The sequence below is a fragment of the Paenibacillus sp. UASWS1643 genome (genome assembly GCF_008693195.1).
Classification (GTDB): Bacteria; Bacillota; Bacilli; order Paenibacillales; family Paenibacillaceae; genus Paenibacillus; species Paenibacillus amylolyticus_B.
The window spans coordinates 980413-1211098 of the sequence record NZ_VXKZ01000115.1 but is presented as its reverse complement, the minus strand read 5'-3'; the positions used below and the strand labels follow the sequence as shown (position 1 = coordinate 1211098).

The window sequence follows — 230686 nt, the reverse complement described above, 5'->3', positions numbered from 1 at the left end:
AATGAATTGAAGGGTTAGGTTTTATTAAGGAGGTGTGCAATCTTGAGCCTGTATCCTTATGAGAAAATGCTTGAACGGCAGGATCTCCTGGAGAGACTGGATATTCTAATGGTTTGGGGACATTATGAGATTCGTGTGATGCGATTTCATCTGACTTCTTTTCCAGCGGGCCGAGTTGTGGATTTCCATAATCATGCGGAGTTTGAGTTTCATTTTATCCCGAGAGGTAAAGGTAAAGTTATTCTGGATGATCAGACACATGCACTCTCGGAAGGTATGCTGTATTTGACTGGTCCGGGTGTCGTTCATTATCAGGAGGCGGACGCCAAAGAGGATATGGATGAACTCTGTCTTCATGTGGATATTGTTCACAGGCCAAGAGAGCATGTCGATCCTTGGGAAGCCGCTGAATCCGAGGAGACGATTGAAAAGCTGAGAACGCTTCCGCATACTCCGGTGAATGATTATCATCGCGCGATGCATTGTTTTTTGGAAGCCTATGAGGCATGTGATCAGAAATTGTTAGGTTATTATACGTCAATCAAGCAACTGGTCATTAGCATATTACTCAAAACCGTGCGAGCATACGACACCGGTGGGAATCGACCGGAGGCCCCTGTTCGGGACATGTCGGCGTATCGTTATGAGTATGCCGTGCAGTATATGGAGGCGAATCACCCTACAGTGGTCACGCTGGAGCATGTAGCTGAGAAACTTCATATTAGCAGCAGACAATTGCAGCGAATCTTCTATCAGGTACAGCCTGAGATGCCGTTCAGCCGCGTACTGGAGGATATTCGTCTGCGTGCCGTGTGCCGTAATCTGGAGGAAAGTAACGTATCCATCGAACAGATCGCTCTCGCTTCAGGCTTCAATAATGCCAACTATTTGCATGCTGTATTTCGTAAACGTCTGGGGATGACCCCATCAGCTTTTCGTAAAATGAAACAACCAATACTTAAGTGAGGGTGAATATATATGAGTAAAGTATATCGTATCGGAATTATTGGCTGTGGTGGAATCGCGAATGGTAAACATCTTCCGAGTCTGAGTAAACTGGATAATGTTGAACTGGTGGCTTTCTGCGATATTGTTCAGGAACGTGCAGATGAAGCCAAGCAGAAGTATGGCTCTACTGATGCTGAAGTCTACACCGATTATCAGGAATTGCTCAAGGATGAGTCTTTGGACATTGTGCATGTGCTTACGCCAAATATTTCTCATGCCGAGATTTCCATTGCTGCTCTGGAGGCCGGCAAACATGTCATGTGTGAGAAGCCAATGGCGAAGACCTCTGCTGAAGCCCAGCTCATGCTGGAAGCGGCAGAGCGTACCGGCAAGAAACTGACCATCGGTTACAACAACCGTTTCAGAGAAGACAGTCAATATTTGAAGAAGGTGTGCGAAGCGGGTGATCTGGGGAATATCTATTTTGCCAAAGCACATGCCATTAGACGTAGAGCAGTACCAACTTGGGGTGTTTTCCTGGATGAAGAGAAGCAAGGTGGCGGTCCACTGATTGATATTGGTACGCACGCACTTGATCTGACGCTCTGGATGATGGATAACTATCAACCAAAAGTTGTGCTGGGTACGACCTATCATGAGCTTTCGCAACGTGAAAATGCGGCCAATGCCTGGGGCCCTTGGGACCCGAAACAATTCTCCGTAGAGGACTCGGCCTTTGGCATGATTGTGATGGAGAATGGAGCAACGATCATGCTGGAATCCAGTTGGGCACTGAACTCACTGGATGTGGATGAAGCCAAATGCAGCTTGAGCGGAAGCGAAGCGGGTGCGGATATGAAGAACGGACTGCGCATCAATGGCGAGAAATTCAGCCGTCTATATACTAACGAGATTGAACTGAGTGCAGGCGGGGTAGCATTCTATGATGGCAAGAGCGAGAGCGCACCGGATGTGGAGATGAGAAAGTGGATCGAAGCGATTGAGAACGATCAGGAGCCAGTCGTTACCCCAAAACAAGCGCTCGTTGTATCTCAGATCCTGGAAGCACTCTATGAATCTGCCCGTACAGGCAAGGCTGTATATTTGAATAATAATAACGAAGCATAGAATTGACATAAACCAACAGATTACAAAACCCTTTGTCTCGTTAATGGAGACAGAGGGTTTTTGGGTATTTTGGTTACTAGCTATTGGTCCATACCAGACTCTATTTCGGCACATATGATGAGAGAAAAATGAGCTGAAAAGAGGGTATGTCTTGACTAAACACAAAACGGGTCATGGTGTTTCCATTGTTGTATGTACCAATCGGCCGCAATTTTTTGATAACATCCTGCAAAATTACAATCGGCAGCTTTATAAAAGCAAAGAGCTGATCATTGTTCTGAATCACGACAGTATGAATCTGGCATTATACCAAAACCGGGTTCGGAATCTTGCCAATGTTCATGTATATCAGGTTCCGGAGAGCATTTCATTAGGACAAAGTCTGAACGCCGGGATCACTAGGACTCGCTTTTCGTTGATTGCCAAATTCGATGATGATGACTACTATTCGCCGTATTATTTAACAGAACAGGTGAGAGAACTTAGACGGACCAAAAGTGATATTGTGGGTAAACATTCGTGCCTGGTCTACTTGGGCGCTTCCAAGACACTGCTGGTCAGATCTCCGGCTGAAAAGAACAAACCGGTTGAATTTGTACAAGGGGGCACTATTTTATTCAAAAGAGAGATCTTGAAAAAAGTACGCTTCACGGACCGTTCCATAGGGGAAGATGTGACCTTCCTGAGACAATTCAGGAAAAGAGGATTCAAAGCGTACGCGACCTCTCCTTATAATTATGTCTATCACCGCAGACAGAACAAAAAGAGTCATACTTGGAGAGCGGATGACAGCTTTTACCTAGAGGGAAGCAAAAAACTTGCGGTTACAGAGGATTTCAGACCCTATGCTAATAAAAAGTTATAGCGGAGAGAGCTAGATATATTCAACTAAACAAGTTACTCAGCAGGATCGGAAGGCTGTTCTGTAATTGTAGTGCCCGTGTGTCGTCAAATAACGAAAGCGAAGATGCATCTGCTGTGTGTAGATGCGTCTTTTTTGTGCCAAAATGCTTCAATTTGGAGGTGGTGAGAAAAAAATATGAATTTACTTGAAAAAAAGTATTGCATATAAGTTTAGTCGGAATTATATTAATGGTATAAGGTCTAGACCATATACAGATCGGAGTGTTTAGATGTCCAGTACGTTTTCATTTCGTTTTGAGAAAGTATCCACCAAAAAGGTTAGTGAATTCATTAGGGAACAACTGGAAGAAGCCATTATTTTGAAAGAATTGATGAGTGAAGAACAGCTTCCAGCCGAGCGAGATCTGGCAGAAATTTTTAACGTAAGCCGCATTACCGTTCGTGAGGCACTCTCTTCACTGGAAGAGAAAGGCTTGATTGAGAAAAGGGTGGGTGCCAAAGGCGGAACATTTGTATTGCCTCTGACAGCCAATTCGCATAAACGGACCAGAGAAGAAATTAAACGGGATTGGTCACAGATGCTGAAGGTGTTTGAATATCGAACCATCATCGAGCCGGAGGGAGCTTTTCTCGCTGCTGAGCGGATCACCGCAGGCGAACTGGAGCTGCTTGAGGGTTACATGGAACAAAGTATAGAGCCAGACTGCACAAGGGAATGGTTCAGGGCGCTGGATGTGAAATTTCATCTGGCCATCGCCAAAGCGTCTGGGAATCCATACTGCGAGAGAGCCGTCAGACAGATCCGGACGAAAATTAATCCGGCGCTCGACTTGATGCCTTATGATGACCGGATACGTACCCTCAATCACGGTGTACATATGGAGATTCTTGAAGCATTGAAAGCCCATGATAGCATCAAGTCTAAGGAGACAATGAAAAGGCATATCGAATTCTCGGCGGATGCAATCTATGCCCGTTTGGTTTCTGAATCGGACAAAAATGAAGGGAATGACAGCGAATGAATCGTTCAGAACTAATACAGCTGGCTCAGCCACTACAAGCCCAGTTAAGTGCTTGGCGCAGAGATTTACATCAGCATCCGGAAATCGGCTATGAGGAGCATCGCACATCCGCTATCGTAGCTGAGCATCTGGAAAGCCTGGGACTCGAAGTTACACGCAATGTCGGAAAGACCGGGGTTACAGGCCTGCTTCGCGGAGAGACCGATGGACCAACCTTTGCCTTGCGCGCAGACATGGATGCCTTGCCCATCCAGGATCAGAAAGCGGTGGAATACCGTTCGCAAGTAGAAGGCAAAGCCCATCTGTGTGGACATGACGCTCACACCTCAATCCTGATGGGAGCCGCCCAACTGCTTACTGGCCTTGGAAGACCGAAATCAGGCAACATCAAATTCATTTTCCAGCCAGCGGAAGAAGGTCTTGCAGGGGCAAGAGCCATGATCCAGGACGGTGTTCTGGAGAATCCGAAGGTTGATGCCATCGCAGGATTACATATGACACCTGGACAGGACACGGGAACCTTGGGTGTAAGTCAAGGCGTTGCGTTTGCGTCAGCTGATCCCTTGATTATCAAGGTGTTTGGCAAGGGTGGCCACGCAGCTCGTCCGCATGAGGGCATTGACGCGATCGCGGTATCCGCTCAGGTCATCACCGCATTGCAAAATATCGTCAGTCGGATGGTTGATCCACTTGAACCGGCAGTAGTCACGATTGGTAAAATCACCGGAGGTTATATGGGAACAGCCATCGCCCCGGAAGTGGAGATGATCGGTACGGTTCGTACACTCTCACCTGCCATTCGTGAGCGGATGCCAGCTTTGATCGAGCAGGTTGTTAAAGGGGTCTGTGATTCTTTTGGAGCAGGATGCGAAGTTGTCTACGGCGATGGATACCCTGTTGTCGTGAATGATCTCGGCATGGTTGACCTGCTAACAGAGACTTGTGATCAGGTTAATGCGGAGAAGGGATGGAGCTATATCAAACCCTCCACAGGGGGCGAGGACTTTGCGTTTTATTGTGAGCAGATTCCGGGTGTGTTTTTCAGACTAGGATCTGGTAATGATGAGGAACGTACTCGCTATCCACTTCACCATCCCATGTTTGATCTCGATGAGACAGCGATGCCTTATGGTGTGGGCATGTTGTCAGCAGTAGCTCTTGAATTTTTGGCAAGGAATACAACTTCTGAGGGGGAGCAATCACAATGAAAAAAAGACAATGGACAGGCTTGTGGATCACGTTACTGGCAGTCGTCATGGTACTCAGCGCTTGCGGAGGAAAAACGACAAGCACGAATGATAGTTCCGCAACAGAAGGAACGGGCAGTGGAAGCGCAAGTACAACACTGACCGTTGCTGCGGCAACAGATATTGAGAGTTTCGATCCGCACAACAACAACAACACCTCCAGTGAGGCAGTTCTGGTCAACGTTTTTGATTATCTGATCAAAAATGACAGTGAACAGAAAAAAGTGGCGGGACTTGCGACATCATGGGATCAGGTTGATGATACAACATGGAGATTTAAGTTGCGGGAAGGTGTAACCTTCCACAACGGCGATCCTTTCACTTCAGCAGATGTAAAATACACGCTGGAGCGCGTAGCCAAGGATGAGACACTGAAACAAAACAGTTATTTCAAAAATATCGTAGAAGTTAAAGCGGTGGATGACTATACCGTAGACATCATCACGGATGGTCCAGATCCGTTGCTCCTGAATCGTTTGTCCAAAATGGGAGCTGGTATTCTGCCGGCAAAATATATTGCGGATAAAGGATTCGATGCTTTCCTGAAACAACCGGTAGGCACAGGTCCTTACAAGTTCAGTAAATGGACCAAAGATGATCGTGTGGAATTGGTGAAAAACGAGAACTACTTCGATGGTGAACCAAAATGGAATGAAGTGGTATTCCGCGTTATTCCTGAAGCCTCCACACGCGTATCCGAATTGCTTGCTGGTGGTGTAGATGTGGCGTCTTCCATTCCGTCCACCGACATTGCCCGAATCGAAGGCGAAGCAGATAAAAAGATTGTCAAAGCGCCAATCCAACGTGTGCTTCAGTTGATCTTCCGTCAGACAGAAGGCAGCATCACGGCTGATCCGAAAGTACGTGAAGCGATTGACTTGGCTATCGACAAACAAGGAATCGTGGACAGCATTGCCGGCGGAGCAGGTATCGTAACCCGCACGTCTGTAACTCCAGGCAACTTCGGTGCTGATCCTTCATTGTACAAAACGTCACTCTATGACCAGGAAAAAGCCAAACAGCTCCTGCAAGAAGCTGGCTATGCAGAAGGTGAAGCCGAGATGACTTTCTCCGTTTCTGCACAGTACAAAGAACAAGCTGAAGTTGTTGCAGCCATGCTGGAACAAGCCGGATTCAAAATCAACCTGGATGTCCTGGAAGCAAGTGCATTCAGTGAACGTTACAGCTCCAAATCATTCAAAGAAATCTTCATGATTGGTATCGGTAACTCCTTGTTCGATGCTTCGAATAACTACAATCGTTATATGTTGGAAGAAGCAAAAGGCGAGTCGGACTACAACAATCCTGAAGTAGAAAAACTGCTTCAATCGGCACTGGTGAACATGGACCCTGCGTCTCGTGAGAAAGAGTATCAGCAAGTACAACAGATCTTCTCTGAAGAACGCCCAGCCGTATATCTGTACCAAATGGAAGGTGTCTACGGAACAAATGCTAAAGTGAACTTCGCGCCGCGCAGTGACGAGATGTTCTATGCTGACGAGATTACACCTGTGGCACAGTAACATCGGGTATAACACCGGTCATTGAAAAGATAGGCCGTGAACGGCAGGGACTGGATAACCATGTTCCTGCCGTTCTTTTTTAAAAGGGAGGTGAACAAGGAATGGGCAAATACGTACTTAAGTCATTACTACAGATCATTCCGGTGCTGTTCATTGTTTCATTAATTGTGTTCATTTTGGTTCGAGTTACCGGTGATCCGGTTGCGCTAATGTTGCCTGAAACGGCTACCGCTGAAGATCGTGCTGTCTTGACGCAGGCACTTGGTTTGGACCAGCCTTTATATACGCAATACGTGAAGTTTCTGGGCAGTGCGATACAGGGAGACTTTGGTCAGTCTTTTCGCTACAATCAGCCTGCGTTAGAGCTGGTGCTGGAGAGATTACCTGCCAGCTTTGAATTGGCTGTAGCCGCCATGTTTTTTGCCGTACTTATGGCTGTGCCACTTGGAGTCATTTCAGCTGTGAAACGCAATACGTTTACCGATCTCATCATTTCAGGAATATCCGTCATTGGTAAGGCGATGCCAAACTTCTGGATGGGGATTATGCTTATCCTCTTGTTCTCCGTCATGCTGGGCGTATTGCCGGTATCTGGTCGCGGAGGGTTGTCACATCTGATCTTGCCGGCATTCACGCTTGGCGTTGGACTGGCCGCGCAGATGACCCGGCTGATTCGCTCCAGCATGCTGGAGATTCTGAATCAGGACTATATTCGAACAGCCCGCAGCAAGGGGCTTGGCCGAATGGTTGTCATTGTGAAACATGCATTTCGGAACGGATTGATTCCGGTCGTGACGATTATGAGTTTGCAGTTTACAAGTCTGATCGGGGGAACCTTGATTACGGAGACGGTGTTCTCCTGGCCTGGACTGGGTCAGTTGCTGGTCGTTGCAGTCAACACACATGATATGGCGATTGTACAGGCCGCGGTGTTTGTCATTGCGGTTATCGTTGTGGTAATCAACATCTTGACGGATGTAGCTTACAGGCTACTCGATCCGCGCATCAAATACGACTAGAAGGAGGTGCAATCATATGACAGGCAGCAATGAAATGCCAATTCCGGGTACAGAACAGGAACAAGACAATGGGCGTGCACCAACGGGATTTCGTTATATCTGGCAACAACTGATCATCAGCAAGACCGGAATGTTTGGTGCTGTGCTTGTATTGTTGGTTGTGTTAATTGCCATAGGTGCACCTCTATTGACGAGTCATGATCCGGCGGCGGTTAATCCGCTCAACCGACTTAAACCACCAGCGTGGCTTGAGGGCGGAACGGCCGAATACTGGCTGGGTACCGATAATCTGGGTAGAGACATGTGGAGTCGAATTGTATATGGTGCCCGAGTTTCATTAATCGTGGGGATGGGTGCCGTGATTGTGTCAGGAATCATTGGCGCGATTCTGGGGCTGGTATCCGGATTCTACGGGAGATGGCTGGATGCTGTCATCATGCGTGTAGGTGATGCATTTATGGCGATTCCAACCATTCTGTTCATGCTTGTTGTGATGGCGATTGTTGGCCCGGGTATTACAACGTTGATCTTTGTCATCGGGGTGACGAACTGGGTTCCATTCACCCGTGTGGTGAGAAGTGAAGTACTAAGTATCAAAGAGCGGGATTTTGTTCATGCGGCCAGATCAATTGGTGCGAAGAATGGAAGATTGATTCTGAAACACATTCTGCCGAATATCCTTTCATCTTTTATCGTGATCTGTGGTATGAATGTCGGCACGACAATTATTATGGAAGCTTCACTCAGTTTCCTGGGTCTGGGTATCAAACCACCCGATGTATCTTGGGGAGGGATGCTCAGTGATGGCAGACAATACGTTGCTACAAGCTGGTGGGTTGCTACATTCCCGGGACTAGCCATTACATTTACCGTACTCGGTGTTATTTTCCTTGGAGATTGGCTGCGTGATGTGCTTGATCCACGTACGGAGACAACCCAAAAATAAACAGGGAAGGGAGCCATGAAGATGAATCAAAGACCAGTTATGCCGGAGGATCTGGTTCACTATCGATGGATAAGTCAGCCTGTTGTCAGCCCGAACGGACAAGTGGCTTATGTGGAACAGACCATAGATCAGGATAAAAACGAATATAATACGCAAATTCGAGGGATTTCGCTCGATGGTGATAAAGATATTGCACTTTCGGATGGAACAAAAGATTCCTCACCTGCTTGGTCGCCGGATGGCACACAGCTCACGTTTATTCGCTCCGTGGATGGGGGCAAGGGACTATGGGTTCTTGATCCGGGTAAAAAAGATCCTGTCATGTTGATCTCTCCCGCACGTAAAATATTGAATTATATCTGGTCACCGAACGGGCAGTACATTGCGTTTACCAGCAAAGTGCAACCGGATGATCAACAGAAGAAAGCTGACGCCCAACAGGAGTCTGCACCTGTACTGCGAGGCAAGGTTTTTGAGCGTACAACGCCGAAGGCGGAAGGGGCTGGCTGGTGGGATGGTCAATACAGCCATTTGTTTGTATACGAGATCGGAAGTGGGGAAATCACACAGGTGACTTCCGGGCTGTGGAATATCAGTGCTCCGGCATGGTCGCCAGATAGCCAGTACCTTTCCTTCATATCCAAGCAAGTGGAGGATGAGGAACTCGATGCGGATCTGCTGTACTTTACAGATGTATACAGCATTCGATTGGGAGAGAGTGATCTCTTCAAAGTAACGGATTCCAGTCTGGCGGTGAGCCAGTTTTCCTATTCACCGGATGGGCAGCAACTGATCCTAATCGCCAGTGATCGTGAGTATGGGAGCGGGAGCCATAACAGCTTATACGCTGTCCCTGTTCATCGGGGGGAACCCAGGATAATTGCACCACAGTTAGATATGCAGATTGGTAACGCAGCATTGGGAGATATGAAGTCTGCAGGTGCATCACCTTCTCCTATCTCGGATGTCCATTATCCAGAACGTGGTGTGTATGTACTTGGAACGCATAATGGGAATGTGGACGTGTACCGCATTCAAGAAGATGGAGCTTGTCAAATGGTGACGGGTGCTAGTGAAAAGGATGTGTATCAGTATACCTTAACGCCAGATGGTACGTCGCTGGTTATCGCTGCGTTAACTGCTGAACAACCTGGAGAGTTATATCGCGTGGATATCAACAGTGGTGAGATGTTCAGGCTCACCCGGCGAAATGATGAATTCATGGCTGAATTGGCTGTAAATGTGCCAGTCCGTGTAGAGTTTACGTCCTCCGATGGATGGCCGCTTCAAGGTTGGTTAGCCACACCGGCAATACGTGACACCAATGGGAAACTGCCACTGATTTTGCAGATTCATGGTGGACCCCACGCAATGTATACGGGAACATATAGTCATGAGATGCAGACACTCGTTGCGCAAGGTTATGCTGTGCTGTGGATCAATCCTCGCGGGAGTATGGGATACGGTCAGGAGTTTGCCAGAGCTTGCCGTGGTGACTTTGCCGGAGGTGATTACCGGGATCTGATGGAAGCTGTTGATTATGCCCTGGCTACATACGATTTCCTTGATGCATCACGTCTGGGTGTAGCGGGTGGCAGTTATGGCGGAGTGATGACCAACTGGATTGTAGCACATACACACCGCTTCAAGGCGGCTGTAACCCAGCGTTGCATCTCCAACTGGTTGTCCATGTATGGAACGAGTGATATCGGTATCTCCTATGTCGAGGGAGTCATCGGTGGTAATCCGGCGGAAAACGCTGAATTCCTGTGGTCCCGCTCACCTCTTGCTCATGCACATCACATTGAGACGCCGCTACTGATCATGCACGGGGAACAGGACTATCGGACACCGATTGCGCAAGCGGAGGAATTATATACTACGCTAAAACGATACGGCAAAAAGACCAAACTGATTCGTTATCCAGGTTCCAACCACAGTTTGCTCAAAAGCGGTAAACCTTCACTTCGGATCGATAGCTTCGAACAGGTAAATGCCTGGTTCAATCAGTATCTCGGGATGGAGGAGGGCGAGCAATGAGTCGAACTCAGCTGTCCATTCCTGTCGGGCTTCTTGTAGAGAATGTTCTGACAAGTGGGTTACCGGGAGAAGTGATAATTGAAAGGTTACAACGTCGGGACTATTCCCAGTTGTTACCTTTGGTTAAGGAATCCGCGATGGATTTTGATGAAAGATTACAGACAGCAGCTGATATCGGAGACGATTGGGAAAAGGCGATACGTCAAGGTTATGAGTTCAAGTTTTTGCATATTAACGGCTTGAAGAGACTGCTTGATTTCCGGTTTGACCGTAAGGTGGATCGGGATTATGTTCAAGATGAACTGTCACTGAAGCATATTCATCTGACCGTACAAGAGATTGAAGTGCTGCAATCGTTAATTGGCAGACAGTGGAACGTGCAAGTAGAAGAAACAGAGGCAGCAGAAGAAGGCAGAACAGAGGGCGAGTCATCCTCCCACATTCCTGTTCGTATTCAATTGAAATTCCCATAGTATGACCAACAGAAGCCGCGGTGATCGTGGCTTTTTTGGTATGTACAGTTAGAAATGTGGACGACTGAATTAAAAAAAGTTGAAATCGGACTCTGTATGATTTATATTTATATTAAATGATATTATTATCTATCAAAAATACAGGTACAAAGAGGAGGACATGGGATGTCCATTCAAAATGTTCTGGGGAAAATTCAAATATCGAATGATGTGATCTCCAAAATTGTTGGCAAGATCGCGAATACTACCAGTGAGATTTACTCCATGTCGACAGGATTTGTAGAAGGGATCACCAAAAAGTGGAGCGGGAAAAGTCTGCAAAATGGCATAGCGATCCGCAACGTAGAATCCAGACTGGAGATTAACTTAAAGGTTGTGGTTCGTTATGGAACGAAAGTGCATGAAGTCTGCAGGGAATTGCAACACAATGTGAGATTGCATGTGGAACAGCTGACCGGATTAACGATTGGTACGGTGAATGTGATCGTTGAGGGATTATCATTCAACCAACCTGCTGCGAGGTTTTGGTCCAATTTCAGCTACCTAGGGGAGTAACAGCGATGAATAAAATTTCCATAATAAAAGCCAGTCCACAATCATTAGTCGGCGGGCAACTAAATCAGATGGCACTTGAATATATGGCCTATTCGCTTGCAGGTACCAAGGATAAAGGCATTATAGAAAAAACATTCAACAAGTTATGGCGTTCGAATCAGAACCGATTCAGTCACCAATATGCTTATGAAGCTAAAATGGGTAACCAAACGCTGGGCATGATCATGTGTTATCCGACCACTATAATGAACAAACTCGCTTTGCCAACGTTCTCCAAACTGTTTGAACTTCGTAAATGGAGCCTGATTAAGTATAACCTCCAACACTGGAAAGAGTTTTACTCCATGGTGACATTAAAAGAAGCGGAGGACGATGAGTACCACATCGGAACATTGGCTACGTTGCCTGAAAGCAGAGGACTTGGTGTAGGGACACACCTCATTCATTTTGCTGAGGAGCAAGCTATAACACAAGGTCTATCCAAATCTTCACTTACAGTTAAAAAGGAAAATCTACTAGCTATTAAACTCTACGAGCGTTTGGGATACCAGAGAGTAGGGGAAATCAATAAACCGTCGTTATCCCTGTACAGGATGTCCAAAAATCTGGTGTAATGTTTTCTGATACGAATAGAAAAAAGCAGCAAACTGGAGAGTTTCACATATATAAGCCTACATTGGAACAGTTAAAAGTGTGAGCTGGAGGGGCGCTTTATGCGTCCCTTTTTTAGTTTTCAGATTTTTCTCATAAAAAAAGTAACTTGACTTTTGTGGGTGATTAAGCAGGTACTTGACAGGGGTGTGGTATAGTATAAAAAGTTCTTTAATGAAGTAAGATGAGAAATATACAATGTGGGGTGTAACCAGTGTATCAATATAAGGATCAGGAATATGAAGCAGTACATTTTGAGGGACGTGATCTGCGCTATGGAGAACTTATAAGTTGTGTTTTTAAGCAGTGTACATTTATGAACGCTTCTATGGAAGAAATCGAAACGAGTAACTGTCGTTTTATCGAGTGTGACTTCAAAGGGGCTTCCATGAATGGTTCGATTCATACGGAATCGGCTTTTGAAAACTGCACCTTCGGTGGTGCAAATCTCTTTGCTTCCAAATTCAGCTCCTGCAAGATGACAGGCTCAGACTTTTCAGGTGCGCAAATGGATGGCATCACACTAAGTCACGGCGATTGGTCCTATACAAATCTGAGACATACACGTTTGGGGAAACAGGATCTGCGAGGAATTCGTTTCTTTGAGGCTGACTTTACGGACACGGATTTCACCAAAGCGGATTTGAGAGACTGTGATCTTACCCGAGTTGTATTAAGCAGAGCTAAGCTGCAAGGGGCCGATCTTAGAGGGGCTAACCTGGAAGGAATCGATCTGAAATCACTGGATATCAAAGGCGTACGTTTGGATCGCGAACAAGCCGTTCTGTTTGTACGCTCGTATGGTGCGAAAGTAGATTGAGTTGAACATACACAGCAGCAAGCCGCCCTTAAGGCGGCTTTTTTGACGTTAAAGCTTTCCCATTCAAGCAAATTGGCAGGAATAAGAGATCTAAACAAGAAGTAGTTAACATAAGTTTCAACTAAAAGGAGGTTATCATGACCGTCACATTAATTACTATTGTTGCTATTATTGTCTTTGGGCTTATAACAGGCACAATCACTACAATTATGGCATTTAAACTGCTACGTAACAATAAAGAGAATCAGCATCTTCGAAAGAGCATTCTGATGGACGGAATTCCAGCAGAAGCGATTATTCATGATATTGTACAGACATCATCCAGTATGGATGGAAGGCCGGGGGTACGATTGGATTTGACTGTAACCCAAGTGGACGGCCGCACCTTCCCAACAATTGTAGAGACTTATATTCCAATCACACATATTCCCCACTTTCAGAAAGGAAATGTCATTAACGTAAGATACATTGCGATGGGGAATGAACGAAAAGTTGAGGTAGAGGATGCCTACCTTCCGTGAGTCAATCATGACGAGAGTACATCATGAAGATCTGCGTAAAGGTAAGTAAGGTTGATAACGATAGTAAAGGACAGAATCACTTGGTTTAGGAGGATTTTATTGAAAATAATTAAAACAAATGATGTGGATCTAAGTGAAGAATGGTCAACTCTTCTTCAAGAATTGCTGTTTGCCAGTTTTCCAGAGGTGTATCCGAAAGATCGATTGTTTTTTAAGCAAATACCACAGGGCAGAGTATTGGCTTTTACCCCTGATAACCAATTAGTTGGGCATGTAGGACTAGATTACAGAATGATGAATTTAAATGGAAAACCCATAAGAGTGTTGGGGATAATCGATTTGTGTGTTTCTCCTGCTATACGTTCTCAGGGAATCGCTTCATTGTTAATTTCCGAAGTAGAAAGGTTGGCCAAAGCGCGTGTTGATTTTGTCCTTTTATTTGCGGATCATGAGGAATTATATAGCAAAAATGGATTCAAAACGGTAAGCAACACATGTAAGTGGTTGAAAATTGATCATGAAACCTTAACCACAGTTGGAGTTGGGCATCAGAAGGTGGAGGGATTAATGATCAAAGCAGTTGGAAGCCAGCAATGGGAAGAAGGAGAACTCGATTTCTTAGGATATTTATATTAATCAGGGAGGGTTATATGGAGAGGTTTTATCTGATTTCTCGCCTTGACCCGTGTTGTTGTTCCATGTTAAGTTTTCTGTATTAAATTTTAAGCTTCGAAGGGGTGATAAAGTGATGACAGAATTAGAGGTTGTAGATGTTTATGTGGACCTGTCAACGAACTCGAACATTGGCATGGTTCACAATATTACTAATCAGAATCCGACACTTTATCCTCCTATGCATAGATCTACTTGGCGCTGAAGGTTTTATCGCCAGTTTCATGATCGCATAAGCGAATCTAAATTCTGATTATGTTCAAATATTAAAGTGAGGGAATCCATGCCATGTTCGATGGTGAAATCCCGTCAGTTTACTTTTATATTTCACATAAAAAGGATGATCTGCATGTCTTTAATCAACGTTACTAATCTGACCTTTGCTTATGAAGGCAGTTACGATAATATATTTGAAAATGTTAGTTTTCAGTTGGACTCCGATTGGAAATTGGGTTTTACCGGAAGGAACGGCAGAGGCAAAACGACATTCCTCAATCTGTTGCTCGGCAAATATGAATACAGCGGACATATCTCTGCGAATGTTAGCTTTGAATACTTTCCTTTCCAGATAGAGAATAAGGGAGCCATGACGGTCGATGTCATCGGCGAGATTCATCCTGAATATCTGCACTGGCAAGTTGTGCGCGAGCTTAACCTGTTGAAAGTGTCGGAAGATGTATTGTATCGGCCTTTCGACACGTTATCCAATGGAGAACAAACAAAGGTGATGCTGGCTGCCTTGTTCCTGAAGGACAATCGGTTTCTGCTCATTGATGAACCAACCAATCATCTTGATCTTCATGCGAGAGAAATCGTAGGTGATTATCTCCGCAGCAAGAGTGGATTTATTTTGGTGTCTCATGATCGATCCTTCCTGGATCAAAGTGTAGACCATATCCTTTCCATCAATAAGAGTAACATCGAGATTCAGAAAGGCAATTTTTCCGCTTGGTGGGAAAATAAAAGAAGGCAAGATCAGTTTGAACTTGCGAGTAATGAGAAATTAATAAAAGATATCAAGCGTTTATCCGATTCTGCCAAACGGACCGGCGGATGGTCGCATGAAGTCGAAAAGACCAAAAATGGTACGAGAAACTCCGGTTCCAAGGTGGATAAAGGATATATTGGGCATAAGGCTGCCAAAATGATGAAACGTTCCAAAAATATTGAACAAAGGCAGCAATCTGCGATTCAAGATAAGTCTAAACTTCTCAAAAATATCGAGAGTGCAGAACGACTGCAGATCCATCAGCTGGATTTTCACAAGCATGAACTTGTCGAATTGGAACATGTGTCGATATTGTACGGGTCCAATACGGTGTGCAAGGATGTCAGTATCACGGTTGAAAAAGGAGATCGTATTGCCCTTTACGGTAAAAATGGATCTGGCAAATCCAGCATTCTTAAACTGATCTGTGGTGAAGATATTGCTTATACAGGTCTTTTCCGAAAGGATCATCAGCTTAAAATCTCGTATGTATCGCAGGACACGTCCGATCTCGGAGGGCATCTATCTGAGTATGCGGCCACACAGGGAATTGATGAAAGCCTGTTTAAATCAATACTTCGAAAGTTGGATTTTTCCAGACTGCAATTGGAGAAAGATATCTCAACGTTTAGCGCAGGTCAAAAAAAGAAAGTGCTCATTGCCAAAAGTCTTAGTGAGAAAGCTCATCTGCATATTTGGGATGAACCACTCAACTTTGTAGATGTCATTTCACGTATGCAGATCGAAGACTTATTGCTGGAATACTCGCCAACCCTGCTTTTTGTAGAACATGATCGTGAATTTTGTACCAATATTGCAACAAGAATCATTGAACTATGAGTATTAACGAAGAACAATTCCTTGTTAGGAGCCGCCATATGGCGGCTCTTAAACTTTACATATTCTCATATCTCGATCAACCATATAAAAGTTGTTTGTTACACGCACACATTGGTATGGTCAGGAAGTATGCTATAATTTTATAGTCTAATCCAATCATATGATGGATGAACAGATCAATTGTTGAACTATACTCGCTAAGAGGTGTAATACCAATGAAAAAGGAAATGACTACAATCAAACAAACCAGGCTCAATTCCATTTTGGACGAGGCCACCAAATTATTGATTGAAAAACCGAATGCTTCCATGAATGAAATTGCAGAATCTGCAAAAATCGGTATCGCTACGTTACATCGATACGTGGAAAGCCGTGAACAGCTCATGGTTCATCTGGGATTACGCGCAATCGAAGTGGTCAGTGAGACTATGCAACAAGTTCAACTGGATGAAGAGCACTGTGAAAAGTACATACCTGAGCTGATTGAGGCGCTGATTCCATTAGGCGACAAAATATATTTTCTGGCTCATGACACCACCATTAACTATAATCCAGAGATTGAGGGAGCAGATCTGAAACTGAGAGAACCGGTACTGCATGCAGTCAGTCTGTTACAACAGAAAGGTTATTTCCGCTCCGATCTTGATAAAACCTGGATTGTCGATGTGCTGTATTCCATCATGTTCCTGACGTGGCAGCAGGTTGTGAGTGGTCATATCGCGAGAAAAGCAGCCCCAGCGCTTGTAGTAGACACGTTTTATCATGGGTTTAAGCAGAAGTGAAAATTAGGAGTGAGAATAAACCCAACAGCATTAGCTCGATAATCGATGACCAAATGATTTCATAAAGTCGCTAATTTAGCGGCTTTTTTTGCTTGTTTACATGTATAAAATACCTGTTCAAGCAGAGACATTGAACTAATCTATTCTAGGTATCCGAGAATTTAGCAAAACCAACTATAAACAAAATGAACGATTACATAACATTATTTGTCTTATTAATGAAAACACGGCAAAGGGGGGGATAGAATGACTGACAGAGAAATTTTTGAATTGTACAAAGAGCAAGTTTATTATTTCTGTTATTATCTGATGAAGAATCAAGCAGATGCCGAGGACATTTGCCAAGAAGTATTTGTCAAAGTTATTTTGGCAGACAGAACTAAGGTAAGGAACATGAAATCATGGATATTGCGAATTGCTTCAAATGAGTGTCATAGCGTTATGAGAAGACGGAAATCTGGATGGTTGAAAGAAATGCGGCATTATTTGTTGTCCAAATCCCAGAGTTATAACCCTGTGGAAGAGGGTGTGTACCATAGGGAAACAAAAGAAGAGCTACGAGGATTATATAGTGGGCTTCCTGACAAGATTAGGACGGTTGTTGTCCTTCGATTTATCAATGATTTGACTGTACCTGAGATATCTAAAGTTATGAACATACCTGAAGGGACTGCAAAATCCAGATTAAACAAAGGATTAAAACTTCTCAATAAAATGGTTAAACCTCAACTAAAGGAGCTGAGTAATAATGAATCAGTATAATAAGGAAAAAAATATATCTCATCCGGATTATGATTTGATGTGGACAACCATTGAAAAAGAAGCACATAAACGACGAGTCAATCTGAAATCTTCACAAAAGCCTATTGGATATCGAGCTAAAGCAATTCCTATAAGCATCCTTTTTACTTTTTTCTTACTTGTTGCTATTCCTGTATTCGCCAGTATGACGATTGATTGGGATCGAATCGGAGGCCGGGGGGTCGCAAGCGCAATAAATAATGGTATAGGTCAGCAATATGATCTTCAGTCCGCTAGTTCAGGTGTGACAATGAATCTAAGCGGTGTTGTAACAGATGGAGAAAAAATGAAGATGCTCATATCTCTGGACACATCAATCGATCTTTCAAAGTATACGGGGTTTGCTACGGAGAAAAATATCTTAAAAGATGAGTCCGATTCGAAGGCGAAAGTATATGGTTCCTTAGGATACGATCCTGAGAGCCAAAAACTCATTGGGGTCTATGAAACACCTGATACATTAAAGGATGGTACGAAAGAATATACATTCGAAGCGCAAAATCTTGTTTTTTACCGGGATAGGGATGTTTCCTTAAAGTCATCTCTTACTGTTGGAGATACGATAGTCACTGGAGTTACGCAATATCCAACGATCCATATTGAATCCGTTAACCATTCGGCAAATCAAACCGTTATTCGTTATAAAATTGCTTCATCCCCATCTGATATGGGACGAGGTAATCCTCACTTGGTAGTACATGAAGGCTCTCAAGTGTTAGAGGCAATTCCAACCTTGTTGCCCAGTAAAGATACAGGTTTGTTGATTGAACAGGTTTTCGATATAACCGAAAAAGAATGGACAAATGCGAATCTTCATCTCGGTTATATTGAAGAAGCAGAGCGTATATTGGCGACTTGGAAGTTTGATTTTGTAGCAGATGGAAAAAAAGCAAGTGAGTCTATTTACACTAAAAAATTGTATACCAATCCTAAATTCCAAGAAAAAACAGGCGTCACTTTAGATCAACTCAAAATAACCCCCTTGGATCTCCAGGTTCTAATCGATGAAGAGGGTTCGCTTAAAAAAGGTATTATTCATTACAATACAGCCCAGTTAGTTATAGATGATAATACAATAACTGGGGGAAAAACTTTGATAGGAAACGATCGCGGCGGTTATCAGCATTTATTCCAATTTGAATCCCCTGAGTGGTATCAGAACTGGTCTGATGTTCCAACGAAACTCATCTTAAAAGATGCCGTTGTTGAGAAACGAGATACCACTAAAAACTGGATTCATTTAAATGAACCCAAGAAACAAAAGCAGTACACCAAACTCACTGTCGATGGACTTGAAATACAATTCTCTTATTATAGGGATGGGGAGGAATTAATTGTAGAGTCATATTCCAAAACGCCTAGTTTCAGAGGTGTTAACCAAACTACGTTACGTATTAACGGCAAAGAAGTGGTGCCTGAAGTTACACCTAAGGGCATGGTATCTTCAGGAATTTATATTGATATCTACAAAGGTATTCCATTTGATGGACATATTGAACTGAATCCGGGCATCTATAAATACAGCGATCCGGACAGAAATGTAGAGATTCAACTGTAGATAAGTAATTCATTATTTGAGCTTGATGAACAATTTAACACCTTCAGAGAGAAATCCGTTATATGAGGTACGGAGACTCTTTGAGGGTGTTTTTTTGCGTTCACAACAGCGTTTCTCAATACGCAAGCTGCAAAGACTTGATTTTCTCATATATTCAAATATTAACAGAGTTCAGAATTTAAGATTTCCAGTTTACAAAAAATGATATAAATTTCTAGTAGATTCAAATCATTACCAAATAAAGACAAAATATTCAAACAAGGGGGGCCGGACAGAAATACCAGCAATTGTGCAGTTCGAATCAGCTTATGTACTCATTCCATCAACCCAAATCAGGAGGGATTCCATGCTTTACACCATTATTGTGCCAGTCAACCAGGACTATAACATTTTGAACTTGTTCACAGATTCGCTGCTCCGGACGGTAAGTCCATCCACCCAGATTATTTTCATCAACGATGGTTCCGGCTCAGCAGTCTTTCAACATCTGGATAAACTGAAGCAAGAAGTAAGAGAAGGTGTGACCATCGAGATTCTTCAGCATGATTTTCCACTCGGTTGCGCCGTGTCGATTAATAGCGCACTGAGTCTAGCCAAGGGAGAGTACATTTTCTTCCTGGATTCTGACACCATTCTTCAACCGAACTGGCAACCGATGATGAAAGAGACACTGGATAGCGATATTACGATCGGCATGATTGGAGGGGTTCTGTTGTATCCGCAAACAGGGGGCGTGCAGCATTGCGGCATTGCTTTTGCGGACACTATCGGCCGACACCTGTTCCTGAATGCATCTCCTGATGATATCCCAAAAGAAACCTTCTCTGTTCAACTGGTGGTGTTCGCCATGTTTGGCATGAAGCGGGAGGTGTATGAGACCATCGGCAACCTCGATGAGAAGTTCTTTAACGGATACGAGGACTTTGATTATCAGATGCGGGCACGAGCTGCCGGATACGATACGGTCATTAACCCGAATATTCAGGCGTATCACTGGGAACGCAGCAGCGGTATTCACCGCAACTTCAACCGGAAGAACAATCTGGCACGCTTCTGGAAAAAGTGGGGCGGTCAAATCGAGGCTGATGTGTGGCCATTCGTTTTCAGTCATCTGAAAGCACAGCTGGAAAGCCAAGGGGAATACCAGCATCTGCCGATTGTTGGAATTGACCTTGCCGAGGTTCGAAGTGATGCCGATACATTCTGGACCAAGCTGGAGGAAGCCGAATTTGCAAATGTAGCCGAAGTACGTGACTATTCAAACCGCTTTAATTCCAATGGGGCCATCTGGCTGCCACAGGTACTGGGCAAGGAACTGATTCATAGTGAGAACCGATTACTGTTTTTGGTGGACAATTTCGCCCGTTTGCTGGAGAACCGCTACTGGATTGAGATGAGACATGCTCATCGAGCCAAGGATCTGATCATTGACCTGTATGGCAATGTGATCACGATGGATCGCATCTACGATGGATGCTGGCCTGGAACCAAAGTTCGGTAATTCACTCACAACGAAAATAAACAGGGAGGTACTTAAGGTGAAAGAAAAAGAGAGCACGCTCGATCGTGCCGTAAGATTTACTCGGAATCTGGAGTGGTTGGAACAAGTCGAAAAGGTAATTCCGAGCGGATGCAGCACTTTAGCCAAAGCACCTGAACGTTTATTTCCGGGGCATACCCCCGTATGTTGTGCAGAGGCTTATAATTCCCGATTTACAGATATCGACGGGAATGAATGGCTGGATTGCGAGATGGCCATGGGTACGGCGCCATGGGGCCATGCCAGACATGAAGTTCAATTAACTGTCATTCACCAGTTGAAAAAAGGGACAAGCTTTTCTTTGCCTGCCGACATTGAGCTTGAATGTGCCGAGTTGATTCTGGAGCGGTTCGAAGGTCGTTATCCATCGCTGCGCTTCACCAAGAGTGGTGCCGATGCAGTGAGTGGAGCCGTGCGTCTGGCCCGTGCCGCTAGCGGCAAAAGCAAGGTTATTGCAACAGCTTATCATGGGTGGCACGATTGGTCTGCCTACGGTTATTATGGTGGCCAGACGAAAGAACGTGGCATCCCGGTGGATATCGAGCGTTCAACAATCTGGATCAACAAACCTACTGCGGAGCGAATTGAGGCTCAGATTACCTCATCTCCCGAGGATATCGCATGTATTGTTCTATGCCCCAACGAGTGGAAAAGGGACGCGCTGGAGGAAGCCGTGAATCTATGCCGGTCTCTGGATATTATTATCATATTCGATGAGGTCACTTCCGGTATTCGAATGGGCAAGCAGGCTACTGCAGGAGAATATGACATCTGGCCTGATCTGCTCTGTATCTCTAAAGGTATGGCCAACGGTTTACCACTCGCAGCGGTTATGGGGCCTGAGCACTTGATGTCTTTGTCAGGACAGGTCAGATTCAGTAATGCCCATTCCAGCGAAACGACAGCGCTCGCGGCAGCCATTGCCTGTGAACGATTAATGAAAAATGCGAAAGTGTGGCCGACTTGGCGTGATCCGGCAACCCGGATCATGGATCGTCTGGAATCTGAACTTGTGTTACTCGGATTGACGGATCAATTGGAAGTGAGAGGGACGTATGCAAGCTTCTGCATTCAATCCTTGGCTGAGGATAACTTTCAAACAGATCCTTTCCGCGAGTTCATGGTGAAGAGAATGGCTCACTTCGGCATTTTCACCAAAGGATACTTTATTTTCTCTGATGCCCATACACGGGAAGAATTACTGTGGGTCGAGGAAGCGCTGTTGCAGATCCTGTCAGACTGGAAAGAGATTCAGAAGCAGGAACATCTTCATGCGATGCAACTTTCGAAAACGTTTGAAGCTTAATCCATAGATCATAATCGACAATCGACTAGGAGGAATTATTCAATGAAAGCACTCGTATATCAGGATCTCAAACAGGTGACTTACCAGGAGATCGAGGAGCCAACCATTCAAAAGCCAAACCAGGTAAAAATTAAAATCTATGGTTCAGGCATCTGCGGTACAGATCTGAATATTGTCAAAGGCAAAGTGCCAGCAAATAAAGGCACGATCATTGGTCATGAAGGCGTAGGCACAGTGGTTGAGGTGGGCGACGAAGTTCGTGGTTTCAAGATCGGTGATCGGGTATTGGTTGATCCCACGCAATCTTGCGGTACCTGCTCATACTGCCGTGAGGGTCTGTTCATCTACTGCGAGAATTTTGATGACTATCAAGTAGGGATGACGACACACGGAACCTTTGCTGAATATTTTGTTGGGGACGAAAAGTATATCTATGCTATCCCGGATTCCATGAGTTGGGAAACGGCCATGATGATCGAACCACTGGGATGTGTACTTCAGACGTTCATGAAAGCAGGGACTAAGCCAAGTGACTCTGTACTGGTCCTCGGTTCTGGAGCAATCGGTTCCCTGTGTCAGCTTGTTAGCAAACGATTGGCAAGGCTTACTGTAGGCACAGAAGTTGATCCATACCGCAAAGAGTTCGCTTCAGGGATCGCGGATCATGTGTTCTATCCTCAGGATCTGACTCTCGATAAAGTATACGAGATCAATAATAACAAAAAGTTTGATATTGTAGTGGACGCGGTTGGTAACCAGCTTCATGTAGGGTTTGAGCTGATTGCCAAAGGCGGCAAAATTATTCCTATGGGATATGACGACAGCTATGAGGTGACATTCAAATCAACAGCCGTGATTAATGATGGCATTAGTATCATCGGTGCGGTTGCCAATCACTCGATGATCAGTACGGCACTGAAATTTGCCCAAAGCATCCCGGAACTGGAACAGATGGTGACAGCCAAGGAACTGCTGAGTGATTATGAACAGGCCTTTAACGGAACGATTGGTTATGACATGCATACTGGAGAGAAATTGCCGATGAATTCGGTCAAAACAGCTCTTATCCTATAAGCATGTAGACATTAGCGGGTTTGCCGCTGCGGGAAGTTGGAATTCGCAGCGGTGAAAACCGCAGAAGGAAGGGATATCGATTGAAATTGCTTCAAGATTTGCCGAAGAATCCACGCTACTCCATTTTACTCGAACCGGTATGGGCCATTCCGGGCACGATCGTTCTCTTCTACGCTCCATTATATATGAAGGAAGCCGGACTTTCGGACATAGAAATCGGTTTAATCAATTCGGTGAATCTTTATTTTGCCTTTATCTTTCAATTGTTTGCGGGTTCCATTACGAATAAGCTGGGCCGGAAACGAACAACGCTGATCTTTGATCTGCTTGCCTGGAGTGTTCCCATGTTCATCTGGGCCTTCTCCCAGAACTTCTGGCTGTTCCTGATCGCTTATTTACTAAACGCAACATCCAAGTTTGTAACGGTCGCCTTTAACTGTCTGATCATAGAGGATGTGGAGGAACACAAACGATCCAAGGTGTTTGCCATTCTCAACATGATTATTACAGGGGCTGGGGTACTCACGCCGATTGCCGGAGTTGTCATTGCTGATTTTGGTATCGTGCCTACATTGGCCAGCATTTACTTTGTCGGGGGCATCCTGATGACCGCCATGTTTTTCATTCGTAACCGATATACGGATGAGACTGAAGTTGGCAAGGAACTTATGGGATTGCATAGTAAAACCCGTGTACTTCAGAGTTTGGGTTCCAGTCTGCGCCTGTTCGGCAAATCGTTCTACAAACGGAGACTTTTTCCGATTATTCTGATCACGGTGTTGTCCAATCTAATCTTGCAGCTGAATTTCTTCCAGGTCATTTTCTTCAAGGAACAGTTGAAATTTGATGACCGTGTCATTTCGTTTATCCCAGTAGTGACTGCGGTAACCGTCATGCTGCTTTATCTGGTCATCATTCCGCGACTGAAACGGCGTTCGGAGGAAAAGTATGTTGGTTTTTCCATTGTGCTTAGCACGGCCGGAGCCATCCTGTTTCTATTGATCCCTGTGGGGAATATAGGAATGTTGTTTCTCACGCTAATCGTGCTCGCTGCGGGTAACTTCATTTTGCAGACGTACCGGGATTCCCTGCTGATGAACCGATTGGGTACGCATGAGAAAGCCGATATGTTCTCGGCCGTGCAGACCGTCATGACGCTTACAGCCATTCCATCCGGTTACCTGACAGGCCTGCTCTACCATCACAATCCAACCCTGTTGTTCAGTGTCATTCTTGGTCTATATATCGTACTCATGGTTATTATGTTCTTCCTGCCAGATCCACAAAAGCACTCCCAAGTGCTGGAACCTTACAAAAATATGTAGAAAAAGGGGTTTACTGTATTTGAGGCGAATATGTAGTACAGAAAAAAACTAGTAAATGCATGTTCAAAAAGAGCGGTTTTCAGTACCGAGAAGATGGGATGAAGCTAGAAATGGAGTAGCGGAGCGTAGGAAAACTACGTGAGCAACTGCAATGTTTCCGAAGGAAACATACTTCGTAAGCCCACACTTATTTCGGCTGAATGCCATATTCGATGCTGATGATGCCACTAGGCATCCTTCGTAATCAAAAGCGGACTTTTTGAACTACCTCTAGAACATATTTTAACTTGGGAGGCTACTAACAAATGACTAACGTAATGACAACAGAAGCACGGAAGCAATGGAGCTGGATGAATGAGCCCGAAACCTGGTCCTATACGGATCAGGGAGGTGTGCTGGTGGAAGCGAAGGCGGACACAGACTTTTTCCAAGATCCAGCGGGGAAACACATTCGTGCAACTGCTCCTTTCCTGTCCATGCCTGTGCCTGGCGATTTCGAAATTACAACCCAATTAACCGTTGATATGAAAAATCAATATGATTCCGGATGCCTGATGGTGATGGCGGATGATCTTAACTGGTGCAAAATTTGTTTTGAATATGATGGAAAAGTGCCTACCATCGTGTCGGTGGTGACACGTGATGGTTCATCCGATGATTGCAATTCGGTGGAAGTCTCCGTACCTAATCCTTATCTGCGTATACGCAAAGTAGAGGACTGCATATCATTCTTTTATTCACCCGATGGGGAAGAGTGGAAACTAATTCGATATTTCGGCATGCCGATTCAAGGGGAACTTCGAGCTGGATTAGTTGTACAATCGCCGACTGGAACGGGCTGTACGTGTCACTTTTTATCCGTGAACGTTACTCATCCGGACTTGACCGCACGCTTCTAATCCGCTCCCCTGGCCGATCATTGGAGGGAGAACAGGTTCATGGTAAAAGCATTTATATTTGATTTTGATGGACTCATTGTGGATACAGAGACGCCCTGGTATTATGCATTTCGCGATATTTATGAAGAGTACGGAGTAGAACTTGGTCTGGAGCTGTGGTCGAAAAATGTGGGGACATCCTTTGAGGAGTTTCATCCATTTCTGTATCTGGAGCAGGCGCTCCAAAAAAAGATAGATCATGATCATATCAAACTTCTCTCTGAACAGAAATACGAAGTCTATTTGGGACAGGCCGCCATTCTTCCAGGGGTGTATGAATTGCTTCAGTCTGCGAGGGAGAAGGGGATTCAACTTGCGGTTGCTTCCAGCTCCACACGGGACTGGGTGCATGGTTACTTGCAGAAATTAGGCATTTTCGATTATTTCACAGTCGTTCATACATCCGAGGATGTGAAGCGAGTGAAACCGGACCCTGAACTGTACCTTCTTGCTCTCCAGAGTCTTGGGATTGAGGCTTCCGAAGCAATTGTGTTCGAAGACTCACCTAATGGCTTGAAGGCAGCCAATGCTGCAGGTATTCGTTGCATCATCGTGCCTAACGAGGTAACGCGTGGTCTGGAATTCGCCATGCATGAACTGCGGTTATCCTCGCTGGCCGAGATTGATATGGAGGCGCTTTAATCCAGATACTGCTTGCGTAGCTCGATAGGGGATATCCCTTCGTATTTTTTAAACACTGATCCAAAGTAACTGGCACTATTGAAACCAACGGCTTTGGCTATTTCATGAGCGGTAGTAGCGTTATTTTCGATGAGCATTTCCTTGGCTTTCAACAACCGATATCGCATCAGATACTCCAGTGGAGTCATTTGAAATTCTTTTTTGAATATCCGATTGAGGTGCTGCTCGGTAACATCCATCTGCTCAGCCAACATGGGGAGAGAAATATCCTGATGATAATTTTGTTTGATAAAAGTAATGAGTTCATCCAATCTTAATCGGGCATCAGAACGTTCGTAAGCACTATAGCGTTCACCTTCAATGGTTAATCTGACCAAAAGCATGTACAGTAATGCGGAGACGTGCCAGATCTGATCCTTGTGCCGGGACTGCAGCGCCAATGTAATTTCACGCAACAGGATATGAAGCATTCCATCCGGCTTGAAGGCGCGCAGCTCCCCGATCTGCAAGGAATGCAAGAACCGTGGCAACAAATAGCCATTGAAAGACAGACAATCAAATCGTAATGAATCACTCAGATTGTGGTAACGGTAGGTTACCTCCGGGAACAAAATGAGAGCGGTCCCTTTTTTGATCGAAAATTCATGATTCTTTGCTGCGATTCGCCCTGTTCCTCCGATGCACTGTACAATGCTGTAATCCCGTGAATGGTCGCTCCAATTCATCAATTCATCAACGGTCAACTGGTTTTGCCCTGTAATCATGAGCGGCATATCGGTATCCAGCGGATTCCCCATGCTAGGTTTCGGCATCGTTGTGTTATTCCTCTTTTCGTTAAAGGATCATGTGCGTAAGTGGCGTGGTTACAGAGTTAAAAGAAACCTAGAAAGAATTATATTACATAAATGGAATAATTTTAATTGAATGACGGGCAATATATAAAACGTTTTCATATAAATGCTTCAACAATTCTTTATTGGATGAATGAGTATGAACAGTGGTCTGATCAGCCTCTATTTATGGATCTAAAAGTACGCCGCCTTGCCAACAGAATGCGAAACGGTATACGCTATAACGAATGAGTGATTAAAGAAAGGAATGCAAACATGAAGAAAGTCATCGTAGTTGGATCAGGTATTCTGGGGGCATCAACAGCCTATCAATTAGCCAAACATGGCGCAGAGGTCATCATCGTAGACCGAAAAGATATAGGACAGGCAACGGATGCAGCTGCTGGGATCATCTGTCCATGGCTGTCACAGCGACGTAATCAGGACTGGTATCAGCTCGCCAAGGCTGGTGCGCGGTTCTATCCTGGCATCATAGCGGAGCTTGAAGGCGAAGGAGAAACGGAAACCGGTTATGCTCAAGTGGGCGCGCTTAGTATTCATACGGATGTGGACAAAATCAACAAGATGGAAGAGCGGGCCCATCTTCGCAAAACAGATGCACCGGAGATTGGCGATATTACACCTCTTGATGACAAAGAAACCCGTGAACGTTTTCCATTGCTGGATGAACGTTATCAATCGGTACATATCAGCGGTGCTGCACGTATAGATGGAAGAGCGCTGCGCGATGCCTTGATCCGGTCTGCACAGCGAAATGGAGCGGAAGTGATCCATGGAGACGCCACGCTTCAATTCGAAGCGGATCGGGTCATTGGTGTGAATGTTAATGATCAGAGTTTCCTGGCAGATGAAGTCGTTGTCTGTGCAGGTGCATGGGCCAACGAACTGCTGAAGCCGCTCGGCATACACTTTAAAGTGCATTATCAAAAGGCACAAATTATGCATCTACATGTCGCGGATGGGGAGGATACGGGCCGCTGGCCTGTGATCATGCCACCTTCTGATCAATATCTGCTGGCCTTTGATCAACAGAAGATCGTGATTGGTGCCACTCATGAAAATGATGTGGAGGGTTATGATACAAGAGTAACTGCTGGGGGCATGCAGGAAGTTTTGAATAAAGGTCTGGAACTGGCGCCGGGGCTAGCCAATAGCACATTCCAGGAAGTAAGAGTTGGGTTCCGTCCGTTTACACCTGGCTTTCTACCAGTAATGGGGGCTGTCCCAGGCTGGCAAGGTCTGATTACCGCGAATGGACTTGGTGCCTCTGGATTGACCATGGGTCCTTTTATCGGGAGTCAACTGGCGAAACTAGCTCTCGGCATGGAGCTGGATATCGATATTGAGCCCTATACTGTTGGCAAAGCAATGGATGATATTAAAAGAGGTGAGTCATGACATATTCACAACGTTTATCCGATGGAGCGAACCTGTCCGACATCATATATCTGGAGCATCAGATCGGTACGACGAAAGAAAAACTGCGCATAGCTTTGGAGAAACAAGAAACATACAAACGCGAATTGTCGGAATTGAAGTCATCACCAATCAGGAATGCATCGGAAGACAGTTCTGAAGAGCAAATCTTAATGGAGAAGGCAAGCCAAACGAAGAACTTGATTGAAACCCTGTCTGAACAACTGGAGCAACTACAGGAAACATTGGCGAAACTAGGCGATTGATCGGTTAGTATGGCTTATTTCTCTGAAACACCGACAGAAATAATATACGATACGTATAAAACAAAACCCCCTTATATAAAGGGGGTTTTCTGATTTAGTTCAAATGGTTTATATCAATAAATGAACGTATGGTATAAAATGGAATCAGGTGCTGAACTGTCAATTCAGGTACCCATGTAACCAATCACGAAACTATGCTGAGAGGTGGATTCCAAATGTATAAAGAAGTGATACGTGTTGAGGACATCACGGGGTTTCAGTCCAGGTCTGAAGAGTTTTTCCCACTTCACTGGTTTCGAAAAATGCTGTCCGAGCATCCTGTGTACTATCACGAAGATACAGACACCTGGAATGTGTTCAGATACGATGATGTGAAGCAGGTTCTGAGTAATCATGAATATTTTTCGGCCGAAGGAACCCGGACGACAATTGCCGTTGGAGCGAAGAACAATGAAGGCACACCTCCAGACAAATTAAACATATCAAGTATCGATCCTCCCCGTCATCAAAAAAGTCGTTCGTTGTTATCTGCTGCTTTTACACCGCGTAGTCTGAAAAACTGGGAGCCACGCATTCGCAACATTGCAGAGCAGCTGGTAGCAGATATTGAGCCGAATACGACCATTGATATTGTTCAAGCGTTGGCTGCTCCGCTGCCTTCGATGGTTATGGCTGATCTGCTCGGCATCCCTCTCACAGACAGTCATCGCTTCAAAAACTGGGTAGATATTCTGTTTCAACCTACCAATCCGAAGACTGCTGAAGAGAGTGAACTGAAAAAACAAATTGCAGCGCAAGAGTACTATCAATTCCTGTATCCTATTGTGGTTCATAAACGGACTCATCCTGGTGAGGATATCATTACAGATCTGTTGAACGTTGATGTTGAGGGGGAGAAGTTCACGGAGGATGAGGTTGTTCGCACGACCATGCTTCTGCTTGGAGCCGGTATAGAGACAACGAGTCATATGGTTTCAAATACGTTCTATTCATTCCTGTACGATGACCCGAGTCTGTATGATCAACTAAGACAGAATCCCGAATGGGTTCCGCTCGCAGTAGAAGAAATGCTTCGTTATCGGTTCCATAATGCCAAACGGCATCGGACAGTGAAGCAGGATAACCAACTGCTCGGAGTGGATTTAAAAAAAGGAGACGTCGTCATCTCTTGGATGAGTGCAGCCAATATGGATGAGCAGATGTTTGAAGACCCGTTTGAGCTGAATATTCATCGTCGTAATAACAAAAAACATCTTACCTTTGGTAATGGCCCACACTTTTGTCTAGGTGCCCCGCTGGCAAGAATGGAACTAAGCATTGCCTTGACAGCATTTGTGGAGAAGATCGCTCGGATTGAACCGGTGAAGTCCTTTGATCTGGAGAATAATCTGGCCACTTCAGCTCCGGGGCAGTCGTTGACCCATCTGCCAGTGAAGATCGTTGCCGAGTGAGAAGGAATCATACGGGATACAACCCAAAAAGCGGCAGATCAGACGTAACGTCTTGATCTGCCGCTTTGTTATGCAAGCAAGTATGAGGCTGGAGACCTTAATTTGAATTGATAGAAACTTTTTGTCTTACAACCTGTTTGATTTCTTCCTCTTTGGCTTGTTTGGTACGTTTGATAAAGAAGGAAAGAACCAATCCCACAACAGCGATGCCGATGATAACAACATACGCATCATTGATACCCTGGATCATGGATTCTGTAGCAAGCTGTTTTTGACTGAGACCATTGGCTGCTCCAGTCGCCATCATATCTTGTACGTGTGCCGTTGTACGGGAGGTCATGACACTTACGAGCAATGAAGTACCTACAGCGCCAGCCACTTGTCTGACGGTGTTGGAGATAGCTGTACCGTGTGCACCAAGTCTTGGTGGCAGTTGGTTAAGCCCCGCAGTCTGAATCGGCATCATGAGCAAAGCCATACCAATTCGGCGGCCGGTTGACATTAATACCAGGTAACCATAACTGGTTGAATCCGTTAAGTCGATGAAACCAATTGTCGTCACAATGGTGATCACCATCCCGATAACAGCGAGCCATTTCGCTCCAAATCGGTCAAACAATTTTCCGGCTACTGGCATCAGGAAGCCCATGACAAGCGCACCTGGCAGAAGCAATAATCCGGACTCCAGTGCAGTGTAACCACGTGCGTTCTGGAGATACAAGGGAAGCAACATCATGTCAGCATACATGATCATTGTAATCGCGATACTGATAACCGTGGTCAGGGAGAACATATTGTACTTGAAAGCCCGCAGATCAAGCAGCGGAGTTTCGGAAACGAGCTGACGCCATGTAAACAGGGCAAGAGAAACAATTCCAGCCGCAATGCAGATAAGAACTTCTGCACTTGACCATCCCAGACTTCCTGCTCTGCTGAAACCATAGAGCAATGCGCCAAATCCGATCGTGGAGAGCACCACACTGATTGTGTCGAACTTTGTGTTGACCCGTTCGGATACATTCTTCAGGTATACAAACGCAAATGCAATGACAATAAGAGTTAATGGAATCATGCCGTAGAACATCGTTTGCCAAGAGTAGTTCTCTAGGATATAACCGGCAAGGGTAGGCCCGATTGCAGGGGCAAAAATGATGGCAAAGCCAACCATACCCATCGCAGATCCTCGTTTTTCAGGGGCAAACAAGGTCAAAATAACGTGCATCAAGAGCGGCATGATAATGCCGGCGCCCGCTGCCTGAATCATACGTCCTGTCAGCAATGTACCAAAGTTGGTTGCAAGAGCGGATACGATGGTACCAATCAGGAAAATAAACATGGAAGCTTGGAATAATTGCTTGGTTGAAAAACGTTGCATGAAGTAGGCCGTAATGGGGATAAGCACCCCGTTCACCAGCATGTAACCTGTCGTTAACCATTGTGCTGTTGCGGCGGAGATGTTAAAGTCACCCATCAGTTCCGGTGTAGCGACACTCATGATCGTTTGGTTCAACGTTGCAAGGAAGGCTCCCAAAATCATGATAAACAGGATGGGGCCTTTCTTTACGGATAATTCTTCTTGTACTCTAGCCTGACTCAATCCTTTTCATCCTTTCAATCCACGCGTGACTAAATTTACAACGTGTTGTATAGTTTACATTGTATTTATTGAATTATATACATATTCGGACAGATTACAATTTACGTTATGGCGTGTTTTCGTCGTTTATTTTACAAATAAAATGAATTTGTTGTGTAAATCAAAAATAAACGACTGATTGTTTAAAATTGTAATGTTTAAAATTTGATAGGAGGGATACACGTGAAAGACGAGAAGAAATCAGCTGTGGACCCAAGAATATTGCGAACGCGTCAGTTAATTCGAGGTGCATTTGTTGAATTGCTGCAGGAAATGGATATTGAGAAGTTGTCAGTCAACAAAATTGCCGAACGAGCGACGATCAATCGGGTAACCTTCTACCTGCACTATCGTGATATTACGGATATGATGGAGAAGATGGCCGATGAGATGATCGAGCATATTGAACGGATCGTGGATGAATATGCTCCTCATTTTGAGAAGCAAAGGACGGAAGAAGCTTGGCCTGTTCTGGTCAAGTTACTGGAGCATTTTGCAGAGAACGCCTCGTTCTATCAGGTGGTACTTGCCACAAAGCGCACACCGATTTTTACCGAAAGATTGCTCAAATTGTTGAGTACCTTGGTCAAAGCTAAGATAGATCGAGCCGAAATGGAAGATGTCCTGGAGGATTCCGGCATTCACAAGGAGATTGCCATCTGGTATGGTTCGTCTGCTCTAATTGGTACCATTGTGGCTTGGTTGCGTAATGATATGCCATACTCCCCGCATTTTCTGGCGAAACAATTCTCGTTAATTCGCTCGTACTCCTATAATGACCTGATATAATTAGACTATAATACTCACACGGTAAACTGGGTCCAATGAATCGCAAAGACCAGCTCTGTGCACCCATACATAACAGAGGAGGACTAATGTAATGAAATATAGTGCAGAACGTATCTATGTACGATTTTGGAAGGTGGAAGATGCCTCATTGCTTCTGGATCTACAGGTTCGAAATCGTGAGGCAATTGAGAGAACCTCTGCAAGTAATCGGGATGACTCTTACTACAGCTTGGAAAAGCAAAGGGCACTCATTGAGAGCTGGGACAAGAAGAGAGAAGAAGGAATTCGCTATTCCTTCGGTATTTTTCTACATACAACGGATGAACTTGTGGGTGAGATTTCTTTGTTTGAGATCATATTGGATTCCACTCCAAAATGGATTGTTGGTTATGTGACGGATATTTTGCATCAAGGAAAAGGGTATATGAGCGAAGCCCTGCAATGCGTGCTTGAATTCGCCAAACATGAAACTGAAATTACACGCATCGAGGCTGGCGCGGTACCTGATAATACAGGGTCCATCCGTGTACTTCAAAAGGCAGGATTCTCAGCGTGCGGGTCACAGTCTGTCCCGATCCAGGGAACGTTAAAGGAACATACGATGTTTGCTATGGATATACAATGAGCAGGATGTATCAGGATTAACTATAATTTGAACCATATATTCATACGTATTGGAGAGGACAGAAAAACCTATGGCTACTATACTCGTTGCTGACGACGATCCGAACATTCGCGAACTCGTCTGTCTCTTTCTCAAAAACGATGGATTCACGACGGTGGAAGCTGCGGACGGTAAGGAAGCTCTCACCGTGTACGGCGAGACGCCAGTGGATCTGGTCGTGCTTGATATTATGATGCCTGTTATGGACGGCTGGGCATTATGCAAGGAACTCCGCAGAGCCAATCCCGATCTCCCGTTACTCATGCTGACGGCGAGAGGTGAGACGTGGGAGAAGGTGAAGGGATTCGAACTGGGTACGGATGATTATTTGACGAAACCGTTTGATCCATTGGAACTGACCGCCCGTGTCCGAGCATTACTGAAGCGTTACAAAATTGGCTCCACACATACAATCCAGTTTGGCAACGTTATTCTGGACCGTCAGACTTATAAGGTGATGAGAGGCACAGAGTCGCTTACGTTACCGCTTAAGGAGTTCGAATTGCTGTATAAGCTTGCTGGAACACCTGGGCAAGTCTACACACGTGAGCAGTTAATTGATCAGATATGGGGTATTGATTACGCCGGAGATGATCGAACGATAGACGTACATATCAAGCGCCTGCGCGAACGATTCGCGACGACACCTGATTTTCGGATTGAAACGGTGCGTGGGCTAGGATACAGACTTGAGGTCCATGAATGATCAGATCATTATACATTCGTGTGGTGCTAACCTTTCTGATTTCTGTCATCGCTGGTACAGTTATTTCTTTTTTTATGTCAACCTGGATATTCGAAGATAAATTGAACGAAAATGCCCGAATTAACATACGCAACTTTGGCCAAGACGTAGTGCAGATATATAAGACGATGCCTCTGGATGAAGCAGAATTATTCGTTAGCAATATGAAACAGCTTGATTCATATCATATTCGAATTTATGATGCAACGGGCAAACTCCAGACATATGGGAAGCTTAATGGACATAAATCAGCTGCTGTATCGTTGGAGCAACTCAAAAAAGTTTTAAATGGAGGGGTTGTTCAAGACACACCCAAGGGAATCGCTACCGTTCTTTTGGGGCTACCGATTAAGACGGAAATGGGCACAAAAGCGATGTTTTTGGAAACTCTCGCACCGCCCTCCGCCTCTTTTGTAGTCCAGTTTGGCTTAATCTTTGCAAGCTGTTCGTTGATTGCAGGAAGTCTGTTGATTCTGATTGCTTCTGTATACCTGGTGAGACCGATCAAGAAATTGACCAAAGCGACCAAACGGATTGCAGCTGGAGATTTCAATGTCAAGCTGAACATCAAGCAAACGACTGAAATAGGTACGTTGGCTCGCAGCTTTGAAGAGATGATGCATGATCTGCAGCAGTTGGAGCAGATGCGCAGGGAATTCGTTACCAATGTTTCACACGAGGTTCAGTCTCCGCTCACCTCGATATCCGGTTACGCTTCGGCGCTGAAGCAAGTAAATCTCTCCGAACAAGAGCGAAACCGTTACCTGGATATAATCATCTCTGAAGCGAAACGAATGTCCAAAATGAGTGATAGCCTGCTTAAGCTGAGTCTGCTGGAATCACAGTCGCAGCAACTACGGCTTAACACCCTCAGCCTTGATGAACAGATCCGGCGGGTCATTGTGGCACTTCAGCCGCAATGGTCTGGGCGCAACATTCATTTCGAGCTTGATTTGGAGAACGTGAAGGTAACGGCTGATCACGATCAGTTAAATCAGGTATGGACCAATATCATCGGAAATAGCATCAAGTTTTCCAAGGATGGCGGTATGATTAAAGTCCGTATCGAAGAGGATTTCAACCATGTAAGTGTCCGAATATCCGACACGGGCATTGGAATTCCCCTGGAAGACCAGAAGCGTATATTCGACCGTTTTTTCAAGGCAGATCGTTCCCACAGTCGTAAATACGACGGGAGTGGTATGGGACTAGCAATCGTTAAACAGATCGTGTCCCTTCATCAGGGTGACATCCGAGTGGAAAGCGAACCTGGTCAAGGCACGACCTTTATTATCACATTGCCCAATCATCCACCAATGGATAAATAGTTAATTCGGATAAGCCCGAGGTACAGAATATTATTCCAAGTATCAACACTGAATTTTCATACCATGTGTAATATGCAAATTTCCTTGCATGGTTACACATGGTATTTTTTTTGCTTGTTCATATTCCGTTCATACTCCGGTCACGGGGAGTACATCTTTGTTGGTTAGGCTTGCATTAGCAACCTGTTAGCCCAATATACAGATGAGGATAGGAGCAGATGAACGTGAAATATCAAAGAGACATAGGAGTACAGAGTCAGAGTCAGAGTCAGAGTCAAAGTAAAAGCAAAACAAAGAAAGTGTTAGGCATTTTGCTTAAAGTGCTTGCCGCATTCCTTATAGCAATCCTACTTTTTGTAGCTACCGTATATACCGTCAACAAAATCAGCAGTTATTCAGAGCAAAAAAGAATGGAGCCGTACGGACAACATGTATCCGTGGACGGGAAAAATATGAATGTGTTCATTCAAGGCGAAGGCGAGGAAACGATTGTACTTCTGCCGGGTTTTGGAACAGCGTCACCTGCACTTGATTTTAAGCCGCTCATTTCTGAATTATCTCCCGATTATAAAGTCGTCGTGGTTGAACCTTTTGGTTATGGATTGAGTGATCAGACCAAAAAGGAACGCAGTACAGCAAATATCGTCAGTGAAATTCATGAAGCGTTAAAGAGTCTACATATTGATCGTTATATCTTGATGGGTCATTCCATCTCAGGGATCTATAGTCTGGATTATGTGAACAAATATGCAGATGAAATAAGTGCATATGTTGGGTTGGATACCAGTGTTCCAGCGATTAGTGAGCAGAAGGTTGAAGCATCAGAAATCGTACCGATTCAATGGTACCGTAACTTGGGTTTCCCACGTTTGCAATTGAAAATGAGTGATGATCCATATGCTGGGCTACCGTATGATGAACAAACCAAAGAACAATTGAACATTTTGATACAAAAGAACATGTTTAATCCCACCCAATTGAACGAGATTGTAAGCATGTACTCCAATTTTAAAGCAGCTGAACAGTTAACATTCCCTGTTGATCTCCCGGTTCTTTTCTTTGTTCAAAAGAATCATCCGGCAGTGGACAATTGGGTTCCCGAACACGAGAAGTTAATAGAGGACTCTACACATGGTGAACTGGTGCTGCTGGAAGCAAATCATTATTTATACCGTTCCCATGCCAAAGAAATCGCTGAAAAATTCAGGGGGTTTATGGGAGGAATTCAATAACTCCACTATCCATTAGAATAAGCGCCTGTTCCGTAACGTCATAACATTTCTTTACTTTGTTCATTTTCAGTTCATATTGACGTCACGGGGAGTACAGTTTCATTGGATAAGATTTCATTAGCACCAAACAAGACAACCGAACAAACAGTTCAAGACAGGAGAAGATCAGAATGACACAACCCGAAGGAAAGAAAGCCAAGAATAGAACGAGGGCCAAAAAAGCACGAAATATTATACTTAAAGTATTAGGAGCAATTCTAATCGCTATTGTTCTGTTTCTAGGTATTGTTTATATCACAAATGTAATCAGCAGTAATTCTGAGGCGAAAAAGATTGAGTCTTACGGTCAGCATGTATCTGTAGACGGAAAAAATATGAATGTTCTCATTCAAGGTGAAGGCAAGGAAACGATTGTACTTCTTCCGGGATATGGAACAGCTGCACCGGCGATTGATTTTAAACTGCTCATCGATGAACTATCACCATATTACAAAGTTGTTGCAGTTGAACCTTTCGGTTATGGATTAAGTGATGCTACTGAAAAAGAACGAACCACAGAGAATATTGTAAGCGAAGTTCATGAAGCTCTGCAGCAACTCGATATTCATCAGTACATGCTTATGGGCCACTCCATTGCAGGCATTTATGGCATTGATTATGTGAACAAATATCCGGATGAGGTCACGGCATTTGTCGGAATTGATAGCAGTGTTTCCACCCAACCAAGTATTACAGATGCAAAGTTCCCATTAAAAACATTCGCTTTTCTCAGAAATACAGGTCTCTTAAGATTAATGATGAAAGTGGGTGCAGACCCCTATGAGGGACTTGCATTCGATGAAGAAACGGTTGAGCAGATGAAGATGATCTCGAATAAAAACATGTACAATCCCACCTCATTAAACGAGATGGACCATATTTATACCAATTTTAAAGGCGCTCAAGGTTTAAGCTTCCCTAAAGATCTTCCACTTCTTCTCTTTGTACAAGCGAATAATGAAGGGGTAGAAGGATGGATCCCATTGCATGAAGGACAGATCAAAGACTCGGTCCATGGGAAAGTAATTACAATGGATGGTTCACATTATTTACATCATACTCAATTCAAACAAATTGCTGAAGACGTTAGAGCTTTTATGGCCGAAGCGAGATAAATATCCTGTAGAAGCCTACTCGTGATTTAACAGAAGTGCATGAATGAACATGAAAAACCGTCCTGCGGGGCGGTTTTTACATAGTAGATCAATTCGGATGATGCCTGTGATGAAAGAGAGAGAGAGGAAATACAAATGAGATTATTTGAGATACTGTTAGTTCTATTCTGTTTCGCTTTACTCGTAGACCTACTATTTATTAAAAGAAGTGCAAAGAAAACAGGCTTGGGTTTGGGGATAGGAAGTAGCGTTATACTCGTAGTTCAATTGTTGGTTGAGGGATACAGATGGCAGTTGCTTTTGGTATATATCATGACGGCTCTATTCATAATTATTGTTTTACTCAGACATTCCAAAAAGATGATGAATCTAAAAATAGGGAAGTTCTTGAAATATAGTTTATTTTCCCTGATTGTCATTCTGCTGGTTGGTTCTACTGTCTTGTCTGCATACTTACCTGTCTTTAATTTGCCGAAGCCGGATGGTCCAGAGAAAGTGGGTACTCAAACCTTTCATTTTATAGATCAGAACAGAGATGAAGTCTTCACTGAAGATCAAAGTGATAAGAGGGAACTAATGGCTCAAGTTTGGTACCCTACTGAAAATAGGAATAATATCAAGCGTGATACGCTGTTTCCAAAAGATAAAGAAATGTTCAAAAAGTATATTCAGAGCTTCTCTGCTTCTTTAAAACTGCCCGAATTTGTTCTCGACTACTGGAAGTATAGCCAAACCAACTCTTATGAAAATGTAGAAATATTACCTTCTACAAGTCCTTATCCCTTGGTACTGCTATCTCATGGTATGGGAACCAGTAGAGTTCTACATGCATCACAGGCCGAGAATCTGGCCAGTCATGGGTTTATCGTGGTTACCATCGATCATACGTATAGCACCTTTGCTACCCTTTTTCCAGATGGCCGTGTAACGGATTATAAAAAAAGTACGACTACACTAGATGAACGTACAAAAACAGGAAATATATGGACGAGTGACGTGGAGTTTGTAATCGATCAAATCGAAAAGCTGAATTCAGGTGCAATCGAAAGTCAATTTAAAGGGAAGATCGATTTAAATAACATAGGCGCGATGGGGCATTCTTTTGGGGGTGCAACCGGGTTTAATGCAACGTATTTAGATCAGAGAATCAAGGCCGGGGTTAATATGGATGGGTCACTATATGAAGTGGAGAATAGAGATGACATAAACAAGCCGTTTATGTTCATCCGATCGGGAAATTTTGAAGAATGGTTAGCCAATTTTGAAATGGATAGAAATTCGGATGATGAAGTAACTAAATTTCTTTCAGATGAGCTGCACATTATGAAAAATGTTATTAATCATGGGGGAAATGTGATCTATGTAGAAGGAACCCAACACTTCAATTTCACGGACCTTCAATTCTATTCGGAGCTGGTTAAACTGTCCGGGATCACAGGAGACATCAATGGTAAAAGAGGGGCAAACATCGTAAATCAATATGTACTCGATTTCTTTAACAAGCAACTGAAAGGAACGGGCGGAACTCTGATTCAGGGACCGAACAACTTGTATCCGGAGGTGAAATTTGTAGACCCAGAAGAACTCTTATAACCAAAACATATAAATTCAGGAGATGATGTGAATGGGACGACAAAAGGGAAAACGAACTTCAATCGCCGTGTTAACTCTGGTGTTAACGATGTTAGTTCCAATGTCAGTCATGGCCGCACCAACTGCCGGTAACAGCAGCGACCTGACGTATGAACCAACCGAGAAAATAGTAGCGGAGAAAGCGAAGTTACTCACTGAGAAACATGGAATCACAAGCCTGCAATATGCCCTTATTGATGGTGGCGAGATTGTGGTGTCCGGTCAGACGGGTAAAAACGATAAAAACAACAAGGTGCCTCTTACGTCGGATACGATCTATGGCATAGGGTCAACGAGTAAAATGTTCCTCACAGCTTCTGTTATGAAGTTAGTTGACGAAGGCAAGGTGGATTTGGATCTGCCTGTTGTCAACTATATACCTGATTTTCAGATGAAAGATCACCGCTACAAACAAATCACACCACGCATGCTGTTGAATCATTCTTCCGGTCTGCTGGGCAGCACTGGCAGCAATGCCACATTGTACGGAGATAATGACACGTACTCACATGATACGTTTCTCGAGCAATTGGCGAGTCAAAACCTGAAGGCAGATCCCGGCGCGTACTCGGTGTATAGTAACGACAGTTTTACGTTAGCCGAGATTCTAGTTGAAAGAGTGAGCGGCATGAGTTTTACAGCTTTTATACACCGATATTTTACGGAACCCTTGGACATGAAACATACCAAAACACCACAGGATGTGGTTGACACGGCAGCAATGGCGGGAATCTATTCTCCTATGTATGAGGGTCAGCTTCCACAAGAAAATTATAATGTTATCGCTACTGGAGGCATGTATTCCACCGCTGAAGATCTTGCGAAGTTTTCACAAATCTTCACGGGAGAGGTCCAAGGCATTCTTACCCATAAGTCTGTAGAAGTCATGGCGCAAGAAGAATACAAAAAAGGCATGTGGCCAGAGGATGGCGATACGTCTATATCTTACGGTTTAGGGTGGGATAGTGTAAATCTGTACCCATTCAGTGAATACGGTATCAAGGCAGTAACAAAAGGTGGAGATACCATATCGTATCACTCATCATTAGTCGTACTGCCGGAATATAATCTGGCTGCAGCCGTTACCTCATCAGGTGGGACAAGTGCCAAAGATCAGTTCATAGCGAGTGAATTATTACTCAGCGCCCTTGAGGAAAAGGGCATTATTACAGAACGGAAACCGGAAAAATCGTTTGGTGTGCCAGTGAAGGCAGATATGCCTAAAGAAATATCCACGTATGAGGGTATATACGGTTCTAATAATTCGGTTAAGAAGATTGAAATGAATCATGCTGGAAAAATGACTGTATCCGCGCTAACAGCTCCAAATAATTCGGCCAAAGAATACACATATACAGCGGATGGTACGTTTGTTAACGATAAAGGCACAGAAAAGCTGAAATTTGTTAAGGAAAAGAATGGAAGGACTTATCTGTGGTATCGATCTTATATATCCTTGCCAGGACTTGGACAATTGGCTTTCTCCGAATATAAAATGGAGAAGCTGGAAGCCAATGAGTTATCCCAGGATATTACGGCCTCATGGGAGCAGCGTGAAGGTAAAAAGTATTACTTGTTGAATGAGAAATATACATCAACGGTTTATCTCAATTCGGCACCAATTCTCCCTATTCATTTGGACAAAGAGACCCCGGGATATATATCCAATACTAAGATTATTGGAGCAAACGAAGCAGTCACGGAGCTGCAAATCCCTGGCCTGGCTGGACGTGATACAAAAGAGATTTATTTTGCTAAAAAGAACGGGGTAGAGTACATTACAGCCGTTGGTAGCATATACGCCAGTGAGGAAATGGTACAACCACTCTATTCGGGTAAACAATCTCTAGCAACGATTCAAGCAGATGGATATGCCAGATGGTTTTCGATACCAGCAACGGTGAAAGGAAAAGTGATGACGGTTAAAATGCCTGCAACTGGCGCCTTTGCCGTATATGATCAGAAGGGTATTTGTATTAATCACACCGTAGTCAGCGGTCAGAATGAGGTTGTATTACCAGAAAACGGCCGCATTGTATTTGCAGGTGACGTGGATTCCACATTTGAAATTTCATTGGAAAAGTAACAATAGATTTGGTGCAGAGAAAGATCAGCAATTTTTGGAGAGCAAAAATAGTGAAAAATAAAAGAAGCCGCGAAATCGCGGCTTTTTCTGTTAAGAAGGTTTGAGCATACATGCTTCTTTGCTCTATTGGAAAATTAAGGTTGACACTCCTTGTTACCGCGTATACAATCGTATACATGAATGCGCTGTATACATATGTATACACGCAATGGAGGTGGCAGGATGAGAGATCGACAGATCGAAGAATCGGATGGAAGTGTACGTCAAGGCGAACGTCCGAGACGTGATGTGAGTGACAGCGAGCAACGTGGAGAGCGTTCCAGACGTGGCAGAGGACATGGTGAACAGCAGGGAAAACGGGGCCATGGTGCGCAAACATTCCGTCGCGGCCGGATTCTTGTATTTTTGGAACAAATGCAGAATCGAAGAACAACGCTTGTCCGACAACTTGGACAGGAGGAGTACGAACATATTCGCCCGATGATCAGTGGAGAGTTGAAAGCTATTGATCAGGTCATCGACGAGTATATCCATCTTTTCGAGCTGCAAAATGAAGATGTAAGTCCCAATAAGGATCTGGAGAGTGAGAGTGAGCAAGTATGATTCGTCGTTTTTTTTCGTATTATCGTCCCTATAAAAAACTGTTTTTGATTGATTTTGGATGCGCTGTACTCGCAGGTCTTCTGGAGTTGGCTTTCCCCCTTGCCGTCAGCAAATTCATTAATGAGTTGTTGCCAGGTCAGGATTGGCCTCTTATTTTGCTTGCCTGTATTGTGCTGTTATCCATCTATGCACTTAATACGGTATTGAACTATGTCGTTACATACTGGGGACATATGCTTGGCATTAATATTGAGACCAACATGCGTGAGAAGATGTTCGCTCACTTGCAGAAGCTGTCATTCCGGTTCTTCGATAATCGTAAAACAGGTCACTTAATTGGTCATCTTACGAATGATCTGAATGACATCGGCGAGGTTGCTCACCATGGACCTGAGGATGTATTCATCGCAGTGATGACATTAATCGGTTCGTTCTGGCTGATGGCTAACATTAATCTTGAGCTTGCGCTGCTTACCTTTATCATTATCCCAATTATGGCTTGGGTCATTATTGTATTTGGTGGCCGCATGACAAAGACCTATCGGCGACTTTTCGGAGACGTCGGCAATTTCAATGCGCGCATTGAAGATAACGTTGGTGGCATGCGTGTTGTGCAATCGTTCGCCAACGAAGAGCATGAGAAAGAACTTTTTGCGGTGGATAACCAGAATTTCCGTAAAACCAAACTGCTTGCCTACAAAACGATGGCGAAAAGTATCTCGGTCAGTTATATGATGATGCGACTGGTTACGGTATTTGTCATGATCAGCGGGGCTTGGTTTTATATTGACGGCAGAATTAATATGGGTGATTTTATGGCCTTCCTGCTTCTATCCAATATCTTCTTCCGTCCGATTGAGAAAATCAATGCCGTCATAGAAAGTTATCCAAAGGGCATTGCTGGTTTCAAACGTTATCTGGAGATCATTGATACAGAACCTGAGATTGCGGATAGCAAAAACGCCGTGGAATTCGAAAGTGTGAAGGGTGATATTCGTTTTGAGAACGTCTCGTTTGGATATGAATCCAGTCGGCGTATTTTAAATGATATCAGTCTGACTGTTCGACCGGGGGAAACCGTTGCATTTGTTGGCCCGTCAGGCGCAGGCAAAACGACCATCTGCAGCTTGCTGCCAAGATTCTATGAGGTAGAAGAGGGACGTATCACTGTAGATGGCGTCGACATTCGTAACGTTAAGCTTCAATCCTTGCGTAAGCATATCGGGATCGTTCAACAGGATGTATTTTTGTTCTCGGGTACTATTAAGGAGAATATTGCTTATGGTGACCTGAGTGCAACGGACGAACAGATCTGGGATGCCGCTCGCCGTGCCTCATTGGAGGAATTGATTCTCACGTTACCTGATGGCATGGATACCATTATTGGTGAACGTGGAGTTAAACTGTCGGGAGGGCAAAAACAACGTTTGTCCATCGCACGGATGTTCTTGAAAAATCCACCCATTCTTATTCTGGATGAGGCAACCTCTGCACTGGATACGGAAACGGAAGCACTTATTCAGCAATCACTCGCTGAATTGTCGGTGGGCAGAACAACACTTGTGATTGCACACAGACTGACAACGATCAAGAATGCAGATCGAATCATCGTAGTAAACACAGATGGTATTGCTGAGCAGGGTAACCACGAGGAATTGGTCGCCGCTGGAGGGATATACAGCCGTCTTCATCAGGTGCAATATAGTCACTCTTAATCTTTATAAATTGAACTATAGAATGTTTACACTTGATACTCCGATGACAGAACAACCTTCCGATCGCTGTTATCCCCAGATTTTTTTATTCCTTCTCTAAAGGGGAAATCCGGGGATAGCGTATGCTTCCGATGTAGCTTTCTTGCAGAAAGCTTGTAGGCGAACGCTTCGCTTCTTCAGGTTATTTCTGTCCTCTCCGTTTTGTGTAAATGTTCAGTTCAATTTATATAGAAACTTAAGTAGGTGACTAAGTATCTGGCTAGAGTAACTAAATCAATTAAACCTTGCCGCGCATATGCGCGGCTTTTTTTATTTGGATTAAAAATGCGGTTGTAAAATACTAAGGGAAAGATAATGTTGACAACGTCCACTAACCTGATTATTATAATGTTGACAAAGTCCACTAAAAAGGAGGGTTTGACATCGACTCTCAGTACATAAATCCAGATATACTGGCTGACATGCGACGTTTTAACCGTTTTTATACCAACATACTCGGTGTACTCGACAAGCATATTCTCGGAACGGGGTATTCCTTTGCAGAAGTACGGGTCATTATTGAGATTGGAATTCGGGGAGAGAGCATTGCGAACAATCTGGTAGATACACTGACCATTGATCGCAGTTACATGAGCCGAATTGTGAACAAGCTGTCCAAGGAAGGACTGCTGGTGAAAGTGAATTCTGCTGCCGATAGCCGGGTCAGTCTGATTCGTCTGACAGCCAAAGGTGAGGAACTGTATGCCCAATTGAATGATCGATCCGATCAACAGATCCTGAAGCTGATGCAAGAATTGAATGAAGAAGAGATTCAAGAGGTATACACCTCCATGATGAACATACAAGAGAAGTTGAACAAGAAGGCAGGAGAGACAACACGATGATACGATTTGAATGTGATTATAACGAAGGTGCGCATGAACGAATTTTACAAAGACTGATGGAAACCAATATGGAACAGACGAGCGGGTATGGCACGGATGAGCATTGCGAACGGGCGAGAATGCTTATTCGTCAGGCATGTGACAATGAGCAAGCTGATGTTCATTTTTTGGTTGGCGGTACACAGACAAATACAACGGTGATTGCATCTATTTTGCGTCCTTATCAAGGTGTAATTGCAGCGAGCTCAGGACATATTGCGGTTCATGAGACGGGGGCTATTGAAGCAACAGGTCATAAGGTACTCACGGTTCCAAGCGAGGACGGAAAGATCACGCCTGAGCAGGTTAGAGCAGTCTACGATGCGCACATGAATGAGTCGTCACCGGAACACTGTGTTCAGCCAGGAATGGTCTACATTTCCCAACCAACGGAGAATGGAACGATGTATAGCAAGGCAGAACTGCAAGCATTGCATACAGTGAGCAGAGCATGTGGTCTTCCGTTTTTCGTGGATGGAGCACGTCTTGGATATGCACTCGCTTCACGCAATTGCGATATGACACTTGCTGACCTTGCACGCTTGTGTGATGTATTTTACATCGGGGGAACCAAGATTGGCGCATTGATGGGAGAGGCGGTTGTCATCCTGAATGATGCACTGAAACCGGATTTTCGTTATATGATCAAACAAAAAGGTGGCCTGCTTGCCAAAGGCAGATTGCTGGGAATCCAATTTGAAACGTTGTTCGAAGATGGTCTGTACCTCGATATTTCTCGCCATGCCGTAGATATGGCCTTGAGAATTCATGACTCACTTGAACAGCAGGGGGTGCGCTTCCTGTACGATTCACCAACCAACCAGCAGTTTCCGATTCTGCCTGATCGTTTGCTTGAGAGATTACGCAGCGGTTATACGTTCACCTTCTGGGAAAAGGTTGACGATACACACAGTGCGGTACGGTTCTGCACCAGCTGGGCAACTCGTCAAGAGAATGTGGATGCATTGACTTGTGAAATTACTCAATTATTGCACGAAGAGATCCACGTGCCAGAACGGGTCGAAGTATTGGTCTAATCTTGTTCAAAAATTAGGAGAACAGTTCCGATTTCCTTCTCATAAATACGAGTAGCTTGAATAAATCCAAAAGCAATTACACAGAATTCTGATACTGAAAAAAGGACAACTCATTGTGGTTGTCCTTTTTTGGTTTACCTTTTGTGAGATAGTTGTGAGATAGAGAGTGCATACTCGGTTACTCACTCAAGGCCATGTCATATTTCTCTTTCAGCCGTCGGATATCGGCTCTAGGCGGCGCACCGAACATGCGTGCATATTCGCGGCTAAATTGGGAAGCACTCTCGTAACCAACCCGAAATGCTACATCCGCCGCATCAGCAGATTCGGCCATCAGAAGTCGCCGGGCTTCCTGTAATCTTAATTGTTTCTGGAATTGTAATGGGCTCATAGCTGTAATCTCTTTGAAGTGACGATGGAATGAAGAGACGCTCATGCTGGCGGTCTCAGCCAGATCTTCAATGCGAAATGGCTGTTCCCAATGATGAACGATGTACTCAATCGCTTCTCTGATCCGATAAGTGCTGCTACCTTCAACCGCAATCTGCGCGAGTTCTCCTCCGTAAGGCCCTTGAAGGAGGCGGAACAGGATTTCTTTAACGTACAACGGAGCCAGAAATGGAATCTCTCCCGGCGTATCCAGCAAACGAACAAGTCGGAGTACAGCGTCCTGAATGGACGATTCCATCTGACCTACAAACATGGCTCGTCTGGCGTTTTCGTTGAATGTTACCTTGATATTGCATTCGTTAAGTACTTCGAGAATTTGGTTCGGTGTGAATTCGAGTTTGAGACTTAAGTAGGGTGCTTCAGCGGATGCCTTGATAATCTGCCCGATGACCGGAAGATTCATGGAAGCAATCAGGTAATTGGAAGGTCCGTATTCATAACGCTCCTGTGCGAGCAATACTTCTTTCAACCCTTGAACAATCACACAACATGAAGGTTTATATACTCTGTATGCGGGTTCGCTAATCTTTGAATGGTGATAGACAAATAAGGAAGGAATCGCTGTTTCCAATGCACCGTTATGATTGGAATGGCGTTCGATCAGGTCACTCAATCCCTGTTTTGATTGAAATAATTCTTCGGTCATACGTATCCTCCTCGCGGATTTAACTTGCTTACATTATAAAGCTTACCGTACAGAACCAAAAGGGGGCCTGAGAGGATCAGGCAATCAATTAAGACGATTGATATACCGCTTGCAGCCCATGACTCGGCATACTAAGAGTATGTTAACAGAGCTAAGCGATTAAAGTTTATTCGAAAAGTTGGGTGAACAAGGTGATGAAGTGGTTATCAAACCATGTGAGGCAAATATTGATTGACAGGCTCGAATCACAGATCAAGTTCGAAGAAAATTCCGTACATCGAGAGATATACTTCACATGCTGGTTAGAGCTAGTTACAGAAGAGGTCGAGGCAACATCCATTCGCAGAACAAATTCAAGGAGAGTGTGAAATATGGAATATGTGAAATTAGGACGTACCGGTCTGGATGTCTCCAGATTATGTCTAGGTTTTATGAGTTACGGTGTACCGGAACGCGGAATGGCTCCATGGTCCCTGAATGAAGAGCAGAGTCGACCGTTCCATGGAAGCTCTTCATGATGTCCTTAAGGCCGGAAAGGTCAGATACATTGGAGCTCTTCGATGTACGCCTGGCAGTTCATGAAAGCCCAATATACAGCTGAGCGTCGCATCCGGTAACTGGAAATCTCAGTTGATCCGAATTCTTAATGTTAAAGTCGCCACTCGGCGGCTTTTTTTATAGTTATCTATTGAGTGAATTGACACTTCTCTTATATTAAAGTTATTATAGATACATTAGATCCTTAATTGAGAAGGAGATTATATTCTATGAATAACGGACATTCATCCGGTCAAACGAACGAATCGTGGAGTGGTCATTCTGCTCCTTTTACAGCGTTACAGGAAACACCTATCTTATCCTTGCTCCAGCCGTCCCATGGAGAACGAATCCTTGATGTGGGTTGTGGCAATGGGGATCTGACAGCCAAAATTGCAGTCGCAGGAGCGCTGCCAACAGGTATAGATTTTTCAGAAGAGACGATTAGGCAAGCTAAACAGAATTATCCTGATATGAATATTCATGTAGCAAATGCTTGTCATTATCGGACAGAAGAACCTTTTGATGCTGTCTTCTCTCATGCCGTTCTGCATTGGATAAAGGATGCCCCGGCAGTAGTACAATCAATACAGTCAGCGCTCAAGATGGGCGGGCGATTCGTGGCTGAGTTTGCTGCAAATGGCAACACGGCTATATTAATAACAGCGGTAAGGGAAGAACTGCTTGCCCGTGGATACAAATGGGAAGGTCGGAATCCATGGTATCACCCTACCATTGGCGAATATGCTAATCTACTGGAGCAAAACGGATTTCGAGTTAGTCTGGTCCAGCATGTTGACCAATTTACCCCGTTCAAGCCAGGTGCCAGAAAGTGGTTGGACAGCTTCGCGGAGTATTTATTCAGTGGGATCACACCTGCGGAACAGGATGTTATTATGGAAGCTGTCGAGAAAAAAGTACAGCCACAACTGATGCGGGATGGACAATGGTATCTGGACAGAAGCCGACTGCGAGTCGTAGCTATTAAGGAATCGGGGAATACGATATGAAAATGGACAAACCCAAGATTCAGGGGCAGTTGCTCGAACCGGAAACGATTGCATTCCTGGAATCCAAAGTTGAGTACAAACACAAACTGATCGAGAATATCATGCTGGGTCAACAGGAAGCGAGTAAGGTTTCCTTTGAAAATGTTGTATTTAGACATGTGACAATCTCGGAGTCTACCTTGGAACAATTTGAATTCACCGATGTCCGGTTCGAACACTGTGACTTCTCCAATGTCAATCTCTCTGGTGCCTTCATGCACCGGATCGAATGGCATAACTGCAAGTTTGTCGGAACTGATCTTTCCAATAGTCGATTGCAAAATGTCAGTTTCCTTCATGGTCTAGGTGACTACAGCAATTTCCGTTTTGCTCATTTGAAACAGGTCTCCTTCTCGGAATGCACCTTGATTGGTGCGGACTTTGCCTATCTGGCACTGCAAAAAATGGAGTTTAGTCAATGTAACATCGACCAAGCTTCCTTAACGGGGACCAAAATGAAGGATTTGGATCTTAGCGATTGCGAATTTGACTCCTTGGTATTGACCATGGAAGATCTCAACGGTTGTGTGATCTCACCACATCAAGCTGCAACATTTGTAGGATTAATGGGCGTCATTATCAAATAAAGGGCATGATCACATTTACGGGGTTGCCAAGATAGTGGAAGTGTGTATAATTGGAGTCACATTAGAATAAAAACAGGTTTTCTAGGGTTCCGCGATGGATGTGTCGGTCTGGTCCGAGAGAAAACCCGCAACCTGTTGGTTGTGCCACGGAGGGATAAAAGCCTGGGAGATGAACTGCTACATGCAGTTTGTTTCCCGGGCTTTTTTTGTTTTTACGCTAATGTACCCATACTGGGTGTAAAAAAATGAATTAGAGAAAGGGAGTTACAGGAATGAATAAAACGTGGATGTCGGTTGTGATTGCTGCATTGTTTGAAGTGGGTTGGGTCATTGGATTGAAACATGCCAGTAGTCTGCTGGAATGGGGGTTTACGTTGGTTGCAATTATCATTAGCTTCTCCTTGATGATTGCAGCTTCACGGACACTGCCTGTGGGAACCGTGTATGCAGTATTTGTTGGCCTGGGTACCGCAGGTACAGTGCTTGCAGAGATTGTTCTGTTTAATGCACCTGTCCAAACCGGAAAAATGGTACTCATTGGTGTACTTTTACTCGGCGTAATCGGGCTTAAAATGCTGAGCAAAGAGAAGAATAAGGAGGTGCAACTATAATGAACTGGGTATTTCTTATCTTGGCAGGGGTATTTGAGATGGTCGGAGTGCTGATGATAAACAAGTTGCACAAAGACCGTAATCTCATTTCACTGGTTCTATTGGTAGCCGGGTTTGGTTTAAGCTTCCTGTTCCTGTCCATTGCAATGGAAACTCTTCCGATGGGGACAGCATATGCCGTATGGACGGGAATCGGGGCCTCCGGTGGTGCTATTCTGGGCATGGTGTTTTATGGAGAACCTCGAAATGCCCTAAGAATTCTGTTTATCGCTATGGTGCTCGGATCGGCAGTCGGTCTTAAATTGGTCAGTTAAACAAAGTGATATTAAAAAGATAATGTACAGATTACGTTTTTAATGGTATCCTTATACGTTACGTGTGAAATAAAAGATGCGTCTTATTGATAGATGTGCGTAAATGAAGGAGACAACATGACATTTAAGGACTTAAATATTATTCCCTCTATTATGGAAGGGTTAAGCAAAGCAAACTATACTAATCCTACCCCTATACAGGAACAGGCCATACCAGCTGTATTAGCTGGCAAAGATCTGCTGGGATGTGCACAGACAGGAACAGGCAAGACAGCAGCATTCTCGGTGCCGATCATTCAATTATTAAGCGAAAGATCCAAAGGACAAGGGTCAAAGTCCGCTCGACATATTCGCTCATTAATTTTGACACCAACACGAGAACTGGCTATTCAGATCGCGGATAACATCAAGGTATATAGCCGGTATACGGATATTCGTTGTACGGCTATCGTTGGCGGTGTTTCACAAAAAGTACAAGAGCGTGCGTTGAATCAAGGTGCAGATATTATTATCGCAACACCTGGCCGTTTGAACGATCTGATTAACCAGAAGCGTATTGATCTGAAGATGGTTGAGATTCTCGTTCTGGATGAAGCAGACCGGATGTTGGACATGGGTTTCATTCATGATGTGAAAAGAATCATTGCCAAAATGCCGAACAAAAAGCAGACGCTGTTCTTCTCAGCTACGATGCCTCCTGAAATCACCAAAATGGTTAAAACCTTGCTGGTTGATCCAGTCAAAGTAGAAATCACACCGGTATCTTCAACGGTAGACCGCATTGAGCAATCTATATATTTGCTGGAGAACGGCAAGAAGCAACATATGTTGAATCAAATTTTGGAGGATAAATCCATCGTCTCGGCATTGGTGTTCACACGCACGAAGCGCGGCGCTGACCGGGTTACACGTGATTTGGCCAAAGTGAATGTTACAGCACAGGCTATTCATGGCAACAAGTCTCAAAACGAGAGACAACGGGCACTGAACAACTTCAAGAGTGGTGCAACACGTGTATTAGTTGCGACGGATATCGCGGCAAGAGGAATTGATGTGGAGGAACTGTCACATGTCATTAACTTTAACCTGCCTAACATTCCGGAAACGTATGTTCACCGTATTGGCCGTACAGGTCGAGCAGGCAAAAGCGGGATGGCCATCTCGTTCTGTGAGAAGGATGAACTTCCATTCCTGAAGGATATCGAGAAAGTAATCAAAAAGACGATTCCTGAAGTGAAAGGTCATCCGTATCCAATGACAGGTGTACCTGTGTTTGATAAAACCAGCAAAGCATCAGGCAGTAAACCTTCGTTCAACAAATCGGCTGCAGGCAAACCGGCGAAGTCCAAGGCGAACCCGGCACGCAAGCCGAAATCCGAGTGGTTTGCCAAGAGTGGCAAAGCCAATAGCAGTCGTTCAAGCGAAGGTAGATCCAATAGCAATCGATCAAACAGCAGTAGCAGTAGATCGAACAGTAGTAGCAGTAAATCAAATAATGGTTCATTCAGCCGCAGTAGCAAAACAAGGAATGATAGAGCCAATTAAGACCTAAATAAACCGAAATAAACCGAAATAAACCAGATAAAACCTTCTCCATTCATATGGAGGAGGTTTTATTGTATGTGTAGAGAGCTTATTTACATACGAACTTACATTCGGTATCATTATATTGTCCACTGGTGAAAGGGAGGTACTGACTTGAAGGATACGATGATTGAATACAGTTTGAACAAGAAAGGTGCGATTAAGGATTATCCATTTGGGCCTGATCCAGTCGCGATCAAGGTTGCGGGTAAGATGTTCGCCCTTATTTTTGAAAACAAAGAAAAGCACTGTCGCTTAAACTTAAAATGTGATCCTATAATTGCAGAGAACCTGAGAGAGCAGCATGAAGCAGTTCAACCGGGATATCATATGAATAAAAAACACTGGAATACCATTACGCTGGATGGTTCCTTGTCAGATGAGGATGTCTACGTCATGATCGATCACTCGTATGATATGGTTATCCAATCCCTTCCGAAAAGGGTTCGGGAATCTCTGGTCGAATCGTGAGGTATTTCGCTCTTATCAAGGCCAATGGTCTGCTCGCCAAGTAGAATGAATATCTTATGAAAATGAAGACATACTTGAAGCCCATATGGGACCGTTATCTTGGAAATAAGCAAGATCGAACGGCCTTGTTCAACGTTGCATCCCTTGTTATCAATGCCTGGATTGGGATAGGCAAGCTAGTTTTGGGGATATATCTCCTTTCCGGATGGTTCATCACAAATGCAGTGTATTATTTGATTCTGTGTATAGCCAAAGGCCAGGTGCTTCATCAATATAAAGTTGCCAAAGGGATGGCGTCTCCCCAAGAAAGATATTCTTTGGAGCTTGCGGTGTATAAACGCGGAGGTATTTTTCTATGTTTTCTGGGCGTGTCCTATTCGATCGTCTGTCTGCGAATGTATCTGATCGGTGATGCCTTCATATATAGCGGACTTATTGTATATATCGTAGCTATAGTCGCTTTTACCAAACTTGCTTTTGCCGTGTACGGTACCTGGGCTAATCGTCATCTACATAACCCAATTATATCTACATTGAAAATGATTAACTTCACCGATGCCATGGTATCCATCGTCGTGACACAAGCGACATTACTTACCATGCAAGCCTCACCTCTCGCTTTAAAAACCAGTAGTTTGTTCGGCATGGGGTGCAGCGTTTTCTTTTGTCTGATGGGGGTCATAATGATGTCCCACAAGAAAAAAGACTCAAGTATGGAGCAGGGGAGCGCATCCAACGAACAGTGAGACAACTGGGGGAGCTTGATATTTCGCATGAACATGCTGTCACAACGGAAGGTGGACTGGCAACGACAGTGGGGGAGGAAAATTACATCACTGTCTTGAATTCAATTGGAGAATGAATGATTCAAATTTCCGATTGTCGGATTCATTCTTAATGCAAATAAGGAGTGATATCTATGGATCAACAACAACTGGCAATGGTACAACGTATGCGTCAAAATGTCGTCGGTACAGGTGCAGCTCTTCAACCCGGTTCCACGTATGCTGTCACAGTAAAAGAAGTCATGATTCCTACGACTAAAGGTGATACACGTGTACTTGTGTATACACCGGATAGGGACCATTCCGCTCCTCTGCCGGTCTTCTTCAATATGCACGGGGGTGGTTTCATCTTGGGACAAGCAGAGATGGATGATCCATGGTGTCGCCTGATCGCTGATCGATCTGATTGTGTGGTCGTTAATATCGATTACCGTCTTGCACCAGAGCACAAGTTCCCAACAGCGGTCCATGTATGTTACGACGTTGTACAGTGGGTCCACGCCAATCCGAAATCCTTATCGGTTAACCCGTCTCTATTCGCTATTGGGGGGCATAGTGCTGGTGGTAATCTTGCTGCAGCAGTATGTTTGTTAAACCAGCAACGTGGAAGCGAGCTGCCTATTGTACTTCAGGTTATCGATTATGCGGTATTGGATGTGGCTACAGATCCGGCCGAGAAACCGAGTTTTGAAGAAGCCATTCCAGCCGATATCGCGAGAACGTTCAATGCCATGTACCTTGAAACGCCAGAAGATGCGCAAGCCCCGTTGGCTTCACCTGTGCTTGCAACTTCATTAGAGGGACTTCCAGAAGCATTGATTATTACCGCGGAGAAAGATTCACTGGCCCAAGAAGCAAGAACATATGCAGCAAGGCTGGAAGCAAGCGGTGTGAAGGTGACTCTTAAGGAGTACGAGGGAGCCGCTCATGGATTTACGCATTCTGGGGATCTCCAGATGGCTGAGGATGCCTGGTACCGGATGAGTGACAAGATCAGAGAAGCATTTTCCAAATAACGGGTATCAGAATGACACTTAGAAGGAATCTGGTTACCTTGAAGTCGCCTAATGGCGGCTTTTTTCGTTCATTGGTGTGATTGCTTCAATGGCTTGGTGAAACCAAGCTTCTGAGCTTGCGGATGTGTTAATAAACTAGATTAGGAGCCTTCTTGAGATTATAACGATATCGTTAAGGGTAAGAGTTGTTAAATTAGAGGAAATAATGACCAATATCAGGAGGTTTATTATGAACCAATATAACAGTCCATACGATATCGCGATTCTTGGCATGGGAACGGCTCTCCCTGCTCACCCCGTAGCACAGTCAGATATTGCAGAACTAATCGCTTCTTCTCTTCAGGATCGGCCAGATTTGGCCCGTTTTGCCAGGCGAATATTCAAGTCCTGTGGTGTTGAAACACGATATACCGTGGAACCGAGCTATCTCGGTTCACTGGAAGAATGCCGATATCTGCCCTCTGGTGAGCGATCAGACATCCCGACAACGGAAGAACGAATGAATACATACAAGCGGGAGGCGCTTCCGCTCGGGATTGAGGCGGCAGAAAAAGCCCTGGAGGATTCAGGCGTATCTCCAAAGAGCATCACGCATATCATCACGGTCAGCTGCACCGGTCAATATCTGCCGGGTCTTGATGTTATGCTCATCCGTCATTTGGGTATGTCTGCCCGAGTTAATCGACTGCCGCTGATCTTTCAGGGGTGTGCCGCAGGGTTGAAAGCCATTCAGATGGCACGAGATGTCGTGCAGGGAGCTCCCGGATCACAGGTCCTTGTGGTCTGTGTAGAGTTGTGCACCATTCATTTTCAGCCCGTACAAGATCGGGAAGCGCTGTTTGCAGCTTCATTCTTCGGAGACGCTGCTTCTTCCTGTGTAGTGGGTACACCAGAACCTCAGCACAAGAATGTTCTGAGTCTGGGCACGGGTTATTCTGTGCTTCTTCCGGATTCGACTGAAGATATGACCTGGGAGGTGGGGAATCTGGGGTATGACCTGTATCTATCCCCTCGTATTCCAAAGCTGTTAGGTGTTCACCTGGAAGAGGAACTGCGTCTCTTATTGCAAAGTGAACAGCTTCCTGAACTATGGGCCATTCATCCGGGAGGACGTGGGATTGTGGACTCTGTGCAGAATGTAATGAAACTGCGAGACGAGCAAACAAAGTATAGCAGGGATGTCCTCAGAACGTATGGTAACTTATCTTCCAATACCATTCTGTTTGTGCTGAATGCAATGCGTGAGGACATGAAGGTACAGGGTCAATCCTCTACAGATGGTGTAGCCATGGCATTTGGACCGGGACTCACCGCAGAGTTGATGAAATTCACTTATGTACCCTCATTAACTTCAGTGATGGAGGAGCACGATCATGTCCTTTTTTAGAACATTGTCCATTCGGGCCAAGGAAGATGAACTGATGGATGACTTCTCTCTGGGAGGGGAGGAGCTGCGTGAAGCGCTTAGACATCTGAGACGTCTTAACAAAATATTTGCAGCACCTGGCCCAACTCTGTCTGGTGTAGAGAAGTTGTGGAACTCAGTCGGTAAGCCGAATAAGCTGACCCTGCTGGATGTGGGGGCAGGTTCAGGGGATGTGAACCAGAAACTGCTGCAATGGGCAGATCGTCAGGGTGTTCAGCTGGAAATTACGCTGGTTGATCTGACGGAAGAAGCGTGTGAGGAAGCGAGACAACTATTCCATAACGAACCCCGAGTCCGGGTACAACGTGCCGATCTTACACAACTGCCGGATGCTTCAGCGGATATCGTGACAGGTTCCCAGTTTGTACATCATTTTGACGGGGATCAGCTGGTCGATATGGTTTCTCATATGCTGCGAGCATCCAGATACGGTGTCGTCATTAATGATATTCACCGCCACCCCGTATCCTATAAGGCGGTCTGGATTACTACACGGATGATCTCGCGCAATCGGTACATTCGTCATGATGGGCCTCTTTCCGTAGCCAAAGGTTTTACAGGGAGGGATTGGAAGGAACTTAAACAACGTCTCAATCATGATACGATGACCTATGAATGGAAGCCATTATTCCGTTACTCTGTTGTTATTCCCACGAAAGGCAGGTGTGCTTACGTGTCGAAATCGATAGATGTGATTGTCATCGGAGCCGGAATTGCCGGCAGTACATGTGCAATGCAACTGGCAGGGAAAGGCCATCGGACCCTTTTGCTGGATCGCCAGGAGTTCCCGCGGCACAAAACCTGCGGTGAGTTCATGTCACCCGAAACCAAGGAGATGTTAGAAGTTCTGGACATTCACCTTCTGGACCAGTCGAAAAAACCCAGCACCATGGATCATGCCAAAATCGTTATGTCACAAGGCGGAGTGATTGAAGCACCGCTGCCGGGATTCGCATATGGCATAAGTCGATATGAGCTGGACCAGATTTTGCATCAGAAGGCTCTGGAGGCCGGAGCCCAGATTGTGACCAAAGCGACCATAACGAGCATCGAGCAGCTTGAGGATGCCAGTTATGAGGTTCAGGTGAAACAGGGAGATGAGCAGATCAGTTACAGAGCCAAAGCCGTTATCGGGGCACATGGGACCAAAAAGCCGCGCGGGGTGGCTTCCGCACCTGATCTGCGGGACCAAACCGTATACGTTGGCGTTAAGTCCCACTTCAGCGGGATAGAGATTCCCGCACGGGTAGAGTTATATTTTTGCGAGGGTGGTTACGTGGGCATTTCCCCGATTGAGGATGGCATTGTGAATGTCGCCGCATTGTTGACACTGGATACCGTTCAGGGAAGTGGCAAGTCTGTAAACGATATTTTGCAGGCGGCATCCCTGACAAACGTGAGTTTGGCAGCCCGTTTAGCCCAAGGAAAGCCTGTAGATGGAACGCAAGTGTCGATTGCACCGCTGCATCTGTCCAATGTTCCTGAACCGTGGTCCCAATATCCGCATATTGGGGATGCCATGTTGATGATACCGCCCTTATGTGGAGACGGAATGTCCATTGCCCTTCGCTCCTCACTCCTGTGTGCAAGATGGACTGACAAGTATCTGCAAGGCGACATTGAACATGCCGATTGGCAGAGTAATTACACGCTGGAAGCAAGCCGGGAGTTCACCCAATTGCTCAGACGTGCAAGAAGAATTCAGAAGCTGGCTTTTGCCAAGACCAATAAATTCTATCCTGGTCTGGCTCGGATGATCCCCGGTTTAGCTGCTTATGTCGTGAAGGCCACACGGTTATCCGAGATGAACTCAGCGCGCTAATAGGCTGAAATTTTGCTCAATACTTATGCGAAAGAGGTTGCTGACGGCGGCCTCTTTTTTGGTGTATAAACATTAATTTTGTGGAGACAGTTTGGAAATTCGGGAAATGCTCGTATAATAGAATCTAATGTAATGATAGAGAGTTAATTCAGATGAAATGTCGGGAGGCACTATTTAAGATGAACTATTCATTTTCCAATCGTATCGCAGCGCTGCAACCATCCATTATTCGTGAGATTCTGAAGGCTTCTTCGGGACAAAATGTGATTCCATTCTCCGCGGGAAATCCTGCTCCGGAAACCTTTCCTATTGAGGCGATTCGCACATTCACTCAATCCATTCTGGAGCATGACCCGGTCACAGCTCTGCAATATGGGATTACGGAAGGATATGTTCCCCTCAGGGAAGCATTGACTCAACATTTGAAGACAGGTTTTGATACGGGTAAACCATCCGATCAATTGTTTATCGTATCTGGAGCACAGCAGGGGATTGAACTGGCCTGTAAAGTATTCTGTAATGAAGGAGATACAATCATCTGTGAGAGTCCAAGCTTTATTGGTTCCCTGAACTCCTTCCGGGCATCCGGTGCAAAGCTTGCCGGTGTTCCGATGGAGATGGACGGCATGGATATCGAGAAGCTGGAGCAGGCGCTGCAGACGGAGACCAATGTGAAACTGATCTATGTGATCCCAAGTTTTCAGAATCCTACCGGTGTAACGACAAGTCTTGCGAAACGTCAGGCCATATACGAGTTGGCTAAGAAGTATGGCGTTATGATTTTGGAAGATAATCCATACGGAGAACTTCGATTCAATGGAGACGATGTGCCAACCATCAAGTCTATGGATGATGAGGGTCTGGTCATCTATGTTGGATCATTCTCCAAAATTTTGTCGGCGGGACTGCGTGTTGGTTTTGTACAAGCGCCACATGAAGTTGTGGAGAAGATGGTTGTTGCCAAACAGGGAGAGGACGTACATACCGCCATGCTTCCACAGATTCTGGCATACAAGTTCATGACAGAGTATGACTACGCGGGGCACATTAATAGCATTCGTGAGGTATATCGGAGAAAAGCAACATTGATGATGGACAAGCTGCAAGAGTATATGGGTGAGTCCATTACCTATACTCAACCGGATGGTGGACTGTTCCTCTGGTGTGACCTGCCAGCACATGTGCCCATGCTTGATTATGCCAAGACAGCGGCAGCTCAAGGGGTTGCGGTTGTACCGGGAAATGCATTCCTGGTGAACGAGCAAGACCCTTGTAATGCCATCAGACTTAATTTCTCAACCCCGTCAGACGAACAGATTATCAAGGGTGTAGAGATTTTGGGGCAGGTATTGAAGGGCTACAACGCTTAATATGACAAAACGCAATATATCCATGAGAAGTCGCCCATTGGCGGCTTCTTTTGGCCTTTCGCAGCCCTTAATTATCGATTAATGCACTTAATTCTGCCTGAAAAACCTTTTGATTCTTCTGATTGAATGTACTCAGCAGCACGGTAACAATCCCATTTCCTTTTCGTCTGGGTGTCAATCCAATGACTTCTGCAATGACATGAAGTTCATCATCCGGATAGACAGGCTTCAGGAATTGAATGTTATTCATTCCGGTGCCCGCCACGACATGCTCTCCATAGACCCCGACCTCAATCCATAATTTAAAGGAGATATTCATCGTTTGCATGCCGGAAGCAATTAAACTGCCAAAGCGGCCTTGCTTGGCCTTTTCCTCATCCAAATGCATGTACTGTGGATCATAGATTGTGGCAAACTCAATAATATCACTCTTGGATAATGCCAAGGATGTGGTTTCGTAACGCTGACCTATTACATATTCACTAAATCTCATGAAGGCACCTCGGTTTCTTTAATATGTTTTTTCGTAGTTGATGTTTTGCTAAGAGACATGACTGGACTGACGTGTTAAAATGCTAGTGAACTATCCCGTGTGTATTGCTGTGTTACTGCCATATTGGACTAAACAGATGAAACTGTGTTTGAGGAGTATATAAGATGACAACGATTAAAGATGTAGCCAAGATGGCTGGTGTAGCCAGTTCGACCGTATCTTGCGTACTCAACGATAAAGGGAATGTAAGTGAGCCGACAAGACTCCGAGTACTTGAGGCAGCGACTCAACTCAATTACGTTAGGCATGGTCCTGCATCGGAATTAAAACGAAATAGTACACAAACCATTGGTGTTATTGTCCATGACATGTCCAGTCCATATTTCTCGGATTTGGTGAACGGAATAGAAACGGTCGTCATGAGTCATGGATACGATATGATTGTATGTAGTTCGTTGGGTGGAGAGAAATCAACAGCCCATCGATACATCCGAGAAAGAAGAATTGATGGAGCTATTGTTATCGCTCAGAACATTCAAGATCAATTGCTTATTGAAGCATCTGAAGCAGGATTTCCGATTGTCGTCATGGATCGGGATCTGGATGCTCAACATATTGTAAAGGTTTTGATGAGTGATACGCAAGGCGGTTACTTGGCTACCCGTTATCTGATCGATAAAGGTCACCGGACAATAGCTTATATCAGTGGTCCGTCACAATCGGAATGTAATCTCCATCGTTATCAGGGTTATTTGAAAGCCTTGAAGGAGGCAGGCATCGAAGAGAACCCCGAATGGAAAATTGGCGGACAATACATGAAGCAAGATGGCTACATTGCAGCCAAGAAACTGCTTGAAGGAGAGTTGCCCTCCGCTGTTTTCTTTGCTAATGATGAAATGGCAATCGGCGGCTTGGAAGCCTTCAGGGAGCATGATATTTCAATTCCTGAGCAGTTATCCGTAATTGGTTTTGACAATATACCTGCATCTCAGTATATGAATCCACCACTAACCACATTTCGTCAGCCGAAGAGGGATGCAGGCCAGCTTGCAGGTCATGTTCTCTTCCAAATGCTGAATGGAGAGATCGTAGAGACGTTATATACACTGGACATCCAATGCGTGGAACGTGATTCTGTTCGGCTCCTCAACCTGAGTTGAGGAGTTTTTTCCATTCTATAGAATTTTAAATACTTAAAAAGAAAGGAGAGTAGCCATTAATGCATAATATAAAGACGAGGAGTATTTTTCGTTGGGAATAAATGGAGGTTGATACGATGGGCGTACCCACTTTTTTGGAGACAGGCCATATGCAAGAAGGTTTTCCCATTCGGGTAATTCACACAGGAAATCAGTTCAATTATGCAGCGCACTGGCATGATGAGGTTGAACTGATTCTTGTCAATGGTAAGAGCGCCAGAATTGGCGTGAACGACCACGTGTGTGAGTTGGAAAAAGGGGATGTGCTGCTGATCAAACCAGGGGATGTGCACTGTTTTTTTCCGGGGACTGAACAGCTAACCATTATCTTGTTCCGACTCGAATTGTTAACGGGAAGTTTCACGACCGAAGCCGAAATTCAGGATCTCGGACAACTTTTCAACAAAACAACAGTTATTCCCTCGAATACGGGAAGTCAGAGCAATCTGGCTCATTATATAGATGTCATCATTACCGAGAAGAAAAATCAGAAGCCGGGATATCGGTGGTTAATGGTATCCAGATTATATGATCTCATCATACTTTTACTACGTACAATCGTACCGGTTCCCACCGATGAATCAACATCTTCAGGATGGCCCTGTACTTCCTCCAAAAAATTTGAATTCCTTGAATCGGTCTGTGAATACCTTGAGGAGCACTATGCTGAACCGATCAAGCTGGAACAGGTGGCGGAACATATTAAATTCAGCAAGTTCCATGTCTGCAAGCTGTTCAAAGAGATCAAGGGCGTAACACTGATGGAATACTTGAATCATTTTCGAATTATCAAGTCCGAGTGGGCCTTATTGTTCCGTCAGGATACGATTCTGGAGATTGCGATCGGACATGGGTTCAACAATGTAAACTCCTATAACCGTCTTTTCAAAAAATATAATGACTGCACACCCTCCGAATTTCGTAAAAAACATCGTACGAATATCACAAAATATGGAGGGTAATGCACAATATTTGTGGAGAAAGGCCTCTCCAAAATCAATATACTCTAATAAATTGTAAGCGTTTCCTTTTTGAAGGAGGGGGCCTATGAAGAAGTGGTTTAAGCCAACTATTGTATTTGTATGTGCAGCGATGTTGTTAGCTGGTTGTCAGTTCAGTCCATCGAGTCAAACCAAGCAACAGGAGATTACTGTGTGGAGTTTTACGGATGAAGCAGGGTATGCCATCGAGAAATTCGAACAGCAATATCCTGACATCAAAGTGAACTTTGTCAACATCCCCGGTAATTTCTATATCACCAAGCTGAAATCTGCGCTACAGACAACCTCGAAGGCTCCAGATGTATTTATGATTGAAAATGCGAATATTCGAGAACTGATTGACGTTCCTTATCTGGAGAATCTATCAGCTTCGCCGTATAACGCCAATGAACTTATCCAGGAACAATATGCTTTTGTGCAGGCCAATGAAAAGGACAGTGAAGGAAATGTCAGAGCGATAGGTTACCAGGGAACACCAGGGGGCATCTATTATCGTCGGGATTTGGCAAAGAAATATCTGGGCACCGATGATCCTGAGCAGGTGGGTTCACAGATCGATACATGGGAGAAAATCTTCGAGATTGGAGAGAAGGTGCAGCAACTTAGCGGGAATAAAGTACATGCATTGGCGAATTGGAATGCTATATCGAATTCATATGATGGTATACCTTGGGTGAAGGATGGCAAACTCGTCATCGATCCAACCTACTTGGAAGTACTCGATCTTGTACGTGAAGCACGTGAGCGGAAAGTACTTGCCGAGTATGATGATGGAAGTGCCGGTTACGCTGCATCCATGCAAAAAGGAGAAGTTATGTTCTATCCCGGGGCAACCTGGGCCCTGCAATTTACGTTCAAGGCAAATGCCCCGGATACCGAAGGCTTATGGGGTTTGGCACAGGGACCTTCAGCGTTTAGTGCAGGCGGAACTTATATAGCGATGTATAGTAAAAGTGACAAAAAAGATCTTGCCTGGAAGTTTATCGAGTTCTATAACTTTAACCACGACTTTCTGTCGGAGCTCGCGAAAGAACAGGATTATTTCACGAGCAACATGGTTGTGAATGATGAACTTGCCCCGTTTCTCTCATCGTCCTATTTGGGAGGACAGAAGCATTTCGAGTTTTTCTCGGAGGCTGCAAAACGGGTACCTGTTTACGAACGCACCAAATATGATGCCACAATTAACAATGATATCTACAAGATTGTACTCCAGTTATATCTCAATAAGGACATTCAGACCAAGGAAGAAGTCGTAAAGCGAATCAAACGTGATGTCACCTTGAGATTTCCGGAGCTGGAAGTGGATTAGCTTAGAAGTAAGCGAATGAATATACACATCCGATGATAACTGGGGGGATAGAACATGTTTGCCAAAACGATTCGCAAGGACCATTACGGCTACTACTTCATTGCTCCGTTTTTTATTATTTTCACCATTTTTGGGCTTTATCCCATTTTATATTCGCTCTATATCAGTTTCACCAACTTTGATGGCATCACGACGCCTGACTTTGTAGGGATCGGTAACTACGTGGCCGTACTACAAGACCCGTTGTTCTACAAAACCTTGTTTAATACGTTATTCATCTGGGGCGTATCTGTCGTTCCGCAGCTGACGATCTCCCTGGTGTTGGCCTTTATTTTGAATGATAAGCTGCTCAAAGGACGGGACTTTTTCAGGGCCGTATACTTTTTTCCGAATATCGTAACGGCTGCATCCCTTGGGTTGCTTGTCAGCCTGATTTTTGACTGGCAGTCTGGCGGACTGAATCATTTTTTGGTGCAAACCGGCATAATACAAGATCCAATTAACTGGAAAAATGATCCGTGGTTTATGCGTCTGATTGTGTCCTCGATTCTCTTTTTCCAATACTTTGGCTATTCCATGGTCATCTACCTCGCAGGTCTTCAGGGGATAGACCCATCGCTACTGGAAGCTGCCCAGATGGATGGAGCGAAAAAGAAACATATTTTCATTCATATCATCGTGCCAATGCTCCGTCCAATTATTCTGTTTCAGATGATCACATCCATAATTGGTGGCATTCAGATTTTTGATCAGCCATTTACATTAACCAATGGCAATGGTGGTCCTGACAGGGCAGCCATGACAAGCATTATGTATCTCTATAATGTCGCATTTCAGAGTACTCGTTTTGGTTACGGCGCTGCAATCGCATTTTGTCTGTTTGTTATCATCATACTGTTGTCCGTTGCATCCTTCATCATGACCAAGCGGAAGAGCCGTTCATAGGGAGGGGAGTTCTCATGCAAACTGCAAAATCAGTTGAACAACCAAATGCAGCGATTCAGCAATATGCCACCACAAGGCGACTGACGGCAGGCAAGATCATCATCTATCTTTTGTTGATTGGTCTTGCCGTGCTGTGCATTATTCCATTTTATCTGATGCTCATCTATTCAACACATAACAATGCAACGATTGCTTCAACATTCACCTTTCTTCCCGGATCGTTCTTAGTGGATAATTATATGAACATGGTATCGAAAATTAACATTTGGCGTGGATTTGCAAACAGTATTTTCATTGCTGGATCATCAACCGTGTTGTCTCTGTACATTGGAGCTTTGACCGCCTACGGTTTTGCCAAATTTAAATTCAAAGGGCGGAACTGGTTGTTTCTGTTTCTGTTAGCGACCATGATGGTGCCGGGTCAACTGGCCTTGATTGGGGTATATCGCCTATTCAGTATGTTGGGGCTTCTGGACAGTTATGCCGCAATTATTTTGCCTGCTGCGGCTAACGCGTTTAATGTATTTTTTATTAAACAGTTCATGGAGAGCAGCATCCCGGATGAGATTATTGAATCTGCGCGGGTGGACAGTGCCGGTGAGTTCCGGACGTTCAATCAGATTGTACTGCCTATTCTGGGGCCGGCGATCGCCGCCCTTGGCATATTCACGTTTATCGGATCATGGAATAATTTCCTGACACCGCTGGTACTATTTTTCTCTCTGGATAAATATCCGCTTCCTGTATTGGTTGCACTAGTGCAAGGGTACTATGGAATGGATTATGGGCTCTTGTATTTGGGTGTAGCGATCTCAATCCTGCCTATTATTATTGTATTCTCTGTATTTTCCAAACAGATTATTGGGAGTGTTGCTTTGGGTGCTGTGAAAGGATAGCGATCAATAGAAAATAGGGAATTGCAAAGAGCAAGATCAACGGATTCATAGGAATGAATAGCGTTCTATATCATCAGAGTCGCTCATGAGGGCGGCTTTTTTGGCATTCTATATTTTGCGTATATATCCCATCTGATAAGTAAAGGATACCTTTAACTGAGAATATCTGGACGGAGCGTTTACGGAAAGGGGAGGCGACATGGACACATCAGCGATAACACAACAGGACCTGCCATTAACCGGATATCTTGCTGTTGATCAAGAAATGTTAAGCTCCGTTTTTGCAGGTTGCTCGGATGTTGTGTTTCATACATTCCAAACCGCGTGTCTTACTTCAGCGCTATGCGTATATTGTGTTGGTGTATGCGATACGGAGCGGCTGGAACGACAGGTACTAACGCCCATTCAGGAAATGGGGATCGAAGCTGCGCAAGTTCCCCTAGCTTCTGTTAAGCATGTTGAAACGGCCACTCAAGCAGTACAGGCCATATTAGAGGGGGAAGCTCTGTTACTGCTGGACGGTTCAATAGGCGGAACTACATACCCTCTATACCAAGCTGCAAATCGTTCAACGGAGGAACCGTTAGCTGAATCGACCGTGCGTGGTGCACGGGATGGGTTCACAGAATCGTTGACCATGAATATGTCATTGCTGCGCAAACGTCTCAAGACACCTGCATTGAAGATTCATACACGTAACATGGGAGATCGTACAAACACCAGCATTTCACTTGTATACATGGAGGGGATTATTGACCCCAAACTTGTTAAGGAAGTGGAGACACGACTTGCCGATTTAAAGCTCCAAGACGTACTGGAGAGTCAATACATTGAAGAAGGCATTATCGATGAGCGATATTCACCATTTCCACAGATGATTGCGACGGAGCGTCCGGATGTCGTTGTTTCCAACTTGCTGGAAGGTCGGTTTGCTATTCTCGTTGACGGAACTCCGTTTACCCTTATCGCGCCAGTGACCATTTTTTCGATGTTACAATCTCCCGAAGATTATTATCAAAATGTGTTCATGAGTGTTTTTGTACGCTGGCTGCGATACATTTTTTTTGTTTTATCCATGCTGCTTCCATCGGCTTATGTAGCGATTACTACGTTTCATCAGGAGATGATTCCTACCGTATTACTTCTCAGTATTGCTCGGGCGAGAGAAGAGATCCCTTTTCCTGCATTGGTGGAAGCGCTCATTATGGAAATCGCCTTTGAAGCATTGCGTGAGGCTGGCGTCCGATTGCCGAAGCAGGTCGGATCAGCGGTCAGTATCGTGGGAGCCTTAATTATTGGGCAAGCGGCGACGAGTGCCGGAATTGTCTCAGCCCCCATGATTATCATTGTCGCGATTACCGGTATCGCTTCTTTCATGATACCCCGCTATGCTGCTAGCATCGCGACTCGTCTACTACGTTTTCCCATGATGTTTCTTGCTGGAACGCTGGGACTCACGGGTGTCATGTTGGGAGTCATCTTGGTTGTCATTCATCTAAGCAGTCTTCGTTCATTTGGAACACCTTATCTCTCACCGGTAGCACCTACGATGGCTAAGGAACTTAAGGATGTATGGTGGCGTCCATCCCCAAGGAACAAACCACACTAGAACAATCTACATTTCGAGCAAACAAGGGAGCGGGCTTACATATGTTGACTGACAAAGGGAAAATATCGGTGACTCAATTGGCATTTATGGTCTTTCCCGCCATTCTCGCGACGGCTATCTTATCTGTGCCTGGAATTACAATGCACTATGCAGGACATGACATGTGGATGACTCCAATTATAGGTTCTATCGTTGGATTGGCTGCTATTGGTATTTCCGTTGGACTTGATCGTCTGTACCCTGGAAAAACGCTCATTCAATCCAGTGTATTGATTATTGGTCGGATTCCGGGCAAGTTATTCGGCCTGATATATATCGCTTTTCTGCCCCACCTGACCGGCTTGATTATTCGGGAATACGGTGAATTCATTGTCAATAATGCACTTCCGCGTACACCTTTGTTTGTTGTGATGGGTACGATGGTTGTTGTATGTGCGATTAATGTCAGACTCGGGATCGAAGTTGTCGGACGAACCTCTCAGGTGTTTGTTACCCTGCTGATCGTGCTACTGGCTTTGATCTTTATATTATTGATTGGTGAACTGAATCCTGCCGAGCTGTTTCCTTTTATGGAGAAGGGTCCAATTCCCATTATTACGGGGGCTGCTGCACCTGCTGCATGGTTTAGTGAATATATCGTGTTGGCTTTTCTGCTACCTTATGTGAATGAAAAAAAACGAATAACCCGGGTCATGCTGGGTTCCCTTGTGTTTACAACAACTGCAATGACAGTTACCAATCTGTTTTGCCTGTTTTTAATTGGTGATTTGACGGATACATTTGTATTTCCGGTCATGATCGCAGCAAGATACATAACCATTGCGGACTTTCTGCAACATATCGAATCCCTTATTATTGCTATCTGGATTTTCGGTATTTTCGTTAAGATTTCCGTTTTTCTATATATCTTTGCTACATCAACCGCGGAATGGTTTGGTTTGCGAGACTACAAACCTGTGGTTGGTCCACTTTCGTTCCTTTGCATAGTATTTGCTTACTGGGTTGTGTCCGGTGGATCCGGTATTTCCAGTTTGGTTAGCGCTTCAGCTAACTTGTATACAATCAGCATCTTATTAATCCTTCCGGCTATGATCTACGGTGTCGCCTGGCTGAAGAAAGGGTGGACACATTTTCGGAAGAATCGAGCGAACACCTGATTGATGGGGGAGGAGCACTTGCGATTATATAGAGTACTACTAATGCCAATATTGTGTTGTGTGCTTTTAAGTGGATGCTGGGATCGCATCGAGATTAACGATTTGGCTATCGTGCTGGCTACAGGGATAGATTATGAAGATGGCAAAGTACAATTGACTTCACAGATTTTCATTCCGCGAAAGGCGAGTGCAGGAGATAGCAGTGGGAGTGGAGGTAGTCCAAGCGGGGTTACAATGATTCGAACAGCGGAAGGACGTACAATTGCCGAGGCATTGAATCGGTTACAACGTAAAGTTCCCCGGAATATGTTCTGGGGCCACTGCGAAGTCATAATCATTAGTGAGCAAGCCGGTAAACGCGGTATCCGCGAGTACATCGATTTTTTCCTGCGTTACCCTCAGTTCAGGGAGCATGCATATGTCTTTTCCAGCGATAAGGCTGCGAAAGATATCCTTGCGTTACTTGATCCACTGGAGCGAAGTTCTGCTGAATCGTTGCGTGAGATGGCCAATCTGAAGTTAGGTACACGTGTTACTGCGCTTGAACTGGCTAAATCTATTGAAGGTCCGAGCAGTTCCGCCATTTTGTCTCGCATGTTAATCTTACCCCCGGAGCCCGATCAGGATAAACTGACGACTACGCCATATGTGAAAGGTCTGAGCTTGTATAAGAAGGATCGCTATGTCAAGACGGTCAAAGAACCGCTAAGCGTAGGTGCATTACTACTTGCAAAAGAACTGAACAGCATTATCATGCCTGTTGAGTTTGAGCCGTTAGAGGGTTCTTTCTCGATAAGACTCATTGAAAATAAAACTTCCTTGAAACCGCGAATTGTAAACAAACAGTGGAGTATGAAGGTCGACATCCAAACCAGGGGAGAAGTGGTGTTAAATACGACGGATGCCAATCTGACTGATCCCGCTGTATTAACTAAACTGGAAAAGGAATGGTCGGCTAAGCTCACATCTTTGGCTCATGATGCTTTAGACATGTCCCAGAAAGAGCTGCGCTCCGATTTCTTCAAATTCGCAGTTGAATTCCGCAGATATTATCCGAATCATTGGAAAGCGCAGGAGAAGAACTGGGAAACCATCTATCCTGATATGGTCGTGGAAGTCAAAGTAGATGCACATGTAGTACGTACCGGAAAATCAACAGGACCACAGGGGATACCTAATGAGGACGAAAGTTGAACAGAACGGCTCCGGTTACAAGCCTGAGAAGAGAGGTGTTTGCATGAAACTAGGCTCAATCCTTGGAATATTGATGCTGGCGACGGCGATAGTGTATGGAGAGTGGAAGAGCAGCAAAGAAAAGCGAGCCAGAATATTGAGCGCGGGATTTACTGCTGTGGCGGCAGTAATTGGGATCATTCTTCTCTTTCAGCCCCGTTTTCCTGGTCCTACCCAGTTTGTGAAGCTTATATTTGGAAGTGTGGATCAATTTATAAAGTAAGATGATGGGAAAAAGAAGGACCACGTCTCTGAGTACCAGAGTGTGGTCCTTCTTTTACTGTAAGTGAGCTGCATCCACTTAAAGAGGTCTATTCCTTGATCACAGAAGCGTTCACGGCATCTTCCATCTTTGTATTATAGGAACGGAACAGACCCAGACGCCAGAACGCGGCTCCTTTGAGGTCATAACGTTTGGCAAGACCGAGCTTATCATCTACAGAGGAGGGCGTTTCACTGCTTAGACTGATACCGAGCAGAAGCTTGCTCTTCGGGACACCGGCTTGTATGGCTAATTGAATCGCCTGATCTACAAGACTATTTGGCTCAGGTACCTGAGATTTGGTGCCAACCGGATTATACTGATAGGCCATAATAATAAGATCATCTGCAATAGAGGCAAGTGTTTTGTAATCATAACCTTTATAAGCGCTATTTAGCGGGGGTACCGCTAGTGATAAAGCTGTGTCCTGGGGCAAGGAACTCTTTAGTTGTTTCACGTAAGCATTGAGCAGCTTCTGTTGTTCTACTGCATCCAGTTTAAAGCCCAGTCCTTCAAAATCCAGAACAACACCACCAAAACCATGCTCTGTGACAGCAGCAGTTATGCCTTCAATTGATTTCTGCCGCAGGCTGCTGTCGCTCAGAACTTTGGTCAGTTCGCCGTTTCCGTCCAATGCATACACCATGAGCTGTGGTTGGATCTGCTGATCTGCTGCGTCAGCAACGATGGACTGCGGCGTAATATCACCCGCAGCAGCAGGGAGACGGTACTCATCCCCTTGGAGCGTAAACTGACCTTCACGATCAATGCGGCTCCAGCCAAATGCTACAGAATTCATGGAAGAAATAAGGTCCTTTTCTTGAAAGGATTGCAATGCATAGAAGGCTCTCAGGTGCATCTCGCGTTGTGGGGAGACGAGGGAGACCGTCTTGGTTGCCTGATTCCAGCTTACTTGTACACCGAATTGGTTACTGAATGAACTTAATGGAATAAAGACTCGTCCTTCCCGCTGAACTGGTGGCGCAGGAAGTTTTACGTTCTTTCCGTTTACGGTTGCTGTAGTGCTGCCTACCGTTAATACTACCTCGGTGGTTTGACCTTTTACAGCATTCGTTGCTTTTACAGTCTGCGTTTTGCTGTTCCACGTTATATCGATACCCAGAGCCTCTCCAACCGTCCGAAACGGAACATAAGTGACACCCTTATCCATGCGTGGAGCTGCATCAAACGTTAAGGGGACATCGTCCAGTTGAACGGTAATGGCCGGAGCAGCATAGGCTCCACCGATATTTGGGGTGTTTCCAAGGACAGAGAGAGTAATCACTGTAACCGCAGCAATTTTTCCTACACGCTTAATGAACATCGTCTGTTTCCTCCAACTTGGTACATAATAGTAGATTCATGCTTTAAAAGTAATCTAGTAATCTAGCATATGTAAGCATAACAAAATTTTCATATCGTTCCAATATAAGAGTCGAAGTTTAGTCATATTGGCGGCAAGAATCGTAATATACTTTACTATATATTGCGGAAGGAGTGTGCTTTTTGCCAAACTCTACGGGTTTTATATACAATCCGACCACCGGTGCAACTCAGTCCACGCAGCTCATCGTGACTTGCATTAACGATTCTCTTAATGCTCCTGTTAATATTGAGCTTGAGGTTTTCAGGTGGGATACTACTCAAACTGCACGTATTGCGATTGGTCATGATCTGTTTGAATTACTGCCCCAAGCGACAAGAACCTTGATCTATCCACTAATCAACGCCGCTTTTTTCGAGGTGCAAAGTGATTATTTTAGCGCTACAAGCACTATCATCCATGTATATGGTGTTGATTCTACAGGGCAGATTATCCAGCGTGTGCTTCAATCGGAGATGACATTGATTGACCGATTCACAAATATCCCTTAAAGGAAGAGAGGTGAGCAGATGGCAGTTGTGAATATTACTGGAGCATTAGCAGGCAGCCAATTTGAACCTTCAATTGCAGTTAATACGTTGAACCCGAATATTATGTGCGTAGTAGCTGTGGATACCAGTACCGGACCAACATTGACTGGATTCTATCGTTCCATTGATGGAGGGAGTACCTGGTCTACTACTCTACTTCCTCAACCGGCAGGGTATGCAGGAGCAGAGGCACCAACGATAGACTATACGTTTCCGAATACCTTCATCGTTACCGTTCACTTGTTTAACGGGATCAATGACGGGACGATAGCAAGTTATACCTCATTCGATGATGGAGCAACTTGGCAGCCACCGGTAATCGTACAAGCGGGTTTTGGGACCATTGTTCATAATGATGAGCCTTTTATTGCCGTAGATCGTTCCCCAGGCAGTCCGTATAGAGGGAATGCATACGTCGGATATACCCCGCTTGCTACAACGTCCTCCGCTATATTTACTCAAAGGTCAACCAACCAGGGAATCACATGGGAACCTCCAGATCGACAATCGAATCCTCGAGGCATACATGATCGGGCAGCGCTGGCAGTCGGTTTCTCTGGTGAAGTCTACGCAGGTTACATCATTACGGGGCCTGCCAGTCCTTCTGCACTATTGCGCATATCCTACGATGGGGGAATCGCATATCAGCCACCGATTGAAAGGCAAGCAACGTTCATCTCATCGGTTGTACCAGCACCTTCACCTTTACCAGTACCAAATTACGCCTTTCGAGTGCAGACTAACTTAAGTCTGGGAGCAGATATTTCCGTTGGACCTAACAGTGGAACTGTGTATGCCGTATGGAATGATGCACGAGCTGGATATACCGATGTATTACTAAGTGAATCTCCGGATGGCCTCCTGTGGTCAGATCCGATCAGTATAACCAGTGCACCACCGGGTACACAGAATTTTTTTCCGTCGATAACCGTATCACCCTTTGCCGGAACGATCCGGGTTATTTATTACAGCAACCGAATTGACGGGTTCCTTCTGGACGTTTTTGTGGCAGAATCGTTCGATGGCGGGGCGAGCTTCACCAACCGTCGAATTACAACCACATCGTTCAACCCTAACGGTAACTCACCGATGCCAACGGTACTGATTGGGGACTACATCACTGCTGCGACGTATGCTCCAGATAATTTAGCAGCCGTCTGGATGGCTACAACACCGCCTACCGGCAAACTAGATATTTATTTTGGAAACTAATTTATTTTTAAATAAAACGCCCCCATACCAATTAGCCCATGTTGATACAGGCTAAGAGTATGGGGGAACAGGTGGACTTAGTCATTCTAATCCGAAACGATAAATCCGTCGAAACTTTCTGGGCCCACCCTCACCGTTCCGAGCAGGTTAGTACTGATAAAAGCAGTGTACGTTATTTGTGGCTGGATCGGTGGATTATAGTCGTTGGCAGAGAAAACAATAACTTCGGGGTTAAGGAGACCGCTTAGACCATACGTGAAGTTAGCAGAGTACACAATCGGATCCGTAGCAACGGTGCCTCTAACAATGGTAATTCTAACTTGAAAGAGTGCAAGAGGTAGTCGCACCGTAATGGTTCCTTTTAATGAAACTCGTGGATTGGCTCCGGCTCCAGCCGTTTGCAGACCAATCTGTGCAAATAGTTGAGGCGTATTAATCACTGGAATCGGTATAGAAATGGAATTAAACAACGCAGCATTTTGCGAAGATCTTGCATCCAGAAATTGTGTCAACGTATATACCTCCTATCTGTTTCAGATAGAATAATATATTCCTCATTCAGAGATTTGCATGGACGTTGGTGACGCGCTGGAAATATTAAAGGCAAACCGACTGCCCAAGTGACTTGTTTCTTTAAGCCATACAATCCCACCCATCAATTCAGCGAGTTGTTTACAGATGGATAGGCCTAGCCCCGCTCCACCATACTTTCCGGAGTTGCCGTGAATTTGCGAATAGGATTTGAACAATAGATCTTGGCGATCCTGGGGGATGCCGATGCCCGTATCTATTATCTCATAAGATGCATGGAGTGTACCTTCTGGATCAGCAGATATCTGCGTAGAGATGCATATTTCACCTTGCTCCGTGAATTTCAACGCATTGCCAACAAGATTGATTAGGATCTGACGGACTTTTTGCTGATCGCCTATAAGCATCAAATGATCATTTATATCGTATTCTGCATATAATCGGACACCTTTTTTCTGTGCTTCAGATGAGAATAACTGGAGTACATGGTCGACGGTTTTAATGACACTGTAGGGGTTAATCTCCAGAGAGATCGCTCCCGCTTCTGCTTTGGAATAGTCGAGAATTTGATCCATCATGGATAGCAGACTGGTTCCACTAGACTCTATGACATTAACATATAACTGTTGATCTTCATTCAGCTTGGTAGATTGCAATAGATTTGCCATTGCAAGAACACCATTCATCGGGGTACGGATTTCGTGGCTAAGGACGGCTAAGAGATTTTTCTTCTCTTCCAGCACTTTTGCAGCGGTTTCTTCCGCCTGTTTTAACTGTTGCAGAGTTGTTTCCATCTCAAGAAGACTCGTGAAAAATGAAGACAAGGAGAGAAGCAGATCCACGTCCTTTTGTTGATAGGAATAGAAATCCTGATCAAATGAGCAAAGGGAGCCGTAGATTTCTCCGTTCTCATTATGTATAGGCACACCGACAAATGAGCATCCGCCTACGAATTCGGTTGCGTCCATATGTCTGGTTAATGGATGGGTTAGATTATTATTGATTACCAATGGACCTTGGGTATGTTCAGTCACAAGTGCACAATATGACTCGGCGTTTTCAACGACAAGTCCCTCACCCAAAATTAGTTTGTCACGATTATATACGTTCAGAACTTTGGTGGATAAGTGATCCAACTGGGCGATACAAAACGTATTTGCAGGAATTAACCTGCTTGCCGTGTCCATAACATTAGCAGCCGAATCATATAATTTATGTGAGACTATAGATAGTACATCAATGAATTCTGTTTTCAACATATTGATTTGACTCCTCCTGATTGTAGAAATTCGTTGTGCACTGTATTAAGTATATATGAATTCGAAGAATAGAGCATGTATGGTTTTGACAGTGGAAGATGGAAATGAGAAAATATAATGCTGTAGAACATGAAAAATATATTAAGTGGTGGAGGCATTTCAATGAATCAGCGTTTTCGAATTACCCGGTCCGTACAAGATAGCAATGCGGAACAATCCATCTCCCTGGAAGAATGCAAACTCTACTTCGAGTCCAAGCCCGAATTCACCTATTCACCGGTTCTTAACATTGTAGGAACTGAGAGCACCATGACCATCGAGGGGGACTTTTTTATGTGGGACCTTGAGGGTGCACAGATTGCTTTTCGTTTGTACATGGGGGATCTGTATGTAGCTATTTCTAACGAAGCTATTGTACCCAAAATGATTGAGATTGCAACGGATCTACGTGCAGACATCGTTGAAGGATAAGAAGTAGAGAACTAGGGTTTGATAAAAATGTAATCATGTTAGTTGTAGTATACTTTAGACATTCCTGTAAAAATGAGACTAAAGATTCATTTATATTCCATATGTTAAATTGTAATATATGGAATATAAAACATTTTGCAGGAGAGTGAATGAAGTGAAAAAGACCAAATTAATACTTGTTGCATTCATGAGTATGATCCTTGCCTTATCAATAACTGGAATAGGATCGAGTTCAAAGGCTTCTGCCGCTACGGCACGTACACCCATTGTATTGGTACATGGATTGACTGGTTCAGATAGCAATTTTACAGCAATTGAGAGTTATTTGCGTAGCCAAGGGTGGACAAGAGACGAATTATTCGCGATTGACCTTCCTAGCAAACAAGGAAACCAGCTGTTGAACTCCGCAGCAATTAGTCGATTCGTAGATGATGTTCTGCGCGAAACGGGTCATACAAAAGTCAATATTATAGCTCATAGCATGGGTGGAGCGAATAGTCTTTATTACATACTTAACCGTGGAGGCGCTTCCAAAGTGGATAAGTTGATTACTCTTGGCGGGGCTAATCGATTGACCACAACGACAGCTCCGAGTGGAATAAAGGTGACTTCGATCTATTCCACCAGTGACACGATTGTGTCCCCGGTACTTTCCCGGTTGAACGGGGCGAACAACGTTTCGGTTTCCCTCGTATCCCATATCGGTCTGCTGTTTAACTCACGGGTGAATGCCCTGATCAAAACTGCGTTGAATGAGTAGCTAACATTGTAAAAATGGCAAACAAATGTGCATTTTTTCATAATATACTGAATGATTGACTTGAACACGACTGGCCATTTATGGGCAGTCGTGTTTTCGTATTACCCGGAAATGGCTCGCTGAGGTAAGATTCAAAAATAGGTACATTCATTCTATAATTAGAAATCAGAATGAAAAATGGAACAAGCTAAAGGAGTCTGGATGCATGCAATCTCAACCGAATGATCGAATTAAAGTTCACCCAGGCTTTTGGGCCGGATTACATCAAATAGGGATTGGTGCAGAAGACATCGCTCGCACAGCACAACTATCTCTTGAGACAATAAATAAACCTGTAGTGACTCAATCTCAGTACTATGCAATCTGGCAGGCTTACTCTGATCTCAATAGGGACACCGCTGAGGGCATCATCAAACTTGCAACCGGATATGAAATATCGAAGTATCCTCCGCCTGTGCTGGCGATGTACCATGCTCGTGATTATCGTGATGCGTTGAATCGAATGGTCCGTTACAAGCAGATGTGTCCTCCCGAGAGTTTGCAGATTACCGAAGCAGGGGAGGAGTGTATTATTGAACTCGAATGGTTACATAAGGAGCTACCAGGTCCGCCATTACTGGTCGGTATTACACTGGCATTTTTGCTTGAACTTGGACGGAGGGGTACAGGCCAGCCTTTGATGGCCAAAAGGGTCGAGTTCACCCAACCGATGGGCAACGTATATACCCTTGAAGCTTACTTCGGCTGTCGAGTCGATACGAATTCTAACCATAATCGGCTGACGCTGGAGCGAAAAGATCTGAATCTTCCATTTCTCTCGTATAACGAGGAGTTACTGGAGATCCTGACCCCGGCTCTGGATCGGTCGCTGGACGAACAGAAGAACAGTCGTTCCGTTACTGAAGTGGTCAAATGGATCTTGAAACGTAACCTCACAGGAAAGCGCCCTGACATCCAGATGGTCGCCAAAGAGCTTTGTATTAGTGATCGTACCTTGCAACGGCGACTGACGGAAGAGAACACAAACTTCAAGCAATTATTAAACGAAGCCAGACGTGAGCAGGCCCGGGAGTACCTGGCAGATCCTTCGCTCGATATCAAAGAGGTCGCATTCCTGGTTGGATATGAAGACCAGAATTCGTTCTATCGTGCGTTCCGGACCTGGGAAGGAGATACACCTTCGAATTGGCGTGTCAGGCAATAACTCTGGCGCAAGGTGCTAGTTACCAGTCCCTTCAGACCTCGTAATATTATACCTATCCGGTTCATGAAGCTGTTGGCAATATTCAAGAAGCCGCTGCCGGATAGTTGTAATCAAGAAGGAGAATGCAGGATGGATATGGGACTAAAAGAGAAAACAGCCTTAATTACAGGATCAACAAAAGGAATCGGTAAAGCGATTGCCATGGAACTTGCCCGAGAAGGTGTTCATGTGCTGATTAATGGACGCAATGATGAAGAGGTGGAACGAACAGTTCGTGAAATCAAGACCAATTTTCCAGACACCTCTCCGCAAAAGGCCACAGCTGATCTTGTGGATCTGGAGCAAAGACAAGCTTTATTCGAGAAATTTCCCGAAGTTGATATATTAATCAATAGCATGGGCATATATGAAATCATGAGTTATGAAGACGTGAACGATGAAGTGTGGGAAAAATATTTCCGTATTAATGTGTTGGCTGCAAATGGCTTGTCTCAATTTTATTTACCTAAAATGATGAAGAACAATGACGGTCGTATTATTTTCATCGCAAGTGAAGAAGCCCTTATGCCATCTGGCCAGATGCCCCAGTATTGCATGACCAAGTCGATGTTGCTGTCATTATCCAAAAGTTTGTCCAAACTGACAGCAGGGACTGAAGTTACGATCAATACGATCCTGCCAGGCCCGACACTGTCCGAAAACGTACAAAAAATCATTGAGGGCATATATCCTAATGAGGCACTGACTTTTGAGGAAAAAGAGAAAGACTTTATGAAGAGTAATCTGCCACAGTCCGAATTACAGCGATTCATCAAGCCAAGTGAAATAGGCAGACTTGCTGCATTTGTATGCAGCCCATATGCTTCAGCCTTCAGAGGCTCTCCCATCCGGATGGACGGGGGCATGGTTCCCACCATATTTTAAAATTGTTCAGGATACAGGATATGTATCCATAAGGTGTCGCCAGTATTGGCGACTTTTTTATTTGTAAATGATCTATGCGAGGGGGGCTATCAAGTTTATAATACAGGTATGATTTACCGAAAACGGTTTCTGTTATTTGGAAGCGATTACTTTTATTGATTATATGAATCTAAAAGGGGACACTATCATGATAGCTGCAATAAATCTGGAAGGCATATGGAAACTCCAACTCGATGAGCATAAGGTGGAACGTGGTCTGAATTTCTCAGACGTTATTACTTTACCCAATACTACATCTCATGCGGCCAAGGGCAAGAAAAACGAGAATGTGTTAATCGGTGCGCTGACGGATGAGTACTTATTTGAGGGTTATGCCTGGTTTTCACGAGAGATTGAAATTCCCGAACACTTGGCTGGCAAATGTTGCTTCTTGCATCTGGAACGAACACGAGTAACCACAGTTTGGATCGATGGGGTGGAATGCGGAACACAAAACAGTCTGAGCACACCTCACCGTTACGAGATTGAGGCAGGGCTAACCGCTGGGACTCATACAATTACCATTCGAGTGGACAATACCAATTATCCAACCAAAGGTGGTCACCTTACATCCGAAGACACGCAGACGAATTGGAACGGCATCACCGGGAAATTGGAACTTCAATTTTTCGAGCGTGTTTTCCTGGATAATGTTCAGGTCTACCCCGATCTTGCGACTCGATCTTTCGAGATCAAGGCAGCACTTGTTGGTGCCCCGCAAGAAGTACGAATCGTGGTTTCGGCTGTTGCAGTCAGTGCTGATCCGGTGTATACGACTGAGGAACAGATTTTCGCCCCGGATTCGCAGGAAATCCAGCTGACGTACAAGATTGGCGAAGATGCGATGTTATGGAGTGATGATGAACCTAACCTGTACCAACTTCATATTCATCTGCAAGATCAGGACGGCGAAGTGCTGGATTCCACCGAAGTATGGACGGGATTACGGGAATTCCGGGCTGCTGGAGACAAATTCACCATTAATGGTCGCAAAACGTTTCTTCGAGGCAAACATGACGGGCTGATCTTTCCGCTCACGGGATACGCGCCAACAGATGTGGATGAATGGGTTCGTATTCTCGCTATCTCCAAGTCCTACGGTATTAATCACTACCGTTTCCATACCTGTTGTCCTCCGGAGGCTGCTTTTATTGCAGCGGATCTGCTCGGCATCTACATGGAGCCAGAGCTTCCGTTCTGGGGAACCATTACGGATGAATCTTCGGATGGGCATAATCAAGCCGAGCAGGATTACTTGATTAGCGAAGGATTTGCGATGCTGCGTGCTTTTGGTAATCATCCTTCGTTTGTCATGATGTCCATGGGGAATGAACTATGGGGAAGCAAGGACAGATTGAATTCGATCCTGAAGGCATACAAAGCATATGATCATCGTCATCTATACACCGAAGGTTCGAATAACTTTCAGTTTGTGCCGGACATTCTGGAGGAAAGTGAATTCTTCTGCGGGGTTCGTTTCTCCAAAGAGCGCCTGTTCAGAGGTTCATATGCGATGTGTGATGCTCCGCTCGGTCACGTGCAGACCGACCTGCCAAATACATTGAAAGATTACGATTCAAACATTGTACCTGAGCAAGGCAGCGATGCTGACCCTTCTGGTCAGACTGGGGACAAAGAGATTCAGATTCAGTATGGGACAGGTTCCAAAACAGTGCATGCCGAAGCTGGAAGTGACCAACTTGTCTCACACGTACCAATCATCTCGCATGAAATTGGACAGTACGCCACGTTTCCTAATTTCGAGGAGATCAACAAGTATACGGGTTCTCTCAAAGCCAAGAATTTCGAAGTGTTTCGAGAGCGTCTGAATGCCAAAGGGCTGGGACATCTGGCGGAAGCCTACTTCAGAGCCTCTGGTAAACTCGCGGTCGCATGTTACAAGGAAGAACTGGAAGCTGCTTTTCGTTCGCAGCAACTAGCCGGGTTCCAGCTGCTGGATCTTCAGGATTTCAGTGGTCAGGGAACAGCGCTGGTGGGTGTACTGGACGCATTTATGGATTCCAAGGGCATGATTACACCGGAGGAGTGGAGAACGTTTTGTTCCGACGCTGTGCTGCTCGCGAGATTCCCCAAATATAATTATCAAGCGGGTGAATTGTTCGAAGCACGCATTGAACTAAGTTACTTCCGGAGACAAGCATTGGATGGACTTCAATTGAAGTGGGAAATTCAAAGCGAGCAGATCGAAGGAAGCGTCCTATTGGAAGGGAAAACAGACCTGCCAGCGACCCATGGAGAACATTATGTGAATGTCGCGGATCTCAGCATTCGTATTCCTGAAGTCTCCAATATGACCAAAGTGGAGCTTAGACTGTCCATTCCGGGCACGGATATCCGTAAGTCTTACGACCTGTGGATCTACCCGAGTCAGGAGGAAGTGGACCTGAGCGGTTTGAATCTATTTACCGAACTCTCGGAACAGGCGTTGGCGCTGCTTGAGCAGGGCGAGGATATTTTACTTTTCCCGAATCCCAATCAGCTTCAACACGCGATTCAAGGTTTCTATAGCACCGATTTCTGGTCTTACCCTATGTTCCGATCCATCTCGGAGAATATGAAAAGAGAAGTTCCTGTGGGCACAATGGGCTTGTTAATTCAACAGGATCATCCGGCCTTCGAACATTTTGTCACAGAGGAGCACTCAACTTATCCGTGGTGGAGCATCGTGTCCGAGTCGTCATCGATCATCTTGGATGAGTTGGATAAAGACTTGAATCCGATCGTGCAGACCATTGACAATTTTGAGCGAAACCACAAGCTCGGCCTGTTGATGGAGTGTCGGGTCCGGAAGGGGAGAGTGCTGATGGGAGCGCTGAATCTGGAGCGTCTGATGACTACATTGGAGGGCAGACAGTTGTTATACAGCTTCCAGCGTTATGTACAAAGTTCCGCTTACCAGCCAGTTGCACGTCTGGAAGTAGAGGAACTTCGCAAGTTGTTTATCTAAGATAGGGAGAAGAAGTGTCAGGTTTCCCATAATTATGCCAATGAGCCCCTTCCGCGAATGGAAGGGGCTATAAGACATGCAGATTGAATCGGTTCATTCTCCCATTAAGCGCTAGATGAACCTGCACTTTTTAGGATTACATTCCAATCTTCTTCTTCAAAAAGTATGTTGTCTTTATCTTCTGTTACTCCGATCCGGACCTCAAGGATCACCATCCTGGTTTCAGCCAGAATAGAAAAGAGACTCTCCTTGGTAATCGCGAACTGAGTGCCCATACTCAATTGCATGACCTTTCCGTTGACAAGCACTTGCCCACTGCCTGCAAGCACGGTCCATGCTCTACACCCAGTTCTATGCCAGTTCAACCCGATATGTTTGCCCGGTAGAACCGTTATGTTTAATGTGGTTACAGTTGTATTCTCATCTTCTAACGAACTCTCAATGACACGATAACTTCCCCAGGTTGCTTCTCCATACATCGGTTTTAATGGCAAGTTACCCAATTGCGCTTTAATTTCATTTGAATTATTTTTGTTGGCAATGAGAATGCCATCCGGACTTGCGGCAGCGATAATACCTGGCACGCCAATGACTTGGATGGGGTAGGGAAGCTCGTTAATAATATAGGAATCGGAGGAAGAACCCGAGATTCCACCGTGTCCGATTACATGGGTATCTAACTGTGCGCACAGCGTATCCCAGCTTCCGATATCCTGCCATACTCCCTTATAAGGCAGGACTACGGCCCGCTGCGCCTTTTCTGCAACATGCTTGTCAAAACTGCGTTCAGGCAAGGCTTCATACAGGGACGACAATTGATCATAATGAACCGGAAGCCCCATTTTTTTAATATGGGATATCATAAACGCGACGGTGAATGCATACACACCGCAGTTCCATAGTGCCCCACGTTGTAGCAGAGTTTCAGCAATGGTGGCTTCGGGTTTTTCTATAAATTGTGTTATGGGCGCATAAGCTTTACGTTCTTCTCCACCGGACAGGATGTATCCATACTGTTCTGAAGCATGTGTAGGCCTTGTCCCAATTAAAGCGATATCGGCTTGAGAATGTTTCAATATGTCCGGCAGTAATTGGAAGTTGCTGAAAAAATCTTCACCTGCAAACACATCAGCTGGCGCGATACAGATCACATCGTCATCCTTGGCCATCCGGAAGGATTGCAGATATAACGTCGCTAAGGCTGCCGCAGTAAAAGTGCCTCGTTTATAAGGTTCCCCAATGACTGGTATTTTGCCTTGAGTATGTCGTGCCGTAATATTAGCCTGATCCTGATGTGAAATAATGAGTGTTGAATCCGTTAGGGATGAACTGTCAAGCTGGCGGCATACTCTGCTGATCATGGATTCCCTACCTCCAGCGGGTGATGGAAGTATATCGATGAACAGCTTGGAGCGAAGCTCATTGGATAAAGGCCAGAGCCTTTTGCCAGAGCCGCCGCACAGCAGTACGATATGCATGGGCTTCCTCCTTAAGCTCAGGGAGCTTTACTATAGATTTTCCGTTTATGAAAGGAAAGAGAACGATATTTAAGAGCCAGATTGCGGATTTGTTGCTCTTTTAACGAAGAAGCGTTCACATTCAGACTTTTATTCTTGGAACTTCTAAGGATCATGCTGCCTGGGTTTTTCGTATACATAAAATTGGCATACGTTTCATACTCGGAGAAACCAAACTGTTTCTTCTTATTGATATTGGAGATGATCGCTTTGTACCATGGCAGCTTATGAACCGCTTCAATTTTCTGTTTTAAGGCAGCGATTTTCGATTTGTCGAACAGCATATAATGGGTGACAAAAGAGCGGGGACGCGGAGCTTTCATGCCTAACAACTTGCGGTAGGTATTGAAATATTCCGGTTGGCTCCAGTCACGGCAGTAAAAGACTGTTTTTCCTTCTACAAGAAATGAATGAGGTTTAATCAGTACGGTATCTGCATCCATGACTAGAAAGTACTTTGCCTTCACAATGGAATCTCCGTTCATTTTGAGCAGCTGCTGATATAACCAGCCTGACCGATTCCATCGGGAGGACTGGTAGTGTATGTCGTTTTTGGTTATAGGCAGGACGGATCGCTCATTAACAAAAATACAGTTTTTAAGGGAACAAAGTTTTCTGATTTTGGTGCTGACCGGAGAAACAATATATATGCTTCCAATGGGATGTTTTACATAACGGCGAATGTTATCGATGACGAGGGGAAGGGTAGCCAAATCTTTCTCGATCGCTGGTATAAGAACATCAATCTTAGGTGCATTATTCAACCGGATTCCAGGCTGTACGGACATCTTCTCAACTCCTTGCACAAATCGTGATGAATCATTATATGGTATGTGTGCAAAAGTGTTTTGGTCAGGGCATGTGCAAATATACATTTTTATGAATAGGGGCTTTTGTTGAGGGCTCCTTTATCGATATTACATATAATGCATGCAGGATCTTGATGATCAAACAGCGGGCTATGATGCGGTTGCTGAAGGGAGAGTGTACGACATGGGAGTTGATAAATTGCAGCCGTTAAGAAGCAAGTGGTTAAAAACAAAATTGATCATTAATAATGAATTAATTAAACCGTTTATCCCCGACACACAGAAATATAACAAAACGAATCTGAAATCCATGATCAGCAAATATGGAATGGTCTATGTCAAACCCGAGAGAGGTACTTTCGGGATGGGTGTTATTAAGGCCGAGATGGAAAGTCATCAACATTTTGTCTATCAGATAGAGCAAAAACGTCTGACGTTTGACAGCTTTGAATCGTTTTATAGCAGTCTGACTCGCTTGGTGAATAAAAGAAGTTATCTGATTCAGAGAGGAATCCATCTTCTTAAGCACAATAACAGACGTTTTGACATCCGAGTCATGATACAGCTAAGCCCGACCAAACATTGGGAAGCTACCGGAATTATCGGACGACTGGGTCATCCAAAGAAAATCGTAACCAATTATCATAGTGGTGGTACACCGATGGATATTCACAAGCTGCTACAATCACATGCATCCACAAAACGCAGGAATGAACTGGTTCAGGAGATGAATGAGCTTAGCCTGCGCATAGCTCGTCATATGAAAAAAAAGTACCCGTATTTAAAGCAAATCGGTGTGGATATCGGCCTTGACCACAGTCTGAAACCCTGGATTATTGAGGTGAATGTCAAACCTGACCCATATATATTCAATCAATTAAAGGACAAGACGATGTATCGCAAGGTCATACGATATTACCGCCATGCTGTGCCCAAAAAAACAGAATAACAGACCGGACTTTTCATGAAAATGGCTGGAAAAGGTTCAAGCTCAAGAGTCGTCAATGTGGCGACTTTTTTTGTTGATCTGCGTTTTAGGGTCGGAATAATGCATTTCATCCCAGTTCGACTCCGAAACCTATGCTAAAATAGTATATTCGAGAGTGAAATTCAGAGTCGATGTCGATGAAAGGCGGATGTTCCCCCATGTTCAATATTGCAATCTGTGATGATGAGGAGCAGCAACGAGAACGTGTGAAAACGATGCTGGTCTCCTTATCTCTAAAAACCAATTTTGATTTTCAAATTAGCCTATTCACATCTGGTGAACAACTGCTCTCGCACTACAGAGAGGTTGGGGATACATTTCATATTCTCATCTTGGATGTGGAGATGGGCGGAATGAACGGGATTCAGACCGCTAAAGAGATCAGGAACATGAAGTTTCTGGATGTACAGATTATGTTTCTGACCAGTTACCCGGAATATATGGTGGAGAGCTTTGATGTCATCACCTTTCAATATCTGATCAAGCCAATCCAGGCGCAAGTTTTCGAGGAAAAGATGATTAAGCTGTGTCAATATTTTCAGGCATTGGACAAAAAGTATGTATTAATCAAATCAGACTATGATGAACTGTTGCTGAAATATGATGATATTCTCTGGATTGAGGTCGTCAAAAGTTTAACAATCAAGAACAAGCTGAATTTTGTGACACAGGAAAATGTACATGAGACCAAAGGCATTTTATCCAGCTACGCTACTGGTTTGAAAGACCATGGTTTCTTGCAGATTCATCGCTCGATTATTATCAACCTGATGCATGTTCAGAAGTTTTCCGGTACCCAAGTCGTCATGTTAAATGGAATGGAACTGCCCATAGGCCGATCCAAAGTCAAAGAAGTCAAAGATGCCTACACCAAATATATGATCATGAGGATTCAATGATATGGATACCTATATGATCTTTTCCATCATCTTTGTAACCTTACTTATGGCATTTCAGGCGAATTTTTATTTTGATTCTGTGCTGGGCAAGTCCAAGCGGAAGCCACAGAGAGCGCTATATTTCGTAGTATTTGTTATGCTGGGTTATTTTTATTTGGCATCTTCCTTCTCCGATTTTGTTTCGACTGCTGTTGCTCTGCTATTAATCTTCAGTCTGGCGCAATCCTATAAAGTGGAGTTCAAAATCAAGCTTGTTTTTACCATCCTGTATGCAGTCCTGATTACTATGGCGAATACGATAGCTGTATATATTCTCGGAGTTTTGGAATCCGCGGATTACAGTTCAATGGATCAGTTTAACGGAGAAGAGCACTGGATTCTCTCCAAGGTAATGCTGCTTGGTTGCAGTATCATGTTCATTGTCATTCAAGTTGTCCGTCTAGTCGCCAAACGTAGAAGTTTTGCGGTGCATTATCGTTATTATTTGCTGTTTCTTATCGTACCCATTATTACAATCTATCAGATCAATGTGGCCTCCATATATAGTGAAAAAAACATATTCTACGTCTTTTCTGTACTAGGCTCTCTTTTTCTCAATGTGTTCATTGTTTATGTATTCGATAATATGGTGGAAAAGGTACAGCTCGCGCATGAAAATGCCGACTTGCAACGTCAGATGGATTACCAGGATGCCAACTATGAGAAGACCGTTCACAGTTTCAAAAACATTAAATCCATCATCCATGATATCAATCAGCAATTTCTGTATATTGATGAATGTATCCAACGTAACGAACTGGCGGCAGCAGGTGACCATATCAAGTCTACGTTAAATACGATTGAAGGTGCATACCAGCGGGTGAACTCCGGCAATCTGGTCATTGATGCTCTCGTTACGAATACCCTGGCTATGGGGCAGGCAAACGGAATCAAAATCGACACAAAAATCCAGCTTCACTCGCAACATATCCAGATCGATCGATATGATCTGTGTGTGGTGCTTGGTAACATGCTTGATAACGCAATTGAAGCCTCCAAGAAGGTCAGACAGGCGGAGGATCGATATATCCTCATTGCCATTCATTCCACGGCATCTGCTCTCGTTATCCAGATTATGAATCATGTGGAGCAACCGATCGTTGACTTGAAAAGTGACAAGCCCAATCCGGAGTACCATGGGATCGGTCTAACCAATATATCGAGAATGTGTGAGAAATATGGTGGCCATATGAGTATTGAGCATCAGCATCGAAAGTTTAACAACATGGTTGTGCTTCCGTTTCACACGGACAATCCCTGAACATACCGTTCGGGGATTGTTTTTTTCCATTCAGGGTCCGTTTGCGTTCGATCAGCCTCTTACCGGATATGATGAATTCATTCATAAGAACATTTGAGGGAGGACATGGGATGAAAAAATTAATTAGTCTTTTATGTACAGCGGTGCTTGTAATTACACCGCTGGCAGATGTCAGCGCAGAGGCGAATAACAGCGGTACGATCGAGGTACGGGCGGAGCAGATTGCCAAGGAAATGGTGAAAAATTACGGTGTCACGAGTGTGCAATATGCGATCATGGATGAAGGGGAATACATTTTATCAGATAGTGTCGGGCTGCACGATAAGGCATCACAGAAGCCAGTGGACAAGGATAGCATGTATGGCATAGGCTCGGTTAGCAAAATGGTTGTTACGGCAGCCGCCATGAAGCTGGTCGATTCCGGTAAAGTAGATCTGGATGAGCCGCTTACTTCGTATATCAAAGACTTTAAGATGGCAGATGCGCGATATACTCAAATCACACCGCGTATGTTGATGAATCATTCATCCGGTCTTTACGGTACACATTATGGAAACAGCATGTTGTTTGACGATAATGACACCCGCAATCATGATGAACTATTGCTCAAACTTCAGTCCGAAAAACTGAAATCAAAGCCGGGTACCTATTCCGTCTACTGCAATGATGGCTTCCAGTTGCTGGAGCTTATGGTGGAACGGGTGAGTGGGTTAAGCTACAGCGAATATATCGCCAAGTACATCAGCGAGCCGTTGAAGTTGGAATCAACGAAGACACCCTTGGATTCCTTTGACAGAGCGCAGTTATCCGAAACCTATTGGCCTACACTTGAGATGAAGATGCCTACCGAAAATGCAAACATTATCGGCACAGGCGGAGTGTACTCCACCGCAGAAGAATTGAGTCAATTCGGAGAGGTTTTAATGGGGAACAGACCGGATATTCTGTCCGAATCTGCAGTGAAGGCCATGCAATCTCATGAGTATCGTAAGGGCATATGGGTATCTGATGAGCAAAATACGATCAATTATGGCTTGGGGTGGGACGCGGTTGACCTTGCACCTTTCAGCGATTATGGGATTACCGCGCTTGCCAAAGGTGGGGATACCATGTTGTACCATGCCGTGTTAATCACTATACCCGAACATGATATTTCAATGGCGGTTCTATCATCTGGTGGATCTTCCGTCTACAATCAGATGTTTGCCAGCAAAGTGCTGCTGGACGTTCTCGAGGATCAGGGCATCATCGACGATGTTCAGCCTGATCAGAAATTCTCACCACCTGTCAAAGTGAAGATGCCAACAGAATTAAATTCGTACTCCGGTCTCTATGGTACGGTAGGAGAGACATTGGATATAGCGATTAAGGATGGTGAGATGCAACTGCCTGCTTTGCTGGGAGGAATTATTCCTGAGCAGAACTATGTGTACACAGGCGACGAACATTTTACAAGTGCGGATGGCAGTGTGAAAGCTAGTTTTGTGAAGGAACGTAATGACAAGGTGTATGTTAAAGTTCAAGGCATGATAACGTTACCCGGCATAGGCCAAACGGTAATGAACACGTATGATTATCAAAAACTGGATCATAATGCGCTTGACGCAGCAACCAAAGAGAAGTGGACAGCTCGTGACGGCTCGAAATATTACGCGTTGGATGAAAAAATAACATCGATCTTTTATCTGCTTCCATCGATGCTGATCAAGAACCTTTCCGTTGATGCCAAAAATGGCTATGCTAATGGCACGCAAATCATGGATGCGAACAACGCAGAGAATATCGCCCAGATTCCTGTGATGAACGGAAGAGACGCATTTGATCTGCAATTTTACGCGAAGCATGGCGCTGAGATTTTGATTCAGGATGGACAGGAATACATTGCAGAGGATGCGATTACTCCAATCTTTGGTGGGAAAAAAGGAATTACAACTATTCCGGCAAACGGTCAAGCCCGTTGGTATGCGATCGACGCCCGATCGGGTAACAAATCCATCACGGTGGATTCTCCGAAGACCGGAGGTTATGCAGTGTATAATGATAAAGGGGAAATGGTTGACTTCTCTGTAGCAACCAATCCGGAATCGACGAAACTCCCGAAAAGTGGTTTTATCGTTTTTGGTGGGGATGCCGGTGATGTATTCCAGATTGAATTAAAGTAAAGCAGGGACCTCATTACAAAGTCACGTTCCCAACGTGTCACCTAACTAATGTCGTATTCAGGAAGTCGCCAACTGGCGGCTTTTTGATTTTTTAGAATAATTTAACAATCGGGTAACTTTTCGGCCTCACTGCTCGTTATATTTTATGTAGTTATATATTAGGCTCATTTTTCACAGGAGGAATCACTTTCTATGATCAATCGACATAAACGTCACACAATGAAGCATTACAAAAGAAGAGCAGGCAGACCCATCATTGCTGGTCTTACTGCGGGAATGCTGATGGTTCATGGAGTCATCGGCGTGTTACCATCTCAGGTACATGCTGAAGCATCGGATGTATCCATCCGTAACTGGTACTCGTATCAGCGCATCACAGTGCCTGAACTGAAACCTACTTGGACAGCGAAAGTAGATAACTATTTGAACATGAACGAGACGTACATCGGAGCTAATGCCATTGCAGAAGAAGGCAAAGTATTCACGTTTGCTGGATCGAAGTTGATTGCACTTGATGCGACAACAGGTAAACGGTTGTGGACTTACGGCAAAGAACTGACACCTTATATTACCTATCAAGGGGGCGTCCTCTACGGACTGACCAGTGATCACAAGCCATTTGCCTTGAATGCGAAGACAGGCAAAGCCAAATGGCAGTCAGGAACATCCACCTGGATTGATACGGTTCAACGTACGGAAGCGCTGATTCCAACGGTGGATACCCTCTACGTGATTAAGGGGAGTACAACGTTTGCACTGGATATCCAGTCAGGCAAACTGCGCTGGAAGGCAGATGAGCCATTAGGCGAAGGTCACGGTACTGAATATCTTGAAGAGTCTAATGGTATTGTACTTAGAACCTTTTTTGTCCAAGGGGCACTTACATCCGTTCAACTTAATGCGTATGACAAGAAAACGGGCAAGAAGTTATGGGGTCATTTTGGTCAGGGGAAAGGTATTCAGATCAAAGACGGTCTTGTGTATTCGGTGGATTTTTATTCTCCAATGTTGGAAGAGGATGAGTCTTCACCTGAACGCAAATGGAAAGTTAATGCGTACAACCTGAAGACCGGTGTGTTGAAAGGAAGTCAGGAGTACAGGTGGACCATGCCGGGTGACCCACCGTATATGAATGGTAGAGGAGGTATACTTGTCAATAAAGACAAACTGTACATTGCGCAGGGGGACAACATAGCGGAGTATTCGTTGAATACAACCAAGTCGGAAACTACGCCAATTCGAACGTTTCACCAACCTTACGGGGACAAAATGGAGTTACTTGGCATTGTACAGGAACGGCTGGTGTACAAAGACCTCGAGACAGGTGAACTTAAAGGCATTAAGCTGGCTAATGGTCAGGAGGTTCAGTGGCATGGTGATGCCCCGGTTTCTCAGATTGATGTTTACGGTAAAGGAATGTATCGAGCGCAACGTAACGGCACCCTGCTTGCCCTCAACATGATGACGGGTCAGCCAGCTTTTCGAGTCGCTACCGGGGGAGATCTGCACAACACGACATTGAAGACAAACGGAATGATCATCATCCAAGCCGAAGGCAAACTTCTCGGCGTTAAGCTGCCAGCATCGCTGAAATAAGTGATCTAGAATGAAAAATATGTGAGAAGACTGGATTACGGCATAGCTTGCTCATAATCCGGTCTTCTTTTATTTTTGCGCATAAAACACTGCAAAGTCCAAGTACTTGTACATGCAATCTGCCACACGAAACCCCGCTTCCTCCAACCACTTCAATTGATCCTCCAGCGTGGCATTGATATCCACCTTGCGTCTTTCGATCGAAGCCGAGATGGCTTCCTCAGACAAACCACTTTGTTGAATCGCTTCTAACCAGCGTTGGCGGTAATAGGTATCCGTATCGAGGGTTCTTCCCTGAACCTGATCTGCGTTGATGAAGCATCCGCCTGGTTCTAACAGCTTATGTACAGAGTCAAACACCTTTTTCTTGTCAGCGTGGGTCAGATGGTGAATAGACAGGGAGGAAATAATCATGTCGTAGGAACTGGTGAAATCGTACTTGGAGTAATCCCCGACCACATACTGCACTTGGTTCGCATCAGCAAATCTTCGACGTGCTCCTTCGAGCATATGATCACTAATATCGATCAGGGTTAATCGCGCGTTGGGATACTTTTGCAGGACCAATCCGGAGAGCAGTCCCGTTCCTGCACCCAGATCAAGAATACGTGGAGAATCGATCGGGCTTTCCATTAGATCCAGAGCCATTCCATAAAAATCATCAAAACAAGGGATAAGCTGCTTTCGCTGCACATCATAATCTTGGGCTACCTTATCAAACAGCTGCTTTACTGAGAATTCCATGTGCTCATCACTCCTTGAGGTTTTCTCCATATTTTACAAACTGGAAGGGATCAAGGGAAATACTGATTATGGATAAACTCATAGGTTGGACCTATGGGTTCCGAGTCTCTGCCATGGGTAATAACATGTAAGCGCAGAATATAGACAGGGAGGAATGAACCTGATGTTTCAACCACGTTCTATTATGATGAGTATCTCGTTAATCGTTATAGTTCTAACACTTACAGCTTGCTCTGGTAGTAATGAACCTTCGGTTATCCCTGAACCTTCAATGCCAGTAGGTGAATCTGCTCCAGCACCTTCAACAGGAAATGAACAACCATCTGAAACAGATGGAACAGAAGAAGCAGATGAAACGAAGCGTCAACAGACCGAAAGTTTTGAAATGTTGACGGCAGATGGCAATCAATCACTAGAAGCGACCTTGCAACAAGGAGAAGGATTTTCCTTGTACGTATTCGAGAAATTCACATTTGATGCTGCTCAAGGCCGTCTGTCACTGACTAGTAATGCTGACTATTATGTGGATATTGAACCACTGCCTTCGGATTATAATCTGGCAGAACTGAAGACAGCGGGTAAAGAAGAATTAGAAAAAGCCGGCAAGGTATCCGATTATAGTGGGGAACTGGTAGAACACCCGCTTGGTTATGCCGAGCTCTATCTTCAGGCCGCTGGTGAAGAAGGAATTAGCGATTATATGGTCTGGAAATCAGAAGAAGGGGACGCATTTTTATTCCGTCTTCATAATCCAAAAGGAGAAGAGGCCTCTGATTTCGCCAGCCCGGTCCTTGTTTCGTTATCCACCGTTCAGGGTGATTCGTAACTTAGATGACTAATCTTTTCAACGAAAGTCGCCAACTGGCGGCTTTTTTACTTTTGCAGATTGCACGGAGAAGTTGCGAGTGATGTATTCACTTCCATTTGACTTAGAGTACGCTCTAGGGTGTAGACTTTGAAGAGAAGAAGAAGAAGAAATATTGCCAAGGAGATGGACAGAATGACACAGGAAAATAATTTTAGAACTTTACAACATAAAATAGGCTCTGGCTTCAACCATAACAGTACAGCGGAGGATGTATTGAAAGATCTGGACTTGTCAGGACAGCTTGCTATTGTAACGGGTGGATATTCCGGCCTCGGGTTGGAGACGACACGTGCGCTTGTTAATGCAGGAGCCCATGTAGTGGTGACTGCACGTCGTCCAGCGGTTGCGAAGGAAGCACTTTCTGGTCTGGAAGGTGTTGAAATAGATGCATTGGACCTCGCTGATATATCCAGCGTTCGTGCTTTTGCCGAGCGGTTTCTGGCGAGTGATCGGAACATTGACATGCTGATTCTTAATGCGGGCATCATGGCTTGCCCGGAGACACGGGTTGGTCCTGGCTGGGAAGCTCAATTTGCAACAAATCATCTGGGTCACTTTGCCCTGACTAATCTGTTATGGCCAGCACTCACTAGTCAAGGGGGAGCACGTGTTGTTTCCTTGGCATCAGCGGGACATCATTTCTCACCGATTCGTTGGGATGACATCCAGTTTGAGCATGGTTATGAGAAGTTCCCTGCTTATGGACAGTCCAAGACAGCAACCATTTTATTCAGCGTTGAGCTGGACAGACGTGGTGCTGAACAGGGAGTGCGTGCGTTCTCAGTTCATCCAGGTGGAATTATGACGCCGTTGCAGCGTCATATGCCTAAAGATGAGATGATTGCGCTGGGCTGGATTGATGAATCTGGACAAGTGGCCAACCCTTCGTTCAAAACACCTGAGCAGGGGGCAGCAACGCAAGTCTGGGCAGCAACTTCACCTCAGCTTGAGGGCAAAGGCGGTGTCTACTGCGAGGATTGTGACATCAGTGAAATGGCTCCAGAGGATGGAGGTTTCTACGGGGTGAAGGAATATGCGATTGATTCTGAGCAAGCTCTTCGTCTATGGAAACTGTCCGTAGAGCTGACGGATACGGATATCCCAACCACGTAAACCCTTGATTTACACAACAATTAAATTGAGATACACACTAAACGCTGCTGAAGTTGTCCGTAGCGTTTTTTTATATTTTTGCTCAAACGAATTGAGAAAGTAACATCCCTCATGGTTAGGTGAATATCATATATCAGAATAGAGGGAAGAAAGGATACATTATACGGCTCAGTGAAGTGAAATAACTGTGATGGATTGTAATGTGAGTGCTTTTCCATTTAAAATAGAGGAATCATGTTCTTTTTGAGAACGCAGGGAGAGAAAATCATGAATATTTTTGAGCAACACATACCTTTGGAAAAAGTGAAATTTAATGAACCGCTAAAAAATCACACGTTTATTAAAATTGGTGGTAAAGCAGATATCCTCATCCATCCAACAACGATAGACGAAATCACTAAAATCGTAGAGATTGCCAACATACATCAATTGCCGCTGACGGTTATTGGCAAAGGCTCCAACGTCATCATCAAAGATGGAGGCATCCGTGGTGTAACCATTTCCCTTAGTCATTTCGATCAAATTAAAGTGAGTGAGGACAGCATGATTGCCCAAAGCGGTGTTGATATCATTGATGTATCCAGACTTGCTTTGGAGCATAGCTTGACTGGTTTGGAGTTTGCTTGCGGTATTCCCGGCAGCACGGGGGGCGCACTTTACATGAATGCGGGTGCTTATGGCGGTCAGATCGCCGATGTTGTTGAACGTGCGACTGTGATCACCAAAGACGGTGCAGTGTTGGAGATCCCGCGAGAAGAGATGAAGTTTGGATATCGAAATAGTCTCTTCAAGATGGATCACTATATCATACTGGAGGCCGAATTCAGGCTCAAAAAAGGAAACAAGGAAGATATTGCAAGCAAAATGAAGGAATTAACGTTCCTGAGAGAATCCAAGCAGCCGCTGGAATTCCCCTCTTGTGGAAGTGTATTTAAACGACCCGAAGGACATTTTGCCGGTAAACTGATTCAGGATTGTAACTTGCAGGGCACTCGCATCGGAGGTGCAGAAATCTCCATGAAGCATGCAGGTTTTATCGTAAATGTGGATCACGCTACTGCCCAGGATTATATGGATCTGATCCAATTTATTCAGAAAAAAGTATATGATACGTTCCAAGTTGAATTGGAAACCGAAGTCATTTTTCTGGGAGAATAGCTTCGATGAATACTTAAAAGGTCGCCATTGGCGACCTTTTTTGATTGGATGAATTGGACTCGGACAAGAATCCACATGCTAATTATGGTAATATCAGAGTGATTGTATTTAATATTTCATCGTGATTATAAGGAGTGCACTTGGAGATGTTCAAACGTAACAGGAGAATCCTGCTAATCGCAGCTATGGTAATTTTACTGTCGCCCTTGTCAGTCCTGACATATATGTATGTGAATGAACGTGCAGGCGGCCTAGCCGATCAACGGATATCTAAAGTTTGGGGATTAAGTGAACCTATACAGATTCCTATAGCGAACAGTCCTGAGAGGGCAGTTCAGGAATTTAGAGGTGAGTTTGATACCTCCCAATTTATTCATCAGGAGGCTGTAGACGGAGGCATGATTTTGTTCACACAAAAAAAGGGGCGGGAAAACAACAGTAATCTTCAAATGGAGTATACTCGCAAGAACATTTTCGGATGGAAATGGGTATGGGGTGGAGGATATTCCATAAGTGAGGGTCAACACACCAAGTTTGCTTTGGATTATATGAGTATACCGAAGTTGGATAAAGTTTCGGCCCCGTTTCCCATGTTATTTGGTAATATTAAAGATTCATCCATTAAACGTTTATATGTAGAGACCAAGGAAGATGGAAAAGTGATTGAGACCGAAGCGAAACTGGTTGAGGTGAGTCATGGACATCTAATCTGGTATGTTTTCCTTCCTCCGTCAGCCGCTATCCCATATGTAATGAAGGGATTTAACGAAGAAGGGAAACTCATTACCCATGAACAAATTAAAGATGCCAATGACAGCGGGTCGTTAACTCTCCGAAAATGATCTCGTGGACTATCTAGATACATATGGTAAAGGACAACATACATTGATTCTTAAGAGGTCGCCTTATGGCGGCTTTTTTTGTTGCCATTGTAGTACAAACCATTCCGCCAGTGAATGAACCGATCCTGCAAACCCGCGTCACGCAAGCGATTGGCTCATGCTATGGCTGATTGAACGATTGTTGCTGATCCCGCTCTCGCTTAACATGTGAACAGAGGAGCCTGCTCGTCATTCACCATCATTCTGTCAAAGGGGGCCTGCGATCGTATGGCTGAGCTGTCGGAAACATCAACGTTGCAACCCGGGGTTACAGTCAACAAACCCGTCAAACCAAGTTATCTGCGTAACATTCGAAAACACTGGATGTTGTATGTCATGATCCTGCCCGGCATTTTGTTCTATATTATTTTCAAGTACATTCCACTTGGCGGAAGCGTGATTGCATTTCAGAATTTTCAGATTATGAAAGGCATATGGAGCAGTCCATGGGTTGGCCTGGATAACTTCAAGTTTATTTTTACGTATCAGGACTTCTATCATGTGCTTCGGAACACAGCTCTGATTGCCTTATACAAACTGGTGATCGGATTTCCTGCTCCGATCCTGCTAGCGCTATTGTTCAACGAAGTGAGAAAAATGCTTGCCAAACGCTTTTTGCAGAGTCTGTTTTATCTGCCTCATTTTCTCTCCTGGGTTGTTGTCGGGGGGATCGTGTTTGAGGTGCTAGCCTCGGGTGGTTTTGTAAACGCTGTCCGTGGATGGTTCGGGTTCGAGCCGATCCTGTATATGCAGCAGGAGCAATATTTCCGACCTATTGTTGTGCTGTCCTCTATCTGGAAAGAGGTAGGGTGGGGAACGATTATATATCTCGCTGCGGTAAGTGGCATTGATCCCACGCAATATGAAGCGGCAGTGATGGACGGAGCGAACCGCTGGAAGCAAACGATCTACATTACATTGCCTGCATTGTTCCCGACGATCTTAACCCTGTTCCTGCTGAATATCGGCAATTTCCTGGAACTTGGCTTTGATCAGATCTATAACCTGCTGACACCGATGACCTACTCGGTAGGGGATATCATTGAAACGTACGTATACCGCTCTGGTGTCCTGCAAGGGCAATATAGCGTAACAACAGCGATTGGTCTATTTCAGTCGGTGATTGGCTTCATTCTGCTCTGGGTCTTCAATCGGCTAGCGAGAAAATCAGGAGAGGGGTTGTGGTAATGATCAAGCAGACGATTGGAGAAAAGCTGTTCCAAACCGCCAACTACATTTTCCTGACGCTTGCGGCCTTTACGATGCTCCTTCCGTTGCTACATCTGCTTGCGGTTTCCCTGAGTTCGCCGGTTGCGGCAGACTCCAAAGAAGTATTTCTGTGGCCCGTTGGCTTTACTTTCGCGTCATGGAAACACATTCTACAAAGCTCGGGCTTATGGCAATCGTTCGGTGTAACCGTATTCATTACGGTAGTGGGTACTGCGCTTAGTATGTTATTTTCGGTGTTGACCGCTTTTCCGTTATCGCGCAGAGAATTCATGATTCGCAAACAAGTGATGCTGGGCATCGTAATTACGATGATTTTTAATGCCCCGATGATTCCATTCTTTCTGACAGTAAGGGAGCTGGGCATGATGAATTCCATCTGGTCCCTGATTATTCCTGGTGTAATTGGCACATTTAATATGGTCATTCTGCGTACCTTTTTCATGAGCTTGCCCAAAGAACTTGATGACACGGCCCGAATCGACGGTTGCCATGACTTCCGGATTCTGTTTCAGATTTATTTGCCGCTATCCAAGCCGGTTCTGGCTACGGTCAGTCTGTTCTATGCGGTGGGATACTGGAACACGTTCCAGCGGGCGGTACTGTTTCTACGTGATCCAGGGCTCTGGCCTTTGCAGATGAAGCTGCGAGCGTATTTAACCAGCCCGGAGGAACTGGCCCAGGTAAATATGTTTCTTGGGGATTACAACTTCAATACAACCACGTTAAAGGCAGCGACGATACTTTTTGCAAGCGTTCCCATTATTTTGGTGTATCCTTATCTACAGAAGTATTTTGTGAAAGGTTCATTGCTCGGATCACTGAAAGAATAAACCATGTTCAGGGGGATGATTTCATGAGAAAACAACTAACCCGCAAGATGAAGCCGCTAATGCTCAGTCTAGCCATACTGTTGGTCGCTGGTTGTGGATCAGCGACTACAAGTTCCGGAAATGACGTTGGTAACGGCGAAGACAGTGGTGGAGCTGCAAAAGTCAAAGTATTCAAAAGCCATATGGGCGTTGGCAGCTTGCCAACTGCGGATAATCCACATGTGAAATACATTGCTGAACAGACGGGAGTCCAGTATGAACTCATTACAACGCCTCCCGGTTCGGAGCCATCCGAATACTTGAACCTGATGATTGCCTCCGATGAACTGCCAGATATCCTGCGTCCGATTGGAGGCATTGAGCAGACACTGATTCAGCAGGGAGGCGCGTTACCTTTGGATGAACTGCTGCCTGAATATGCACCCCATGTGTGGGAGAGTATTCCTCAGGAAGCTTGGGATATCGTTCGCTCTGCTTCCCCTGATGGCAAAATCTATTATGTACCTAAGGTATTCCTTGTGCCTGAACGTGCACCGTTAATTCGTCAGGATTGGGTGGATAAGGTGGGCATGGAGATGCCAAAGACCACTGATGATTATGTCGAGCTGCTCACAGCTTTCCGTGACAAGGACCCGAATGGCAACGGCAAACCGGATGAACTGCCAACAAGCGGCAGGGAATTCGGCAGATGGATGGACCATTTGTTTGCGATGTACGGGGTAGCGATGTGGGAAGGTTATCCCGAATGGGATGAATACGATGGAAAAATCCAGTACGCAGGGACTACCGACAATATGCGGGAAGCAATCAAGTTCATTCGCATGTTATATGTGGAAAAACTGCTGGACAATGAAACCTTCCTGAACAAAGGGGAAGTGTGGCAGGCCAAAATCAATAATAACCTCGTAGGCAGCTGGTATCATTTGCCTGCAAATGTGCGAGATCGGTACAATGCGATGCTGACCCAGGCTCCAGATGCCTACATTGCAGCAATGCCCTTGCCCAAAGCCGAAGGGTTTGAAGCTTTTGTCACCCAGAAAAGCATGGGTGAACCGGAATGGATGATCCCAGCCACCAAACAGGATAATGCGCCAAATGCGCTGAAGCTGCTGGACTTCTTCTATAATCCTGAAAATGATGAGTTTGGTCGCTTCGGTCTTGAGGGTGAGCAGCATGAAGTCAAGGATGGACGCAAAGTCATTCTTCCACCTGCTGACAACAAACCGCTTGCCTTGGGTATGAAGAATCTGACTACAGCAGAAGACATGAACAAGCGGATTGAAGAGACATATCCGGAAGATCAGCAGCAAATGGTCAAAGACATGTTCAAAGTCAGCACTGCCGATGCGCGGCAAATTGCCGGTGACGGTCTGCCAGCCTCTGTGTATGAAGGTTTTCCTGATATCCAGTCTCACAAGTTGTTTCAAGAGGTATTGACCAAGATTGTCATCGGCGAGCTGCCGATCGAGGCTTATGATGAATATGTGAAGAAATGGAATGCTTCCGGGGGCGAAGTGGTCACCCAGCGTGTACAGGAATGGTATGAGAAGGTGAGAAAATGAAAAAGAGATATGCCCTATGCGGGGTCAGCGGCAGAGCATTGGGACAATTTGCAAAACCAATTCATGAGCTGTTCTCTCATAATTCAGAGGTTGTCGCTTTGCTGGATACCGATCCTGCACGATTTGAAGTCTATCGCGCCCGTTTTTCTGAGCACACAGAAGTAGCAGTATATGGAGCTTCGGATTTCGGGGTTATGGTCGATGAGACGCGGCCTGACTGTATCATCGTGGCTGGCAGGGACGATACTCATGCCCACTATATTGTTGCCGCGTTGGAGCGGGATCTCGATGTTATCACCGAAAAGCCGATGACGACTACTGGAGCTGATGCCAGACGCATTCTGGAAGCAGAAGCAAGGAGTAAGGGCAACGTCATCGTAACGTTCAATTATCGGTATATGCCGATCCACATGCGCATCAAGGAATTGATTCAGGAGGGGAAACTCGGTCGCGTCACTTCCATCGACCTTAACTGGTATATCGATACCCATCACGGCTCCAGTTATTTTAAACGGTGGAACCGTGAACGGGCATTCTCGGGCGGTCTGTCTGTCCATAAAAGTACCCACCACTTTGATCTGGTCCAGTGGTGGATCAATCAAAAGCCAGTTGAAGTTTTTGCCTATGGAGCACTGAACTATTACGGGGCTGAAGGTGAATGGAATCCGGCACAGGAGGACGGAAGACATTGCCGTACATGCCATGTCTCAGAAGATTGCGCCTATTATTCCCGCTGGACGTCCCGCAGTCGTCAGATCCGGGTACCGGATGACCATCTGAACCAGCTCGGTACAGCAAGCCAGCAGGAGTTTCCATACACTTCATACCGCCCCGACCAGTGTATCTTCGATTCCACCATTGAGATTGAAGACACGTATGCCGCAACCGTGAAATATAGTGGCGGCGCGCTGATGAGTTATTCGGTCAATTTCTCACTTCCTTACGAAGGGTACCGTTTGGCGATAAATGGCACGAAGGGCAGGCTAGAAACATTGGAGTATCATATGCCGGCCCGGACGCCTTTTCCCACACCCGTCCAGACGATCGATTACTTTCCGCTCTTTGGTTCAAAAGAAACGATCCATGTTGTTCATCGTGAAGGCGGACATGGAGGAGGAGATCCACTGCTGCTGGAGGATATTTTCCTCGGCGAAGATAAGAGACGCCCTTACCGAATTCTGTCTGGCGCTGAAGACGGCGCTTACTCCGTTGCCGCTGGAGAAGCAGTATGGCGATCTGTGGAAGAGCATCGGCCGATTACCGTAGACGAAGTGCTGAGTGGTTGGAACAGCAGAGTGCCCACGCACAAAGGGAGGGAGGAGTGACATGAGCAGACCTGTGTATTTTGAACTGGAGGAGAGCATGGCTTATCACAGTGGTGAAGACGTTATGCACGCCCTGATGAGCATTGCAGGAAGGTATATTGGAGCCAATCCTCCGCATCCCCCGGTCTACAGGGTAAGTAGATCAGGACTTGTGCGCAAGTCCGATGATCACCGCTATGATTTTCCATTGGGGGATCTATTCCCCGACATGCAGAGAGGACAACAGGTCTATGCATGGGCCAAACTGTGGAGTGACAGTGATCAGGAATTTATTTTTCATATTACCTGCTTCGGACCTGTTAGGCTATATCATAATGGCGTGCTGATCTATGGTTCTGCACCTGAAGAGGAATATCCAGCGATTCCTGTTCTGAAACTGAAATGTGGACTGGTCAGAGGTTGGAATCATTTCGTTCTTGAATTCAAATCAGGGGAAAAGGGGGGAGGTGGCCAGTTTGGCACTGGCTCCCGGAAGAACAAACCACTTCACTTCATTGTGCCTTCGCTCGAACGAGATGGGGAAGAAGGCTGGCTCTACAGCGAGCCTTTGGATTTTCCGTTGTCGGAAATTCCTTCTGGCCCCATGCGAGAGAAGGCCACTGGCGTTAACTGGTTGCCTCGGGAGGAAGACCCCGAGAAGGCATCGCCTTATGGACAGTTGGCACGGATGTATGGACTGACCAGCGGCATGTCTGCGTATGCATGGACGAAGATAGGTGGTACGAAATGTGGCAAGGAGACTGTGCTAATCTCTGGTGAGGCCTACAGCCCGATTGAATTCTCGGTGGAGGGCAAGGTGGTATTCCATCAAGAGCATGCCGGACGCTTTCGCTTCGAACTGCCATTGTCAGCTGGCGTGCAAGATCTGACAGCGAACTGTGTAGGTGGAGACCGGGATTGGGGATTCCGTATGGATGCAACTACAGATGAGATGTTGACACCCGCACTGGATGTGAAGGGGCACAGAGGCAAGTGGCTGTACCTGGGTCCTTTTCAAGCGGAACAGGAGATTGATCTGGCTTCCTGCCAGAAGATGAAGCGGACTGCTCGTAGCGGAACAGGTGAAGACGTATACTGGCGAACAGAGCTGCCAGACGGAGAGGTACGTCCATTTCTGGAAAATGAATGGTTCGGCCGATGGAACTATCCCCTGGGCGTCACGTTATACGGATTGCTTCAGCTTGGCAAAGCGGGTCAACGATCGGATATTCGAGATTACGTGCTGAATCACATTGAATTTGCCTCTTCACGTTTCAGCTACTCCTTATGGGACAGAGAACGTTATGGTGCAGCTGGGCTGAATAATCAGCTCTCCCATATCGACAGCCTGGACGACTGTGGATCTTTCGGCGCCACCATGCTGCTTGCCGATCGGGAACGCAAGTTGGACGGCATTTCAGAGGCGGCAGCTCATATCGCTGACTATATTTTGCATCAACAGTCCCGTCTGGAAGATGGCACTTTATACCGCAAGATTGGTGTCTCCAGATCAATGGATAACACGATGTGGTGTGATGATCTGTATATGAGCATCCCGTTCCTGTGTAGATACGCCGAATGGTCTGGTGACGATAAGCTGCTGGATGAAGCGGCAAGACAGGTTCTTTTGTATAAAAAGTATCTGTATATTCCAGAGCTTCAAATCATGTCCCATGTATTCGATGTGGAGCGAGGCGAGCCAACACGGACCCCTTGGGGTCGAGGCAACGGCTGGGTACTGTTCTCTTTGTCGGAGCTGCTGACGGCCCTTCCTCATGACCATCCATCCTATACAGTTCTCATTCAGTTCTACAGGGAATTGTGTGAAGGGTACTTGGCATTGCAGGGCAGAAACGGACTGTGGCATCAGGTATTAACGGACCCGGAGTCGTATGAGGAAACCTCCTGTACCTCCATGTTCATCTATGCGTATGCCCGAGGGGTGCGAAAGGGTTGGCTTTTAGATCCAAAACCCTATGCACAAGCGGCGTATCAAGGGTGGAAGGGGCTATCTGAGCGCACAATTGATAAAAGAGGCAATGTATACGGCGTATGTCGTGGCTCCAGCTACTCCTTCATGAATCACTATTACAAGCATGAACTGGGTTGGAATCTGAATGATACCCATGGGATCGGCATTGTACTTCTTGCTGGGCTTGAAACTATTGCCATGCAAGAATGGCAGACATACACGCCGGTTTTCGCTGCGGAAAGGGTCGGAACACCGGAGAAATTGGAGAAGTCATCTTTTTAGAGGGAGAAAATAGGCTGTTGGACCGGGTCGTATTGGGCATATGGGAACGGTATAATATCGGTATATTGCATATGAGGTGGGATAATTGTGACCCTTTCCTTCTTAAAGTGGCTAAAATTCAATTTCACCAATACCCAGACCCGGCTGCTGCTGATTCTGACTGTTGTTGTCTTCATGATTATTATTGCGGTGGGGATGACGACGTATTATTCTTCCAAATCGGTGTTACAGCAGGAATTAAGTGAGCCGCAACACCAGATGCTGCGTATCAGCATGAATGATATTGATGAAGTGATCCGGGAAAGTGATCAGATTGCGGTGAAAATTGCACTGAACAGTAATGTATACCGATTTCTCACCAATGAAGTACAGGGATCATACCGCAATATTACGGAACTGGTACAATTTCTGGAAACCTTAATCAGTAGTACGTCTTTTATTAAGAGCGCTTACATTTTTGATATGAATCGGGAGAGCATTGTTGCCTTCCCACAAGGCTACAGCTCCAGCAAGGTTAATTTCCCGGATTCGGATTGGGTTAGCGTTGCCGATGAACTTGAAGATCGTCCCATGCTGGTCAAGCAACGTGAGATTTCCACTTCTTCTGGTGCATCCATGCCGCAAATTACACTTTACCGAAAAATAATGATCGCTGGCGAGTTGAAAGGGATTATCGCAGTTAATTTCAAGACAGAGAAGATGTTCGAGCACATGCTGCTCTCATCCGTCTCCGACCTTGACAGCCATCGGTTCATCCTCGATACCAACAACCAGCCTTTATATGATCTCGGCAATTATGCTGTCGGAGAGGAAGCGGTCAGTCATGTACTCACTCAACTGGATGGTGAAAAGCTTGGTGAGTTTAAACATGAAGGTAAGCTTTTACTGGCTTCACAGACCATTTCACCGTACACCGGATGGCGTTATCTGTCCGTGATATCACAAGACAGTCTTCTGGCTAATGCACAGAAGATTCGCAATATTGTTTTTATCGTATCTTTGTTGGCGCTTGTAGCAGGAGCGGTTACGATCACAGTTTACAATGCAGCTGCTTTTAGACCGGTAAGACGCATGAGACAACTGCTCAGCGGTTACGACCAGGAGAGAATCCATCCGGAGCAGATTGATCTGGAGAAAATAACGGGGCAATTGCTAACGGATCATGCTCAGCAGGCCATCAATCTCAGGCAGACCCTTCCGGAAGCTTCATCCAAATTTCTGACGGATATCTATAACGGACATATGACAGGAAGTCGGGAAATTAGCGAGAAATGGTGCCGTTATTTCAAGGATTGGAGCGATGAGCCACTCTCTATTGCCATGTTGTCGATTGATAATTATAAGGCCTGGTGTGAGCGCTTTACGAAGTCAGATCACTCCCTGCTGAAATTTGCCATTGGTAATATCATAGCTGAACTGTTGTCTGGACAATGGCGGGTGTTATCAGCCGATCTGGGCAGAGACCGGATGCTCGTGATGCTGCAACCGATTCATTCTGGCGGTAGCAAGAGCGTAGCGACAGCGATACGAGAGACGATTGGCATGATTCCTCGCTTGCTCAAGTTTCAGGTATCGAGCGGTGTAAGCGGGGGGCACGACGGATTCATGCGACTTCAGCGAGCCATGCATGAGGCGGAAAGTGCGCTGGATTACAGATTCTACCTGGGGTATGAACGAGTTATTTCGTTTGAAGAGATCTCGGGTCTGCAACCAACCGAGAACACATTGGAAGAACTTGAATTCATGACTCAACTGACGGAGACCGTCGAAGCAGGAAGGGGTGAAGAAGCCCTGAGGACTTTTGACAAGATAGTTGGTCGAATGACTCACGAACAATGGCATCCTTCATCAGCGCTGGCCTTTCTTGAAGCTGTTGCAGCTACACTTGAACGAATTCGCCTGAAGCGTGAGACAGAAGGTTGCGGACTCGAAATGGTGGATATGCAGACCATGCATCTGGAGGCTGTCTGTGAAGTGCTGCGAAGCCAGATCGAAGGTTTGGCAGAATGGTTCGGTAGTCTTATGCTCAGCAAGGATTTCATACTGTGTCAACAGATGATTGCATTTATGAACAACCACCTGGAAGACCCGGTAAGCATTCAGGAGATTGCCGAGCATGCCGGGATCGGAAGCAGTTTGGCAAGTCAGTTGTTCAAGCAGGAAATGGGTGATACCATCCACGGATATTTCACCAAGCTTCGCATGGAACGTGCCTGTGAACTATTGCTGGATACGGATTATAGAATTTCCGAGATCGCAACGATGGTGGGTTATCAGCATGAGAACAGCTTTATTCGTGTGTATCGAAAATACAAAGACATTACACCGGGCAAGTACAGGGAGGTAATGCGAAGCCGCAGGGGTGTACTACGGGAATCATGACCCATACTTGAACCCATAGAATGACAAGGAGGCAGAGCCATTGATGGATCGACAATCGGTCGTCACCAGGAATCATCCCGTATTAACGCAGCTTGAGCCCAGATCGCCTTTATCTGTAGGTAATGGAGAATTTGCATTCAGTGCTGATTTTACGGGACTTCAGACGTATCCAGAACTGTATGAACTACCTCTTGGTACACAATCCAACTGGGGGTGGCATTATACGGGCGGTCATCATGTATTCGGAGATGAGGATATTGTCTATCAGGCATTTGAGACATATGGCCGCAAAGTGCCATACCCCATGAAGCCCGAAGACAAGGAAGAAGCCTATCATTGGCTTAGGCAGAACCCGCATCGAGTTCAGCTTGGACGCATTTCATTTCGTTTGCTAGGAGAAGATGGTCAGGAGACGGACGTCACCCATGTCGTTCCGGTACGTCAGGAATTGAATCTATGGACCGGAATTCTGCACAGTGAATTTACCGTTCAGGGGGAAGAAGTGCGTGTAGAGACAGCCTGTGACCCACGGCTCGATTGTATCGCCATTTGTGTACAATCCGAATTAATCCGTAAGCAGCGTCTGCAACTTTTTGTTCTATTTCCAGCGCCCGATATGACACACCGGAGCTGGTCAAAATCAGTATTCCCCGACTGGAAGCAAAATGACAGACATTCTACTGTGCTGACATCGGTCACTTCGACTTCCGCATCGTTGAAACGTGTGCTGGATGAAGATGAGTATGCATTGGAATGGATCTGGGACGCAGGCCAACTGGAACAGACGGGAACTCATGAATTCACCCTATCTCCCAAGGCCGTACCAGACTCGGACATTTGGTCGTGCAGTGTATCTTTTGCTGCACATAAGCCGGAAACCTTGCCAGCAGATACAGTGTTGCGATCAAGCTCGGTCCACTGGAATCAGTTCTGGAATGATGGCGGAGTGATTGATTTTGAAGGCAGTTCAGATCCGCGTGCCGCTGAACTGGAGCGTAGAGTAGTCCTATCCCAGTTCCTGAGTGCGGTGCACAGTGGTGGGTCCATGCCACCACAAGAGACCGGATATATGTATAACAGCTGGTTCGGAAAAATGCATCTGGAGATGCATTGGTGGCATGCAGCGCATTTTCCGCTCTGGAATCGGACCGATCTGTTGTGCAAGAGTCTGGACTGGTACCTGACCATCCTGCCAGAAGCACACGAACTGGCACGCTCTCAAGGTTATGTCGGTGCGCGATGGCCCAAAATGGTGGGTTATAACGGGCATCAGACTCCGTCGCCAGTAGCTCCGGGATTGATCTGGCAGCAACCACATCCCATGGCACTAGCTGAGATGTGTTATCTGTCTCGGCCTGACCCTGCTATATTAACAAGGTATAGGGATATCGTATTTGAAGCAGCTGACTTTATGGTGTCCTATGCCCATTGGGATGGGAAAAGGCAAGCGTATGTGTTAGGTCCGCCGCTTATTCCTGCGCAGGAGAATCACGCCATGACCGATAGTTTGAATCCGCCCTATGAACTGGAGTACTGGAAATTCGGTTTGGAGATAGCCATCCTTTGGGCAGAGCGTTTGAATCATCCAGCCAATCCAGACTGGCGAAGAGTGGCTTCTTATATGGCTAAACCTCGACATGAGAACGGAGTTTATCTCGCACACGAGAATTGTCCGGACACTTACACCGTTAAAAACCATGATCATCCCTCGATGGTTGGAGCACTTGGACTATTGCCAGGTTCATTAATCGATCCGGAGATCATGAGAAATACGTTGCTCAAGGTCAAAGAATGCTGGGACTGGGAATCCGCCTGGGGTTGGGATTTTCCGATGTGCGCGATGACAGCGGCCAGATTGAATGAACCAGAGCTTGCAGTGGATTTCCTGATGATGGATGCCACGAAGAACACGTATTTGCCTAATGGACACAACTATCAGAGAGCAGGGTTGTGGGCATATCTTCCCGGGAACGGTGGTCTCCTAACCGCTGTCGCCATGATGGCCGCCGGCTGGACAGGGGCAGGAGAACAAGCGAATCCGGGATTTCCACGGGATGGAAGCTGGACTGTGAAGTGGGAAGGTCTTCATCCTTTGATGTAATCATCAGAACGTTAAACCCCGAATGAACGGTACAGATGGCATAATCCATCAGAAGGAGGATTTCGATATGGTTGGAACTTCGACAAAGTCAGTGACACAAGAACGGAGAATGTCTGTCAAAATAGCAGATACCTTGCTTTCCGAATGCCAGAATGGCAATCATCCCAAGATTGCAGGCAAATGGGGCTATGTGGGCGGGATGACGCTGATGGCACTGGAACGCGCTGCCGAATGGAATCAACAATCCCGCTACGCGGAACTTGTCCAGCGTCACATGGATGACCTCATCGAGAATGACGGCACCATTCGGACCTACCTGTTGAATGATTACAACCTGGATATGATCAATGAAGGCAAAAATCTGTTCAACCAGTGGAAGAATTCCGGCAATGACAAATATGCTAAGGCAATTTTGCACCTGGTTGACCAGCTTAAAGGACAGCCACGGACAAGTGAAGGTGGATTCTGGCATAAGAAAATATATCCGTTTCAGATGTGGCTGGATGGCATTTATATGTCTTCACCGTTTCTGGCGGAATATGCGAGCACCTTCGATCATCCCGAGAGCTTCGATGAAGTGGCACGACAGATTTTGTTGATCGAGCGAAAGACCCGTAATCCGCGTAATGGCCTACTCCACCATGCCTGGGATGAGAGCAGGGAACAACGCTGGTGCGCTCAAGATACTGGTCGATCCGTTCATGTTTGGGGCCGGGCCATGGGATGGTATGCAATGGCCGTGGTAGATGCACTGGAGCACTTTCCCGTGGATCACCCACAGCGCGGACAGATTATGGGCATATTTGAACGAATGGCATACGCGATTGCTCATGTTCAGGATCATGATAGTGGACTCTGGTACCAAGTGATGGATCAGAACGGAAGAGCCGGCAATTATCTGGAAGCCTCTGCTTCCTGTATGCTGACCTATGCACTCGCGAAAGGCCTTCGGTTACATTATCTGGCTGAACTGGACCGTGAAGTCGTTGATCATGCCTATGCTGGAATATTGAAGCAGTTAGTCACTGAAGATGAAAAAGGGGTGCATCTGCACCAGATCTGTCATGGTGCCGGACTCGGTGGGAAGAAGTATCGGGACGGTTCTTATGAATATTACATCAGTGAACAGGTCGTTAGCGATGTGCAGATGGGCGTAGCCCCATTCTTGCTAGCCAGTATTGAGATGGAGAGACTTGGGGCGGAAAAAGCGTGAACCAACACACTGATCACACAGACACTACAGGCATACGGCCGGACAGGAACAAGTTGTTGCTAAAATATCCTTCTTCCTGGTGGCAAGGGTTGTGGCGAGAAGCGCTTCCTTCCGGAAACGGTAAGCTTGGTGCTTCAGTGCAAGGCGGAATTCAGACGGAAACTGTGCTCTTGCAGCACAGTGAATTATGGCATTGGGGGCGCAAAGATGAACTGCCCGATGTCAGTCATACCTTATCAGAAACCCGTAAGTTAATGGATGAGGAACGATATTTGGAGGCAAGCTGGCATCTGACCCGTACACTGCAAGCAGAAGGTTACGCGTCCAAGTTGTCTTCCCGATATCCACTGGCTACAATGACGGTGGAAATGAAGTGTAATAACGCTTTTCGCAAATATCGGCGGGAACTGGATATGGACACAGGGGAAGTTCAGGTGCGCTGGCAGGACGGAAGTGACAACTATACAAGAAGTCTGTTCGTCTCGCGTGCAGACGATTGTGTTGTCTATGAGATCGAGACTCATAGAGTGAAAGATGGAACAAGTGCGCAGGGAACAGATTCGGCTGAGCATTCATTGCTGTCGGGGACGATAGGCCTGCATTTTCCGCAGGGCGACAGGGTGAGAGAAGATGAGGAGTTCAACGCACTAAAGTCGTCTATAACGATAAGAATTGATCGGGATGATAGTGGAGACTATCTGTGCTATGGCGGGCAAAATGACGATGGACAGGACTACGGAGCGGTGCTGCGACTGATCCAATTGAACGAAATACCTGGTTTGAGTCATGATCAACAAAAGGAAAGCGAACCTAACGAAGACATGCTTAGCAGGCAACTTCATTTCCAGACCTCTGGAAAAGTGCTTGTGCTTGTTAAAATGTTTGCTACGGGCAGACGAGCGCAGGAATGGACACGGTTGAAGCAGGAACTCGCATCGCTTGAGAGCGACTACTATACGTTGCTGGATCGGCATATCTCACTGCATCAACCGTTGTTTCGGTCCGCTGAGCTTGATCTGGGTGATAAAACGGATGACGGGCGCTGTAATGAAGACTTACTTCTGGAAGCCTATGAAGGTGAAGCACCTACAGGGTTTGTGCGCAAGATGTGGGCCTATGGTCGATATCTATTTATCAGCGGAACCTCTGAACATAGCGGATTGCCATTTGGATTATACGGCTTGTGGGGTGGTGATTATCGCTTGATCTGGGGTCACAATATGGCGAATGAGAATGTGCAAATGATGTATTGGCACACTGACGTAGGTGGTTTATCCCATCTGAATCGTTCGTTGTTCCGCTATTACAACGGATTAATGGATGACTTTCGCGACAATGCTCGCAAGTTATATGGCTGCCGAGGGATTTACATTCCCGCTGGAACAACACCGGGTATCGGTGTGCCTAACCAGATTGTTCCGGTAATTATGAACTGGACCGGAGCAGCAGGATGGATCGCCAGACATTATTATGCACATTATCAGTTCACTGGAGATAAGCAGTTTCTGCTCGAGGAAGCCCTGCCCTTCATGAAGGAGGCTCTTCAGTTCTATGAAGATTTTCTGGTGCTGGGTGAAGACGGAAAATACAAGATATACCCGTCTGTTTCGCCAGAGAATACACCTGAGAATTTTATGCCTAAGCATGGACAGCCACTGGCGCATCCTATGCCTACAGCCATTAATGCCACCATGGACATTGCTATTATTAAAGAACTGCTACAGCATGTCATTGCAGCCAGTCGACTAACTGGAGTGCATACGACTAAGATTCCGTGCTGGGAAGCCATGCTGGAGCATATGCCTGACTATCTAATTGAAGCGGAGGGAGCTGTGAAAGAATGGCTGCATCCTGCGTTTGAAGATCGACGTGATCATCGTCATCTTTCACACCTGTATCCTGTTTTTCCAGGACAGGAGCTCACCCGTGAAGAACAGCCAGAGCTGTACCAAGCGTTCGAGACAGCAGTTAATCAGCGAAGGCTTGGTGCTCAGAGTGGTTGGTCCCTTGCACATATGTCGTCCATATATGCTCGACTTGGCAATGGTGAGCGGGCGCTGGAAAGTCTCGATATTCTTGCACGCTCCTGTGTTCTGAGTAATGGGTATACCTTGCATAATGACTGGCGCAATATGGGGGTATGTATGTCCATGCCCGCTGCTCCGATTCAGCTGGATGCCAATATGGGCTGGGTTAATGCAGTACAGGAAATGCTGCTCTATGTGTCAGAACAATGGATCAAGTTACTGCCAGCATTGCCAGAACGGTGGACACAAGGTTCCATTCGTGACTGGTGCATACCAGGAGGTAGAATGTCCTGTACATGGAACCGGAATTCGGACTTCTTCCGGGCAGAACTTGTCGCGGACCGGCGGATCAATACGAAGCTTCATATTCCTGAATGGGTGAACGGATGCGTGATGCTCAGCAAAAGTGCCTGCTTATGTGAACTTGATGATAATGGCATCTATGAGCTTGAAATTGAAGTTGGTGGGGAACTAGTGCTCGAGCAGATAGCATCTGGACATATGCAATAAAAAGTCCACATTAGGCGCCTTTTCACGTAGCAATTATCAGTTGCTGTGAATACTTTCAAAGTACTGAACAGTCTGAAGAGCAAAACAGCGGCACTCAAAGACTTATTTTCCAGTCTAGAAGTGCTGCTGTTTTTGTGATAAGGGGATGTATTGGCTCGTCAGGTTATGATTCATCTGCGGTTCGATTGGCTTTCACATATTTGAGCTGCGCAACGATGATGACACTGATGATGACCAGCAGAAACCAAGAACTAATTTTGCTAAAGCTAACCAGTTGCCAGGCATCATGCTGATCAGGATATTTCCAGGCATTGAAGAAGGTAGCGATGTTCTCAGCAGTCCAAATGAAGAAACCAACAATGATAAAAGCAAGCGATAAGGGCATTCGATAGGTCGTTGCTCGTACCCGGTAAATAATCCATGTTTTCCAGAAGACAATAAATACAAGCGCCGTCAGCCACCAGCGAAAATCGGGCATAAAATGATGAGTGAAAAAGTTAATATAAATGGCTGCTCCCAGCAACATGGAAGGTGCAAAACCAGGCCATCCGGTCATGTCCATTCGCAGTCTTCGCCACACCTGACACATAAAACTGGCTACACTTGCATACATGAATCCGCTATAAAGAGGGACACCAAGTATTTTGGTGTATGCTTGCTCAGGGTATGACCATGATCCCATCCATACTTTATAAATCTCCAGCACCAGGCCTATAATGTGAAATACACAGATGACCTTGATTTCATCCTTGGTTTCCAAGCCGCTTCGATACATCAGGTACTGCACAGCAAGCAATACGAGCAGAATGGCATCATATCGATGAAGGAAAGGAATAGGAATTATGCTGGACAGGGCCAGTGTTCCAAAGATCGCTACGGGAAATATGCAGCTCATGGCCTGATGATAGCCAAAATGAAGTAGTTGTATTAGAGGTTTCAATTCAAGTTTAACTCCTTTCCAAACACGTTTGAGCATAATTCAATGATATGATTTAAGGGTGTTCATCATGGGTGTTTTTTGCCTACACTTCATAATATAGAGTTCATCAATGAATAAAAAGAGAAAAAAACACATAAATCTGTTCTTGTTTTCAAATGAAATCGACTTCCTTTCATTGATAATGATTTTCAATTAGATTAAAATAAGAGAATAAAAGTTCACACGTCTCGCATAACGCGAGGAATGTGACTCTACCAGGAGGAATGAATATGTTGATTCAAACTCGAAGTATCATTGTCCAAAAGGGATATAGCGATAAAATTGTGGAACGTTTCAGTGGTCCAACTCCCGTTGTGGACATGCCCGGTCTGATTGATTTCAGTGTCATGGTCAATAAGAAACGTGCAGAGAACGAAGAAGTGATGGTCATCATTCGCTGGGAGTCGGAAGAAGCGTGGAAGAATTGGGAGAAAAGTGACGTACATATCCAAGGGCACCGTGAGAAGAGAGCACAGGAAAAACCGGATTATCTGATCAGTACGACCGTAAATATGTATCAGGTACAGACTGTGAAGACCGGTAGCTGTTCCGAACAAGCGTTATAAGCGGACAGCATTCTTGGAGCTAGGCTGGTTCTAACCAAAAGCTACATGAGAGGGAGAAGCGTTATTCCATGTATATTCTTACGTAGTTATGTTAAAATGAAATTCGTACAATTACATTAGACAAGGAGGCCGCCATGCAGCCGATACAATCTCAAGATATTCAGCTCCGGATCAATCACCTTGCTGATAAGGACATATACGTACACCTCGAACTCACGTCAGGAGCGTATGCACATCACTATGACAGTTCGAAGCATCCGGCATCGGCATTCATTTCCAATGCGGCCATACGATATACTCAGGGGTCCATTTCCGGTACGGGTCCATACCGGGTTGGTCTAAAAACCACTCAGGGATGGATATACGCCGAAGGCCTTACACATATTGACGAACAGGACCAAGAAAGACTGATTCTGGCTGGTCACGACACCCAGGGCAAGCTGGTTGTGGCATTACAACTGAGTCGGGAAATGTTCTGAAGAAAGCGGAGGATCAAATAACGATGAAAACTATAGATAATGAGCATGAGCGCATCTTGGTGGTGTATCCTCACCCTGATGATGAAGCTTTCTCAGTGTCCGGAACATTAGCCAAGTACATAGAAGGTGGCTCTCACGTTACCTATGCTTGTCTAACACTGGGCGAGATGGGACGTAACATGGGGATTCCTCCATTTGCTAACCGCGTCACATTGCCTCAGATCCGCAAACAAGAACTGATTGAAGCTTCAGCAGCCATTGGAATTCAGGATTTAAGAATGCTTGGTTTCCACGATAAAATGATCGAATTCGAAGACCCGCAACTGCTCGACGATAGCATCATGGCACTGATCAAGGAACTGAATCCATCCCTTGTGATTACCTTCTATCCAGGGTTCAGTGTACATCCCGATCATGATGCGACGGGAGAGGCCGTCATTCGGACGATTAGTCGTCTTCCTGTAGGAGAGCGTCCATTGGTTCATTGCGTTGCATTTGCCCACAACCAGGAACAATTCATTGGTAAAGCGGATGTAATCGTTGATGTATCCGGATTTTTGAAACAAAAAATGGCATCAATCCGCGCCCACCGTTCACAGTTTCAGGCAGCCGAGCTTGTCGGAGATCGAGAGTTGAATTCAGAAGAGATCCAAGCCCGTTTTGGCAGAGAAACATTCTGGACCTATCCATTTGCCTAACACCATTACGCAGAAGTCGCCAATTTGGCGGCTTTTTTTGTTTACATCACAATATCGACACAAAAATGTAGCGTCTATAGCCTAATTGAGCTATATGGAATAAATATCATTTTAAGTACACTGTGATCAGGATTGTGATAACGCTTCATTTATTACGTTGCTTCAATGAATGAGTAACATGGAGAGTTGATTTTGAGTGAATGGAGGGATGGTGTGTACAACCAACGTATATTTTGGATCAACGTAAGACCCGTTGAATACATTGCCACAGCAATAAGCAACTGCAACAAGAAGCCGGAATTGCGCGGTTTGAATCATGAGTAATCCTTGGGCAGGATTGGGTGCATTCAACAGTTGTAAGAAGAGTCGGGTTACGGGTTTCATTTTTCTAATTGGAATGATGATGCTCTTACTATCCCTTCCGCACGGTGCAATCATGGCCTCCTCCGGACAACGTGATCTCATTCCCCTCCAGCCAATTATTGACCGTTCTGCATCCGGAGATGTCATTGTACTTGAATCAGGGCTATATTCAGGCCCCGTGACGATTGATAAGAACATCACCATTAAGGGCGATCCTACGGTCGTAGTTGTTAATGCGGAAGCCACCTCTACGATAATGATTCGTTCGGATGGGGTAAAGTTGAGCGGTTTTACAATTGAACATGATACGAATGAACAGACTGCAGCCATTCAGGTTGAAGGGAACAACAGTGAAATCATGGATCTGCATATTCAGACCCAGGGTTATGGGATGATCATCCGGAATTCGAGTCATGCAGCGATTCAGCGGAACAACATTACGTGGGTCGGAGTTGATTCTGCCTCCAGTGGCCAGAAGGGCAATGGCATTGATCTTTACAACTCCCATGATAGCTTCATTAAAGCCAATGAGATCACGGGCATGAGGGATGGAATCTATCTGGAGAACAGTCGCAAGTCAACGGTACAAAATAATAGGCTGTTACATACAAGGTATGGCATCCACTGTATGTACATTGACGGCTCTTCTGTCATGGATAATACCGGAGAGGAGAACATGACAGGTGCCATGATTATGGGCGTCAAGAATACGGTTATATCGGGCAATTCTTTTCGCAAACAGAGTACCAATGTTCATTCCCAAGGGATTCTATTGTATGACGTACATCAATCCTCTGTTCACAACAATGTTGTGGAAGGTAATCGTGTCGGCATGAATATTGCAGAGTCATCGGGCAATGAGTTCCGTGGCAATGCGGTGCTTCGGAACTTTGTTGGCATCCAGCTTGTTCTGGCAGAGGCTAATGAGTTTACACGTAACCGAATGGTGTCTAATGTCATTGAAGCTTCGGCGCTGGATAGTTCGAATAATGTTCTGATGGAGAATTACTGGGACTCCTTTCAGGGGCTCGACCTGAATCAGGATGGAATCAGTGAAATTTCCTATGCGATCAATCCTTTTTATGAGCAACTGGTCAGTCGAAATTCTGCGTATCAGCTCTTTTTCCAATCACCGGGTATGGTCTTTCTGAGTGACTTGTTTACAGAAGGCAGAGAACAATGGACTACCGACAAATCGCCACGAATGAGCATGGATACGGAATCTGATCTGCACTTGTCAGTGGAAAGGGCAGCAGGTTCCAATCTGGTGTGGATGTTCGGGTTAGTTCTGTTGGGTATGGCAACTTTTATAATCATCTATATGGGGGTATTACGAAAATGAATAAAAGTTCGAACAGAAGATGGTTTATGGTTATGGTACTTATGTTTGGCATGGTATTGTTAACCGCTTGCGGAACTAAATACGCGGCATTGCCGATTAATGAAGACGTGGATATCTGTGCGATCTGTAAAATGCAAGTGAAGGACGATGCATATGCAACACAGCTCACTACGAAAGACGGCCAAAATTACAAGTTCGATGATATCGGCTGCATGAACCAGTGGAAAACAGAAAATGGCACAGATAACATCGGCATGGACTATGTACGTGATTACAATGACAAGGAATGGATTGAATACAGCAAAGCCACGTATGTATACGACGCTTCATTGCGCACGCCCATGGCATATGGAATTCTTAACTTTAAGGACAAGCCTTCGGCTGAAGCTTTCATTGCAGAGCAAGGTGTTGGAACCATTATGACCGCTGAGGATCTTGCCTCCCATGACTGGAAACAGAACACAGAGAATATGGACATGATGGGTGAACATGGGCATGATGAGCACGGACATGGTGAAGAAGGAGACGGTAATGAGATGCATCAGGAAGGTGAGATGAAAGAAGAGTCAGGCCACTAAGTATGACAATAGAAAATGGTGATCAATGATGTCAGATATGATACAGATTGCAAGACGAGAAGTGAAAATGGGATTTCGCAATCCTTGGGCGTATTCGTTTCTGATCCTTTTTTGCACCTTTAGCTTAAGCTTGTTACTTCTGAATTCGCAGAATCTGGTTGAAGGATATTCGGGCACCACAGGTTCCATGTTGAATCTCATTCTCTACCTTTTGCCATTAATGACGCTATTCCTCGGTTCCTTCTCACTAACATCTGAAAAGGAAGACGGCAGCTGGCAACTGCTGTCTACGTATCCCATTGGCACGATGTCCTTTATTGTTGGGAAATATCTTGGGCTGTCGATTGTATTGATCACCATTGTTGCGTTTGGATACGGCCTGATGGGAGTCATTAGCGGAGTAATCGGGAATCCACTGGATGTCATGACATATCTTCTTTTTCTGGCATTCTCGTGTGGACTGGTGTTGTTATTCCTGACGCTGGCTCTATTTATCGGTTCGTTGTCGCGTAATCGGTGGCAGGCTTTGACGATCTCCGTGACCGTATGGTTTTTCGCTGTCATTGGGTGGCCGACCTTATTGCTCTCTGTGCTGGGACTGATGCCTTATCTGTGGGTAAAACCGCTGCTGGTTATGCTAACACTCATCAATCCGGCCGAGCTGGTGCGCTTGTATGTCGTGATCAAACTAGGGGGCGGCTCCATTCTTGGACCAGAATATTATCGATGGGTGGAGTGGGTGCAGCAACCAAGTGGCAGTTGGATCTTCATCGGGATATGCCTGTTCTGGATAACCTTCTCTATCTTGGCGGTATATGCGATCTGGGAGAGGGGGCGTTTTCATGGATAAAGTAGGGCTCGAAGTGTTAGGATTGTGCAAATCCATTAAAAAGCAACCGATTGTTGAGGATATTTCCTTTCATTTGACTTCTGGACAAGTCCTTGCCCTCTGTGGAGGGAATGGCGCAGGAAAGAGCACGGTACTGCGTATGATCGCTGGAATTCTTCGGCCTACCTCCGGTGAGGTTACGGTGAACAATGTGCGATGGTTGAAGGAGCGCAAGCGTTATTCAGAGCAGATTGGATATATGCCGGACGATTATCAATTTAATCAAGGACTGAGTGCGGAGGAAATGCTTCTGTTCTGGGCTTCTCTGAGGAAAGTTCCCAAGGAGAGAGTACAGGAAGTACTGACCATGGTAGGTTTGGAAGATCAAAAGAAAAACCGGGTTACGACCTTCTCCAAAGGCATGCGCCAACGTGTGTTATTCGCCCAGGCTGTGCTGTCGAAACCTCCACTGCTCATCATGGATGAGCCAACAAATGGATTGGACCCATTTTGGATGCAGGAATTAACTCAGCTGCTCAAGGGAATCAAACAGGATGGTCACATGGTCGTGTTCTCAACCCATCAGTTGGAGATCGCAGACGACATTGCGGATCAGGTGATATTCATGAACCATGGACATAATGTTGGAGAGGGCGCCACTCACGACTTTCGTGATCAATTTGGTTCGCTCCATGCAGCATTTCATCAAAGTCTTGGTTTAAAGTGAAGGTGAGTTTATTGCAGAAGAACAGTTTTAAAAGCAGACGTACACTTACAATTTTGATTGGTGTGATCGCATTGCTCGCAGGTGCATGGGCCATTTTCGAAAATGTATCGACACCCGAGTCTGAGCGTGGCAACGCTATTCAAGCTGGTGCCGTGGCTCCTGAGTTCACAGCAGTTAATTCAGCAGGCGAACAGGTCAGCCTGTCCGATTATCGGGGCAAAGCCGTCATGATTAACTTTTGGGCTTCATGGTGCACGCCCTGTGTAAGGGAGATGCCGCTCGTTCACCAGATTGCTCAGAACTATCAGAATGACGTGGAAACCCTGTTTGTTAACGTGGGGGAATCGAAGGGCACGATCCGTGAGTTTATGGATAAGCAGGCGTTTGATTTTCCGGTGATCATTGATGTGACGGGCAACATATCAGGTATGTATCGTATTACAGGTTTACCCGCAACAATGGTCATTGATAGGGATGGGGAGTTCCGTCACATACTGCTCGGTGAACTGACCGAAGATATACCATTGCAGCAATGGCTGGAAGAGAGTATCTAGTTGTACGCCAGAGATCGCCATGTTACAAGTGAAATGAATGGACGTTAAAAGTAACTACAAAAAGTAACCAGATAAAAAGCCGAACACCCATTTAACGAAGGGATGTCCGGCTTTTATTTTGAAGTTATACTGCTTCGCAGCCGATTACAATACAGCAGCTGAAGCGTGATTGTTACGAGCGATTCTAGTTGCGTCAACCATGTTACGCAGAGAAGCTACCGTTTCTTCCTGTCCACGGGTTTTCAATCCGCAGTCCGGGTTAATCCAGAACAGCTTCGGATCAAGAACACGCAGGGCGCGTTCAATCATGCTGCTCATTTCATCCACACTTGGGACACGTGGACTATGGATATCATATACGCCAAGACCGATACCCAGCTCATACGTATTTTCTTCAAAGCTATGAATCAGTTCACCGTGACTACGGGATGTCTCAATGGAGATAACATCCGCATCCATAGCTTCAATGGAATCAATCATGTCATGGAATTCGCAATAGCACATATGCGTATGGATTTGAGTCGTTTCATGCACCGTGCACGTGGAGATGCGGAACGCTTTGACGGCCCAAGCCAGGTAATCGGCTTGTTCATTTTCTTTCAGCGGAAGCCCTTCACGAACAGCAGGCTCGTCAACCTGGATCATGCCAATACCTGCCTGTTCAAGTGCTTCGACTTCCTGTCTTAGAGCATACGCCAATTGATAGGCAATCTGCTCACGAGCAATGTCTTCACGTACGAATGACCAGTTCATGATAGTAATCGGGCCAGTCAACATGCCTTTGACAGGACGCTCAGTCTGCGATTGGGCATATTTCGTTTCTTCCACCGTCATTTCACCGGTAAATGCAACATCACCGAAGATAATAGGTGGCTTCACACAACGTGAACCATATGATTGTACCCAGCCGAACTGTGTAAAGGCAAAACCGGCAAGTTTCTCGCCAAAGAATTCAACCATGTCGGTACGCTCAAACTCACCATGCACCAGTACGTCAATTCCGATCTCTTCCTGAATCTTAATCCAGATATCAATCTGCTCCCGGATGAAGGCAGCATACTGTTCGTTGTTCAACTCACCCTTGCGCCACAACTGACGTGCTTTTCTGACTTCAGCAGATTGCGGGAAACTACCAATCGTTGTTGTCGGGAAGAGTGGCAATTGCCATTTGGCCTGTTGGGCTTCATGACGCTCGGCAAAAGGACGGGAGCGCTCCGGCTGTTGAACACTGATGGAAGCAACGGCTTTCTGTACAGCGGTACGGTTCCGATCTTCGGATTGCTGAAGCGCCAGAAGAGGAAGCTCTGCTTCGTTAATTTTAGCGGTAATCTCTGCACTTGGTGAAGATAAGGCTGTAGTCAAAAGAACAATCTCATCCAGCTTTTCATCTGCAAATGCGAGTGCATTCTTCAGTTCAGATGTAAGTTTTGCCTCACGGTCTGTGGTTACTGGCACATGCAGCAGGCTGCAAGATGATTGCACGATGATACGTTCAGGCGTCACGAACTCAGACAGTTCATTCAGCAACTTCAGTTTTCCTTGAAGGGAAGCTTTCCAGATCCCACGTCCATCAATAATACCTGCACCGAGTACTTTGTCTGCCGGGAAACCGGATGTCCGAATAGACTGTGTGTTACCAGAGAGTCCGTGTACAAAATCAAGTCCTACACCTTGAACGGGCAGTGCAACAATATCGTTGTAGTTTTCGACAGATTCAAAGTACGTTTGCAACATAATATTCAGGCCTGGAACGGCTGTGGCAAATGTTTTATATATTTTATTCAGACGCTGTACGTCTTCATCGCTTAATTTGGTTACCAGAATAGGCTCGTCGATCTGCACCCACTGAACGCCTTCGCTTGCAAGTTCTTGAAGCAATTGAGTGTAAAGTGGCAGCAAGCGGTCCAACCAAGTGTCCGTCTCGGATTTATCATAGCCTTTGGAGAGCTTCAGGAAGGTTAGGGGACCAACGATAACCGGTTTTCCTTCAATGCCGAGTTTTTCTTTTGCTTCACGATAAGCGAGAAGCGGTTTGTTCTCCGTGAGAGTTGGAGAAGCCCCGTCCAGTTCAGGTACGATGTAGTGATAGTTGGTGTTAAACCATTTTGTCATTTCGCTTGCTGCAGCATCTTTCGTTCCCCGGGCAATGCCATAATATACGGACAACGGAACGGAGCCACCATCATATGCAAAACGTTTGGGAATAATGCCAAACATCACGGCCGTATCCAGGATATGATCATAATAGCTAAAGTCATTAACTGGAATGATGTCTATGCCTTTTGCTTGTTGCTTGCGCAAATGATCAATACGGATCTCCTGCAAACGTGCGTGAAATTCTGATTCCTCCAGCTTGCCTGCCCAGAACGCTTCCAACGCTTTCTTCCATTCCCGATCAGCACCAATACGCGGATATCCCAATACACTACTTTTTGTCATCGTTTAAAACCCCTCTGCTTTTATGTTACACAAAATTTATCACAGATCCGGAGTTATAATGTAATTCCATTAAATTATATCTAGTTATAGCCTGGGGCTATATCCAAAGGTGTGTTCAGCATGAAGTATAGAACTTGAAGAAGTCATTACGTTTGAAATAGATACCACTAATGTTACAATGGTTAACTATGTTCATACGAATGATTGAAAGAAAGGAAGGCGGTACGCATGAATCTGTATCACATCCAGTCCACCGTGCACGGAGTCAACAGAGTAGCATCATTTCTGGAAGACAACTATATTGGTATTGCTTGGTCAGGTACAGGGGATCTGGAACAAGCGCCCCCGGAACTATGGAAAGAACAGCTGGTTCAACACTATAGATTGGACGAGTCAGAATTGGCGAGCACACTCGCGACACTACATATGTTTGCTAACCTCATGCAGGATGGAGATTATGTATTAATTAGCGATAATGAATGGACGTATGTTGGGGATATCGGGGATTATTATTACGACGATTCCACTGGCACAGAAAACGACTTGATCTGTCACCGTCGCGGAGTTACATGGTTGGGTCGTATTCCTCTCGCTGAGCTAAATGACAAAGTTCAGGCACTGCTAAAAGATTCATCCACCCTTGCAAAGTTTGAGCATCCTGTTTCACAAGCACAGCTGGATCGCGGACTTGCAGTCGGCATAGCAGCTGAAGCAACCAACTCTCTCTCAACAGGAGTAGATGAAGCCACGATTCAAGCAGCTATTCATGTGCTGAAGGAAGCGTTGCACAGTGAAGAAGAAGAGCTGCGAATTCGTGCGGCTACAGCCATTTTGCAGTATGCCAAACCATAGGAAGACTATGCATAATGATAGAGAATTGTAGTGGCATATACATGAATTATTCGCGCAACAGCAAATTCAAATTATAAACTCTTAACTAGCCCTGAGATCTGTTCATTTACATTCCCATGACTTAGTCCACCGTGATAACAAACCACAGATGAAATGTCGAGTTCCATATACTTCTTTAAGGAGCAACGAGCTGTTTCGATATCCAGTGTAGTAGGTTCATGAATGCCTCCAAGCCTGCCGTCTACACTGTACATTGAATCTCCGGCGATGAGCGTCTTGCTGCCCATCAAATATAGACTGATATGACCTGGCGTATGACCAGGTGTATGAATAACGCGAATTCCACCGCAAAACGGCAGTTCCTGACTATCAGTCACCGTTTCATCTACTTTTCCCTTTGGAGGATGCTCAAGGTGACCGTCTTTGAGAAGAGGGAGTTGTCCCTCAATATATGGCTTATCCAGCTCATGCGCATATATCTTGACTTGTTGTGAGTCACACTCCTGCAAAATCTCGGGAAGACAGCCTATATGGTCCACATCCTGATGCGTCAGAATCACCGCTTTAAGTTGGCTGATCGGCACACCAATCTTTTCGAGTGCGATACGCAAATCGTCATATTGTCCAGGGAAACCGGTATCTATTAACATAACCATTTCTTCATCCCATATCAGAACAGGGTGAATCAAATTCCCCTTAAAATCAAGCTGAAGCATCGTTATTCCCTTTGAAATTTCCATAATATCAGACCTCCAAGAGTTGGACTTCATATTTATCGTTGCTCATTACATTTCTTATGTAAACGAATAAAGACGGCAATAAGATACGTTCGGGTATTTATAGGGTGTACTTATAGAAATATTCAATGAATGGGGGAATTGACGCTTGCTGTTGGGAATGATAATTTAGATATATCATTAAAACCAATAAGTCCAATAAGATAAAGGGGGTATGTGGGATGACACATATCGTGCATGCAGCAGCTGAAGATATTCGGAGCGAAGATTCGCTGTTATTGATCAAGGAACTGAGTGAAGAACTCGGTTTGTTATATGGCGGAGATGGAACTGCGGGATTTCAACTGTCAGACGTTGAGGTGCCACGTGCGGCCTTTATCGTTGCCAGGATCGACGGGTATCCGGTTGGTTGCGGAGCACTTAGACCCCTTGATGAAACATCTGTAGAAGTTAAACGCATGTATACACGCAGTGGTTACCGCCGTAAAGGGATTGCCCAGGCTATATTGGCCGAGGCAGAGCGTCTTGCGAACGAACTTGGTTATACCAATCTGAAACTGCAAACAGGTCCTTTGCAACCAGAAGCTGCAGCGCTGTATGAGCGTGTAGGGTATTATCGAATTCCTGTTTTCAGTGGAAATTGGGACAGAGTGTTGGCCTACCAGAAGGATCTGGTACACGAAAAAGTATAATTCTACGAAGCACAACTTTTATTTGCTGAACGGACATAGGAACATAAGATAAAATGCAAAAAGTCGCTGATTGGCGACTTTTTGCATTTTAATACTTCATTTGCTCCAATTATTTCATCTGAAAATATAGGCAAAAGCGTTCAATCCGCTGCTCTATTATTGATCGATGGGTCTTGATGTTGGGCCCCCCATTCGCAGAGTCCTTCCAAAACGGGCAGTAACCTCTCAGCTTTGACTGTCAGTCGGTACTCGACTTTAGGAGGGACTTGAGGGTACTCTTTCCGTTCTACCATGCCATCTGCTTCAAGTTCTTTGAGCTGTGAACTCAACGTTTTATACGTAATGGCTCCGATCTGTCTTTTCAGCTCATTGAAGCGGACAGGAGGGTTTTCTGCCAGAAGATACATAATCACCATTTTCCACTTGCCACCAATAACGGACAACGTATATCCAAAAGGGGTATCTTGAATATTTTTAACTCTACCGTGGTATTCAGCCATACTCATCATTAACACTATCCTTTCGGGTAGTACCTATCACTAAAGACCGTACTATTTATTTGTTTGGGCTCAGTTTATACTAACCTTACTTTGAAGTAAAGGAGATTTACGATGACTCAAAAAACAATACGTCTGCTTATGCCACAATGGCAAGGTGGAGATAATCCTAACTACTCTTTTGGAGCGGAGCTGCTTGCATGGCTTGCACCTGACAATGATCAACCTCTCATTCATGTTCCTGTTGAGGCTTATGATGGAACATCTCTGGTAAGCGAGAACGGGATAAAAGGCAGAGCACAGCTACTTCAGCAATTGCAGGCTGCCCAGCATATTATTCAAGCTCACCAGCCCGATCGCATTGTCATGTTTGGCGGTGACTGTTTGGTTGAACAAGCCCCGTTTGCTTATTTAAATGAACGATATGGCGGAGAACTTGGTTTGATATGGATTGATGCCCATGGTGATTTGGTTAGGTACGCGGGCTATGATAATGGTCATACTTTACCGCTTGGGAACCTTCTTGGGGAAGGCGATCCGGAGTTTGCCAAACATGTGAGAGTCCCTTTAAAGCCTGAACATATCTTCATGGCCGGGTTGACAACCCCCACAGAACAGGAAACCGAAGTGATTCAAAGATTGGGTATCCAAACGGCTGGAACTGAAGAATTAACCCATGGCATAGATTCGATTAAGAAGTGGATTAGAGAAAATGGGTTCAAACATCTGGCAATTCACCTTGATCTGGATGTGCTTGATCCCAACATGTTCCGTTCATTGTTATTCGCCAAACCAGGGGAACCTTATTTGTTTTCACCAGCGGGAACCATGCAATTACCTCATTTGCTTCATCTGATCAAAGAACTGTCTGAAGAAACAGATGTTGTTGGATTAGGAATAACTGAGCATCTGCCGTGGGATGCCATTAACTTGAAGAATTTGCTTGGAGAAATTCCTATTTTGAACCAGTGATACAGGATAACAAGAATATATCAGAATACTGATATAACGAGTCAAAATATAGGAAGATCATCAATAGAAATATCAATATTATTATATGGGTGGTTCAAAGCGAATCAGAAATTAAACAAACTGAGGAGAGACACCCAGATGGTCACGTTATTGTTAATCATTATTTATCTCGCATTTATAGGGCTGGGATTACCTGATGCTTTACTTGGCAGTGCCTGGTCCGTTATAAAAAACGATATACATGCGACAACAGAAATGGCTGGCTACATATCGCTAATTATTTCATTTAGTACAGTAGTTTCAAGTCTGTCCGCCAGCCGATTGTTACATCGGTTCGGAACGGGTAAAGTCACATTATTCAGTATCCTCTTAACAACGATCGCGCTGTTGGGATTCTCATTCTCTGAGAATTTTGTGTTTTTACTGATTCTGGCGATCCCTCTCGGCTTAGGTGCAGGTTCGGTGGATGCGGCACTAAGTAATTATGTAGCATTACATTTCAAGGCCAAGCATATGAACTGGTTGCATTGTTTCTGGGGAATTGGCGCAGTGACAGGCCCACTCGTTATGGCATATTGGCTGAATCAAGCAAACAACTGGCGTGCAGGATATGTTACTGTGGGGTTGATTTTGCTTGGGATCGCGGTGATTTTATTATCAACTTTGTCTCTATGGAAGATTTTTGAGAAGGGCAGAGTAGAGGGTTCAGGTGATGAGAAGAAACGCGTAAGCAACCGTGAGGCCATACGTATCCCCGGCGTGAAGATGTCGATGCTTGCGATGCTTTGTTACAACGGTTCCGAAACTGCTGCCGGTCTGTGGATGGCTTCTTTCTTCATTGTTAGCAAAGGAGTTTCTCCAGGTACTGCCGCAGCACTATCCTCCCTATTTTTCATTGGCATTATCTTGGGACGCGTAATCTCAGGTTTTCTTTCGACTCATGTATCCAGCAAAAATCTCATCAGATATGGTGGAATCGTTGGATGCTTCGGATTGGTTATCCTGGTTATGCCGATTCCGTACTGGATTGCTGCAGGGGCTTTATTTATCGTGGGATTGGGCGGAGCACCGATCTATCCGAGCATTGTCCATGCGACACCGGAACGCTTCGGTGAGAAGTCATCCCCAAGTGTAATTGGACTTGAAATGGCCAGTGCCTATACAGGTTCAACACTCATCCCGTTAGGTATGGGACTCATAGCCAGCCAATGGGGAATGTCAATGGTACCCCTGATCCTGCTGATTCTATTCAGTGTCATGTTCGCGGCTACAGAGCTGGTTAACAGAAGCAACAAGGCCACGCGCCTGACCGTCTAGCTCTTGCTATGGTCATTAAGGATCTGCCACTATACAACAAAGGAACAACCATCGCTGGTTGTTCCTTTTGGTGTGTGGACTTTTTTTATAAGAAAATCAGCAACAATGTACCTGCGGCAAAACAGTAATACGAAAAGTATTTCAGATTGCCTTTGGCCATAATGCCCATAAACCATCTCATGGAGAAATAGGTGACGAAGAGCGTCGTGATGAATGCGATCAGATAAGGGATAGCCAGCTGTGATCGATTCGGATCATTGGCAATGTCGGATACCCCCATGATGAGTCCACCAATACTTATGGGAATGTACAGCATAAAGGAGAACTTCAAAGCTGTTTCCTGTTTCATGCCGACAGCAATGGACGCAATTACAGTTGCCCCTGAGCGGCTAATCCCCGGAATAAGAGCGACCGCCTGAGCCAGACCTACCAACAATGCATCTTTTGTAGACAGATCACCGTCTTGCTTGCGACCACGAAGATTACGAATAAGCCATAAGGCAACTCCAGTCATCAATAGCGCGATGGAAACGGTATATACGGATGAGAAAATTTCTTCAATTCGGTCCTTGAACAGGACTGCAACGACAGCAGCAGGGATCGTACCAATAATTATGTATAAGCAAAACATGAAGTCAGCTCGATATTCTTCTTTACGAGTACGCAGGTAACCGAGTGCACCAATAATCAACTTTTTGATATCTTCCCGGAAAATAAAAATAATAGCGATAAGTGATGCCGTGTTAGTTAAAATCTCAAATGACAATCCATTCTGCTTGATGCCCATGAGCCTCTGGGCGATGATCAGATGACCGCTTGAGGAGACGGGAATCGGCTCCGTTGCACCTTGAACAATACCTAAAAACAAATACTTTAACCACAATATAATCTCTTCCATGTTGTCCTCCTTGAATACGTTTCATTGGTTTTTCAATGATCTCTCTGTTTAATAAATGTGACTTGTCTACTCTATTGATGATAGCTGTTTAAGTTGGTGACTTGCAAGTTAGAGTTCATAGAGAGAGGGAAATAAACATAGCTTGTCAAATCCTGCCTAGCATGATATCGTTGATAACGATTATCAATATCAACGAAAAGGTGGGTTTATTTTGCTTAAACAGATAAAATCAATATGGATCATAATGGCACTTATCTTGCTGATTGTACTTAGTGCATGTGGTCAGTCTGCCTCGACCAATAGTACAACCGGGGACAGCACGAATGCAGCTGCGGAGAGAGAAAACAAGACGAACTCGGATTCAGCTTCTTCCACTGACTCAACGGCAACTGCCGAAGAGGAACTAGTTACATATCAATCGGATGCAGGCGAAGTACAGGTACCGAAGAATCCTAAGCGCATTATTGATTTGACATCATTTTCGACAGGCTACTTTGTTGCTCTGGATGCACCGGTAGTCGGCGCTTTATCAGGAGCGATGAACAACAAATATATCAAGGATCAACTTGCAGCAGCGGGTACCATTGATCTGGGTGATACACCTACCCCCGAGAAGCTGATCAGTTTAAAACCTGACTTATTTATCGTGTACACTGGAACAGAGGGCATCGACAAGCTGGAGCAGATTGCGCCTGTTGTACAGATTGCATATGGTAAGCGCAATTTCAAGGATCTAATGCTTGAAATGGGTAAGCTCACCAATAGAGAAGACGCTGCTAAAGCTTGGAATGCTAAATGGGAAGCGATTATCAATGAACTGAAGCCCAAGGTTCAGGAAGCTGTAGGCGATCGCACCGTTTCCATACTGAATCCATACGCCAAAGGACTATTTGTATTCGGTCATAACTATGGTCGAGGCGGTGAAATTATATACGGGGAGTTTGATCTTAAGGCACCAGCCAAGGCCCAAGCTGAAGCGATTGACAGCGGAACCGGATGGGCTTCAATCTCCATGGAACTATTACCGGAGTATGCAGGTGATATCATCTTTACCAGCCCGTGGTCGGGAGATAAAACCGATCCCAAGATCGTATATGACAATACATTATGGAAGAACTTGCCTGCGGTAAAGGCAAATCAGGTGTTCCAGCTTGATCCGACTTCAGACTCGTACAACGATCCGTTAACGTTGGAAGGTCAGCTGCAATTTATTTCCGATAGCCTGCTTACCGCGAAGTAAGATTACTGCATAAATGGTAATACTGGAGCATTTCCAAACGTCGTTACAGGACGGGGGAATGCTCTTCTTATGAGATTAGAATGTTATATACGTCGATCTTGGATGAATTTTGACCAATGTAATTAAGCTTGATACAATAGGATAACAGCTGATGAACATTAAATATCAAGTGGGGTGATCCAGATTGCAGCAAAAGAGTGAACGTTTGAATGTTTGGTTGGCTTTCTCTAACATTCATACCCATCTGAACGAGAAGCTGGAACAGGCTCTGCTTCAACAATATGACTTATCTTTGAAGGAATTTTATGTGTTAAACTTCATATATAATGCGGAGGGTAAGGAATTACGCCTACAGCAACTTCAAGATCTGGTGGGGTTGAGCCAAAGTGCTACTTCCAGGCTCGTTGTTAGGATGGAAGCCAAAGACTGTGGGGCTCTGGAAAGACATGCATGTGAAGATGACCGTCGTGGCATTTATACTCGTATTACGGAGCTTGGAGAGAATAAATACAAGAAAGCACTCCAAACGTTTAATCAGGTCTTGCAAACTGAATTGGAACAGAATGGATTTGAGACTCGATTAGAGAACCTCACTAAAGAATTGTTCTAGGACTAGGGTGAATATAGGGTAATGTAGTCATTACCCTATAAGAAGACTTGACACTCATTAATATATCCGCTAAATTAAATGCATGCGCATGAATTTAATGTAGATGCAGTGATTCATGTATAAAGGAGGCACTGAGTAGACTTTATCCAAAACAAAATTTTCGACGATATCTGATGAATTAAGAGAGGGCTATACAATGATTATGTTGATGCTTTTGACCTTCATATTGGGTATCTTCATCGTTGTACGTCAATTTTGGCCACTGCGCAATCTTGAATATATAGATTATGAAGTATTTCTCAGACATGAGCGTGATTTCCGGCAGTATAAAGTGATTGATATTCGAGATGCGACGGATTATATGGCTAATCCTACTCCAGATACGATTAACATCTCACTGGGACGCCTTGCTTTCACATGGGAAAAATACCTTCTTCGAGAAGATAACGTAATTATAATGTCACCTGGTATGCTTCAATCCAAAAAGGCTGTCCGTATTTTGCGAAAGCATGGATTTGAATGTCTTTATGTGATGAAGTAAAAGATATATGTGAGTTCTAAATTATACGGAGTTATTAATTGTAGGTATTATTTCAATGCTTGCGCATGCATTTTTATTATACGTGATTCATGAAAAGGGGAGTTTTATTTTGATGACAGATTTGTTTAGTCCATATTCTTTTAAAAGTCTAGAGCTTAAAAACCGTGTTGTAATGGCTCCAATGTGCCAATATTCAGTTGAGCAAAAAGATGGTATAGCAACCGATTGGCATTACATGCACTACGTTAGTCGTGCCGTGGGAGGAACAGGTCTCATTATCATTGAAATGACAGATGTGGAGCCGGATGGACGGATCTCAGATTATGATCTTGGGTTATGGTCAGATGAACAGATTCCAGCTCTGAAGCGAATCGTAGATGCGTGTCACAGTTATGGTGCCAAGGTTGGCATTCAGATTGCGCATGCGGGCCGCAAAGCAGAAGATGCTGAAGTTCCAGTAGCTCCTTCCGCGATCGCCTTTGATGAGAATTCCAAGCAACCAAGAGCGCTCACAACGGACGAAGTAAAAGGAATGGTTGAGAAATTCCGTAGTGCAGTAGCGCGTGCTGTGAAAGCTGGTTTTGATGCGATTGAGCTTCATGGTGCACATGGATATCTGATTCATCAGTTCCATTCTCCACTTACAAACAAGCGAGAAGACGAATATGGTCAAGATTTAACTTTATTCGGCCGGGAGATCATTCAGGCTGTAAAGGCAGAGATGCCGAAAGATATGCCTTTGATGATGCGTATTTCAGCTAAAGAATATGTAGAAGGTGGCTATGGCATTAACGAAAGTTCCGAGTTTGCCAAGGCTTATAAAGAGGCAGGTGTTGACGTATTTGATATCTCATCTGGTGGGGAGGGACCTATTGCTGCATGGGGCAGACCAGGAACTCACGCGGCGTATCAAGTACCTTTGGCTAAAGCAATCAAAAAAGCTCTTGATGTACCCGTGATTGCTGTTGGAAGACTCGATGATCCTACGTTGGCGAATGCAGTCATCGGCAATGAAGAAGCTGATCTCGTTGCGGTTGGAAGAGGTCTGTTAAGAAATCCTTACTGGGCCTTGGAAGCTGCGTCTGCTTTGCGCAAGACAACGGACGTTCCAAAACAATATAAGACTGGTTTTTAATGTATTAATGATTTAACGATTTAATGATATTCATTAATCCTTGCATAGAGAAGGACTCCGACTGACAAAACAGAAGGAGTCCTTTTTGAGGTTAAACTTGGTGAGGTAAAGGAACGATACTAGCCAGTAACCAGTCAAGAGATGGTAGTCGTCTCATCGGTTTTACCTCGCAGGCGTTTAATGTCTTCTCTGGGTGGAAATCCAAACATGCGAGAATATTCACGACTGAATTGGGAAGGGCTCTCGTAACCTACCTGAAATGCTACATCTGCTGCATCGGTGGACCTGGATAATAACAAGCGGCGGGCTTCTTGCAGCCTAAGTTGTTTTTGAAACTGAATCGGACTCATGGCAGTCACTTCTTTAAACTGTCTGTGCAGCGAGGCAGTACTCATATTTGCCAAATCCGCCAATTCCTCAACCCGAAAATTTTGCTCAGAATGATTCATAATATATTCAATAACGTCTCTGATTCGATAGGTGTGGCTGCCCTCCATGGTAGCTTGTTCCAGGGCAATCCCATGTGGGCCCTTCAGAACTTTATAGAGAATTTCCTTTTTGAACAAAGGAGCGAGCAGCGGGATATCTTCCGAATGATCTTCCAACAAACGGGTTAACCTGACGACTGCATCCAGCAGAGACGGCTCAGCTTGGCTGACAAACATCGCACGTCTCGTTGTTTTCCGCGGTCTTGCTGGGAAATCGGAATGGTTCAATACCTCCAGAATCTCACTGGATGTGAATTCAAGTTTCAGGGCCAGATAGGGAGCCTCAGACGAGGCTTGAATCACTTGTCCACTAACCGGCAAGTCAACGGTTGCCACGATATAACTTCCTGGACCATACCGGAAACGATCCTGTCCCAGCAGGACTTCTTTCTCACCCTGAACGATAATGCAGAAGGATGGTTCATTCACTCTAAATATAGGTTCAGTGACAACGGATTCGCGGATTAAAAATAATGAGGGGATAGCCGTAGGATGCACCCCGTCCTTGTCAGAAAAACGGTCAATGAGTGTGGCTAATTCGTTTTGTTGTTCGTGTATTTGATCAGACATGCAAAGTTCTCCTTTTTTCCTCACAACATAATAATCACATTCTATCGTATATTGACCAAAGGCGGTAGAAAACGGATAGGAATAGGCAAACATTTGATGTGAATGGATAAGACATGCTGATTGCTGGTTGCATATTCACAATTACACAGGTCATGATATACAACAAGTACAGAAGATATACACTTATGGTTCAGCTAATACATGATCAGATGAGAATGAAAAGGGTATCTGCATCTTTTATTTACTGATCGTTCCCGATGTGTTAGATTGATTTTGGGAGGGAAGTTGAATGGCTAGAAGTAAAGAGTTTGAAGTAAACGAAGTATTGGATAAAGCAATGAAGATCTTCTGGGAACAAGGTTACGAGAAAACGTCGATGAGTGACCTGGTTGAGCATATGGGAATTCATCGCAGGAGTATATATGATACATTTGACGACAAACATTCCCTGTTCTTGCAGGCAATCGATCGTTACAGAGGTAAGGTCAGCACCACATTACTTGCAGAAATCAAGGCATCCAAGACGGCAGTGGAAGCACTGCATAAAATTTTCGATGTTATGATCAGTGAAGCAGAGGAGACACCATCGGGTTGTTTGATCGTGAACTCGGCTGTGGAGCTAGGTACGCGTGATCAGGAAGTGGACAACCGGTCCCTTGAATCATTTAACGATACAGAGCGAATGTTCGAGCAGATCATCGAATGGGGAAAGCGGGATGGAGAATTTTCTTCAGACCATGATGCGAAGGAAATGGCAGAGTATCTGCACAATATTTCTGTCGGCATTCGAGCCATGGCAAGAACCTCGATGGATAAAGAAAAATTAAATCGCATTATCCATGTATCGATGAAACTTTTGGAGAAATGATGAGTAGAGACGTACCCAAAAAAGGAGCTTGAAATCCATTAGAGGACTTCAAGCTCCTTTTTTTGTGCGCTAATTTTAGAAAATAGAAAGTATGAACCATCAATTGGTGATGGCATTTTCCATCGGTTTAATTTTATGAATCTCTTCGGTCCCAGCCTCCAAAGCTGTTTCGTAGTAGGAGCGTTTGTGCTCGATGACTTCCATGGTTCTTCTTAGTTCCTCCATTTGTGCTTCCACAATAGCTTTTCGCTCCGTAAACATGTCATATCTTTGCTTCAGTGAGGAGTCACCTTCAGAGCACCATTCAATGAAGTCCTTAATGTCTTTAATAGGCATGCCGGTCAGCTTCAGACATTGAATGATCTTTAGAAAGTCAATGTCGGAGTCTTTGAACAAACGTGTTCCACTCGTGGTACGTTCCACAAAAGGCATGAGTCCTTCCTTGTCGTAGTAACGCAATGTATATACCGTAAGGTCTAATTTTTTGGCAACTTCACCGATTGAATAGGTCATTTTCATAAAATTCCTTTCCACAGGGGGTAGACTTCGAGTTAACTCTAGGATTGATCCGAGTGAATTCTAACATGTTGGATTACTGGATGTCAAAGTACGTTGGAGATAAAAAATAAGATAAACATTTGACCTAGAGTTAACTAGAGGGGGTAAGATTATTTTGAACTTTAAATTACTAGGAGGTTATCCCATTGATTATAGCTAAAGCCAGAGCCGTTGACGGACCAGACCAACAATTCAGAAGTGCTGAAATTAAACGACGTGATCTGGATACCAGTGATGTATTAATCGAGATTAAATATGCAGGTATCTGCCATTCAGACATTCATACTGCCCACGGTGAATGGGGGCCTGTGAATTATCCACTCGTTCCTGGACACGAAATTGCCGGGATTGTAACGGATGTAGGAAGCGGAGTTTCCAAATATAAGGTTGGTGACCGAGTAGGAGTCGGATGTATGGTCGACTCTTGTGGTGAATGTGTTAACTGCCGCAAAGGTGAAGAGCAATACTGTCTCAAAGGAAATATTCAAACTTACGCTGGAGTAGACAAATATGGTGAGCCTACGCAAGGTGGATATTCAACTCATATTGTTGTCGTAGAGGTTTTCGTCGTTCGCATCCCTGATAACATTGCACTTGATGCAGCTGCACCTTTGCTGTGTGCCGGTATTACGACATATTCACCACTTCATCATTGGGGAGCTGGCCCGGGTAAGAAAGTTGCCGTTGTAGGTATGGGTGGTCTTGGTCATATGGCTGTCAAAATTGCACATGCGATGGGTGCCGAAGTAACCGTTCTTTCCCAATCCTTGAGCAAAAAAGAAGATGGACTGCAATTTGGCGCAGAACACTACTTTGCCACAAGTGAACCGGAAACATTCGAGAAACTTGCAGGTACCTTTGATCTGATGATTAACACGGTAAGTGCGAATATTGACATCAACGCTTATTTCTCACTGCTCACACTGGATGGTACACTCGTGAACGTTGGTGCTCCTGCAGAACCATTAGCCGTAAACGTATTTTCTCTGATCGGTCATCGCCGTTCATTCGCAGGTTCCATGATCGGTGGTATTCGTGAGACGCAGGAAATGCTTGATTTCTGTGCAGAACATGATATTGCACCTAACATTGAGGTCATCTCCGCAGACCAGATTGACGAAGCATACAAACGTGTATTGGCTTCCGACGTGAAATATCGCTTTGTTATTGATATCAGCACCATGTAAGTGTTAACTTTGCAATCGTGATAGGTAAAGATAGAAGAAAGCAGCTGCCGATAAGGTCAGCTGCTCTTTGCTTTTCAGTTTGTTAATTGCTGATCGTTCTACAACCTGCACTCTTATCGCAACGAACAGAAGATACCTGCGTCTAATAACTAGTTGGAAAAATATGAAAGGAGTGGGATGAGAAAGATGACAGTATCATTTTCACATCAGCCTGAAGGGTACGAATGTCCATTTTGTCGTATTTGGGGTATTGAGCGACCTGATCAGGGAACAAAACAAAGGGATATCATCTATCAAAATGAAAAGGTAACAGCATTTATAGCAGGCAAATGGTGGCCAAACAATAAAGGGCATGTTCTTATTATTCCGAATCAACATTTCGAGAACATCTTTGAACTCCCTGCGGATTATGCTGTTGAAATTCACCGCGCGGCTCAGCTTACAGCATTTGCAATGAAAAGTACATATGGATGTGATGGGATTTCGACACGGCAACATAATGAACCTGCTGGCAATCAAGACGTGTGGCATTATCATCTGCATGTTTACCCTAGATACGTGAATGATCAATTGTATCTGACAAATGGTTCTCAATCCGATCCAGATGAGCGCGCTTTCTATGCTGATCAGTTGCGTTCTTGGATCAAGGAAAACATTTAAAATCTAGCAGACTGCTCATTTTTTGTTGAGTTATCGGGCAGATAAAAGTTTGAATTTGATATTCATGATAGAATGAGTTTGAATAGGGCAAATTAATTAGTATATTTTATGATATGGGGGAAACCAATGGAGACCTTTGCAGAATTTATAGCACGCATCGATAACCCGGAACACCAGGCACGAACGGAAGAAGTCTTGAACTGGATTATTGAAAAATTCCCGAATTTAAAGCAAAAAATAGCCTGGAATCAACCGATGTTTACTGACCATGATACCTTTATCATTGGCTTTAGTGTATCCAAGCAACACCTGGCTGTTGCTCCCGAGAAGGCAGGAATTAATCGATTTTCGGAAGAGATCACTCAGGCGGGGTATGATCACACCAAAGAGTTGGTGCGAATGAAGTGGAAACAGGAGATTGATTTTTCGTTACTTGAAAGAATGATTGAGTTCAATATAAAGGATAAGGCAGAATGTTCAACATTCTGGCGCAAATAAATTGCGATATAAAAAGAAGACCTCAACTTCCGGATACGGAAAGATGAGGTCTTTTATATTTTAAGAAAAAACGATTATTGAGCACCTACAACAGGGTGAGGTACATAGGGCTCTTCAAGGAATGAGATGTCTTCTGAGGTCAACTTAACAGAAAGAGCGCCTACCGCATCTTCCAGATGCGATATTTTGGTGGCACCGATAATTGGTGCCGCTACAGTGTCTTTTTGCAGCAACCACGCAAGTGCAATGTGAGTGCGAGGGACACCGTATTTTTCTGCAATGGATGCAACTCGTTCAACAACAAGCCGATCCGCATCGCTAGTCGCATTGTACTTGGATTTCTGAACTTTGTCTGTCTCGGATCGATGTGTTGATACGGACCAGTCACGGGTTAACCTGCCTGAAGCTAGAGGACTGTAGGGAGTTACACCAATCTTCTCTTCCTTGCATAAAGGCAACATTTCTCGTTCCTCTTCACGGTAGATGAGATTCAAGTGGTTTTGCATGGAGACAAACTTGGTCCAACCATTTTTCTCTGCTACATGTAATGCTTTTTGGAACTGCCAAGCGAACATGGCTGAAGCCCCAATATATCTAACTTTACCGGACTTCACCACATCATGTAAGGCTTCCATGGTTTCCTCAATAGGCGTATTGTAGTCCCAACGATGAATGATATAGAGATCCACATAATCGGTTTCCAATCGTTTCAGGCTTTTATCAATCTCACTCAGGATGGCTTTTCTGGATAGCCCGGAACCGTTGGGTCCTTGATGCATTTGTCCGTGCACTTTGGTTGCAATGACAACCTCATCCCGATTTGCGTAATCTTTCAACGCCCGACCAAGATACTCCTCGCTCGTACCCAGAGAATATATATTCGCTGTATCGAAGAAATTAATGCCTAGATCCAATGCTTTTTTGATCACAGGGCGAGAATTTTCTTCATTCAGTACCCATTCATGAACCCATTTACTGGCATCCCCAAATCCCATACATCCCAGGCAAAATCGAGATACGTCCAAGCCTGTGTTACCAAGTTTTGTATATTGCATATCATGTTCAAATCCTTTCTAGTGTTTATTATTGCCACCTGTACGGTGATCTATATACACATTATTATGTCATATCGAATGAACCAATCTGTACCACATTTCTATCAAAGTTTTGCCTAATCCTATCAGAATCTCTGAATCTGAATCAGTTGAGCCCATTGAGATTCTCGTATAAAAAAACAAGCCAAACGTTTCTCCGTTGGAGATTCAAATGGCTTGTTCATAAAATATTATTTAATCATTGTTTGGTGAATCCAATCGCTTATTTTGGTTAATTTAAGATTGGCTTTGATTTTATCATCCAACTCTTGATACCGTGGAAGAAGATCTGTATGCCCATCAATCCATTGGTACAATTCTTTAAGACCAGCTGCTGTCTCACTTCCCAACAAAGGCTGAATCGCTGTTTCAAAATGATCAAAAGGTAGAGACATGAAGCTGATCTTTTCACCTAATACAGCACTGAATTGTTCCGCTAATTGTGCACCTGTCAGAGCTTCTAATCCGGGTGCCGGGATAATGCTTCCTGCCAATTCCGAATGAGTCAAGGCATAATAGTGGAATTGAGCTGCATCGTTTAAGCTAATCCAGGAGATCGGCTTGTCTGCTGGTACCGGGTAAGCCAAAACGCCATTGTCAAGTACCCCGGTAGGAATACTTCACTTGCACCTCCATGCGCCGTATGGAGCTGTTCTACATCTGACAGATCCCCGATGAAAGCTTCAATGTTTTGTTCCTTTAATGTTTTGGCTGTTTCCTCATTTCGAGTAATCGTGCGAACCTCAAAACCGTGTTGAACGAGTAATTGAGCGACAGCGTCGCCTTGGGAGCCCGATGCTCCATATACTAAAAATCGATCATTCTGTGTCATAGTGGTCAATAACTTCCTTTCAATATGTCATTGGAATGGATGAGTTGACACTCAGCATTGAACTCAGCATAACGGATTTAGAATAGGAGCGTAAGTACGCACATTAATGATATAAAGTATCCCTTGAGATACTATGGGAAGGCGTTTTTTACATATGTTTCGATCCCCAATCACCTAGTTGAAACAAGATCGAAGTCAGGCTTTGTCCTTTTTCTGTAAGGGAATATTCGACTTTAGGTGGAACTACAGGGTGGGTAACACGGTTTATCAAACCAGCTTCTTCAAGTTCTCGTAATTGTCTGGTTAACGTGCGATGCGTAATGGTTTCAGGGTATGAACCATGCTCAGGACATAAAAAAAGATGACCCCAGTGTAGCTCAAGGGACATCTTATTTAATATAAATTATTGTTCAACTCAGTCAGAACAGAAAAAAAGCATTGAACGTGAAAAAAAGCCATGATATAATCTATAGCGCAATTGACATTTCCATTGAATGTAAAGGGTGAATCATTATTTCTCCTAATTTAATTTTACATCCGACATTCCGATTTGTCAATGCTCTTTTTTTGGTCCTAATAAATGGAAAAGGGAGTGGACTTATTCATGGATAAAAGAAACGAATGGAAGTTGGAAGAGGAAAGACTAGTGCAGGTGAGGAACAAACTTCAGGCACGACTCGACGAGCTGGAACCGAAGGTTGCAGGACTGCATGAACAGGCTGCCGAAATTCGTAAACGGTTCTGGGAAGAAGTGACGATTAATACGGGTTCGTACACAGATTTTGAAGATGCATTTTATACCATTAATCAGCAGTCCAGAGTGTTGGCTGAGAGGGAGCGCGGGCACAAGCTGTTAACACAACAATGGAAAAATACAAAGAGACTGCTTCCAACGCCGTACTTTGGCCGTTTCGATTATAAGGAAAAAGGCATGACATTGACGGAACAGATCTACATCGGCGTATCATCCTTCATGGATGAAGATGGATTGAACTTTCTAATCTATGACTGGCGTACGCCAATTGCGAGTCTGTATTATGATCACTCTCCCGGACCAGCAAGTTATGACACACCTTCAGGACGAATCGATGGAAAGATGGAACTCAAGCGTCAATTCCAGATTCAACATGGGCAGCTTCATAGCATGTTTGATTCAACAGAGACGATTGGTGACGAATTGTTGCAGCAAGTGCTCGCCAAGGGTGCAGACTCACAAATGAAGAGCATTGTAGCAACAATCCAGAAGGAACAAAACGCCATTATCCGTGATGACCGAAGCCGAATGCTTATCGTTCAAGGGGCAGCTGGCAGTGGCAAGACGTCAGCTGCGTTACAGCGAGTGGCCTACTTACTATACAAACACCGCCAGACCGTCAAAGCAGATCAGATCGTGCTTTTCTCGCCGAATCCGATGTTTACCAGTTATATTTCAACCGTGCTTCCGGAACTTGGCGAAGAGAACATGCAGCAGACAACTTTCCAGGAATATCTGAATTATTGGTTGGACTCCTCCTTACGACCAGAGGATGCCTTTGATCAGATTGAATATGTGCTGACAGCTCAGAATGATCCGGGATATGAAGCTCGTCTGGAGGCGATTAAGTACAAAGCTTCCGAGACATTCCTGCAAGTGCTCCAAAACTACGGTAAGTGGTTAGGAAGAGAGGGGATGCGGTTTAACGGGATTCAATTTCGGGGACGTGAATTCATCACTGCGGACCGAATTAAGACTCAATTTTACAGTTTGGATCAAAATCTTACCTTGTCCAACCGTATTCTTCTTTTGCAGGAATGGTTGCTGAGAGAACTTGTTTCGCTGGAACGTCTGGAACGGGATGCAGACTGGGTTCAGGAGGAATTGAATTATCTGGACACGGATGAGTATGTGGAAGCTTTCCGCATGTTGCACAAAGAAAAGCCTGTGTTTGATGTGGCGGAAAAATACGCAGCACGAGATAACGGTAACAACAGCGCAGAGCAAGATGAGGGTGCCTTTAACTTTGGAGTGCGGGAAGAGGAGTTGCTTCGTCAGAAACTGGTGAAAGACATGTTTAAACCTTTAAGAAAGAGTGTGCGGAAATTCCAGTTCGTGGATGTGAAAGGAATATACGAACAACTATTTGTAGATGAAGCCGCTTATCGGGAACAAACGAATGGGGCAATCCCCCCACAGCACTGGCCTGAGATTTGTAAACAGACCAAGGCCATGATCCTTCAGAACAAGCTGTTCCATGAGGATGCTACTCCGTATTTATATGTAAAAGAGATGATAGAGGGCGTCCGGACGAACACAGAGATTCGTTATGTCTTTGTCGATGAAGGCCAGGATTATTCGGCGTTTCAATACGAATATCTGAAGAAACTGTTTCCTCGTGCTCGCATGACGGTGCTGGGGGATTTCGGGCAAGCGATTTTTATGCAGGCTACGGAGTTAGCAGCGTCCAACTCGCCATTGGTTGACCTATATGGAGAAGGCGAAACTACATTGATACGGCTCGTACGCAGTTATCGTTCAACCAAAGAGATTGTTGAATTCACGAGACAGATGTTACCAGGGGGAGAAGAGATCAGACCGTTTGAAAGGGGAGATCAGAAGCCTCGTTTAAGAGGATTGAAGGACGAAAAGCAGCGTGGTGCGCAGATTCTCGCAGACATCGCCACGCTTAAGGCGGAGGGGTTTGACTCCATCGCTGTGATTACGAAGAATGCGGCTGAAAGCCGTGACGCCTATGAAAGGTTGCAAAGTCAAGGCGGCGAAGGGTTACAGCTCATAACAAAGGACACACAGATTTTCGAAAAAGGAATCATGGTTATTCCTGTGTACCTCGCGAAAGGCGTTGAGTTCGATGCTGTCCTGGTCTATGATGCTTCACCCGTTGCTTACAGCCAGGAATATGATCGAAAGCTTCTGTATACGGCATGCACACGGGCCATGCACCGACTTCATCTATATACAGTGAGTGACTGGTCACCATTTGTTCAGGCGTTACCTGCGAATCTGTATGACATAAAATCATAATCCATATGTAAATCCATTCTCAATGAAGCACCAAAGAAAGATGCTCGGAGCCTTTTTTCAAAGGTTATCGGGCATCTTTTTTTATGAAGATATGAATCATAAAAGTTATTCTTTACTGATCGTTCCCGATGTGATAGATTGTTATTGGGAGTTATGAGAATGATCATTCCCATAACAGCTCGAAAATAAATAAATTCTCAATGAGAGGGAGTAATAATAAATGAATATTTCCAAACAAGTTGCTATTGTAAGTGGGGCTAATCGAGGGTTAGGCAAGGAACTTGCTCTTGAATTGCTGGCGCGGGGAACAAAAGTTTACGCTGGCGCAAGAAACCCTGAATCCATTGACCTGCCGGGGGCTATTCCACTGCAACTCGATATTACGGATCCACAATCTGTCATGGCTGCAGCTGAGGTAGCTAGTGATGTAACCCTTCTAATCAATAATGCTGGTTCCGCTACGGGTGCTTCTCTGCTCACAGGTGAGCTGAACGATATTCACTTGGAGTTCAATACACATGTATTCGGTACGCTTTCAATGATTCGTGCGTTTGCACCGGTGATAGAGAAGAATGGGGGCGGTTCGATACTGAATATCCTGTCTGCTCTATCTTGGCTCAGCCTTGGTAACTCAGGTGCATATTCAGCTGCAAAATCCGCTCAGTGGGGAATTACGAATGCATTACGTCTGGAATTAGCCCCTAAGAACGTTAGCGTTGCCGGATTGCACGTGGCGTTCATGGATACGGATATGACGGTAGGTATCGACGCACCAAAAACGAGCCCAACGGATATTGCCAAAATTGCAATAGATTCCATCGAAGCGGATCTCTACGAGATTATTGCTGATGATACCAGTCGGAACGTGCAACAGGGTCTTGCTGGCGGGGTTGCTGCCCTTTACCCACAATTGTTTCAAAAATAGAGAGATGTAGATGCATTTTCACGCTATAAATAAAACAACCCCCACCAGATATGGTGGGGGTTGAGTACGTCATGAATACTCCAATTCTATGGCTTGAGAACCGTAAGAATATAAGGTTTAACCTTTAACTGCACCGGCAGTAAGGCCGCTGACGATATATTTTTGCCCGAATAGATACAGGATGAATACAGGCAGGGAAGTAAGCACGAGATTAGCGAAGATCAGGTTCCAGTCCCGGCTATATTTGCCGTAGAAATTGTAGATCGATAGTGGCATCGTCCATGTGGAACTGTCTGTCAGGAAGTATACCGGAATCGTGATGTCATTCCAGACGGACATGAACACCATGATGGCTACCGTTGCGTTAACGGGCAGGATGAGCGGTGTGACGATGCGGAAGAACACCCCGAACACACTTGCTCCTTCCAGAAATGCGACTTCGTCCAGCGCTCGTGGAATGGTTTTGATGAATCCACTATACAAGAAGACACTGAAGGCTGTATTTAACGCGGCGTAGATCAGGATAACACTTGTGATGCTGCCGTAGAATCCCAATCCCTGTACAACCCGTATGGTCGTGATAATGGACATTGGCGCAATCAGTCCCATGAAGAAATACATATAGATGGTGCCGGATAGTTTGGTTTCCCGACGTGCCAGAATGAATGCCGCTGCCGAGGAAGCAACGATATTAATGATGGAAGATACGCCCGTAATCAAAATGCTGTTGAAGAATGCTCGCGACAGACCGCCTTCCTGGAAGACACGAACATAGTTCGAGAACTGCCATGTTTCCGGAAAACTCAGGGAGAAGCTAAGCACTTCGGCGCTGGTTTTGAATGAACCAAAGATCAGAATGACAAGCGGCAACAGAACGATAAGAGAGGCCAGAATCAGGAACCCTTCCACGATATAGTTGCGGATGGCGAGTTTGCGTGTATAGCCCATGTTATTCCGTAACCTCCTTACGCCGCATGAAGATCAATAGCGGTATAGCGATAATGGTAACGACCACGAACAGTAGAGTGTTGACCGCGGTACCAAGTCCCCAGTTGCCTTCGCCGAAAGATCGCAGAATGATCGTACCTACGACCTGTGAAGCGTTACCCGGGCCACCACCGGTCATGACATATACTTCGGAGAATACTTTGAGTCCACCGATCAAGGTCAACATCAGGTTAATGTTAATCGCGGGCAGCAAGAGTGGTAGTGTGATTTTGAAAAAACTTCTCCACGAACTTGCGCCATCAATCTTGGCCGCTTCGTAATACTCTTGAGAAATGGACTGAAGGCCCGCCAGATAGATGGCCATCTGGAACCCGGCACTCTGCCAGATCGAGACGATGGCAATCGTCCAGATCACAATCGATGGGTTGGTCAGCCAAGCTTGGCTTAACGAATGTAATCCTACAGATTCCAAAAAATTGTTGATTGTACCTTCGGTACGCAACATGGGAGTGAACAGAATGCTGATCACAAGGATGCTGAGAATGGAAGGGGAGTAAAAGATCGCACGCAGCAGGTTCTTTGTTCTTAATCGCATGTTAAGTCCTACGGCCAGCAATAGGCCGATGACATTTTTGCCAACGACGGTGACGATTGCAAATATCGCCGTATTTTTCAGTGCCAGAATAAGCGTTTTGTCCGAGAAAATTTTCTGGAAATTATCCCACCCGATGAACTTCAGCTCCAGCCGATCCAGCCGCCAATCCGTGAACGAGTAATAGAAAGCGGCGAGAGCAGGCACAACGAAAAAGAGGGAGTAGATAATCAGTGCGGGAAATATCATGTAATACGAGTACAGATTTTTAGTCCTTTTCATGTCTCACACTCCGTTATAGCTAGGCAGCATAACGGTCGATCCTGTTATGCTGCCTTATATTTCACACTTTAGAAACCTTCTACACCTTTATCCTGCATCAGCTGACTGAACTTCTCATCCCAGGATTTCAGTACTTCTTCCGGTGACAATCCGCCTGCAAATTGATCCTGCAATAATCGGTACAGTTCGCTGCGATCAACCAGCATGTATGCATCCGTTGTCAGCACGGTTTTCTTCGGCGTAATATAATTGTCTACAATATCCTGTTTGTAAGCTGGCAGTTCCGGTGTCGTAACGTCACTGAAATTGGATACGTATCCTTTGGAATCCACGATCTGTTGTGCGACATCCTTGGAAGCGATATAGTCCAGGAACTGTTTGGCTTCATCCAGATGTTTGGATTTCTTCGGAATGAACAGTTGTCCGCCCAGTGGACTTGCACCCAGACTGGCATTATCCGACGATGGAATCGGGAATACGCCCAGTTCCATATTTGGATCTTGCTCGGCCACGCCTTCAATTAACCAATCGCCCATAAACATCATGGCAACTTCCTTGTTCAGGAATTTACCTACGGCCATGTCATAGCTGTCGCTAAGCACATCCGTGTTGGTGTACCCTTTGGTGTAAATTTCATATTGTTGTTCCAGGAATGTTTTGAATTCCGGGATATCAGACCATTTTTTCTTATTGCTGTTCAACTCATCAAAAAAAGTCGGTTCATTTTTGGCTACAAAATCGGCAAAAGCGGCAGCAGGCCAGATGTTGGCAGCCCAGGCATCTTTGTAAGGCATGAATACAGGTGTAATGCCACTTGCTTTGATTTTTTCACAGATTGCAAGGAATTCTTCGTAGTTAGTTGGAATCGACAACCCGAGTTCTTCAAAGATTTGTTTGTTATAAACAACCCCTTGCATCCCTGTATCTTGGCTGACATGGAAGCTGTAGAGATGGCCACCAGAAGAGAGGACGTCTTTGTTCACAATTCTGCTCGCCCAAGGCTCGTTATCCAGAATCTCGAAGTTACGTTCAAGGTTCAGGTCTGTGACTGCGCTTGCCAGATTGTACTGAATAATGTCAGGCGTTTCATCTACAGCCAGTTTGGTTTGCAGTACAGTAGTTGTTTGTTCCGCTGGAATCAGCTGCAAATTGACACGAATGTTCGTTTGTTTTTCGAATGCATCGAGAATGTCCTGTTGGATGAAAGCAGAGTCCTGAGAACTTTTAGAGATTGCCAGCTCCAATGTGACTTTGCCACTCTTGCTGTCCCCGCCAGCAGCTGTGCCGGAATCCGTACCTCCTGATCCACAAGCCGTTAACGAGACCGATAATAAACTGGCCAGAATAATAGAAAACGCCTTTTTTCTTTTTATTGTTTTCAATGCAAATCCCCCTCTAAAACGTTTAGTGAATCCGTTTACAAGTCCGATTATAGATTCTTTTCTCGCCCGGGTACATGTCTGTACTTGAACGTTGATGTGTAAAATCCTGAACTTGAAATCGCTATCATTTCATGAAATACCGTGATAGAGTAGACATGAATATAAGGGATTTCACATCATGTCAGAACAGGAGGGCATCTCTGAGAATGGCAAAGCTCATACATAAAGCAACTCAATTCAGTTTGCAGACAAAGGTGTTTTTGACATTTCTGGCGCTGCTTTTGTTCGTGCTGGGCTGTTTTATCGTTTATGTGAATGTGATCGTTGTCCGCCCGCTCAAACTGAAAACAGAGCAGGATACGCTCGTTACAGCTACGAAGGTAAGGGAGCAAGTTGATCTCTACGTAGAACAACAGAACCAGATGTCGCAGCGAATATTATCCAGCAAAAATATATTTGCAGCCATGGACAAGAGCTCCTCTGCGCATAGTAATTATGAAAGGCTGAAACAGATTCGGATCATCAAAGACATCATGTTTCAGGCCATCGGGCCGAGTATGAATATCAAAGACATGTCCATCTACGACAATCATGGTGTTCTCCTGACAACATATCTGGGTTCGGGCAATCCTCCCGCAATATTGAACACCATGATGGAGAGTAGTCAGGTCGGACGAGATTGGACGGAAAGTGGTTTTGTTCTGCTGCGTCAAGACGATACGATCTCCTTTGTGCGCACGATCAATGATCAGAACGGCAAGGTGTACGGTTATCTTAGCATCCAGATGGAACAGGCCTATATACAGAATCTGACGGAGGGCATTAACGCCGGCGATGTTTATATTCTGAATGAACAAGGGGAGCAGATGACGGGCTCGGAAGAGGGTATGACATTTACCAATTGGACAAAGCCTTCATCAGACGAGGGACTGGATGTGGACAAAAACGACAATTATATCACGCATTCCATTTCACCCAGTACAGGTTGGATCACGTATATCATAACGCCCAAAAAATCTGTTCTGGGCTCGATCCATTCGGTTCAGACGATGTCCATTCTGCTGATTACAGCACTGATGCTGGTTTCGTTTGTGTATATCTTCCTGTCGACACGTAACCTGCTGCTGCCTATCCGCAAGCTACGTGGTCAGATCTGGCGCATGAACTACAGCAATATGTATCTGAAAGTAGATGAAACGCCGAAGAATAACGATCTCTTATTGCTGAATGAAGCCTTTCAGGATCTGATGGAGAGACTGCAGCAATCGATTGACCGGGAAAAGTCGGCGCTTCATGAAGAAGTAAAGGCGCGTAATTCTGCGCTGCAAGCCCAGATTGCACCTCATTTTATTCATAATGTTCTATACCTGATCAGTATTGCCGCCCAAGAGGGGAAGACCAAAGTTGTATCGGATATGTGCAAACATCTTTCGGACAGTCTACGTTATATTGTATCTTCACCATACGCGCATGTGACTTTGGCTGAGGAGCTTCAACATACGAGACATTATCTCTCCCTTGTACAACAAAAGTACGAAGAGGATCTGGAGTGGGACATCCATGCAGACGAGCTGGCGAACGAAATCCGGTTGCCACGGTTGGTTATTCAGCCGTTTGTGGAAAACTGCATTGAACATGCCTTTGCCAACAGCGCGCCGCCTTGGCGTATCCAGATTACCGTGAAGCAATATAACGGATTATGGGCTTTGGAGATCAAAGATAACGGAGAGGGCTTTCCACCGGATAAGATCCAGGAGATTTTAGCCAATATTCAGGCATCGGGTTCTGGAATGAACCAGACTGCCGATCGTGGAACAGCCCTTGGTAACATGGGGATTATCAATAGTGTCAATCGACTCAAACTAATGTATAACAACCGGCTCTTTATTAATATATTTAACAATCATGGGGAAGAGCAACATGGAGCAACGATTCAAATCATCGGCTCACTGACAAAGGATTTTTACTAACTAGGAGGCATAGGTGATGTATAACGCGATGATCGTTGAGGATAGCAAACCGATATTACGTAATATTAAAATGCTCTTGGAAACGCTGAGCTTCCCGATTCGTGTAGCTGCTACGGCAACGAATGGAGAAGAAGCCTTGGCAGCGTTAAAGCAGGAACCGATTGATCTGCTGTTGACAGATATTCGAATGCCGAAAATGGATGGGCTGTCCCTGATTGAGCAAGCCAAGCTTGCCAACCCGGATCTGAAGGTCATCTTGATTAGCGGTTATAGCGATTTTGAATACACAAGAAAAGCATTGAACCTGCAAGTGTTTGACTATTTGTTAAAACCTGTCGATCGAGAGGCGCTTGAAGAAGTCATGGGTCGGGTAATTGATCAACTTGATCAACAGATGTCCAAGGAGCTGCTGGATTTGCAGGAAATCATTCATCCCCAATGTGAGACTACGCCCAAACAAGGGGAAGAGTTTCCACCTTTATTCAGCCAGATGATGATCATTATGAGCAAACAGCCTTTTACCGCAGGGCATGAACGATGGATGCAGGTGGAATTTGAGACTGTAGTGCAGGACTTTTTTACATTCCATCCATGTCGTGTGTACACCTGTCAAACCCCATATCAATTTATCGCTTTTGTCAACAAGAGTGCACTGGAGGTGTACTCTTCCGTACATGAATGTCTTGAATCGTTGCGGCGGCATTTGGTTGCGCATGACATCGATGCGATCATTGGAGGACAACTTCTATTCGCTGAGTCTGGTAATCTGCCGGAGCTCTATCACCGCATGTCGTCCATTTTGTCTGAGCAGCAACGGTTGAAACAAGGAATAGTGCTGGATACCGGTAATCCGGTGTCGATGGCCAGATCTGAGACAGGCTGTCTGGATCCGGTGCAGGAATCTGCTTTTGTACAGATGATACAGGCTCGGCAGAAAGAACGGTTTGCTTTCAAGTTATCCGAATTGCTGAATCGATGGGCAGAGGAAAATGTACATATGACCGAGGTGGATCGGTTTATTGGTTTGGTCGTAGACACGTTTGCTCATCTGTACGAGGAACAGGGGTCGGGCATGAGATTGGGCCTGGAGCTTAGGTCAAGACAATTCGCCCAGGCACAGTCCTATGCCGATTTTTGCCGGGAACTGACGGAATGGACGGGACAGTGCTTCGATATGCTGCAATCCCACGTTCGAAAAAGCAAGGCGATCCTGTTCGAACAGATTGACGATTACGTAAAACTAAATAAATACTCTCAATTATCTATCAATGACATTGCCATGAAGTTTCATATTAGCCCGTCGTACGTTAGCAGAGTGATCAAAAATGCAACACAAATTACATTTGTTCAGTATTACACCGGGCTTCGCATTCAGGAGGCCTGCAGACTGATGGAAAGTCAACCAGACATGAAGTTTAAGGAAGTTTCCGATTTGTTGTCATTTAGCGACCAGCACTATTTCTCGAAGGTGTTCAAAGAGTATACGGGGCTAAGTCCTACGGATTATAAACAACAGATGTCTGGTATAAAGACCCAATCATAGTTAACAAACTTTTTTTACTTATGTTATAATACTAGACAAATACGGCTTGTTACTGAATTCATTCAGGCAATACCTATGTATATACATGCTCAAAGTTTCTTTGGGTGTGTGCATATATGGGTTTTTTTGCGTTTACTTGCCGGTTGATTCTACTAAAAATGAATACAGAGAGGAAGATTCACTTTGGAAGAAGAGAAGAAAAAAAGGTCATTTTATAGGAATGGAGGAGCCAGCTTACGATTAATGAGCACTAGACTCATTGCAGCTTTCCTTGCGGTACTTATTATCCCGACTGCACTTATCGGTTATTTCTCGTATCATAGTGCCAAAGATCAGGTGCAACAAAAAATGACCGATCCCATCAATACAATTTTAACAATGACAGGACAGCATATTAACAATCTGGTAGGGGAAAAAGCAGAAATGTTGAGTTACATAGACAGCATGTATGGCTCCGCTCCCAGTCAGGCGAACAACGAAGCAATACAAGTAGGAATCGACCAGTTAGCTGATACATATCCTGATATTCTTGCCATAACTGTGGGCAGCGATCAAGGTGGTGTTATATCATCTCCAGCAATAGAGGATGCAACATACGATCCACGCAGCACAGAATGGTACACCAATGGTATAAGTAACAATGGATCACTGTATTTTTCGAGTATTATGAAAGATTCGGTATCCGGGAAGATTTATGTAGAGATTTCGAAAGCTCTGTCAAATGAACAAGGTGTAGCAAGTATTAAACTTGATCTGGAGCGATTAGCAAATGAAATATCAATTGTGGATGTCGGAGGTAATGGGAGTCTGATTGTGGTGGACTCCAATCGAACCATCGTGGCTTGGTCTGGTGCCATTGTAAACGGTGGGGGAGGAGAGCTTGGCGGAGCACTCATCGAGGGGATTCCAGTCCATCCGAATACGGCTTCAAGTTCCGATGAACCGATGGCATTTTCCCAATTTGTCAGAACAGATCTGGCGTATGATCTGGAGGTATATAACGGTGTTAATGCTTTGACGGGTTGGAATGTCATTGCTTTGATGGGCCATGAAGATTTTATCGCCGCAGCGAAACCCATTATGGTATCGAGTCTAACTGTCATTGCTATATCTGTATTGATTGCCGGTGTAATTATTTTCTTCATTCTGAGATCTTTTATTGTACCCATGCAAAAACTGCGAAAGGCCACTCGCAGCGTAAGCGAAGGGAATCTGTCGGAACGGGTTAATCTGAAAACAGAAAACGAATTTGGTATATTGGCAAATGATTTTGACCAAATGACCATCTCCCTTCAATCGGTGGTTGCTGAACTTCATCAGACGTCAACGTTGTTAAGCCACTCTTCCCAAATGATTCAGGAAAGTACAAAACAAACCACCCAATCGGTTCAACATGTGGCGGAAACCATGCACCAGACTGCGGAATCAGCTATCGTTGGGGCGGAAAATTCGGAACAAACCGCGAATGCCGTAGAAGAGATGGCGAGAGGCATCAGTACAATTGCAGAATCTGCGAGTGCGATTGTGGATTCGGCTGAAGAGACGGAGCGCGCAGTTGCTAATGGCGGGAAAACCATAAACCAGGTTGGAGAACAAATGGAACATATTCTCGGAGCTGTTGAAGAAACCTCGGCATTGATTAATGAGCTGTCCAGTCTATCTGCCGAAGCCAATCGAATGAATGAAGCGATTACGGATATCTCTCGGCAAACCAACCTTCTATCACTGAATGCCTCTATTGAAGCATCAAGAGCAGGAGAACACGGAAAAGGTTTTGCTGTCGTTGCTGGTGAGGTGCGCACGTTATCCATACAATCCAAGCAAAGTGCGGACGAGATTGGTGCTACCATTGGCAAAATGCTTGATCTGATTGCCAAATCCACATCTCTTATGAATGATAAAGTTCGTAATCAAGTCGGTGAAGGAATGCGGATCAGCCAAGAAGCTTCTGCAACCATATCGAACATTGAACAATATACAACGCATATCGTGGATCAAATTCAGGATATTTCCGCTGTCTCAGAACAGTTGTCAGCCAGTACGGAAGAAGTCTCGGCTACGGTTGCCGCGATGAGTCACATCTCTAAAGTGTCGGCTGACAGTGCTCAGACAACTTCAGCAGCAGCCCAAGAGCAAATGGCGGCAATGCAGGAGATATCGGCATCATCTGCACAGCTATCCAAAACAGCTGAGAACATGCAAGAATTGGTTCGCCGGTTTAAGCTCTAGAGTAGAAGTAAGTAAATGTGTTAAGCAAACGTGTTAAGCAAAAGGCGCTCTCCCAATGGAGCGCCTTTTTGCATTTAAAGAGATTAGTAAGAATGTGACGCCTCATCCCCGAACATATCCTTTTGATTCTTTTTTCGGAAACTTCGTGGTGATTCACCAACCGTTTTGGTAAATAAAATCGTAAAGTAATTTGGGTTATCGTAACCGACCAGTTTGGCAATTTCCCATATTTTTTTGTTGGTTGAAATTAATAATCGGGTAGCTTCACCCATTCTTCGTTGAATCAGGTAATGATAAGGAGAAGTGCCATAGTGATTTTTATACATATGAATTAAGTAATAAAAATCGATATGAAATTGATCTGCCAATTCTTTGAGTTTAATGTTTTGCCGATAGTTGGTATCCAAATAGTCTTTAATGCTCTCAGCAAGGGTATTGCTCTCAACGATCTCCCCACTAGGAAGCTGTTGACGGGACTGCCGATCGATGATTAGAAGTATTGCTTTCAGGACATGCCGAGAGATCGACTCGTATCCATGTTCCCGGATTGAAAATTCATTAAAGAGAGTCTGCATTAACGAATGGAGCTCATCGGAATATCGGTTGGCTCGAATGATCGGATTGTTAGAGGGAGGAATGACCCAATCCTCAAGGGTCTGGGTGCCATCTGTAAAACGAAAGCCGCAATAAAAGGTTGATAACGGGTATTCAGGATTGGACTTCTCCTCGTGAAGAGTACCCTTGTTATATATGAGCATGTCCCCTTTTTGAGCCCAGTGTTTGGTGCCGTCAATGGTGAACAATCCTTTGCCTTCAGTTACGTAGATAATCTCATGCAGATCGTCATGTTTATGCGTCGGAAAACTCCAATGGGGATTGTCGGCCAGTTTTCCTACATAAATAATGGTGCAATCTCGATTTGGATGCAGTTGGCCGACTTCGTGGTGTGTATTCATCTATGTCTTCCCTTCAGAATTAGTAATGAGAGTCTGTGTTGAAATGACAACATATATAATGTTTTGCAATAAAACCACAACAACCTTGATTGTCGGCATAGCGTATCTGACAGTACAATTTCACTATCCAAAATGTACTATATATCGAAAGTGAAGGGATGGGAAAGCAGAAAATACATGAATTAATGATCGTAGACAGAAATGAAGCGCTTGCAACAATAGAAAGGATTAGTGAGTATTGATTTATGACTAGAAATAGAGAGAACCTACTTATTTTAACGCTTACGCTTGTTAGCTTTGTACTGGGAACAACCGAGTATGTCATCGTGGGTGTGTTGAAGGAAATTGAAAGTTACATGAAAGTATCACTTGCTGCCGCGGGTATGCTTGTCTCCGGTTTTGCGATCGCATACGCAGTGGGTACACCATTTGCTGTGGCCTTCTTGGCCAAAATATCCAGAAGGAGTTCCATATTGATTGGATTTGCAATCGTGTTGGCATTAAATCTATTGACCGTGTTCTCAACAACGTTCTCTTCTCTGATGGTCATTCGCATCGTGTCGGCCGTTGCTTGTGGACTTACAATATCACTTTCGATCTCGATTGTAAGCGACGCAGTGAACCGGGAGCGAAGAGGGGAAGCTATCGCCTGGATTTTGGGCGGATTTTCAATCGCAAATGTGCTAGGTGTTCCGCTCGGTACATTTATCGGACAACATCTGAGCTGGTCCATGACGTTTGTTGTTACAGCATGCATAGGTGTTGTGCCGCTGGTATTCATGTTTCGTATTCTGCCACGCCAAACAACAACGATTGCAGGTTCGTTCAGTGATCAGATGTCTCTCTTTGTGAAGCCACGGATATTGCTGGCCTGTCTGATCCCTGTACTGGGAAACAGCTGTATTTTCGTCGTTTTTACGTACATTACGCCACTCCTGAGTGAGACGATGGGTGTGCCAGTACAATGGATTAGTGCCATACTCCTGATCTATGGAGCCTGCAGCATCCTGAGTAACTGGATTGGTGCCAAAATAGCCAAGGGTGACTTCCTACCTAAGCTCAAGGGGCTTTTCGTAATCCAGGCAATCCTCTTCCTGGGCATGAGTTTTGCCGTTTCCAATCTGTGGATCGGCTTGGCATTCCTGTTTCTGATTGGATGTCTGTCATCCTCCATGAGCGCGGCATCCCAGTTGTATTTGTTTGATGTGTCTGGAGCGATCGCACCGGGATCCAAAGCATTCGCATCTACACTCCTGCCTGTGGCAGCCAACGTGGGTATAGCGTTAGGCTCCGGTGTCGGGGGAATTGCCGTTAATCTGGGGGGTGTCCAGTGGGTGCCTCCAGTTGCAGTGATGCTTGCCTTGCTGGCTTTTGTCGTTACCCTGATATGCCAGCGTTCCATCCAAGTGAATTCAGACGAAGCAACCACTGTAAAAGCAGCCTAGATGAGATGATGTTTAAACTAAACGGATGAATGCATATATACGGGATTGGAGCTACAAACAAAGTCGCTGTTATGCGGCTTTGTTTGTTTTTTTAGTTTTCCAGCATTCCGGATGAAACGGGTTCGTAGATGATAGAGGTAGGATAATGCAATAATTCAGTGAATTTATATATGAAGAGATCTGATAAAATGAATGAAAAGATAGGAGGGGGACCTATGAAAAAGCCGATGATCGGTGTTCTGCCACTGTACGATACCGACAGAAAAAGTTACTGGATGCTCCCGAATTACATGAACGCCATAGAGGAAGCCGGCGGGATTCCAATTATGCTTCCTTTGACAACGGATATCGAGATCATAGCAACGTTGGCTCATGATTTCGACGGGTTCCTGTTCACTGGAGGACATGACCTCAATCCTGAGTTATATGATGAGTATATAGAGGTTACCTGTGGAGAGTTATGTATTGAACGCGATATCATGGAGTCCATATTATTACAGAAAGTAATCGAGCTTGATAAGCCTGCCTTTGGCATATGCCGGGGACTACAATTATTTAACGTTGTTTTGGGTGGAACATTGTATCAAGACATTCCGACCAGCCTTCAACTTCATGGGAACAAGATCGTTAATCATAAGCAAAGTCCGCCGTATACAGATCTTGTACATGATGTACATATTGAAAAAAATAATATCCTGTACGATATTTTGCAAACCGATACGATAAAAGTGAACAGTTATCACCATCAAGGGATCAAGAAGTTGTCGGAAAAATTAACTGCCGTTGCAATTGCAGAAGATGAACTTGTCGAGTCGGTTGTTATGCCGAATCAGACATTTGTTTTGGCGGTACAATGGCATCCGGAGTACAGCTACAAAGCAGATGCTTATAGTCAAAAGTTATTTGCGGCGTTTGTTAATGCTTCTAAATTCGCACGATATAATATCCATATTGAAGACATAACCGCATAAAATGTGAAAAAGAAAAAAGACCTCCTGTTTATAAAAACAGAGGAGGTCCTAGTATTGGTAAATGGAATCTTGATAGTAATCATGGTATCACCATTCGATTGGCAGGATTATTTTAATCCAGACTTCGTGTTGGCATGCTCTTCAGCATTCAGGGAAGCAATCAGCTTCTCGCCTTCAACATCCAGGTTTGGCAGAATGCGATCCAGCCATTTTGGAAGTGCCCAAGCTTTGTCTCCGAAAATAGCCATGATGGCAGGGACCAAGCCCATACGGATGATAAAAGCATCAATCAGAATGCCTACAGCCAAAGTGAAACCAATCTGCTTGATCATGACATCATCGGTGAATATAAATCCTGCAAATACAGAGACCATAATCACTGCTGCGGCAACAACCACGCGACTTACCTGATTGTATCCATGAACGACGGATTCAGTCCCGCGATGACCATGCACATAGGATTCCCGCATGGAGCTAACAAGGAAGACTTGATAGTCCATCGCGAGGCCATACAGGATACCTGTCACGATGATCGGCATAAAGCTCAGCAGCGGGCCGCCGGTATCGAAACCAAAGAGCGAATGCAGCCAGCCCCATTGGAATACAGCAGTTGTGATCCCGAATGTAGCCAGGATACTAAGCAGGAAGCCAATCGTTGCTTTGATGGGAACGATGATCGAACGGAATACGAGTAACAGGATGATCAGCGAGAGCAGGATTATGATGCCTACATAAATAGGGAACACCTGCGCCAGTTTGGCTGACATATCGATGTTAACAGCTGTGATTCCAGTAACTCCGAGTTTCACATCATAGGTCTGTGCGATGCTGGAATCAGCCGCACGTAGATCAGTGACCAGTGTTTTAGTGAGATTATCGTTAGGACCCGTTTTTGGAATGAGACTGAAAATAGCTAAATCGTCTGTCATACCAAGTGGTGTGACTTGTGCAACGTTATTCTGACCTTGAAGTTCCATCACCAGACCACCCAAGAGTTCCGGTGTAACTTTTGCGGAAGACTGATTGGGCTCTGCGACCAGAATAAGGGGTCCGTTGAATCCTTCTCCGAAGCCTTCGGAGATGGCATCATAACTTTGCCTTGCCGTTGTATCCAGATTCGCTGAGGAAGCGCCAGGGATACCCATTTCCATTTTGGTGATCGGCGTCGCGGCAAAACCAAGAATGACGATGATGGCGATAATGGTAGCCCAACGATTCTTGATAACGAATTTCACCCATCTATCCGCGACTCCATGGCTAGTGGCTTTAGGATGTTTTGCGCTTTTCTCACGAGATTTGGCGGAGCAGATGCGTTCTCCTACCAATCCGAGTAAAGCTGGCAACAGGGTTAAAGCAACGAATACGTTGATGAGCACGGTGGCAGCTGCGACCAAAGCCATCGTAGACAAGAATGTGAGACCGATGACAAGCATACCGCACAGTGCAATAATGACCGTTAATCCGGCGAAAAATACCGCGCTGCCCGATGTGCCAATGGCTCTTGCTGTTGCTTCTTTAGCGCTCAAGCCTTGATCAATGATCATTCGACGTTGGCGATTAACAATGAAGAGAGCGTAATCGATTCCAACAGCCAATCCAACCATGAGAGCCAGGACGGAAGTGACACTTGGCATTTCGATGAATTTGGAGATTGAGAATGCTCCACCTACTCCGATCGCAACACCCAGTAGTGCAGTGATCAGAGGCAGACCTGCTGCAACGACGGAGCCAAGCGTGATCAACAATACGATTACCGCAATGACCAATCCAACAATCTCTGCGGAGCCGACCCCGATCGATACCGCTTTGAGCGTTTCGCCTGGCAAGACCGTAATGTTGGTTCCTTGCTCTACCGTCATAACCGATTGAATAACGGAATCAAATATATCCTGCGTTATGGCAGACTGCTCGATTGTAAATTGGAACTGGAACAGTGCGATACTGCCGTCTGAGGAGATCAGCATACCAGGTACAGGAACACCATCTACCATCAAAGGCCCATAGGGAGGAGGTGTGGTTGTTGCGGATTGAGCCGCACCCGCAGACTGAGCATTCTGAGCCATCTCAGCAGAAGCACCCGAATTTCCCGCTTCAGCTGCATAATCCGCAGGGTTAAGGACTTTGTCTAATGCGTAAACTTCATTAACACCTTTCATCATGGCAGCCAAACGTTCAGGCGTATCCAAACGCTCGTTGTCTGGTGCTTTGAACACAACACTTCCTTGACCGCCGGAGGCGGCTGGCAATTCTTTTGCCAATTGATCCAGAACCTTCTGTGACTCTGTGCCTTCAATCTTCATCTCAGAACTGATGTGAATACCATTGATACTGATCATGGAGATAACAATTCCCAGAATTAATACCCAGCCAATGATGAAGTAGGCAGGTTTGCTAAAAGCGGTTTTCCCCACTCTGTATAATAATGTAGACATTTATCTATTTTACACTCCCTCTATGATGAATGTGGATGGTTGGCATGTTCGAATCCTGCCCGCAAATGACTAAACGTCGTTTCCAAAAATTGATCGAATGTTAAAGCACCGGGCTTGGTATCCTCAGTAATGACTTGTCCGGGTAGTAACACATTAAGTCTTCCATCAATTAATGGCAGTATTGTTCCATATAGTGCGTTGATCAAAAGATAAGTATAGATCTCGTCATACTTCCCGTTAGATAAGTCTAATAAGGTATCTTGTGCCTGCGTCTGCATCCGGTGCATGGCTCCAAGGTAATGCGGTTCAAGTACGGGATAAGTCTGGGATAGTGAGAGCAACTGATGAAGTCTTCCAATTAGTTCTGTTGTAAGCTGCATCTTGATCAGGTTATACAGTACGTCAAGCAAGGAGACGTTGTCGGGCATTTTGGTAAGTAACTCTTCGAGTTCCGTTGTATTCTGAACGGATATTGCGCCTCTTGCTACAGCTTCTTCTTTACATGTGAAGTAGTTTGCAAATGTTCTACGTGAACAACCCACCTGATGCACAATATCTTCGACCGTAAAGCCATCAAGCCCATGTTCAAGGGTAAGTTCAAATGCAGCACTAGCAAGTGCTTTTTCAGTTGCTTCTTTCTTCAAATGTCGCAAGTTTCGTTTGATCATTATTCTCCGCTTATGCGTTCACCTCCAATACCAATGACTATGGTTTGTTTTTTTAAGAAGAGCACACTTACTGAATATGCACTTTGTGAGGTTTATCATAACAACAAGTTGCTCATTGTGCAAATTTACTCATTGTGCAAATATTTTATATGACGGCTATACTATGAACCAATGCTTCAACTCCTGAGGAATGAATGTTAAAATCAGATAAAAACCTGGGGCGATGATGGAAAATGAGTAGTCGTAAACAAAGTTTATTGGAAACAGCACTTGCACTATTTTTAGAGCATAGCTATGCAAATACAACAATCCAGATGATTCTGGATCAATCAGGTGTATCCAAAGGTACATTCTACAAATTCTTCAGTTCGAAAGAAGACTGTTTATATTCGATTATTGATCAGCGTATGCAGGAGGATGTTTTCATTCGCAAGGAACTTGAACAGAATCACTATACATCGGATTATGACTTGCTCGTAGATCAGATTGCGATTCCTATGTCCGTACCTAATAAAGAGCGAGTGTGGGAATTATATTGGACGGGTTTTTATTCCGGGGAGATCAACTCAGCCAAACTGGCTACAGTTCACCTAAAATGGCTGTCTACACGCTTGATTCAGGTGTACGGGAATGACATTAGCTTATATGCCAACGAAGGTGCAATATTGTGCTATGGCATACTACATCAGATTGCCAACACCTCAAGAAGTCTAAATACTCAAAAACCGGTTTGGAGCGAAGTTGTTCCAAAAGTATTAACGTACATCGAAGTGATATTAAGAACAATGCACCAAAGAAATGAACATATTTTTGACGTTCAGTCTCTTTGTTTTCTGAATGCTGATGAGCGTAACCGTGATCATGGTCTCGATATCGACAAGCTGTTGGAGGAATTGGATGAGTTCAACAAGATTGTTCAAAAATCCAAGGAATCTACATCATTAAAGCAACTTTCCAAGGGACTTTTGGCGTTATTACAGGATAAAGAAGATTTAAATATTCCTGTAATCGAAGTTGTCCTTCAAGCATTTCACAAAGAGTACAAGTCCGGTGCTTTTCAATCCGAAGCCAATAGACTAACCGAAGCCTGTTGGTGGTATTTGGAACTTGTGAAACAACGTAATTAATATAGGGTTGGCTAATAGCCGATCCTTTTTTTATTTTTACAATTATAATTATTATACTAATAGTATATCTGTTAAATTCTTTTATAACAGTTGTTTGTGGATGTCAAATGGTGATATTTGAAATTAAATATACGAGTAGTATATAATCGAAATGAACATATATTTCCATAGATTTGAATAACTTCACTTCGAAAGGAAGATTTATATGACTAATTCGAATAACCAGACATCAGAAAAAGCGGAATTTAATTTGTTTAGCGAAGAAAATAGCAAAGATCCATTTGCTATGTTTGCACAGATGCGTGCCAAAGGCTCCGTTGTCCCTATTCCTAATCCGATGGGTGGTGAAGGGCAAACCTGGATTGTAACTCGAATGGATGTCGCCATGGAAGTATTGAAAGACCACTCTCGATTTACCGTAGATATGAACTCTATTGATCGTGGCAATGATATTCGAAAAAATCTCTCAGGCGAGCTTGATTCATCGGAACCCCAAACTTTTTTTACGGGAAAGTCGATGCTCTTTGTTGATGAACCGGATCACCGAAGACTGCGTAGCCTGGTGTCCAAAGCATTCACGCCAAGATATATGGAAAGCCTGCGTCCGCGTGTCCAGGAAATTGCCAATGAATTAATTGATCAATTTGAAGGAAAAGGAGAGATGGATCTTGTAAAAGACTATGCCTATCCATTTCCAATCAACGTTATTTCCGAGATGCTGGGTATACCTCAGGAAGATCGACCTCAGATCCATGTATGGTCTGAAGCCATTGCCAAAGGTCTTGGTTTCGGTAAACAGGACCCTGAAGTAGCGCAGCATTTGCGATCATTCGCAGAATACACGGCTCAGCTTGTGGCGAACAAACGAGTGGAACCTTCCGATGACCTCATCAGTCAATTAATTGTGATCGAGGAGGAGGGGGATCGACTGAATGAAGATGAATTAATATCCATGATCACTTTATTAATATTTGCTGGACATGAGACAACGTCGAATCTGATTGCGACCGGCTCTTATCTACTTCTGACACATCCCGAACAACTAGAACAACTGAAACAAGATCTGAATCTGGTTCCTTCTGCGGTAGAGGAGTTGTTAAGATATAACGGCCCCGCCACTTCGTCAGGTCCTCGATATGCAACGCAGGACACGGAACTGGATGGACAATTGATTCAAAAGGGAGATGTTGTGATTCCTCTGTTGAAATCAGCGAATCGGGATGAGCAGCAGTTCAATGACTCCGAAGAGTTGGATATTGAACGCAAAATAAAACGGCATTTGGCCTTTGGACACGGCATCCATATGTGTCTTGGGGCTCCACTTGCTCGTGTGGAGGGAGACGTGGCGTTTACTACGCTTTTACGTCGACTGCCGGATCTTCAGCTCAGTGTTCCCCAGGAAGAGATTCATTGGCACTCCGCTTTGTCATCACAAGGATTGTCATCGTTGCCCGTAAAATTTTAATAGATTAACTTAGGTTGACTCACTGGAGTATGACGAATTTTCGTCATACTCTTTATTTGTAATGATGATAGAATGGGATGAATAGAGATCAGTCGTGTCATTGTTCAATGATTAAGAGCTAAGATATATTTGAGTCATCATTTTTGTTCTGGAGGTAAACGATATGAATAAAGATGAATTTTTTATGCATAAAGTCATTGAACTTGCTCTGCAAGCTCGCAAAGAAGGAAACGAACCATTCGGCCCATGATAGGTTAGTGGAAATTGCTGGCATCACACCATGATCGCGTGTGAAGAAGTATTCGACAAAAGTCCTCAAAAGCATGAAGCAACAAGGGAATTACTTAATACAGAAGGGTTAAAAGTATTCGAAGGATATCAATTTCTTTCTTAGTCCTCGTTCGGACAAAAAAATAATTTTTAATTATTGCTTGATTTTTTTTTCAACGTCTGATAGTGTAAGACCTGTGATTTTGGGAAGTTAATTTATCAATATGAATTAGAGCTTTCCAGCAGATAATTTTGACCACTTCACCAGGAAGTTAAGGCCATACGGACAGCCGGGTCAAACGCCGATTGGCAACTTACGTTGCTTTATTGATTGAGTTCAAAGCTCAAATTTTATAAGTTGGTTACTTTACAACCAGTGCAATTGCACATCAACTTGTGAAACGGTCAATAAGAGTGGTAAAGGCGAATTATTTGCTATATAGACTCTGATCCAATATTGATATACATGAAGGAGCTTTCCGCCAAAGGAGTTCTTGTGAACTTTTTTGGTCATGGAGACTTCACGTCTTTTTTATGATGTATATCGATAAGCAAGTGTGATGATGCGCGATTGCGGGCATTTTTCACCTTGCTTTTTTTGTTGTCTTGTTGTCGTTACTGTATCAAACAAATTAAACCAATTAAAAAAAATACATATTGGGATAGGAGAATGTAAAATGGGAAAAGCACTAATCATCGGCGCCGGCGGCGTTGCTTCCGTGGCAGTACACAAATGCGTTCAAAACAGTGAAGTTTTTGAGGAAATCTGCATCGCGAGTCGTACAAAATCCAAATGTGATGAACTCAAAGCCAAGCTGGACGGCGGAAAAACAAAAATTACAACAGCACAAGTAGATGCTGACAATGTTGACGAACTGATCGCTCTGATCAACGAAGTTAAACCGGATATCGTTATGAACCTTGCTTTGCCGTATCAAGATCTGACAATCATGGATGCTTGCCTTGCAACGAAAACAAATTACATGGACACAGCGAACTATGAGCCACATGATACAGCGAAGTTCGAATACAGCTGGCAATGGGATTACAAAGAGCGTTTTGAACAAGCAGGCATCACTGCATTGCTCGGTAGTGGCTTTGACCCAGGCGTGACAGGCGTATTCTCCGCTTATGCCCTGAAGCACTACTTCGACGAAATTGAGTACATCGACATTTTGGACTGCAATGGCGGCGACCACGGTTATCCGTTCGCAACTAACTTCAACCCTGAGATCAACATTCGCGAAGTATCTGCGAACGGAAGATACTGGGAAAATGGTGAATGGATCGAAACGAAGCCAATGGAAATCAAACGTGTCTACGACTTCAAAGAAGTTGGCGAGAAAGACATGTACCTGTTGTACCATGAGGAATTGGAATCTTTGGCAAAAAATATGCCAGGTCTGAAACGTATCCGTTTCTTCATGACATTTGGACAAAGCTACCTGACTCACTTGAAAGCTCTTGAAAATGTAGGCATGACTTCAATCGAGCCTATTGAATATGAAGGTAAACAAATTATTCCACTGCAATTTCTGAAAGCAGTACTGCCTGATCCAGCATCCCTTGGACCACGTACTGTAGGTAAAACAAACATCGGTTGTATTTTCAAAGGTAAAAAAGATGGTCAAGACAAAACATATTATGTATACAATATCTGTGATCACCAAGAGTGCTACAAAGAAGTGGGTTCCCAAGCGATCTCTTACACAACAGGCGTTCCAGCTATGATCGGTGCAGCAATGGTCATGACAGGCAAATGGAACAAACCAGGCGTATACAATGTAGAAGAGTTCAACCCGGATCCATTCATGGAAGAGTTGAACAAATGGGGCCTCCCATGGGTAGAAGACTTCAACCCGGTACTCGTTGATGAGCTGCCAGAAGAAGTTAAAGAATCGGAGCTTGTTCGTTAAAATGCGGTTCGAGCAATTACCGACACCATGTTTTGTTGTTGACGAGGCGCTTATTGAGAAAAACCTGAAAATCCTGAACGGTGTTATGCAGCGTACAGGTGCCAAAATCGTGCTCGCTCAAAAAGCATTTTCCATGACTGCGATGTACCCGCTGATTGGAGAATACCTGAGCGGAGCTACGGCGAGTGGTTTGTATGAAGCACGCCTGGGCCACGAGGAAATGGGCAAAGAGAATCATGTCTTTGCTCCGGCATACCGCGCAGAAGAGATCGACGAGATTCTTTCCATCTGCGATCACATAATTTTCAATTCTTTTTCACAGCTTGCAAAATTTAAGGATAAGGCGCTTCAGGCTGGCCGTAAGGTCGGCTTGCGCGTCAATCCAGAATGCTCTACCCAAGAAGGACACGAGATCTACGATCCGTGTTCTCCGGGTTCGCGTTTTGGCGCGAAACAAGAGGATTTCCAAGCAGATCTGTTGGAAGGTGTCTCTGGACTACACTTCCACACACTGTGTCAGCAAAATTCAGATGATCTGGAGACTACGCTGAACGCAGTTGTTGAGAAGTTCGGACAATGGTTGCCGCAAATGGAATGGATCAACTTCGGTGGTGGACACCATATCACACGTGAAGATTATGATATTCCAAGGTTGGAAGCTTGCATCAAGCGTATGCAGAATGATTATGGCCTGGAAGTATATTTGGAGCCGGGAGAAGCTGTTGCGCTGAACGCCGGTTATCTGGTGACCTCTGTGCTGGACTTCCATAAAAATGGCATGGACATCGCCATTCTGGATACTTCAGCTACATGCCATATGCCGGATGTGCTGGAAATGCCATATCGCCCGCCGCTGATCGGTTCGGGAGAAGTGGGCGAGAAGGCTCATCTGTATCGCCTAGGTGGACAAACCTGTCTGTCTGGTGACGTGATTGGGGATTATTCATTCGATCAGCCTTTGCAAGAAGGCGACCGTCTGGTATTCGAAGACATGGCGATTTACTCCATGGTGAAAACCAACACGTTCAACGGCATGCCGCTTCCAGCGATTGCTGTTAAAAGAAAAGACGGCGATTGTGAAGTTGTCCGTGAATTCGGATATCAGGATTTCAAAATGAGGCTAGCATAATTACTTCATTATATAGTAAGCATTGAATATAAATACAAAGAAGGGAACCTGGAGACAGGTTCCCTTCTTAACGTTAACTGATGTTTAACGTCTCGCAGCGTATGGAAAGATCGGTTCTCTTAGTTCAAAGTCATACGTCAACCCGTCCACAATGCCGACTACACTCTCACTGTCATACAACTCAAGTAAAAATCCAGCCATTTGTTCCGCTGTATGGAACTTGGGAACTCTGCCTTCATACTCAAACTCGTCTACATTAAAGGAATGTTTCGCAAATTCCGTCTCAGTTGCAGCCGGAGCGAGAACTTTGGCTTGCATTGCTGCGTTCTTGCCCTTCAACTCTTGCGCAAGCCCTTCCGTAAAGGCACTTACATAGAACTTAGTTGCGCAGTAGGTTACTGCATCGGCTACAATCGTATATCCTCCACCAGACGAAATATTAATGATCTGTGTGCCATCGATATCAGCATAATCACGTACATACAGGGAAGAAAGAATCGTAAGAGCTTCTATATTAAGATGAAGCATCTGTTCAATCTTGGGCAGGTGTTGTTCGCCCACGGAAGCAAAATTCCCGAATCCGGCGTTGTTAATCCACGTCTCAATAGAATAATCCTGAAGACTTTCATAGAATTCATGCACATTAGTGCCAATGGAAAGATCCACTGTACGAATGACAACATCCAGATCAGGATTGATTTCAGCAACTTTTCCTTTTAACTTGTTCAATTCATCGGTTCTGCGTGCTGCCAGGATCATATTTTTGCCACGAGCTGCAAAAGCTAATGCCGCTTCATATCCAATACCTGAACTGGCACCGGTAATCACTGTGTATTTCATGGGAATTCCTCCTGGATCTGATTTCGTTTTTTATTGTGATGTGAACACGAGTTGATTATACTGATTAGAGCTTACTCTAAGTCAAGCTCGAATATAGAGGGGAGGTTAACCATGCATACCATTGGTGAAGTGGCAGATTTACTCCATATCAGTGCACATACGTTGCGTTATTATGAGAAAGAACAGATTGTAACCCCTCTCAGAGATTCCAGTGGAGACAGGCGATACAACGAGTCCCACCTGAAATGGCTTCAATTTGTGATCAAACTAAAAGAGACCCAGATGCCCATTGCTACCATTAAGAAGTATGCATCCTTATTCCAGGAAGGGGAGCATACGGCGGCAGATCGCTTGAAGTTGCTGGAGGAGCATAAAGAGTCAATTCAAAAACAGATGCACATACTTAACACAGCAGATGAGATGCTTGAGCATAAAATTTCGTCGTATCGAACGCTCATCGGACAATGAACTAACACACACAAATGACGATCTATTGCCAAAACAGTGATTTTTATTATAGACTGTTTTTTATCGGTTGTTCATCAAGGGGGAAATGCAATGCATCAAAACAGAAAACAAAAGTCAAACAAGTTAAAGATCCTCTCCAAAGTATTATTGATTATCATTGGGGGATTTATAACGGCATATGGTCTCGAAGCCATATTGATCCCGAATAATGTCTCAGATGGTGGTGTCACAGGTCTGAGTATCGTAGGATCACAACTGTTCGGATTACCACTGGGGATACTCATCGGGATTATTAACATTCCATTTGTGTGGCTAGGGTACAAGCAAATCGGAAAAAGTTTTGCGTTATATTCGATCATCGGTATTGCTTCACTCGCAATCAGCACTAGTCTGATGCACCATGTACCAACCATCATTGAAGGTGATACCCTGCTTGTTACGGTTGTCGGCGGGATTATTATCGGTTTTGGTATGGGACTTGCATTACGTAATGGTGGCGCATTGGATGGCATAGATATGCTGGCTGTACTCCTTTCGCGAAAAGTACCTTTTGGAACCAGTGATCTCATTCTGTTCCTCAACATGTTTGTATTTATTGTCGTTTCTACCGTGTTTGGTCTGCAAGGTGCGATCTTGTCAGGACTTGCGTATTTCATTGCTTCTAAAGTAATACATATTGTTGAAGAGGGCTTGAGCGGCTCCAAAACGTTTAAAATTATTACGAATCAACCTGAGATTATGGTTGAAACCATTCGGGACCGCTTAGGCCGTGGAGCAACATATACCGAGGCTTACGGTGGCTACTCTAATGAGCAATTCAAGGAAATTACTTGTGTCATTAACCGGATGGAAGAGAGTAAAATTAAAGATATCATTCACGAAATTGACCCAACTGCTTTTGTAGTCGTATATGATGTAGCTGAAGTCAGAGGCGGCAATTTCAAAAAGAAAGATATTCACTAACATACAAAAACGCGCTGACAGGAGAAATACTCTTGGCCAGCGCGTTTTTTTTTACCATATGTATATAAAAAAAATCAAGCTTCAGTAAAAACTGTACTGAAGCTACTGTCAACACCTTCAATATACAATGGAACAGCATATACCTTTTCAATTCCAGATAAATCATGGTTTAAATTCATATCCTCTATAAGTAGAATGAACTTGCCATCAACCCGACCTTTCCCAAGCATAATCTGATGAAAAGTGATAGCTTCATCCACATGAATCACAGAGCCAGAAGAGATCATATCCATTCCAACTGCTCTCAATGAATCAAAAACCATCAGGTAACTTGCAGTATCTGCTGCAAACCCTGGGTTATGATCACTATAACGAACAGGGTCAGATGATCGAAACTTTCCAAAACCTGTGCGTATGAGCAGTAGATCAGAGCCAGCGATCTGGTGTTCATACGGCTCCAGGTCAGCTTTTGTAATAGGTTCATCATCACCTTTGGGAATATCGAGGATTGTTGGATGAGTAAAGATAAAGTAGTCTATTGGAATCTCGTTGAATTTTAGACCTTGCGGATTAAAATGCCAAGGCCCGTCAATATGAGTTCCATTATGGTTGAGAGATGTGATGATAAATTGGTTATACAGATCTCCTTGATGTATACTGGACTGCTGCTGAATCTCAACAGGAGGGTTATCTTTATAAACGGGAGTATTTACACTAAGAGGATAGGACAAGAGGATCCGCTTCATCTGTTGTTCTCTCCTTTATGTCACATAGGTTCTATACCATGTTTGGTGAATGTATGGACTCATATTATGAAAGGAATCGGTACTTCATGCATAAGTACAGCTCTCTTATGGAAAACTTCTATAGTGCGAATACAATGCATGATTTCATGTATGGGAGGTTAGCATAGTGACAAAACAGGACCCGCAAGAGCTTTTGAAGCAAAAACATGAACTGGATGAGCAAAAAAGACAGTTCACTAATTTTTCGCGGAATATTTCAGGTCATGGTGAGGTTGAAGCTGGTCAAGAGTTCAGTGTTGACCGGGTACCAGATGATCAAAACCGTATGAAATCGGTTGAGAACAGACGCGGCGAAGTCTAAAACGTTACAACATAAGCTGATCCTTTATTGGATCGGCTTATTCGTGCGAAGCATTTTAGTGAAGAGGAAGATATAGTCGTAATTGCACATAGTAGAGTATATAGGTGGTGGTCAATCGTTGTAAAAGGTCGTATATTATTAATATGTCGATTGTGGGATTGAATAGGTACCACATCGCAAAATGATAAACGATTTTACATAGAAGGACGGGAAAAAATGGACTTTAAACCGCTTGCTTCATTTATCGACCGCATTACATCCTGGCGTATACCGTGGGCAGAGGTGCTGGTGATGCATCGAAATGATACCGTTTTCCATTATCGTAATGGATACGCCAATCTGGAAGAGAAAACACCTATCGGTGATGGAGCGATCTTCAATCTATACTCCATGACCAAAATCATGACTTGCGTAGCAGGGCTGCAACTGGTGGAGAAAGGGGAAATGCTGTTAAGCGATCCCTTGTCTGATTATCTGCCAGAGTATGCTGAGATGACGGTGAAAAAAACGATGGCGAACGGGGAGATCCGACTGGAAAAGGCGACAAGAGCCATTACAGTACGTGATTTGTTCACCATGACTGCCGGGTTCTCGTATGATGTTGGTTGTCCAAGCATTCAGGAAGCAGTAAAAAGAACCGACGGAACATTGCCAACACGCGACTTTGCGAGAGCGCTTGCGAAGGAACCACTGCTGTTTGAACCAGGGACACACTGGAATTACAGCATGTGCCATGATGTGCTGGGAGCCTTGGTGGAAGTGGTAAGTGGCCAACGCTTTGGTACGTATCTGCGGGACGAAATTACTGGACCACTTGGCATGAACGATACAGCGTTTAATCTTAACGATGAGCAGCAGAAGCGCCTGATTCCGCAGTATGCTTACAATGATGAGCTTGAAAAGGCTGTACGTATGGATGGTAATGGATTCCGTGTGGGTACCGAGCTGGAGAGCGGCGGTGCAGGTTTGTTGTCAACCGTTAGTGACTATGCACTTTTCTTGAACGCACTAACTGGGCGTGGTACGAGTCCCGAAGGTGTGCGCATTCTGTCACAAGCTTCAGTGGAACTGATGCGAACGGATCACCTGAACGAGTTGACTCGCGGTGATTATTCGTGGGATCATATGTATGGATACGGATATGGACTGGGTGTTCGCACACATATCTCCAAAGCAGGAAGCGGCTCACTGAGCCCAATTGGCGAATTTGGATGGAGCGGCGCTGCTGGTTGTATGGCTATTATTGATCCGGATTCAGAACTTACGGTTATGTATGCCCAGCACCTTCTGAACAGTCAGGAGCCATACGTTCAACGACGCTTACGTAATGTGGTGTACTCCTGTCTGTAAATGATATGGTATTCGAAGTTAATTGAAGAGCCGCTATATAGCGGCTTTTTTTATGTTATATGGATCGAAAACCATTGATTCAGATTGTTATATATTTCTTTATTAGAAAGGGTATGTTATCATTCTTAGGAAAATAGTACTAGTAGGAGGCTATGCTTATTGAACATGAACCTATATTATTTACATAGTTTGATCAATGCTACACTCTAGCAAGTACCTGTTTGAATGTTGAGATTGTGAACGATTTAAAATTAGAAAAGAGCTGTTAGATTTTTATTTTTTTACTCAAAGGAGAGTCATCGATGATACACCCTAAACACAACGCAAAATGGGCTTCTCTAGCCTTATTTACCTTAATCGCCTATGTTCTGAGCGCATTGCTTCTGCTTCCACCCAATGCTGCTGCCAAAGGAGAGCAAATCTCCGCCAAACAGCTCGAAAGTATGAGCCGGCTTTCATTTACACTTCGTGATGCGAAACAAACGGCTTACACCGTTTATATTTTCGCTTATGATGAACAAAAGAGAACGCTGACCGAAGAAAATGGTTGGACGAACAATAAAAAAGGCGATAAGAGCTATTCAGGTACGTATCGTGCGGCCTTGCTGAAAAAAGGTGCAGCATACGGAACTGTCCAGGCAGCAAAACTGGATCTGAATACGATTATTTTGCCTCAAACCTGGAACTTCGTTGTGAAGAGCAAAGAGGCTAGTACACCAGACATGCTGATGATCACCGATTGGGGAACTTCTAATTTTAATGAGGTGAAAACGTATATTGTTCGTTCCGGGGAATTGCGCCGTGTAACATATGTCGATAATAAGGGGAAAAAAATCGACGATTCCTACTCTGCAAGCAGAGATGATGGAATCCGTACTCTTTCAGGTGCCCGAGTGCAGTTCAAAAATTACAACAACCTTCAATTTGTCTATGGGGTTGATACGTTTAAGCTGAATGTGAACAAATTGGAATTGCGGTTGGAAGATACGCGTAACCTCCGTTCAGACGCTTGGCCGAACTCGGGTGTTGGCGATCGCGCTTACCTGAAAAGCCTAAAGGAAGCTGCTTTAAAGGGTGTGTTGCCAGGCCGGACGGACATCAAGATTGGTATGACGCTTCAAGCTATGCAAAAAAAGTTGGGGAAACCCAATTCTCGTTCAAACGGGGAATGGGGAGCGTACTATTATTATTCTAAATTCGGCATCGGGTTTGATTCATACATGCACGAGCTTAGCAAGAAATCACGTATTGCGGTTATTCAGCTGTACAATGAAAAGCAGTATCTCTCACCATGGAATGTGAAACGATGGATGGGAAAACCCACCTCGGAATATTATAATGAAGTTGTGGGTGGTTATGAGATGGAATATGAGCTGGGTAAGCACACTATAGTTTTTAATTATTTGGAAGAAGAAGACTTAATTGACTTTACGAATATATATTAAGGTATAACATCGCGAGAATTGAATGTATTCGTATACGCACATACATGAAAAGCCGCTAATTAGCGGCTTTTTTTGTTATCCATCGAAATGGACGGGTAGTCTATTTTATTAGAGTGTTATTGGAGCTTTACACAGAACGTACACGATTGACCAAGTAAATACCAACCGACACGAACAGCAATGCAGCAAGATTTTTCAGTTCCAAGATCGTTTCCCCCAGGAATAACGCCGATAACAATGCGCCAAACACAGGGATAAGGAAGTTATAGACAGACACTCTTCCGACCTTGTTATACTTGAGAAGCATATTCCACAAACAAAATGCGACGGATGACAACAAAGCCAGGTAGATTAAGTTACTGGTGGATTCCAGGGTGAAATGGGTGACCCGACCGCCAAGTGATAGACCTAACATTGTAAGTACCAGTCCCCCGACGAATAAACTGACACCTGTTATGATCAGAACATCGATCGTAGCGGTGAGACGTTTTGCGTAAAGGGCCGTAACGGAAAAAATAAGTGCAGCTATAATAACAAACCCTTCGCCTGTGAATGAAAAGGAAAAAGCAAGCAGATCCGTATGGAAGTTTACGATGATTACGCCAACAAATCCGAGCAAGCAGCCAACAATTTTATTCCTGCTTAATTTGTCGTTTTTATAGATGAAATGGGCTAGAACAACACTGAAAAAGGTTGTCGTTGCATTCATAATGGAGCCTTTGACACCCGTTGTATTGGCTACGCCAACGTAGAAAAACATATATTGCAAACCGGTTTGCAATATACCTAACATGATAAGGCTTGTCCACTGAGGCCGGGACAATTGAAGCTTCTCTTTTCTAACGATACGAGACAGGAGCAATAGCAGCAAGCCCGCCAGTGTGAATCGATATCCGGCAAATACATACTTGGAAGCAATGTCTTCCGGCAGAATGTTAAATGCGATATATCCAAGTTTGATGGACGGGTACGCACTTCCCCATAACAAACAACAAAGGCTCGCTATGAGCATGACAAAAATGGGATCACTAAATTTACTCGGTTTTTGATTTTCAAGGGTATTTCTCTCTATCACTTTCAATCTTCTCCTCGCATTTCATGTATATATGTATGTACGAATCTACTATCCTCACTGACCATATCACATATCGCTAATATTTGTAATGATAATTAATAAACCGCTCTCTAGGTGGTAAGATTCTTAAGAAGTAGCGGTTCATGAAGCGACTTTTTATAAGTTTCTATCTAATAAAATGCCAACTTGTTCTGCGACAAAGTGAGGTTGCCGGGGTAACCCATTCGTGAAATAGGATTCCACAATACCAACGAGAGCTGTATCAAAAAAACGTAAGGACAACATCTTTCGTTAGTCCTTTATTTTTTCCCTCTGTTTTATATTCACCTCATTTTCCAGTTCTTCGATGACGAGAGCGAGGAGGCGACTGCGGAAAAAAGGGGCTCCTCTACTCCGGATCATAGCTGATAAGAATGAATAGTGAACATCAAAATAATCGAACCAAAGTACATTGCTTTCTATAAAATCCAGATCGGATGCTTCCTTGCATAATCGTCTTAGTTCTTCAATATGTTCTTCAATTAATTTATCCAGCAAGTCGAATTTGTCCGAAAAGTGATGATATATGGTTCTGCGGCCGACATTAGCATGATCTGATCTGATATATCTTGCATCGTAATGGTATCAAAAGGTTTTTCGTTCATAAGTCTAATAAAAGCGGATTTAATCGCTTCCTGAGACTTAAGTACTCTTCGATCTGTGATAGAAACGATAGTAATCACCTTGCTTTCCAGAGAGTTTCCAATCCTTGGTTGCTGATCCCAAAGTGAATTGATTTATTAGGAAATGCTACTCCCTAATTTTGTTAAATTAAAGGCTAATTAAATCCAGCGAGATTGCTGATTTTTATGTTGATCTGGGTGACATCACTTTGATTTTTAATCGAGTGATGGCTTCTTTACGTCTATGAAGTATCGATCTCTCTGACAGGTGAAAACCATGATATAGATGGATTCCGGTGCACATTTATGTATACTTGGAGAAATTTCCAGAATGAAAACGCTTGTCAAATTAAAAATAATATGATAATTTAATGTCTGTAACCGGTTACACATAGAGGAGAGCAACTTATGAAAACAATTAAAGACGTAGCTCAACTGGCTGGCGTATCTGTTGCCACCGTATCCAGAGTCATTAATGATAGAGGTTATGTTCATGCCGACACACGCAAGAAAGTGGAAGATGCTGTGAAGGCGCTTAATTTTTCGCCAAATGAAGTGGCCCGCTCATTATATAAACGTAAGTCCAAACTGATTGGCCTGTTGTTGCCGGATATTGCCAACCCTTACTTCCCGCAGTTAGCCCGCGGTGTAGAGGACAGGATGCAAGAGCAGGATTATAGACTGATATTTGGAAATAGTGATGAGGATGAACGGAAGGAGCAGGATTACATCCAGACGTTTATCCAGAACAACGTGGTCGGTGTGATCTCTTCAACGAACTATCCTCATTCTTCAATATATGAAAACCTGAAGATTCCCGTTGTGTTTCTGGACAGAACATCACTCGATCGTCCATCCGTGTATGCGGACGGCAGGGAAGGTGGAAGACTAGCTGCAAGGGAGATAATCAAACGCGGCAGTCGCCGGATCACAGTTATGCAGGGACCGTCACAGATCAGACCCGCTCAAGATCGCTTTGAAGGAGCGATTGAAGTCATCCGTGATGCTGGGTTAGACTACCGGGTAATCCAGACGACCTCATTTTCAATTAACGAGGCAGGTGTATGGGCTGAAGAATTATTCAGAAAGTATGCGGACACAGACGGGGTCATTGCCAGCAATGACATCGCAGCCATGGCAGTACTGCATGAGGCAGCACGAATTGGAAGAAAAGTTCCCGATGATGTACAAGTGATTGGTTTCGATGATATTCCAATGAGCAGCCTGTTGTCGCCGGCGTTGTCGACTATCCATCAGCCAGCATACGAGATGGGAAGAGAAGCGGCGGGATTACTTATCCAGCTTGTGGAACAAGCTGCAGTAGAGAACAAAAACATACAGTTGCCCGTAAGTTTCATCGAACGGGGCACTACGAGAAAGGTGAGATCAGATGGCTAAAATATGTGTAATAGGAAGCAGTTCAATGGATCTGGTTGTTACTTCGTCAAGACGGCCGGGGGCGGGTGAAACCGTTCTTGGCGACAGCTTCAAAACGGTTCCAGGTGGCAAAGGAGCCAATCAGGCTGTTGCCGCTGCACGACTGGGTGCTGAGGTTGCGATGATCGGCCGGGTAGGCGACGATGCTTTTGGCAAAGATATTTTAGAGAACTTTAGAGCAAATGCTGTAAATACGCAAAATGTGAAACCGGTTACACATTTAGAAAGTGGAACGGCTCATATCATTCTGGCAGAAGGTGATAATAGTATCGTAGTGGTTGAAGCGGCCAATCGGGAAGTCACTCCTGCATATGTTGATGAGGCAGCAGAAGTAATTCGAAACGCAGATATCGTGCTTATTCAGCAGGAAATTCCGGAGGAAACGGTTGTTCATGTAAGCACATTGTGTGCAGAATTCGGAACACCGCTTCTGCTTAATCCCGCTCCAGCGAGAACATTGCCGCAAGAAGTGATCGACAATGCCGCATATATCACGCCGAACGAGCATGAAGCTGAGATTTTGTTTCAGGGCATGAGTCCGGCACAGGCATTACGTCAGTATCCAAACAAGTTGTTCATCACGGAGGGCAGTAAAGGTGTACGTTACTTTGATGGCAATGAGGAAATTCTAGTCCCAACTTATAAAGTTGAGGCTATCGATACTACTGGGGCAGGGGATACGTTCAACGCCGCATTTGCAGTTGCTTTGGCAGAAGGAAAAGCGTTGCAAGACAGTATACGCTTCGCCAATCGGGCTGCATCGTTGTCTGTTACCAAGTTCGGAGCGCAGGGCGGCATGCCGACGCGTGATGAAGTAGAGGAGAGTTTGTAATGAAAAGAAATGGCATGTTGAATAGTCACATTTCCAAGATTTTGTCTGATCTGGGCCATACGGACATGATTGCGATTGCGGATGCAGGTCTGCCGGTACCGGATGGGGTGCTCAAAATTGATCTGGCCCTCAAACTGGGAACACCAAGTTTTCGCGAAGTGGTGGAAGCGATCGCAGAAGATATGGTCATTGAGAAAGTCATTGTGGCTGAAGAGATTCGCGAAGGCAATCCCGTAGCCATGCAATTCATTACAGAGAAATTCGGAGTAGAAGCAATCGATGCTTCCGTCAGCCACGAACAATTCAAAGCATTAACTCGGCAGGTGAAAGCGGTCATCCGCACAGGTGAAGCCACACCCTATGCCAATTGCATTTTACAATCGGGAGTCCATTTCGGTTAAAAGGAGGTTGCGTAATGCACATTCAGATGCAAGACATTCATAAAGCGTTTGGAACGAATCAGGTGCTGAGCGGAGTGGATTTTGAACTAAAGGATGGTGAGGTTCATGCCCTGATGGGGGAGAATGGAGCCGGCAAATCCACGCTGATGAACATTCTGATTGGTCTTCATCAGCGTGATCAGGGAACCATTACCATAGACGGAGAAGAAAACTATTTTGCAAGTCCGAAAGAAGCAGAGAAACTGGGTATCACCTTTATCCATCAGGAGCTGAATGTATGGCCTGAAATGACGGTGCTGGATAATCTATTTATTGGTAAGGAACTGACATCATCCATCGGGTTGCTTAATACAAGACAAATGAGAGCGCTTGCCAAAGAACAGTTCGCCAAGCTTTCCGTAGACATACCACTGGAACGTCCTGCGGGAGAGTGCTCTGTCGGCCAGCAACAGATGATCGAGATTGCCAAAGCGCTAATGACAGATGCCAAGGTCATCATTATGGATGAGCCAACAGCAGCACTTACGGAGCGCGAGATCCAGAAGCTGTTTGGTGTAATCAGCTCCCTGAAGAAGGAAGGCGTATCCATCGTGTATATTTCTCACCGAATGGAGGAGATATTCACGATCTGTGACCGGATTACCATCATGCGTGACGGAAGAACGGTAGACACACAGGCTATTCCGCAGACAAGCTTTGATGAAGTGGTTCGGAAAATGGTAGGTCGTGAACTTACTGAGCGTTATCCTGTCCGGAATCCTTCTTATGGTGAAGTTGTCCTCGAAGTAAGGAATGCAAGCAGCAAAGGTCTATTCGAGAATATTAACTTCACCGTGAGAGCAGGGGAAATACTCGGTTTCTCAGGACTCATGGGTTCTGGACGAACAGAGATCATGAGAACCATCTTTGGTTTGGATACGTTGGATAGCGGTGAAATCTTCATCCGCGGCAAAAAAGCGAACATTCGTAAACCGGCAGATGCCGTGAAACATGGAATCGGGTTTATTACAGAAGACCGCAAGGATGAAGGGCTGGTATTAGACTTCTCTATTCGCGAGAATATGGCGTTGCCAAATCTGTTCAGTTTCTCAAGCAAAGGTTTCATCTCAGCTTCGAAAGAACAAGACTTCGTAGATACACTGATCAAACGTCTACAGATCAAAACGCAATCCTCCGAGACGGCGGCAAAGAATCTATCCGGGGGTAACCAGCAGAAGGTGGTTATCGCGAAATGGGTTGGGATCGGACCAAGCGTGCTTATCCTGGATGAACCTACCCGCGGAGTGGATGTCGGGGCGAAGCGCGAAATCTATGAATTGATGAATGAACTGACAGACCGCGGCGTTGCAATCATCATGGTATCGTCGGAGCTACCTGAAGTGCTCGGCATGAGCGACCGGATCGCGGTTGTGCATGAGGGACACATCAGTGGCGAGGTTGCAAGAGAAGTAGCAACACAAGAACACATTATGACATTGGCCACAGGGGGACAGTGATATGACAACAATGCAGGAAAACAAAACGGCTAAAAGCGGATTCCGTTTCTCAAACGTGATACAAAAATTGGGACCGCTGCTTGGCTTAATCATTCTTATTCTCATCGTATCGGTGTTGAATCCAAGTTTCCTAGAACCGCTTAATATCTTGAATTTATTGCGTCAAGTCTCGATTAATGCGCTGATTGCCTTCGGTATGACATTTGTTATTCTGACGGGTGGAATTGATCTGTCGGTCGGCTCAATCCTGGCTTTATCCAGTGCTTTTGTAGCAAATATGATGTTGTCTGGTCTCGATCCAATCTTGTCCATCATTATCGGTGTAGCACTCGGTGGTGTCATGGGTATGGTGAACGGACTGATGATTACCAAAGGTAAAATGGCTCCGTTTATCGCCACACTCGCTACCATGACGATATTCAGAGGACTGACGTTGGTGTACACAAATGGTAACCCAATTACAGGCCTCGGGGATAACCTGCTGTTCCAATTGTTCGGCCGCGGTTACCTGCTGGGTATTCCGGTACCTGCAATTACGATGCTGATTACCTTCATGATTCTGTGGATTGTTTTGCATAAAACGGCTTTTGGCCGCAAAACGTACGCTATCGGTGGTAATGAGAAAGCTTCCATTATCTCGGGTATCAAAGTTAGTCGCGTGAAAATTATGATCTACTCCCTGACAGGTATGCTCGCTGCTCTGGCAGGTGCAATTCTGACATCTCGTTTGAATTCAGCGCAACCAACGGCAGGTACATCCTACGAGCTGGATGCGATCGCAGCAGTTGTATTGGGTGGTACAAGTCTGGCTGGAGGACGCGGACGCATCGTTGGTACACTGATCGGTGTTCTGATTATCGGCGTGTTGAATAATGGATTGAACTTGCTTGAAGTAAACTCATTTTATCAAATGGTTGTAAAAGGTATCGTCATTGCCATTGCCGTCCTGCTGGACCGCAAGAAAACAGCATAAGGAGAGAAGCGAATATGAAAAAGTGGACTGTAACACTCGTAAGTATGCTGATGATCATCGTTCTGGCCGGGTGCTCTCTGGAGCCACCGGAATGGGCTAAACCTGACCCTAACAAAAGTAACGGACAGAAGAAAATAGGTTTGTCGATATCTACACTAAACAATCCATTCTTTGTATCACTGAAGGACGGGGTAATGGCTGAAGCCAAAAAACAGGGATTACAGGTCATCGTCGTGGATGCGCAGAACGATTCGGCCAAACAAACCAATGATGTGGATGATCTCATTCAGCAAGGCGTTAGTGCACTTTTAATTAATCCTGCTGACTCTGCGGCGATCTCCACAGCGGTTCAATCGGCCAATAGCGTGGGCATTCCTGTGATCACGCTGGATCGCTCCGCAGACAAAGGCGAAGTGGCAGCACTAGTAGCATCGGATAACGTTAAAGGTGGGCGCATGGCAGCTGAATATTTTGTGGAACAGCTGGGTGAGGGAGCAAAAGTCATTGAACTTGAGGGTGTACCTGGCGCTTCCGCAACACGAGAACGGGGTAAAGGTTTCCATGAAGTGGCTGACAAGCAACTCGATGTGGTTTCCAAACAATCTGCTGATTTCGATCGGTCCAAAGGGTTAAATGTCATGGAGAATCTGCTTCAGGGTAATCCTGACGTGCAGGCTGTATTTGCCCATAATGACGAGATGGCACTTGGTGCTATTGAAGCGATTCAAAGCTCAGGTAAAGACATTCCGGTCATCGGATTCGATGGCAATGATGATGCAATCAAATCCATTCAGGATGGGAAATTGACAGCAACAGTCGCTCAGCAGCCTATACTGATTGGTCAACTGGCGCTGCAAGCAGCTCTGGATGTGCTCAGTGGCAAGCAGGTGGAGTCATCCATTCCCGCTGAATTGAAGCTGGTAACCAAGGAAAATGTGAATGAGTAAATCATCATAAAACATGTATCTTCGTTTTTGACATGAACATAGGACTAAACAAAGCCGCTAATTTAGCGGCTTTTTTTCATTTTATAAGTGTGGGCATCACATCAAATAGACCTATTGGCTTTTAAAAGTCTTGAAAATATGGCCCAACTGAATTGTATTTTTTTATTGTTTTGGATTGCTCGAAAAGAGTGTTTTTGGATATGTATAACCAATCCATCGATTGATATACTAGCATGACGTTCTACACAATCTTCACAATACATAAGGAGGAAGCTTATCTTAATGATTCATTCCTGTGCGGAATAGAAAGAAGGCGAATGATTTGAAGCATTTAGTTGAAGAAAATCTCCAATCGGTAAGACGGCAAATCGCATTGGCCTGTCAGGCTTCGGGGCGTGACATAACGGACATTACCTTGTTGCTCGCTACCAAAACGGTACCGCTAGAGAAATTACAAATGGCTATTCAAGCAGGTGAGGTCCTGTTTGGAGAAAACAAAGCTCAAGAACTTCGGGACAAATTCCCACTTATGGAACAAAACAAACAGGTAGAATGGCATTTTATCGGACATCTGCAAACAAACAAAGTAAAGGACGTTGTTAAATATGTTACGCTCATTCATTCTGTAGATCGTTTGAAGCTGGGTCAGGCATTACATAACCAGCTTCTCAAAGAGAATAAGACCTTAGACATTCTTGTGCAAATTAATACGTCCTACGAAGAAAGTAAATTTGGTGCCTCTCCAGAAACAGCCGTTGAGCTTGTAGAACAGTTGTCTCAATTCGAGACATTGAACGTGAAAGGTTTAATGACCATCGGAAAACTGAATGCGACGAACGAAGAAACACGACATTGTTTTCGATTGTTAAACCAGATCCGTACACAGATTAAAGAGAAAAATATTCCACGCGTAGAAATGGATATTTTATCGATGGGTATGTCTGGTGACTTCCAAGTCGCCATTGAAGAAGGAGCTACAATGATACGTGTAGGGACAAGTGTATTTGGTCAACGCTACTTACCGGACGAGTATTACTGGAATGAAAACACACGCATCGATGATTAAGTGAGAGGTAGTGTTAAAAATGAAGTCAGCATCCGCTTCGTTACGTGGCCGTGATATGATATCGCCGGTGATCGCCGCTTTAATATCCGTAATTGTTAATTACGGAGGTACGTTTATTCTTGTGTTTCAAGCTGCAAAAGTGGCTGGTTTAAGCCCGGAAATGACCGCTTCCTGGATTTGGTCCATCTCGATTGGGGTAGGAGTAACAGGAATTTGGCTTAGTTATCGATACAAGGAGCCAATTATTACAGCCTGGTCGACACCGGGTGTGGCGTTTCTCGTTTCAGCATTAGCGGTAACGCCTTATCCAGAAGCTATTGGCGCTTACATGATTTCGGCAGTTGGCTTTATTATTTTAGGTTTGTCAGGCATGTTTGAACGTTTTGTTCGACTTATTCCCCCAGGCATCGCTTCCGGATTGTTAGCCGGTATTTTACTACAGTTTGGTATTTCGGCCTTTGGAGGGGCGAAGGTAGATCCTTTGCTTGTGATTGTACTGTTTGCAGGCTATATCGTGCTAAGAAGGTTTACTTCCCGTTACGCCATTGTTGGCATATTGGCAATCGGTTTGATTTATTTGATTTGTATGGGGAAAACAGACTTCAGTACGATCCAATTGGCTGTAGCATCGCCTGTATTTGTTGTTCCAGCATTTTCGTTAAATGCTTTACTTGGCGTTGCGTTACCGCTGTTCATTATTACCTTGACGGGGCAGTATATGCCCGGAATGCTTGTTTTGCGTAATGATGGATTTAAGACAAGTGCCAATCCCATTTTGGCCGTAACAGGTTTGGGTTCGCTTCTTGCAGCCCCATTCGGAGCACATGCTTTTAATGTGGCAGCTATTACAGCAGCGATTTGTACAGGGAAAGATGCACATGAGGATTCTACAAAGCGGTATATTGCAGGGATTGCTTGTGGTGTTTTTTACATTTTTGTCGGCATTTTTGGCGTAACATTGGCTGCTCTGTTTTTAATTCTTCCTGCTACCTTTATTGCAACATTAGCGGGATTGGCCTTACTTGGAACCATTGGTGGCAGTCTTGCCAATGCATTAACGGACCCTAAGGGACGTGAAACTGCATTGATTACGTTTTTGGCGACAGCAGCGAATGTGACTTTGCTTGGCGTTGGTGGTGCATTTTGGGGATTGTTTGCAGGAATGATGGCACATCTACTGATGAATAGTAAATTTCCCGAAAAACAATTTGGATCGAATAGATAACCGTAATATTGAGAGGAAGATGTTCATGAAACATTTGGAGAAGCAAGATAAAGTCGTAGGAGATGCTATCCAGCAAGAGCTTGGAAGGCAGCGGGATACGATAGAACTTATTGCATCAGAGAATTTTGTAAGTCAAGCTGTGATGGAAGCAACAGGTTCGGTATTGACCAATAAATATGCGGAGGGGTATCCGGGCAGAAGATATTATGGCGGGTGTGAGCATGTCGATACAGTCGAAGAGATAGCAAATAGCCGCCTTAAAGCAATTTTTGGCGCTGAACATGCGAATGTTCAGCCTCACTCCGGTTCTCAGGCCAACATGGCTGTATATTTTGCCTCGGTGGAGATCGGTGACACGATACTTGGCATGAATCTATCCCAAGGTGGTCATCTAACACATGGAAGTACTGTTAATTTTTCAGGGAGGTTTTACAATTTTGTTCCATATGGTGTCGATGCACAAACGGGCCGCATTGATTTTGACGAGGTACGTAAACTTGCTCATAAGTATCGTCCACGCATGATCGTTGCAGGTGGAAGTGCATACCCGCGGACCATTGAGTTTGAATTATTTGCCCAGATTGCCGCCGAAGTGGGAGCTCTTTTCTTTGTAGACATGGCGCATATAGCAGGAATTGTTGCGGCAGGTTTGCATCCTAACCCGGTACCGCATGCCCATTTTGTTTCAACTACCACACATAAGACCTTACGAGGACCACGAGGGGGAGCCATTTTGTGCCGGGAACCATGGGTACAAGCGATCGACAAAGCTGTATTCCCAGCAATTCAGGGTGGTCCATTCATGCACGTCATAGCGGGGAAAGCGGTGGCATTCGGTGAGGCATTGCAATCCGATTTCACAACATATATTGAAGGTGTTCTGAATAACGCCAACGTTTTGGCAGAAACTTTAATGAATGAAGGACTCACCCTTGTATCGGGAGGAACAGATAATCATATCGTGTTGGTTGACTTACGAACTATGGGCCTTACAGGCAAAGAAGCCGAAGCTTTACTGGATGAAGTAGGGATTACGGCGAATAAAAATGCAATCCCTCACGATACAGCAAGTCCTTTGGTTACAAGCGGTATTCGTTTTGGAACTCCGGCTATGACTTCAAGAGGACTTGGAGCCAGGGAAATGAAAGAAATTGCTCAGCTGATAGGGCTTGCTTTCAAAAATCCAAAGAACTCGGATGTGAAAAAACAGATATTAGGAAATGTCCATGAAATCACTTCGCAATTTCCTCTATATGAAGGGCTTAAATAGTCTAGCAGTAGACATATCTTAGCCTGCAATTGTTCCTAAGGGATAACAATTGCAGGCTCATTTGGCTTGCTCATATTGAAAAATTACTTTTTGAACGAAGAGATATACCTTAATTGAGATATAGGAGACGCCCTAGTAGGAGATACCTACACGAGACTGTACGTACTCATCAGAGATTAATTGATGATAAGCAAACTCTGCCGTATCGATTACAGATATAGAAGTTCCACCGTCAGGCAAATAGTCGCGCTCAACCCGGTACTTACCAAGAGATTCTCCATCAAATAAGTAGGTAGGACACACGATGGTCCATTCTAAATTTGAAGCTTTGAGAATGTTGTACATCTCCAGATGCTCCTCAGCTGCTCGAGTGGACTTACGTTTGGATTCGGAGGATTGAAAACGAAGCAAGCCAGGATCAGTTCGACTTTCCAATATTCCTGCTGTACCAATGGTAATGATTCTTTTGATACGCTCCTGAGCCATAGCCTCAATAATATGTCCCATGGATTGCGATAATGTAGTCGTTCCATCGGTACTTAAGGAACTAACAACGAGATCCACACCCTGTATGGCGTGATGAATATCCTCTTTGACTAAAGCGTTTCCTTGATGCAGAACCAAATGGTCATCGCGGATTTGTAGCTTTTCCGGGCTTCTAACCAGTGCAGTTACATGATGATTGGAACGTAGGGCATGAGAGACGAAATGACTTCCAACCCGTCCGGTCGCTCCTAATACTAAAATTTTCATCAAAAAACATCCTTTCAAATCCGATTGGAGAGCAGGTTCTCCCTCATAGTACAATCTTTGCAAGTCGATCTATGCCTTCCTCAATCTGATCCTCGTCCACTTTCGCAAAACCTAATATCCATCCTTTTCGATGACTCTCCAGGCAATATCTACTAAGTGGATACACGCGTACACCTTGATCAAGGGCAGCATTCGTCAGCGCTTCTTCATCAAATGACGTTTCAGATTCCAGAAGCATATGTAATCCCGTTTCCACACCACTTAATGTAAATCGTGAGCCCAGCCCAGAAGCAACAATGGCTTTGGTCATGACTTCGTGTCTGCGTCGATATATGTTCCGAACTCTTCTCATATGGCGCATAAAATGACCACGCTCAATAAAATGAGTTAGCGTTAATTGTTCCATAATCGGCAGATGACGATAGGTTAATTCATGAACTTGGGTAAGGCGATCGATGGCTATTTTGGGACCAATGATAGCGGATAGTCGAATGCCAGGTGCAACCATTTTGGAAAAACTCATCATATAAAGCGTATTCTGAGGTTGCTGACTAAATATAGTTGGAAGTGGATCTCCACGGTACCTAAATTCGCTATCGTAGTCATCCTCAACAATCCAATATCGATGATGAGCTGCCAAGTGCATCAATTGTTGCCTGCGTGGCTCCGACATAATAACGCCAACTGCGCACTGATGAGAAGGTGTGACAAATACAAGTTTCGTCTGTGGGTGAATATGATCTACACTTAATCCATACTCATCGACTGGAATGGGATCGACTTGCATCCGGCGGTATTTCATCGCCATCCAAGCGGCAGGGAAGCCGGGATCTTCTACGGAAACTCTGTCTCCCTCACTTAAGAGTGCCTGGGCAATTAAATCAATGCTATGTTGTGCACCTGATGTTAACAAGATTTGATCAACATCGATATGAATGCCTCTTTCAAGTGACAAATAACGCTGAATCTGTTCTCTTAACGCCAGTAACCCTCTTGCATCACCATAAGCCCAAAGATCCAGATTGGGTTCTGTGGAAGCTTGTAAAAAAGATTGCCTCCAGGCTTTTGTGAAACTTTCATCCAGATAAGGCTCGTGGGGATTAAAATCAATTTCTATTTTGCGATTGTCTCTATTGCCAAACCAACTATGCAGATGACCAATCGATTCGTTTAGTGCAGGCAGTTCGGGAGGAATAGGCCCTTGCATCGTGGTTTCTTCTGATGAACGCGGTGCGTATGCCCAATCACTAACCCTTGTCCCGGCTCGTCGGGAGGTTACCGTATACCCTCGGCTGAATAATTCCTCGTACACAATCTGTATGGTTGAGCGTGAAACACCAATTAATTGAGCAAGTTCACGTGATGGAAGCAGCAATTCGCCTGGTTGCCATTTCCCGGTTGTGATATTATGAATCGCTTGATCCAAAAGTTGCTGCCAGATCGGGCGTTGGTCATTCCGATTAACTTTTAGCATTGCTTCAACTCCATTACTCATACTGAATTATGGATTGCATTTATTTATGTACTTAGCCATGTTATTGGCACTCCATTGATTGATATACCATTATAGCAAAAGTTTAATTTGCAAACAAAACAAAGCTGGACTAAAGCGATTTTCACCGTGTGTCCAACTTATTTGGGTTGATTCTGCTTGGTTCATACTCGATTCATATTCAAGCCACAGACAGTTCATCTTCTTCGGTTACACTGCTGGAGTACAAGAGATTCCTAATCCATAGACTAGACAGGAGAAGATGAGATTGACACGAAAGAAACGAACTTCTATCGCCGCCATAACTTTGGTGTTTGCAATGATGTCCCCAATGTCGGCCATGGCCACACCTGCTATCAGTAACGGTAGTAACCCTACGTATGATCAGACCAAAAAGGCAGCTATCGCAAAGGCTAGAGTACTCACTAAATCATACGCTACGACAAGTGTGCAGTACGCACTGATGGATGATGGCGAGATTGTGTTCTCCGGTCGGGCAGGCAAAAATGATCTAAAAAACAACATCCCTCTTTCTTCAGATACCATGTATGGCATTGGTTCAACCAGCAAAATGATGCTCACAACCGCCGTTATGAAGCTCGTTGACCAAGGCAAGATCGATCTCGATGAGCCTGTCGTGAAGTATATTCCAGACTTTAAAATGAAAGACAAGCGTTACCAACAGATTACACCACGCATGTTACTGAATCATTCATCCGGACTTCTCGGAACGTCAAGTAACAGTGCAATACTGTTTGGAGATAATGATACCTATGCACATGATACGTTACTGGAACAATTGGCGACGCAACATCTGAAGGCCGATCCTGGCGCATACTCGGTGTATAGTAATGATGGTTTTACATTAGCTGAGATTCTGGTTGAGCGGGTCAGCGGCATGAGTTTTACCACTTTCATGCACCGTTACATAACTGAACCCCTTGGTATGGAGCATACCAAAACACCGCAGGATATTGTGGACCTTAGCCAGATGGCAGCAACATATTCCCCATCGCATGAGGAGCAACTTCCATTAGAGACTACAAATATGATTGCCTCGGGAGGCATCTATTCCACCGCTGAAGATCTGGTTCAGTTCTCGAAAATCTTTACAGGTGAGGTTGAAACGGTTCTTTCACAGGAGTCTGTAGAGGCCATGGAGCAAGAAGAATACAAAAGAGGCATGTGGCCGGAAGAAGGCGATTCGTCCATTGGCTATGGCCTGGGATGGGACAGCGTGAACCTGTTTCCTTTTAATGATTACGGCATCCAGGCAGTAAGCAAAGGTGGCAATACGATAAACTATCATTCTTCATTGATTGTGTTACCGGAATACAACATGGCTGCTGCCGTAACCTCTTCGGGTGGTCACAGCTCAACCGATCAATTGCTGGCAACTGAACTGTTGCTTGGCGCGCTCGAGGAAAAAAATATTATTTCAGAGCGTAAGCCGGAGAAGTCACATGGTGCACCGGTAAAAGCAACCATGCCGAAGGAACTTACACAGCATACGGGTACGTATGGCGGTGGTGCAAACATGTTATTGAACTTGACTGTGAAGAATGGCGGACAATTGACGATATCTAATCTGTCGTCTCCTAACAGCACTGATCAGACATATATTTACAGTGCTGATGGCTCATTCATTAATGATGCGGGTACGGAAAAGCTGAAGTTCGTTCAGGAAGTCAATGGGAACACATACTTGTGGTCTCGCTCATATCAGTATGTTCCCGGACTTGGACAAGTTGCTTCCTCGGAATATAGGGCAGAAAAGCTTGAAACTAATGAATTGTCTGCAGAAGTAAAAGCAGCTTGGCAGAAACGGGAAGGTAAAGCATACGTGTTGGTTAATGAAAAATACACATCAACATTGTACAATGCAGCTATGCCGATGATTCCCATTCATACTTTTAATGAGCTGCCTGGTTATATCTACACCAATAAAATCATTGGAGCTAACCAAGCCGTAAACCAATTGCAAATTCCTGGATTAGCGGGACGTGACACAATGGAGTTCAATTTCTATGAGGAAAATGGTGTGGAATACGTTACAGCTGGTGGCAACGTTTATGCTGTTCAAGAAATTATCAAACCGATCTATACGGGAAAACAATCGAAGACAACCATTCAAGCGAATGGCCATGCCACATGGTTTTCAATTCCGGCATCCGTTGCAGGTAAAGAAATGACGGTCAAGATGTCTTCAAACAGCGGATTTGCTGTATATAACCAAGCGGGTGTAGGCATTAATCATACAGTGGTCAGTGGACAAATCGAAATTGTGTTGCCTGAGAACGGAACCATTGTGTTCGCGGGTGAAGCTGGTTCGAAGTTCGAGATTGTATTGACAACCAGAGCAAATTAATAGATGATAAAAAACTGTACAACAAAAAGTCGCGGAAATCGCGGCTTTTTTTGAGTTTAAAATTTTAAATAATACGTTTTAAAGTAAATGTACCTTTTTCAGATTTGCGATGTAATATTGGGTTTCGTAAAGCTTACCTAAAGGGTAAGTATTAAAAGGACTTTTACTGGTTGGAAAAAAATGATGGAGGAAAATGTTGCAAGTGGAAAGGCAAAGCATTGATTGTTAATATACAGTAAATAATAACAATCAAATATGCAGAAGATCGACAAAAAGTTTAATAGCAATACCGATTCCAAAGAAAATAATGATTATTCGGACAACACCGAGACGGGGAGGACACATGAAAACAACGAAGATCTCATTTTTTATACTTTCACTGATGCTGCTCCTGGTGAGCGGTCTATCAGGGTGGGTTGGAAACGCTGCTGCAGCATCCGATTCCGGTAAGACTTATATTATCGGGACTGATGTCACATTTGCTCCATTCGAATATGAAGATGAGAATGGTAATTTTGTTGGTATCGATATGGATTTGCTGGATGCTATCGCTAAAGATCAAAATTTTAAGTATCAAATTAAATCTCTGGGATTTAACGCAGCTGTACAGGCACTTGAGGCGAATCAAGTCGATGGTGTGATCGCAGGGATGAGTATTACGGATGAAAGAAAAGCGAAATTTGATTTTTCTGATACTTATTTTGAATCAGGTGTCGTTATGGGTGTTAGTGCCAACAATGACACAATTAAGAGTTATGAAGACCTTCGTGGACAGAAGGTAGCCGTGAAAACCGGAACAGAAGGGTTTAGTTTTGCAGAGTCCATCGCTTCAGAGTACGGATTTACGATCGTTCCGTTCGATGAGTCATACCAAATGTATGAAGACGTAAAAACTGGTAATTCCGTAGCCTGTTTTGAAGATTATCCTGTACTGGCCTATGGGGTTAATCAGAACAACGGTTTGAAAATTGTTACCGATAAAGAAGACGGCGCGCCTTACGGTTTTGCAGTAAGCAAGGGGAAAAACCAGGAGCTTCTGGAGATGTTTAATACAGGTCTCGCCAATATCAAAGCTAACGGTGAGTATAAGCGCATTACCGAGAAATATCTTGGTGAGAACGCGCCGACTGTCGCCAATCAAGGACGCTGGGAGCTAATTCAGAAATCTCTTCCTGCCCTGTTTAAAGGTCTGGGAAACACACTTGTTTACACGATTGTGTCACTGTTCTTCGCGTTTATCATCGGTCTGATTTTCGGATTTATGAAGGTGGGACAGAATAAATTCCTTCGTGGTGTTGCCACTGTATTTGTGGATATCTTCCGCGGCATTCCGCTGATTGTCCTGGCATTCTTTATCTATTTCGGGATTCCACAGGCGATGGGCTTCACGATGCCATTGTTCCTGGCGGCTATTCTGACACTTAGTCTGAATGCAGGGGCGTACGTAACCGAAATTATCCGAGGCGGGATTCAATCGATTGATCGTGGTCAGATGGAAGCTGCCCGTTCATTGGGACTTCCTTATCGCAAAGCGATGATAAAGATTGTCATTCCGCAGGCAGTGCGGGTTATGATTCCGTCCTTCATTAACCAGATGGTTATCACGTTGAAGGATACGTCAATCTTATCCGTTATTGGTCTCGTAGAGTTGACACAATCGGGTAAAATTGTAATTGCAAGAACGTTCTCCTCTTTTGACATTTGGTTAACGGTTGCGGTTATGTACCTGATTGTTATCATCACATTGACCAAAATTGCTGATTATCTGGAGGTGAAGGTTCGTCGTGGCTAAAATAAAAGTTGAAGGTTTGAAGAAAAGTTTCGGCACAAATCAGGTTCTCAAGGGAATTGATGTGGCGGTCAGCGAAGGAGAAGTCGTCTGTGTCATCGGGCCTTCCGGTTCAGGAAAAAGTACCTTTTTGCGCTGCATCAACCAATTAGATGCCATTACGGCAGGGCGGGTTATCGTGGATGATCAGGATCTGAATGACCCTAAAACGAACCTGAACAAAGCTCGCGAAAATATTGGAATGGTATTTCAACATTTTAACTTGTTCCCTCATTTTAGTGTACTTAAGAACATCATGTTTGCGCCCAGAGAACTCGGGATATTAAATGCCCAGCAGGCGCGTGATACAGCACTCAAATTACTTGAGCGTGTGGGTTTGTCTGATAAAGCAGATAGCTTTCCAACACAACTGTCAGGTGGACAAAAGCAACGGGTTGCGATTGCTCGTGCACTTGCTATGAATCCGGACGTTATGTTATTTGATGAACCAACTTCGGCGCTCGACCCTGAGATGGTAGGAGAAGTCCTTGGTGTTATGAAAGACCTCGCGAGCGAAGGCATGACGATGATGATCGTTACCCATGAGATGGGTTTTGCCCGTGAAGTAGCTGATCGTGTGATCTTCATGGACGGTGGTTATATTGTCGAGCAGGGCACTCCTGAAGAGATATTTGGAAATCCGAAGAATGAACGGACGATCAGCTTTTTGGAGAAGGTACTCTAGAACTGAATCGAGAATGAACACATTGAAAGTCGCTATTTAAGCGGCTTTTTTTGTTATATTTATGAGGTGATTTAATATATTTGAATACCGTCCAAATCCAGCAAGAAAGAGAGGTCTGTCCTCCATGGATAATGTGTCACAGGAAGACAAACTGGAATCCATCAAAGCCTTTCAATCAACCATCCGCAAGTCGGAAAATGCCTTAGTGAATATGACTCAGAATAGGAATAACACAACATTGCTACAGAAACGTCTCCAAGCTTTTTACATTGGTCTAGCAATGTTGGATAAACAGTGGAATCAAAAAGCTCATTCATACACCAAGGAAGATATAGCAGAAGCCCAACTTGTCTTGATTGGATTGTTTCCATCCCTTGAGAGCATGTATGCCAAGATCAAAGAAGGTAGCCCTCAAAAGACTCTTCTGGAAAGAAGGATTAAAGCATTTCATCTGGCCGTTCAAGCCATGGATGATCTCGCAATTTAAGTATTCCAACATTCTGCTTATTTTGATTGAAACCACTGAAAATGGTTTACGTATCATTGTTTTGACGGGAAGACTGGGTATGCGTAATTGACCATGGATAAACATATGTCTATCGAATGGAGAATGATCATGGAAGAAGAAACGAATCAAGCAGAATTACCCGGAGGGCAGATCAACTCAATGAATGCTATGGTGTATGATACTTACGGAACCCCAGACGTACTTCGATTGGAGAAGGTGCCCATTCCTGTGCCTAAAGATCAAGAAGTGTTAATTGAGGTCTATGCCACTTCGGTAAATTCATGGGATTGGGATCTATTGCGCGGGAAACCACTCGTTAACCGTATCGGCGCGGCAAGGCAGCCTCGTTATCGAATTCTTGGCGCAGATGTGGCAGGGCGCGTAATCGCCGTTGGAGCTTCTGCTACACGGTTCAAACCAGGAGACGAGGTGTTCGGAGATCTTTCCGGTTGCGGGTGGGGTGGATTCGCGGAATATGTATGTGCAGCTGAGAAGGCCTTGACACCCAAACCCGCCGGTATCAACTATGTGCAAGCGGCAGCTATTCCTCAGGCAGCCGTTTTGGCTTTGCAAGGTTTACGTGATCGGGGAGAGCTGCAAAAGGGACAGCGTGTTCTGATTAATGGCGCAGGTGGTGGAGTCGGGACATTTGCCATCCAATATGCCAAATTGCTTGGGGCTGAGGTGACTGGCGTTGACAGTGCTGAAAAGCTCGACACGTTGCATGCTGTGGGAGCTGACTATGTGTTGGATTACAGGAAAGCGAATTTCACTGCAGTAGGTGTACAATACGACCTGATTCTGGATGTCATCGGAAAGCATTCGGTTTTTGCTTTGAAACGTGCACTAGTTAGCGGAGGCAGGTACGTGATGATCGGAGGTCCAATGCCGCACATTCTTCTCAATCTGATATGTGCACCGTTCATTGCCAAATTTGAACATAAGAAAATAATGCTTCTCATCCATAAACCGAATCATGAGGATCAAGAGGTATGGAGAGAACTTGTTGAATCAGGCCATGTCTTGCCGATTGTTCACCGCGAGTACGCATTAAATGAAGCAGCTCAGGCCATTCAAGATATTGGAGAAGGTCGTGTGAAAGGAAAAGCCGTCATCTCCATCAAGAAAATGGATTTATGAATAGAAGGGCATCATGAAGGTAGCTTGTCATTCGATATCAAAATTATAAGATCATATTTCCTTCGAGGTCGCTAAGTTAGCGGCTTTTTTTGTGCGTTCAAGTATTATTGGAAATATACCTTGACAACAACAAGCTCATTAGTTATTATTTCATTCATGACAGTGATTACTGACATTCAGAGAGAAGGTATATAGACATGTCCATTAGCAGCAATCTTAGCAGTAAAGAAAAATTAATGTTGACGGCTATCGATTTAATTTCAAAAAAAGGCTATAAAAGTGTGACGACACAGGAAATAGCCACTACAGCCGGACTAAGTGAGAAAACCTTGTTTCGTCTCTTTGGAACCAAACAAAACTTGTTAGAGACTGCCTTTGACCAATATCATTATGCAGAAGAGATGACCAGAATCTTCAATGAAAAACTCGTATGGGACCTGTATACAGATTTGTTGCTAATCAGCAAGACATATCATAATATCATGAACCGTAATCGAAAATTGTTTATGATTAGCCTGAAAGAAGTAGAGAATCTACCCGGTTATAGAGAGAGAACGGTAAAGCATCCTCAACAACTTTTGGATATTTTAACCAATTATTTCAATATCATGTATGATAAAGGAAAGTTGGCTAAAATCAATCCTGAACTGCAAGCTTTTTCATTCATGTCATTGAATTATGGCGTATTCATAAATAATCTCGAAGAAGAAGTGCTTTTTCCAGGGCTCTCATTGGAAGGCATCATTACAGAGAGTGTATGGACGTTTACTAGGGCATTAACTCCCTAGTTTTTTTAAGCTTTTTAATGACAGTAAGTACTGACAGACTAAATATATTCAAAAGAATTGAGGAGAGTATGATGAACACCAATAAAGAAGCGTTATTACTCCGTGTTCTTGTTTTCACACTGATTATATCAGTCATGAATGGAATGATGTTTAATGTTGTATTACCTGTGATTGGTGAAGAGTTCCAACTTACTGCTTCTCAAGCGAGCTGGATCGTTACAGGTTATTTAGTTGTATATGCGATTGGTACAGTGACTTACGGGAAACTTACCGATAAATACAGCATGAAGGTTCTAATTTCGTTTGGTCTTTGGATATTGGCAGCAGGTTCTCTTCTGGGGATTGTAGCAACAGAGTATTGGATGGTTATTATCGCACGGATCGTACAGGCTGCTGGTGCAGCGGTCATACCTGCATTGGCCATGATTATTCCCGTTCGATACTTCGCACCGGAGAAACGCGGGCAAGCCTTGGGTACCTCTGCCATTGGTATAGCTCTTGGAAATGCCCTTGCTCCGATCGTGGCCGGATTTGTATCGAGCGCTTTGAGTTGGGAATTTCTTTTTGTAATCCCATTACTTTCTCTTGCTACGCTTCCTTTTTATCGAAAATACCTGGATGAAGAAAAAGGCGGCAGTGAAAAAATGGATTATCTGGGTGGAGCGTTATTAGCAGGAACAGTTGCTACACTGTTGCTCTCATTAACCCAATCTAATGCATGGTTTCTATTAACAGGAATGGTCTTATTAATACTGTTCATCATGCGTATTCGTTATGCGGAAGTGCCGTTTGTAAAACCGGCCGTATTTCAAAACAAGGCATATTCAGCTGGAATGGGAATTGCATTCCTTCTGGTTGCTATCAGTCCTGCTATTCCATTTACTACGCCACAATTGCTCTCGGAAGTACATGGTCTATCTCCAGCATTGACAGGTGTCATTATGCTACCATCTGCGCTCGTAGCTGCACTTCTCGGACGCAGAGGTGGAAGGCTTGCGGATGAAAAAGGAAATTCATTTCTACTCTATACATCATCTTCACTACATTTTGCTGGTTTCATAAGCTTATCGTTCGTTTTAGGTGCTTCACCTGTCTTGATTTCCTTTGTTCTTGTTTTTGGTGTTCTGGGTCAATCTTATATGCAAATTGCGATCTCAAATACCATTGCACAGACGCTTCCCAAAGAGCAAATTGGAATCGGCATGGGGTTGCTATCCATGTTTAACTTCATCGCAGTATCTGCGTCTACCGCTGCATTAGGAAAGGTTCTTGACGGGGGAACAACCACACTTCAACTGAACCCTTTTATTCAAGATAAGACAGCTTTTGTGTACAGTAATATATTTATTGTGCTCGCCTTGTTTGTTATTGTGATGACCATGCTATATAAGCTGCAATTTGGACGTAAGTCCAAAACTGTTCATCATCCGAGTTCATCTTAACGATGAACAAGATATGAGAGAGAGGTCTGTCTATTTAAAACGACAGACCTCTCTTTTTCTTTTGCAAGCTTAGGAAAAGCGATAGAGACGCACCCCGTGCGCAGGTACAGTCGTAACTAAGGAATTCTCTGTAAATTCAGCTGCTTCTCGGCTCCACAATTCGGTACCTTCGGTAATGCCGGACAGTCCGACCTCATCAATGGACAAATTCACAGGTAGAGCAATCTCACCGATGTTAAACACAGCCACGTAAGACGAGCCATCCGCATGCTGGGCAGTCCACACAATAAGATCGTCTTTGCGTAAGGCTTCTTTGGCTCCGTAACTCTCACGATGCATTCGCAGAACCTCACGATTGGTTAACAGGGATAGTGTCCAGTCATCATTATCTCGCAGTTCACCACCAAAAATGAGCGGGGAACGGAAGATACTCCACAGTGACATCATCGTTAATTGCTCGTCAGGCGTGAACCGAGTCCAACGATCCGCTCCACCACCGTCTACAGAACGGATACCGATATGACCCAAAGGCAACATATCACAGTCTGGCCAGCAGCCTGCTTGAGGAACGCCCTGCCACGTCTGGCAGCGGTCGAACATATCCAATAACAGCGGCCAAAGGTCCCAGAAATCGTCCGTGACACGCCACATGTTGGCATGATCAGCTAAGAATTCTGAGTATTCCACCGGAGCAGGGCCAGGAGAGAGACTTAGTACCATGGGCCGACCTGAGCGCTCAATCGCTTTGGATATCATTTCGATCTCGGGCTGATGGGTGTCATAGAGCCTTGAAGCAGCAATATCGTCTACCTTCACCAAGTCAACGCCCCATTGTGCATACAGTTCAAAAAGGGAATCGTAGTAGGCTTGTGCACCTTCTTTCGAGCTATCAACACCATACATATCTGTATTCCACGGACAGATGGAGTTCGGATGAGCAATATCGCGCGCAGTGGCGGTTGTACCCAGGATCGGAGTAGCCGCATGTGCGGCTTGACGTGGAATACCGCGCATAATGTGAATGCCAAATTGCAGCCCCAGACTATGGACGTAGTCGGCTAATGGCTTAAATCCCTGTCCACCTGCAGCGGAGGGAAACCGATTCTCGGCAGGCATAAGCCGCGAATATTCATCCATGATTAGTGGAACGAACGGACGATATTGCGAAGAATTGGCCAAAGGCTCGTACCATTGAATGTCGACCGTAATATAGCTCCAGCCGAAGTCTTTAAGATGTTCTGCCATGTACTCGGCGTTGCCACGAATTTCGTCTTCCGTAACGGCCGCGCCGTAACAATCCCAGCTGTTCCAGCCAAGCGGTGGAGTTGATGCTGCAAGCGTATGATTCATGGGAATGCTCCTTTATTGATTAATTATTGCTCTCGCTCAATTCATCATAATAAAGGATTTTATTAATATCTACAGTAATGTTGTGTGTGGAATAGCAAAATATTGCGGTTAGTCGAAGAATAATTTACGGTACACAAGGCTTTCTCCGCCACTGCGAAATTCACCTGGCGTAACGCCTGTTATGCTGCGAAAGGCTTTGATAAAATAACTTCCGCTGGAATACCCGACTTGCTCGGCGATGACTTCAATGCTAAGCGTAGTTCCGCGCAACAATTCCATTGCTTTCTCTGTGCGAAGACGGGTTAGATAAGCACCTGGCGTCAAGCCCGTACTGGAGGAAAAGCGACGTATAAAGTGATATTTGGAAAGGGAAACATGCTCCGCGAGTTGATCCATACTGATCATCTTGGAGTAGTTGTTTTCTATGTATTCCACGGCTATTTGAATGCTTTTAGACCAATTTTCCCTGTTGCGCAATGTTGTTTTCTGTAATCGAGTCAATTCTGTCATGAACTGATATACGCTCGATGATGCGATCAGAGGATCAGTGATTCTGCCTGCCGCCGCATCAGTCACGATCATCCGCAACAGTCGGATGGGTGTACAATCAGCGGGAAGATAGGGAACTTCTCCCGCTTCACGAAGAAATTTTCTCCAATGGGGCAGAATAAGAGTTGGCCTGAACAGCAGGAACAGAAACGCCCAAGGCTCTTTTGATGCTGAATGGTAGTAGTAGCGATGTGCTCCCGGAATTTCGGCCAAAAAAGCTTGTCCTGCGGTAATACGATGAATGCGATTATTCGACTCAAATACACCTTCACCCGAAATTGTATATTGGAATAACAGGAGAGGCCCGTCCGAACGTTCGAGTCCATCCCAATGATAAGAAGGATCGGTTATTGAATCACATCCAGCCGCATACAGTACACACAATTGGAGCTCCTTGTCTTCCGCAAATCGAAAGCCATAGGTTCCTCTAGGGATATTCATGTCAGCACTCCTTGTTGCCCTGAATTTTTACTGCGCTCCGCGAATGAAAATATCTACTAGTCTTTGGCCTAGTGAAAAATTGGAACCATATTTATGCAGGTTATCTTCCCGATTACCCATTAACATCAATGTCGAGAAGGTCTCTGCCAGGAAAAACGGATCGTCCGTCCGCAGTCTGTTTTCATCCATTGCCCGTTGGAAATGAGAGGCTAACACTTCGTGAATCTGATGCTCCGCGTTGCGTATATCCTGAATTTGAGCTGGTTCAAGAAAAGGTTCAGCTTCTCTGAGCATGGTTTCAATCTCCGCATGAGGATTGCCCAGTCTGGCCTCTGCCAGACGAACAAGCCCCGACTCCAGATTCTCGGCTTGATCAAGGATATGCGAGGTTAACCGGCTCACATTCTGTAGCATCGTTGTAAAGGCAACCTTAAAAAGCTCTGGTTTGCTGGTGAAATGATAATAAATGGTTGGTTTTGATACGCTACATGTTTTGCCAATTTGCTGAAGCGTGACTGTTTCGTAGCCATACTCCATGAATAACTGTGAAGCAGTTTGAATAATGGTTTGCTGAATTGAGATATCGTCGTTTCCATGTTTGGGTCTTCCAGGCAATCGTTTGGGTGATTTTTCTGTCATTGAACTTCCCTCCATGAATATTTTATGACAAATAACGATAGTTAGCAAAATCATCTTGTAATTATACTTACCGGTAAGTATAATTATGAAGAGTTGAAAAAGACATATCATTATCCTCAATACTAAGGTGGTTTTAAGGTTGAAAACGACACAACGTACTAACAAATGGAAAAAAATAATCATGTGGACCATCTTGTCCATCGTTGTCATCGTGGCCGGCGTTTACGTATATCTCAATTCGGTTACGTATAGTCCCTCTGAGCGAGCTGAAACGGCGATGACAAGTGATGCTCAGGTTAATGTCGCCAAGATTAAGGACGGTTACCGATTTGAACCCGTGGGTACAGAGATAACCAAACCGAATATTATTTTTTATCCAGGCGGTCTGGTTGAACCTGAAAGTTATTCTCCACTTGCCAGAGAAATGGCAAAACAGGGTCACCGCGTATATATCGCGAACATGCCAATAAACTTGGCGATTTTCGGTCAGAACAAGGCCGATTCCTTTATCGAGGAACATCCTGACAAAGCGTTTGTTATTGGTGGCCATTCTTTGGGAGGGTCATTTGCATCACGGTATGCTGCGGAGCACAATGAGAAGTTGGAAGGTGTCTTTTTCATGGCTTCTTATGCAGATGAAGGAGGCAGCTTGAAGAATACGGATTTGTCTATCTTACAAATTACAGGCTCGGATGACGGAGTGCTTAATAGAGAAGACTGGGAGAACTCCAAAGCAAATCTTCCGGAAGACACGACATATGTGAGTATTGAGGGAGGAAATCACGGTCAATTTGGCTCATACGGCATGCAAAAAGGAGATAATCAACCTGCAATTACAGAAGAAAAGCAGTTGGAAGAGGTAGTTATAGCCCTAGAGAACTGGATGGGTAAATTAAAATAATGTACTAATTGAATGTGTTGAATGGTAATGATCATGGTACGATTAAAGTCGCTATTTTAGCGGCTTTTTTTGTTGTAGAATAAGAATAATGCTTCAATGGAGCAGAGCAGGCTTAGCTGCTTTTAGCGATTGGATTTGTCTCAATGATTGGTTTATAGAATTGCTTTAATTACCACAAATCGTTAACATTAGAAGCATTGTCATCGAAATAGCACCAAAACGGAAGACAGCAAGAGCAAGAACATCAAAAGGAGAAAAGATAATGTTTTTCAGAAAATTTGCTTACACGTTAGTGATCATCCTCGCTGCATTATTGTTCTCAGGTTGTACTTCTCAGTCACTGCTTGATCTCGGCTCACCTCAAGTATCGGAGGATATGGGATTTGATGAGGTTGCCAATTATATCTCGGAACATCATGAACTTCCGCCCAATTACATTACCAAAAAAGAAGCCAGGGAATTGGGCTGGGAACCAAGTGAAGGGAATTTACATGAAGTCGCTCCAGGCAAAAGTATCGGCGGTGACGTGTTCAGAAACCGGGAAGGGCTACTACCCAACAAAAAAGGCCGGATATGGTATGAAGCCGATATCAATTACTCCGGAGGACGGCGCGGGAGCGACCGAATTCTATACTCGAATGACGGTTTAATCTACCAGACGACAGATCATTACAAGTCATTTGAACAGTTAACATAAACGGAGGTCATGATATGAGCAATATTCAGATTGACGGATACCACATTCACAGCAAGGAAGAGCTACATCAAGTGCTTCAGAACCAGCTTGAGCTAGACGAGAACTACGGACGCAATTTGGACGCGCTGTGGGACGTCTTAACCGGGGCTGTAAGCATGCCTCTTACGGTCCAATGGCTGGGATTCGAGAAAAGCAAAGAAATCCTTGGAGATTACGCTGACCAAGTCATCGAATTGTTGCGGGATGTGGAAGCGGAGATCCAAGGATTTACGTTGGAATTATATTACTGAAAAGTATGTTTGTTGTTATGAGGCGATGGGCAACCATCGCTTTTTTGGTCTTCACATTTTTACGGAGACTCATGTCTAGATCATGCTATTTTCATGGCTTAATAATCAAGGTTGGGGTTAGTAGACTTCCTTATACTTTAAGCATGGAATAGGTTAGGCAGGAGTGTAATCGTACACTAACGGTTGAATATGTAAGCGTATACTACTCCAAAGCGAACCATCTTTATGTCTGGATAGGTTATTACGACTAACACCATTTAGGGGGCTGAAAAATAATGAGAGCCGTTTCAAAAGTGCTAGGAGCATGTCTCGTAACAAGTGTTGTACTGGTTTCCGCCGGTTGCGGAAACACTACAGAGAATTCAGAATCGAATACCAGTGACCCTAACAGTCCGATCACGTTTACCTTCTTCGGTGCGGATGCAAGTCCCAACTGGAACAATATGCAGGATGCTGTAGGGAAGAAAATTACGGAAGAAACGGGTGTAACCATTAATGCAGAATTCGATATCTCAAGCGGAGGAGGAAACGATCGCATATCCCTTATGGCCGCAAGCGGTGATTACCCGGATCTGATCTTTCCCAAAGGCAACTTAAGCCGACTTGTTGATGCTGGTGCAATGATTGATCTGACGGATCTGATCGAAGAACATGCACCCAATTTGAAAAAGATATACGGTGAGCATTTTAATCGTTTGAAATATAGCAATGAGGACCCATCCATATATTGGATCCCGACGAATGGTGCGATCGATCAAGAAAGCTTTGATGCAACGAATGGTGCTGCTATTCAGCATCGTGTCGTCAAAGAGCTTGGGTACCCTGAGATCAAAACCTTGGAAGATTATGAAAATGTCCTCCGAGAGTTTTATAAGAATAACCCAACGACAGATGATGGCCAACCGACAATCCCTCTGACACTCAGTGCAGATGGATGGCGCCGTATGATTACTGTAACTGATCCTGCAGTCATGGCTACTGGAGGACCCGGGGACGGTGAATATTTCATTAACCCTGACACATATGAAGCTGTTCTTCATTATAAGCGTCCCGAAGAGAAGGAATATTTCCGTTGGTTAAACAAAATGTATAATGAAGGTCTGGTGGATAAAGACAGTTTTGTACAAAAAGATGATCAATATAAGTCCAAGATCGCCAGCGGACGTGTCCTATCCGTGCTTGATCCGCTTTGGGGATTCAGCGATGCGGAAAATGCGTTGAAAAGTGCAGGCAAGGACGATATGACTTATGGCTTCTATCCGGTAACGCTGAACGACAACTTCCAGCGCAAAGATTTTCAGGATATCGGCTTCGATGGGTATGGTATCGGCATAACTGTTGATGCTGAAGATCCTGTCCGGGCCATCAAATTCCTGGATTGGCTTTCTTCTGAGGAAGGTCAAGTGTTGAGAAATTGGGGTATTGAAGGCGAACATTACGTTGTGGAAGACGGAGTTCGCAAAATACCGGCAGATATTCAGGAGCGTAAAAACAAAGACAATAGCACATTCAGCAAAGAAACCGGTATCAACTTATACACTATTTTTGGCGCTCATTATGGAGATGGTGTCAAAGATTCAACGGACAACTATTATACAACCAACTATCCTGAGCAGATCCAGGAAGCTTATTCCGATATAGAAAAAGAAACGCTGAAAGGGTACGGTATTACAACCTGGAAGGAGCTATTCCCTAATGGAGATGAATTCCCGGTGAAAGAGTGGGGTGCAGCTTATAATATGCCGATTCCTACGGATAGTGGAGACTATAACGTCGTGTATCAGAAGACACAGGACATTATCCAGAAACGGATCGCGGAAGCAATTACGTCCTCTCCAGGTGCCTTTGAAGACATATATGACAATATGATTGCAGAACTTGATGCTGCGGGCGCTGTAGCCATGGAAGAGCAGTACACAGAGTGGATTAAAGAACGTGTTAGTCTGTGGTCTGGAAAAGAGATCAAATAACTGGTGAACACGATCTCGTTAACAGATTAAATAGATCAAATACGCATCCCAAGCTAATAAAGAACAAAAAAACATCGAGCCATCCTGCATGGCTTGATGCTTTTTTGTCTTCGTCGAACGATCTTGTCATGATCATGTTTCAATAGTGTCTCATCGTTGTTTGCTAAATTTGCCTGGGGAAGTGCCGACCATTTTGGTGAAACTCCGTATGAAGTTAGCATAGTCACTAAAGCCCGATTGAAAGCATGCATCCGTAATACTCATTCCTTCAGACAGGTGGAATTTGGCCCGTTCAATACGACGACCCAAAATGTAGGAACGGATTGTTAATCCAGTATGCTTTTTGAACTGGCGGCTGATATAAGTACTGTTCATGTAGAACACTTCGGCAAGTTTGCGAAGTGTGATATCTTGATTCAGATGTGTTTCAATATAATCCATGGTTTCACGAACCAGTTCAGGCATAATGTCATTGGGAACAAAGGAATTGTTATGAAACCAGACGTTAATCATGACTAACAATTGGGCTACGGCTGCATTTATTTTGATATCGGTACCATAAGCATCGGAAGAAAGCAATCTTTCCAGTTCGTTCGTACATTGCAGCATCTGCTTCAAGTTATACTCGTCTAAATGCACGATGTTGCCTGTTCCTTTGGGACGATGATCAAAACATGATGATAGATTGGTTGATGGTGTGGAAAGCTGAAATAGATATGTTTTTTTGAGATTGATTGTAATTCGCTCATACTCAGATTCATCCAGAATAAAGGCTCGGTGCATCTCCTCGGGTGACATCACAAGCAAATCGCCAGGCTGTACATGGTAACATCGATTTTCTACATAAAAGTGAACGTTGCCACGAAGAAACAGGTAGATCTCGTATGCATTATGGCGATGATAGATCGTTTCCAGCTTATACGTCGTTACGCTGTGTAGATATAAGAGCTCAGGCTGGATGGGATCATAAAAACACTCAGAGGATCCACTCATGAAGTACCTCCCGTCATTTCACGCAATAAATAGAGCGGTTAACGCAATGAAATTGTACTCAGCTTACCTTAAAATGTAATCATCCTATCATGATACCTTTTGTATTGCAAACGCTTTCTCGTGAAAAGCACAACTAAAACAATTATAGGGGGATTCTTTTGATGAATCATCATTCTACACCACAAGCTGGTGAGCAAAAGCAAGATCAAGCTGCCAATCTGGAGAGTATTCCAGGGGAGATTGGAAAGCTTCGTCCCAACGGTAACCCTCTGGTGGCCCACAAATTTGGAGCCGATCCCTATGCTTTGGTATTTAACAATCGAGTCTACTTATATATGACTAGTGATAAGCTGGAATATGATAAAGACGGCCTTCCTCAGAAAAATAGCTACAGTTCAATCAACCGGATTACGGTCATTTCTTCGGATGACTTAATCAACTGGACCGATCATGGAGAGATCAGAGTTGCTGGACCTCAAGGCGCAGCAACATGGGCTTCGCAATCTTGGGCCCCGGCAGCTGCTCATCGAATCTTGGATGGAAAGGACTGTTTCTTTCTTTATTTCGCCAACAATGCCAGTGGAATAGGTGTGCTGTCTGCACCCACACCTGTAGGTCCATGGATAGACCCTATAGGAAAAGCACTTATTACAAGAGAGACTCCGGGAGTGGAGGAAGTAACCTGGCTATTCGATCCGGCTGTTATTGTAGATGATGATCATCAGGCCTACATATATTTCGGTGGTGGTATTCCACAGGGGAAACCAGAAAGACCTGATACGGCAAGAGTTATGCGATTGGGAGACGATATGACCAGCGTTGTTGGTATAGCAAAGGTGATTCAGGCGCCTTATATGTTTGAAGATGCAGGGATACATAAATATAATAATAGTTACTACTTTACGTATTGTTCCAATTTTGTTGAGGGTGATCGGCCAGAGGGCAGTCCACCACCCGGTGAAATTGCATATATGACCAGTGTTCAGCCGATGGGGCCATGGACATATCAGGGTACGCTACTCCAGAATCCAGGACACTTTTTTGATATTGGCGGCAACAATCACCATGCTATATTTCAACTATCGGATCAATGGTACATTGCCTATCATGCCCAGACATTATGCCAAGCCATGAATATCCCCGAAGGTTACCGTTCAACACATCTGAATCGAGTCGAACATGATGAGGCCACGGGTAAGATCAAGAAGGTACATGCAGATTATCAGGGCGTAGATCAAATCAAGTGCTTCGATCCCTATCAACGTGTAAGCGGTACGACGATTGGATGGAGTAGCGGAGTATCAACAGAGCAATTTCTTGACTCTGGTGAGATGTCTGCATCCGATTCAAATATGATTTCCGCTAAGCTGCAAAATGACAGCTGGATAGCTATATCCAAGGTGGACTTTGAAAGTGCAGGACCCGCAACCTTCACAGCCACGATTGCGAATCAAGGAACCGAAGGTACGTTGGAACTTCGACTTGATCGTACAGACGGACTGTTAATTGGAGAAATTATTGTTCCGCCTGCGACCGAATCTCTTCAATGGATGGAACTAACAACTAATATTACGGGTGCGAAAGGTGTGCAAGACTTGTATATTAAGCTTAAAAGTTCAACAGACAGCTCAACCATACTTTTAAGAGAATGGAAGTTTAACAGAAAAAATGAGGTGTAATTGAAACATGTATCCAAATCCGATTATTTGGGCTGATTACCCGGATCTTGACGTTATTCGTGTAGAGGACACATATTATATGGTTAGTACAACCATGCATATGATGCCGGGATGTGTCATCCTGCGTTCATATGATCTGATCCATTGGGAAGTAGCCACATATGTATACGACACATTGGACGATACGCCTGCACAGCGCCTGGTGGATGGTCAGCACATTTATAGCAAAGGCATGTGGGCTGCATCGCTCCGCTATCATCAAGGGATGTTCTATGTGATCTTTGTGGCGAATGATACCCGAAAAACATACTTGTACACGTCACCCACCATCTCGGGAGTGTGGAAAAAACAAGTAGTCGAAGGGTTTTACCATGATTGCTCCTTATTTTTCGACGAGGATGAACGAGCATATCTTGTGTACGGGAATACCGAGATCTATCTGACCGAATTAAGCTCTGATCTGTCAGGGCCGAAACCTGGCGGAGTGCATCGCTTGATTGTAAAAGACGAACAGCCTCATCACCTTGGTTATGAAGGAGCACATTTCTACAAGATCAATGGGAAATATGTTGTATTCCTGATTCATATAACGAAAGCTTCCGGACGGAGAACACAGGCGTTTTATATGGCAGACTCTCTGGAAGATGTCTTCACTGGTGGAGAAGTATTCAATGACGATATGGATTATTTCAATTCAGGTGTTGCTCAGGGGGGGATCGTGGATACGCCGGATGGAGACTGGTATGCAATGCTGTTTCAGGATCATGGGGCTGTTGGCCGGGTTCCTGTTTTGGTTCCTCTACACTTTGATCAAGGTATACCGGTCTTTGCAAGCAAAGCGCCGAAACAGATTGATATCCCAAGCACGAGACCAGAGCACCGTTATAACCCGTTAGTGGGTAGCGACAGTTTCAATTATGAACCTGCGGAAGATGGAAGCATCCGACTCCGTGATTTTTGGCAATGGAATCATACACCTAATCATGAACTCTGGTCCGTCACAGAGAAACCGGGGGTGTATCGTGTTCGAACGGGACAGATTAGCCCAAATCTGACGTTCGCGGTAAATACTCTAACCCAGCGTTCAATGGGGCCCGCTTGCGAAGCAATAGTTACGCTTGACGGCAGTCGTCTGAATGACGGGGATTATGCTGGGTTGTGCTTTCTGATCGGTTCGTACGGTATGATTGCTCTTACGAAGCAGGATAGCAAGTTTTATTTGGTCATGCATGCCAGAGATAGTGAGAATTCCACCATATTTGGCAATCTGATCGACCAGAAGCCAGCCACTGAACATGAACGTATCCCGGTATCAGATCCAGTAGTTAAACTGAAAGCATTCGGAAATTTTGAGAACAATCTGGATGAGTGCTCTTTTGCCTATTTCGATGGGGTTGAATGGAGAGATATAGGGATTGTCCACAAAATGATATATAAACTGGATCATTTTATGGGTTGCCGAACGGGGTTGTTTGTATATTCAACTGAAATAGCTGGAGGAACAGCTGAATTTTCGAATTTTGAATATCGCGTGATTAATCCTGTTGAGTAACAATGAAAAACACGTAAAAGCCGCCAAACGGCGGCTTTTCGTATTCAATGATTACAAGTTGTTGTACAATGATATGGATTCAAAGTTGACAGAGAGAAGAGAGTTGTTCAAACCGAACTGGGGGCATGTCGTCATGTATAAGAGATGTCTGGACATAACAAAATGGACCTTCATTCTGTTCCTTGCTGTATCCATACCAGCAGGTCATAGCGAAGGTAATACCAAACAACATTATCCGCAGCAAGATGGGCATCAGATTCAACTTCCCGCTACGTTTGAGAGGTATTCTCCTCCCATCGTGGTCTCTTTTGTCAGGGAAACCGGAGATGACCTCGAGCGCATGATTAGCCAGTTGCCTGGTGAGACGATGCTGGATAATCGCTGGACTCGTTTGTACGAGAAAGAGTTAGGTATTCAAATTCACTATGACTGGATTGCTAATGGAGATGTATACAATCAGAAGTTGGGTGTATCCCTCGCTGCAGGACGTTTTCCAGATGTGGTGAAAGTTAATCCATATCAACTTAGACAACTGAGCAACGCTGGAATGATCGAAGATTTAACTCATGTGTACCAAGAGTATGCTTCCCCACTTACAAAGAGTATATTGGAGGCGGAGGGAAGAGGCGCATTTGATGCGGCAACCATTGATGGCAAACTCATGGCTATTCCCGAATCATCTTCCTCCATTGAGACAGCGCAGTACCTGTGGATTAGAACCGATTGGTTGGAGCAACTGGGGCTACGGCCGCCTGAAACGATAGAAGAGCTTCTTCAGGTTTCGAAAGCGTTTACAGAGGAGGACCCCGACGGGAACGGAGAGCATGATACGTACGGACTTGCGCTAACAAACCATCTATGGGATCCAGTTATGGGAGCTGCAGGGTTGATGTCCGGCTACGGTGCCTACCCTAATATATGGGTTGAAGATGCAGAAGGAAACCTCACTTATGGAGGTATACAGCCTGAAGTTCGGGAGGCTCTGAAAGTACTGCAAACGTTGTATCGTAAAGGCCAACTTGATCCGGATTTCGGTTATAAAAGTGGAAACAAGGCGTTTCGTCTAGTTCAAGATGGGAAAATAGGGATGCTTTACGGCGAACAGTGGACATCCTTTATGCTTCAGAGCACCCGTGATACAGATACAGATGTAGAATGGCAGGCATATCCCATTGTTTCCAAGTCGGACCGGAGTCTGTTCGTACCGCTACGTTCCAACACTGGGCAATACTTTGCTGTAAAAAAGGGCTTCTCTAATCCGGAAGTTGTTGTAAAGCTCATGAATCTGCATCTGGACATTAACTGGGGGGATCGGGCAGAGTATGAAACATACTACAATGACGACTCCCGAGCAGTGTGGATGCTTTCACCAGTAACTCCTTTTCCCGGTAATAAAAATATAGATGCATACAAACAAATTCGGGATGCCAGAAGTACAGGAGACTTCTCGGCTCTGCAGAATGAAGCTCTCGCCATTCACAAACGCATTGTGGCCTATGAATTGGAAGATGTAGAGAGCGGCTGGGGTTGGAAACAAACCTATGGGCCTTCGGGTGCTTTTAGCATTGCAGATTCTTACGAAAAGAACGGCCAACTTCTCTATGATCAATTCACGGGCGGAATTACGGACACGATGGTTGATCGACAAATTATTCTTCGGGATCTTCAGCTTGAAGCCTATATGAACATTATTCTAGGCAGGTCGATAGATGAGTTTGATCAATTCGTTGAGAACTGGCGCAAGCTGGGGGGAGATCAGATCACATCGGAGGTTAACACGTGGTTTCGCACCAGCAAGCCAAAGGAGCGCTAATGTTCACTTTATTCTTACAAGGAACCTACTCAGCCCTTGGCATTGGAGGTGAATGTATTGATCAAGATCCCTGCTAAATCATGGTTTAACAGTATATTTGCGCGATTAATAATTACCTATCTGGTATTTGTACTCCCCCTTATTCTTCTTGGCGTGTATCTGTATCATTGGAGTTATGACAATGCAAGCCAGGAAATATCGTTGTCAACGGAAAGACGATTGAACCAATACGTGGTGGAATTGAACAGAGAGATAGAATGGATGGAATTACAGCAGTTTGATATCGTTGAGGATCGAAAACTCAATCGTCTAGCCATTCTCTGGGACATGATGGATCAGGTTGAGCGGCGTGATACATTAAATTACCTGACTGAACGACTCGCTTCATTCAAGAATAGCACTGCTTATATCAAAAACGTTCATGTACATATCCCTTCTGTTGGCAAGAGTATATCCGCGATCCAAGGCATCGACGATTTCGATAAAAGTTCATATCTATACTTCAGTTCAGGCATGCAAGGAAAAGGTACACGTTTCACTGTGAAAGAGGACGCCTTGAACTTAAGTGCCGTCAGGCTGACAGGCACGAGAGGAGAACCCCCGCTTTTTGTCATTCAAGTGGAGCTAGATACATACCATTTTCAGAATGAACTCACACGGCTTAATTTGTACCCGGAGAGTTCAACTTTTCTGATTGAGGACAAAACGGGGCATGCCATCACAGATAAACATCAAGCTAGTGTTATTCTCGCGAATTACCGTGAGCACAGTGTGAAGGGTACACTTGATGGCTTTCGGATGAAAGTCGAGGACACCATGTACCATGTTAGTCAGTTGCATATGGACTCCCTGGGCTTATCCGTAGCTACATATCTACCTGAGGCAATTGTTACCAAGCCACTTAGCAAGTTCTATCATTGGGCTTGGCTGTTTGCAATTACATCATTTGTTGCCATCACGGCGTATCTCTATTCAAGTTACAAGTTGATTCATATCCCGTTACTGTTGTTGGTGAAAAGATTCAAAAAAATGGAGGGAGGCATGCTCGATGTCCCCATTGCGCATAACCGAAAGGATGAATTTGGCTTCCTCTACACCCGTTTTAATCTAATGATTGAAAATCTTCAATCCCTTATCGATCGAGATTTTAAGAAAACACTGATGATGCAGCGGGCCGAGTTGAAACAGCTTCAATCACAGATTAATCCTCATTTTCTGTACAATAGCTTCTTTATTCTGAATTCACTGGCAAGGACAGGAGAAACCGAACGTATTGAGCAATTTACGAACATGCTGGGAGAGTATTTCAGGTTCATTACCCGGAATGAAACAGATCATGTGAAGTTGAAAGTGGAAGTTGAGCACTCACGAATCTATACAGAGATTCAACAATTGCGATTCTCCAGACGAATCAAAGTTGATTTTGGAGCACTACCTGTTGAGATGGAACATATTAAAGTTCCCAGACTCATTATTCAACCCATTATTGAGAATGCCTACGAACACAGCCTTGAAAAGAATACGGATTCTGGACTTCTCATTATTGGGTTTAATATGGAAGGTTCATATGCAGAGATCACCGTAGAGGATAATGGTAATGAGTTGGAAGAGCAACACATTCAAACTCTTCAACAACGCTTGCATAAGGACGGAGGTACAGACGAAATGACCGCATTAATAAATATTCATCGACGTCTGGTCCTGACGTATGGAAAAGGAAGTGGTCTTTTCTTATCCAGAAGTGAACTGCAAGGGTTAAAAGTCACAATTCGAATCCAGTGGAAAGAGGGAGAAAACGAATGTATCGACTTTTGATTGTAGATGACGAGGAGATTATTACGGATAGTCTCTATGAAACGTTCGCCAGACATATACCCGACCAGCTTGACGTATGTAAAGCTTACTCTGCAACAGAGGCATTGTCCTGGATGCAACGGTCGAGAATTGACATTGTTCTAACGGACATCCGTATGCCGGGCATGAGTGGGTTGGAACTGACAGAGCGGATTCAAGCCAGTTGGCCGAATTGTCGCGTCATTTTTCTTACAGGACATAGCGATTTTGATTATGCATATCAAGCTTTTCAGATGGCTAATGTGCGTTACTTGCTCAAAACGGAAGGTTATGACAAGGTGATGTCAGTTGTAGAAGATGTGATGGAAGAGATCCGTCAAAGTTACAGCATGGTTGAGTTGTTGGAACATTCTCATAAAGTCAATTCGCAGCTTGCACTGATTCATCAAAAAGAGTATTTACGGAAGTTACTTCAAGACTGTACAGCGGTTATAGATTCTACTATGGATATGCAGGACGAATTATCCAAACGAGATATAAGATTACAGATCAACTCGCCTGTTTATCTCATACTGGGTCGGTTCAATAATCTGCCAGAAAAAGGTTCGGACCTCACACAAGTCCAGGAATCTGTACGCATTATCGGCTCTTCTCTGATGAATGAGCGTACAGTGTGTGCAAGTGTAACGGACCATTATGGGGATACGATCTGGCTGCTTCAGCCGAAGCAGGAGGAAGAGATGACTAATGATAAACTTGTGCGATTTCTAGAAGGTACACTGGAACTGGTACAGGAAGCATGCATGGTCTCACTCGGCGTATCCATTGCTTTTTCATTAAGTAGTCGAAGCTGTAATTGGTCCGAGTTAACCAAACAATATGAACGTCTGAGATTACTCCAGTGGATGAAAATTGGGGATGGTGTATCCATGGTACTCACGGATCATCGTAATGATCTCTCATCTGATGTACCCAAAGAATCCATGCGGATCTCAAACCGGATCGAGATTATGTCAGGATATTTGGAAACGGGAAGAATTCAGCCATTTTACGATATATTTGAGGAGCTTGCAGGAGAACTGCTGCAACAGGAAATTACGATGGAACGTGCCATGGAGACATACTACAATCTGGCCTTATTATTGCATTCAACGATCAATCGTTGGGGTCTTCAACAGAAAATCCCGGATCAACGGAGCTTGCTGCACTTAGGGGAGTATACATGCATGAAGGATGCAGTACAATTTCTATATCGTGCTGCCGATGAACTAGTACGCTACAAAAGATCAAATGAACAGGAACGCGCTAACGTTGTCATTCATTCCTTATGCAGTTACGTCAAGGAGAACCTTGAGAAAGATCTTTCTCTGGTGAGACTGGCAGAACTTCATCATTTTAATCCATCCTATCTGTCCCGATTCTTTAAGCAGGAAATGGGAATAAACGTGTCAGAGTTCATTGACGACTGCCGAATACGGAAAGCCAAAGAATTGCTTCAGAACACAAATCTTATGGTGCGTGAGGTCGCACTTCAAGTGGGGTACGAGGCTGCCCATTCATTTACCCGACTTTTTAAGAAAATAACGGGAATGACTCCCCAGGAATACCGGGAATCCCTTTTGGTACGTTAATGGTGAATACTCTGGAATTGAATAGCTCAAACAACCACAAAAACCGCAGGGAGTAGAACACATCCTGCGGTTTTTGTGGTTGACATATAATGAATAAACTCACTGAATCAGCGATCCACCTTAGGCTGTGTGGATTTTTTGTCGTCTATATGCATTGGGACTTGATCCGGCATACGCTTTGAACTTTTTATAGAACCAATCAATATCCTTATAGCCTACCTCAATCGCAATCTCATATATTCGCAGATTCGTGGAAGAAAGCAGTTGCTGGGCCTTTTCCATACGTTGTTGGAGCATATAATCATTGAAAGACATCTTCTCTTCCAGTTTGAACTTCTGTCCAAGGTAGGCACAGTTAAAATGGAGCATATCAGAGATTTTTTTCAGCGTGATTTCATCACTCAGATGATCCCGTACATAGGCTTTTACGATACGAATCACATGACTGGAGTGCATGGGTTTACCATTCATTTGAACGGGTGTTTTGAAGAACGACGACGTTTTGTATGCCGGATCGGTTTCAAGGTGGGATCGAAGTCCATGCAGACTGTTAAGTATAGAAGAGGGACTAACAGGATACGGGAGATAATCATTCACCTGATACGTAAGGGCTTTGCGTACAAACCTGAAGTGATCTCTTCCACCCATCAGGAGGATGGGGATCTGACTTTTTAATCGGATGTCGTTGCATAACCAGAGCCCCGCGGTATCAAACCTCTCTGTATGTACCATAACCAGGGAAAAGTCTCGTTCTGACAATGCGGTCAAAGCTTCGGAAGATGAGAACACACAATTTGCGATAGTATATTGAGCTTTGCTCCGTAGCAACAACTGTTGCAACTCTCCGCACAAACGACGGCTGAAATCCACAAGTAAAATATCATACATGAAGCAATACCTCACCTTCTGCTGAATTGTAATCCGCCAGATTAACTCGATGATGACTTAATTTCATTATGGTAATAAAAGAAAGCGCATACAATGTGCATATTTTTGCAGAGAGTGCATTTCTTTACCAATTGAAACCCAGAATGCAATTTGTGCGCATAAAATCACGAAAATCTATATTCAGCCGGGGTAAACACCTGTATTTTGGCAGGTTGTTTGCGCTTTCATTTGAGCGATACACTGTGATAGCAAAAGACAATCAGGGGGGAAGACGATGAGAAAAAACAAGTTCATGCTACTGAGCCTGGTATTCACGGTCTTGTTGGTGATTGCTGCATGCAGTTCTGCACCTACCGCTCAACCCGAGCCGGAAAAGACAACACCACAGGAGGAACAAACACCCGCAGAAACCGAGCCAAAGAATGAAAACTCTACGCCAGAAATGGACTTTGACATGGGCGGCAGAACGATCAAGGTTGTTGCTTGGTGGGACATGGAAATACAGGGGAACAACCCGGACAACATTCAACGCCTTGAGAATCTCGAAGCGCTGAAGAAAAAACACAACTTTAATATTGAATATGTTTCCATCGATTTCGGTGAATATCAGGAAAAAGTAGTTGCTTCCCTGATGGCTGGTGAACCGCTTGGCGATCTGGTGAGACTGGGCAAAAACTATGCCATTCCGGCATTGACCAAACAGGATCTGTTATGGCCAGTGGATGATTATATTAAAAACGACAAGGTATTCAATCAGAAAACAACCAAGGAATACATGCAGTATGAAGGCAAAGGTTACGGCTTTACCGAGGACCAGTCCTCATTTATTAACGGAATTTTCTATAATCGCACACTCATGCAAGAGCTCGGCTTGAAGCCACTTCAAGAGTATGTGGATGCCGATGAATGGAACTGGGATACGTTCATCAGTGTTGCCAAGCAAGCGAACAAGGATCGAAACAATGATGGCAAGCTGGACACTTGGGGACTCGCGCAAACGGGCTTGCTGGAACCGATTCTGTATTCCAACGAAGCTTCCCTGACCCTAGAGGATAAGCAGAACCTGGAAGATCCCAAAACGAAGGAAGCGCTGAATTTCCTGTCCAAACTGGCTACGGAAAAGGTTGGCAGAGCTTCTGAAGGCGGCGACTGGACTGAGCCGTCCACGTTCTTCCGTCAAGGCAATACGTTGATGTATTCAGGTGCCATGTACGAGGTTGAAGGCATTATGACAGACATGAAGGATTACGATATCGGTTTTGTACCATTCCCTAAAGGTCCAAGTGCATCAGCGTATCACTCTGGTGAGTCACGTTACCAGGCTATAACGATTCCTAAAGCAGTAGAGAATCCGGAACAACTGATGTACATCTGGGAGAAAATTAATGAGATCGATTCGATCTATGAGTATCCGGGACAATCCACACTGGAGACACATCTGACCGATGAAGCAGATATCAACAACGCCAGAGAGGTAGCGGAAGGTATGTTGGTTCTCGACCATAACACATTCCCGTCCTTGCCGTTCTGGGACTTTGATGGGGAGCTCAAAGAAGGGGTATCCGTATCTACGCTGATCGAGAAATACAAGGCTCCTTTCCAGGCTGCGATTGATGAGGTTTACAAATAAGTATCACGTTACACGGGCAGAACGCACCAGTGAAGGTGCGGTCTGTCCGGGTTAGTCAATCGTTCAGTTCTCTCAACGCTTACAGGAAAGGGGATACATTCAAACATGCGGTCACGTAAGAAAAAGGGACTAATCCTGGTGCTTGTCCTGGCCTTGGTGCTCTCCATATGGACACTATATCCATCGCGGGATCGTAATCCGGGAACGGTACATGCGCTTGAGGACTTTGAGGCGGTATCGGGAACCGAGGATTCATTCAGTTATGAGCATTATTTAACTGCTCATGACAATACGGCCAAACCGGATGAAATTGTACGCATCGAAGGCGAATCTTATGTTCAGGCAGAGGATGGGGAATTTGAGGTTGTGCAAGGGTACGCCGGATTAGACGGAAATGCCGTAATTACGCCGGAAACTGGGACCATTCGCTGGGATGTTCCCGTTCAAGTGAGCGGTTTGTACAACATTCGCATTCACTATTATCCCGTAGAAGGCAAAAGCTCCGGGATCGAACGCAGGCTTGAGCTTAATGGTAAGGTTCCCTTCAGAGGGGCCGATATTCTTCTGTTTGACAGGGTATGGGGGAATCGCGAGGATAACGTCCGGCAGGACGATCGTGGCAATGAGCTTAGACCAAGACAAGTGGAGAAGCCCGAATGGCAACTGACTTCCTTCAAGGACAGTGCAGGGTACTTCGAGGAACCGTTTCAGTTTTATTTTGAAAAAGGCAGTCAGAAGTTATCGCTCACTTCATTAAGAGAAAGCATGGCGATCGATTATATTGAGCTGTACCAAGAAAGCGAAGTTCCTTCCTATGCAGAGCTGGAGCAGACCTATGCCTCACTCGGCTTGAAACAATCGGCTCCTGTCATGTTGAAAGTTCAGGGGGAGGAAGCTGTTAGCAAATCATCTCCTACACTGGCACCAATCTCGGACCGATCAAGTCCTTCACTCGAGCCTTATAATGTATCGAAAATTCGGATGAACGCTATCGGGGGCATTAACTGGAAACTGCCGGGCGAATGGATTGAATGGGAAATTGACGTGCCTGAAGACGGACTATATCAACTGGCGCTTAAGGTGAAGCAGGATCAATTGCGTGGCATCTATGCCACCCGCAGTCTGACGATTAACGGCGAAGTACCGTTTAAGGAAATGAAACGCATTCGATTTAATTACAGCCCGGCTTGGCAAACTCAGGTGTTGGGTTCGGGAGAGGATAAGCCATATCAGTTTCATCTTGAAAAAGGGAAACACCGAATCCGAATGACGGTTACACTTGGCGACATCGCTCCGCTGCTGCGGACCGTGGAATCCAGCGTGCTGGAACTGAATGAGATGTATCGCAAAATATTAATGATCACCTCCAACAGTCCGGACCCACTGCGGGATTACCAGCTGGAACGGCGTATTCCGGAGATGACGGAGGTGTTTGAACGACAAGCTGACACCTTGCGCTCCGTTGCAGATTACCTGGAAAAGGCCACGGGTGAGCAAAGTGACAAAGTGGCCGTACTTCACGCTATGGTATTGCAGCTTGAAGATATGGCGGCCAGACCAGAGACGGTTCCCAAACGGCTGGATACGTTCAAAATTAATGTAGGTGGTCTCGGCACATGGATTCTATCGGTACGTGAACAGCCGATTACGTTGGATTACCTTGTCGTATCTCCGCCGGGTGAATCGCTGCCAAAAGCGGAAGCGAGCACCGTCCAGCAGGTGAAGCACGAACTGGGCGCATATGTTGCCTCGTATACCGAAGATTACGACAGCATTGGCAACGTCGAACAAAAGAAGGATGCCATCACCGTATGGATCACGACCGGACGAGATCAGGCCCAAGTACTGAAAGGCATGATCGACGATTCGTTTACCCCGGATACGGATGTGTCCGTGCAGTTACGTCTCGTTCCGCCTAATATTTTGCTGCCCGCAACACTCTCGGGAGAAGGACCGGATGTTGCCATGCAGATGGGCGAAGACATTCCGGTGAACTATGCGATGAGGAATGCTACAGCAGATCTGAGCCAGTTCCCCGATTTCGAGGAAATTTCGGGCAGGTTCCGTGAAAGCGGATTGACGCCTTACCGCTATAACGACGGGGTATATGCCCTTCCGGAGCAACAGCATTTTCCAATGCTCTTTTACCGCAAAGATATTCTGAATGAACTGGGCCTCGAACCGCCGCAAACGTGGCAAGACGTATATAACGCCATCGCCGTGCTGCAGAAGCATAACATGGAGTTTTATCTGCCGATTGAGGATACGCTGAACAATGCCAACCTGGTTCCGAATTCAACGTTTGCGATGTTGTTATATCAGAATGACGGAACGTTCTACACCGAAGACCAGAAGAAAAGTGCACTGGATTCGGAGATTTCAATGGACGCGTTCAAACGCTGGACGCAATTTTATACCAATTACAAGTTTCCGCTCAAAGCCGACTTTCCGAACCGCTTCCGTACCGGGGAAATGCCGATCGGGATTGCTGATTACACCACGTATAACATGCTGACGGTTATGGCTCCCGAAATCCGCAATCTCTGGGACTTTACGATTGTTCCGGGTACACAGCTTCCGGATGGGTCCATACGGCATGAAGTGGCCAGCGCTACGAGCGCGGTGATGATGCTCGAAAATGCCGACAACAAGGAAGCGGCGTGGAAGTTCATGAAGTGGTGGACTGATGATCAGACCCAGATTGAATACGGGAGAGAAATGGAAGGTCTTATGGGAGCGGCTGCCCGTTACCCGACGGCCAATATCGAAGCCTTGAAACAATTGCCTTGGCCTGTGAAGGATTATCAAAATCTCGAGAAACAATGGGAATGGGTACAGGGAATCCCACAGCTTCCTGGAGGTTATTTCACGGGACGACATCTGGACAACGCCTTCCGCAAGGTGGTCAATGCTAATGAAAATCCGCGTGAAGCCTTATCGGACTATGTGTTGTACATTGATGATGAAATTGAGTTGAAACGCAAAGAATTTAATCTGAAATAGAGGAAAGGGAGGGTAACGGTTGCAAGCCAAAACTACCAAGACAGCCGCCGCTCCTGCCGTCCATACCCGCCAGGTCGGCTGGTGGTCCCTATTGAAGCGGGATCTGTATCTCAGCAGGCATTATTATGTATTGATGGCACCGTTTATGCTGATTTTTTTCATGTTTACTGTCATTCCGGTCGGCATTTCACTCGGGCTCAGCTTTTTTCACTTCAATATGCTGGAGCTGCCGCGATTTGTCGGCTGGCAGAACTATTCCCGGCTTTTCCTGAACGATGACGTATTTCTGATCGCGCTCAAAAACACGCTGCTTTTTGCCGTGATTACAGGCCCTATCAGTTATATTGCCTGCTTTTTGTTTGCGTGGATCATCAATGAGCTGTCTCCTAAAATTCGAGCGGTCATGACGCTGGTTTTCTATGCCCCATCCATATCGGGCAACGTCTTTTTCATCTGGCTGATCATCTTCTCGGGTGACAGCTACGGGTATATGAACGGCTTCCTAATGCGCCTTGGCGTCGTACTGGAACCGATCCAATGGCTCGCAGACGAGAAGTATGTGCTGGCAATCGTCATTATAGTACAACTGTGGCTGAGCCTGGGAACCAGTTTCCTGGCCTTCATTGCAGGACTGCAAACCATTGATCGTTCTCTGGTTGAAGCAGGAACCGTAGACGGGATCAAAAACCGCTGGCAGGAGCTCTGGTACATCACCTTGCCTTCGATGAGACCGCAGCTGATGTTTGGTGCGGTAATGCAGATTACTGCTTCCTTCGCCGTAGCTGAGATCTCCATCGCACTGGCAGGTTTCCCGAGCGTAAACTATGCGGCACACACAGTTGTCACGCATCTGATGGACTTCGGAACCATTCGTTTCGAGATGGGGTATGCCTCGGCCATCGCAACGGTTCTGTTTGCCCTGATGCTGGGTACAAACGTTTTCACGCAAAAAATGCTTAGAAAGATAGGTGAATGACGATGACCAGCAAAGTACGTGCCGTGTTTGGCATGCCAAAAAGGCTCAATCGGTCATTTACCGTCAGCCTGATGTTATTTGCATTACTGGGCGTGTTCGGCTCCTTTATGGTGCTTCCGCTCATCTATGCTGTCAACAATGCATTCAAGCCGCTGGATGAGCTGTTTATTTTTCCGCCGCGCTTCTGGGTGAACAATCCGACAACGGAGAATTTTGCCGATCTGATCAACCTCATGGGCAATTCATGGGTGCCGTTATCCCGCTATATTGCCAACACATTGCTCATTACGATACTTGGCACAGCGGGGCATATCCTTCTTGCATCTGCAGCGGCTTATCCGCTGGCGAAATATCGTTTTCCGGGTTCCAAAGTGTTGTTCACCATTGTCATTCTGTCCCTGATGTTCTCGCCGCATGTTACGGCGATTCCGAACTACATGGTCATGTCCTGGCTTGGCTGGATTAACACTCATGCGTCCATTATTGTGCCATCACTTGCGTTTTCGCTGGGACTTTTCCTGATGAAACAGTTCATGGAGCAGATTCCCGATGCCTTGCTGGAGGCAGCCAAAATAGACGGAGCCAATGAATATCGAATATTCTGGAGCATCGTGATGCCCAATGTGAAGCCGGCATGGCTCACGCTCATGATCCTTCAGTTTCCAGCGTTATGGGGAACGGATGGCGGGAGTTTCATTTACAGTGAAAATCTCAAAACACTGCATTATGCGCTCAGTCAGATTGTGCAGGGAGGGATTGCAAGAGCCGGTGTAGGTGCGGCTGTTGCTTTGCTGCTGATGATCGTACCGATCACTCTGTTTATCATCTCTCAGAGCAGTGTTATGCAGACGATGGCCACTTCGGGCATGAAAGAATAGAAAGGAGGCAGCGAGGTGCGGAGAAGCACATGGAAAAAACGTAAATCGATCATCATGGGCATGATCTGCCTCCTGTTGTTCGTTCAAGAGGCACCCTACGTGAGTGCAGACGGTAAAACGGATGCGTATCATTATTCATTCTGGGGTGACGCAGTTCCGGCACCGGCGGCATATGAGGCAACAACCATTATCACCGGCAAGAAGCTGAACACAACTCCTATGAAAGAGCCAAGCGACATGCATGTTACCGCCAATCAGCACGTCTTTGTGCTTGATTCGGGCAATGGCCGCATCATTGAGATGGATCGCAACTTCAAGCTGGTACGGACAATTGATTCATTTGAGCAGGAAGGCAAGGAAGATCATTTTAAAAATCCACAAGGATTGTACGTCACGGAAAAAGGTCATCTTCTGGTCGCTGATTCGGATAATCACCGGGTGGTGCATCTGGATGAACAGGGGAAGCTGGTCAAGATCGTGTCTGAACCGAAATCGGATCTGTTAAAAGCAGACTTCCAGTTCAAACCGATGCGCATTGTTATGGACAAAGGGGAGCGTATCTACGTCATGGCCGAAGGCGTATTTGATGGATTCATGGAGTTCAGCGCCGATGGTACATTCTCTTCCTTCATTGGAGCGAACAGAGTTCAGGTGGACCCGGTGGAGTATCTGTGGAAACGGTTTGCAACACGGGAGCAGCGCAGTCAGATGGTGATGTTCACTCCAACGGAATTTACCAATCTGGATATGGATGAAGAGGGCTTTATCTACGCCACTAGCGGGGATCGCGGCAAAGATCCGGTCAAGAAGCTGAATGCCCAGGGTACAGACATTTTGCGAAGAGAAGGCTATCAGACTCCGCAGGGTGATTTGCTGTATACCCAGGAAGCAGGACCATCCCGCCTGATTGATGTGGATGTGGGTGACAGTGACATGTATTCCGTACTGGATTCCAGCAAGGGCCGAATCTTCACCTACAATGGAGACGGATACCTGCTCCATATTTATGGCGGCATTGGTAACCGATTGGGCCAGTTTAATACACCTGTTGCTCTGGAACGTGCGGGAGACCGGATGTTAGTTCTGGATAAAGCGCTGGGTGAAATCACCGTCTTTCAAACAACTGAATACGGACGTACGCTCCACGAAGCGGTGCGCAGCTATTATAACGGTGATGAAGATCAATCTTCGGTGCTGTTTGCCCAAGCTGCCGAGATGAACGCTAACTTGGAATATGCGTATGCGGGAATTGGCAAAGCATTGCTTCGTCAGAAGGAATACGCCGAGTCTGCGAAATATTTCAAGCGCAGCATGGAGCCCAAAGGATATTCCAAAGCTTTTCTTTTGTACCGCAAAGAGCTGATGCGTGAGCATTTTTCATGGATGATGTCCGGTATATTCCTGGCTGTCGCTGCGATTGTCACCGTCATCATCGTTCGCAGGCAGAAAAGGAGGACTACGAATGCAGGCATCAAGTAAGCAACTATACCAGTACCCGCTGCATCTGATTTTTCATCCGTTTGACGGATACTGGGAATTGAAATATGAACGGAACCAGAGAAACTCACTGCTGATTGCTTTCATGATCCTGGTGCTTCTGGTCATCACCAAAATTTTGCATGCCCAGTACAGCGGTTTTCTCATTAATCTCAGTAATCCAAAGTACCTGAACAGTCTGCTCGAAATGGTATATGTCATTATTCCGGTGCTGTTTTGGTGTGTGGCTAACTGGTCGTTAACCACATTGATGGACGGGGAAGGCAAGTTCTCCGAAATTTTCATGTCAACGTGTTTTGCACTGGTACCGTTGTTACTCATTCATTTTCCATGGATCTGGCTGAGTCTTGTGATCTCTGCGCAGGAAACTGCCTTTTATTATTTCTCCAATGCACTCGCCGTTGCGTGGACGGTATATCTGTTATTTGTGGGGAATATGACGGTTCATCAGTACACACCAGCCAAAACGGTGCTCACGATGATGCTGACACTTGTAGCGATGGCCTTTATGGCATTTCTGTGCCTGTTATTCTTTAGTCTTGTACAGCAGATTGTATCGTTTGTCGTAACCATCTATCAGGAATTAGTGCTTCGGGGCTAAGGGAGGAGGAAATTGTTATGAATTATACCATAGCCAAAAAAATAACAGGAATGCTGCTCGCGGGCAGTCTGCTTCTTGGCGGTTGTCAATTCTCGCCAACACCGCTCGCTCACGAGACAGTGACTGCCGCTGATCCGATGGACTTTCCCTCCCTGCCTCCCGGAGAGAAACTGAAATCATCTTTCAGCGATGTCCGCCTTCCCGGCATGGTAGGCATTGCGCAGAATGCTGCGCTGCAGTTGTTCATTAACGAAGAGACTGCCGAGATTGCAGTGATTCACACGCAGAGCGGCCAGATCTGGCGCAGCAATCCTGCAGATCGTGAGCAGGATGGGGTTGCAGCCGGGATAAACAAAGACCTTTTGTCATCACAAACGAAGCTCAGCTTCTTCAACAGCCTCGGACAGAGCAGCACCGTGAATTCCTTCACGGATAGTGTTGCACACAAGCAGATAAGCTATGAGGTGCTGCCAAGCGGCGTGCGGGTCCACTACCAGTTTGGAAGCACTGAGCGATCCATAGAAGACTTGCCGATGAAGATCAGCAAGGAGCGATTTGAACAAAAGCTGCTTGCACAGCTAGACAAGGCCGGGCAGCGGGCCTTGAAGGTCGGCTATGCGGAAGACAAGGATGAAGGCGCTTACGTCCGGATTGATAAGGCGATGCAAGGATTGCAATTGTCCCGGGCCTTGAAGGCTTTTGACACAGCTGGTTACACATCGGAGGATCTGGCTCAGGATCATGCCGACTTCGGCATTGAAGAGGAACGAAGTGGACCACGACTATTTATGCTTACGATGGAATATGAGCTGGATGGAGAGGATCTGCTCGTGCGTGTTCCGTCCTCAGGCATTCATTTTCCGGAGGAATATCCGATCAACAGCATATCTGTAATGGATTACTTCGGGGCCGGGGGTTCAGAAGAAGAGGGCTCCATATTGGTGCCGGACGGTTCGGGAGCGCTGATCCATTTTAACAATGGCAAGCTGCAGTATCCTGCCTATCAACAAGATATATACGGACCGGATATGACCATGAAACTGCGGGAAGCAAGTTCGAATGAAGCCAGAGCCAGGTTGCCGGTATTTGGACTGATTCGGAAAGAGGGGGCTTTCCTGGGCATTATTGAACAAGGAGATGCCGTCGCAGTTGTGAATGCCGATATCAGCGGTAAGCTGAACAGTTACAACAACGTATATCCCAGCTTCTATGTAGTGAACAAGAGCGATGTGACGCTTCAGGCAAGTGATATGGTTCGTACACTTCCGAAATTCCAGAAGAAACCGACCGCGTCTGATTTCGTCGTTCGATATGCTTTTGTCGGGGCGGATAAGGCCTCGTACTCGGGGCTTGCATCTCTCTATCGGGATTATCTGATGCAAAACGGCGGACTTCCCGAGTTGAACGCCAGCAAGGAGCAAAGTAACGTTCCCTTTTATCTGCAACTGTTCGGCGGCATGACAACAAGGCAGCATATGCTGGGCATACCGTATGATTCAACGGAGGCTTTGACCACGTTTGATGAAGCCAAAAACATTCTCTCCGCCTTGACGGAGAAGAAGGTATCCAATATTCAGGTGCGCTATGCGGGATGGCTTAACGGCGGGCTTCATCATCGACTGCCGGATTCCATTCAAGTAGACGGCGCGGTAGGCGGAAAAAAGGGATTGCGTGAATTCAGCGCATACACCCAAGAAGCGGGCATCGGTTTCTATCCCGATATCGCTCTGCTGAATGTGCAATCCAAAAAAGGGTTTAAACCGTCCAAAGAAGCTTCACGCACATTAACTCAGGAACCGGTGGTCTTGTATCCGATGAACCAGGCCATCCAGAGGCGGGACCGGGATCGTTCACCATCCTATGTGCTATCGCCCAACTTGCTGGAGGACGTGACGGCAGACATGTTAGATGAGCTCAGGTCCCTTCAAAAGGATGGACTGTCGCTGAGCCTGAATGATCTGGCAGCTCAGTTAAACAGCGATATGAATCCGAAAAAGCTGGTGGACCGAACACAAGCGCTTGGCTCCGTGAAGAAGACACTTGAACAGATCGGGCAGCAGGCTGGCTCGCTTGTTGCTGAAGGCGGGAACGCTTATGCCCTGCCGTATGTAACTGGTCTGACAGATGCGCCGATGACCAGCAGTCGTTTCAAGCTGGAGGATGAAGAGATTCCGTTCTATCAGCTCGTTGTGCACGGCAGCATCGGCTATACGGGGACGCCATACAATCTCTCCACATATACGAATGCAAGGCAATATGTGCTGAAGCTGATTGAATATGGAGCCAGTCCTTACTTTGCATGGTTCAATGCGCCAAACCATGTTGTGAAAGAAACGGATTATGATGATCTCTACGCGGCGAATTATGAACAATGGATCGATCTGGCTGCCGAGATCTACAACGAGGTGAACCAGGTGAACCAGCCGTTTGCCGGACGTTCCATGATATCTCATGAATCCCTGGAGGAGGGCGTCTTCCGGACAACATATGAAGGTGGCGGGTTCGTAATCGTCAATTATAACGACTTCCCTGTAGAAGTTGACAACGATACAGTGGAAGCCCAAAGCTATGTGACTGGTGGTGAGCAGCTCTGAAGACGCTCCTGAAATGGAAATGGGGAAGTCGTACGTATGCTCAGCAGAAAGCCATGTGGGGCGTAATCTACGTGCTTCCTTGGCTCATTGGTTTTGTGTTGTTTTTCTTCATTCCGCTGTTAGCCTCTCTGCGATACAGCATGAGTACAATTCAAGCTAACGCTGAAGGCATAGCGATTCAGTTCAACGGTGTTGCCAATTACATTCAGGCGCTGACCGTCAATACAAGCTTTAACCGTGCGTTAATTGAGGCGATCACAGACGTACTCATCAACGTACCGCTTATCGTTATATTCAGTCTGTTCCTTGCCGTCATCCTGAATCAGAAGTTCAGGGGCCGGGCTGTAGCGCGGTCGATCTTTTTCCTACCCGTTATTCTGGCATCGGGAGTGATTATGACACTGGAGAGCACCAGCCTGATTGAAGCGGTTAATCAGAGCAGCACAGGTGGAAGCTCACTCGGGACATTTGAACTCGAAAATCTGATGGTTAACGCCGGAGTGAGCGATTGGATCGTCACGTATCTGAGCAGCGCCGTAGATCGGATCTATCAGATCGTCAGTCAATCCGGTGTACAAATTTTGATCTTTTTGGCAGGGATCCAGACGATTTCCCCTCAACTGTATGAGGCTTCGAAGATGGAAGGGGCGACGGGTTATGAAGCCTTCTGGAAAATTACGTTCCCGATGGTCAGCCCGCTTATTTTTGTCAATGCGATCTATACAATCATTGATTCGTTTGCCAATAACGCCATGACGGAACTGATCCGGGATACCGGCTTCGTCAAATTTGACTTTGGATTAAGTTCTGCCATGGCATGGGTCTACTTTCTGGCCATTGCCATCATTCTGGTTATCGTAAACATCATTTTCTCGAAGCGAGTCTTCTATCAAGATTAGAAAGGAGGGTGTCCCACGTGACAACATCACGATTATTATCGCTGGAGCATTGGAAAGGCTGGCTGTGGGCCATGATCCGATTCGTTCTGATTACCGGGCTTTCCTTCGTTATCCTGTTTCCCATATTTCAGAAGGTTTCCACATCCATCAAAGCTAAAGGTGATCTGTATTCGGCAGTGGTGGTGTGGATTCCACAGAACTTCTCCATCGACAATTTCAAAGAGGCGATACGCGTAATGGATTACTGGGCAACGCTGTTTAATACGTTTGCCCTGTCTGCAACGACTACACTGCTGACTACAGCATCCTGTGCACTTGCAGGATACGGATTCGCCAGACTGAAATTCAGGGGAAGCAACTGGCTGTTTGCTGGTGTAATTCTGACGATTCTTGTACCGCCAACGACTATTCTCATTCCGGTATACCTGAATCTGAAAAGCTTTGACCTCATGGGGCTTATGACGCTTATAGCCGGTAAACCTGTTAATTTGCTTAACACCTATTGGCCGTTTATTCTGACGGCGATTACGGCCAATTCACTTAAGGCCGGTTTGTACATCTTTATCTTCCGGCAATTCTTCAGAGGTATTCCGAAGGAAGTGGAGGAGGCGGCCTATGTGGACGGCGCGGGCATCGGACGAACATTTTCAAGAATCATGCTGCCCAATGCCATTCCGTCCATGGTAACAGTCATGCTGTTTTCCTTCGTATGGCAGTGGAACGACAGCTTCTATACGACGACTTATCTGACTTCAAGTAAAGTCATGTCGACTCAGTTATCGTCCCTTCCGTATAATCTGGCCCAGCAGGTTACTGACGGTGCAGCTTCCCAGGCCGATCCGTTCTATCTGAGTATGATCCAGGATACAGGAATTCTTCTTGCCATTCTGCCTTTGATCGTCATCTATTTGTTTGTGCAACGATATTTCGTAGAGAGTGTAGAGCGTACGGGAATCGTCGGTTAAGTTAAGTTCTCCTGTACGTTTGGAGTGGGATCAGACTGGAAGAGGAAGGGGGAACTCCATGGAACATTCCATCTGTGAAAAGGGGGCATGTAACGATCTCATGAACGTCTGCTCACAGCAGAACCGGGATCCTTCCCTGCGCAGGATCCCCCTGCTGGTATGGAACGGGCTGCGGGAGCGGGCGCCGACCTGAGCAATCTGTTTGATCAGAGATACTCTGACGCAGCTTACCCGCAATATTGCAAGGTAATATATCAGATCAGGAGGAATTAAAGTGAAGAAGTTCATGACATCTTGTAAACTTGTACTCATTCTGGCTTTATTAATTACAATTGCTCCATGGGGAGGCAGCCGCGCCGAAGCATGGGTGGGTATGCCGATGGGCAAGCTTCACGTAAACGGCAAAAACCTGGTGAACAGCAACAACCAGCCTGTGCTTCTGAACGGTTGGCATCAACCCTCAGGTGCCTACTGGACATATCAGGACAGCAATTATTATCTCAACCTGCACGGTAATAACCGTCATGCAGCTACACTGGCTTATCTGAAAGACATTACTGATACATTTGCGGACACCAGCGCGAAATACGGAAGCAATCATGGCTGGAATATGAATCAGGTACGTCTGTTCATCGATCGTCAGGACATGGGAGATGTGGCTGCTGGTACATATAACTTTGCCGGTGTGCAGACCGTTACGCAAAATGTAATTATTCCGTACATTCAATATGCCAAAACAAAAGGTGTCTATGTTGTCCTGGGACTGGACTTCACATTGAAGGATGATCAGGCAACAACACCTGCCAACTTGCAAAAATTCAACGAAATCTGGGGTTATCTCGCTTCACGCCCGGAGATCAAAAGTGCAGACAACGTTCACTTCGAACTGATCAACGAACCGGTGAAATCCTATGCCAATGGACATTGGGGTGGATACAACGGGGAAAATGACTTTGTGGATCACTGGAATGACTTGCGTAATTTCCAAAATTCCATGATTTCAACAATTCGTAGCAAAGGTGCGGACAATGTCATCTGGGCGGCAGGTCTGGGATACAACCAATTTTACAGCTTGACGGCAAGCCACCCATTGACTGATCCGCTCAATAACTATGGATATGCGGTTCACTGGTACCCTGGTTATGGCGCATATGACAACTTTTCTATCCTGCAAGATCAGTGGAATACCAACGTGAAGGCAGCTGCTGATAAATATCCGATTAACATTACCGAGGTAACCTGGTTCAAAAACAAACCTGGCGATTCGGCCTATTGGAACCTGTTTAATGGTAGCAATGAAGGTTTCGGTACCAATACCAAAACGATTTTCAATGCAGCAGGCAATGTCAGTATTGCAGCCCATATGAACGGTTTTATTCTAAGTGAAGGACCACGAAGCTCCTTTGCCGACCCTACGGCAGGCCTGAAATGGGATGGAGATGCTTCACGGAGTGCCATGGGACGATTCCTGTTCAACTGGTACCATGAACGTGCCCAGACTTATCCGGGCAGTGGACAAGGTGGCGGACCGACAACGGGTCTTGTATCCGGTGCAACTTATAAAATCGTAGCCCGGCATTCCAACAAAGTTGTTGATGTTCCTGGTGGTCAAAATGAAAATAATCTTCAGCTCCAGCAGTGGAGCGATCTGGGCGGTAACCCCCAGAAGTGGGTTCTGACTTCGATCGGTAACGGCAACTATACACTGACAAGTGTGAACTCGCCGGACAAAGTCATCGACATTCGCAACGGTACCCTCACCAATGGGGAAGCGGTTCAACTCATGAGCAATCTGAACACAACCGCTCAGCATTTTAAGGTCAACGATCTTGGTAACGGTTACTGGAGTATCATTAATGTGAACAGCAATAAAGCGATTGAAGTGGCAAACGCTTCCACTTCGGATGGAGCCAAGCTGCAGCAGAACACCTACACAGGTGCTACAAACCAACAATGGAAATTTGTTGCCGTTAGCAATTAATAAGGACAATGTTAAACAAAAACCTCCCCAAGTCATTCCATGTCTTGGAGAGGTTTTTTGCGTTTATTTTTAATACTTTGGGAATGAGACCATGCGAAGGTAAAATACAACTATATTTGTGCGTCAACCTGCAGAGTGACAATTATTTTCATGCAAGCATTGTACGCTGCAGTATGTAAATGTACCATAAGGAAGAAGTTGTACCTTCACCAGGAAGAAATGCCCGGTGTATCATTGAACAGCTACCTTATCACAGAGAAATGTAAGCGCTTGATAAAAAAGGGAGGGTACATATGCAGCTCCTATGGTCCAAATTTTCACCCGTGTTCCGCCGATTCCTCATTTCGTATCTTGTCATTCTAATGATTCCTCAAATTGCGGGATATGCCTCTTACCGAGCTTCCATTGAAGCAGCCCGTTCCAGCTCCATTGAGAACAGTTTGAAGTCGCTGAGTCTTGGCAAAGAGATCATTGAGCGAAATCTTCTTCAAGTCGAAGCTTTTACCAGACAGCTTGCCGTCAATCCCGATTTGCAAAATTTAATTGCTGGCCCAAAGCCGCATGATCTCTACAATGTCTACGGTATGAACCGCATGCAGCGGAGCCTCTCCATGTACAGCAGTACCAATGATTACTTGTCTCATTTCTTCATTCACATTCCGAACTACAATGCCATCATCACACCAAGAACTGTGTATTATCGTCCAGAGCATTATTATGCTGCCAATCAGCTGGACGGTATGTCGTTTGAACAATGGCATGACCAAATTCTCAAACAACCACACCTCAATGAAATCATACCGCTTCGAAAGTATAAACGTGAAATACTCGGCACTGTGCTTGCAGACGTTCCCGCCATTACGTTTCTGCAATCTCTGCCTTTGAACAGCTTCAACAAACCGCAAGCGACGATTGGTGTCATGATTGATCAGGATCAGATGGCCAGCCTTACTCAAAATATTGTGGATCAATATGGCGGCTGGACTCTCGTCACCGATGCGGAAGGGCAGATCATTTTCTCCCTGGGCATTGAACAGGCCGAGGCTGAGCAAATGGCACAGATTCATCGGAGAGAAGGTAACACTGGGGAAACGGAGCTGAACGTGCAGAATGTACAGCCTGGAAATGATGGTCGGCTGCTGATATCGATACAGTCCAGTCAAAATGGATGGAATTACATGGCAGGGATTCCGGAGAAAGCACTCATGACAAAAGCGGACCAAATCAAACAAGTCACGCTGGTCTTTACTTTGGCAACCATTGCCTTGGGACTGTTATTCGGGCTGTTTCTGGCCTATCGGAATAGTGCACCCGTTTACAGATTGTTGGCCTCTTTTCGGGAACAAATCACCGATTCTCCAGGCAGACGGGGCAATGAATATGATTTTTTGGCAAGCCATATTAACAATCTGATTGCTAATAATGACTCACTTAAAAACGCCATGAATGAGCAGATTCCGTTATTGAGAGACGGTTTTATCAAACGTTTGTTAACCGGAGAAGTCTATACCTCACTTGAGTTGGAGGTTATCTCATCCCAGGCGCACATTTCTCTTCATAGCAGTAAGGGCTTGGCAGGCTTAGTGAAGGTAAACGGATATGCCAATCCGGACAGTGAAGAAACTATCCATGAACTGGGTGTTGCAAGGCTGCTTATCAAACAAGTACTTACAGAATGGAATGCGCAGCTGCTGATCACGGATTGGGGAACAGACCAGATCGCTTTTGCCTGTCCATTGGATGAGAACTCACTGAATGAAGCTATAGGGAGGTGTGAAAAAGAGCTGAACACCTTGATGGAAGTGATCTACCGAGAGCATCGGATATCCACAACAATTGGCACAGGTGCAGCTTACGAGGTCTGGAATGATGCGGGTCGCTCCTTTGACGAAGCCAAACAAGCTCTGGATTATGCCATTCATATGGGAACGGATCATCTGGTGAGATTTGAAGATACGATGAAGGAAAATGAAATGTACTATTATCCGATTGAGTCTGAACAGCGCCTGCTGAACACGATCAAAGTCGGTGAGCCTGAAGAGGCGATACGCATTCTGGAGCAATTGTTTCTTCGTAATCTAGAGGAGCGGGAACTGTCCTACGAGATGACGCAGCAGTTCATCATGGAGCTGAAGGGGACTTTTCTGAAGCTGGACGAACCAAAATTCAAGCTGGATGCCTCCCTGCTGGAGGAATATAAATCTCGGGTGACATCCATTCAGATGACAGAAACGATTACTTCGCTGCGGGCAAAATTCAAACAGTTAACAGAAGACATCTGCGGTGATTTCCAGAGAAGAAGAGCAGGAGCACATGCGGATACTGTAAGCGAAATGATTTGTTTTATCCAACATAATTATGGGGATGCAAACTTGACGATCTATCGGATTGCCGAGCACATGAGCAAGTCCGAGAAGTTTATATCCCAACTGTTCAAAGAACATACAGGAGAGAATCTTTCCGATTATGTAGAACGGGTACGCATTGATGCTGCCTCGAACTTGTTGCACTCTACCGGTCAGACGATTGACGAGATAGCGGAGGCCACCGGGTATAATAGTGCACATTCATTCCGCCGAGCTTTCAAGCGGGTACGCGGCATTTCTCCGAGTGTATTTCGGAAAATGGACGTTCATAGCGGTTAATGTAGGCTGTTTCTCGGGAACTATATTCGCTTTTTGTACTTTCTCAGCGTAACTGTACCTTTACGCATCCCCAGCGCAATCTTATGATTACTCAAAAAAGTAAGCGCTACCAAGTTGAGTTGCAGTTCAGCACGATTTGGAGCCAAGAATGGGGGGATGATTCTGAGAACCACAATGACCAGTGAATCAAAGTCCGTGGACAAACCAAGTAAACCGTTTGCCTTGAAGCAAGCATTATCCAGAAGCTGGAGGCGACATTGGCAGCTGTATCTGCTGATCCTGCCACCGATTGCTTACTTTATTATTTTCAAGTATGTACCCATGGTGAATGCGGTCCTGGCATTTAAAGATTACAACGTCATCAAGGGGATCTGGGGCAGTCCGTGGGCCGGAACCAAGTATTTCGAATTACTTTTTCAGAATCCGGCGTTTGTCATGCTGATCAAGAACACGCTCTACATTTCGTTTTACAGCCTGCTCGTTGGTTTCCCGATTCCTATATTACTGGCGCTGGCGCTGAACGAAATCAAAAACATACGATTCAAAAAAACAGTACAAATGGTGACGTATGCTCCATATTTCATCTCTACCGTTGTTATGGTCTCCATCATTATGCTCTTTCTGTCTCCTAGGCTGGGTATTGTCAACACGATTGCAGGTGCCCTTGGTTTCGAAGCGGTGAATTTTCTCGGTGAGCCTGGACTGTTTCGATCCATCTATGTATTCTCCGATGTGTGGCAGGGAATGGGGTACTCCGCTGTGATATATCTGGCTGCTCTGGCAGGTGTTGATCCATCCCTGTATGAAGCCGCCAAAGTGGACGGAGCCAACCGAATACAGAAAATCATTAATGTTGATCTGCCTGGACTACTTCCGGCAGCCGTCATCATTCTGATCCTGAGTGTAGGGAATATCATGGCTGTTGGGTTCGAAAAAATATATTTGCTGCAAAATCCGCTCAACCTGTCTGCTTCGGAGATCATCTCCACGTATGTCTATAAAATAGGATTGCTGAATGCCAATTACAGCTTCGCTACTGCGGTGGGCCTGTTCAACTCGGTGATTAACCTGATTCTGCTATTAATCGTAAACGCGGTCGCCAAGCGACTGTCCAATACAAGCTTATGGTAACGGGAGCGAAAGGAGGAGAACCAACCCATGCCTAACACACAGACAAATGCAGGTCGTTCGCGGATCAAGAGCAGCAGTACGATTCGTGAATCCTGGGGAGACCGCGTATTTATAACGGTTGTTTACTTCATGTTGACAGTGGTGCTGATTGCCGTGCTGTATCCCTTGATATATATCGTGAGTTCTTCGCTCAGCAGCCCTGCTGCCGTCTCCTCGGGAAAAGTCTGGTTGTGGCCCATTGACCTGACGTTTGACGGTTACAAGTCTGTATTGCGGAATGATCAAGTCCTTACCGGCTATGCCAATTCCCTTTTCTATACAGCCTGCGGCACCTTCATCAGCGTGGCACTGACCATCATGATTGCTTATCCATTATCCAAAAAAACGTTTGTTGGTCGCAGCTCGTTAATGATGTTTATTACCTTCACCATGCTGTTCTCGGGCGGTTTGATTCCTACCTATCTGGTGGTCAAAACCATGGGACTGATTGATACCCGCTGGGCGTTGCTGATTCCCAATGCCGTCTGGGTATGGCAAGTCATCATTGCCCGTACCTTTTTTCAGAATTCGATACCGGAAGAATTGTCCGAAGCAGCAGACATCGATGGCTGCAGTGACATCCGGTTTATCTTCAGTATTATCCTGCCACTCGCCAAACCGATTATCGCCGTATTGTCACTTATGTACGCAGTCGGTCAGTGGAATGCATACTTTGACGCCCTCATCTATCTGAAATCACAGTCGCTCTATCCGCTACAGCTGATATTGCGCAGTATTCTTATTCTGAACAGCAGTACGGGGAACATGGATGCATCGGAAATGATCAAACAGCAGCAGATGGCTGAACTCATGAAGTACTCGTTAATTGTGATGGCCAGTTTGCCTGTGCTAATCATCTACCCTTTTGTTCAACGGTATTTCGTACAAGGCATGTTGATTGGGTCAGTCAAAGGATAAGTTCATTTATTTCTATTATTCATGAGGGAGAGGATTGTATTGAAAAAAGCGGGATTCATCATTCTTGCCTGTATGTTGTTTACCTCGTTGGTACTTGCCGGATGTTCAAGCTCTGATAAGGGGAACGGGGAAGGCAGCGATCCATCAGGCAAGACAGCCATTAATGTGTTTGCCCACCAGGGTTCGGATACCAACCTGTCCACTAATAAATTCACGAAGAAAATGGAAGAGAAGTTTGATATTCAGTTCAACTGGACCACGGTTCCATTCGACGGTGCAGCGGAGAAAAGACAGATTTCACTGGCTTCCGGTGATTATCCGGACTTGTATCTGCTCATTCCTTGGGTAGATCGTTTCTCCCAGACAGACTTGTTGAAGTTTGGTCAGCAGGGGGTTATTTTGCCGCTGAATGATCTGATTGAGGAGCATGCTCCCAATATTAAAAAAGTGCTTGAAAGCAATGACTATTATCGGGCCATGAACACTGCTCCCGACGGAAATATCTATGGTCTGACGGGTCTGAATGAATGTTTTCACTGTTCATACCCGAACAAGATGTGGGTCAACACCAAATGGATGGAACAACTGGGTTTGACCGAACCCGCGACGACAGAAGAATTTAAGGAAATGCTTCGGGCATTTAAAACGAAAGACCCGAACGGGAACGGCAAAGCCGACGAAGTACCGCTAAGCGGTTCGACTGAAAATTTCGGTGTGCACATTATTCCGTACTTGATGAACGGTTTTATCTATGACGACGATCGGAATTATCTCATTGTCAATCAGGGGAAAGTGGAGACCGTAGTGAACAAACCGGAATGGAAAGAAGGGCTTGCCTATATTAAATCCCTGTACGATGAAGGGCTGATTGATCCAGGGGCATTTACCCAAAACGTCGGGGCCTTCAAAAAAATTGGCGATAACGCCGACGCACAGCTTCTGGGTGCCGGAGCAGCCATGCATCCATCGTTATTCGTAACGACTGCGGAAGGTTCACCTTACGGGAATGATTATAATCCCATCCCTCCACTGAAGGGGCCAAATGCCACTTATGCTACGTATAACTATCCGATTGATCCCGGAGCGTCCTTTGTACTGACAAACAAAGCCAGTGAGGAAACGCAGATCGCGGCCATAAAGCTGCTGGATTATTTCTATACCCAAGAAGGGACTATGGCATCATATCTGGGAGAAGAGGGCGTAAGCTGGCGCAAACCACAAGAAGGAGAAGTGGCGCTCAATGATCAGATTGAGCCGTTATATAAAGCCATTCCGCTTCCTTCTGGAGAAGAACCTCGTAATGACAGTTGGGCTGCATTGAGTCAGTATAATCATCACCGTGCATATCGGGACGCCGAAGTACAGGGGACAGATATCTATGCCAATGATGGTTATGAGCGACGACTCTATGAGGCGACATTGTTAATGGAGGGCAAGGAACCAAAAGAGGTTTTCCCTCATTGGGCATTGTGGGTAGATCCGTCCATTGCTGATGAAGCCAGCATGATGCAGACCAATCTCAAGGATTACATTGATCAGAACGCCCTGCAATTTATTACAGGCGCCAAAAGTCTGGATAAGGATTGGGATGAATATGTGAAAGGCCTGGAGGGACTGAACATTAATCGATATCTGGAGATTATGCAGTCTTCCTATGATACTTCTTCTGTTTCCAAATAATTAAAGTATCTGAATTATATCCAGTCAGAGCGGGAAAAGGTACTGCCTGTATTTGCACAACCAAACGTTCCCGGTTCGCAGTCAACATATGCGAGCCGGGAACGTTTTTTAATTGATATAGATTAATCGTTATATCATTGCATTCTTCTTAGAATTCTGTGATTGAACCTGTCCTGCAAGCCAAACGTTCACAGGACAGGTTCAACGGCTCGTACACATTCTCTTAGTACATGCGATATCTTCCGCTTAGAGCCAGCATGCTGAAAAAATACAGGCAATTGTCGTAATAACGTCGCTCACCCTGACGCAGAGGTGTGTTCCAGAACTTACGAACGAATGTGTCAGCATGTGGACCGTCCGCAGCAAGTGAAGCCATGGCATTGGTAGCCAGCAAACCTACAGGATGCAGTGAAGGTTCGTCGAAAGGTTCACCTTCTATTGTATAACGACGATAATCGGACATTTCAATATCACTGAAGAAGGATTGAATCCGGTTGGATTGCTCGATCTGCCAGTGATCCTTGCGGAACCATTCCCAGTCCAGCGCAATATTTGCAGCAGTACGATATGCATCACTGTAAAAATGCCTGAAATCCCCATGTGGCTGTATTGGAGCCGGAGAGCCGTCATAGTTCGCATATTCAGGTGAAAGTCCTGTTACGGGATGGCATGCTGTATGCAGGTAAGCCCGACTAGCGGCCGCCGCTTCATTCCAAAAAGCCTGATCTTCTTCATCCGCATATTTCCCGAATAGTTCATAAAAATGAGGCAGATGGTAGGACGGGTCGCTAAACGGTGTTTCTGGAATGAATTTGATCAGTTTTGTTTCCGGGTCCCACATGGGGTCACCTTCGCCGTCTTCGCCCTGATGTATACATGCACGAAGGATTTTGCGGGCTTGTGCCTTGTAATCATAAGGTTCAGCGCTATCGCCCCAGCGGTTGGAGGCGAAAAAAAGCGCCATGGCAAAAAACTCCTCACCATCAGGAGCAGGACCTTGTGAGAGTCTGGTTCCGTCAGGCTTGCAATGCCAAGCGAAGTAATCTTTGTATCGACCCTCGGTATGCTGCATAAACGTGTGGGAGAAATTCCAGATTCGATTAAATTCTTCCTTTTTGTCCATCTGAACAGCCATCATCATGCCATAAGACATGCCTTCGGAGCGAACATCGAGATTACCGGTGTCCAGCAAATAACCCTTGTCCTCACCCATGGGGTAATATATTCGAGTATTTTCATCGCCATAAAACAGCTCGTTCCATGTTTCTTCCAATCTGTTCGTGATCTCATTCTCATCGTAACCTAGCTTCGAAAACAGATTTGTATATGTACCCGTATCCCACGCGCCTTGACCCGTGATATTCATGTGTCTCCTCCTTCATCAATGCGGTTTTTCAAAATTATAACATGGAAATAGTATACAAATTAAAGCGTTTACATGAAAAATTATAGGTGTTCTAATTTGCATGTGATTGTAGTCGAATTAAAATGATATAGTGGTGGAAATCCTATAATTTGTCAGGTTGTTGTAAAATTATGTAAGGAATACACTTTGGGGGAAGGGTCACACCTGATCTAATCATAATACAAGCTGTGATCCTTTAAATGTGGTTTGAGGATGATCAGAATCTAGCCGAAAGGATGTGATGGTAATTTATGCTCCAGGATTCAGAAGATGCAGGTGAAAACACGGAATTCACTGCACCGCGCGATCCAGTTGGAGTGACAGCGTCGTCAGTCAAGCCCGCAATTGATTTTGAATCACATGGATATCGCGACATGATTGGCCGGTCTCTTCTGAACAAAGGGAATAATGTCAGATTAAAACGAGCCATTGAGAAGGCAAAAAACGGTGAACCTGTCGTTATAGCTTATATTGGAGGCTCTATTACCCAAGGTGCTGGTGCAATACCTATTCATCTCCAAAGTTACTCTTATCGGTCGTATGAGTCGTTCAAGTTTATGTTTGCGCTTTCAAAAGAGAGTCCAATTCATCTGATTAAAGCAGGTGTAGGTGGAACTCCTTCGGAATTGGGGATTGTACGTTATGATCGTGATGTGTTAAGGGGAGGTGCCGTTCAGCCGGATATTGTCATAATCGAATTCGCAGTTAATGACGCAGATGATGAAACCCAAGGTAAATGTTACGAGAGTCTGGTGCTCAAAGCACTTGCTGCCGATAACAAGCCAGCGGTCATCTTGTTATTCAGTGTATTCGAAAATGACTGGAATCTGCAGGATCGTCTCGCTCCGGTAGGCTGGCATTATGATCTGCCAATGGTAAGTGTGAAAGATGCTGTCGTAGATCAGTTCAACAAGACAAAAGGTGAAGGCAACGTTATTTCCAAAAAGCAATTTTTCCATGATATATATCATCCAACTAACATAGGGCATCGAATTATGGCCGATTGTTTGGAATATTTGTTCGACGTGACGAATCGTTCTGAGTGGGATGAGAAAGATCATGATATTGAAAAAACTCCGCTAATTGGAAATGAATTTGTTCATGTGAAGCTATTGGATCGGAAAAACGGCAATAGTATTGCCCGAATCGATGCAGGCTCTTTTTGTAAAACGGACACGGATCTGCAGATGGCTGAGATGGATGCTCATGACTATGGTACACCTCAGTTCCCCAACAACTGGATGCGTACAGGAGAGGGAAAAGAGGATCAGAGCAGCTTTCGTATAAGTTTGCAGTGCAAACGCCTCATTCTGATCTTCAAGGATTCGGGTAAAGATGAATTCGGAACTGCACATATCAAGGTAGATGGGGTATTCGTCCAAAAAGTCGATCCGCGTCAAGTGAACTGGACCCATTGCCATGCCACACTTCTGCTTAACGAAGAGCATGTGGGGGAGCACTCCATAGAGATCGAAATGGCGGAAGGTCATGAACATAAATGCTTCACCATTCTGGGTTTTGGCTATGTGGATTAACTGAAGATTGATAGTCACTCATATGTTCGGAGGAAAAGAGAATGGAATTGATTTCACCAGCAGTAACGGGATATGACCAGTATCGGGAGAATATACCACGTGGAGTCATGGAGATGGTAGAGTATCCTTCCACCACGGTTGGCAATTCCCGTAAAGCGATGGTGTACACCCCACCAGAATTTTGTTCGACAACGATGTATCCTGTACTTTTTCTTTTGCATGGTATTGGTGGAGAT

Annotated in this window: 202 protein-coding genes, 3 pseudogenes and 1 riboswitch (2 of these 206 running past the window's edge); of the genes and pseudogenes, 166 read left to right on the top strand and 39 right to left on the bottom strand. The window is 44.9% G+C overall.

Going from position 1 to position 230686, the window contains the following annotated elements; genetic code table 11:
• From FE296_RS29635 to FE296_RS29510, 26 genes are all read left to right on the top strand, one after another.
• Positions 1-18 carry the end of a Gfo/Idh/MocA family protein gene (locus tag FE296_RS29635; RefSeq protein WP_150367367.1) on the top strand. 987 nt of this gene lie to the left of the window's left edge, so 18 of the gene's 1005 nt are visible here — the last part of the coding sequence; its start codon lies beyond the left edge, outside the window; the stop codon is at positions 16-18.
• 24 nt (positions 19-42) lie between these two features.
• Positions 43-966 carry an AraC family transcriptional regulator gene (locus tag FE296_RS29630; RefSeq protein WP_223869091.1) on the top strand — a complete coding sequence of 308 codons (924 nt, stop codon included), beginning with the start codon at positions 43-45 and terminating at the stop codon, positions 964-966.
• Positions 967-978: 12 nt separating this feature from the next.
• Positions 979-2076: a Gfo/Idh/MocA family protein gene (locus FE296_RS29625; protein WP_091030909.1), complete on the top strand. Its 1098-nt coding sequence runs from the start codon at positions 979-981 to the stop codon at positions 2074-2076.
• Positions 2077-2227: 151 nt separating this feature from the next.
• Positions 2228-2941 carry a glycosyltransferase family A protein gene (locus tag FE296_RS29620; protein ID WP_150367366.1) on the top strand — a complete coding sequence of 238 codons (714 nt, stop codon included), beginning with the start codon at positions 2228-2230 and terminating at the stop codon, positions 2939-2941.
• A gap of 268 nt (positions 2942-3209) precedes the next feature.
• The gene (locus FE296_RS29615; protein WP_150367365.1) at positions 3210-3962 is read left to right on the top strand and encodes a FadR/GntR family transcriptional regulator; all 753 of its coding nucleotides are present in this window, start codon (positions 3210-3212) and stop codon (positions 3960-3962) included.
• The gene (locus tag FE296_RS29610) at positions 3959-5170 is read left to right on the top strand and encodes a M20 metallopeptidase family protein (protein ID WP_124114548.1); all 1212 of its coding nucleotides are present in this window, start codon (positions 3959-3961) and stop codon (positions 5168-5170) included. Before FE296_RS29615 ends, FE296_RS29610 begins: the two co-directional genes overlap by 4 nt.
• Entirely contained in the window at positions 5167-6732 is a 1566-nt protein-coding gene (locus tag FE296_RS29605) for an ABC transporter substrate-binding protein (protein ID WP_150367364.1), read from the top strand. The genes FE296_RS29610 and FE296_RS29605 overlap by 4 nt, the downstream gene beginning before the upstream one ends.
• A gap of 101 nt (positions 6733-6833) precedes the next feature.
• Positions 6834-7751, top strand: coding sequence for an ABC transporter permease (locus tag FE296_RS29600; protein ID WP_091016560.1), 918 nt, complete (start codon positions 6834-6836; stop codon positions 7749-7751).
• A gap of 16 nt (positions 7752-7767) precedes the next feature.
• Positions 7768-8697, top strand: a complete 930-nt coding sequence (locus tag FE296_RS29595) for an ABC transporter permease (RefSeq protein WP_150367363.1) — start codon at positions 7768-7770, stop codon at positions 8695-8697.
• Positions 8698-8718: 21 nt separating this feature from the next.
• On the top strand, positions 8719-10737 hold the full coding sequence (locus tag FE296_RS29590) for a S9 family peptidase (protein WP_150367362.1): 2019 nt from the start codon (positions 8719-8721) through the stop codon (positions 10735-10737).
• Positions 10734-11210, top strand: a complete 477-nt coding sequence (locus tag FE296_RS29585) for a hypothetical protein (RefSeq protein WP_150367361.1) — start codon at positions 10734-10736, stop codon at positions 11208-11210. Before FE296_RS29590 ends, FE296_RS29585 begins: the two co-directional genes overlap by 4 nt.
• Before the next feature lie 165 nt (positions 11211-11375).
• Positions 11376-11765 (top strand): Asp23/Gls24 family envelope stress response protein, encoded by a 390-nt coding sequence (locus tag FE296_RS29580; protein ID WP_150367360.1) that lies wholly within the window; start codon positions 11376-11378, stop codon positions 11763-11765.
• A 5-nt stretch (positions 11766-11770) separates the two neighbouring features.
• Positions 11771-12379: a GNAT family N-acetyltransferase gene (locus tag FE296_RS29575; protein WP_124114554.1), complete on the top strand. Its 609-nt coding sequence runs from the start codon at positions 11771-11773 to the stop codon at positions 12377-12379.
• A 251-nt stretch (positions 12380-12630) separates the two neighbouring features.
• Complete coding sequence (locus FE296_RS29570) at positions 12631-13236, top strand: pentapeptide repeat-containing protein (protein ID WP_036608249.1); 606 nt, start codon at positions 12631-12633, stop codon at positions 13234-13236.
• Positions 13237-13373: 137 nt separating this feature from the next.
• Entirely contained in the window at positions 13374-13757 is a 384-nt protein-coding gene (locus FE296_RS29565) for a hypothetical protein (protein WP_124114555.1), read from the top strand.
• Positions 13758-13856: 99 nt separating this feature from the next.
• Positions 13857-14393, top strand: a complete 537-nt coding sequence (locus FE296_RS29560; RefSeq protein WP_150367359.1) for a GNAT family N-acetyltransferase — start codon at positions 13857-13859, stop codon at positions 14391-14393.
• Between the two features lie 385 nt (positions 14394-14778).
• A complete protein-coding gene (locus tag FE296_RS29555; RefSeq protein ID WP_150367358.1) occupies positions 14779-16257 on the top strand; it encodes an Lsa family ABC-F type ribosomal protection protein in 1479 nt (492 codons plus the stop codon).
• Between the two features lie 215 nt (positions 16258-16472).
• A complete protein-coding gene (locus tag FE296_RS29550) occupies positions 16473-17039 on the top strand; it encodes a TetR/AcrR family transcriptional regulator (protein WP_150367357.1) in 567 nt (188 codons plus the stop codon).
• A gap of 246 nt (positions 17040-17285) precedes the next feature.
• Positions 17286-17801 (top strand): RNA polymerase sigma factor, encoded by a 516-nt coding sequence (locus FE296_RS29545; protein ID WP_150367356.1) that lies wholly within the window; start codon positions 17286-17288, stop codon positions 17799-17801.
• Positions 17788-19398, top strand: a complete 1611-nt coding sequence (locus tag FE296_RS29540; RefSeq protein ID WP_150367355.1) for a DUF4179 domain-containing protein — start codon at positions 17788-17790, stop codon at positions 19396-19398. Before FE296_RS29545 ends, FE296_RS29540 begins: the two co-directional genes overlap by 14 nt.
• 346 nt (positions 19399-19744) lie before the next feature.
• Entirely contained in the window at positions 19745-20899 is a 1155-nt protein-coding gene (locus FE296_RS29535; RefSeq protein WP_150367354.1) for a glycosyltransferase family 2 protein, read from the top strand.
• A gap of 37 nt (positions 20900-20936) precedes the next feature.
• On the top strand, positions 20937-22244 hold the full coding sequence (locus FE296_RS29530) for an aminotransferase class III-fold pyridoxal phosphate-dependent enzyme (RefSeq protein ID WP_150367353.1): 1308 nt from the start codon (positions 20937-20939) through the stop codon (positions 22242-22244).
• Positions 22245-22286: 42 nt separating this feature from the next.
• Positions 22287-23318, top strand: a complete 1032-nt coding sequence (locus FE296_RS29525; protein WP_017688645.1) for a zinc-dependent alcohol dehydrogenase — start codon at positions 22287-22289, stop codon at positions 23316-23318.
• Positions 23319-23398: 80 nt separating this feature from the next.
• Positions 23399-24643, top strand: a complete 1245-nt coding sequence (locus FE296_RS29520) for an MFS transporter (RefSeq protein ID WP_091030860.1) — start codon at positions 23399-23401, stop codon at positions 24641-24643.
• Between the two features lie 305 nt (positions 24644-24948).
• On the top strand, positions 24949-25542 hold the full coding sequence (locus FE296_RS29515; protein ID WP_150367352.1) for a DUF1349 domain-containing protein: 594 nt from the start codon (positions 24949-24951) through the stop codon (positions 25540-25542).
• A gap of 39 nt (positions 25543-25581) precedes the next feature.
• Positions 25582-26223, top strand: a complete 642-nt coding sequence (locus FE296_RS29510) for an HAD family hydrolase (RefSeq protein ID WP_150367351.1) — start codon at positions 25582-25584, stop codon at positions 26221-26223.
• Here FE296_RS29510 and FE296_RS29505 read toward each other — a convergent pair.
• Positions 26220-27035 (bottom strand): AraC family transcriptional regulator, encoded by an 816-nt coding sequence (locus tag FE296_RS29505; protein ID WP_124114564.1) that lies wholly within the window; start codon positions 27033-27035, stop codon positions 26220-26222. The two genes, FE296_RS29510 and FE296_RS29505, sit on opposite strands and share 4 nt — an antisense overlap.
• Positions 27036-27329: 294 nt before the next feature.
• Here FE296_RS29505 and FE296_RS29500 point away from each other — a divergent pair, with 294 nt between their 5' ends.
• The 3 genes from FE296_RS29500 (at position 27330) to FE296_RS29490 (ending at position 30207) form a co-directional block, all read left to right on the top strand.
• Complete coding sequence (locus FE296_RS29500; protein ID WP_150367350.1) at positions 27330-28472, top strand: NAD(P)/FAD-dependent oxidoreductase; 1143 nt, start codon at positions 27330-27332, stop codon at positions 28470-28472.
• Positions 28469-28756, top strand: a complete 288-nt coding sequence (locus FE296_RS29495; RefSeq protein WP_124114566.1) for a hypothetical protein — start codon at positions 28469-28471, stop codon at positions 28754-28756. The genes FE296_RS29500 and FE296_RS29495 overlap by 4 nt, the downstream gene beginning before the upstream one ends.
• 215 nt (positions 28757-28971) lie before the next feature.
• Complete coding sequence (locus FE296_RS29490; protein ID WP_124114567.1) at positions 28972-30207, top strand: cytochrome P450; 1236 nt, start codon at positions 28972-28974, stop codon at positions 30205-30207.
• A gap of 97 nt (positions 30208-30304) precedes the next feature.
• Here the strand turns inward: FE296_RS29490 and FE296_RS29485 are convergent, their stop codons facing one another.
• Positions 30305-31744, bottom strand: coding sequence for a DHA2 family efflux MFS transporter permease subunit (locus tag FE296_RS29485; protein ID WP_150367711.1), 1440 nt, complete (start codon positions 31742-31744; stop codon positions 30305-30307).
• Between the two features lie 282 nt (positions 31745-32026).
• Between FE296_RS29485 and FE296_RS29480 the strand changes: the two genes are divergently transcribed.
• The 12 genes from FE296_RS29480 to FE296_RS29425 all read left to right on the top strand — a co-directional run bounded on the left by FE296_RS29480 (position 32027) and on the right by FE296_RS29425 (position 45751).
• The gene (locus FE296_RS29480) at positions 32027-32632 is read left to right on the top strand and encodes a TetR/AcrR family transcriptional regulator (protein WP_124114568.1); all 606 of its coding nucleotides are present in this window, start codon (positions 32027-32029) and stop codon (positions 32630-32632) included.
• Between the two features lie 91 nt (positions 32633-32723).
• The gene (locus tag FE296_RS29475) at positions 32724-33257 is read left to right on the top strand and encodes a GNAT family N-acetyltransferase (RefSeq protein WP_150367349.1); all 534 of its coding nucleotides are present in this window, start codon (positions 32724-32726) and stop codon (positions 33255-33257) included.
• Between the two features lie 70 nt (positions 33258-33327).
• Positions 33328-34002, top strand: a complete 675-nt coding sequence (locus tag FE296_RS29470; RefSeq protein WP_124114570.1) for a response regulator transcription factor — start codon at positions 33328-33330, stop codon at positions 34000-34002.
• Complete coding sequence (locus tag FE296_RS29465; protein ID WP_150367348.1) at positions 33999-35369, top strand: sensor histidine kinase; 1371 nt, start codon at positions 33999-34001, stop codon at positions 35367-35369. Before FE296_RS29470 ends, FE296_RS29465 begins: the two co-directional genes overlap by 4 nt.
• Before the next feature lie 218 nt (positions 35370-35587).
• A complete protein-coding gene (locus tag FE296_RS29460) occupies positions 35588-36601 on the top strand; it encodes an alpha/beta fold hydrolase (RefSeq protein ID WP_150367347.1) in 1014 nt (337 codons plus the stop codon).
• 170 nt (positions 36602-36771) lie between these two features.
• Positions 36772-37755 (top strand): alpha/beta hydrolase, encoded by a 984-nt coding sequence (locus tag FE296_RS29455; RefSeq protein WP_150367346.1) that lies wholly within the window; start codon positions 36772-36774, stop codon positions 37753-37755.
• Between the two features lie 135 nt (positions 37756-37890).
• A complete protein-coding gene (locus FE296_RS29450; RefSeq protein WP_150367345.1) occupies positions 37891-39348 on the top strand; it encodes an alpha/beta hydrolase family protein in 1458 nt (485 codons plus the stop codon).
• Positions 39349-39379: 31 nt separating this feature from the next.
• Positions 39380-41473, top strand: a complete 2094-nt coding sequence (locus tag FE296_RS29445; protein ID WP_150367344.1) for a serine hydrolase domain-containing protein — start codon at positions 39380-39382, stop codon at positions 41471-41473.
• Between the two features lie 222 nt (positions 41474-41695).
• Positions 41696-42076: a hypothetical protein gene (locus tag FE296_RS29440; protein ID WP_223869089.1), complete on the top strand. Its 381-nt coding sequence runs from the start codon at positions 41696-41698 to the stop codon at positions 42074-42076.
• Positions 42073-43791, top strand: coding sequence for an ABC transporter ATP-binding protein (locus FE296_RS29435; protein WP_150367343.1), 1719 nt, complete (start codon positions 42073-42075; stop codon positions 43789-43791). Before FE296_RS29440 ends, FE296_RS29435 begins: the two co-directional genes overlap by 4 nt.
• Positions 43792-44252: 461 nt before the next feature.
• Positions 44253-44675 carry a MarR family winged helix-turn-helix transcriptional regulator gene (locus FE296_RS29430; RefSeq protein WP_124114576.1) on the top strand — a complete coding sequence of 141 codons (423 nt, stop codon included), beginning with the start codon at positions 44253-44255 and terminating at the stop codon, positions 44673-44675.
• A complete protein-coding gene (locus FE296_RS29425; RefSeq protein ID WP_150367342.1) occupies positions 44672-45751 on the top strand; it encodes a threonine aldolase family protein in 1080 nt (359 codons plus the stop codon). The genes FE296_RS29430 and FE296_RS29425 overlap by 4 nt, the downstream gene beginning before the upstream one ends.
• A 178-nt stretch (positions 45752-45929) precedes the next feature.
• On the opposite strand, the gene FE296_RS29420 is transcribed toward FE296_RS29425, so the two are convergent.
• Positions 45930-46847: an AraC family transcriptional regulator gene (locus FE296_RS29420; RefSeq protein ID WP_150367341.1), complete on the bottom strand. Its 918-nt coding sequence runs from the start codon at positions 46845-46847 to the stop codon at positions 45930-45932.
• A 371-nt stretch (positions 46848-47218) separates the two neighbouring features.
• Between FE296_RS29420 and FE296_RS29415 the strand changes: the two are divergent.
• The 13 genes and pseudogenes from FE296_RS29415 to FE296_RS29355 form a co-directional block, all read left to right on the top strand.
• Positions 47219-47452: pseudogene (locus tag FE296_RS29415) on the top strand (hypothetical protein); the annotation flags it as partial.
• Between the two features lie 162 nt (positions 47453-47614).
• On the top strand, positions 47615-48394 hold the full coding sequence (locus FE296_RS29410) for a class I SAM-dependent methyltransferase (protein ID WP_150367340.1): 780 nt from the start codon (positions 47615-47617) through the stop codon (positions 48392-48394).
• A complete protein-coding gene (locus FE296_RS29405; RefSeq protein WP_150367339.1) occupies positions 48391-49020 on the top strand; it encodes a pentapeptide repeat-containing protein in 630 nt (209 codons plus the stop codon). Before FE296_RS29410 ends, FE296_RS29405 begins: the two co-directional genes overlap by 4 nt.
• Positions 49021-49090: 70 nt before the next feature.
• Positions 49091-49191, top strand: a riboswitch (guanidine-I (ykkC/yxkD leader).
• 101 nt (positions 49192-49292) lie between these two features.
• Positions 49293-49631: a DMT family transporter gene (locus FE296_RS29400; RefSeq protein ID WP_150367338.1), complete on the top strand. Its 339-nt coding sequence runs from the start codon at positions 49293-49295 to the stop codon at positions 49629-49631.
• The gene (locus FE296_RS29395; RefSeq protein ID WP_105598630.1) at positions 49631-49945 is read left to right on the top strand and encodes a DMT family transporter; all 315 of its coding nucleotides are present in this window, start codon (positions 49631-49633) and stop codon (positions 49943-49945) included. The genes FE296_RS29400 and FE296_RS29395 overlap by 1 nt, the downstream gene beginning before the upstream one ends.
• A gap of 117 nt (positions 49946-50062) precedes the next feature.
• On the top strand, positions 50063-51490 hold the full coding sequence (locus FE296_RS29390) for a DEAD/DEAH box helicase (RefSeq protein WP_150367337.1): 1428 nt from the start codon (positions 50063-50065) through the stop codon (positions 51488-51490).
• Between the two features lie 153 nt (positions 51491-51643).
• Positions 51644-52000 carry an MmcQ/YjbR family DNA-binding protein gene (locus FE296_RS29385; protein WP_150367336.1) on the top strand — a complete coding sequence of 119 codons (357 nt, stop codon included), beginning with the start codon at positions 51644-51646 and terminating at the stop codon, positions 51998-52000.
• A gap of 74 nt (positions 52001-52074) precedes the next feature.
• Entirely contained in the window at positions 52075-52746 is a 672-nt protein-coding gene (locus FE296_RS29380; RefSeq protein ID WP_223869088.1) for a hypothetical protein, read from the top strand.
• Positions 52747-52919: 173 nt separating this feature from the next.
• A complete protein-coding gene (locus FE296_RS29375; protein ID WP_150367334.1) occupies positions 52920-53801 on the top strand; it encodes an alpha/beta hydrolase in 882 nt (293 codons plus the stop codon).
• A gap of 229 nt (positions 53802-54030) precedes the next feature.
• Positions 54031-55188 carry a type III polyketide synthase gene (locus FE296_RS29370; RefSeq protein ID WP_150367333.1) on the top strand — a complete coding sequence of 386 codons (1158 nt, stop codon included), beginning with the start codon at positions 54031-54033 and terminating at the stop codon, positions 55186-55188.
• Positions 55175-55879, top strand: a pseudogene (locus tag FE296_RS29365) (methyltransferase domain-containing protein); the annotation flags it as partial. The gene FE296_RS29370 and the pseudogene FE296_RS29365, both read left to right, overlap by 14 nt.
• Positions 55880-55900: 21 nt before the next feature.
• Entirely contained in the window at positions 55901-57049 is a 1149-nt protein-coding gene (locus tag FE296_RS29360; RefSeq protein WP_150367709.1) for an NAD(P)/FAD-dependent oxidoreductase, read from the top strand.
• A gap of 179 nt (positions 57050-57228) precedes the next feature.
• Complete coding sequence (locus tag FE296_RS29355; RefSeq protein WP_150367332.1) at positions 57229-58419, top strand: aminotransferase-like domain-containing protein; 1191 nt, start codon at positions 57229-57231, stop codon at positions 58417-58419.
• A gap of 67 nt (positions 58420-58486) precedes the next feature.
• Here FE296_RS29355 and FE296_RS29350 read toward each other — a convergent pair whose 3' ends face one another.
• Positions 58487-58912, bottom strand: coding sequence for a MaoC family dehydratase (locus FE296_RS29350; protein WP_124114590.1), 426 nt, complete (start codon positions 58910-58912; stop codon positions 58487-58489).
• Between the two features lie 164 nt (positions 58913-59076).
• Between FE296_RS29350 and FE296_RS29345 the strand changes: the two genes are divergently transcribed.
• The 9 genes from FE296_RS29345 to FE296_RS29305 all read left to right on the top strand — a co-directional run bounded on the left by FE296_RS29345 (position 59077) and on the right by FE296_RS29305 (position 68487).
• Entirely contained in the window at positions 59077-60072 is a 996-nt protein-coding gene (locus FE296_RS29345; RefSeq protein ID WP_150367331.1) for a LacI family DNA-binding transcriptional regulator, read from the top strand.
• Positions 60073-60188: 116 nt separating this feature from the next.
• Positions 60189-61073 (top strand): AraC family transcriptional regulator, encoded by an 885-nt coding sequence (locus FE296_RS29340; protein ID WP_190945632.1) that lies wholly within the window; start codon positions 60189-60191, stop codon positions 61071-61073.
• A gap of 85 nt (positions 61074-61158) precedes the next feature.
• Positions 61159-62424, top strand: coding sequence for an ABC transporter substrate-binding protein (locus tag FE296_RS29335; RefSeq protein ID WP_150367329.1), 1266 nt, complete (start codon positions 61159-61161; stop codon positions 62422-62424).
• 54 nt (positions 62425-62478) lie between these two features.
• Positions 62479-63369 (top strand): carbohydrate ABC transporter permease, encoded by an 891-nt coding sequence (locus FE296_RS29330; protein WP_150367328.1) that lies wholly within the window; start codon positions 62479-62481, stop codon positions 63367-63369.
• Positions 63370-63383: 14 nt separating this feature from the next.
• On the top strand, positions 63384-64265 hold the full coding sequence (locus FE296_RS29325) for a carbohydrate ABC transporter permease (RefSeq protein WP_124114594.1): 882 nt from the start codon (positions 63384-63386) through the stop codon (positions 64263-64265).
• A 199-nt stretch (positions 64266-64464) separates the two neighbouring features.
• Positions 64465-65874, top strand: a complete 1410-nt coding sequence (locus FE296_RS29320) for a spore germination protein (protein ID WP_150367327.1) — start codon at positions 64465-64467, stop codon at positions 65872-65874.
• Positions 65875-65915: 41 nt separating this feature from the next.
• Positions 65916-67031 (top strand): GerAB/ArcD/ProY family transporter, encoded by a 1116-nt coding sequence (locus tag FE296_RS29315; RefSeq protein WP_167483557.1) that lies wholly within the window; start codon positions 65916-65918, stop codon positions 67029-67031.
• Positions 67032-67049: 18 nt separating this feature from the next.
• Entirely contained in the window at positions 67050-68225 is a 1176-nt protein-coding gene (locus FE296_RS29310; protein ID WP_190945630.1) for a Ger(x)C family spore germination protein, read from the top strand.
• Positions 68209-68487 (top strand): hypothetical protein, encoded by a 279-nt coding sequence (locus FE296_RS29305; protein ID WP_150367325.1) that lies wholly within the window; start codon positions 68209-68211, stop codon positions 68485-68487. Before FE296_RS29310 ends, FE296_RS29305 begins: the two co-directional genes overlap by 17 nt.
• 88 nt (positions 68488-68575) lie before the next feature.
• On the opposite strand, the gene FE296_RS29300 is transcribed toward FE296_RS29305, so the two are convergent.
• Positions 68576-69850 carry a stalk domain-containing protein gene (locus FE296_RS29300; protein ID WP_150367324.1) on the bottom strand — a complete coding sequence of 425 codons (1275 nt, stop codon included), beginning with the start codon at positions 69848-69850 and terminating at the stop codon, positions 68576-68578.
• A 182-nt stretch (positions 69851-70032) separates the two neighbouring features.
• Here FE296_RS29300 and FE296_RS29295 point away from each other — a divergent pair, with 182 nt between their 5' ends.
• Entirely contained in the window at positions 70033-70401 is a 369-nt protein-coding gene (locus FE296_RS29295) for a hypothetical protein (RefSeq protein WP_124114600.1), read from the top strand.
• 18 nt (positions 70402-70419) lie between these two features.
• The gene (locus tag FE296_RS29290) at positions 70420-71652 is read left to right on the top strand and encodes a sialidase family protein (protein ID WP_150367323.1); all 1233 of its coding nucleotides are present in this window, start codon (positions 70420-70422) and stop codon (positions 71650-71652) included.
• Positions 71653-71738: 86 nt separating this feature from the next.
• Here the strand turns inward: FE296_RS29290 and FE296_RS29285 are convergent, their stop codons facing one another.
• Positions 71739-72164 carry a hypothetical protein gene (locus FE296_RS29285; RefSeq protein WP_091016453.1) on the bottom strand — a complete coding sequence of 142 codons (426 nt, stop codon included), beginning with the start codon at positions 72162-72164 and terminating at the stop codon, positions 71739-71741.
• A gap of 42 nt (positions 72165-72206) precedes the next feature.
• Positions 72207-73442: a GAF domain-containing hybrid sensor histidine kinase/response regulator gene (locus FE296_RS29280; RefSeq protein ID WP_150367322.1), complete on the bottom strand. Its 1236-nt coding sequence runs from the start codon at positions 73440-73442 to the stop codon at positions 72207-72209.
• Between the two features lie 162 nt (positions 73443-73604).
• Between FE296_RS29280 and FE296_RS29275 the strand changes: the two genes are divergently transcribed.
• The 5 genes from FE296_RS29275 (at position 73605) to FE296_RS29255 (ending at position 79808) form a co-directional block, all read left to right on the top strand.
• Positions 73605-73913 (top strand): hypothetical protein, encoded by a 309-nt coding sequence (locus tag FE296_RS29275; protein ID WP_124114604.1) that lies wholly within the window; start codon positions 73605-73607, stop codon positions 73911-73913.
• A gap of 154 nt (positions 73914-74067) precedes the next feature.
• On the top strand, positions 74068-74673 hold the full coding sequence (locus FE296_RS29270; protein ID WP_124114605.1) for an esterase/lipase family protein: 606 nt from the start codon (positions 74068-74070) through the stop codon (positions 74671-74673).
• Positions 74674-74878: 205 nt separating this feature from the next.
• Complete coding sequence (locus tag FE296_RS29265; RefSeq protein WP_150367320.1) at positions 74879-75877, top strand: helix-turn-helix transcriptional regulator; 999 nt, start codon at positions 74879-74881, stop codon at positions 75875-75877.
• A gap of 129 nt (positions 75878-76006) precedes the next feature.
• A complete protein-coding gene (locus FE296_RS29260; protein WP_150367319.1) occupies positions 76007-76801 on the top strand; it encodes an SDR family NAD(P)-dependent oxidoreductase in 795 nt (264 codons plus the stop codon).
• Positions 76802-76988: 187 nt separating this feature from the next.
• Entirely contained in the window at positions 76989-79808 is a 2820-nt protein-coding gene (locus FE296_RS29255) for a glycoside hydrolase family 2 TIM barrel-domain containing protein (protein WP_150367318.1), read from the top strand.
• Between the two features lie 104 nt (positions 79809-79912).
• Here FE296_RS29255 and FE296_RS29250 read toward each other — a convergent pair whose 3' ends face one another.
• Both FE296_RS29250 and FE296_RS29245 read right to left on the bottom strand, forming a co-directional pair.
• Positions 79913-81286 carry a sugar phosphate nucleotidyltransferase gene (locus FE296_RS29250; RefSeq protein WP_150367317.1) on the bottom strand — a complete coding sequence of 458 codons (1374 nt, stop codon included), beginning with the start codon at positions 81284-81286 and terminating at the stop codon, positions 79913-79915.
• 17 nt (positions 81287-81303) lie between these two features.
• The gene (locus tag FE296_RS29245; protein WP_150367316.1) at positions 81304-82113 is read right to left on the bottom strand and encodes a DUF6492 family protein; all 810 of its coding nucleotides are present in this window, start codon (positions 82111-82113) and stop codon (positions 81304-81306) included.
• A 205-nt stretch (positions 82114-82318) separates the two neighbouring features.
• Between FE296_RS29245 and FE296_RS29240 the strand changes: the two genes are divergently transcribed.
• From FE296_RS29240 to FE296_RS29220, 5 genes are all read left to right on the top strand, one after another.
• On the top strand, positions 82319-83083 hold the full coding sequence (locus FE296_RS29240; RefSeq protein ID WP_223869087.1) for a YheC/YheD family protein: 765 nt from the start codon (positions 82319-82321) through the stop codon (positions 83081-83083).
• 197 nt (positions 83084-83280) lie between these two features.
• Positions 83281-84021 (top strand): LytR/AlgR family response regulator transcription factor, encoded by a 741-nt coding sequence (locus FE296_RS29235; protein WP_124114611.1) that lies wholly within the window; start codon positions 83281-83283, stop codon positions 84019-84021.
• Position 84022: 1 nt separating this feature from the next.
• Complete coding sequence (locus FE296_RS29230; protein ID WP_150367314.1) at positions 84023-85321, top strand: ATP-binding protein; 1299 nt, start codon at positions 84023-84025, stop codon at positions 85319-85321.
• 110 nt (positions 85322-85431) lie between these two features.
• Positions 85432-87483 (top strand): serine hydrolase domain-containing protein, encoded by a 2052-nt coding sequence (locus FE296_RS29225; protein ID WP_124114613.1) that lies wholly within the window; start codon positions 85432-85434, stop codon positions 87481-87483.
• Between the two features lie 192 nt (positions 87484-87675).
• A complete protein-coding gene (locus FE296_RS29220) occupies positions 87676-89079 on the top strand; it encodes a PQQ-binding-like beta-propeller repeat protein (RefSeq protein WP_150367313.1) in 1404 nt (467 codons plus the stop codon).
• A gap of 69 nt (positions 89080-89148) precedes the next feature.
• Here the strand turns inward: FE296_RS29220 and FE296_RS29215 are convergent, their stop codons facing one another.
• Positions 89149-89823 carry a class I SAM-dependent methyltransferase gene (locus FE296_RS29215; protein WP_091016429.1) on the bottom strand — a complete coding sequence of 225 codons (675 nt, stop codon included), beginning with the start codon at positions 89821-89823 and terminating at the stop codon, positions 89149-89151.
• 163 nt (positions 89824-89986) lie between these two features.
• On the opposite strand from FE296_RS29215, the gene FE296_RS29210 reads away from it, so the two are divergent.
• The 13 genes from FE296_RS29210 (at position 89987) to FE296_RS29150 (ending at position 109256) form a co-directional block, all read left to right on the top strand.
• Complete coding sequence (locus FE296_RS29210; RefSeq protein ID WP_150367312.1) at positions 89987-90649, top strand: hypothetical protein; 663 nt, start codon at positions 89987-89989, stop codon at positions 90647-90649.
• Positions 90650-90823: 174 nt separating this feature from the next.
• Entirely contained in the window at positions 90824-91804 is a 981-nt protein-coding gene (locus tag FE296_RS29205) for an SDR family NAD(P)-dependent oxidoreductase (protein ID WP_150367311.1), read from the top strand.
• A 267-nt stretch (positions 91805-92071) separates the two neighbouring features.
• A complete protein-coding gene (murB, locus tag FE296_RS29200; protein WP_150367310.1) occupies positions 92072-92962 on the top strand; it encodes a UDP-N-acetylmuramate dehydrogenase in 891 nt (296 codons plus the stop codon).
• Between the two features lie 146 nt (positions 92963-93108).
• Positions 93109-93804 (top strand): hypothetical protein, encoded by a 696-nt coding sequence (locus FE296_RS29195; RefSeq protein WP_150367309.1) that lies wholly within the window; start codon positions 93109-93111, stop codon positions 93802-93804.
• 267 nt (positions 93805-94071) lie between these two features.
• Positions 94072-95031 carry an ABC transporter permease gene (locus FE296_RS29190; RefSeq protein ID WP_091016421.1) on the top strand — a complete coding sequence of 320 codons (960 nt, stop codon included), beginning with the start codon at positions 94072-94074 and terminating at the stop codon, positions 95029-95031.
• 2 nt (positions 95032-95033) lie between these two features.
• A complete protein-coding gene (locus FE296_RS29185; RefSeq protein ID WP_083679484.1) occupies positions 95034-95903 on the top strand; it encodes a carbohydrate ABC transporter permease in 870 nt (289 codons plus the stop codon).
• Positions 95904-95926: 23 nt separating this feature from the next.
• On the top strand, positions 95927-97465 hold the full coding sequence (locus tag FE296_RS29180; protein ID WP_150367308.1) for an extracellular solute-binding protein: 1539 nt from the start codon (positions 95927-95929) through the stop codon (positions 97463-97465).
• Positions 97462-98790: a Gfo/Idh/MocA family protein gene (locus FE296_RS29175; protein ID WP_150367307.1), complete on the top strand. Its 1329-nt coding sequence runs from the start codon at positions 97462-97464 to the stop codon at positions 98788-98790. Before FE296_RS29180 ends, FE296_RS29175 begins: the two co-directional genes overlap by 4 nt.
• Before the next feature lies 1 nt (position 98791).
• A complete protein-coding gene (locus FE296_RS29170; RefSeq protein ID WP_150367306.1) occupies positions 98792-101023 on the top strand; it encodes a glycoside hydrolase family 88/105 protein in 2232 nt (743 codons plus the stop codon).
• 87 nt (positions 101024-101110) lie between these two features.
• Complete coding sequence (locus tag FE296_RS29165; protein WP_150367305.1) at positions 101111-103405, top strand: AraC family transcriptional regulator; 2295 nt, start codon at positions 101111-101113, stop codon at positions 103403-103405.
• Positions 103406-103448: 43 nt separating this feature from the next.
• Complete coding sequence (locus FE296_RS29160; protein ID WP_150367304.1) at positions 103449-105506, top strand: glycoside hydrolase family 65; 2058 nt, start codon at positions 103449-103451, stop codon at positions 105504-105506.
• A gap of 67 nt (positions 105507-105573) precedes the next feature.
• Positions 105574-106719: a glycoside hydrolase family 88/105 protein gene (locus FE296_RS29155; RefSeq protein WP_150367303.1), complete on the top strand. Its 1146-nt coding sequence runs from the start codon at positions 105574-105576 to the stop codon at positions 106717-106719.
• Positions 106716-109256 (top strand): glycosyl hydrolase family 95 catalytic domain-containing protein, encoded by a 2541-nt coding sequence (locus FE296_RS29150; protein ID WP_150367302.1) that lies wholly within the window; start codon positions 106716-106718, stop codon positions 109254-109256. The genes FE296_RS29155 and FE296_RS29150 overlap by 4 nt, the downstream gene beginning before the upstream one ends.
• Before the next feature lie 163 nt (positions 109257-109419).
• Here the strand turns inward: FE296_RS29150 and FE296_RS29145 are convergent, their stop codons facing one another.
• Positions 109420-110232, bottom strand: coding sequence for a DUF817 domain-containing protein (locus FE296_RS29145; protein ID WP_411860608.1), 813 nt, complete (start codon positions 110230-110232; stop codon positions 109420-109422).
• 233 nt (positions 110233-110465) lie between these two features.
• Between FE296_RS29145 and FE296_RS29140 the strand changes: the two genes are divergently transcribed.
• The 9 genes from FE296_RS29140 (at position 110466) to FE296_RS29105 (ending at position 116371) form a co-directional block, all read left to right on the top strand.
• Positions 110466-110801, top strand: coding sequence for an antibiotic biosynthesis monooxygenase (locus FE296_RS29140; RefSeq protein WP_124114628.1), 336 nt, complete (start codon positions 110466-110468; stop codon positions 110799-110801).
• Between the two features lie 134 nt (positions 110802-110935).
• Entirely contained in the window at positions 110936-111280 is a 345-nt protein-coding gene (locus tag FE296_RS29135; RefSeq protein WP_150367301.1) for a YojF family protein, read from the top strand.
• Between the two features lie 23 nt (positions 111281-111303).
• A complete protein-coding gene (gene bshB2 / locus FE296_RS29130; protein ID WP_124114630.1) occupies positions 111304-111978 on the top strand; it encodes a bacillithiol biosynthesis deacetylase BshB2 in 675 nt (224 codons plus the stop codon).
• A 192-nt stretch (positions 111979-112170) separates the two neighbouring features.
• On the top strand, positions 112171-112302 hold the full coding sequence (locus FE296_RS33870) for a hypothetical protein (protein WP_263364281.1): 132 nt from the start codon (positions 112171-112173) through the stop codon (positions 112300-112302).
• Positions 112295-113683, top strand: coding sequence for a right-handed parallel beta-helix repeat-containing protein (locus FE296_RS29125; RefSeq protein ID WP_223869086.1), 1389 nt, complete (start codon positions 112295-112297; stop codon positions 113681-113683). Before FE296_RS33870 ends, FE296_RS29125 begins: the two co-directional genes overlap by 8 nt.
• Positions 113680-114261 (top strand): nitrous oxide reductase accessory protein NosL, encoded by a 582-nt coding sequence (locus FE296_RS29120; protein ID WP_124114631.1) that lies wholly within the window; start codon positions 113680-113682, stop codon positions 114259-114261. Before FE296_RS29125 ends, FE296_RS29120 begins: the two co-directional genes overlap by 4 nt.
• Positions 114262-114289: 28 nt before the next feature.
• Positions 114290-115111, top strand: a complete 822-nt coding sequence (locus tag FE296_RS29115) for an ABC transporter permease (RefSeq protein WP_150367707.1) — start codon at positions 114290-114292, stop codon at positions 115109-115111.
• The gene (locus tag FE296_RS29110) at positions 115104-115817 is read left to right on the top strand and encodes an ABC transporter ATP-binding protein (protein ID WP_150367300.1); all 714 of its coding nucleotides are present in this window, start codon (positions 115104-115106) and stop codon (positions 115815-115817) included. Before FE296_RS29115 ends, FE296_RS29110 begins: the two co-directional genes overlap by 8 nt.
• An 11-nt stretch (positions 115818-115828) precedes the next feature.
• Complete coding sequence (locus tag FE296_RS29105; RefSeq protein WP_150367299.1) at positions 115829-116371, top strand: TlpA family protein disulfide reductase; 543 nt, start codon at positions 115829-115831, stop codon at positions 116369-116371.
• Between the two features lie 144 nt (positions 116372-116515).
• On the opposite strand, the gene metE is transcribed toward FE296_RS29105, so the two are convergent.
• Complete coding sequence (gene metE / locus FE296_RS29100) at positions 116516-118810, bottom strand: 5-methyltetrahydropteroyltriglutamate--homocysteine S-methyltransferase (RefSeq protein WP_150367298.1); 2295 nt, start codon at positions 118808-118810, stop codon at positions 116516-116518.
• Positions 118811-119038: 228 nt separating this feature from the next.
• Here metE and FE296_RS29095 point away from each other — a divergent pair, with 228 nt between their 5' ends.
• Positions 119039-119662: a hypothetical protein gene (locus FE296_RS29095; RefSeq protein WP_150367297.1), complete on the top strand. Its 624-nt coding sequence runs from the start codon at positions 119039-119041 to the stop codon at positions 119660-119662.
• 71 nt (positions 119663-119733) lie between these two features.
• Here the strand turns inward: FE296_RS29095 and FE296_RS29090 are convergent, their stop codons facing one another.
• Positions 119734-120402: an MBL fold metallo-hydrolase gene (locus FE296_RS29090; protein WP_150367296.1), complete on the bottom strand. Its 669-nt coding sequence runs from the start codon at positions 120400-120402 to the stop codon at positions 119734-119736.
• 218 nt (positions 120403-120620) lie between these two features.
• Here FE296_RS29090 and FE296_RS29085 point away from each other — a divergent pair, with 218 nt between their 5' ends.
• A complete protein-coding gene (locus tag FE296_RS29085) occupies positions 120621-121091 on the top strand; it encodes a GNAT family N-acetyltransferase (RefSeq protein WP_091016394.1) in 471 nt (156 codons plus the stop codon).
• Positions 121092-121231: 140 nt separating this feature from the next.
• Here FE296_RS29085 and FE296_RS29080 read toward each other — a convergent pair whose 3' ends face one another.
• Complete coding sequence (locus tag FE296_RS29080) at positions 121232-121597, bottom strand: winged helix-turn-helix transcriptional regulator (protein ID WP_124114638.1); 366 nt, start codon at positions 121595-121597, stop codon at positions 121232-121234.
• Positions 121598-121702: 105 nt separating this feature from the next.
• Between FE296_RS29080 and FE296_RS29075 the strand changes: the two genes are divergently transcribed.
• Positions 121703-122560: an arginase family protein gene (locus FE296_RS29075; protein WP_150367295.1), complete on the top strand. Its 858-nt coding sequence runs from the start codon at positions 121703-121705 to the stop codon at positions 122558-122560.
• A 138-nt stretch (positions 122561-122698) separates the two neighbouring features.
• Positions 122699-123877, top strand: coding sequence for an MFS transporter (locus FE296_RS29070; protein ID WP_124114640.1), 1179 nt, complete (start codon positions 122699-122701; stop codon positions 123875-123877).
• Between the two features lie 85 nt (positions 123878-123962).
• On the opposite strand, the gene FE296_RS29065 is transcribed toward FE296_RS29070, so the two are convergent.
• The gene (locus tag FE296_RS29065) at positions 123963-124775 is read right to left on the bottom strand and encodes an undecaprenyl-diphosphate phosphatase (protein WP_150367294.1); all 813 of its coding nucleotides are present in this window, start codon (positions 124773-124775) and stop codon (positions 123963-123965) included.
• A gap of 211 nt (positions 124776-124986) precedes the next feature.
• On the opposite strand from FE296_RS29065, the gene FE296_RS29060 reads away from it, so the two are divergent.
• The 4 genes from FE296_RS29060 to FE296_RS29045 all read left to right on the top strand — a co-directional run bounded on the left by FE296_RS29060 (position 124987) and on the right by FE296_RS29045 (position 128301).
• Positions 124987-126015, top strand: coding sequence for an ABC transporter substrate-binding protein (locus FE296_RS29060; protein WP_150367293.1), 1029 nt, complete (start codon positions 124987-124989; stop codon positions 126013-126015).
• Positions 126016-126199: 184 nt separating this feature from the next.
• A complete protein-coding gene (locus FE296_RS29055; protein ID WP_150367292.1) occupies positions 126200-126625 on the top strand; it encodes a MarR family winged helix-turn-helix transcriptional regulator in 426 nt (141 codons plus the stop codon).
• 196 nt (positions 126626-126821) lie between these two features.
• Positions 126822-127166 carry a rhodanese-like domain-containing protein gene (locus tag FE296_RS29050; protein WP_124114643.1) on the top strand — a complete coding sequence of 115 codons (345 nt, stop codon included), beginning with the start codon at positions 126822-126824 and terminating at the stop codon, positions 127164-127166.
• A gap of 112 nt (positions 127167-127278) precedes the next feature.
• Positions 127279-128301 (top strand): NADH:flavin oxidoreductase/NADH oxidase, encoded by a 1023-nt coding sequence (locus tag FE296_RS29045; RefSeq protein ID WP_150367291.1) that lies wholly within the window; start codon positions 127279-127281, stop codon positions 128299-128301.
• A gap of 134 nt (positions 128302-128435) precedes the next feature.
• Here the strand turns inward: FE296_RS29045 and FE296_RS29040 are convergent, their stop codons facing one another.
• Positions 128436-129359, bottom strand: coding sequence for an AraC family transcriptional regulator (locus tag FE296_RS29040; protein WP_150367290.1), 924 nt, complete (start codon positions 129357-129359; stop codon positions 128436-128438).
• Positions 129360-129648: 289 nt separating this feature from the next.
• On the opposite strand from FE296_RS29040, the gene FE296_RS29035 reads away from it, so the two are divergent.
• Positions 129649-130227 (top strand): TetR/AcrR family transcriptional regulator, encoded by a 579-nt coding sequence (locus tag FE296_RS29035; protein WP_150367289.1) that lies wholly within the window; start codon positions 129649-129651, stop codon positions 130225-130227.
• A gap of 99 nt (positions 130228-130326) precedes the next feature.
• Here the strand turns inward: FE296_RS29035 and FE296_RS29030 are convergent, their stop codons facing one another.
• Positions 130327-130740 (bottom strand): MerR family transcriptional regulator, encoded by a 414-nt coding sequence (locus FE296_RS29030; RefSeq protein WP_017688550.1) that lies wholly within the window; start codon positions 130738-130740, stop codon positions 130327-130329.
• Positions 130741-130931: 191 nt separating this feature from the next.
• Between FE296_RS29030 and FE296_RS29025 the strand changes: the two genes are divergently transcribed.
• From FE296_RS29025 to FE296_RS29015, 3 genes are all read left to right on the top strand, one after another.
• On the top strand, positions 130932-131972 hold the full coding sequence (locus FE296_RS29025; protein WP_150367288.1) for an NAD(P)-dependent alcohol dehydrogenase: 1041 nt from the start codon (positions 130932-130934) through the stop codon (positions 131970-131972).
• 153 nt (positions 131973-132125) lie between these two features.
• Positions 132126-132632, top strand: a complete 507-nt coding sequence (locus FE296_RS29020; RefSeq protein WP_223869085.1) for an HIT family protein — start codon at positions 132126-132128, stop codon at positions 132630-132632.
• A 126-nt stretch (positions 132633-132758) separates the two neighbouring features.
• On the top strand, positions 132759-133130 hold the full coding sequence (locus FE296_RS29015; RefSeq protein WP_150367286.1) for an iron chaperone: 372 nt from the start codon (positions 132759-132761) through the stop codon (positions 133128-133130).
• A gap of 74 nt (positions 133131-133204) precedes the next feature.
• Here the strand turns inward: FE296_RS29015 and FE296_RS29010 are convergent, their stop codons facing one another.
• The 4 genes from FE296_RS29010 to FE296_RS29000 all read right to left on the bottom strand — a co-directional run bounded on the left by FE296_RS29010 (position 133205) and on the right by FE296_RS29000 (position 135444).
• Positions 133205-134185 carry an aldo/keto reductase gene (locus FE296_RS29010; protein WP_150367285.1) on the bottom strand — a complete coding sequence of 327 codons (981 nt, stop codon included), beginning with the start codon at positions 134183-134185 and terminating at the stop codon, positions 133205-133207.
• 230 nt (positions 134186-134415) lie between these two features.
• Positions 134416-134811: an NmrA family NAD(P)-binding protein gene (locus FE296_RS33650; protein ID WP_223869084.1), complete on the bottom strand. Its 396-nt coding sequence runs from the start codon at positions 134809-134811 to the stop codon at positions 134416-134418.
• Positions 134763-135056: an SDR family oxidoreductase gene (locus tag FE296_RS33645; protein ID WP_223869083.1), complete on the bottom strand. Its 294-nt coding sequence runs from the start codon at positions 135054-135056 to the stop codon at positions 134763-134765. The genes FE296_RS33650 and FE296_RS33645 overlap by 49 nt, the downstream gene beginning before the upstream one ends.
• Positions 135057-135204: 148 nt before the next feature.
• Positions 135205-135444, bottom strand: coding sequence for a winged helix-turn-helix transcriptional regulator (locus tag FE296_RS29000; protein WP_150367284.1), 240 nt, complete (start codon positions 135442-135444; stop codon positions 135205-135207).
• 216 nt (positions 135445-135660) lie between these two features.
• Between FE296_RS29000 and helD the strand changes: the two genes are divergently transcribed.
• Together helD and FE296_RS28990 are read left to right on the top strand one after the other, a co-directional pair.
• The gene (gene helD, locus FE296_RS28995) at positions 135661-138075 is read left to right on the top strand and encodes an RNA polymerase recycling motor HelD (protein WP_150367283.1); all 2415 of its coding nucleotides are present in this window, start codon (positions 135661-135663) and stop codon (positions 138073-138075) included.
• Positions 138076-138295: 220 nt separating this feature from the next.
• Positions 138296-139000 carry an SDR family oxidoreductase gene (locus FE296_RS28990; RefSeq protein ID WP_150367282.1) on the top strand — a complete coding sequence of 235 codons (705 nt, stop codon included), beginning with the start codon at positions 138296-138298 and terminating at the stop codon, positions 138998-139000.
• Between the two features lie 117 nt (positions 139001-139117).
• Here FE296_RS28990 and FE296_RS28985 read toward each other — a convergent pair whose 3' ends face one another.
• From FE296_RS28985 to FE296_RS28975, 3 genes are all read right to left on the bottom strand, one after another.
• Positions 139118-139948 carry a carbohydrate ABC transporter permease gene (locus FE296_RS28985; RefSeq protein WP_017688542.1) on the bottom strand — a complete coding sequence of 277 codons (831 nt, stop codon included), beginning with the start codon at positions 139946-139948 and terminating at the stop codon, positions 139118-139120.
• 1 nt (position 139949) lies between these two features.
• Positions 139950-140822, bottom strand: coding sequence for a carbohydrate ABC transporter permease (locus tag FE296_RS28980; RefSeq protein ID WP_150367281.1), 873 nt, complete (start codon positions 140820-140822; stop codon positions 139950-139952).
• 68 nt (positions 140823-140890) lie between these two features.
• Complete coding sequence (locus FE296_RS28975; protein ID WP_091016368.1) at positions 140891-142204, bottom strand: ABC transporter substrate-binding protein; 1314 nt, start codon at positions 142202-142204, stop codon at positions 140891-140893.
• Positions 142205-142410: 206 nt separating this feature from the next.
• Between FE296_RS28975 and FE296_RS28970 the strand changes: the two genes are divergently transcribed.
• From FE296_RS28970 to FE296_RS28960, 3 genes are all read left to right on the top strand, one after another.
• Positions 142411-144174, top strand: coding sequence for a sensor histidine kinase (locus tag FE296_RS28970; protein WP_150367280.1), 1764 nt, complete (start codon positions 142411-142413; stop codon positions 144172-144174).
• A gap of 16 nt (positions 144175-144190) precedes the next feature.
• On the top strand, positions 144191-145717 hold the full coding sequence (locus FE296_RS28965; protein ID WP_150367279.1) for a response regulator: 1527 nt from the start codon (positions 144191-144193) through the stop codon (positions 145715-145717).
• A gap of 243 nt (positions 145718-145960) precedes the next feature.
• The gene (locus tag FE296_RS28960) at positions 145961-147946 is read left to right on the top strand and encodes a methyl-accepting chemotaxis protein (protein ID WP_190945628.1); all 1986 of its coding nucleotides are present in this window, start codon (positions 145961-145963) and stop codon (positions 147944-147946) included.
• 83 nt (positions 147947-148029) lie between these two features.
• Here the strand turns inward: FE296_RS28960 and FE296_RS28955 are convergent, their stop codons facing one another.
• Positions 148030-148902 (bottom strand): helix-turn-helix transcriptional regulator, encoded by an 873-nt coding sequence (locus tag FE296_RS28955; RefSeq protein WP_124114658.1) that lies wholly within the window; start codon positions 148900-148902, stop codon positions 148030-148032.
• Positions 148903-149147: 245 nt separating this feature from the next.
• Here FE296_RS28955 and FE296_RS28950 point away from each other — a divergent pair, with 245 nt between their 5' ends.
• Positions 149148-150347, top strand: coding sequence for an MFS transporter (locus FE296_RS28950; protein ID WP_150367277.1), 1200 nt, complete (start codon positions 149148-149150; stop codon positions 150345-150347).
• Between the two features lie 215 nt (positions 150348-150562).
• The gene (locus tag FE296_RS28945; RefSeq protein ID WP_150367276.1) at positions 150563-151318 is read left to right on the top strand and encodes a gamma-glutamyl-gamma-aminobutyrate hydrolase family protein; all 756 of its coding nucleotides are present in this window, start codon (positions 150563-150565) and stop codon (positions 151316-151318) included.
• A 107-nt stretch (positions 151319-151425) separates the two neighbouring features.
• Here the strand turns inward: FE296_RS28945 and FE296_RS28940 are convergent, their stop codons facing one another.
• Both FE296_RS28940 and FE296_RS28935 read right to left on the bottom strand, forming a co-directional pair.
• On the bottom strand, positions 151426-153750 hold the full coding sequence (locus FE296_RS28940) for an MMPL family transporter (protein ID WP_150367275.1): 2325 nt from the start codon (positions 153748-153750) through the stop codon (positions 151426-151428).
• A 20-nt stretch (positions 153751-153770) separates the two neighbouring features.
• On the bottom strand, positions 153771-154418 hold the full coding sequence (locus FE296_RS28935; RefSeq protein ID WP_091016359.1) for a TetR/AcrR family transcriptional regulator: 648 nt from the start codon (positions 154416-154418) through the stop codon (positions 153771-153773).
• A 233-nt stretch (positions 154419-154651) separates the two neighbouring features.
• Here FE296_RS28935 and FE296_RS28930 point away from each other — a divergent pair, with 233 nt between their 5' ends.
• The 4 genes from FE296_RS28930 (at position 154652) to nspC (ending at position 160325) form a co-directional block, all read left to right on the top strand.
• A complete protein-coding gene (locus FE296_RS28930; RefSeq protein ID WP_124114662.1) occupies positions 154652-155545 on the top strand; it encodes a TetR/AcrR family transcriptional regulator in 894 nt (297 codons plus the stop codon).
• Between the two features lie 205 nt (positions 155546-155750).
• Positions 155751-157010, top strand: coding sequence for a cytochrome P450 family protein (locus tag FE296_RS28925; protein ID WP_124114663.1), 1260 nt, complete (start codon positions 155751-155753; stop codon positions 157008-157010).
• Positions 157011-157957: 947 nt separating this feature from the next.
• The gene (locus FE296_RS28915) at positions 157958-159196 is read left to right on the top strand and encodes a saccharopine dehydrogenase family protein (RefSeq protein WP_017688530.1); all 1239 of its coding nucleotides are present in this window, start codon (positions 157958-157960) and stop codon (positions 159194-159196) included.
• A 1-nt stretch (position 159197) separates the two neighbouring features.
• A complete protein-coding gene (nspC, locus tag FE296_RS28910) occupies positions 159198-160325 on the top strand; it encodes a carboxynorspermidine decarboxylase (protein WP_105598686.1) in 1128 nt (375 codons plus the stop codon).
• 84 nt (positions 160326-160409) lie between these two features.
• On the opposite strand, the gene FE296_RS28905 is transcribed toward nspC, so the two are convergent.
• On the bottom strand, positions 160410-161165 hold the full coding sequence (locus FE296_RS28905) for an SDR family NAD(P)-dependent oxidoreductase (RefSeq protein WP_124114664.1): 756 nt from the start codon (positions 161163-161165) through the stop codon (positions 160410-160412).
• A gap of 111 nt (positions 161166-161276) precedes the next feature.
• On the opposite strand from FE296_RS28905, the gene FE296_RS28900 reads away from it, so the two are divergent.
• Together FE296_RS28900 and FE296_RS28895 are read left to right on the top strand one after the other, a co-directional pair.
• Positions 161277-161633, top strand: a complete 357-nt coding sequence (locus FE296_RS28900) for a MerR family transcriptional regulator (RefSeq protein ID WP_124114665.1) — start codon at positions 161277-161279, stop codon at positions 161631-161633.
• 90 nt (positions 161634-161723) lie between these two features.
• The gene (locus FE296_RS28895) at positions 161724-162596 is read left to right on the top strand and encodes a YitT family protein (protein WP_124114666.1); all 873 of its coding nucleotides are present in this window, start codon (positions 161724-161726) and stop codon (positions 162594-162596) included.
• Between the two features lie 74 nt (positions 162597-162670).
• Here FE296_RS28895 and FE296_RS28890 read toward each other — a convergent pair whose 3' ends face one another.
• Complete coding sequence (locus FE296_RS28890) at positions 162671-163342, bottom strand: cyclase family protein (protein WP_150367274.1); 672 nt, start codon at positions 163340-163342, stop codon at positions 162671-162673.
• Positions 163343-163508: 166 nt separating this feature from the next.
• Between FE296_RS28890 and FE296_RS28885 the strand changes: the two genes are divergently transcribed.
• The 3 genes from FE296_RS28885 to FE296_RS28875 all read left to right on the top strand — a co-directional run bounded on the left by FE296_RS28885 (position 163509) and on the right by FE296_RS28875 (position 166498).
• On the top strand, positions 163509-163703 hold the full coding sequence (locus FE296_RS28885; protein WP_017688524.1) for a hypothetical protein: 195 nt from the start codon (positions 163509-163511) through the stop codon (positions 163701-163703).
• A gap of 216 nt (positions 163704-163919) precedes the next feature.
• Entirely contained in the window at positions 163920-165053 is a 1134-nt protein-coding gene (locus tag FE296_RS28880) for a serine hydrolase domain-containing protein (RefSeq protein WP_150367273.1), read from the top strand.
• A gap of 302 nt (positions 165054-165355) precedes the next feature.
• Entirely contained in the window at positions 165356-166498 is a 1143-nt protein-coding gene (locus tag FE296_RS28875; protein WP_150367272.1) for a DUF4309 domain-containing protein, read from the top strand.
• 127 nt (positions 166499-166625) lie between these two features.
• On the opposite strand, the gene FE296_RS28870 is transcribed toward FE296_RS28875, so the two are convergent.
• A complete protein-coding gene (locus tag FE296_RS28870) occupies positions 166626-167573 on the bottom strand; it encodes a DMT family transporter (RefSeq protein ID WP_150367271.1) in 948 nt (315 codons plus the stop codon).
• 156 nt (positions 167574-167729) lie between these two features.
• Positions 167730-168286, bottom strand: a pseudogene (locus tag FE296_RS34155) (TetR/AcrR family transcriptional regulator).
• Positions 168287-168643: 357 nt separating this feature from the next.
• Here FE296_RS34155 and FE296_RS28855 point away from each other — a divergent pair.
• From FE296_RS28855 to FE296_RS28815, 9 genes are all read left to right on the top strand, one after another.
• Positions 168644-169633 carry a LacI family DNA-binding transcriptional regulator gene (locus FE296_RS28855; RefSeq protein ID WP_150367269.1) on the top strand — a complete coding sequence of 330 codons (990 nt, stop codon included), beginning with the start codon at positions 168644-168646 and terminating at the stop codon, positions 169631-169633.
• On the top strand, positions 169626-170504 hold the full coding sequence (gene rbsK, locus FE296_RS28850) for a ribokinase (RefSeq protein ID WP_150367268.1): 879 nt from the start codon (positions 169626-169628) through the stop codon (positions 170502-170504). The genes FE296_RS28855 and rbsK overlap by 8 nt, the downstream gene beginning before the upstream one ends.
• Entirely contained in the window at positions 170504-170905 is a 402-nt protein-coding gene (gene rbsD, locus FE296_RS28845; protein ID WP_150367267.1) for a D-ribose pyranase, read from the top strand. The genes rbsK and rbsD overlap by 1 nt, the downstream gene beginning before the upstream one ends.
• Positions 170906-170919: 14 nt before the next feature.
• Positions 170920-172401 (top strand): sugar ABC transporter ATP-binding protein, encoded by a 1482-nt coding sequence (locus FE296_RS28840; RefSeq protein WP_150367266.1) that lies wholly within the window; start codon positions 170920-170922, stop codon positions 172399-172401.
• A 10-nt stretch (positions 172402-172411) separates the two neighbouring features.
• The gene (locus tag FE296_RS28835) at positions 172412-173374 is read left to right on the top strand and encodes an ABC transporter permease subunit (protein WP_411860617.1); all 963 of its coding nucleotides are present in this window, start codon (positions 172412-172414) and stop codon (positions 173372-173374) included.
• A 14-nt stretch (positions 173375-173388) separates the two neighbouring features.
• The gene (rbsB, locus tag FE296_RS28830) at positions 173389-174321 is read left to right on the top strand and encodes a ribose ABC transporter substrate-binding protein RbsB (RefSeq protein ID WP_150367264.1); all 933 of its coding nucleotides are present in this window, start codon (positions 173389-173391) and stop codon (positions 174319-174321) included.
• 322 nt (positions 174322-174643) lie between these two features.
• Positions 174644-175387 (top strand): YggS family pyridoxal phosphate-dependent enzyme, encoded by a 744-nt coding sequence (locus tag FE296_RS28825; protein ID WP_150367263.1) that lies wholly within the window; start codon positions 174644-174646, stop codon positions 175385-175387.
• 19 nt (positions 175388-175406) lie between these two features.
• Positions 175407-176612, top strand: a complete 1206-nt coding sequence (locus tag FE296_RS28820) for a benzoate/H(+) symporter BenE family transporter (protein ID WP_190945627.1) — start codon at positions 175407-175409, stop codon at positions 176610-176612.
• Positions 176613-176637: 25 nt separating this feature from the next.
• Entirely contained in the window at positions 176638-177882 is a 1245-nt protein-coding gene (locus FE296_RS28815; protein ID WP_150367262.1) for a serine hydroxymethyltransferase, read from the top strand.
• Between the two features lie 132 nt (positions 177883-178014).
• On the opposite strand, the gene FE296_RS28810 is transcribed toward FE296_RS28815, so the two are convergent.
• Positions 178015-178635 (bottom strand): NAD(P)-dependent oxidoreductase, encoded by a 621-nt coding sequence (locus tag FE296_RS28810; RefSeq protein WP_150367261.1) that lies wholly within the window; start codon positions 178633-178635, stop codon positions 178015-178017.
• Between the two features lie 43 nt (positions 178636-178678).
• On the bottom strand, positions 178679-180109 hold the full coding sequence (gene pdxR, locus FE296_RS28805; protein ID WP_150367260.1) for a MocR-like pyridoxine biosynthesis transcription factor PdxR: 1431 nt from the start codon (positions 180107-180109) through the stop codon (positions 178679-178681).
• Between the two features lie 280 nt (positions 180110-180389).
• Here pdxR and FE296_RS28800 point away from each other — a divergent pair, with 280 nt between their 5' ends.
• The 7 genes from FE296_RS28800 (at position 180390) to FE296_RS28770 (ending at position 188886) form a co-directional block, all read left to right on the top strand.
• A complete protein-coding gene (locus tag FE296_RS28800) occupies positions 180390-182495 on the top strand; it encodes a serine hydrolase domain-containing protein (RefSeq protein WP_150367259.1) in 2106 nt (701 codons plus the stop codon).
• A 343-nt stretch (positions 182496-182838) separates the two neighbouring features.
• A complete protein-coding gene (locus tag FE296_RS28795) occupies positions 182839-184287 on the top strand; it encodes an amino acid ABC transporter substrate-binding protein/permease (RefSeq protein ID WP_150367258.1) in 1449 nt (482 codons plus the stop codon).
• Positions 184280-185008 (top strand): amino acid ABC transporter ATP-binding protein, encoded by a 729-nt coding sequence (locus tag FE296_RS28790; protein WP_124114682.1) that lies wholly within the window; start codon positions 184280-184282, stop codon positions 185006-185008. The genes FE296_RS28795 and FE296_RS28790 overlap by 8 nt, the downstream gene beginning before the upstream one ends.
• 124 nt (positions 185009-185132) lie before the next feature.
• Positions 185133-185495 carry a hypothetical protein gene (locus FE296_RS28785; RefSeq protein WP_150367257.1) on the top strand — a complete coding sequence of 121 codons (363 nt, stop codon included), beginning with the start codon at positions 185133-185135 and terminating at the stop codon, positions 185493-185495.
• 93 nt (positions 185496-185588) lie between these two features.
• Positions 185589-186656: an NAD(P)-dependent alcohol dehydrogenase gene (locus FE296_RS28780; protein ID WP_223869082.1), complete on the top strand. Its 1068-nt coding sequence runs from the start codon at positions 185589-185591 to the stop codon at positions 186654-186656.
• Between the two features lie 197 nt (positions 186657-186853).
• Positions 186854-187444 carry a TetR/AcrR family transcriptional regulator gene (locus FE296_RS28775; RefSeq protein WP_124114684.1) on the top strand — a complete coding sequence of 197 codons (591 nt, stop codon included), beginning with the start codon at positions 186854-186856 and terminating at the stop codon, positions 187442-187444.
• 71 nt (positions 187445-187515) lie between these two features.
• A complete protein-coding gene (locus FE296_RS28770; protein WP_223869081.1) occupies positions 187516-188886 on the top strand; it encodes an MFS transporter in 1371 nt (456 codons plus the stop codon).
• Positions 188887-188955: 69 nt separating this feature from the next.
• Here FE296_RS28770 and FE296_RS28765 read toward each other — a convergent pair whose 3' ends face one another.
• From FE296_RS28765 to FE296_RS28755, 3 genes are all read right to left on the bottom strand, one after another.
• Positions 188956-190236, bottom strand: a complete 1281-nt coding sequence (locus FE296_RS28765) for a glycoside hydrolase family 27 protein (protein WP_124114686.1) — start codon at positions 190234-190236, stop codon at positions 188956-188958.
• 108 nt (positions 190237-190344) lie between these two features.
• On the bottom strand, positions 190345-191226 hold the full coding sequence (locus FE296_RS28760) for an AraC family transcriptional regulator (RefSeq protein ID WP_150367255.1): 882 nt from the start codon (positions 191224-191226) through the stop codon (positions 190345-190347).
• Between the two features lie 27 nt (positions 191227-191253).
• Positions 191254-191865, bottom strand: a complete 612-nt coding sequence (locus FE296_RS28755) for a TetR/AcrR family transcriptional regulator (protein WP_150367254.1) — start codon at positions 191863-191865, stop codon at positions 191254-191256.
• 139 nt (positions 191866-192004) lie between these two features.
• On the opposite strand from FE296_RS28755, the gene FE296_RS28750 reads away from it, so the two are divergent.
• From FE296_RS28750 to FE296_RS28735, 4 genes are all read left to right on the top strand, one after another.
• Positions 192005-192766, top strand: coding sequence for an alpha/beta hydrolase (locus FE296_RS28750; protein WP_150367253.1), 762 nt, complete (start codon positions 192005-192007; stop codon positions 192764-192766).
• Positions 192767-193028: 262 nt separating this feature from the next.
• Complete coding sequence (locus FE296_RS28745) at positions 193029-193463, top strand: ribonuclease domain-containing protein (protein ID WP_150367252.1); 435 nt, start codon at positions 193029-193031, stop codon at positions 193461-193463.
• A gap of 14 nt (positions 193464-193477) precedes the next feature.
• A complete protein-coding gene (locus tag FE296_RS28740) occupies positions 193478-193753 on the top strand; it encodes a barstar family protein (RefSeq protein ID WP_124114691.1) in 276 nt (91 codons plus the stop codon).
• 275 nt (positions 193754-194028) lie between these two features.
• Positions 194029-195723: an ABC transporter substrate-binding protein gene (locus tag FE296_RS28735; protein ID WP_124114692.1), complete on the top strand. Its 1695-nt coding sequence runs from the start codon at positions 194029-194031 to the stop codon at positions 195721-195723.
• A 150-nt stretch (positions 195724-195873) separates the two neighbouring features.
• On the opposite strand, the gene FE296_RS28730 is transcribed toward FE296_RS28735, so the two are convergent.
• Complete coding sequence (locus FE296_RS28730) at positions 195874-196716, bottom strand: helix-turn-helix domain-containing protein (protein WP_124114693.1); 843 nt, start codon at positions 196714-196716, stop codon at positions 195874-195876.
• 161 nt (positions 196717-196877) lie between these two features.
• On the opposite strand from FE296_RS28730, the gene FE296_RS28725 reads away from it, so the two are divergent.
• The 5 genes from FE296_RS28725 to FE296_RS28705 all read left to right on the top strand — a co-directional run bounded on the left by FE296_RS28725 (position 196878) and on the right by FE296_RS28705 (position 205185).
• The gene (locus tag FE296_RS28725; protein ID WP_124114694.1) at positions 196878-198395 is read left to right on the top strand and encodes a glycoside hydrolase family 43 protein; all 1518 of its coding nucleotides are present in this window, start codon (positions 196878-196880) and stop codon (positions 198393-198395) included.
• A gap of 7 nt (positions 198396-198402) precedes the next feature.
• Positions 198403-199947 (top strand): glycoside hydrolase family 43 protein, encoded by a 1545-nt coding sequence (locus tag FE296_RS28720; RefSeq protein ID WP_150367251.1) that lies wholly within the window; start codon positions 198403-198405, stop codon positions 199945-199947.
• A gap of 133 nt (positions 199948-200080) precedes the next feature.
• On the top strand, positions 200081-201760 hold the full coding sequence (locus FE296_RS28715; RefSeq protein WP_150367250.1) for an extracellular solute-binding protein: 1680 nt from the start codon (positions 200081-200083) through the stop codon (positions 201758-201760).
• A gap of 48 nt (positions 201761-201808) precedes the next feature.
• On the top strand, positions 201809-203575 hold the full coding sequence (locus FE296_RS28710) for a sensor histidine kinase (protein ID WP_317889440.1): 1767 nt from the start codon (positions 201809-201811) through the stop codon (positions 203573-203575).
• Positions 203560-205185 (top strand): response regulator, encoded by a 1626-nt coding sequence (locus FE296_RS28705; protein WP_150367248.1) that lies wholly within the window; start codon positions 203560-203562, stop codon positions 205183-205185. The genes FE296_RS28710 and FE296_RS28705 overlap by 16 nt, the downstream gene beginning before the upstream one ends.
• 120 nt (positions 205186-205305) lie before the next feature.
• Here the strand turns inward: FE296_RS28705 and FE296_RS28700 are convergent, their stop codons facing one another.
• Positions 205306-206073: a helix-turn-helix domain-containing protein gene (locus tag FE296_RS28700; protein WP_124114698.1), complete on the bottom strand. Its 768-nt coding sequence runs from the start codon at positions 206071-206073 to the stop codon at positions 205306-205308.
• A gap of 274 nt (positions 206074-206347) precedes the next feature.
• On the opposite strand from FE296_RS28700, the gene FE296_RS28695 reads away from it, so the two are divergent.
• The 14 genes from FE296_RS28695 to FE296_RS28630 all read left to right on the top strand — a co-directional run bounded on the left by FE296_RS28695 (position 206348) and on the right by FE296_RS28630 (position 227510).
• Positions 206348-207703, top strand: a complete 1356-nt coding sequence (locus FE296_RS28695) for an ABC transporter substrate-binding protein (RefSeq protein WP_150367247.1) — start codon at positions 206348-206350, stop codon at positions 207701-207703.
• 105 nt (positions 207704-207808) lie between these two features.
• Positions 207809-210706 (top strand): extracellular solute-binding protein, encoded by a 2898-nt coding sequence (locus FE296_RS28690; protein WP_150367246.1) that lies wholly within the window; start codon positions 207809-207811, stop codon positions 210704-210706.
• A gap of 19 nt (positions 210707-210725) precedes the next feature.
• The gene (locus FE296_RS28685; RefSeq protein ID WP_124114701.1) at positions 210726-211682 is read left to right on the top strand and encodes a carbohydrate ABC transporter permease; all 957 of its coding nucleotides are present in this window, start codon (positions 210726-210728) and stop codon (positions 211680-211682) included.
• Positions 211683-211684: 2 nt separating this feature from the next.
• A complete protein-coding gene (locus FE296_RS28680) occupies positions 211685-212560 on the top strand; it encodes a carbohydrate ABC transporter permease (RefSeq protein WP_026081082.1) in 876 nt (291 codons plus the stop codon).
• A gap of 15 nt (positions 212561-212575) precedes the next feature.
• Positions 212576-214039 carry an NHL repeat-containing protein gene (locus FE296_RS28675; RefSeq protein WP_076331157.1) on the top strand — a complete coding sequence of 488 codons (1464 nt, stop codon included), beginning with the start codon at positions 212576-212578 and terminating at the stop codon, positions 214037-214039.
• Complete coding sequence (locus FE296_RS28670; protein WP_150367245.1) at positions 214023-214658, top strand: YIP1 family protein; 636 nt, start codon at positions 214023-214025, stop codon at positions 214656-214658. Before FE296_RS28675 ends, FE296_RS28670 begins: the two co-directional genes overlap by 17 nt.
• 17 nt (positions 214659-214675) lie before the next feature.
• Positions 214676-217252, top strand: a complete 2577-nt coding sequence (locus FE296_RS28665) for a DUF5696 domain-containing protein (protein ID WP_150367244.1) — start codon at positions 214676-214678, stop codon at positions 217250-217252.
• A 53-nt stretch (positions 217253-217305) separates the two neighbouring features.
• Positions 217306-218151, top strand: a complete 846-nt coding sequence (locus FE296_RS28660; RefSeq protein WP_082219083.1) for a carbohydrate ABC transporter permease — start codon at positions 217306-217308, stop codon at positions 218149-218151.
• 17 nt (positions 218152-218168) lie between these two features.
• Positions 218169-219116, top strand: coding sequence for a carbohydrate ABC transporter permease (locus tag FE296_RS28655; protein WP_105598719.1), 948 nt, complete (start codon positions 218169-218171; stop codon positions 219114-219116).
• 274 nt (positions 219117-219390) lie between these two features.
• Positions 219391-221097 carry an RICIN domain-containing protein gene (locus FE296_RS28650; protein WP_150367243.1) on the top strand — a complete coding sequence of 569 codons (1707 nt, stop codon included), beginning with the start codon at positions 219391-219393 and terminating at the stop codon, positions 221095-221097.
• 293 nt (positions 221098-221390) lie between these two features.
• Positions 221391-223742 (top strand): helix-turn-helix domain-containing protein, encoded by a 2352-nt coding sequence (locus tag FE296_RS28645; RefSeq protein ID WP_150367242.1) that lies wholly within the window; start codon positions 221391-221393, stop codon positions 223740-223742.
• A gap of 276 nt (positions 223743-224018) precedes the next feature.
• Complete coding sequence (locus FE296_RS28640) at positions 224019-224873, top strand: ABC transporter permease (protein WP_124115552.1); 855 nt, start codon at positions 224019-224021, stop codon at positions 224871-224873.
• Between the two features lie 27 nt (positions 224874-224900).
• Positions 224901-225830: a carbohydrate ABC transporter permease gene (locus FE296_RS28635; protein ID WP_091030502.1), complete on the top strand. Its 930-nt coding sequence runs from the start codon at positions 224901-224903 to the stop codon at positions 225828-225830.
• A gap of 21 nt (positions 225831-225851) precedes the next feature.
• The gene (locus FE296_RS28630; protein WP_150367241.1) at positions 225852-227510 is read left to right on the top strand and encodes an ABC transporter substrate-binding protein; all 1659 of its coding nucleotides are present in this window, start codon (positions 225852-225854) and stop codon (positions 227508-227510) included.
• A 223-nt stretch (positions 227511-227733) separates the two neighbouring features.
• Here the strand turns inward: FE296_RS28630 and FE296_RS28625 are convergent, their stop codons facing one another.
• The gene (locus tag FE296_RS28625) at positions 227734-228876 is read right to left on the bottom strand and encodes a family 8 glycosyl hydrolase (protein WP_150367240.1); all 1143 of its coding nucleotides are present in this window, start codon (positions 228874-228876) and stop codon (positions 227734-227736) included.
• Between the two features lie 290 nt (positions 228877-229166).
• On the opposite strand from FE296_RS28625, the gene FE296_RS28620 reads away from it, so the two are divergent.
• Together FE296_RS28620 and FE296_RS28615 are read left to right on the top strand one after the other, a co-directional pair.
• Positions 229167-230450, top strand: a complete 1284-nt coding sequence (locus FE296_RS28620) for an SGNH/GDSL hydrolase family protein (RefSeq protein ID WP_150367239.1) — start codon at positions 229167-229169, stop codon at positions 230448-230450.
• 41 nt (positions 230451-230491) lie between these two features.
• On the top strand, positions 230492-230686 hold the start of the coding sequence (locus tag FE296_RS28615) for an alpha/beta hydrolase (RefSeq protein WP_150367238.1). It continues 579 nt past the right edge of the window; the window shows 195 of its 774 coding nt (coding positions 1-195); the start codon lies at positions 230492-230494; its stop codon lies off the right edge, out of view.

What these genes read in the sequence shown, in the direction of transcription:
- FE296_RS28705 (WP_150367248.1), top strand. Translation starts at nt 203,560, where the DNA reads ATGTATCGACTTTTGATTGTAGATGACGAGGAGATTATTACGGATAGT.
- FE296_RS29235 (WP_124114611.1), top strand. Translation starts at nt 83,281, where the DNA reads ATGTTCAATATTGCAATCTGTGATGATGAGGAGCAGCAACGAGAACGT.
- FE296_RS29600 (WP_091016560.1), top strand. Translation starts at nt 6,834, where the DNA reads ATGGGCAAATACGTACTTAAGTCATTACTACAGATCATTCCGGTGCTG.
- FE296_RS28875 (WP_150367272.1), top strand. Translation starts at nt 165,356, where the DNA reads ATGATACACCCTAAACACAACGCAAAATGGGCTTCTCTAGCCTTATTT.
- FE296_RS28720 (WP_150367251.1), top strand. Translation starts at nt 198,403, where the DNA reads ATGTATCCAAATCCGATTATTTGGGCTGATTACCCGGATCTTGACGTT.
- FE296_RS28775 (WP_124114684.1), top strand. Translation starts at nt 186,854, where the DNA reads ATGTCCATTAGCAGCAATCTTAGCAGTAAAGAAAAATTAATGTTGACG.
- FE296_RS28880 (WP_150367273.1), top strand. Translation starts at nt 163,920, where the DNA reads ATGGACTTTAAACCGCTTGCTTCATTTATCGACCGCATTACATCCTGG.
- FE296_RS28990 (WP_150367282.1), top strand. Translation starts at nt 138,296, where the DNA reads ATGAATATTTCCAAACAAGTTGCTATTGTAAGTGGGGCTAATCGAGGG.
- FE296_RS29400 (WP_150367338.1), top strand. Translation starts at nt 49,293, where the DNA reads ATGAATAAAACGTGGATGTCGGTTGTGATTGCTGCATTGTTTGAAGTG.
- FE296_RS28940 (WP_150367275.1), bottom strand. Translation starts at nt 153,750, where the DNA reads ATGTCTACATTATTATACAGAGTGGGGAAAACCGCTTTTAGCAAACCT.
- FE296_RS28760 (WP_150367255.1), bottom strand. Translation starts at nt 191,226, where the DNA reads ATGAATATCCCTAGAGGAACCTATGGCTTTCGATTTGCGGAAGACAAG.
- FE296_RS29475 (WP_150367349.1), top strand. Translation starts at nt 32,724, where the DNA reads ATGAAATATAGTGCAGAACGTATCTATGTACGATTTTGGAAGGTGGAA.
- FE296_RS29375 (WP_150367334.1), top strand. Translation starts at nt 52,920, where the DNA reads ATGGATCAACAACAACTGGCAATGGTACAACGTATGCGTCAAAATGTC.
- FE296_RS29300 (WP_150367324.1), bottom strand. Translation starts at nt 69,850, where the DNA reads ATGTTCATTAAGCGTGTAGGAAAAATTGCTGCGGTTACAGTGATTACT.
- FE296_RS28960 (WP_190945628.1), top strand. Translation starts at nt 145,961, where the DNA reads ATGAGCACTAGACTCATTGCAGCTTTCCTTGCGGTACTTATTATCCCG.
- FE296_RS28905 (WP_124114664.1), bottom strand. Translation starts at nt 161,165, where the DNA reads ATGAAATACACAGTGATTACCGGTGCCAGTTCAGGTATTGGATATGAA.
- FE296_RS29440 (WP_223869089.1), top strand. Translation starts at nt 41,696, where the DNA reads ATGAGAGATCGACAGATCGAAGAATCGGATGGAAGTGTACGTCAAGGC.
- FE296_RS29140 (WP_124114628.1), top strand. Translation starts at nt 110,466, where the DNA reads ATGTTGATTCAAACTCGAAGTATCATTGTCCAAAAGGGATATAGCGAT.
- FE296_RS29090 (WP_150367296.1), bottom strand. Translation starts at nt 120,402, where the DNA reads ATGGAAATTTCAAAGGGAATAACGATGCTTCAGCTTGATTTTAAGGGG.
- FE296_RS29000 (WP_150367284.1), bottom strand. Translation starts at nt 135,444, where the DNA reads ATGTCCCTTGAGCTACACTGGGGTCATCTTTTTTTATGTCCTGAGCAT.
- FE296_RS29495 (WP_124114566.1), top strand. Translation starts at nt 28,469, where the DNA reads ATGACATATTCACAACGTTTATCCGATGGAGCGAACCTGTCCGACATC.
- FE296_RS29420 (WP_150367341.1), bottom strand. Translation starts at nt 46,847, where the DNA reads ATGACCGAAGAATTATTTCAATCAAAACAGGGATTGAGTGACCTGATC.
- FE296_RS28840 (WP_150367266.1), top strand. Translation starts at nt 170,920, where the DNA reads ATGCACATTCAGATGCAAGACATTCATAAAGCGTTTGGAACGAATCAG.
- FE296_RS29625 (WP_091030909.1), top strand. Translation starts at nt 979, where the DNA reads ATGAGTAAAGTATATCGTATCGGAATTATTGGCTGTGGTGGAATCGCG.
- FE296_RS29335 (WP_150367329.1), top strand. Translation starts at nt 61,159, where the DNA reads ATGAAGAAGTGGTTTAAGCCAACTATTGTATTTGTATGTGCAGCGATG.
- FE296_RS29485 (WP_150367711.1), bottom strand. Translation starts at nt 31,744, where the DNA reads ATGATTTTGGGAGCCTTCCTTGCAACGTTGAACCAAACGATCATGAGT.
- FE296_RS29190 (WP_091016421.1), top strand. Translation starts at nt 94,072, where the DNA reads ATGGCTGAGCTGTCGGAAACATCAACGTTGCAACCCGGGGTTACAGTC.
- FE296_RS28965 (WP_150367279.1), top strand. Translation starts at nt 144,191, where the DNA reads ATGTATAACGCGATGATCGTTGAGGATAGCAAACCGATATTACGTAAT.
- FE296_RS29050 (WP_124114643.1), top strand. Translation starts at nt 126,822, where the DNA reads ATGATTATGTTGATGCTTTTGACCTTCATATTGGGTATCTTCATCGTT.
- FE296_RS29540 (WP_150367355.1), top strand. Translation starts at nt 17,788, where the DNA reads ATGAATCAGTATAATAAGGAAAAAAATATATCTCATCCGGATTATGAT.
- FE296_RS29115 (WP_150367707.1), top strand. Translation starts at nt 114,290, where the DNA reads ATGTCAGATATGATACAGATTGCAAGACGAGAAGTGAAAATGGGATTT.
- FE296_RS29590 (WP_150367362.1), top strand. Translation starts at nt 8,719, where the DNA reads ATGAATCAAAGACCAGTTATGCCGGAGGATCTGGTTCACTATCGATGG.
- FE296_RS28620 (WP_150367239.1), top strand. Translation starts at nt 229,167, where the DNA reads ATGCTCCAGGATTCAGAAGATGCAGGTGAAAACACGGAATTCACTGCA.
- FE296_RS33645 (WP_223869083.1), bottom strand. Translation starts at nt 135,056, where the DNA reads ATGACACAGAATGATCGATTTTTAGTATATGGAGCATCGGGCTCCCAA.
- FE296_RS29610 (WP_124114548.1), top strand. Translation starts at nt 3,959, where the DNA reads ATGAATCGTTCAGAACTAATACAGCTGGCTCAGCCACTACAAGCCCAG.
- FE296_RS29565 (WP_124114555.1), top strand. Translation starts at nt 13,374, where the DNA reads ATGACCGTCACATTAATTACTATTGTTGCTATTATTGTCTTTGGGCTT.
- FE296_RS28690 (WP_150367246.1), top strand. Translation starts at nt 207,809, where the DNA reads ATGCGGTCACGTAAGAAAAAGGGACTAATCCTGGTGCTTGTCCTGGCC.
- pdxR (WP_150367260.1), bottom strand. Translation starts at nt 180,109, where the DNA reads ATGCTAAAAGTTAATCGGAATGACCAACGCCCGATCTGGCAGCAACTT.
- FE296_RS29605 (WP_150367364.1), top strand. Translation starts at nt 5,167, where the DNA reads ATGAAAAAAAGACAATGGACAGGCTTGTGGATCACGTTACTGGCAGTC.
- FE296_RS29040 (WP_150367290.1), bottom strand. Translation starts at nt 129,359, where the DNA reads ATGTCTGATCAAATACACGAACAACAAAACGAATTAGCCACACTCATT.
- FE296_RS28770 (WP_223869081.1), top strand. Translation starts at nt 187,516, where the DNA reads ATGAACACCAATAAAGAAGCGTTATTACTCCGTGTTCTTGTTTTCACA.
- FE296_RS29260 (WP_150367319.1), top strand. Translation starts at nt 76,007, where the DNA reads ATGGATATGGGACTAAAAGAGAAAACAGCCTTAATTACAGGATCAACA.
- FE296_RS29330 (WP_150367328.1), top strand. Translation starts at nt 62,479, where the DNA reads ATGTTTGCCAAAACGATTCGCAAGGACCATTACGGCTACTACTTCATT.
- FE296_RS29390 (WP_150367337.1), top strand. Translation starts at nt 50,063, where the DNA reads ATGACATTTAAGGACTTAAATATTATTCCCTCTATTATGGAAGGGTTA.
- FE296_RS29240 (WP_223869087.1), top strand. Translation starts at nt 82,319, where the DNA reads ATGGGAGTTGATAAATTGCAGCCGTTAAGAAGCAAGTGGTTAAAAACA.
- FE296_RS28670 (WP_150367245.1), top strand. Translation starts at nt 214,023, where the DNA reads ATGCAGGCATCAAGTAAGCAACTATACCAGTACCCGCTGCATCTGATT.
- FE296_RS29205 (WP_150367311.1), top strand. Translation starts at nt 90,824, where the DNA reads ATGACACAGGAAAATAATTTTAGAACTTTACAACATAAAATAGGCTCT.
- FE296_RS29525 (WP_017688645.1), top strand. Translation starts at nt 22,287, where the DNA reads ATGAAAGCACTCGTATATCAGGATCTCAAACAGGTGACTTACCAGGAG.
- FE296_RS28785 (WP_150367257.1), top strand. Translation starts at nt 185,133, where the DNA reads ATGGATAATGTGTCACAGGAAGACAAACTGGAATCCATCAAAGCCTTT.
- FE296_RS29245 (WP_150367316.1), bottom strand. Translation starts at nt 82,113, where the DNA reads ATGTCCGTACAGCCTGGAATCCGGTTGAATAATGCACCTAAGATTGAT.
- FE296_RS28680 (WP_026081082.1), top strand. Translation starts at nt 211,685, where the DNA reads ATGACCAGCAAAGTACGTGCCGTGTTTGGCATGCCAAAAAGGCTCAAT.
- FE296_RS29280 (WP_150367322.1), bottom strand. Translation starts at nt 73,442, where the DNA reads ATGTTGAAAACAGAATTCATTGATGTACTATCTATAGTCTCACATAAA.
- FE296_RS29460 (WP_150367347.1), top strand. Translation starts at nt 35,588, where the DNA reads ATGAACGTGAAATATCAAAGAGACATAGGAGTACAGAGTCAGAGTCAG.
- FE296_RS28945 (WP_150367276.1), top strand. Translation starts at nt 150,563, where the DNA reads ATGAAAAAGCCGATGATCGGTGTTCTGCCACTGTACGATACCGACAGA.
- FE296_RS28795 (WP_150367258.1), top strand. Translation starts at nt 182,839, where the DNA reads ATGAAAACAACGAAGATCTCATTTTTTATACTTTCACTGATGCTGCTC.
- FE296_RS29035 (WP_150367289.1), top strand. Translation starts at nt 129,649, where the DNA reads ATGGCTAGAAGTAAAGAGTTTGAAGTAAACGAAGTATTGGATAAAGCA.
- FE296_RS29030 (WP_017688550.1), bottom strand. Translation starts at nt 130,740, where the DNA reads ATGACCTATTCAATCGGTGAAGTTGCCAAAAAATTAGACCTTACGGTA.
- FE296_RS29290 (WP_150367323.1), top strand. Translation starts at nt 70,420, where the DNA reads ATGGCAGTTGTGAATATTACTGGAGCATTAGCAGGCAGCCAATTTGAA.
- FE296_RS29320 (WP_150367327.1), top strand. Translation starts at nt 64,465, where the DNA reads ATGGACACATCAGCGATAACACAACAGGACCTGCCATTAACCGGATAT.
- FE296_RS28630 (WP_150367241.1), top strand. Translation starts at nt 225,852, where the DNA reads ATGAGGGAGAGGATTGTATTGAAAAAAGCGGGATTCATCATTCTTGCC.
- FE296_RS29255 (WP_150367318.1), top strand. Translation starts at nt 76,989, where the DNA reads ATGATAGCTGCAATAAATCTGGAAGGCATATGGAAACTCCAACTCGAT.
- FE296_RS29110 (WP_150367300.1), top strand. Translation starts at nt 115,104, where the DNA reads ATGGATAAAGTAGGGCTCGAAGTGTTAGGATTGTGCAAATCCATTAAA.
- FE296_RS29450 (WP_150367345.1), top strand. Translation starts at nt 37,891, where the DNA reads ATGAGATTATTTGAGATACTGTTAGTTCTATTCTGTTTCGCTTTACTC.
- FE296_RS29195 (WP_150367309.1), top strand. Translation starts at nt 93,109, where the DNA reads ATGTTCAAACGTAACAGGAGAATCCTGCTAATCGCAGCTATGGTAATT.
- FE296_RS28900 (WP_124114665.1), top strand. Translation starts at nt 161,277, where the DNA reads ATGCATACCATTGGTGAAGTGGCAGATTTACTCCATATCAGTGCACAT.
- FE296_RS29325 (WP_124114594.1), top strand. Translation starts at nt 63,384, where the DNA reads ATGCAAACTGCAAAATCAGTTGAACAACCAAATGCAGCGATTCAGCAA.
- FE296_RS29575 (WP_124114554.1), top strand. Translation starts at nt 11,771, where the DNA reads ATGAATAAAATTTCCATAATAAAAGCCAGTCCACAATCATTAGTCGGC.
- nspC (WP_105598686.1), top strand. Translation starts at nt 159,198, where the DNA reads ATGCGGTTCGAGCAATTACCGACACCATGTTTTGTTGTTGACGAGGCG.
- FE296_RS28915 (WP_017688530.1), top strand. Translation starts at nt 157,958, where the DNA reads ATGGGAAAAGCACTAATCATCGGCGCCGGCGGCGTTGCTTCCGTGGCA.
- FE296_RS29445 (WP_150367344.1), top strand. Translation starts at nt 39,380, where the DNA reads ATGGGACGACAAAAGGGAAAACGAACTTCAATCGCCGTGTTAACTCTG.
- FE296_RS29225 (WP_124114613.1), top strand. Translation starts at nt 85,432, where the DNA reads ATGAAAAAATTAATTAGTCTTTTATGTACAGCGGTGCTTGTAATTACA.
- FE296_RS29155 (WP_150367303.1), top strand. Translation starts at nt 105,574, where the DNA reads ATGGTTGGAACTTCGACAAAGTCAGTGACACAAGAACGGAGAATGTCT.
- FE296_RS29215 (WP_091016429.1), bottom strand. Translation starts at nt 89,823, where the DNA reads ATGGAATTCTCAGTAAAGCAGCTGTTTGATAAGGTAGCCCAAGATTAT.
- FE296_RS29545 (WP_150367356.1), top strand. Translation starts at nt 17,286, where the DNA reads ATGACTGACAGAGAAATTTTTGAATTGTACAAAGAGCAAGTTTATTAT.
- FE296_RS28815 (WP_150367262.1), top strand. Translation starts at nt 176,638, where the DNA reads ATGAAACATTTGGAGAAGCAAGATAAAGTCGTAGGAGATGCTATCCAG.
- FE296_RS29435 (WP_150367343.1), top strand. Translation starts at nt 42,073, where the DNA reads ATGATTCGTCGTTTTTTTTCGTATTATCGTCCCTATAAAAAACTGTTT.
- FE296_RS28635 (WP_091030502.1), top strand. Translation starts at nt 224,901, where the DNA reads ATGCCTAACACACAGACAAATGCAGGTCGTTCGCGGATCAAGAGCAGC.
- FE296_RS28955 (WP_124114658.1), bottom strand. Translation starts at nt 148,902, where the DNA reads ATGAATACACACCACGAAGTCGGCCAACTGCATCCAAATCGAGATTGC.
- FE296_RS29125 (WP_223869086.1), top strand. Translation starts at nt 112,295, where the DNA reads ATGAGTAATCCTTGGGCAGGATTGGGTGCATTCAACAGTTGTAAGAAG.
- FE296_RS28645 (WP_150367242.1), top strand. Translation starts at nt 221,391, where the DNA reads ATGCAGCTCCTATGGTCCAAATTTTCACCCGTGTTCCGCCGATTCCTC.
- FE296_RS29145 (WP_411860608.1), bottom strand. Translation starts at nt 110,232, where the DNA reads ATGCTCAAACGTGTTTGGAAAGGAGTTAAACTTGAATTGAAACCTCTA.
- FE296_RS28660 (WP_082219083.1), top strand. Translation starts at nt 217,306, where the DNA reads ATGTGGGGCGTAATCTACGTGCTTCCTTGGCTCATTGGTTTTGTGTTG.
- FE296_RS29275 (WP_124114604.1), top strand. Translation starts at nt 73,605, where the DNA reads ATGAATCAGCGTTTTCGAATTACCCGGTCCGTACAAGATAGCAATGCG.
- FE296_RS29405 (WP_150367339.1), top strand. Translation starts at nt 48,391, where the DNA reads ATGAAAATGGACAAACCCAAGATTCAGGGGCAGTTGCTCGAACCGGAA.
- FE296_RS29250 (WP_150367317.1), bottom strand. Translation starts at nt 81,286, where the DNA reads ATGCATATCGTACTGCTGTGCGGCGGCTCTGGCAAAAGGCTCTGGCCT.
- FE296_RS28665 (WP_150367244.1), top strand. Translation starts at nt 214,676, where the DNA reads ATGAATTATACCATAGCCAAAAAAATAACAGGAATGCTGCTCGCGGGC.
- FE296_RS29350 (WP_124114590.1), bottom strand. Translation starts at nt 58,912, where the DNA reads ATGAGATTTAGTGAATATGTAATAGGTCAGCGTTACGAAACCACATCC.
- FE296_RS29120 (WP_124114631.1), top strand. Translation starts at nt 113,680, where the DNA reads ATGAATAAAAGTTCGAACAGAAGATGGTTTATGGTTATGGTACTTATG.
- FE296_RS29465 (WP_150367348.1), top strand. Translation starts at nt 33,999, where the DNA reads ATGATCAGATCATTATACATTCGTGTGGTGCTAACCTTTCTGATTTCT.
- FE296_RS29425 (WP_150367342.1), top strand. Translation starts at nt 44,672, where the DNA reads ATGATACGATTTGAATGTGATTATAACGAAGGTGCGCATGAACGAATT.
- FE296_RS29490 (WP_124114567.1), top strand. Translation starts at nt 28,972, where the DNA reads ATGTATAAAGAAGTGATACGTGTTGAGGACATCACGGGGTTTCAGTCC.
- FE296_RS28700 (WP_124114698.1), bottom strand. Translation starts at nt 206,073, where the DNA reads ATGTATGATATTTTACTTGTGGATTTCAGCCGTCGTTTGTGCGGAGAG.
- FE296_RS29160 (WP_150367304.1), top strand. Translation starts at nt 103,449, where the DNA reads ATGGATCGACAATCGGTCGTCACCAGGAATCATCCCGTATTAACGCAG.
- FE296_RS29470 (WP_124114570.1), top strand. Translation starts at nt 33,328, where the DNA reads ATGGCTACTATACTCGTTGCTGACGACGATCCGAACATTCGCGAACTC.
- FE296_RS29515 (WP_150367352.1), top strand. Translation starts at nt 24,949, where the DNA reads ATGACTAACGTAATGACAACAGAAGCACGGAAGCAATGGAGCTGGATG.
- FE296_RS29510 (WP_150367351.1), top strand. Translation starts at nt 25,582, where the DNA reads ATGGTAAAAGCATTTATATTTGATTTTGATGGACTCATTGTGGATACA.
- FE296_RS29345 (WP_150367331.1), top strand. Translation starts at nt 59,077, where the DNA reads ATGACAACGATTAAAGATGTAGCCAAGATGGCTGGTGTAGCCAGTTCG.
- FE296_RS29075 (WP_150367295.1), top strand. Translation starts at nt 121,703, where the DNA reads ATGACTCAAAAAACAATACGTCTGCTTATGCCACAATGGCAAGGTGGA.
- FE296_RS29135 (WP_150367301.1), top strand. Translation starts at nt 110,936, where the DNA reads ATGCAGCCGATACAATCTCAAGATATTCAGCTCCGGATCAATCACCTT.
- FE296_RS29170 (WP_150367306.1), top strand. Translation starts at nt 98,792, where the DNA reads ATGAGCAGACCTGTGTATTTTGAACTGGAGGAGAGCATGGCTTATCAC.
- FE296_RS28980 (WP_150367281.1), bottom strand. Translation starts at nt 140,822, where the DNA reads ATGAAAAGGACTAAAAATCTGTACTCGTATTACATGATATTTCCCGCA.
- FE296_RS28625 (WP_150367240.1), bottom strand. Translation starts at nt 228,876, where the DNA reads ATGAATATCACGGGTCAAGGCGCGTGGGATACGGGTACATATACAAAT.
- FE296_RS28740 (WP_124114691.1), top strand. Translation starts at nt 193,478, where the DNA reads ATGAGCAATATTCAGATTGACGGATACCACATTCACAGCAAGGAAGAG.
- FE296_RS29015 (WP_150367286.1), top strand. Translation starts at nt 132,759, where the DNA reads ATGGAGACCTTTGCAGAATTTATAGCACGCATCGATAACCCGGAACAC.
- FE296_RS29550 (WP_150367357.1), top strand. Translation starts at nt 16,473, where the DNA reads ATGAAAAAGGAAATGACTACAATCAAACAAACCAGGCTCAATTCCATT.
- FE296_RS29355 (WP_150367332.1), top strand. Translation starts at nt 57,229, where the DNA reads ATGAACTATTCATTTTCCAATCGTATCGCAGCGCTGCAACCATCCATT.
- FE296_RS29410 (WP_150367340.1), top strand. Translation starts at nt 47,615, where the DNA reads ATGAATAACGGACATTCATCCGGTCAAACGAACGAATCGTGGAGTGGT.
- FE296_RS28725 (WP_124114694.1), top strand. Translation starts at nt 196,878, where the DNA reads ATGAATCATCATTCTACACCACAAGCTGGTGAGCAAAAGCAAGATCAA.
- FE296_RS28930 (WP_124114662.1), top strand. Translation starts at nt 154,652, where the DNA reads ATGAGTAGTCGTAAACAAAGTTTATTGGAAACAGCACTTGCACTATTT.
- FE296_RS29220 (WP_150367313.1), top strand. Translation starts at nt 87,676, where the DNA reads ATGATCAATCGACATAAACGTCACACAATGAAGCATTACAAAAGAAGA.
- FE296_RS28950 (WP_150367277.1), top strand. Translation starts at nt 149,148, where the DNA reads ATGACTAGAAATAGAGAGAACCTACTTATTTTAACGCTTACGCTTGTT.
- FE296_RS29080 (WP_124114638.1), bottom strand. Translation starts at nt 121,597, where the DNA reads ATGAGTATGGCTGAATACCACGGTAGAGTTAAAAATATTCAAGATACC.
- FE296_RS28890 (WP_150367274.1), bottom strand. Translation starts at nt 163,342, where the DNA reads ATGAAGCGGATCCTCTTGTCCTATCCTCTTAGTGTAAATACTCCCGTT.
- FE296_RS28755 (WP_150367254.1), bottom strand. Translation starts at nt 191,865, where the DNA reads ATGACAGAAAAATCACCCAAACGATTGCCTGGAAGACCCAAACATGGA.
- FE296_RS28895 (WP_124114666.1), top strand. Translation starts at nt 161,724, where the DNA reads ATGCATCAAAACAGAAAACAAAAGTCAAACAAGTTAAAGATCCTCTCC.
- FE296_RS28695 (WP_150367247.1), top strand. Translation starts at nt 206,348, where the DNA reads ATGAGAAAAAACAAGTTCATGCTACTGAGCCTGGTATTCACGGTCTTG.
- FE296_RS28780 (WP_223869082.1), top strand. Translation starts at nt 185,589, where the DNA reads ATGGATAAACATATGTCTATCGAATGGAGAATGATCATGGAAGAAGAA.
- FE296_RS28745 (WP_150367252.1), top strand. Translation starts at nt 193,029, where the DNA reads ATGTTTTTCAGAAAATTTGCTTACACGTTAGTGATCATCCTCGCTGCA.
- FE296_RS28800 (WP_150367259.1), top strand. Translation starts at nt 180,390, where the DNA reads ATGAGATTGACACGAAAGAAACGAACTTCTATCGCCGCCATAACTTTG.
- FE296_RS29175 (WP_150367307.1), top strand. Translation starts at nt 97,462, where the DNA reads ATGAAAAAGAGATATGCCCTATGCGGGGTCAGCGGCAGAGCATTGGGA.
- FE296_RS29340 (WP_190945632.1), top strand. Translation starts at nt 60,189, where the DNA reads ATGGGCGTACCCACTTTTTTGGAGACAGGCCATATGCAAGAAGGTTTT.
- FE296_RS29615 (WP_150367365.1), top strand. Translation starts at nt 3,210, where the DNA reads ATGTCCAGTACGTTTTCATTTCGTTTTGAGAAAGTATCCACCAAAAAG.
- FE296_RS29455 (WP_150367346.1), top strand. Translation starts at nt 36,772, where the DNA reads ATGACACAACCCGAAGGAAAGAAAGCCAAGAATAGAACGAGGGCCAAA.
- FE296_RS29430 (WP_124114576.1), top strand. Translation starts at nt 44,253, where the DNA reads ATGCGACGTTTTAACCGTTTTTATACCAACATACTCGGTGTACTCGAC.
- FE296_RS28970 (WP_150367280.1), top strand. Translation starts at nt 142,411, where the DNA reads ATGGCAAAGCTCATACATAAAGCAACTCAATTCAGTTTGCAGACAAAG.
- FE296_RS29065 (WP_150367294.1), bottom strand. Translation starts at nt 124,775, where the DNA reads ATGGAAGAGATTATATTGTGGTTAAAGTATTTGTTTTTAGGTATTGTT.
- FE296_RS29315 (WP_167483557.1), top strand. Translation starts at nt 65,916, where the DNA reads ATGTTGACTGACAAAGGGAAAATATCGGTGACTCAATTGGCATTTATG.
- FE296_RS29265 (WP_150367320.1), top strand. Translation starts at nt 74,879, where the DNA reads ATGCAATCTCAACCGAATGATCGAATTAAAGTTCACCCAGGCTTTTGG.
- FE296_RS29535 (WP_150367354.1), top strand. Translation starts at nt 19,745, where the DNA reads ATGCTTTACACCATTATTGTGCCAGTCAACCAGGACTATAACATTTTG.
- murB (WP_150367310.1), top strand. Translation starts at nt 92,072, where the DNA reads ATGAATATTTTTGAGCAACACATACCTTTGGAAAAAGTGAAATTTAAT.
- FE296_RS29230 (WP_150367314.1), top strand. Translation starts at nt 84,023, where the DNA reads ATGGATACCTATATGATCTTTTCCATCATCTTTGTAACCTTACTTATG.
- FE296_RS29555 (WP_150367358.1), top strand. Translation starts at nt 14,779, where the DNA reads ATGTCTTTAATCAACGTTACTAATCTGACCTTTGCTTATGAAGGCAGT.
- FE296_RS28820 (WP_190945627.1), top strand. Translation starts at nt 175,407, where the DNA reads ATGAAGTCAGCATCCGCTTCGTTACGTGGCCGTGATATGATATCGCCG.
- FE296_RS28855 (WP_150367269.1), top strand. Translation starts at nt 168,644, where the DNA reads ATGAAAACAATTAAAGACGTAGCTCAACTGGCTGGCGTATCTGTTGCC.
- FE296_RS28730 (WP_124114693.1), bottom strand. Translation starts at nt 196,716, where the DNA reads ATGAGTGGATCCTCTGAGTGTTTTTATGATCCCATCCAGCCTGAGCTC.
- FE296_RS29070 (WP_124114640.1), top strand. Translation starts at nt 122,699, where the DNA reads ATGGTCACGTTATTGTTAATCATTATTTATCTCGCATTTATAGGGCTG.
- FE296_RS28765 (WP_124114686.1), bottom strand. Translation starts at nt 190,236, where the DNA reads ATGAATCATACGCTTGCAGCATCAACTCCACCGCTTGGCTGGAACAGC.
- FE296_RS28810 (WP_150367261.1), bottom strand. Translation starts at nt 178,635, where the DNA reads ATGAAAATTTTAGTATTAGGAGCGACCGGACGGGTTGGAAGTCATTTC.
- FE296_RS28985 (WP_017688542.1), bottom strand. Translation starts at nt 139,948, where the DNA reads ATGGGCTATACACGCAAACTCGCCATCCGCAACTATATCGTGGAAGGG.
- FE296_RS29370 (WP_150367333.1), top strand. Translation starts at nt 54,031, where the DNA reads ATGAACCAATATAACAGTCCATACGATATCGCGATTCTTGGCATGGGA.
- FE296_RS29045 (WP_150367291.1), top strand. Translation starts at nt 127,279, where the DNA reads ATGACAGATTTGTTTAGTCCATATTCTTTTAAAAGTCTAGAGCTTAAA.
- FE296_RS28715 (WP_150367250.1), top strand. Translation starts at nt 200,081, where the DNA reads ATGTATAAGAGATGTCTGGACATAACAAAATGGACCTTCATTCTGTTC.
- FE296_RS29305 (WP_150367325.1), top strand. Translation starts at nt 68,209, where the DNA reads ATGAGGACGAAAGTTGAACAGAACGGCTCCGGTTACAAGCCTGAGAAG.
- FE296_RS29395 (WP_105598630.1), top strand. Translation starts at nt 49,631, where the DNA reads ATGAACTGGGTATTTCTTATCTTGGCAGGGGTATTTGAGATGGTCGGA.
- bshB2 (WP_124114630.1), top strand. Translation starts at nt 111,304, where the DNA reads ATGAAAACTATAGATAATGAGCATGAGCGCATCTTGGTGGTGTATCCT.
- FE296_RS28835 (WP_411860617.1), top strand. Translation starts at nt 172,412, where the DNA reads ATGCAGGAAAACAAAACGGCTAAAAGCGGATTCCGTTTCTCAAACGTG.
- FE296_RS29085 (WP_091016394.1), top strand. Translation starts at nt 120,621, where the DNA reads ATGACACATATCGTGCATGCAGCAGCTGAAGATATTCGGAGCGAAGAT.
- helD (WP_150367283.1), top strand. Translation starts at nt 135,661, where the DNA reads ATGGATAAAAGAAACGAATGGAAGTTGGAAGAGGAAAGACTAGTGCAG.
- FE296_RS28925 (WP_124114663.1), top strand. Translation starts at nt 155,751, where the DNA reads ATGACTAATTCGAATAACCAGACATCAGAAAAAGCGGAATTTAATTTG.
- FE296_RS29585 (WP_150367361.1), top strand. Translation starts at nt 10,734, where the DNA reads ATGAGTCGAACTCAGCTGTCCATTCCTGTCGGGCTTCTTGTAGAGAAT.
- FE296_RS28735 (WP_124114692.1), top strand. Translation starts at nt 194,029, where the DNA reads ATGAGAGCCGTTTCAAAAGTGCTAGGAGCATGTCTCGTAACAAGTGTT.
- FE296_RS28935 (WP_091016359.1), bottom strand. Translation starts at nt 154,418, where the DNA reads ATGATCAAACGAAACTTGCGACATTTGAAGAAAGAAGCAACTGAAAAA.
- FE296_RS29500 (WP_150367350.1), top strand. Translation starts at nt 27,330, where the DNA reads ATGAAGAAAGTCATCGTAGTTGGATCAGGTATTCTGGGGGCATCAACA.
- FE296_RS29210 (WP_150367312.1), top strand. Translation starts at nt 89,987, where the DNA reads ATGTTTCAACCACGTTCTATTATGATGAGTATCTCGTTAATCGTTATA.
- FE296_RS29095 (WP_150367297.1), top strand. Translation starts at nt 119,039, where the DNA reads ATGAATCTGTATCACATCCAGTCCACCGTGCACGGAGTCAACAGAGTA.
- FE296_RS29580 (WP_150367360.1), top strand. Translation starts at nt 11,376, where the DNA reads ATGTCCATTCAAAATGTTCTGGGGAAAATTCAAATATCGAATGATGTG.
- FE296_RS29505 (WP_124114564.1), bottom strand. Translation starts at nt 27,035, where the DNA reads ATGCCGAAACCTAGCATGGGGAATCCGCTGGATACCGATATGCCGCTC.
- rbsD (WP_150367267.1), top strand. Translation starts at nt 170,504, where the DNA reads ATGAAAAGAAATGGCATGTTGAATAGTCACATTTCCAAGATTTTGTCT.
- FE296_RS29010 (WP_150367285.1), bottom strand. Translation starts at nt 134,185, where the DNA reads ATGCAATATACAAAACTTGGTAACACAGGCTTGGACGTATCTCGATTT.
- FE296_RS29595 (WP_150367363.1), top strand. Translation starts at nt 7,768, where the DNA reads ATGACAGGCAGCAATGAAATGCCAATTCCGGGTACAGAACAGGAACAA.
- rbsK (WP_150367268.1), top strand. Translation starts at nt 169,626, where the DNA reads ATGGCTAAAATATGTGTAATAGGAAGCAGTTCAATGGATCTGGTTGTT.
- rbsB (WP_150367264.1), top strand. Translation starts at nt 173,389, where the DNA reads ATGAAAAAGTGGACTGTAACACTCGTAAGTATGCTGATGATCATCGTT.
- metE (WP_150367298.1), bottom strand. Translation starts at nt 118,810, where the DNA reads ATGACAAAAAGTAGTGTATTGGGATATCCGCGTATTGGTGCTGATCGG.
- FE296_RS29180 (WP_150367308.1), top strand. Translation starts at nt 95,927, where the DNA reads ATGAGAAAACAACTAACCCGCAAGATGAAGCCGCTAATGCTCAGTCTA.